This window comes from Marinobacterium mangrovicola, from assembly GCF_004339595.1.
GTDB lineage: Bacteria > Pseudomonadota > Gammaproteobacteria > Pseudomonadales > Balneatricaceae > Marinobacterium_D > Marinobacterium_D mangrovicola.
On record NZ_SMFU01000007.1, the window covers coordinates 1,198,785 to 1,429,470 of the forward strand.

At 56.4% G+C, this 230,686-nt stretch carries 199 protein-coding genes (1 of these 199 running past the window's edge); 85 read left to right on the plus strand and 114 right to left on the minus strand.

Going from position 1 to position 230,686, the window contains the following annotated elements; genetic code table 11:
- The first annotated feature begins 119 nt into the window (after positions 1-119).
- The 3 genes from CLV83_RS06365 to CLV83_RS06375 all read left to right on the plus strand — a co-directional run bounded on the left by CLV83_RS06365 (position 120) and on the right by CLV83_RS06375 (position 2,935).
- Positions 120-1,388 carry a multidrug effflux MFS transporter gene (locus CLV83_RS06365; protein WP_132289084.1) on the plus strand — a complete coding sequence of 423 codons (1,269 nt, stop codon included), beginning with the start codon at positions 120-122 and terminating at the stop codon, positions 1,386-1,388.
- Between the two features lie 70 nt (positions 1,389-1,458).
- Positions 1,459-1,896 carry a hypothetical protein gene (locus tag CLV83_RS06370; protein ID WP_132289087.1) on the plus strand — a complete coding sequence of 146 codons (438 nt, stop codon included), beginning with the start codon at positions 1,459-1,461 and terminating at the stop codon, positions 1,894-1,896.
- Between the two features lie 271 nt (positions 1,897-2,167).
- A complete protein-coding gene (locus CLV83_RS06375) occupies positions 2,168-2,935 on the plus strand; it encodes a glucose 1-dehydrogenase (RefSeq protein ID WP_132289090.1) in 768 nt (255 codons plus the stop codon).
- A 353-nt stretch (positions 2,936-3,288) separates the two neighbouring features.
- Here CLV83_RS06375 and CLV83_RS06380 read toward each other — a convergent pair whose 3' ends face one another.
- From CLV83_RS06380 to CLV83_RS06400, 4 genes are all read right to left on the minus strand, one after another.
- Positions 3,289-3,948 carry a trimeric intracellular cation channel family protein gene (locus CLV83_RS06380; protein ID WP_243642295.1) on the minus strand — a complete coding sequence of 220 codons (660 nt, stop codon included), beginning with the start codon at positions 3,946-3,948 and terminating at the stop codon, positions 3,289-3,291.
- Positions 3,949-4,497: 549 nt separating this feature from the next.
- Positions 4,498-5,613: an NADH:flavin oxidoreductase/NADH oxidase gene (locus CLV83_RS06390; RefSeq protein WP_132289093.1), complete on the minus strand. Its 1,116-nt coding sequence runs from the start codon at positions 5,611-5,613 to the stop codon at positions 4,498-4,500.
- Positions 5,614-5,615: 2 nt separating this feature from the next.
- The gene (locus tag CLV83_RS06395) at positions 5,616-6,599 is read right to left on the minus strand and encodes an alcohol dehydrogenase catalytic domain-containing protein (RefSeq protein WP_132289096.1); all 984 of its coding nucleotides are present in this window, start codon (positions 6,597-6,599) and stop codon (positions 5,616-5,618) included.
- A gap of 11 nt (positions 6,600-6,610) precedes the next feature.
- On the minus strand, positions 6,611-7,108 hold the full coding sequence (locus tag CLV83_RS06400) for a lactoylglutathione lyase family protein (RefSeq protein WP_132289099.1): 498 nt from the start codon (positions 7,106-7,108) through the stop codon (positions 6,611-6,613).
- 95 nt (positions 7,109-7,203) lie between these two features.
- Between CLV83_RS06400 and CLV83_RS06405 the strand changes: the two genes are divergently transcribed.
- On the plus strand, positions 7,204-8,088 hold the full coding sequence (locus tag CLV83_RS06405) for a LysR family transcriptional regulator (RefSeq protein ID WP_132289102.1): 885 nt from the start codon (positions 7,204-7,206) through the stop codon (positions 8,086-8,088).
- Positions 8,089-8,112: 24 nt separating this feature from the next.
- On the opposite strand, the gene CLV83_RS06410 is transcribed toward CLV83_RS06405, so the two are convergent.
- Entirely contained in the window at positions 8,113-9,087 is a 975-nt protein-coding gene (locus CLV83_RS06410) for a GlxA family transcriptional regulator (RefSeq protein ID WP_104001148.1), read from the minus strand.
- 129 nt (positions 9,088-9,216) lie between these two features.
- Between CLV83_RS06410 and CLV83_RS06415 the strand changes: the two genes are divergently transcribed.
- The 4 genes from CLV83_RS06415 (at position 9,217) to CLV83_RS06430 (ending at position 12,412) form a co-directional block, all read left to right on the plus strand.
- Positions 9,217-9,768, plus strand: coding sequence for a cysteine hydrolase family protein (locus CLV83_RS06415; RefSeq protein WP_104002988.1), 552 nt, complete (start codon positions 9,217-9,219; stop codon positions 9,766-9,768).
- Between the two features lie 213 nt (positions 9,769-9,981).
- Positions 9,982-10,869, plus strand: a complete 888-nt coding sequence (locus CLV83_RS06420; protein WP_243642296.1) for a LysR family transcriptional regulator — start codon at positions 9,982-9,984, stop codon at positions 10,867-10,869.
- A 239-nt stretch (positions 10,870-11,108) separates the two neighbouring features.
- Positions 11,109-11,621 carry an SRPBCC family protein gene (locus tag CLV83_RS06425; protein ID WP_104001147.1) on the plus strand — a complete coding sequence of 171 codons (513 nt, stop codon included), beginning with the start codon at positions 11,109-11,111 and terminating at the stop codon, positions 11,619-11,621.
- An 89-nt stretch (positions 11,622-11,710) separates the two neighbouring features.
- Complete coding sequence (locus tag CLV83_RS06430; protein ID WP_104001146.1) at positions 11,711-12,412, plus strand: type 1 glutamine amidotransferase domain-containing protein; 702 nt, start codon at positions 11,711-11,713, stop codon at positions 12,410-12,412.
- Positions 12,413-12,780: 368 nt separating this feature from the next.
- Here the strand turns inward: CLV83_RS06430 and CLV83_RS06435 are convergent, their stop codons facing one another.
- The 11 genes from CLV83_RS06435 to CLV83_RS06485 form a co-directional block, all read right to left on the minus strand.
- Positions 12,781-13,461, minus strand: coding sequence for an O-methyltransferase (locus CLV83_RS06435; RefSeq protein WP_132289108.1), 681 nt, complete (start codon positions 13,459-13,461; stop codon positions 12,781-12,783).
- 217 nt (positions 13,462-13,678) lie between these two features.
- Positions 13,679-14,596: a dienelactone hydrolase family protein gene (locus CLV83_RS06440; RefSeq protein WP_407657689.1), complete on the minus strand. Its 918-nt coding sequence runs from the start codon at positions 14,594-14,596 to the stop codon at positions 13,679-13,681.
- A 561-nt stretch (positions 14,597-15,157) separates the two neighbouring features.
- On the minus strand, positions 15,158-15,877 hold the full coding sequence (locus CLV83_RS06445) for a type 1 glutamine amidotransferase (protein ID WP_132289111.1): 720 nt from the start codon (positions 15,875-15,877) through the stop codon (positions 15,158-15,160).
- Positions 15,877-16,737 (minus strand): phytanoyl-CoA dioxygenase family protein, encoded by an 861-nt coding sequence (locus CLV83_RS06450; RefSeq protein ID WP_132289114.1) that lies wholly within the window; start codon positions 16,735-16,737, stop codon positions 15,877-15,879. The genes CLV83_RS06445 and CLV83_RS06450 overlap by 1 nt, the downstream gene beginning before the upstream one ends.
- A 14-nt stretch (positions 16,738-16,751) precedes the next feature.
- A complete protein-coding gene (gene glnT, locus CLV83_RS06455) occupies positions 16,752-18,134 on the minus strand; it encodes a type III glutamate--ammonia ligase (protein ID WP_132289117.1) in 1,383 nt (460 codons plus the stop codon).
- 128 nt (positions 18,135-18,262) lie between these two features.
- Positions 18,263-19,297, minus strand: coding sequence for an AraC-like transcriptional regulator QhpR (qhpR, locus tag CLV83_RS06460; protein ID WP_132289120.1), 1,035 nt, complete (start codon positions 19,295-19,297; stop codon positions 18,263-18,265).
- Between the two features lie 400 nt (positions 19,298-19,697).
- The gene (locus CLV83_RS06465; protein WP_132289123.1) at positions 19,698-20,324 is read right to left on the minus strand and encodes a FecR family protein; all 627 of its coding nucleotides are present in this window, start codon (positions 20,322-20,324) and stop codon (positions 19,698-19,700) included.
- Between the two features lie 133 nt (positions 20,325-20,457).
- On the minus strand, positions 20,458-22,674 hold the full coding sequence (locus tag CLV83_RS06470) for a xanthine dehydrogenase family protein molybdopterin-binding subunit (RefSeq protein ID WP_243642297.1): 2,217 nt from the start codon (positions 22,672-22,674) through the stop codon (positions 20,458-20,460).
- Between the two features lie 34 nt (positions 22,675-22,708).
- Positions 22,709-23,167 carry a (2Fe-2S)-binding protein gene (locus tag CLV83_RS06475; protein WP_104001654.1) on the minus strand — a complete coding sequence of 153 codons (459 nt, stop codon included), beginning with the start codon at positions 23,165-23,167 and terminating at the stop codon, positions 22,709-22,711.
- A 569-nt stretch (positions 23,168-23,736) separates the two neighbouring features.
- Positions 23,737-24,369 (minus strand): DsbA family protein, encoded by a 633-nt coding sequence (locus tag CLV83_RS06480; RefSeq protein WP_132289126.1) that lies wholly within the window; start codon positions 24,367-24,369, stop codon positions 23,737-23,739.
- A 61-nt stretch (positions 24,370-24,430) separates the two neighbouring features.
- Complete coding sequence (locus CLV83_RS06485) at positions 24,431-25,327, minus strand: MBL fold metallo-hydrolase (protein WP_132289129.1); 897 nt, start codon at positions 25,325-25,327, stop codon at positions 24,431-24,433.
- A gap of 136 nt (positions 25,328-25,463) precedes the next feature.
- Here CLV83_RS06485 and CLV83_RS06490 point away from each other — a divergent pair, with 136 nt between their 5' ends.
- The gene (locus CLV83_RS06490) at positions 25,464-26,354 is read left to right on the plus strand and encodes a LysR family transcriptional regulator (RefSeq protein ID WP_104001651.1); all 891 of its coding nucleotides are present in this window, start codon (positions 25,464-25,466) and stop codon (positions 26,352-26,354) included.
- 30 nt (positions 26,355-26,384) lie between these two features.
- Here CLV83_RS06490 and CLV83_RS06495 read toward each other — a convergent pair whose 3' ends face one another.
- From CLV83_RS06495 to CLV83_RS06525, 7 genes are all read right to left on the minus strand, one after another.
- Positions 26,385-26,651 (minus strand): amphi-Trp domain-containing protein, encoded by a 267-nt coding sequence (locus tag CLV83_RS06495; protein ID WP_104001650.1) that lies wholly within the window; start codon positions 26,649-26,651, stop codon positions 26,385-26,387.
- A 23-nt stretch (positions 26,652-26,674) separates the two neighbouring features.
- A complete protein-coding gene (locus tag CLV83_RS06500) occupies positions 26,675-27,964 on the minus strand; it encodes a metallophosphoesterase (RefSeq protein ID WP_243642298.1) in 1,290 nt (429 codons plus the stop codon).
- Between the two features lie 141 nt (positions 27,965-28,105).
- The gene (locus tag CLV83_RS06505) at positions 28,106-28,807 is read right to left on the minus strand and encodes a histidine phosphatase family protein (protein WP_132289132.1); all 702 of its coding nucleotides are present in this window, start codon (positions 28,805-28,807) and stop codon (positions 28,106-28,108) included.
- Positions 28,795-29,781: a histidine phosphatase family protein gene (locus CLV83_RS06510; protein WP_132289135.1), complete on the minus strand. Its 987-nt coding sequence runs from the start codon at positions 29,779-29,781 to the stop codon at positions 28,795-28,797. Before CLV83_RS06510 ends, CLV83_RS06505 begins: the two co-directional genes overlap by 13 nt.
- Positions 29,782-29,808: 27 nt before the next feature.
- Positions 29,809-30,882 (minus strand): HprK-related kinase B, encoded by a 1,074-nt coding sequence (locus CLV83_RS06515; RefSeq protein WP_207894748.1) that lies wholly within the window; start codon positions 30,880-30,882, stop codon positions 29,809-29,811.
- A 5-nt stretch (positions 30,883-30,887) separates the two neighbouring features.
- Positions 30,888-31,778, minus strand: a complete 891-nt coding sequence (locus CLV83_RS06520) for a GAK system ATP-grasp enzyme (RefSeq protein WP_132289141.1) — start codon at positions 31,776-31,778, stop codon at positions 30,888-30,890.
- Entirely contained in the window at positions 31,771-33,411 is a 1,641-nt protein-coding gene (locus CLV83_RS06525; RefSeq protein WP_132289144.1) for an aminoglycoside phosphotransferase family protein, read from the minus strand. Before CLV83_RS06525 ends, CLV83_RS06520 begins: the two co-directional genes overlap by 8 nt.
- A 189-nt stretch (positions 33,412-33,600) precedes the next feature.
- Between CLV83_RS06525 and CLV83_RS06530 the strand changes: the two genes are divergently transcribed.
- Positions 33,601-34,788 (plus strand): GAK system CofD-like protein, encoded by a 1,188-nt coding sequence (locus CLV83_RS06530; RefSeq protein ID WP_132289147.1) that lies wholly within the window; start codon positions 33,601-33,603, stop codon positions 34,786-34,788.
- 30 nt (positions 34,789-34,818) lie between these two features.
- Here CLV83_RS06530 and CLV83_RS06535 read toward each other — a convergent pair whose 3' ends face one another.
- The 5 genes from CLV83_RS06535 to CLV83_RS06555 form a co-directional block, all read right to left on the minus strand.
- The gene (locus CLV83_RS06535) at positions 34,819-35,331 is read right to left on the minus strand and encodes a hypothetical protein (protein ID WP_132289150.1); all 513 of its coding nucleotides are present in this window, start codon (positions 35,329-35,331) and stop codon (positions 34,819-34,821) included.
- A gap of 61 nt (positions 35,332-35,392) precedes the next feature.
- Positions 35,393-36,988, minus strand: a complete 1,596-nt coding sequence (locus CLV83_RS06540; protein ID WP_132289153.1) for a DNA recombination protein RmuC — start codon at positions 36,986-36,988, stop codon at positions 35,393-35,395.
- A gap of 111 nt (positions 36,989-37,099) precedes the next feature.
- Positions 37,100-37,396, minus strand: a complete 297-nt coding sequence (locus tag CLV83_RS06545; RefSeq protein WP_132289156.1) for a DUF6156 family protein — start codon at positions 37,394-37,396, stop codon at positions 37,100-37,102.
- Positions 37,397-37,636: 240 nt separating this feature from the next.
- Positions 37,637-38,257, minus strand: coding sequence for a glutathione S-transferase family protein (locus tag CLV83_RS06550; protein WP_132289170.1), 621 nt, complete (start codon positions 38,255-38,257; stop codon positions 37,637-37,639).
- Entirely contained in the window at positions 38,257-38,610 is a 354-nt protein-coding gene (locus CLV83_RS06555) for a NifB/NifX family molybdenum-iron cluster-binding protein (protein ID WP_132289173.1), read from the minus strand. Before CLV83_RS06555 ends, CLV83_RS06550 begins: the two co-directional genes overlap by 1 nt.
- Before the next feature lie 377 nt (positions 38,611-38,987).
- Between CLV83_RS06555 and CLV83_RS06560 the strand changes: the two genes are divergently transcribed.
- The 4 genes from CLV83_RS06560 (at position 38,988) to CLV83_RS06575 (ending at position 42,477) form a co-directional block, all read left to right on the plus strand.
- The gene (locus CLV83_RS06560) at positions 38,988-39,704 is read left to right on the plus strand and encodes a DUF5020 family protein (RefSeq protein ID WP_132289176.1); all 717 of its coding nucleotides are present in this window, start codon (positions 38,988-38,990) and stop codon (positions 39,702-39,704) included.
- Between the two features lie 60 nt (positions 39,705-39,764).
- The gene (locus CLV83_RS06565) at positions 39,765-41,147 is read left to right on the plus strand and encodes a uracil-xanthine permease family protein (protein WP_132289179.1); all 1,383 of its coding nucleotides are present in this window, start codon (positions 39,765-39,767) and stop codon (positions 41,145-41,147) included.
- A gap of 120 nt (positions 41,148-41,267) precedes the next feature.
- Positions 41,268-41,918 carry a TetR/AcrR family transcriptional regulator gene (locus tag CLV83_RS06570; RefSeq protein ID WP_104001636.1) on the plus strand — a complete coding sequence of 217 codons (651 nt, stop codon included), beginning with the start codon at positions 41,268-41,270 and terminating at the stop codon, positions 41,916-41,918.
- 13 nt (positions 41,919-41,931) lie between these two features.
- A complete protein-coding gene (locus CLV83_RS06575; protein WP_132289182.1) occupies positions 41,932-42,477 on the plus strand; it encodes a nucleoside 2-deoxyribosyltransferase in 546 nt (181 codons plus the stop codon).
- A 29-nt stretch (positions 42,478-42,506) separates the two neighbouring features.
- Here the strand turns inward: CLV83_RS06575 and CLV83_RS06580 are convergent, their stop codons facing one another.
- Positions 42,507-43,178 (minus strand): RES family NAD+ phosphorylase, encoded by a 672-nt coding sequence (locus CLV83_RS06580; protein WP_132289185.1) that lies wholly within the window; start codon positions 43,176-43,178, stop codon positions 42,507-42,509.
- A 3-nt stretch (positions 43,179-43,181) separates the two neighbouring features.
- On the minus strand, positions 43,182-43,571 hold the full coding sequence (locus CLV83_RS06585; protein ID WP_132289188.1) for an MbcA/ParS/Xre antitoxin family protein: 390 nt from the start codon (positions 43,569-43,571) through the stop codon (positions 43,182-43,184).
- 666 nt (positions 43,572-44,237) lie between these two features.
- Here CLV83_RS06585 and CLV83_RS06590 point away from each other — a divergent pair.
- Positions 44,238-44,744: an SMI1/KNR4 family protein gene (locus tag CLV83_RS06590; RefSeq protein ID WP_132289191.1), complete on the plus strand. Its 507-nt coding sequence runs from the start codon at positions 44,238-44,240 to the stop codon at positions 44,742-44,744.
- Between the two features lie 83 nt (positions 44,745-44,827).
- Entirely contained in the window at positions 44,828-45,355 is a 528-nt protein-coding gene (locus CLV83_RS06595; protein ID WP_132289194.1) for a CbrC family protein, read from the plus strand.
- Positions 45,356-45,541: 186 nt separating this feature from the next.
- Here CLV83_RS06595 and CLV83_RS06600 read toward each other — a convergent pair whose 3' ends face one another.
- Complete coding sequence (locus tag CLV83_RS06600; protein WP_132289197.1) at positions 45,542-45,889, minus strand: FKBP-type peptidyl-prolyl cis-trans isomerase; 348 nt, start codon at positions 45,887-45,889, stop codon at positions 45,542-45,544.
- Between the two features lie 166 nt (positions 45,890-46,055).
- A complete protein-coding gene (locus CLV83_RS06605; protein ID WP_132289200.1) occupies positions 46,056-47,198 on the minus strand; it encodes an aminotransferase-like domain-containing protein in 1,143 nt (380 codons plus the stop codon).
- Between the two features lie 124 nt (positions 47,199-47,322).
- Between CLV83_RS06605 and CLV83_RS06610 the strand changes: the two genes are divergently transcribed.
- The 5 genes from CLV83_RS06610 (at position 47,323) to ppiC (ending at position 51,818) form a co-directional block, all read left to right on the plus strand.
- Positions 47,323-48,195, plus strand: coding sequence for an AraC family transcriptional regulator (locus CLV83_RS06610; RefSeq protein ID WP_132289203.1), 873 nt, complete (start codon positions 47,323-47,325; stop codon positions 48,193-48,195).
- 347 nt (positions 48,196-48,542) lie between these two features.
- The gene (locus CLV83_RS06615; RefSeq protein ID WP_132289206.1) at positions 48,543-49,076 is read left to right on the plus strand and encodes a GbsR/MarR family transcriptional regulator; all 534 of its coding nucleotides are present in this window, start codon (positions 48,543-48,545) and stop codon (positions 49,074-49,076) included.
- 436 nt (positions 49,077-49,512) lie between these two features.
- Positions 49,513-50,796 carry an NAD(P)H-binding protein gene (locus CLV83_RS06620; protein ID WP_132289208.1) on the plus strand — a complete coding sequence of 428 codons (1,284 nt, stop codon included), beginning with the start codon at positions 49,513-49,515 and terminating at the stop codon, positions 50,794-50,796.
- A 2-nt stretch (positions 50,797-50,798) separates the two neighbouring features.
- Positions 50,799-51,263 carry a DUF2269 family protein gene (locus CLV83_RS06625; RefSeq protein WP_132289211.1) on the plus strand — a complete coding sequence of 155 codons (465 nt, stop codon included), beginning with the start codon at positions 50,799-50,801 and terminating at the stop codon, positions 51,261-51,263.
- A 276-nt stretch (positions 51,264-51,539) separates the two neighbouring features.
- Positions 51,540-51,818, plus strand: a complete 279-nt coding sequence (gene ppiC / locus CLV83_RS06630; protein WP_132289214.1) for a peptidylprolyl isomerase PpiC — start codon at positions 51,540-51,542, stop codon at positions 51,816-51,818.
- Between the two features lie 67 nt (positions 51,819-51,885).
- On the opposite strand, the gene CLV83_RS06635 is transcribed toward ppiC, so the two are convergent.
- Complete coding sequence (locus tag CLV83_RS06635; RefSeq protein WP_165900249.1) at positions 51,886-53,043, minus strand: lipase family alpha/beta hydrolase; 1,158 nt, start codon at positions 53,041-53,043, stop codon at positions 51,886-51,888.
- Between the two features lie 246 nt (positions 53,044-53,289).
- On the opposite strand from CLV83_RS06635, the gene CLV83_RS06640 reads away from it, so the two are divergent.
- Entirely contained in the window at positions 53,290-55,302 is a 2,013-nt protein-coding gene (locus CLV83_RS06640; protein WP_132289220.1) for a PP2C family protein-serine/threonine phosphatase, read from the plus strand.
- A gap of 43 nt (positions 55,303-55,345) precedes the next feature.
- Here the strand turns inward: CLV83_RS06640 and CLV83_RS06645 are convergent, their stop codons facing one another.
- Positions 55,346-56,680, minus strand: a complete 1,335-nt coding sequence (locus tag CLV83_RS06645) for a ferredoxin reductase family protein (protein WP_132289223.1) — start codon at positions 56,678-56,680, stop codon at positions 55,346-55,348.
- Between the two features lie 282 nt (positions 56,681-56,962).
- Positions 56,963-57,931, minus strand: coding sequence for a GlxA family transcriptional regulator (locus CLV83_RS06650; RefSeq protein WP_132289226.1), 969 nt, complete (start codon positions 57,929-57,931; stop codon positions 56,963-56,965).
- Between the two features lie 106 nt (positions 57,932-58,037).
- Here CLV83_RS06650 and CLV83_RS06655 point away from each other — a divergent pair, with 106 nt between their 5' ends.
- Together CLV83_RS06655 and CLV83_RS06660 are read left to right on the plus strand one after the other, a co-directional pair.
- Positions 58,038-58,598, plus strand: coding sequence for a cysteine hydrolase family protein (locus CLV83_RS06655; RefSeq protein WP_132289229.1), 561 nt, complete (start codon positions 58,038-58,040; stop codon positions 58,596-58,598).
- A gap of 255 nt (positions 58,599-58,853) precedes the next feature.
- Positions 58,854-60,317 carry a DUF3360 family protein gene (locus CLV83_RS06660; RefSeq protein ID WP_132289232.1) on the plus strand — a complete coding sequence of 488 codons (1,464 nt, stop codon included), beginning with the start codon at positions 58,854-58,856 and terminating at the stop codon, positions 60,315-60,317.
- A 67-nt stretch (positions 60,318-60,384) separates the two neighbouring features.
- Here the strand turns inward: CLV83_RS06660 and CLV83_RS06665 are convergent, their stop codons facing one another.
- The 9 genes from CLV83_RS06665 to xdhA all read right to left on the minus strand — a co-directional run bounded on the left by CLV83_RS06665 (position 60,385) and on the right by xdhA (position 69,980).
- Entirely contained in the window at positions 60,385-61,152 is a 768-nt protein-coding gene (locus CLV83_RS06665; RefSeq protein ID WP_243642300.1) for a hypothetical protein, read from the minus strand.
- Between the two features lie 241 nt (positions 61,153-61,393).
- Positions 61,394-62,605, minus strand: a complete 1,212-nt coding sequence (locus tag CLV83_RS06670; RefSeq protein ID WP_243642301.1) for a urate hydroxylase PuuD — start codon at positions 62,603-62,605, stop codon at positions 61,394-61,396.
- Positions 62,606-63,913, minus strand: coding sequence for a guanine deaminase (guaD, locus tag CLV83_RS06675; protein ID WP_132289235.1), 1,308 nt, complete (start codon positions 63,911-63,913; stop codon positions 62,606-62,608). It abuts the gene before it with no gap.
- Positions 63,910-64,419, minus strand: coding sequence for an ureidoglycolate lyase (locus CLV83_RS06680; protein WP_132289238.1), 510 nt, complete (start codon positions 64,417-64,419; stop codon positions 63,910-63,912). Before CLV83_RS06680 ends, guaD begins: the two co-directional genes overlap by 4 nt.
- 32 nt (positions 64,420-64,451) lie before the next feature.
- Positions 64,452-64,793, minus strand: coding sequence for a hydroxyisourate hydrolase (uraH, locus tag CLV83_RS06685; RefSeq protein WP_132289241.1), 342 nt, complete (start codon positions 64,791-64,793; stop codon positions 64,452-64,454).
- A 2-nt stretch (positions 64,794-64,795) separates the two neighbouring features.
- Entirely contained in the window at positions 64,796-65,308 is a 513-nt protein-coding gene (gene uraD / locus CLV83_RS06690; protein ID WP_132289244.1) for a 2-oxo-4-hydroxy-4-carboxy-5-ureidoimidazoline decarboxylase, read from the minus strand.
- Positions 65,298-66,185: a xanthine dehydrogenase accessory protein XdhC gene (gene xdhC, locus CLV83_RS06695; RefSeq protein ID WP_132289247.1), complete on the minus strand. Its 888-nt coding sequence runs from the start codon at positions 66,183-66,185 to the stop codon at positions 65,298-65,300. The genes uraD and xdhC overlap by 11 nt, the downstream gene beginning before the upstream one ends.
- Entirely contained in the window at positions 66,182-68,533 is a 2,352-nt protein-coding gene (xdhB, locus tag CLV83_RS06700; protein ID WP_243642333.1) for a xanthine dehydrogenase molybdopterin binding subunit, read from the minus strand. Before xdhB ends, xdhC begins: the two co-directional genes overlap by 4 nt.
- Position 68,534: 1 nt before the next feature.
- A complete protein-coding gene (gene xdhA / locus CLV83_RS06705) occupies positions 68,535-69,980 on the minus strand; it encodes a xanthine dehydrogenase small subunit (protein WP_132289253.1) in 1,446 nt (481 codons plus the stop codon).
- 334 nt (positions 69,981-70,314) lie between these two features.
- Between xdhA and CLV83_RS06710 the strand changes: the two genes are divergently transcribed.
- From CLV83_RS06710 to CLV83_RS06750, 9 genes are all read left to right on the plus strand, one after another.
- On the plus strand, positions 70,315-71,853 hold the full coding sequence (locus CLV83_RS06710) for an ABC transporter ATP-binding protein (RefSeq protein ID WP_132289256.1): 1,539 nt from the start codon (positions 70,315-70,317) through the stop codon (positions 71,851-71,853).
- A gap of 19 nt (positions 71,854-71,872) precedes the next feature.
- Positions 71,873-72,979 (plus strand): ABC transporter permease, encoded by a 1,107-nt coding sequence (locus tag CLV83_RS06715; RefSeq protein WP_207894750.1) that lies wholly within the window; start codon positions 71,873-71,875, stop codon positions 72,977-72,979.
- Entirely contained in the window at positions 72,979-73,905 is a 927-nt protein-coding gene (locus CLV83_RS06720) for an ABC transporter permease (protein WP_132289259.1), read from the plus strand. The genes CLV83_RS06715 and CLV83_RS06720 overlap by 1 nt, the downstream gene beginning before the upstream one ends.
- Positions 73,906-73,917: 12 nt before the next feature.
- A complete protein-coding gene (locus CLV83_RS06725) occupies positions 73,918-75,282 on the plus strand; it encodes an 8-oxoguanine deaminase (protein ID WP_132289262.1) in 1,365 nt (454 codons plus the stop codon).
- A gap of 102 nt (positions 75,283-75,384) precedes the next feature.
- Entirely contained in the window at positions 75,385-75,882 is a 498-nt protein-coding gene (gene gpt, locus CLV83_RS06730) for a xanthine phosphoribosyltransferase (RefSeq protein WP_132289265.1), read from the plus strand.
- 245 nt (positions 75,883-76,127) lie between these two features.
- The gene (locus CLV83_RS06735; RefSeq protein WP_132289268.1) at positions 76,128-77,225 is read left to right on the plus strand and encodes a BMP family ABC transporter substrate-binding protein; all 1,098 of its coding nucleotides are present in this window, start codon (positions 76,128-76,130) and stop codon (positions 77,223-77,225) included.
- Positions 77,226-77,495: 270 nt separating this feature from the next.
- Positions 77,496-79,616, plus strand: coding sequence for an ammonium transporter (gene amt, locus CLV83_RS06740; RefSeq protein ID WP_132289271.1), 2,121 nt, complete (start codon positions 77,496-77,498; stop codon positions 79,614-79,616).
- Positions 79,594-80,232, plus strand: coding sequence for a response regulator transcription factor (locus CLV83_RS06745; protein WP_165900250.1), 639 nt, complete (start codon positions 79,594-79,596; stop codon positions 80,230-80,232). Before amt (CLV83_RS06740) ends, CLV83_RS06745 begins: the two co-directional genes overlap by 23 nt.
- Before the next feature lie 123 nt (positions 80,233-80,355).
- Positions 80,356-80,679 carry a hypothetical protein gene (locus CLV83_RS06750; protein ID WP_132289277.1) on the plus strand — a complete coding sequence of 108 codons (324 nt, stop codon included), beginning with the start codon at positions 80,356-80,358 and terminating at the stop codon, positions 80,677-80,679.
- 56 nt (positions 80,680-80,735) lie between these two features.
- Here CLV83_RS06750 and CLV83_RS06755 read toward each other — a convergent pair whose 3' ends face one another.
- The 12 genes from CLV83_RS06755 to CLV83_RS06810 all read right to left on the minus strand — a co-directional run bounded on the left by CLV83_RS06755 (position 80,736) and on the right by CLV83_RS06810 (position 96,122).
- Positions 80,736-84,506 (minus strand): translocation/assembly module TamB domain-containing protein, encoded by a 3,771-nt coding sequence (locus tag CLV83_RS06755; protein ID WP_132289280.1) that lies wholly within the window; start codon positions 84,504-84,506, stop codon positions 80,736-80,738.
- Positions 84,503-86,155: an autotransporter assembly complex protein TamA gene (locus CLV83_RS06760; protein ID WP_132289283.1), complete on the minus strand. Its 1,653-nt coding sequence runs from the start codon at positions 86,153-86,155 to the stop codon at positions 84,503-84,505. The genes CLV83_RS06755 and CLV83_RS06760 overlap by 4 nt, the downstream gene beginning before the upstream one ends.
- Before the next feature lie 439 nt (positions 86,156-86,594).
- Entirely contained in the window at positions 86,595-88,955 is a 2,361-nt protein-coding gene (locus CLV83_RS06765) for a putative bifunctional diguanylate cyclase/phosphodiesterase (RefSeq protein ID WP_132289286.1), read from the minus strand.
- 291 nt (positions 88,956-89,246) lie between these two features.
- A complete protein-coding gene (gene ureG, locus CLV83_RS06770; RefSeq protein WP_132289289.1) occupies positions 89,247-89,861 on the minus strand; it encodes an urease accessory protein UreG in 615 nt (204 codons plus the stop codon).
- A 53-nt stretch (positions 89,862-89,914) separates the two neighbouring features.
- Complete coding sequence (locus CLV83_RS06775) at positions 89,915-90,580, minus strand: urease accessory protein UreF (protein ID WP_132289292.1); 666 nt, start codon at positions 90,578-90,580, stop codon at positions 89,915-89,917.
- 5 nt (positions 90,581-90,585) lie between these two features.
- Complete coding sequence (locus CLV83_RS06780; RefSeq protein ID WP_132289295.1) at positions 90,586-90,828, minus strand: HupE/UreJ family protein; 243 nt, start codon at positions 90,826-90,828, stop codon at positions 90,586-90,588.
- Between the two features lie 28 nt (positions 90,829-90,856).
- The gene (ureE, locus tag CLV83_RS06785) at positions 90,857-91,333 is read right to left on the minus strand and encodes an urease accessory protein UreE (RefSeq protein WP_132289298.1); all 477 of its coding nucleotides are present in this window, start codon (positions 91,331-91,333) and stop codon (positions 90,857-90,859) included.
- 99 nt (positions 91,334-91,432) lie between these two features.
- Positions 91,433-93,136 (minus strand): urease subunit alpha, encoded by a 1,704-nt coding sequence (gene ureC, locus CLV83_RS06790; RefSeq protein WP_132289301.1) that lies wholly within the window; start codon positions 93,134-93,136, stop codon positions 91,433-91,435.
- A gap of 25 nt (positions 93,137-93,161) precedes the next feature.
- Entirely contained in the window at positions 93,162-93,467 is a 306-nt protein-coding gene (locus CLV83_RS06795; RefSeq protein WP_104001595.1) for an urease subunit beta, read from the minus strand.
- A 10-nt stretch (positions 93,468-93,477) separates the two neighbouring features.
- On the minus strand, positions 93,478-93,780 hold the full coding sequence (ureA, locus tag CLV83_RS06800) for an urease subunit gamma (protein WP_132289304.1): 303 nt from the start codon (positions 93,778-93,780) through the stop codon (positions 93,478-93,480).
- Positions 93,781-94,004: 224 nt separating this feature from the next.
- Complete coding sequence (gene alc, locus CLV83_RS06805; RefSeq protein WP_243642302.1) at positions 94,005-95,039, minus strand: allantoicase; 1,035 nt, start codon at positions 95,037-95,039, stop codon at positions 94,005-94,007.
- A gap of 231 nt (positions 95,040-95,270) precedes the next feature.
- Positions 95,271-96,122, minus strand: a complete 852-nt coding sequence (locus CLV83_RS06810) for a MurR/RpiR family transcriptional regulator (protein ID WP_243642303.1) — start codon at positions 96,120-96,122, stop codon at positions 95,271-95,273.
- Positions 96,123-96,264: 142 nt separating this feature from the next.
- On the opposite strand from CLV83_RS06810, the gene puuE reads away from it, so the two are divergent.
- Positions 96,265-97,218 carry an allantoinase PuuE gene (gene puuE, locus CLV83_RS06815; protein WP_132289310.1) on the plus strand — a complete coding sequence of 318 codons (954 nt, stop codon included), beginning with the start codon at positions 96,265-96,267 and terminating at the stop codon, positions 97,216-97,218.
- A gap of 235 nt (positions 97,219-97,453) precedes the next feature.
- Complete coding sequence (amt, locus tag CLV83_RS06820) at positions 97,454-100,864, plus strand: ammonium transporter (RefSeq protein WP_132289313.1); 3,411 nt, start codon at positions 97,454-97,456, stop codon at positions 100,862-100,864.
- A 294-nt stretch (positions 100,865-101,158) separates the two neighbouring features.
- Here amt (CLV83_RS06820) and CLV83_RS06825 read toward each other — a convergent pair whose 3' ends face one another.
- The 7 genes from CLV83_RS06825 to CLV83_RS06855 all read right to left on the minus strand — a co-directional run bounded on the left by CLV83_RS06825 (position 101,159) and on the right by CLV83_RS06855 (position 110,523).
- Complete coding sequence (locus tag CLV83_RS06825; RefSeq protein ID WP_132289316.1) at positions 101,159-102,757, minus strand: ATP-binding cassette domain-containing protein; 1,599 nt, start codon at positions 102,755-102,757, stop codon at positions 101,159-101,161.
- Positions 102,754-104,358 (minus strand): ATP-binding cassette domain-containing protein, encoded by a 1,605-nt coding sequence (locus CLV83_RS06830; protein WP_132289319.1) that lies wholly within the window; start codon positions 104,356-104,358, stop codon positions 102,754-102,756. Before CLV83_RS06830 ends, CLV83_RS06825 begins: the two co-directional genes overlap by 4 nt.
- Before the next feature lie 112 nt (positions 104,359-104,470).
- A complete protein-coding gene (locus CLV83_RS06835) occupies positions 104,471-106,705 on the minus strand; it encodes a TonB-dependent receptor (RefSeq protein ID WP_207894752.1) in 2,235 nt (744 codons plus the stop codon).
- Between the two features lie 101 nt (positions 106,706-106,806).
- Positions 106,807-107,790: a siderophore ABC transporter substrate-binding protein gene (locus tag CLV83_RS06840; protein WP_132289322.1), complete on the minus strand. Its 984-nt coding sequence runs from the start codon at positions 107,788-107,790 to the stop codon at positions 106,807-106,809.
- Positions 107,791-107,792: 2 nt separating this feature from the next.
- Complete coding sequence (locus tag CLV83_RS06845; protein WP_132289325.1) at positions 107,793-108,566, minus strand: iron ABC transporter ATP-binding protein; 774 nt, start codon at positions 108,564-108,566, stop codon at positions 107,793-107,795.
- Positions 108,563-109,513, minus strand: a complete 951-nt coding sequence (locus CLV83_RS06850) for an iron chelate uptake ABC transporter family permease subunit (RefSeq protein WP_132289328.1) — start codon at positions 109,511-109,513, stop codon at positions 108,563-108,565. The genes CLV83_RS06845 and CLV83_RS06850 overlap by 4 nt, the downstream gene beginning before the upstream one ends.
- A complete protein-coding gene (locus CLV83_RS06855; protein WP_132289331.1) occupies positions 109,510-110,523 on the minus strand; it encodes an ABC transporter permease in 1,014 nt (337 codons plus the stop codon). The genes CLV83_RS06850 and CLV83_RS06855 overlap by 4 nt, the downstream gene beginning before the upstream one ends.
- Positions 110,524-110,657: 134 nt before the next feature.
- Between CLV83_RS06855 and CLV83_RS22755 the strand changes: the two genes are divergently transcribed.
- Both CLV83_RS22755 and CLV83_RS06865 read left to right on the plus strand, forming a co-directional pair.
- Positions 110,658-111,260 (plus strand): TetR/AcrR family transcriptional regulator, encoded by a 603-nt coding sequence (locus CLV83_RS22755; protein ID WP_132289334.1) that lies wholly within the window; start codon positions 110,658-110,660, stop codon positions 111,258-111,260.
- A gap of 141 nt (positions 111,261-111,401) precedes the next feature.
- Positions 111,402-112,457: a low temperature requirement protein A gene (locus CLV83_RS06865; RefSeq protein ID WP_207894755.1), complete on the plus strand. Its 1,056-nt coding sequence runs from the start codon at positions 111,402-111,404 to the stop codon at positions 112,455-112,457.
- A gap of 334 nt (positions 112,458-112,791) precedes the next feature.
- Here CLV83_RS06865 and CLV83_RS06870 read toward each other — a convergent pair whose 3' ends face one another.
- The gene (locus tag CLV83_RS06870) at positions 112,792-113,403 is read right to left on the minus strand and encodes a LysE family translocator (RefSeq protein ID WP_132289340.1); all 612 of its coding nucleotides are present in this window, start codon (positions 113,401-113,403) and stop codon (positions 112,792-112,794) included.
- 105 nt (positions 113,404-113,508) lie between these two features.
- Between CLV83_RS06870 and CLV83_RS06875 the strand changes: the two genes are divergently transcribed.
- The gene (locus CLV83_RS06875; protein WP_132289343.1) at positions 113,509-114,498 is read left to right on the plus strand and encodes a GlxA family transcriptional regulator; all 990 of its coding nucleotides are present in this window, start codon (positions 113,509-113,511) and stop codon (positions 114,496-114,498) included.
- Between the two features lie 280 nt (positions 114,499-114,778).
- A complete protein-coding gene (locus tag CLV83_RS06880; RefSeq protein ID WP_132289346.1) occupies positions 114,779-115,399 on the plus strand; it encodes a trimeric intracellular cation channel family protein in 621 nt (206 codons plus the stop codon).
- Between the two features lie 94 nt (positions 115,400-115,493).
- Here CLV83_RS06880 and CLV83_RS06885 read toward each other — a convergent pair whose 3' ends face one another.
- Complete coding sequence (locus tag CLV83_RS06885; protein WP_132289349.1) at positions 115,494-116,051, minus strand: DUF1285 domain-containing protein; 558 nt, start codon at positions 116,049-116,051, stop codon at positions 115,494-115,496.
- A 749-nt stretch (positions 116,052-116,800) separates the two neighbouring features.
- Positions 116,801-117,787 (minus strand): OmpA family protein, encoded by a 987-nt coding sequence (locus tag CLV83_RS06890; RefSeq protein WP_132289352.1) that lies wholly within the window; start codon positions 117,785-117,787, stop codon positions 116,801-116,803.
- Positions 117,788-118,013: 226 nt separating this feature from the next.
- On the opposite strand from CLV83_RS06890, the gene CLV83_RS06895 reads away from it, so the two are divergent.
- A complete protein-coding gene (locus tag CLV83_RS06895) occupies positions 118,014-120,713 on the plus strand; it encodes a glycosyltransferase (RefSeq protein WP_132289355.1) in 2,700 nt (899 codons plus the stop codon).
- Between the two features lie 311 nt (positions 120,714-121,024).
- Positions 121,025-121,468: a hypothetical protein gene (locus tag CLV83_RS06900; RefSeq protein WP_132289358.1), complete on the plus strand. Its 444-nt coding sequence runs from the start codon at positions 121,025-121,027 to the stop codon at positions 121,466-121,468.
- A gap of 154 nt (positions 121,469-121,622) precedes the next feature.
- Here CLV83_RS06900 and CLV83_RS06905 read toward each other — a convergent pair whose 3' ends face one another.
- From CLV83_RS06905 to CLV83_RS06915, 3 genes are all read right to left on the minus strand, one after another.
- Positions 121,623-122,477, minus strand: a complete 855-nt coding sequence (locus CLV83_RS06905; protein ID WP_207894756.1) for an urease accessory protein UreD — start codon at positions 122,475-122,477, stop codon at positions 121,623-121,625.
- A gap of 166 nt (positions 122,478-122,643) precedes the next feature.
- Positions 122,644-123,948, minus strand: a complete 1,305-nt coding sequence (locus tag CLV83_RS06910) for an NAD(P)/FAD-dependent oxidoreductase (protein WP_132289361.1) — start codon at positions 123,946-123,948, stop codon at positions 122,644-122,646.
- A gap of 50 nt (positions 123,949-123,998) precedes the next feature.
- Entirely contained in the window at positions 123,999-125,345 is a 1,347-nt protein-coding gene (locus CLV83_RS06915) for a glutamine synthetase family protein (RefSeq protein WP_132289364.1), read from the minus strand.
- Positions 125,346-125,685: 340 nt separating this feature from the next.
- On the opposite strand from CLV83_RS06915, the gene CLV83_RS06920 reads away from it, so the two are divergent.
- Positions 125,686-127,080 (plus strand): glutamine synthetase family protein, encoded by a 1,395-nt coding sequence (locus CLV83_RS06920; protein ID WP_132289367.1) that lies wholly within the window; start codon positions 125,686-125,688, stop codon positions 127,078-127,080.
- 87 nt (positions 127,081-127,167) lie between these two features.
- On the opposite strand, the gene CLV83_RS06925 is transcribed toward CLV83_RS06920, so the two are convergent.
- Both CLV83_RS06925 and CLV83_RS06930 read right to left on the minus strand, forming a co-directional pair.
- On the minus strand, positions 127,168-127,485 hold the full coding sequence (locus CLV83_RS06925) for a hypothetical protein (protein ID WP_132289370.1): 318 nt from the start codon (positions 127,483-127,485) through the stop codon (positions 127,168-127,170).
- Positions 127,486-127,557: 72 nt separating this feature from the next.
- Positions 127,558-127,992 carry a DUF1810 domain-containing protein gene (locus CLV83_RS06930; protein ID WP_132289373.1) on the minus strand — a complete coding sequence of 145 codons (435 nt, stop codon included), beginning with the start codon at positions 127,990-127,992 and terminating at the stop codon, positions 127,558-127,560.
- A 127-nt stretch (positions 127,993-128,119) separates the two neighbouring features.
- On the opposite strand from CLV83_RS06930, the gene CLV83_RS06935 reads away from it, so the two are divergent.
- Together CLV83_RS06935 and CLV83_RS06940 are read left to right on the plus strand one after the other, a co-directional pair.
- Entirely contained in the window at positions 128,120-128,950 is an 831-nt protein-coding gene (locus CLV83_RS06935; protein WP_132289376.1) for an inositol monophosphatase family protein, read from the plus strand.
- 41 nt (positions 128,951-128,991) lie between these two features.
- The gene (locus CLV83_RS06940) at positions 128,992-129,708 is read left to right on the plus strand and encodes a polyamine aminopropyltransferase (protein WP_132289379.1); all 717 of its coding nucleotides are present in this window, start codon (positions 128,992-128,994) and stop codon (positions 129,706-129,708) included.
- Positions 129,709-129,712: 4 nt separating this feature from the next.
- Here the strand turns inward: CLV83_RS06940 and CLV83_RS06945 are convergent, their stop codons facing one another.
- Positions 129,713-130,609, minus strand: coding sequence for a LysR substrate-binding domain-containing protein (locus CLV83_RS06945; RefSeq protein WP_132289382.1), 897 nt, complete (start codon positions 130,607-130,609; stop codon positions 129,713-129,715).
- Positions 130,610-130,705: 96 nt separating this feature from the next.
- Here CLV83_RS06945 and CLV83_RS06950 point away from each other — a divergent pair, with 96 nt between their 5' ends.
- From CLV83_RS06950 to CLV83_RS06970, 5 genes are all read left to right on the plus strand, one after another.
- Complete coding sequence (locus CLV83_RS06950; protein ID WP_132289385.1) at positions 130,706-131,764, plus strand: NAD(P)H-dependent flavin oxidoreductase; 1,059 nt, start codon at positions 130,706-130,708, stop codon at positions 131,762-131,764.
- Between the two features lie 220 nt (positions 131,765-131,984).
- Positions 131,985-132,887 carry a glycine betaine ABC transporter substrate-binding protein OsmF gene (osmF, locus tag CLV83_RS06955; RefSeq protein WP_132289388.1) on the plus strand — a complete coding sequence of 301 codons (903 nt, stop codon included), beginning with the start codon at positions 131,985-131,987 and terminating at the stop codon, positions 132,885-132,887.
- Positions 132,887-134,044: an ABC transporter permease gene (locus CLV83_RS06960; protein WP_132289391.1), complete on the plus strand. Its 1,158-nt coding sequence runs from the start codon at positions 132,887-132,889 to the stop codon at positions 134,042-134,044. The genes osmF and CLV83_RS06960 overlap by 1 nt, the downstream gene beginning before the upstream one ends.
- Positions 134,041-134,994, plus strand: a complete 954-nt coding sequence (locus CLV83_RS06965) for an ABC transporter ATP-binding protein (RefSeq protein ID WP_132289394.1) — start codon at positions 134,041-134,043, stop codon at positions 134,992-134,994. Before CLV83_RS06960 ends, CLV83_RS06965 begins: the two co-directional genes overlap by 4 nt.
- Positions 134,991-135,731, plus strand: coding sequence for an ABC transporter permease (locus CLV83_RS06970; RefSeq protein ID WP_132289397.1), 741 nt, complete (start codon positions 134,991-134,993; stop codon positions 135,729-135,731). The genes CLV83_RS06965 and CLV83_RS06970 overlap by 4 nt, the downstream gene beginning before the upstream one ends.
- 63 nt (positions 135,732-135,794) lie before the next feature.
- On the opposite strand, the gene CLV83_RS06975 is transcribed toward CLV83_RS06970, so the two are convergent.
- Positions 135,795-136,703 (minus strand): LysR family transcriptional regulator, encoded by a 909-nt coding sequence (locus CLV83_RS06975; RefSeq protein WP_243642304.1) that lies wholly within the window; start codon positions 136,701-136,703, stop codon positions 135,795-135,797.
- 147 nt (positions 136,704-136,850) lie between these two features.
- Between CLV83_RS06975 and mdcA the strand changes: the two genes are divergently transcribed.
- The 9 genes from mdcA to madM all read left to right on the plus strand — a co-directional run bounded on the left by mdcA (position 136,851) and on the right by madM (position 144,249).
- Positions 136,851-138,512, plus strand: coding sequence for a malonate decarboxylase subunit alpha (gene mdcA, locus CLV83_RS06980; RefSeq protein WP_104001574.1), 1,662 nt, complete (start codon positions 136,851-136,853; stop codon positions 138,510-138,512).
- A 3-nt stretch (positions 138,513-138,515) separates the two neighbouring features.
- Positions 138,516-139,379, plus strand: a complete 864-nt coding sequence (locus CLV83_RS06985; RefSeq protein WP_207894758.1) for a triphosphoribosyl-dephospho-CoA synthase — start codon at positions 138,516-138,518, stop codon at positions 139,377-139,379.
- 14 nt (positions 139,380-139,393) lie between these two features.
- A complete protein-coding gene (gene mdcC / locus CLV83_RS06990; RefSeq protein WP_132289400.1) occupies positions 139,394-139,705 on the plus strand; it encodes a malonate decarboxylase acyl carrier protein in 312 nt (103 codons plus the stop codon).
- Complete coding sequence (locus tag CLV83_RS06995) at positions 139,702-140,565, plus strand: biotin-independent malonate decarboxylase subunit beta (protein WP_132289403.1); 864 nt, start codon at positions 139,702-139,704, stop codon at positions 140,563-140,565. Before mdcC ends, CLV83_RS06995 begins: the two co-directional genes overlap by 4 nt.
- The gene (gene mdcE / locus CLV83_RS07000; protein WP_207894759.1) at positions 140,562-141,383 is read left to right on the plus strand and encodes a biotin-independent malonate decarboxylase subunit gamma; all 822 of its coding nucleotides are present in this window, start codon (positions 140,562-140,564) and stop codon (positions 141,381-141,383) included. Before CLV83_RS06995 ends, mdcE begins: the two co-directional genes overlap by 4 nt.
- Entirely contained in the window at positions 141,383-142,039 is a 657-nt protein-coding gene (locus CLV83_RS07005) for a malonate decarboxylase holo-ACP synthase (RefSeq protein ID WP_132289406.1), read from the plus strand. The genes mdcE and CLV83_RS07005 overlap by 1 nt, the downstream gene beginning before the upstream one ends.
- Complete coding sequence (gene mdcH, locus CLV83_RS07010) at positions 142,033-142,923, plus strand: malonate decarboxylase subunit epsilon (protein WP_132289409.1); 891 nt, start codon at positions 142,033-142,035, stop codon at positions 142,921-142,923. Before CLV83_RS07005 ends, mdcH begins: the two co-directional genes overlap by 7 nt.
- A gap of 150 nt (positions 142,924-143,073) precedes the next feature.
- The gene (gene madL, locus CLV83_RS07015) at positions 143,074-143,475 is read left to right on the plus strand and encodes a malonate transporter subunit MadL (RefSeq protein WP_132289412.1); all 402 of its coding nucleotides are present in this window, start codon (positions 143,074-143,076) and stop codon (positions 143,473-143,475) included.
- 9 nt (positions 143,476-143,484) lie between these two features.
- Positions 143,485-144,249: a malonate transporter subunit MadM gene (gene madM, locus CLV83_RS07020; protein ID WP_132289415.1), complete on the plus strand. Its 765-nt coding sequence runs from the start codon at positions 143,485-143,487 to the stop codon at positions 144,247-144,249.
- 324 nt (positions 144,250-144,573) lie between these two features.
- Here the strand turns inward: madM and maiA are convergent, their stop codons facing one another.
- The 8 genes from maiA to CLV83_RS07060 all read right to left on the minus strand — a co-directional run bounded on the left by maiA (position 144,574) and on the right by CLV83_RS07060 (position 153,432).
- Positions 144,574-145,233: a maleylacetoacetate isomerase gene (maiA, locus tag CLV83_RS07025; RefSeq protein ID WP_132289418.1), complete on the minus strand. Its 660-nt coding sequence runs from the start codon at positions 145,231-145,233 to the stop codon at positions 144,574-144,576.
- Between the two features lie 106 nt (positions 145,234-145,339).
- Complete coding sequence (gene fahA, locus CLV83_RS07030; protein WP_132289421.1) at positions 145,340-146,653, minus strand: fumarylacetoacetase; 1,314 nt, start codon at positions 146,651-146,653, stop codon at positions 145,340-145,342.
- A 72-nt stretch (positions 146,654-146,725) separates the two neighbouring features.
- Positions 146,726-147,265 carry a VOC family protein gene (locus CLV83_RS07035; RefSeq protein ID WP_132289424.1) on the minus strand — a complete coding sequence of 180 codons (540 nt, stop codon included), beginning with the start codon at positions 147,263-147,265 and terminating at the stop codon, positions 146,726-146,728.
- Between the two features lie 200 nt (positions 147,266-147,465).
- Positions 147,466-148,428, minus strand: coding sequence for an MBL fold metallo-hydrolase (locus tag CLV83_RS07040; RefSeq protein ID WP_132289427.1), 963 nt, complete (start codon positions 148,426-148,428; stop codon positions 147,466-147,468).
- A gap of 101 nt (positions 148,429-148,529) precedes the next feature.
- The gene (locus CLV83_RS07045; RefSeq protein ID WP_132289430.1) at positions 148,530-149,873 is read right to left on the minus strand and encodes a TRAP transporter large permease; all 1,344 of its coding nucleotides are present in this window, start codon (positions 149,871-149,873) and stop codon (positions 148,530-148,532) included.
- Positions 149,863-150,441, minus strand: a complete 579-nt coding sequence (locus CLV83_RS07050) for a TRAP transporter small permease subunit (protein WP_132289433.1) — start codon at positions 150,439-150,441, stop codon at positions 149,863-149,865. Before CLV83_RS07050 ends, CLV83_RS07045 begins: the two co-directional genes overlap by 11 nt.
- Before the next feature lie 50 nt (positions 150,442-150,491).
- Complete coding sequence (locus CLV83_RS07055; protein WP_207894760.1) at positions 150,492-151,532, minus strand: TRAP transporter substrate-binding protein; 1,041 nt, start codon at positions 151,530-151,532, stop codon at positions 150,492-150,494.
- 193 nt (positions 151,533-151,725) lie between these two features.
- Positions 151,726-153,432 carry an FAD-dependent oxidoreductase gene (locus tag CLV83_RS07060; RefSeq protein ID WP_165900251.1) on the minus strand — a complete coding sequence of 569 codons (1,707 nt, stop codon included), beginning with the start codon at positions 153,430-153,432 and terminating at the stop codon, positions 151,726-151,728.
- Positions 153,433-153,898: 466 nt separating this feature from the next.
- Between CLV83_RS07060 and CLV83_RS07065 the strand changes: the two genes are divergently transcribed.
- Positions 153,899-154,732, plus strand: a complete 834-nt coding sequence (locus CLV83_RS07065) for a sulfite exporter TauE/SafE family protein (protein WP_207894762.1) — start codon at positions 153,899-153,901, stop codon at positions 154,730-154,732.
- Positions 154,733-154,858: 126 nt separating this feature from the next.
- On the opposite strand, the gene CLV83_RS07070 is transcribed toward CLV83_RS07065, so the two are convergent.
- Complete coding sequence (locus CLV83_RS07070) at positions 154,859-155,320, minus strand: MarR family winged helix-turn-helix transcriptional regulator (protein ID WP_132289436.1); 462 nt, start codon at positions 155,318-155,320, stop codon at positions 154,859-154,861.
- Positions 155,321-155,866: 546 nt separating this feature from the next.
- Between CLV83_RS07070 and CLV83_RS07075 the strand changes: the two genes are divergently transcribed.
- The 3 genes from CLV83_RS07075 (at position 155,867) to CLV83_RS07085 (ending at position 158,520) form a co-directional block, all read left to right on the plus strand.
- Positions 155,867-157,024 carry an NADH:flavin oxidoreductase/NADH oxidase gene (locus CLV83_RS07075; protein ID WP_132289439.1) on the plus strand — a complete coding sequence of 386 codons (1,158 nt, stop codon included), beginning with the start codon at positions 155,867-155,869 and terminating at the stop codon, positions 157,022-157,024.
- A gap of 61 nt (positions 157,025-157,085) precedes the next feature.
- Positions 157,086-157,778, plus strand: a complete 693-nt coding sequence (locus tag CLV83_RS07080) for an EthD domain-containing protein (RefSeq protein ID WP_132289442.1) — start codon at positions 157,086-157,088, stop codon at positions 157,776-157,778.
- A 259-nt stretch (positions 157,779-158,037) separates the two neighbouring features.
- Positions 158,038-158,520 (plus strand): DoxX family protein, encoded by a 483-nt coding sequence (locus CLV83_RS07085; protein WP_165900252.1) that lies wholly within the window; start codon positions 158,038-158,040, stop codon positions 158,518-158,520.
- Positions 158,521-158,650: 130 nt separating this feature from the next.
- Here CLV83_RS07085 and CLV83_RS07090 read toward each other — a convergent pair whose 3' ends face one another.
- The 9 genes from CLV83_RS07090 to CLV83_RS07130 form a co-directional block, all read right to left on the minus strand.
- A complete protein-coding gene (locus tag CLV83_RS07090; protein WP_132289448.1) occupies positions 158,651-159,661 on the minus strand; it encodes an LLM class flavin-dependent oxidoreductase in 1,011 nt (336 codons plus the stop codon).
- A gap of 251 nt (positions 159,662-159,912) precedes the next feature.
- On the minus strand, positions 159,913-161,022 hold the full coding sequence (locus tag CLV83_RS07095) for a substrate-binding domain-containing protein (RefSeq protein ID WP_132289450.1): 1,110 nt from the start codon (positions 161,020-161,022) through the stop codon (positions 159,913-159,915).
- Positions 161,023-161,262: 240 nt separating this feature from the next.
- Complete coding sequence (locus CLV83_RS07100) at positions 161,263-162,780, minus strand: aldehyde dehydrogenase family protein (RefSeq protein ID WP_132289453.1); 1,518 nt, start codon at positions 162,778-162,780, stop codon at positions 161,263-161,265.
- Positions 162,781-162,900: 120 nt separating this feature from the next.
- Complete coding sequence (locus CLV83_RS07105; protein WP_132289456.1) at positions 162,901-164,601, minus strand: GMC family oxidoreductase; 1,701 nt, start codon at positions 164,599-164,601, stop codon at positions 162,901-162,903.
- A 428-nt stretch (positions 164,602-165,029) separates the two neighbouring features.
- Positions 165,030-166,331, minus strand: a complete 1,302-nt coding sequence (locus CLV83_RS07110) for a TRAP transporter large permease (RefSeq protein WP_132289459.1) — start codon at positions 166,329-166,331, stop codon at positions 165,030-165,032.
- A complete protein-coding gene (locus CLV83_RS07115; protein WP_132289462.1) occupies positions 166,321-166,842 on the minus strand; it encodes a TRAP transporter small permease in 522 nt (173 codons plus the stop codon). Before CLV83_RS07115 ends, CLV83_RS07110 begins: the two co-directional genes overlap by 11 nt.
- 127 nt (positions 166,843-166,969) lie before the next feature.
- Positions 166,970-167,956, minus strand: coding sequence for a TRAP transporter substrate-binding protein (locus tag CLV83_RS07120; RefSeq protein WP_243642305.1), 987 nt, complete (start codon positions 167,954-167,956; stop codon positions 166,970-166,972).
- A 481-nt stretch (positions 167,957-168,437) separates the two neighbouring features.
- Entirely contained in the window at positions 168,438-169,334 is an 897-nt protein-coding gene (locus CLV83_RS07125; protein ID WP_132289468.1) for a LysR family transcriptional regulator, read from the minus strand.
- Positions 169,335-169,450: 116 nt separating this feature from the next.
- On the minus strand, positions 169,451-170,395 hold the full coding sequence (locus tag CLV83_RS07130) for an AraC-like ligand-binding domain-containing protein (protein ID WP_132289471.1): 945 nt from the start codon (positions 170,393-170,395) through the stop codon (positions 169,451-169,453).
- A 992-nt stretch (positions 170,396-171,387) separates the two neighbouring features.
- On the opposite strand from CLV83_RS07130, the gene CLV83_RS07135 reads away from it, so the two are divergent.
- From CLV83_RS07135 to CLV83_RS07145, 3 genes are all read left to right on the plus strand, one after another.
- On the plus strand, positions 171,388-173,865 hold the full coding sequence (locus CLV83_RS07135) for an ATP-binding cassette domain-containing protein (protein WP_132289474.1): 2,478 nt from the start codon (positions 171,388-171,390) through the stop codon (positions 173,863-173,865).
- Positions 173,862-174,872 carry an ABC transporter permease gene (locus CLV83_RS07140; protein WP_207894764.1) on the plus strand — a complete coding sequence of 337 codons (1,011 nt, stop codon included), beginning with the start codon at positions 173,862-173,864 and terminating at the stop codon, positions 174,870-174,872. Before CLV83_RS07135 ends, CLV83_RS07140 begins: the two co-directional genes overlap by 4 nt.
- A 189-nt stretch (positions 174,873-175,061) precedes the next feature.
- Entirely contained in the window at positions 175,062-176,288 is a 1,227-nt protein-coding gene (locus CLV83_RS07145; RefSeq protein ID WP_132289477.1) for a maltoporin, read from the plus strand.
- Positions 176,289-176,593: 305 nt separating this feature from the next.
- Here CLV83_RS07145 and CLV83_RS07150 read toward each other — a convergent pair whose 3' ends face one another.
- Entirely contained in the window at positions 176,594-177,364 is a 771-nt protein-coding gene (locus CLV83_RS07150) for an SDR family NAD(P)-dependent oxidoreductase (RefSeq protein ID WP_132290455.1), read from the minus strand.
- 406 nt (positions 177,365-177,770) lie between these two features.
- Between CLV83_RS07150 and CLV83_RS07155 the strand changes: the two genes are divergently transcribed.
- Entirely contained in the window at positions 177,771-178,565 is a 795-nt protein-coding gene (locus CLV83_RS07155) for an IclR family transcriptional regulator (RefSeq protein ID WP_207894766.1), read from the plus strand.
- 175 nt (positions 178,566-178,740) lie between these two features.
- Here the strand turns inward: CLV83_RS07155 and CLV83_RS07160 are convergent, their stop codons facing one another.
- The gene (locus CLV83_RS07160) at positions 178,741-179,076 is read right to left on the minus strand and encodes a hypothetical protein (RefSeq protein WP_132289480.1); all 336 of its coding nucleotides are present in this window, start codon (positions 179,074-179,076) and stop codon (positions 178,741-178,743) included.
- A 275-nt stretch (positions 179,077-179,351) separates the two neighbouring features.
- On the opposite strand from CLV83_RS07160, the gene CLV83_RS07165 reads away from it, so the two are divergent.
- The 3 genes from CLV83_RS07165 to CLV83_RS07175 all read left to right on the plus strand — a co-directional run bounded on the left by CLV83_RS07165 (position 179,352) and on the right by CLV83_RS07175 (position 180,898).
- Entirely contained in the window at positions 179,352-180,077 is a 726-nt protein-coding gene (locus CLV83_RS07165) for an HlyD family secretion protein (protein WP_132289483.1), read from the plus strand.
- A 40-nt stretch (positions 180,078-180,117) separates the two neighbouring features.
- The gene (locus CLV83_RS07170) at positions 180,118-180,462 is read left to right on the plus strand and encodes a hypothetical protein (protein WP_132289486.1); all 345 of its coding nucleotides are present in this window, start codon (positions 180,118-180,120) and stop codon (positions 180,460-180,462) included.
- Positions 180,463-180,559: 97 nt separating this feature from the next.
- Positions 180,560-180,898: a tRNA-binding protein gene (locus CLV83_RS07175; RefSeq protein ID WP_132289489.1), complete on the plus strand. Its 339-nt coding sequence runs from the start codon at positions 180,560-180,562 to the stop codon at positions 180,896-180,898.
- A 126-nt stretch (positions 180,899-181,024) separates the two neighbouring features.
- On the opposite strand, the gene CLV83_RS07180 is transcribed toward CLV83_RS07175, so the two are convergent.
- A complete protein-coding gene (locus tag CLV83_RS07180; protein WP_132289492.1) occupies positions 181,025-182,920 on the minus strand; it encodes a propionyl-CoA synthetase in 1,896 nt (631 codons plus the stop codon).
- 458 nt (positions 182,921-183,378) lie between these two features.
- Between CLV83_RS07180 and CLV83_RS07185 the strand changes: the two genes are divergently transcribed.
- Positions 183,379-185,058, plus strand: coding sequence for a diguanylate cyclase domain-containing protein (locus CLV83_RS07185; RefSeq protein ID WP_132289495.1), 1,680 nt, complete (start codon positions 183,379-183,381; stop codon positions 185,056-185,058).
- On the opposite strand, the gene CLV83_RS07190 is transcribed toward CLV83_RS07185, so the two are convergent.
- On the minus strand, positions 185,055-185,519 hold the full coding sequence (locus CLV83_RS07190) for a GNAT family N-acetyltransferase (RefSeq protein ID WP_132289498.1): 465 nt from the start codon (positions 185,517-185,519) through the stop codon (positions 185,055-185,057). The genes CLV83_RS07185 and CLV83_RS07190 overlap by 4 nt on opposite strands.
- Before the next feature lie 180 nt (positions 185,520-185,699).
- On the opposite strand from CLV83_RS07190, the gene CLV83_RS07195 reads away from it, so the two are divergent.
- Positions 185,700-186,734 (plus strand): alpha/beta hydrolase fold domain-containing protein, encoded by a 1,035-nt coding sequence (locus CLV83_RS07195; protein WP_132289501.1) that lies wholly within the window; start codon positions 185,700-185,702, stop codon positions 186,732-186,734.
- 9 nt (positions 186,735-186,743) lie between these two features.
- On the opposite strand, the gene CLV83_RS07200 is transcribed toward CLV83_RS07195, so the two are convergent.
- Positions 186,744-188,912, minus strand: a complete 2,169-nt coding sequence (locus tag CLV83_RS07200) for a PepSY domain-containing protein (RefSeq protein ID WP_132289504.1) — start codon at positions 188,910-188,912, stop codon at positions 186,744-186,746.
- A 275-nt stretch (positions 188,913-189,187) separates the two neighbouring features.
- On the opposite strand from CLV83_RS07200, the gene CLV83_RS07205 reads away from it, so the two are divergent.
- A complete protein-coding gene (locus tag CLV83_RS07205) occupies positions 189,188-190,303 on the plus strand; it encodes an HD-GYP domain-containing protein (RefSeq protein WP_132289507.1) in 1,116 nt (371 codons plus the stop codon).
- A gap of 368 nt (positions 190,304-190,671) precedes the next feature.
- Here the strand turns inward: CLV83_RS07205 and CLV83_RS07210 are convergent, their stop codons facing one another.
- The gene (locus CLV83_RS07210; protein ID WP_132289510.1) at positions 190,672-191,823 is read right to left on the minus strand and encodes an iron-containing alcohol dehydrogenase; all 1,152 of its coding nucleotides are present in this window, start codon (positions 191,821-191,823) and stop codon (positions 190,672-190,674) included.
- 296 nt (positions 191,824-192,119) lie between these two features.
- On the opposite strand from CLV83_RS07210, the gene metH reads away from it, so the two are divergent.
- Entirely contained in the window at positions 192,120-195,839 is a 3,720-nt protein-coding gene (metH, locus tag CLV83_RS07215; protein WP_279387517.1) for a methionine synthase, read from the plus strand.
- A 94-nt stretch (positions 195,840-195,933) separates the two neighbouring features.
- On the opposite strand, the gene CLV83_RS07220 is transcribed toward metH, so the two are convergent.
- The gene (locus tag CLV83_RS07220; RefSeq protein ID WP_132289515.1) at positions 195,934-197,388 is read right to left on the minus strand and encodes an MFS transporter; all 1,455 of its coding nucleotides are present in this window, start codon (positions 197,386-197,388) and stop codon (positions 195,934-195,936) included.
- A gap of 107 nt (positions 197,389-197,495) precedes the next feature.
- On the opposite strand from CLV83_RS07220, the gene CLV83_RS07225 reads away from it, so the two are divergent.
- The 5 genes from CLV83_RS07225 to CLV83_RS22580 all read left to right on the plus strand — a co-directional run bounded on the left by CLV83_RS07225 (position 197,496) and on the right by CLV83_RS22580 (position 202,565).
- Positions 197,496-198,299 carry a helix-turn-helix transcriptional regulator gene (locus tag CLV83_RS07225; protein ID WP_132289517.1) on the plus strand — a complete coding sequence of 268 codons (804 nt, stop codon included), beginning with the start codon at positions 197,496-197,498 and terminating at the stop codon, positions 198,297-198,299.
- Positions 198,300-198,733: 434 nt separating this feature from the next.
- Positions 198,734-200,170, plus strand: a complete 1,437-nt coding sequence (locus tag CLV83_RS07230; protein WP_132289520.1) for an ethanolamine ammonia-lyase subunit EutB — start codon at positions 198,734-198,736, stop codon at positions 200,168-200,170.
- Entirely contained in the window at positions 200,170-201,012 is an 843-nt protein-coding gene (gene eutC, locus CLV83_RS07235; protein ID WP_132289523.1) for an ethanolamine ammonia-lyase subunit EutC, read from the plus strand. Before CLV83_RS07230 ends, eutC begins: the two co-directional genes overlap by 1 nt.
- Positions 201,013-201,030: 18 nt before the next feature.
- Positions 201,031-202,398, plus strand: a complete 1,368-nt coding sequence (locus tag CLV83_RS07240; protein ID WP_132289526.1) for an ammonium transporter — start codon at positions 201,031-201,033, stop codon at positions 202,396-202,398.
- Between the two features lie 2 nt (positions 202,399-202,400).
- On the plus strand, positions 202,401-202,565 hold the full coding sequence (locus CLV83_RS22580) for a hypothetical protein (RefSeq protein ID WP_165900253.1): 165 nt from the start codon (positions 202,401-202,403) through the stop codon (positions 202,563-202,565).
- Between the two features lie 87 nt (positions 202,566-202,652).
- On the opposite strand, the gene CLV83_RS07245 is transcribed toward CLV83_RS22580, so the two are convergent.
- The 7 genes from CLV83_RS07245 to CLV83_RS07275 form a co-directional block, all read right to left on the minus strand.
- A complete protein-coding gene (locus tag CLV83_RS07245) occupies positions 202,653-203,675 on the minus strand; it encodes a sodium:calcium antiporter (protein ID WP_132289529.1) in 1,023 nt (340 codons plus the stop codon).
- 89 nt (positions 203,676-203,764) lie between these two features.
- Complete coding sequence (locus CLV83_RS07250) at positions 203,765-206,332, minus strand: sensor domain-containing diguanylate cyclase (RefSeq protein ID WP_132289532.1); 2,568 nt, start codon at positions 206,330-206,332, stop codon at positions 203,765-203,767.
- Positions 206,332-207,372, minus strand: coding sequence for a TRAP transporter substrate-binding protein DctP (gene dctP, locus CLV83_RS07255; RefSeq protein WP_132289535.1), 1,041 nt, complete (start codon positions 207,370-207,372; stop codon positions 206,332-206,334). Before dctP ends, CLV83_RS07250 begins: the two co-directional genes overlap by 1 nt.
- A gap of 104 nt (positions 207,373-207,476) precedes the next feature.
- Positions 207,477-208,271 carry a transglutaminase domain-containing protein gene (locus tag CLV83_RS07260; RefSeq protein WP_132289538.1) on the minus strand — a complete coding sequence of 265 codons (795 nt, stop codon included), beginning with the start codon at positions 208,269-208,271 and terminating at the stop codon, positions 207,477-207,479.
- Between the two features lie 56 nt (positions 208,272-208,327).
- Positions 208,328-209,569 (minus strand): sensor domain-containing diguanylate cyclase, encoded by a 1,242-nt coding sequence (locus CLV83_RS07265; protein ID WP_132289541.1) that lies wholly within the window; start codon positions 209,567-209,569, stop codon positions 208,328-208,330.
- 155 nt (positions 209,570-209,724) lie between these two features.
- Positions 209,725-211,170, minus strand: coding sequence for a sucrose phosphorylase (gene gtfA / locus CLV83_RS07270; RefSeq protein WP_132289543.1), 1,446 nt, complete (start codon positions 211,168-211,170; stop codon positions 209,725-209,727).
- A 149-nt stretch (positions 211,171-211,319) separates the two neighbouring features.
- Entirely contained in the window at positions 211,320-212,174 is an 855-nt protein-coding gene (locus tag CLV83_RS07275; protein WP_132289546.1) for a transglutaminase family protein, read from the minus strand.
- A 125-nt stretch (positions 212,175-212,299) separates the two neighbouring features.
- Between CLV83_RS07275 and CLV83_RS07280 the strand changes: the two genes are divergently transcribed.
- From CLV83_RS07280 to CLV83_RS07290, 3 genes are all read left to right on the plus strand, one after another.
- Complete coding sequence (locus CLV83_RS07280) at positions 212,300-213,064, plus strand: DUF4197 domain-containing protein (RefSeq protein WP_243642306.1); 765 nt, start codon at positions 212,300-212,302, stop codon at positions 213,062-213,064.
- Between the two features lie 90 nt (positions 213,065-213,154).
- The gene (locus tag CLV83_RS07285) at positions 213,155-213,394 is read left to right on the plus strand and encodes a hypothetical protein (RefSeq protein ID WP_132289549.1); all 240 of its coding nucleotides are present in this window, start codon (positions 213,155-213,157) and stop codon (positions 213,392-213,394) included.
- Between the two features lie 87 nt (positions 213,395-213,481).
- Complete coding sequence (locus tag CLV83_RS07290) at positions 213,482-214,333, plus strand: DMT family transporter (protein ID WP_132289552.1); 852 nt, start codon at positions 213,482-213,484, stop codon at positions 214,331-214,333.
- On the opposite strand, the gene CLV83_RS07295 is transcribed toward CLV83_RS07290, so the two are convergent.
- The 3 genes from CLV83_RS07295 to CLV83_RS07305 all read right to left on the minus strand — a co-directional run bounded on the left by CLV83_RS07295 (position 214,305) and on the right by CLV83_RS07305 (position 219,385).
- On the minus strand, positions 214,305-215,429 hold the full coding sequence (locus CLV83_RS07295; protein ID WP_132289555.1) for a PQQ-dependent sugar dehydrogenase: 1,125 nt from the start codon (positions 215,427-215,429) through the stop codon (positions 214,305-214,307). The two genes, CLV83_RS07290 and CLV83_RS07295, sit on opposite strands and share 29 nt — an antisense overlap.
- 91 nt (positions 215,430-215,520) lie before the next feature.
- Positions 215,521-216,378 carry a DMT family transporter gene (locus tag CLV83_RS07300; RefSeq protein WP_243642339.1) on the minus strand — a complete coding sequence of 286 codons (858 nt, stop codon included), beginning with the start codon at positions 216,376-216,378 and terminating at the stop codon, positions 215,521-215,523.
- 88 nt (positions 216,379-216,466) lie between these two features.
- Positions 216,467-219,385 carry an insulinase family protein gene (locus CLV83_RS07305; RefSeq protein WP_132289558.1) on the minus strand — a complete coding sequence of 973 codons (2,919 nt, stop codon included), beginning with the start codon at positions 219,383-219,385 and terminating at the stop codon, positions 216,467-216,469.
- A 450-nt stretch (positions 219,386-219,835) separates the two neighbouring features.
- On the opposite strand from CLV83_RS07305, the gene CLV83_RS07310 reads away from it, so the two are divergent.
- A complete protein-coding gene (locus CLV83_RS07310) occupies positions 219,836-220,204 on the plus strand; it encodes a phasin family protein (protein WP_132289561.1) in 369 nt (122 codons plus the stop codon).
- Between the two features lie 251 nt (positions 220,205-220,455).
- Positions 220,456-220,947, plus strand: a complete 492-nt coding sequence (locus tag CLV83_RS07315) for a phasin family protein (protein ID WP_132289564.1) — start codon at positions 220,456-220,458, stop codon at positions 220,945-220,947.
- Positions 220,948-221,030: 83 nt separating this feature from the next.
- On the opposite strand, the gene CLV83_RS07320 is transcribed toward CLV83_RS07315, so the two are convergent.
- The 6 genes from CLV83_RS07320 to CLV83_RS07345 form a co-directional block, all read right to left on the minus strand.
- The gene (locus tag CLV83_RS07320; RefSeq protein ID WP_132289567.1) at positions 221,031-222,245 is read right to left on the minus strand and encodes a UbiH/UbiF/VisC/COQ6 family ubiquinone biosynthesis hydroxylase; all 1,215 of its coding nucleotides are present in this window, start codon (positions 222,243-222,245) and stop codon (positions 221,031-221,033) included.
- A 130-nt stretch (positions 222,246-222,375) separates the two neighbouring features.
- A complete protein-coding gene (gene serS, locus CLV83_RS07325) occupies positions 222,376-223,653 on the minus strand; it encodes a serine--tRNA ligase (protein WP_132289570.1) in 1,278 nt (425 codons plus the stop codon).
- 54 nt (positions 223,654-223,707) lie between these two features.
- Positions 223,708-224,079: a fluoride efflux transporter CrcB gene (gene crcB / locus CLV83_RS07330; RefSeq protein ID WP_132289573.1), complete on the minus strand. Its 372-nt coding sequence runs from the start codon at positions 224,077-224,079 to the stop codon at positions 223,708-223,710.
- Entirely contained in the window at positions 224,076-225,437 is a 1,362-nt protein-coding gene (locus CLV83_RS07335; protein WP_132289576.1) for a replication-associated recombination protein A, read from the minus strand. The genes crcB and CLV83_RS07335 overlap by 4 nt, the downstream gene beginning before the upstream one ends.
- Positions 225,437-226,069 carry an outer membrane lipoprotein periplasmic chaperone LolA gene (lolA, locus tag CLV83_RS07340; protein WP_132289579.1) on the minus strand — a complete coding sequence of 211 codons (633 nt, stop codon included), beginning with the start codon at positions 226,067-226,069 and terminating at the stop codon, positions 225,437-225,439. Before lolA ends, CLV83_RS07335 begins: the two co-directional genes overlap by 1 nt.
- Before the next feature lie 4 nt (positions 226,070-226,073).
- Positions 226,074-228,812 carry a DNA translocase FtsK gene (locus CLV83_RS07345; protein WP_132289582.1) on the minus strand — a complete coding sequence of 913 codons (2,739 nt, stop codon included), beginning with the start codon at positions 228,810-228,812 and terminating at the stop codon, positions 226,074-226,076.
- Positions 228,813-229,024: 212 nt separating this feature from the next.
- On the opposite strand from CLV83_RS07345, the gene trxB reads away from it, so the two are divergent.
- The gene (gene trxB / locus CLV83_RS07350; protein ID WP_132289585.1) at positions 229,025-229,981 is read left to right on the plus strand and encodes a thioredoxin-disulfide reductase; all 957 of its coding nucleotides are present in this window, start codon (positions 229,025-229,027) and stop codon (positions 229,979-229,981) included.
- Positions 229,982-230,027: 46 nt separating this feature from the next.
- Positions 230,028-230,686, plus strand: the 5' portion of a protein-coding gene (gene aat, locus CLV83_RS07355) for a leucyl/phenylalanyl-tRNA--protein transferase (protein WP_132289588.1). 58 nt of this gene lie beyond the right edge of the window; only the first 659 of its 717 coding nucleotides appear in the window; the start codon lies at positions 230,028-230,030; its stop codon lies off the right edge, out of view.

Sequence of the window (230,686 nt, forward strand, 5' to 3'; positions counted from 1 at the left end):
TCTAATCTATCTCACAAATCAATAAACTGAAACTCCACGGGCACTTCAGATCTGTTCAGGAGCGAACAGATAATCCTTTCTCCCAGCCCGACAGTTATTTCACCAGGTACAAAAATCAGATGTCAGACAGCAGTAATACACTGACCGTCGACCCCAGTGTTGCCGGTCAGCCCGCCAGTTTACGAAACGGAAACATCAGTTGGCATATTCTCGGCGTACTCGCCGCGCTGATGGGCTTTGCCTCCATCTCCACCGATTTCTACCTGCCGGCAATGCCGGCCATGGAAGACGCCTTTGGTGCCGGTCACGGTTCAATCGAGTTCACCATCACCGGCTACCTGATCGGTTTCAGTGTCGGCCAGCTGTTCTGGGGGCCGATCAGCGACCGTTTCGGGCGTAAGCTGCCAATCGCGCTCGGACTCGGGTTGTTTATCATCGGCGCCATGGGCTGTGCCCTGTCTGACACCATCTTCGAAATCATCAGCTGGCGTATCTTGCAAGCGCTGGGCGCGTCTGCGGGTGTGGTGCTCGGTCGTGCCATGGTGCGAGATCTGTATGAAGGACCCAAGGCGGCGCAGATGATGTCGACGCTACTGGCGGTGATGACCGCCGCCCCGCTGCTTGGCCCAATCATCGGCGCTCAGGTTGAGGCGATGAGCAGCTGGCGTGGCATTTTCTGGGTGCTGGTTGCCGTAGGTGTGCTGACGATGGCCGCGCTAACCACCATCCCGGAAACCCTGCCCGACTCGGTGCGCCGCCATGAGAGCGCCGGCCGCACCCTGCGCCGCTACGGCCAGATCATAATCCAGCCGCGCATTCTTGCTTACCTGGGGATCGGCTCATTCTTCTATGCTGGCATGTTCGCCTATGTGTCCGGCTCACCCTTCGCCTACATCGATTACTACGGTGTGCCATCGGAGTATTACGGTCTGCTGTTTGGCGCCGGTATTTTCGGCATCATGGGCTCCAATATCCTTAACAGCCGGCTGGTGATGAAAACCTCGGTGGACCGCCTGCTCGGCATCGGCACCGTCGGCGCAATGATTAGCGGTTTGCTGATCTGCCTGGCGTCACTGACTGATTGGGGCGGCCTGCGGGGCCTGGCGGTACCGATGTTTTGCTTTGTCTCCTGCACCGGGTTTATCGTCGGTAATTCCATCGCCGGCGCGCTGGCCGATGTCCCCCAGGAGGCGGGAGCAGTGTCCGCGCTGGTCGGTTCACTGCAGTACGGCGGCGGCATAGCCGGTACCGGCCTGGTTGGCTTGTTTGCCGACGGCACGCCCGGCGCCATGGGCACGGTGATCGCCATCTCCGGCGCAGGCTCCCTGCTCTGCTACGGCCTGCTGGCATCCACCAATCGCCGACAGGCAGTGCGCCAGGCTGACTGAGTATTCCTGTCACACATTTTCACGAAATCCGGCCTATCTTTAGCCTTAACCATCTACATGGAGGCGAGATATGGCCGAGCACACGCAGAACGTTAAAACGGGTGAGTGGCTACCCGGCGCTAGAAGCGCTCAAAGCACGTCTTACAGCACGAACAGCAGCCAGGAGCTGGATAGCCTGAGCGGGTTTAATCCATTTCTGCCCTGGGCGGCCATGTTTCCCTGGCTGAATTTTGAATACCTGAAACTAGAGGTGCGCCTGGAAGATGACCAGGTGCGGATTCTCGGTGAACAGGGTCGCTTCGACCGGGGGATGCACGCTGCCCGACAGATAGACGCATCCATACCCACCGAACAGATTGTCGAGGCGGCAGAACGGATGCAGCTTCAGCTTCAACAACTTACTCAACAACTCATGCAAGACCAGTTTCAGCAGCAGATGAATAGGATGATGCAGGCTGCAATGATGCCCTGGACGGCGATGATGTTTCCGTTTTTAAAACGCGACTGACCTGCGCGGGCACTCTGTCACACCAGGGTGCCTCTGACTTTCCGCCCCCCCCGCACCAGTCCTTCTCTGAAGCTGCCTCTCTTCAGTTGCGCTCTCTTCAGCGACCCTCTCTCCAGTCGCCCTGTTTTAAGCCGCACCTGCTTCCTGTATGCCGTCCCAGCTCGCGACTTATCGAACGAGCTCATAGCTGCTATCAACCCAGCCCCCCTCTCAAGCAAGACCCTGCGTGGATAATAGAGACACTACTTTTAACCCTTCCAAGGATTCAGTAATGAGTGTCACTTATGATTTTTCAGGCAAGGTCGCACTGGTAACCGGAGCCGCATCAGGCATGGGCTACGCGACCGCCAAAGCATTTGCCGAAGCCGGCGCCGCAGTGATGCTGTCGGACATCAACGAGACTGCGCTGAACGCCGTTGTTGAAGAGATCAAAGCCGCTGATGGCAAGGCCGCCGGTTTCGCCTGCGACGTGGCCGATGAAACTCAGGTGGCTGCACTGGTTAAACAGACCGTTGAAACTTTCGGCAGCCTGGATATCGCCTTCAACAACGCAGGTATTCAGGTTCCGGCCTGCGATGCGGCTGAAGAAACCGCCGAAGACTTCGACAAGGTCAACGCCATTAACCTGCGTGGCGTCTGGGCTTGCCAGAAGCACGAGCTGCAGCAGATGCGTGAACAGGGCGCCGGCGTCATCGTCAACTGCTCCTCCACCGGTGGCCTGGTTGGCCTGGCACGTCTGGCGGCTTATCACGCTTCCAAACACGGCGTTATCGGCCTGACCAAGAGCGCTGCACTGGAATACGCCCCGCGCGGCATCCGCATCAATGCGGTCTGCCCGGGCGCGATCGACACACCGATGGTCTCCGACATGCTGAAGAAAGGCGCGCTGACCGAAGAGATGATCGCTGCGGCTCAGCCGATCGGTCGTCTGGGTAAAGCGGAAGAAGTCGCCAAGGCGGTTCTCTGGCTCTCCAGCCCGGACTCCTCCTTCCTGGTCGGCCACGCCATGGCGGTCGACGGCGGGTTCACCGCGCACTAACGAGCACCTGGCGGGACGGCGGATTCGCTTTGCCGCCCTGCCAACCTTTCTCTGCTATACCCCTCCCCCTGAGCTGGCGCTGATCGCGTCGGTTATTTAAACGACAGCCTTCCAGACGTGAAGGATCTCTTCGCCGCGGTGCAATCTATTTCAGCCCGTTGCGGCACGTGTATTCAGCTAAGCCGGATTTGAATGTGATCGGCTGGTTGTGGCCTGAAGCAGATATTCGCTCTGTTAGAGTCAGGCGTGGCTATCAATAAAACTCTGATGGCAAGCCTTTCACTTATCGCAGCAGTCCGCACTCTGCCTAGCTTCCCCAAAGCCTGCCGATCGATCGGTCGATCCAGGGCCAACTACCTGTAAAGGTTAGGCAGTTTGATTTTGAAGCGCATTGCCAATGCACGCAGCAGGAAGGCAACACAAAAGCCGCCGATCAGGTCATAGCTGGATGGCAGGCCAAGGCTATCGAGCATCAGATAAACGATAGAGCCTGCCAGCGCGGTGGTGATATAGAGTTCATCATTCATCAGCGTCAGATTGCTGCGACAGAGCACATCACGAGCGATACCGCCGAAGGAAGCGGTCATCACCCCCATACAGACGGCGATCAACGGTGTGGCGCCGAAGTTTAGTGTTACCTCGGTTCCAACCACTGCAAAGAGTGCCAAGCCCACGGCATCCATCCACAGCAGGGCTTTTGAGAGCGAGGCTAACATGGGTGTAACGAAGTAAGTGATGGCCGACGCGACGAGACAGACAACGATCCAGATCGGCTCGCGAATCCAGAACACCGGAACGCTACCCAAAAGAAGATCACGCAGGGTGCCGCCACCGATTCCAGTGACGGTCCCGATCAGCATGAAGCCGAGGATATCCATCCTCTGCCGTGCAGCCTCCAATGCTCCAGAGATGGCAAATACACCGACGGCGGTGAGGCCCATGATGTTGACGGCAGCGGTAATATCGAAAGGCATAAAGACCTGATAGAGATAAAAGGCGAATGGAAGCGCCATTTATATCACCCGATCCAATGATGCTCTAGACCGCCGAATCAGTTGTCCTTGGCGGAGCTGCGATGAGCTCGCTAAACAGTGAACAGCGCCGATGTTGCTTACTGTCACGAACGGCGGCTCAGCGCTGGTCGTTAACTTTTATGAGCCTGAGCTGGGGGCGGAATTGCTCCGAAGCAGACGTTCGGCCCGTGCTACTCCATGCGGGCTTTCGGCACAAAGCCGTCATTGACCCTAACTATATGTACAGTTTTTACGTCCATAAGAATTTGGAAGTGAAGTCATGAAACAGGAGCACAGGTCGACACCTACCACTTCATCAGCAAGTGCCACGCCCTGCAAAATTTCCAGTACCTTGTAGTACTGAAAGCCTCAATCACCGGGCGTGCTGGCACCCGGTACGATAGAGGGGACAAAACCATCGGTATCGATCGTAATATAGTAGTTAAGCCCTTTTGGAATTCGCTTGAGTCCCTCTCCTATGCTGAGTTACTTGCAATGCCGCACAATTTTTATTGGTTTTAGGGCAATCTTTCGATGCACGGAAACGTTTTACTGCGCGGAGCCTTTACCGGGACCGGCATAACGCGAAAGCCAGTAACTGTATTGCTCCGGAAGCAATGAAGCCGGCTTTTCAAGGCCCAGTTCGATAGCGGCTTGCACCAGATAATGCGGGTTAGCCAAATGAGCGCGCCCCACCATGACAAGGTCCATCTGTCCGTCATCGACAACCTTGGCGATAGTTTGCGGATCATCGAGTCCCCAGGCAGTGGCTACCGGCAGGCCTGTTTCCTTACCAACTCGCTCAGCAATCGGCACCATAAACGCAGGTCCCCAGGGTACCTTCGCATTGATAGTGGAAAATCCCATGGACACATTCAGCATATCCAAACCTGCATCCTTGAACTTGTTAACCAGTTCAATGGACTCGGCCAGTGTTTCTTCATCCTGACCGTCAAACTCGATAACACCGAAGCGGGCTGTCAACGGCAGGTTCTCCGGCCAGACCTCGCGTACAGCCTGCAAGGTTTCCAGCAGGAAGCGGCCACGATTTTCTGCACTGCCACCGTATTCATCGGTGCGCTGGTTAGCATGGCGAGAAAAGAAACTCTGGGCCAGGTAACCATGCGCAAAGTGCAGTTCAAGCCACTCAAAGCCTGCCTCGAGAGCGCGCTTGGCCGTGGCGACAAAATCGGTTTTGACTCGCAGGATATCGTCGATGGTCATCGCTTGCGGTACTTTCGGAAGGCCGCCGCCAAAGGCTACAGCCGAAGGCGCTATCGTCTGCCAGCCGCCTGGGGCGTCGTTGGCAATGTGATCATCACCTTCCCAGGGTTTGTTCGCGCTGGCTTTTGGACCGGCGTGTCCGATCTGGATGCCCGGCACAGAGCCCGCTGATCTGATGGCAGCAGCGATCTCAGCCATACCTTCAATCTGTTCATCTCTCCACAACCCCGTGCACCCCGGGGTGATACGCCCTTCAGGAGACACCGCGGTAGCCTCTACAATCACCAAGCCAGCACCGCCACGAGCCATGCCGGCATAATGGGCAAGGTGCCAGTCGCTGGTAAAGCCATCAATGGCGCTGTATTGGCACATTGGCGGGATGGCGACACGGTTGCGAAGGGTTATCTCTTTCAGTTTGAATTCACTAAACAATGCAGTCATGTTTACTCCTGATCTCCGCTCACCCGAACCAGGGCTTTGCCGGAAAATGTCCTGTTTTTAAGAGCCTCAAGGGCCGAGGGAAGGTCTGTAAAGTCACTATAATGCAGCGATTCAGGCTGAATATTTCCGGCCTGAATCTCACCAAGGAGCCGCTGGCCTGCTTCGGTAAGCCCGTGCCAGGCGTTGTCGTCACCAAAAATATGCAGGGCACCCAGTGCTACCTCATGCATGGACAAAGCCTGGCCGAAGGGTGCATTGGGCCACTGGGACAAGCGCCCCTGAATACAGACCAAGTGACCATTGGCTTTTAATGCGGGCACCAGACTGTCTGCACTGGCTTCGTTGACAGCATCGATGACCGCATAGAAATGGCGTCCATCTTTGAGTGCTTCATACGGAGTCTCTATACAGTTGGCCGCACCCAGGTCAGCAAGGCGCTGCCAATGGCGCGAATTGCAAAGGGCTGTCACTGCAAACCCGCGGCGCGCCGCCAATTGCACCAAGTATTGACCTACTGCACCTCCGGCCCCCGCTATCAAAAGCGGCTCACCCGCTTTCGCCGGCACCTTGTTGATCGCCTGCCAGGCAGTAAGCCCCGGGCACGGGAAACTGGCAGCAACGGCCAGATCCAGACCATCAGGCAGCGCCATCAGAGCTCTGGCACGAACGGGTGTCAATTCAGCAAAACTGCCGTGCCCTTTAAGATTCTGGTGATAGGCCACCGGTTTGCCCAGCCAGTCGGCTGACACCCCGGGGCCCAGGGCCACCACAATACCACTGGCATCGCAGCCAGGTATTTTACCCGGCTGCCACCCGCTGCTACCGAGCACCTTCCAGTCCACAGGGTTCAACCCTATTACCTGGTTTCGGACCCAGACTTCACCCTCGGTTAATGCCCTTGGCGTCAAGGTTTCAAGTACTAACCGGCTGGGGTCGTCACTCTGCTGCCAACTCCAGGCCTGGTAGTTTTGCGGTAACTGCGCCAATGCCGTTCTCCTTACTGGTAAGCACCAGCCGAATAAGTCAGTTCATAGCTGTGGCTGTAGATCTCCAGGATGTTACCGAACGGGTCTTCCATGTAGACCATGCGATAGGGTTTTTCGCCCGGGAAGTACTCACGCACAGGCATACGCTGCTTGCCACCGGCCGCGACGATCTTGGCCGCCAAGCCTTCAACATCCGGGTCCTGTACACAGAAGTGAAAGACGCTGGTTTTCCAGTACTCAAAATTATTTTCGGGTTTCTCAGCGTTTTTGAACTCGAAAATTTCTACGCCAACCCGATCGCCAGTCGACAAATGGGCAATACGGAAAGAGTCCCAGCCTGCACCGAATACATCAGTACACATGACACCGATGGCGCTGTCATCTTCGCTGATGGTGGTGGGCGACATAATGAGATACCAGCCCATCACCTCTGTATAGAATTTTACGGCCGCATCCAAATCGGTAACGGACAAACCTATGTGGGAAAAACTGCGTGGGTAAGTTTTCATCTGGGACACATCTCCTGTTAAGTATGTGCCCAGTCTAAAATCCAAGAGCTATAATGAGAACCGACGTATAATTATGATTGCTATTAAAATTTATTATGCTTAATCCCCAATGGCTCGCCTCATTCGCTGTCCTGGCCGAAGTTGGAAACTTCACCCGCACTGCAGAACGTCTGGATATGACACAAGCGGCTGTCAGCCAGCATATTCGGCGTCTTGAACTGGAGCTCGGCCAACTTGTTATCCGCCACCCGAGACAGATCGAGTTGACGCCGGCGGGCTTGGCGCTACTTGAATACATTAACGAGATAGCCCAGGCCGATAAGCGCTTACAGCATCGTCTGAACGGCGAGAATAACCGTACAGGTGAGGTCAGCCTGATCTCTCCCGGCAGCGTGGGACTGACGCTTTACCCTATCCTCCTGGATTTACAACAGAACAACCACGGGCTGACAATCCGTCACCGCTTCGCGCCCGATAGTGAGGTACTGGAGGCAGTAAAACAGAACCACTATGAACTGGGTATCGTCACACTCAAACCAGACGATTCCCGCCTGACGGCCAGTCGCTTCTCCGAAGAACCCCTGGAGCTGATAGTGCCGGCGAACTACAGCGTCTCGGGTTGGGAAGAGCTTGAGCAATTAGGCTTTATCGATCATCCCGATGGGCTGGTCATGGCTGATCGCATGCTTAGTCGTCGGTACCCTGGAAAACCGGGAATCCATTCCATCCCTCGAAAAGGGTTCATCAATCAAATCAGCCTGATTCTGGAACCCGTTGCCCGCGGACTGGGTTTTACCGTGCTGCCACGCTACGCACGCCAAGCATTTTCACGGCAAAGTGATATCACAGTCATTGAGGGAACGCCTGAAATTAAGGAAACGCTCTGGTTAATACATCGTGCAGAATGGCCACTCTCAGCGCACGCTGCATGGGTGGCTGAGCAGCTAAGAGAAGCAGTTGCAGCGCTAGAACAGCTTTGAATGGAAGTGATGCAACCAAGACCATTAACCAACGCCAAAACGCTGGCGATATTCACTCGGTGACAAGCCAACTATCCGTACGAATATCTTGCGAAAAAAGCCTGGGTCCTGGTATCCAACTTCCCAGGAGATACTTTCTACTGACTGCCGACTAAACCTCAGCAGCTCCTGTGATCGACCTACCCTTAACCTCTGACAGTACTCCGAGGTCGTCATCCCAGTAGCCTTCTGAAATCTGCGCTGCAGCGTTCGTTCCTGCAGTCCCGCGACTGCAGCTAATCTATCGAGCCTTACCTCTTTGCCTTCAGTTTCTTGCAGCCAGTGCTGCAGTTTTAACACTGCGCTATCACCATGCATGAGTTTGGGTGAAAACACGCTGTAATATCGCTGTTCCCGGCCCGGCGGATCGACCAACAGGATACGTGCAGTCTGGATCATGGCCGACGGCCCCATAAAGCGGTCCACCAGTTTAAGGCCAAGATCGGTCCATGCCATCACACCACCCGCTGTGAGAATATCTCCATCGTCAATGATAAGACGGTCGATATCGAGATTTACGGTCGGAAAGCGTTGCTGGAATTTTTCCTCGTAAAGCCAGTGGGTAGTTACCTTACGCCCCTCCAACAGGCCTGTCTCTGCGAGGACGAATGCACCGGCGCAGATCGAGGCGAGTGTCCCTCCTGTCTTATGGTGCTGCCGCATCCATTCAATATAGGGCGCGACAACCTCAGCCGTCGCCGGATCACCCAGAGTGGGTGGAAGAACCATTACATCGGGTGATCCCGGCTCGCCCTGCATGGAATCGAAGCAGCGCTCAATCGGCATACCAGGAGACTTTTGCTGCCAATGACTCAGGCGGATAGAGGTAGACAGACCTTCGGAGCCTGGCTCTGCAAAGCGGTTCGCTATTGCAAAAAGATCGGTTAGACCCAGGACGGCAGACATCTGAGCACCGGGGTACAGCAGAAGACCCACTTCGGCCACATACATATCAGACATTTGTCGTAATCACCCCTCATTATGTCTTTATCGACAGTCGTCAGAATTATCTCTAAATCAGATGATGTCAAAACAACTTGCGAGGCCCCTCGCCAGACGAAAAAAACATCCATATAAGGGCAAATGATTATGACTAAACGCGCCGTTATCGTCGTCGACATCCAAAATGAATACTTCCCGCCGACGGGCAAACTGCCGTTGCAGGGAGTCCAAGAGGCCGCGGCTAACGCAGCTAAAGTGATTGCCCATGCTCGCGATCTGGGTGAGACGGTTATTCATGTTCGCCATGAATTCCCAGACCCTGAAGCTCCTTTCTTTGCCACGGGCACTGATGCCGTTGAGATACACCCGGCGGTCAAACCACTGGAAGGCGAACAGGTTATTACCAAGAACTATCCGAACTCGTTTCGTGAGACAGTACTGAAAGAGAGCCTGGAGAAGCTTGGCGTTACCGATGTAGTGGTCATCGGCTCCATGAGTCACATGTGTATCGACGCCACCAGCCGTGCCGCTGTCGATTACGGTTACAACACCACAGTCGTTCATGATGCCTGCGCAACCCTGGACCTTGAGTTTAATGGCGTAGTCGTTCCTGCAGCCCAAGTTCATGCTGCGTTTATGAGTGCCCTGGCGTTCCTGTATGGAACGGTTTCTACGACAGAGGAGTTCCTGGCAAGCTGACAGGTTTAGCCAAGATCTCCAGCACCTGGCCCAAGTGTAAATTCAGGCCAGGTGCCCCCCTGCATTCATGAATGCCCAGGGCCGACAGCCCCCTATTTCAAGTTTTGAGAATCGGTCCGCAAAACGGCCGGGGCTTGGTATTATCCATTCCTGAATTTCAGTAATCCCGAATCCTAAGCCGTCGAAAATATAACCGTGAAAGATCTCCAGAGTATGGATCTCAATCTGCTCAAGGCATTGGATGCCCTGCTGGATGAGCGCAATGTGACGCGAGCCGCTGAACGTCTGGGAATAACTCAGCCCGCTATGAGTGGGATACTCACTCGTCTGCGTGACAGCTTCGACGACCCCCTATTCTCGCGAACCCAACGAGGCATAATTCCTACCCAACGTGCCCTGGATCTGAGCAAGCCAGTGAAACAGGTCCTCAGACAGATCGATACGCTGCTTCAGCCTCCTGTCTTCGTCCCCTCAACTGCCAGTCTCACTTTCACCATTGCCGCGACTGACTATGCGCTGCGCGCAATCGCTGTTCCGTTTCTATCGGCGCTCAAGGTAAAGGCGCCCAGAATTAAAGTGTCCTTGCTCCCTGTCGAGAATGAACGGGTACACAGCCAACTCGAGCGTGGTCAGATCGACCTCGCTTTGCTGACACCAGACAGCACACCCCTGGACTTGCATGCGCGAGAACTATTCAAGGAGCACTATGTCTGTGTTATGCGTGAAGACCATCCGGCTGCGAATGGACGGAAGCTGACCCTAAAGGAGTTCTGTGCGCTTGATCATGCGCTGGTTTCCTACGAGGGTGGAGGCTTTTACGGCATTACTGATGATGTGCTCGAACAGCTGGGCGCTAAACGTGAAGTCACGTTGTCGGTCAAAAGCTTCCTCATCCTCCCTGAAATTTTGCGCTCCAGCGACATGGTCGCAGTGCTTCCCAGTCGACTGGTCTCAGGCATGGAAGGTCTCGCAATTTCTGAACCTCCAATTGCCGTGCCTGGTTTTACCAAAATAGCAGCCTGGCACGAGCGCACGCATCACGACTCAGCGCATCGCTGGATTCGGGAATTACTATTCATGGCCTGCGCCGATCGCAAGTAATCTGAACGAACAAAAGTCAGCCCCACGCCAGGAGGCACCTCAGGTGTAGATATGGTTCGTGCTTATTTTTTGTCTCGAGAAATAAGCTTGCGTGATATCAAGAATAATAATTTGAGATTGGTGTTATTTCTAAAGAGGCACCATCATTGATGACAACTCAGCGACACCACTAACAACTTTCACCTTTTTCAGTGGCAGCACTGTCAGGTTTAACCTGTCATCAACGTAAAGGATATTCTATGAATGCAATTAACTGGCCCGAAGGCTACGTACCTGGCTTTACCGAAAACTTCGCTTCAAACGAGGTTATTGTGGCGGGACTGAGCGCCGCTGATATCTGGCCGTTACTGGTCACTCCCTCTCAGTGGCCAACCTATTACTCCAACTCGGCAAATCCTCGCTTCTATGACGACAAGGGACCGGTGCTTGAAGACGGCGTGCGCTTCTACTTTGAAACCTTCGGATTCCCTGTGGAAGCACAATGCAATGAATTCGTGCCGCCGGCCGCTGGCACGCCTGGCCGCGTCGCCTGGCACGGTTGGGCAGGCGAGGAAGGCACCGATGCACGCCTGGATGTACATCACGCCTGGCTGATTGAAGATCTGGACGGCGATCGCGTGCGCATTCTCACTCAGGAGACACAGAAAGGTAAGCCGGCGGAAGAACTCCACAATACCAAGCCCAACCCTATGATCAACGGCCACCAGGACTGGCTGGACGGACTGATCGCAGCCGCCCGCGCCACTAAATAAGCCGCACTGAACGCAGAGATTGTCCGCTCATCCAATCAGGTAAGGGGATTCTATTTGACTCCCCTGAAAAGCCTCAGGAGAACGTAAACATGAGTACTACGAACAAGATTCTAATGATCCTCACTTCCCAGGCGACTATGGGTGATGACCCGCGCCCGACCGGCGTATGGTTCGAGGAACTGTCAACGCCTTACTATGCTTTCATCGATGCCGGTGCGCAGGTGGAGATCGCCTCTATCGCAGGTGGTAAGATTCCAATCGACCCGCATTCGCTGGAGAGCGAAGGTAAGAACCCACCCAGCGTGGAGCGTTTTCTCAAGGACGCTTCGGCCATGCAAAAGATCGAGTCCTCGATAAAAATCAGCGACCTTTCGATTGCGGATTACTCAGCGGTGTTCTTGCCCGGTGGGCACGGCACCATGTGGGATCTCCCCAAGAGCACCGAATTGGCCAGCCTGCTTTCCACGGCCTGGGCCGCTGGCAAGGTCATTTCCGCGGTCTGCCACGGTCCTGCCGGGTTGGTAAACGCCAAGGACGTCAACGGACAACCGCTGGTCGCTGACCGTCGTGTAGCCGCCTTCACCAACAGCGAGGAAGAAGCGGCCGGTCTGACCGAACAGGTACCCTTCCTGCTGGAAACACGCATCCGCGAGCTGGGTGCCAACTATGAGAGCGGTCCGGATTTCCAGACCTTCGCCGTGCGTGACGGCAAACTGGTCACTGGGCAGAACCCAGCTTCTTCCGAGGAAGTGGCTCGCCTGGTGCTCGAAGCCGTCCGAGAAGCGCAGTGAACCCTGTTTTAACCGGCCAAAAGAGCAGTAACTAGCTGGTGCGCTTGCCCAGCCGACGACTTGTTGGCTGGTTTTCTGTTTCCCACGGATAGATGTCGAAGTATGTCATGTTAGCCCTGCTCAAATTGAAGGGCAGCACCCCGCGGATTATTGGATGAGCATGACTGCATATTCCAATCTAGCTGAAGCGGCCCCTTGCTAATGTACCAGCATCCATTATCCACCCTAGCCTTCCTCGCCTTAATGACTAGCAGCCTTGATCAGATAATGACTTGATGCGGCCGTTTACTGCCCGATATATCGGCGAATTACTCCCACTTAGCAGCCGCGATGTTCAAGTGCCAGCGTTCTACACCTATCATGGTCTCTCACAGCCGAATAGATATTTCATGGCCACTGTGCGCCTTGGGACCGCCTTGGGTCAGTATCGGCGTGGACACATATCCCTGCTGGGGATCACGCATATATTGCAGGTACGGTTCGGCACCCTGATGGTCAGTGTTATCCGAAGCAATCAGGCAACCAGTAGCCATCTGCGGCTCCACCCTTCGCACCACATCGAGATAGAGCGATTTTTCGCCATCAAGAAACAGGAAGTCGATCGGGCCCGGCAACGGATCGGAGAGGGTTTGCAGCGCATCGCCAACGCGAAACTCCACCCAGTCGACTAGGCCCGCGCGGGTCAGGTTTTCCCTTGCACGCTCCGCCTTTTCGGCGATGAACTCGGTGGTAATCACCTTGCCAAATCCGTTATCGCGGGCGGCGGCGGCAAGGAAAATAGTCGAGATACCAAAGGAGGTACCAAACTCCACGATGGTCTTCGCTTGCGATGCCTGGAGTAGTGAGTACATCAGGTTACCGAACGGCCGGTCGATCGGCATGTAACGATGCTTCAGCGCAGTGAAGCGCTCCAGCGGCGTCAATACGGCTCCAGCCTCCGCTGTGAGTCGGTTACCTGCACCAGAACGCTGTTTCTCCGCCTCGGCGTAGAGTTCGTTCAACACCTTGGCGGCCTGGGAATCGTTGTTAAGAGAGTAAGAGGTCGTCATTTAAGCCATCCTGTCCAGGGTAAGGTCGGCAGCGTGCATTACGCGCCGGAGAAACAACAAGAGGGCTTGGATTATTACATCCGGGTGGGTCGTCCTGGCGCTTTGGGACTGAAACATCCCGTTGCATAAAACGGAATCTACTAAACGAGCCTAACCGCGCGACCAGGTGCCGCGACGGTCAGGCCCTTGGAAACAGCCAAACAGCTGGACAGGCTGCTCAGGATTGCAGCTGCTGCGCGAAAAATTCCAGGGTTCGGCTCCACGCCAGTTCAGCGCTCTTTTCCTCGTAACGCGCAGTGGAGTCATTATGGAAACCGTGATTAACGCCTGGGTAGATATAGGCAGTGTAATCGACCTTCGCCTGTTTCAGCGCCGCCTCATAATCGGGCCAGTAGCCATTCACCCGTTTATCCAGTTCGGCAAAATGCAGCTGCAACGGTGCCTTGATATTGGCGATATCCGCCTGGGGAGGCGTACCGTAGTATGGCGCTCCGGCATCAATCACGTCGGGAAGTAGCGCGCTCAATTGGTTGGTCAGATAGCCGCCAAAGCAGAACCCTACCATCCCGACTTTGCCCGTGGAAAATTCATGCTGTTTCAACAGACGGGCAGCGGCAGCGAAGTCACCCTCGATCTTGCCGCGGTCCAGCTCCCGCTGCATGGCTCGCCCCTCATCGTCATTGCCCGGGTAGCCGCCAAGCGAGAAGAGCGCATCGGGTGCCAGTGCCACATAGCCAGCCTTGGCCAGACGACGCGCCACATCCTTGATATAGGGATTAAGCCCGCGGTTCTCATGGGCCACCAGCACCGCTGGTGCCCGGCTCTCAGCAGTGACGCCTGCGGGAACCACCAGGTATCCCCTGGCCCGACCATGCCCCTGGGGCGCATCGAACTCAATATAGCTAGCCTTGATATCCGGATCGTTGAAGGAGACCTGCTCTGCAAGCGCGTAGTTCGGCATCAGGCCACGGCTAACTGCTGCAATGCCCAAGCCGGCAATCCCGAGAGTACCGAGTCGCTGTAGAAAGGTGCGACGGTCTATATCGCCATGGGCATATTCGTCATACCAGTCGAACGCTTCCTGTGGAATTTTCGGTAGTCCTTGCTCACCAACTTCACGCTTGCCTGTCATCATTTTCTCTCCTGAAAAATTGCAGTCCACTGAGTGTAGACACTGTTAGAGGTCTTCACCCTCCGCAGTTGCGAAACGCAAATGTTGAATCTCATTTAGGATGAAATGGGAATCAAAGAGCGGCCGATTGGTTTCTTTGATGAGCTTAATTAAGGTTCAGAGCAGTCTCGCAGTCCCAATCCCCTTTCAGCACAGCGCGCCCCCGCCCTCCGCTCAGAAAGATTCTGATTAGCGCACTAACCAGAACAGTCGCATTTAAATCCTGCTTAGTCCAATAGCCTCGCGAGCCTTAGACCGCACATGACTGGTCCAGAAACCGGCAAGCTTATCGTTCAGATTTTCAGCGAATGGCAAAGTAATGCTTCTCCTTGCCCAAACCAGCGCGGCCTCCGCATTGGCAGAACCCCATCAAGCATTGCTCTTTGGCATACATATCGTTCACATTCGGGGAAGTAATCGCTCGAATGACAACAAGGGCGGTAACTAACTGTTGGGGAGGCATCCCCTCTAGGGATGCCTCCGATTAGGGGCTGCAGTTAGTTAAAAGAGAGCGGCAGTGAACTCCTACACCCGGTCCAGCCAAGCGTTCATCACCGACAGGGCGAACTCGGTCTGAGCCTGCTGATGCTGATCGAAACCCACGGTAACCTTTTCGACAAGACGTGCGATCTCGTGCTGATCCTTAGCCGGGTTATCGATCAGTTCGCGCCGGGTCCAGGTATCCACAATCTCCGGCGTCACCTCGAAGTGACACTGAAAACCGTAGATCTTCTCGCCAATTCTGAACGCCTGATGGGTCACCTGATCGCCACTCATCAACAGCGTTGCCTGCTCTGGAAGCTCGAAGGTGTCCGAGTGCATCTCGAACAGTACCGGCTGCGCCGGCATCTCCTTCAGCAGCGGATCCGAGCGGCCTGCATCGGTCAACGACAGCGGGGTGAAGCCATATTCAAGGAAGCCCTGAGGGCGCACCTTGGCACCAAATGCGTAAGCGATCGACTGGCAGCCCAGGCATGAACCCAGTATCGGTTTATCGGCTTCATAAAAGCGATGAATCAGTCCGGCCAGCTTATCGAAATAGGGTTTGAGCTCCGGGTCATGAACGCTAACCTCACCGCCGAACACAATCAGCGCGTCGTAGCCTTCGATCGATAACGGCAGCTCGTCCCCTTTCAGGCGATAGAACCAGTGCAGTGCGCCGCCTCTGGCGCGGACCGCCTCGCCGATCCGCCCCGATTCCCGGTCGCCCTCCATGGAACCCGCCATGATAGCGGCGATCTTCATCACACCACTCCCTTCTCAAGGTATTCGTCGAGCCCCGGTGAACGGTAGCCATCTTCACGATAGACGATGGGGAAATGGCTCTCATCCACCACGTTGCTGCCGAACTTTTTATAGCGACCGTAGATGGGTCCATTACCGACGGTCATCTTTTCCGGGTTGTACTCGATATCGTCCTGGAAGTAGTGCATTGCCAACGAGCGACGCGGCACATCTGCCTGGTTGACCCTTGAACCGTGCCAGAGCCAGCCATCATGGAAAGCACCACCGCCCGGCGGAACTTCGATCGGCACCAGTTCCAGCTCAAAGCCGTTGGTATCCGCCCATTCACGCACCTCTTTGAGATCATCCTCAGGCCCGTGGAACTTCATGATCGGCTTGGCCTCACCCCACTTGTGCGAGCCGCGCACATAAACCAGTGTGCCGCCCTGAGCCGTTGTGTGATCCAGCGCCAGCCAGCAGCTGACAAGTTCCGGCTTATCGATCCAGAGCGAGTACATGCTGTCCTGATGGAAGCCGATGGAGCGACCGTTGACCGGCTTCCAGAGCAGGTTGTCGACCATCAGGCGGCTGCCGGTCCAGCCACCAAGCTGGGCACAGGCGCGGCCCATGGACTCGGACATCACCTGACGAGCTACCGCCAGATCAGATTTCCAGGCGTTACAGATCTGCTTGGTATAGGGAGGATCACCCTCCGGCAGGTTAACCTCATCCGGTCGGATCCCGGTTTCATACTGGCCACTGAAGAGGCCTTCAAAGCGATCACGAATTTCAAGTGCTGCTTCCGGCTCAATAATCTTATCGACAATCAGGAAACCATCCTGACGAAACTGCTGAATCTGCTTTTCGCTAAGTTCGAGCATGACAAAACTCCCTATCAATAAAAGGTCAGGTAACGGTTGAGTTCCCACTCGGAAACGGTGCTGTGGTACTCGTGCCACTCCTTACGTTTCATCTTCAGGAAACTGGCGACCAGGCGCTCGCCAAGTGCTTCACAGAGGAACTTGTCATCCTCCAGCGCATTCAGAGCATCGTTAAGGGTTTCCGGCAGACGCCCTACCCCGAGCTCATCCACCTGTGCCGGCGAAAGCTCATAGAAGTTGATGGCATGGGCCTCAGGCGCCGACAGCTCGCGATCCACACCATCCAGACCCGCCGCAATGATTGCAGCCACCGCCAGATAGGGGTTCATACTGCCATCGCCAATGCGTACCTCGATGCGACCGTAGGGGATACGCAGCATCGCCGAGCGGTTGTTGTTGCCGTAGGTGATAAACACCGGTGCCCAGCTGGGGTTGCCCGGTGCGCCTCGGACAAGTCGCTTGTAGGAGTTCACGGACGGACACAGCAGTGCAGCCAGGGCCGGTGCATGCTCGATAACGCCGGCGATAAACTGATAAGCGGTTTTCGACAGCCCCATACCGCTGGGGTCGCTGTCATCCTGGAAGATGTTGTCGCCCTCAGCGTTTTCCAGAGAGCAGTGCACATGCATACCATTGCCGGTCGTGGTCGCGCTGAGTTTCGGCAGGAAGCTGCAGATACCACCCAGGCCGTTGGCCACCTCTTTAGCGGCCATCTTGAAGAACTGCATGTTATCCGCCGACTTGATCGCCTCGTCGTACTTGAAGTTCAGTTCGAACTGACCGTTGGCGTCTTCATGATCGATCTGATAAACATCCAGACCGATGCCGGCCAGCGCCTGATGCAGCCCCTCAATGAAGGGCGCATTACGGGTCAGGCCCTGATAATCATAGGCAGGCTTGTCCAGAGTGTCGGTATTGTCGAACGGAACAACCGAGCCGTTTTCATCCCGCTTCAGCAGGTAAAACTCAGGCTCCATCCCGGTCATAAAGCGCAGGCCGCGCTCGGCCAGGCGCCCGGTTTGAACCGCCAGCACATTGCGCGAATCCAGTGGGAACAGTTCATCACCGACCCAGCCATGGCCACGGATGCAGGCATAACCGGGCAGCCAGGGCATCAGCGTGAGCGTGGAAAGGTCCGCCCGCATCATGTATTCGGGATCCTGGGGAGTCATATCGAAGCCCAGGACGGCCGCACCTGCGAAACCTGCTCCGGACTCGACCAGATCTTTCAGGCAATGCACCGGAACCGCTTTACTTTTGATGCCACCGTGCATGTCGACGAATTGCGCGAGGATATATTTAACGCCGTGACGCTCCAGGAAGATATGCGCCTCTTCCAGTGCGTTTTCTGCCGGACAGTTCCAGACAGAGGCCAGGGTGTGAGGTTGAGTAGACATTTGCTTCCCTCCTTTTGTTTGTGGGATGGAAGCAGTGTCTCAGTAAGTAGGCTTAACAGGTTTGACCGCTGAATACGGTCTTTTGACATTCGGTGCCAATCTGCCTGCCAGCAGATCGAGTCAGCAGATCAGCGTGCCCGCCAATCGCTGGGAGAGAGATTTTTCCAGCGCATGAATGCGCGGGTAAACGCGGAGATTTCCGAATAACCCAACCGATAGGCCACCTCGGATATGCTCAGCCGATCATATTCCAGGTAATAGATCGCCAACTCCTCGCGAAGCTCATCGACCAGCACTTTAAAAGAGTACTGCTCAGCAGAGAGCTGGCGCTGCAAGCTGCGGCGAGACAGACTCATGCGCTGGGCCACCTGATCGATACTGGCACCGCCCTGCGGCAGCAGCTCGATAATTTCGCTGCGGGCTCGCTGGGCCGTTGAAAGCATCTGCGGGGCTGTACCGACCAGATCGGCAATGGTGCCGCGAACCACGTTGTTCAACATAGGATTGGCATCCGGCATCGGCCGGTCCAGGCAGCTCTCGCGGAACAGTATCTCATTGCGGGACTGCTGGAATTTAACCTCGCATCCGAACGCCTCACGATGCTGTGACGCATCCACCAGTGCAGGATGCTGGAAGTGAATTTCCAGCGGAGCCCAACTCTCTCCCAGGGCGCGGCGCAATACATTATTGAACATGCCTATGGTCAGCTCGGCATCCTGGGTGCGATCGACAATATCGCCATCCAGCAGACGGTATTCCAGCTTGCAGATACCCTTTTCGACCTCGAAGTTCAGCAGGCTGTTGCGCTGGAAAACCTGGAAATAAGTTTGCATGCCGTCGATGGCGGAGCGCAGATCCGGTGCCGTCAGAGCTAAGTAGCCAAACAATCCGAGCCCTTCGGGGCTGAACTGCTCACCAAACCAGAGCCCGAAATGTTCGTTACCGGTCGAACGCGCAGCTTCGTGTATCGACTGACAGTAGCTGCTCAGCGGGATATGACGGTTCGGCTCCTGGTAGAGGCCCGGTTTCAAACCCGAACGCGACAGAACCTGGCGACTGTTGCCACCCTGCCGATCGATGAACTCTTCAAGCCCCAAGGTGACTGACGCTAAAACACCGGAACAGGCCAGCGTCTGACGATTCATGGAGTAAGACAAATTCATAAGGATCACCACCAAAAGGAATGCAGCTTGACCAAGCAATAATCAAGCCGCAGCGGCGTATTCCTGTTTTCAATCGGTTATAAAGCCTTTTCATACAGCACAACGCACCAATGGAATGCCCGAAGCCCCCTGTTGCACCAACACGAACACCCCTGCAGGCCCCACAGTCAGCACCCTGCCGGTTGTTCCAGTCGTCGTTAACGCTTTCTTCATAGAAGACAACAGCACACCACCTGGGAGTTCTGTTGCAGACGCCCCCACACCCGAACGTCAGCGCCAGCAGCGACGATCGGTCGGGTGTGTGAGGGGGGAAAATGGGATTTGGCCACGTTGATCTGCGGATAACCTCCCGATCCCCACAACGTCCGCTATGTGCGCAAAGCAGAAGCCCGGTTTAGACCTACTCTGCTACCTCGGTCTCTGCAATCGCCCGCTCAATTTTTGCCGGCTGCCATTGAACAGGGCTAGAGGGTGACCGGCCCTGAACTACCGTTGTGCCTTCGCCCGCCTGGGTCAGCTCCACACGCCCATACTCGTTCTCGACATAGACACCCTTCCCCTCCAGCATGGCGACACCCAGGTCATCGTCAAAGATAAATCCGCCCCAGAAATCGGTACCTCTGACACCGATAAGTGCGGAGCGGGTTTCGATCCTGAAATTGGGATTCTTTTGCTGGCCGATCTGCCCCGTATTGCAGCGAAAGGCGCCCTGCAAAAAGCTCAGACTCACGTCTGACTGCTGCGCATCAAACTGATACTTCGATAGCTCAAGCACGGTATTCTGGCCCAGTGCGAGTGTGGTTTCATCGCGCAACAGGATTTTCAATCGACTGCCTTCCAGGGTCACCAGCCGATCGCCCTCGTATAGCCTGTCGTCGCGGCTGAGATTAATCCTCTGCTCTCCACGTTCCGCCAACGCACTTCCAAGCACAGCCACTACCCTGCCTATCTCATCAGCCAGGACCTGAGCCGGGAGTAGAATAAACAGGCAAAACGTCAACATCAGCGTGTGCAGGTGAATCGGCATGGGTGGTTCTCCTTTCCATTAGTAAGCCGTTTCCTTCTCAAGCGCTTCCCTTGCAAGGATAGTGCAGCCCAATAAAAAACGGCGGCTCCCGAAGGAGACCGCCGTTTCCAGGCTTACTTTTCAGCTGATCGGATCAGGTATCCAGCTTGATCGGCAGCTGGTGATAGCGCTTGCCGGTCAGCGCCGCCAGGGCGTTGGCCACGGCCGGTGCGATAGGCGGTACGCCCGGTTCGCCAACGCCGGTGGGCGCTTCAGCGGAGGGTACGATATGCACCTCGATCTCCGGCATCTGGTTGATACGCAGCACCTGATAGTTATGGAAGTTGGATTCCACTACCTTGCCCTTGTCCAGGGTGATGGCAGACATCATCGCCGGTGACAGACCAAAACCGATGCCGCCTTCCATCTGGGCGCGGATCACGTCCGGGTTGATCGCCACACCGCAATCCACGGCGCAGACTACCTTTTCCACCTTGAGCTGACCGGAATCGGTCAGTGATACTTCCGCGACCTGAGCCACATAGGTCCCGAAGGATTTGTGTACGGCGACACCACGTCCGCGACCTTCCGGCACTTCGCTGCCCCAGCCTGCTTTTTCAGCGGCCAGTTTCAGTACGCCCTGCCAGCGCGGTTCACCCTTGAGCAACTGCATACGCAGCTCCACCGGATCCTTGCCCGCTTTTGCCGCCAGTTCATCCAGAAACGCTTCGGTGGCATAAGCAGTGTGGGTGCTGCCTACAGAGCGCCACCAGACCACCGGCACCTGCTTCTGTGTGGTGGTCAGCGACACGTTCAGGTTCGGGATCGCATACGGCAGGTTAGAGGCACCTTCCACGGAGGTATCATCAACACCGTCCTTGATCATGCCGCCTTCGAACAGGGTGCCCTGGGCGATGGACTGGCCAACGATATGCTGCTGCCAGCCGGTGATGTTGCCCTCGGCATCCAGGCCGCCACGCAGACGGTGCACGTAGGCAGGACGATAATAGCCTGCGTGAACATCGTCCTCACGGCTCCAGACCAGTTTGACCGGCACACCGGGTTTCGCCTTGGCGATATGCACCGTTTCGACCAGGTAGTCGGAGTGCGGGTTGGCACGACGACCAAAGCTGCCACCGGCGTAGAGCATGTTGATTTTCACCTGCTCCGGCTTGATACCGAGTACAGCGGCGATGTTGTTCTGATCCACGGTCTGAAACTGCTCGCCGTTCCAGATTTCGCAGCCGTCCGGTTTAACCAGGGCGACACAGTTCATCGGCTCCATGGGCGCATGGGACAGGTACGGGAACTCGTAGGTGGCTTCAACCACGGTGGCCGCATCGCTGATCGCAGCCGCCGCATCGCCATCGTTACGCGCGGGCAACCCTTCTTTCTGAGACAGCTCGCGGTATTCCGCCATCATCTCGTCGCTGCTCTGGCTGATGGCGCCGGACTCGTCCCACTCCGCCTTCAGCTTGCCGCGACCCACGTGGGCGCTCCAGTAATCCTTCGCCAGCACGGCGATACCGCTGGGGATCTGCACCACGTCGACAACGCCATTGGAGGCGCGGGTCTCGCTATCGTCAAAGCTGACCAGTGTGGCGCCAAAGCGTGGCGGATGCAGCACCAGAGCGGTGAGCATGCCATCGAGTTTGAAGTCCTGGGTGAAGATCGCGGTGCCATCGTTCTTGCCCACGTCTTTACGGCTGACGGACTTGCCGATAAGCACGAACTGATCCGGCGTTTTCAGAGTAATGCTCTTGGGCTCGGGCACCGGCAGCTGGGCGGCGCGGTCAGCCATTTCCCCAAAAGTCGCTTCACGACCTGACGCGTGGCTCAGTACGCCCTCGGAAACTCGGATCTCTGAAGCAGGCACGTTCCACGCCTGGGCCGCTGCTGTAACGAGCATCGCCTTCGCGGTCGCACCGGCAAGACGCAGCTGTTCCCAGGAGTTGGCGATGGCGGTACTGCCGCCCGTGCCCTGCATCGGGCCAAACGCCAGGTTGTTGTAGCGGCTGGCATCGGCCGGTGCCGGAACCGGTACCACCTGGCTCCAGGCCGCATCCAGCTCATCCGCGACGATGGTCGACAGGCCAGTAAAGGTGCCCTGGCCCATCTCGATATGCTTGATCACCACCGATACGCTGTTATCCGGAGCGATGCGTACAAACGCATTAGGCGCAAAGTCGCCGTCGGCGTTAAGCGCCTCCGGGGACTCGCTGGCATTGGCCAGTGAGAAAGGTGTGTTGATCGCGAGAGTCAGACCGGCACCGGCCCCACCCATCAGTTTTAAGAATCCGCGACGGCTGGTGCCGCCCTGTGGCTGTTGTTCTGAAACAAGCTTCGACGTAAGTTCAGACATGAAACGCATGAGACAGCCTCCTTTTAATCTGTAGGGTTAGGGGTTAACCAAGCTGCTTGGCCGCACTCTTGATCGCTGAACGAATGCGCACGTAGGTGGCGCAACGGCAGATGTTGCCGGACATGGCGGCATCGATCTCTTCATCGCTGGGGTTGGGGTTGCCCTCCAGCAATGCCACCGCTGACATCACCTGGCCGGACTGGCAGTAACCGCACTGCGGCACCTGAATCTCGGTCCAGGCTTCTTTAACCGCGACGGCTGCCGGAGACTCCACCCCTTCGATGGTGGTGATCTTTTTGCCTTCGGCCATCTGGATCGGTGTCGAGCAGGAGCGAATCGGCGAACCATCCATATGTACTGTGCAGGCCCCACACATCGCCATGCCACAACCGAACTTGGTGCCGGTCATATTCAGATAGTCCCTGATCGCCCAGAGTAGCGGTGTATCGGGCGTCGCATCGATCGTGTGATCGACCCCGTTGACGTTAAGTGTCACGGACATGACTTACCTCCAGATGAGATATCGAGGCGCCCTCTGCTCACAGAGCGCCGTTATAGTTTTTCCCGCAGCGGGCTTTCGCCATTGACATCAGCGGTATGCGGTTCGGCCAGGCGGACAAGTCCAGAAAGTATAGCCACCCTGATGGGGGCCGCTTTCGACGCCGTATACGCCAGGCCGGTTTTGACAGGTCAGCGCCCACCGCCGGAATCCACCCTTCCGGCGGTGGCTTCGGCGCGCCGGATCCAAGCGTTATGTAAACGGCCGCGTCACGCTGAACGCGAAACTATAAAAGATTCGGCTTACAGGCATTAAGAGGCAGGGATTCATTAAGACTATCTCTCTTATTCATGAATCGCCGGATCCGCCCCCGGGGAATATTCATAAATCGATCTTCAGGCAGTGAGGCAACTGCCGATAGGCGACTTGCCAGACGCGAAAACAAAAAAGCCCTTCCAGCCCTGTGTGGGGCCGGAAAGGCGAAAAAAGCGTCAACGTATTGGGGGAAATATCGCGTTGATCGCATTTGCTCGCTGGAAAGCGCCGGTATGACCGCAAACGCTCAGCGTTGCTTAGTCGATCAGTTCGTCCAGCACACGGGACCAGCCCGCGGGGTTTCCGTAGTAAGACTGGTGCGCCAGGCTCTGCCAGCCGGCATCGCTCTCAACCAGCAGCGTCGGAAAACCCTGAGCGCCGAAACGCCCCATCAGCTCACGGGTCTGTTGCACTGCGCCGTTAAGCTTTGGCTCCGCTGCGGCCATCGCATCCTTCCACTTCGTGGCGTCTGCACCCAAGTCTTTTGCCAGTCCTGCCAGGGTCGCTTCATCAGCCACATCAAGGCCGTGCTGATAGTGCGCCTGCTGAATCGATTTCAGCAGATCGACCCCATCAATTCCCAGGGTCTGGCCTGCAATAATCGCCTGCGCTGTGATCAGCGAATCAAGCACCAGCGGGCCGTTACTGGCGACGCGCTGCTGGTAGGCTTCACCAAACTCCGCCCCGGTGAGGTCAGCGATACGCTGGTCGGCCTGCAGAATATGCTGACGAAAGCTGGGGTCGATAGCACGGCGCGGCATCATGCCACCGGGGTGCAGCATTAGCGCCAGCTCACCCTGCCTGGCTCTCTGCTGCAGCTGCGCGATCAGTTCGTTCGCGCCGTAACACCAGCCGCACATGGGGTCGAAAATATAGTGCACTGTCAGCATATGGGTTCTCCTGTGTTTAGCGTATTCACCGCGTTTACCACTAACGTTAGCGTTGAAGCATTTACCACTGCATTTCACCGGTGTGGACCTTAGCACCGATATCCAGCGCAATACCAAGCCCGGCTTCTGGATATTGCCCGGTCATGGCGTCTTTCACCTGTTCACTGGTCTCACTTTCTGCAACGGCCCGACGGAAATTGGCCAAGTACTCCTTGGAGTACTCAATGCTGCCAGCCGTCAGATCCGACCCCGCCGCCATATGACCGGGGATCACGGTCTCCGGGTTAAGCGCCAGCATCGACTCCAGCTGTGCGGTCCAGGCATCCAGTTCCGCATCGGTCTGAGTATCGGCGGTCCAGAGATGCAGGTTGGAGAACACTGCCAAATCGCCCAGGATCGCCTGGTTACCAGGAATCCAGAGGTAAGGCCTATGCGCCAAAATCCCCTCGGTACCACGAATCTCGATCACATGACCGTCCAGGGTCAGTGTGTCGCCCTCATACACCTCGGGTAACACCGGCGATACCGGCGCGTTGGCACCCAGTTTAGGCCCCCAGTAGCCGACCTTGCCCTGCATTTTTTTCTCGATCGCCTCAGCCACAGCGGCGGTTGTAATGATCCGCGCTTCCGGAAACTGCTGCTTCAGAACTTCGGCGCCGAAGTAGAAATCCGGGTCTGCCTGGCTGATAAAAATGGTTTTCAGCGGTTTACCGGCATCCAGCACCTTGGCGGCAATACGCAGCGCATCCGCCTTGGTGAAGCCGGTATCGATCAACAGCGCTTCGGTCTCACCGGTCACCAGGGTGGCATTTACATGAAAGCTGCCTGGACCGGCATTGTAGACATCCAGTTCCAGGCGCTCGGCAGCACCCGCTGTAGCGGAGGCAAGCACCGCACCGGTCATCATCAGGGTTGCAGCGGTTTTGAAAAGCGGATTACTGGTCAGCGTGAATTTCATGGTGAACTCCCCTAATCGCTAATGACGATCTTTCAATCAATGATGGGGGTGATTCTGGCGTTTAATTGGACTGTTAAAAATATCTAATAACGTGCATCATTATTTCAGATTACGAGCAAATCACTGGGATTAATCGATGGACAGGGTGACCGCTGCAAAGGTGTTTGTTGATCTGGCCTATTCCGGCAGTTTTACGCGCACGGCAGATCGACTCGAGATGTCCCGCCCCATGGTGAGCCGCCACCTGGAGGCGATGGAGAGCTGGTTGCAGGCAAGGCTGTTTCACCGCACCACGCGAAAAATCTCCCTGACCAGCGCCGGTGAGCAGTATCTGCCGGAAGTAGAGGCCTGGCTGGAACAGGCAGAAGCACTGCCGTTGCTTGGCGTTCAGGAACAGGAACCGGGCGGCCACCTGCGCCTGGCCACCAGCATGTCGTTCGGCCATTCCCAGCTGGTACCGGCGCTTAAGGGGTTTATGGAGCAGTATCCGCGGGTCACTGTAGAGCTGGAGCTGCAGGATTCCGTTACCGATCTTACTGCCCAGCGAATCGATCTCGCTTTGCGCTTCGCCGCTAATCCGGATCCTGCGCTGATTGGCAAGCCGATCGCCCTATGCGAGTCTGTACTGGTTGCTTCGCCCGACTATCTGGCCCGTCGCGGCGCGCCGGAAACGCCGCAGGCGCTGGCACAGCAGGATTGTCTGGGTTATCGCAATTTTGGCCGCCATGTCTGGCATTTACGCGATAAGGCTGGGGAGATTAACGAGGCGGAGATTCGCTGTCGACTAACCGCCAACGAAGTTACCGCGCTGATGAGCGCAGCCTTGCAGGGGATGGGAATCGCGATGCTGCCCACTTATATGACGCAGCGATACCTGGAAAGCGGCGAACTGCAGCAGGTGTTAACGGATTACAAACCGGAAGACCTGAAAATCTATATTCTCTACGCCTCGCGCAAGCACCAGTTGCCCGCCGTGCGCGCGCTGATCGATTACCTGGAGGCCTGGTTTAGGGATAATCCCTGGTAAGACTTAGCTTAGATTTAGCCTACCTTCGATTTAACCCACCTTCAGCGGCTCTTTCGCCTGTAGCGGCTCGTCAGCCTGCCAGGCGATGCGGATCTCCAGGCGGTGGCGCGAGTCCTCTTCGCTGGCGGTGACTTTCAGGTCCAGCAGCCCGCGGGGGTTCATGCGGATCTCGCCATCCTCGTCGCTGAACGAGAGCTCCCCTTTCGCGATGCCCTTGGCGATGGCGTCCAGCATCTCCTGAATGCTCTGGCAATCCTGCAGCGACTGATGTCGGAAGCGTTGTTTGTTCTCTAGCATGGTGTCATCCGTTCATTAAAACATTAGATCTGCGAGTACATACCCGGGCGAAAGACCTTGGCAGCAGGATAATCATTACTGATACCAACGATATGGCCATCGGGCCGGATCATCGTGATACCGGCGCCCACGCCCTTGAGCCCCTCTTTGTGGCGCGAGTTGCGATCCAGGGTGATATCACCCTCGAGATGCAGCAAGCCATGCTTCAACGCCAGACGCTGACCGTGGGTACGGTTGATATGGCCATGCACCAGGGTATGGATCCCCAGCGCACCGATTCTGGCGACGCCCGCTTCGGTCAGCGGGCGATCCGCGGCGCGGTACTTGGTGCGCATGGTATTCGCCAGCGGGCCGAAGTAAAAGCGGAACAGGTCGTGCTCAATCTGCTTGCGGAAATCGCGATTGAGCTTTTTAACCCCTTTGCGCTCCACCACCTCGGTAATACTGTCATCAAGACCGGCGTGCAGGAACAGAAACGAGCCACTGCGGTAGGTAAGCTGCATATCGCGGAAGAACCAGGCGAACTCGCCCTTGGGCTTGAGAAACAGCTTTCTGCACTCCTGGGCGATGGCGTAGACATCACGCATGCTGAGCCCCGCATCGGCGCAGGCGGATTCGAACTTATCGAACTTACCGTGCATCCGCTTGAGTTCACGCTCGATGGCTGCCTCATTCATATAGTCGGCGGCCGCCTCGGGAAAGCGCTCGAACCAGTCATCGGAGGGAAACAACCGGCGTTTGCATTCGGCTTCATCCGGCGCTTTTTTCAGTTCCTTGCCCTTGCAATAGGCCTGCACCTCTTTAAACAGCGGGATCACCTTGTCACCCATACGCACAAACAGATGCTCGGTGGTTGGGTGACGCTCAAGCCCCATGGCGCGGATACCCATCAGCAAACGCACATCATGGTTGCCGGCGAGCAGTTTGACCCGTGCTCCCAGATCGAAAAGATGACGAATAGCCCGCAGCAGCTCCAGGTTGCTCGGCCCCTTATCCAGACAGTCACCACCGATGATAAACAGCATTTTACGACCGGCCTTGGTAAGGCTGAAATCGCGCGGTCCATGTCCTTTGGTGACAACACCGCCGCTTGCCACCAGCGAGGCGACAAAGGCCTGGTAATCGGCGTGCGGATCGGCGATAAAACAGATCGGTCGCTTGGGCCAGGACCAGTGTTCAGGATTATCCAGTAACGGATTTGATGCTTCGCTGCGGCTATGGATCATCGCCTTGTTGGCGGAGCGGGTATCATCCAGCGCCCAGGGTTCGGCAATGCTCGGCATCGTACCCAGAACTTCAGGAAAGCGTTTCAAGCTTTTGATTTCAGGAATTATATTTCTTTCGAATACCATGAGAATCCAGACGCAGACTTGATAAAAGCTTCCACCCTAACCGGCAGATGTGATCGAAATGTTAAAACTCTGAAATCTGCCTGAGCACTTAAGTATGCAGTTCTAATCAGCGTATGACTCGCGCTTGCCGCGCACCTTCCAGTCACCGGCCACATGTCGCCACCGGCCGCCTTCCAGCATCTCGATATAGACAGGCTCTGCATGGTACATGCTCAGCGCCGCGATCTGCTCAAACTCCAACACACCAAGCCGATGTGCCGCATGACGAAAAGCCGCACCATGGCCCACAAACAGCCTTACCCGGTCGGTATCACTGGGTTCCATCATCAACATCTGAAGCTCGATATGTCGCGCCACACGATCTCCGGCATCCATCAGCGATTCCGCGCCCTGGAGCGGTAAACGGTAGTAGCTGTTGGATTTCCAGTCCGCAGGCGGCGGATCAAAGCGTGGATCCTGTTGCAGAATCGACTCGATCTGCGCGACAGTGAGGTTGGCTGCACTGCCGACCCCCCTCTCCGCCAGCGCGGAGTGGCCCTGCTGTTCTGGCGGGCGTTCGAACATCGGCCCCAGCGCGACACAGAAACGCTCTGCGGTCTGCCAGGCGCGCAACAGCCGTGACGAATCCACACGGTAATCGGGCACCCAACCCTGCTCTGCCAGCACCCTGGCCATATTGGCCGCTGCACGGTCCGCCTGTTCAAATCCGCGTTCGGTCAGCGGGAAAGGCTGGTGCGCGCTCGGCGTATCGGGCAGCTGATGGTAGTCGCCATGACGAATCAGGGCGGCGATCAAACGGGCCATAAACCAGACTCCTTCAGCCGTTCGGGTAAGAGATCGATCAAGGTTCTAAGCGCCGGCTTAAGCTGGGCGCCGTCCAGGCCGCCGATATCGCACCAGCGTCGACAACGGTGATCTTCATCCCAGTCCGCGTCTTCGATCAGGCTATCCACGCGCATCGCGAACAGCTCCACATCGCACTCCGCGCCCCACTTGGCCTGACGGTAACAACCGAGCAACTCGGGATGCACCTTGCCCTGGACGCCCGCCTCCTCCAACGCCTCCTTGGCGGCGGATTCCTGCGGCGTAAGTCCCGGCTCGACAATCCCCTTGGGGACGCCCCAGGAGCGCCCGCTGCTGGAGGTGATCAGCAGAAGCTCAAGCCGTCCACCACTGCTGAAACGGTAGGGAATCACGCCGGACTGGGTGTAATAGTAGGCAGGACGCTCGCGCCGTTCGGCGCCGCCTGGCCCCGGCCAGGGAAAGAGTTCGGGCAGCTGATCCGGCGCGACAGAGCCGATCAACTCGCCCTCACCGGTCAGTGGCAGCGCACCAGTTACCGGCAGGCGCAGCTGCAACAGCATTCCCTTGCGCAGATGAAAGTCGCTCTTCCCCGGTAAATGAGACTCCGGCAGCAGTTGTTTGGTCAGCTGCTCCAGCGCCGGATTGTGCCCCACCAGCAACAGGCGATGACCCCGGGAGCTTCGCTCGGCGATGGCTGCCATCAATGCTTCGGCGTCGCCTTCGTAGAGCCTTTCATCGGTTTCAATCATTGAGGCCGGCAGCCCCATCGCCTTAATGCACTTTTCTGCGGTTTCCAGCGCACGCTTTGCCGGCGAGCTGAGTACCAGGTCCGGCTGATCGCCCTGAAGCTGCAGCTGCACGCCCAGCCGCTGGGCCGCGCGCTTGCCGCTGTTCTTGAGCGGCCGATCCCGATCGGAATAATCCATATCGGCCTTTTTCGCCCGGCCGTGCCGGAGCAGCATCAGTTCGAACATGGAGGGCTCACGACTTGCTGAACGGAATCAGAGGTTGAGGTAGCGCTCTGCGAGGGCATCGAAATCAACGCCGCCGCGCGCTTCATAGACCAGAACGCTCTCCAGAACCGCCAGGTACGCCTTCTCATCGAAGGGTGCGCGCCCCTGGTGGAAGGCCCCATCGGCATCCTGATAGAAAGGCCCCGGTGATTTCATGATAGCAGCCAGCAGGTCTTTTCTCTGACTCAGGTCCGCACGCTCAACGCTGAGCGGCTCGTCGCTGTCCCGATTCCAGTTGAGCACCATGAAGGCGCGCAGCGGGCAGGATTGAGTCTCTATTCGCCCCTTGCCATAGAGGCTGTCGATATCCGCATCGTACTTCTGCTCCAGGTCCCAGAGTTCAGCCTTGGGCATCGCCTGCAGCTGTTGCTGCTCCTCGGCGCTGAGCATCGGTGCGAGCCTCGGGTTATTCAGAATGGTGCCCGGATTGATGCGCGGCAGTTTAGGGATACCAACGCATTCCACGCCATCGCCATTGCGGCGTATAAACAGACGGTCATTACTGATAAACGCCGTCTCCGGATGCTCCAGCATATGCAGCATCAGTGTGGATTTACCGCCACCGGAGAAACCAGCCATGGCCAGGCCACCACCATTGATACTCAGCGCGGCCGCATGGCAGTTGCGCCAGCCGTTACGCTGCAGCCAGGTCATATACTGGTTGTTGATGAAGTTAATGACCTGGTTGTCATTCTCCACACAGGGACCGGCGGCGATACGCAGGGAGTCGCTCTGCAGAAAGGTCATGCCGGTGCGCACCTTATGGATGACCCTGGCGCCCGGCAGATCCTGACAGGCGTCCTTGCGCCCGGTTTTGCCAGGTTCACGGGGCCAGTCCTCGTAGGGGAAGTCGAGCTGGGGCGCATCGCGCTCCACCGCCAGCACGGTGATATCCGGCTCGCCGCTCTCAACGACGATATGGGCGAAGTAGCCTCGCAGACGCGCCAGCAACTCTTCGGAGTTTGAACGCACCTGGATCTGCTGCCCATCCAGCGCCAGAAGCAGATTGGTATCGAGAAACTCCCGCCCCTCGATCAGCTGATCAGCGATCTCTTGCGGCATACTATTCATCCACGTACCTGCTGCAGAATATGATCCGCGTAAAGGCCAGCCGCATCGACGCCCGCGCCTTCCAGGGCACCACGGAAACCGCCAAACGCAGAGACTTCAAACACAATCGGCCCCTGATCGGTCAGCGCCACATCCACGGTGGTGAAATCCAGCCCGAACGGCGCCTGCGCCCTGCGCGCCAGCTCGATCAGCTCTGCATCAGGCTCGAACGCTTCGTAACGGCCGCCGCTATTGATAGTGGTGTTCCAGGTATCGCTCTGGGATACACGGGCGTATGTACCCTGGTACTGACCACCAAGGAACACCATGCCCAGGTCTCGACCGGAGAGCTCGATCTTGCGCTGGATATAGAGCATCGGGTTGTCGGCCTTGAAGGCGGCAATGGCGTCGCGCAGTTCGGCATCGCTCTGTTCGCCACCGAGCACGCACATACCCCGCGCCTTGGTGGAGAACAGCGGCTTGAACACCGCTTCGCCAAAACGTTTAACGGTATCGAAGGCGGCCTTAAGATCCTCGGTAACGACCGTATCCGGCATCGGGATGCCTGCGTTACGCAGGGTGACGGTGCAGCTGAGCCGGTCCACCAGGCGCAGGATCTTCTCCGCGCCGCTGAACACGTGCACGCCCTGCTGTTCTGCCGTGCGCAGCATCTCCAGGCGATCCAGGGTGTTGGGGCTGTATTCAGCACTGATCTTCTTAACCGCCAGACCATCAAGCTCACAAAGGTTCAACGAACCCCAGCGCAGGCTGTTGTCGGTGAGATCCAGGGATACCTCAGCCATATCGACTACCTGGCGGAAACCGGTGCGCTGTTCCAGCGCATCCGCCAGTACTTCAGTGGACCACTTGCCGGGAATACCGATCACGGCTACGCGGGGCTCAGTCAACGAAAATCTCCTTCATTGGAATACGGTACTTCGTCTCCTTGCCCGGCTGTATGGCCAGCACCTGCTCCAGCAGATAACGGGCGCGCATAAACATGCGACGGGCAAGGGATTTATCAAGAATAAAGCGAGTGGAGCTGGCGAAAGAACGCACCAACCCCAAGGCCAGGCGCACTTCAAACAGCTCGTCATTCTGTTTTTTCGCCTCACGGCGGGCCACATCGTAAAGCCTCAGTGCCAGGTCATTGATGCGGGCGCGGGTGTCGCTGTCGAGCACCTGCAGACGGTAATTCGACACCATGAACACCGACAGATCCTGCACGTAGTCCATGTATCGGGAGCGATGCAGGTCAATAAAGTTGATCCGCCGCTCCATCGGGTCATAGATGATGTTATCGACGTTGAAATCGCCGTGGATATAGACCGAGAACGGCGCCGGCCAGTGTTTTTCCCGCTTGGTAACGGCCGCTACCAGGGTATCGAAGGAGGGCACCGGCAGGCCGCAGATCTTACTGTCGGTACGGGCAAACTCCGGATGGATGCGGTACACCTCGTTCATCCGTTTCTGCAGCTGCTGCATAAAGCTGGCCTGGGCCGGTTCCTGGCTGCGGGTCGCCTTCCAGATCGACTTCAGGGTTTTAGCCAGGCGCTTGAACGCCTCGTCCACCAGTTCATCCGACTCATTTAGCACGATCTGCTCAAAGGTGTGCCCGGGCAGGTGCTCGATCAGCAGTGCTGCGGACTGACCGCGTTTCTCGTAGGAAAGAATCTTCGGCGCCAGCCCCGGATAGATTTCGTGCCAGCTGCGCACACCGGCACGCTCCTCTTTTACCTTGCGCTTTTCGCCATCCTTGAAGATCGCCAGGTAGCCGTTTTCGCTCTCATCACCGGCGGATATACCGGAGATCGAACTGCCGGAGCGTGTCTGCGCGATGGCGGAGATCTGCAGATCCTCCTCATCGGCTTCCAGGTCGGACACCAGCGAGCGCAGCGAGAAGAAACGTTCGAAGTTAACCGGCTGCCCCAGGTTCGCCGAGATGATCGATTCGCTGATATGCACCAGCGCTTCGCCCATCTGGCGCACCTCGTAGGCCACGAACAGGGCCCGGGTCAGGTCATCGGTATGCGCCGGCACCTCTCGCAGCGCCAGCCGGTAGCGTTTGAGCAGTTTTTCATAGTCGCTGGCCATGCGCCCCAGGCTTTTACCCATCTGGATCGCCAGGGTGGAATCGTCCGCCTGCAGCGCCGGCTCAATCTGGGCTATCGCCTTACGCACACGCTTCAGCATGCCGATATAGCGTTTGGCGCCGAGCAGCTCGAACGCTTCGATATATTCCAGCTGCCGGACGCAGTTGCGGCTGATCTCAGCAAGACGCTCCAGGTCAGTGGCGATAAATTCTATGCTGCGCAGCATCAGGTCTCGCTGCGCCTGGCGTTTACTGCTGCGCAGCTTCTGCACGGTGGCGCTGTGGATGCGGACCTTGAGGTTATAGGCATACCCCGCCCGGTCAACGATACGACGCGCGACGGCGGCGGCCGGTGTTTCGAAATAGCTTTGGAGACTGGCGACCTGAGAGTCCACCTCAACACACAAAAAGTGGAGGTTATCTCTCAACGGCTTCGGCAGTTTGATCATGCTGGCCACGGCTTCACTCGGAAAATACCGGCGTAGCATACTCAACCGGCGACGGTTTCAACATTTCAGTTTCATGAAGGCTAACATAACCCGTTGAAAGGCGCGTAATTTCGCCCTTTGCGCTATTGTGGCCCACAGATCACTGCCGGTAGACTTCGCCCATCGATAACAGGGAGTGCAGAAACGGAAATGGTCAGCGTCAGCGTTACCCGGGAGGTGTGCCTGCCCGACCCGCTCAAGGTCAGTCGCTATCGCAAGATTCCGGAGCTGGGGCCGCGAATTCTGTTCTTCAGCGGCGGTTCGGCGCTGAACGGTCTGTCGCGCACGCTCAAACACTACACCCACAACTCCATTCATCTGGTTACCCCTTTTGACTCCGGCGGCAGCTCCGCGATTCTGCGCCAGGCGTTCGATATGCCCGCTATCGGCGATCTGCGCAGCCGCCTGATGGCGCTGGCGGATGAAACCGTGCTGGGCCATCCGGACGTTTACCGTCTGTTTAACTACCGTCTTCCCAAGGATGAAAGCCAGGCTGAGCTGCGCAAGCGACTCAAGGCGCTGGTGCGGGGCAGAGATCCGCTGATGGATGCGATCCTGAACCCGATGCGCAGCCTGATCTGCAACCATTTGATGTTCTTTATCGATGCCATGCCAGAGGATTTCGACCTGGCGGGCGCCAGCATCGGCAATCTGATTCTGGCCGGCGGTTATCTTAACAACCGCCGCGACCTGGAGCCGATCCTGTTTCTGTTCTCCAAACTGGTTAACGTTCAGGGCACCGTGCGTGCCATCGTCGATGACGACCTTCATCTTTACGCTGAACTGGAAGATGGCTCCGCGGTGGTCGGTCAGCATCGACTGACCGGCAAGGAGTGCGCGCCGCTTACCTCCCCGATAAAATCACTGAGATTGTGTGAATCGCTGGAACAGCCGCAGTTCGCTACCACACAAGTCCGCAAGCGCAACCGCAAACTGATCCAGCAGGCGGAGCTTATCTGCTACCCGCCGGGCAGCTTCCATTCGAGCCTGCTGGCAAACCTGCTGCCGGAAGGTGTTGGCCGTGCCATCGCTCGCAACCGAAGCCCCAAGGTGTTTATTCCCAACCAGGGGAGCGACCCGGAACAGCTTGGCATGACGCTGGAGAAGAGCTTGAATGTGCTGCTGGAACATCTGCAGCGTGATGGTGAAGAGCTGGAGGTCAGTGATCTGATCAACTTCATCCTGATAGACAGCGAGAACGGGCACTATGAAGGCGGGATTCCGGAGAAACGTCTGGCGGAACTGGGCATCGACGTGATCGACCTGCCGGTGATCGCACCGGACACCGGCTACTACCATAACGAGCGCCTGGTCGAGGCGCTGGTATCACTGAGCTGACACCCGGCAGCCCCTCTCACGGCGTTTCTGTTACTGCAGTGTGGGGCTGACTTCGCGACCAAAGGCGGTAAACAGCGGCGGTGCATCCCAACCCAGGCGATCGGCACCCGTGTGAATCAGGTGCAGCACCTGATGCAGCTCTTCGTAGGTCACGACTCCCGCCGCAGCTACCTCATCCGGGTTATCCTGCCCAAACAGTCGCAACTGATAACGCCCATCGCGGTGACTGATATCGATGCGGTGCAGCAGCTCAGGCCCCTCCGGCTTATCCGTGTCGGGAATCGGCTGGTTGCTGACTTCCATCCGCTCCCGCGCCTGCTCATGCTCGAACTGGGCGGTGGCGCCACGAAACTCGGGCGGACTTTCGCTGACCCGTTTGGAGGTATGCTGCACCAGCTCGTCGGAGGCGCCGAGAATCCTCAGCGCCAACCGCCGGGTGAGCCAGAAATCCACACGGGGCTCGCCATTGTCCAGATTGCCCACCAGGCGGATACGGTCTTCCACCGGGTCGAACTGAAATGTGAAGGAAGCGATATTGATCATAGTATCGAGAATACGCGCTCAGTCGGTAAGGGTCTATCGGTTGATGCATCGCTCATCCAGCTTACTCCGGCTCTGATGGCGGCCGCTCCAGCTCCAGATGAGCACGCTCAACCAGTTCCGGCGGCAGCTCCTTCTGCACCGCGACACCCAGATCCTTGAACTCTGACGCCTGCTTGATCAGGTTGCCGCGCCCGTCGGTGAGCTGCCCCAGCGCCCTGTCGTAGCTACCCTTGGCCTGATCCAGCTTCTTGCCCACATCGAGCATGCTGTTGAGGAAAGCGTTGAGCTTGCGATAGAACTTGTCAGCACGGTCGGCGAGCTCCGCCGTGTGCTTGCTCTGATCCTCGAAACGCCAGAGCTGACGCACGATATTAAGGCTGGTCAGCAACGTGGTCGGCGTAGCGACCAACACGTTGCGTTCGATAGCGCGCTGGTACAGCGTATCGTCGTACTTCAGCGCCTCGACATAGGCGGACTCGATCGGAATAAACATCACCACGATCTCCGGCGAATTGAGCCCCGGCAGGCGGTAGTAGTCCTTGTCGGCCAGCTCGTTGATGCGATCCCGCACCGCCTGGGTATGCTCTGCCAGCGCGGTGAGACGCTCGGTCTCATCCTCCGAGTTCACGTAGCGCGTGTAGGCCATCAGCGAGGTTTTGGCATCGATAATAAGGTGCTTATGCTGCGGCAGGTAGACCACCGCGTCCGGACGCAAGCGACCATCCTCGGTATTGATGCTGACCTCGCGCTGGTAATCTTCGCCGAGCCTCAGGCCCGACTTTTCCAGCACATTTTCCAGCATCAACTCACCCCAGTTACCCTGCATCTTCTTCTGCCCCTGCAGCGCAGTGGTCAGCTTATGGGCCTGATCGGTGATATCCCGGTTCAGCTTCTGCAGGTTCTCGAGTTCGGTCTTAAGCTGGATTCGCTGCGCCGTCTCTTGTTCATGTATACGTTCAACTTTCTCCTTGAACCCCTTCATTTCACTATGAATTGGGTTCAGCAGCGCACTGAGACTGGTCTGGTTCAGCTCGGTGAACGCCTTGCCTTTACGCTCGAATATTTCGCTGGCCAGCACCTCGAACTCTTTCTTCAGCATCTCGCGACTACGCTCAAGCTGCTTAAGCTGTTCCTCGAAATGCTCCTGCTTCTGCGCCAACGTGGTGCGCAGCTCCGTATGTTCGGACTCCAGCTCCGTATGCGCGGTACGCAGGCGCTCCAGCAGCTCTTCCGCCCGCGCCAGGCGCTGCTGACGCTCATGGAGACGCTCAGCCAGTTGATCGCGCCGCTCCACCGCCGTGGCCAATTCGGTCTGCGCCTGATGCAACTCGGCGCCTCTCGCTTCCAGCTGCCGACGCGCCAGATCGCGCTGTGATTCCGTCGCATCCAGCTGCTCGGCGTAGTGATCCAGGCGGGTTTCCAGGCGCCCTTTTTCGACATCGATCTGCGCCAGGCGCGCGCGAGCACCTTCATATTCATCACGCTGCATATCAAGCAGATCCTGCAGCCGCTCCTGCTCGGACTCGGCACGATCGGCACGCAGCAACTCCTCCTGCAGACGCTTCTGAGCACGACTGCCAGCGACCAACCAGGCGATAACAAACGCAATAAGAAAGGAGGCAGCAACAGCGGAAGGAAGTAGGAACTCGTTTGGCATCAATAACATCCCTGACAGATGGATCAGGCACGATGATAGTTCACTTGGCGCGCCAACGACACTGTCAGCGCCGAGATAGATAGCCAACAAACCCCTTTCAACAGGAGTCGATTAGATACGCTGCCCCGCGTTATCGAATTCCAGGCGCTGAACCTCGTCATCGTCGTCGCGGATCTCGGCCCACTCCAGTGCGCCGTTAGCGTGATAGCCGTAGCGATGCTCGAGCTCAACCTCGCCATAAACGACTTTATGGACACGTTCCAGGCGGCCTTCGGCATCCAGGTTGGCGCCAAAGTAGGTGTTACGATTCTGGGTTTCAGAAGACTCAAGGGGGTTGACCAGCTGCAGAGGGAGCGTAATACCGGTGTAGGTGAGGAAGTATTTATCGTACTGTTCGTTTGAACTCATGATGACAGCTCTTGCGGTTTTTATGATTGCGGGATTTGAAGAAAACGGCGCCACCAGCCCGCCCTTGCAGGGCCTCCCTGTAGGAACTCTCACATCGCCTGTCGAATAGCCGACAAAGCCCGAAGCGCTATCGCGCACCGAACAGTGCAGAACAGGGATTAAGGTCTGGCGGCATTAGCACTTCTGCAAAACCCGAACCGCAAACGAGCCGCCACTTGCTGAAAGCCTGGAGCCCGAAGCTCAGAGTCGATAACCCTCTTCCATCAACACCTGTCTGACGCAGGGCCGCTGCAGCATCAGCTCAAAGTGGGAACGCACAACCGCCGGTAGCGGAATATCGGTGCGATCTGCCCAGAACTCGACGTAGAACAGTGCCGCATCCGCGATGGAAAAATCGCCACAGGCATAGCCTTTGTCCGGCAGCTGAAGCGCCAGTAGACCAAAGGCCTCAACGACTCGCCTCCGCCCCGCTGCTTTCACCGCCTCCAGGTCAGAAGAGCCGACCAAAAACCGCTCCGGCGTAAATATTCGCGCAAATGCCTGCATATGCAGGTTGCTTACCGCATATGACATCAACTCAATAGCTCGGGCTGCGGCCAGCGGCTTTTCCGATATAAGCCGTGCCCGCGGATGACTCCAGGCCAGCCAACAGGCGATCGCTTCAAACTCGGTGAGAATCTCGCCGTTATCGAGCTTCAGCATAGGGATCGATCCCTTGGGGTTAAGCGCCCGGAAAGACTCCGAGTTCTGATCCCCCGCCATCAGATTAACGAGTTCAACCGAGAACAGCGCTTCACACTCTTCCAGCAGGATATGAATACCGGTAGTGCAGGAGCCTGGCGTCATATAAAAGGTCAGCATCAGGCAACGCCCTCGCCGGCAACCAGGGAGGAGAACCAGGCAGTCAGTGCTGGCTCCACCTCTTCCCAGGGATAATCCGCCACCGGCTCAACACCGCGCTTACGCAGCTTTTCCGCCGGGCCATCACCCACGCGAGCGACGAGCACGGCATCGCAGTCTTCGATGGTATCGAGAATTTTTTCCAATGCGGATCGATCACCGTGACCGCCAAGGCAGTAGTGATCCACTTCCCGCTTTTCGATGAGCGAGCAACCCGCCTCACCCACGCTATAGATACTGAAGTGTTTGGCGTGACCAAAGTGCTCATCGACCGCCACCCCCTCTTTCGAGGCAACTGCTACCCGATAGGTCATTGTCTGAAGCTCCAAAATTAAGGTTTTGAAAGCTCTATGCGAAAACCGATCCAGTTACGCCAAACACACACCAGACAAAAAACCTAAATACGTATTATGTACTTATAATACCCAGTCAATTTATTTTCGACCGCAAATATGCTCACAAACGTGCGCGGGGCACTGACCGGCACAAAAAGAGCACACGAATAGCCATGAAATTATCTGTTATTCGACTTTAATAAAACATTTCAATCATTTGATATATATAGCTTTATAAAATATTTAATTACTACATGACCACTTGGTCAGTTTTTTGCCTTGGGTATGCGCAGCCAATCTGACTAAACGGTCAGTTTATTTCTATCCGTAAATAACCAATGCAGGAACTCGACTAGATGAAACCCATACACGCTGCCGCTGCCCTTGCCATCGGACTTGCCTCAGCCTCTAACGCTTCTGCCGAGCTGATCTGGCAGGACTTCAGCCTGACCTACCTGAACGGTAGCGATTATGAAGTTGGTGATGAAGATCGTCAGGTTGTTACCGTCGAACACGCCAGTGGTCACTCCTGGGGCGACACCTTCTTCTTCATGGACCGTCTGAAATGGGACGATGGCACCACCGAAAACTACATGGAGTTCTCTCCACGCCTGAGCCTCGGCGGCGTGAGCGGATCTGATCTCTCCTTTGGCCCGATCAAGGATGTACTGATCGCCACCACCTGGGAATCCGGCGAAAACTTCGACAATCTGCTCTACGGTGTCGGCTTCTCCTTCGATGTACCCGGCTTCAACTACTTCAACGCCAACATCTACAAGGTCGACAACGACCTCAACGATAACGACGAGCAGCTGACCCTGACCTGGGGCTTGCCGTTCTCTTTGGGCAATGCGGACTTCCTCTACGATGGCTTCCTTGACTGGTCATCCGCATCCGACACCAACGCTTCCGAAATGAACTGGACCTCCCAGCTAAAGTGGAACATTGGCAAGTATTTTGGAATGAAGTCTAAGCTGTATATAGGCACAGAATACGCCTACTGGAACAACAAGTTCGGCATCAAAGGCGCGGACGAGCGCAACCCTGCGTTCCTGCTCAAGTGGCACTACTGATAACGGCTCTATTAAGCGAATTCAGGGTGCCCGCTGGCACCCTGAACAGGAGGTTTACTCATGGCTCAACCGCAGGATAGCGAACTGCTATACCCGCTCGACGCCAAACCAGGTCCGCTGGAGTCTGTGTTCGCAGCCCTACAGCATGTGTTGGCCAGTTTCGTCGGTATCATTACCCCCACTCTGATTATCGGCGGCGTGCTCGGCCTCGGCTCCGAAATCCCCTATCTGATCAGCATGGCCCTCGTGGTTTCCGGGGTAGGTACTTTTATCCAGGCACGTCGCCCTTTCGGCCTTGGTGCAGGGATGATCTGCGTTCAAGGCACAAGCTTTGCTTTTCTCAGCTCTGTATTGGCAGCCGGTTTTATCGCCAAAGCCAAAGGCGGCGGCCCGGAAGAGATCCTGGCAATGATCTATGGCGTCTGTTTTTTCGGCGCATTTATCGAGATCGTGCTCAGCCAGTTCATCCATAAACTGCAGCGCGTCGTCACGCCGCTGGTTACCGGCATCGTGATCACCATTATCGGTATAAGCCTGATCAAGGTGGGCATGACCGATCTGGCCGGCGGCTTTAATGCCCCCGATTTCGGCAGCGCCCAAAACCTGGCACTGGGCGGCGGTGTATTGGCGCTGATCATTATTCTGAACCAGTCCAGTAACTCCTGGATTCGCCTGTCATCGATCATCATCGGTCTGTTGGTGGGTTATATCGCTGCCATCTTCATGGGCAAGGTCAGCTTCGACAATATCAGCGCCCCGCTATTCAGTATTCCCATGCCTTTCAAATACGGGTTTGACTTCGACTTCGGTGCTTTCATCCCGATCGCACTGATCTACCTCATCACCGCCATTGAATCCACCGGCGATTTGACCGCCAATTCCATGGTGTCGAAACAGCCCCTGAAGGGTCCGGTTTACATCTCGCGTATCCGCGGTGGCGTCCTGGCCGACGGCTTTAACTCTGCACTGGCGGCGGTGTTCAACACCTTCCCCAACACCACGTTCAGCCAGAACAACGGCGTGATTCAGCTCACCGGCGTAGCCAGCCGCTATATCGGTTATTACATCGCCGTGATTCTGGTGATTCTTGGCCTGTTTCCGATCATCGGCGCCGTACTGCAGCAGATCCCGAAGCCGGTGGTTGGGGGCGCCACACTGGTGATGTTTGGCACCGTTGCCGCGGCGGGTGTGAAGATTCTCTCCACCGAGGAGCTGGATCGCCGCAAAATGCTGATCATGGCCGCCGCCTTTGGTATCGGCCTGGGGGTCACTCTGGTCCCCAATCTGCTGGAACAGATGCCTAAGCTGGTACAGAACGTATTCGGCTCAGCTATCACCAGTGGCGGCCTGGTCGCCATACTCCTTACCTGGCTGATTCCGGATAAAACAACTTCCGAAGGCAACAAAGAAGCGGCACCTGAGGGTGATGCGAAAGAAGCGTAATAATAATGGCCGCCCTCGAGGCGGCCATTTTGCGTATAATGCGCCGAGAGTGGTTAGGAGCGCGCAGAGACGCGCCCTGCCAAATGGAATGCAAGATGGGTACGTTGGAGTGGTCAGTCCATGCTGTTTAAATTAGATCCCGATACCAAAGCCAGGCCTGTGGGCGGCCGGATCCGCCAGAAAAACGAATCGATCATCCTGCGGGCTGCAGAGATCGAATTCGCCAACTCGGGGTTCAAGGGCGCGAGCATGAACGATATTGCGCAGCGGGCAGACCTGCCCAAGGCCAATATCCACTACTACTTCAAGAACAAGCTGGGCCTCTATATCGCTGTACTGAGCGATATTATCGAGCTCTGGGACAGCACGCTTAACGCGATCACCCCCGAGGACAATCCACGGGATGTGCTGATTACCTATGTTCAGCGCAAGATCGAATTCTCTGCACAGAATCCCCTGGCATCACGCATCTTCGCCAAGGAACTGATCAGCGGCGCTCCCAATATGAAGGAGTATTTCCGCGACGATTACGCACTCTGGTTCAAGGGCCGTGCCGATATTTTTCGCGCCTGGGCTGCACAGGGCAAAATCGATCCCGAAGTCAGCCCTGAGCATCTGATCTTCCTGCTTTGGTCCGCCACCCAGCATTACGCCGACTTTTCTACCCAGATCGAAGCGGCGCTCGGTAAGGATCAGCTGGAGGAAGCGGACTACCAGGATGCGGCCAGCACCCTTCTCCATATCATTCTAAAAGGCTGCGGCATCAAATAAGGCGTATCTATTTATGAGCCTGAAGATCTATCTCGCTGGACCCGATGTATTCCGTGCAGACGCCAAAGAGCTTGGTGAAGCCAAGGCGAAAATCTGCGCAGAGTACGGCTTCGAAGGCCTGTTTCCTCTCGACGCCAATGTGGATCTGAGCAACCTGACACCCTTTGAGTCAGGCCTTGCGATCTATGGCGCGGATATCGAACTGATGGATCGCTGCGACCTGATCGTCGCCAACATGACGCCGTTCCGCGGTCCAGGCCTGGATGGCGGCACCGCCTTCGAGATGGGCTATATGCGCGCCCAGGGCAAACCCGTCTGGGGCTACACCCTGGATCCACGAGACTACGGCGAGCGAGTCGAGCAACCCGAACCGGGTTGGGATGTTCAGAAGCAGCATGTGGAAGCGTTCGGCATGGCTGACAACCTGATGCTGGTCGGCTCTATCGCGGAAAGCGGCGGTGAGCTGTTACGCGAAGCCGGCGATCCAGCCGAACCCCAGCATCACCTTAGCGCCTTTCGAAAAGTAATCGAGAAACTGGCTGCAAGCCAAAAAAGATAACGCTCAAAGCCCGCGATTGCGGGCTTTTTTCATTGAATCTGACTAACCGCCAACACCGAGATAATCCGCTGCGCCGCGCCACTCCAGACATAACGATAGTGACCGCCCTGCGCAGGAATTGACGTCGCCTTAGGCGTGAACAGCGCCACGCACTCCCCCTGCTTCTGCCGCACGCTGTTATAGAGCAGCCCAGCCACCCCTGACTGACGACGCCCCAACGCAAAACGCTGAGAAGGCGCGTAATCGCTCGGATGGTGCAGATCGGCGTAGTCATCGCCACGAATGTCCTCCAGTGGCAGCTGAATCACGCTGATATATTCACGCAGCGTTACTTCGGTATCCGGCTCCTGGGTCGCCGAGAGAAAGCGCTCCCGGTGATAACGGGTTTCAGCTATTGCGACCTCCAGCGAATTACCAGCGTAATAGACGCCATAGCGACCATCGGTAAAACGACTGGCCTGACCGATATGGGTAAATGCCGCCATAACCGGCGTAGAGCCCGGGCCCGAGATCCGCTCCGATGCTGGCACCAACCGCAGATCGCCGGCTTCATCCCGCAGGCGATCGTTGGTCAGGCTCTCTATCTCAAAGATGATCTCCAGATCCTCTGGATCGGCAACGGTTTCAAACAGATTGATCGGTGGAAAGTGACTCGGCACCAGTCGATGCGCCCGCTCCCAGTCAGGTATCAGCTGCTGCATCCCTTAGCCTCGCATGTAATCAAGATAACGCCTGACATCCGCCAGATTGATCACGCTGCCCTTGAGCATCACATCCAGCGCGGAATCCCCATCAAAATCCCGGTTCTCCTTCTTAGGCCAGGCGTTGGCCTGCTCTTCTGTGGGAAACAGAATCCGCAGTGCCTTATAGATCCCCAGCACATAGGAGATACGTTCCAGCGTATCGCGAGTTAGCGTGGGGCCCTCGCCATTACGCCACTTGTAGAAAGTCGTGCGCGGCGGATCGCCCAGCAGCACCTTCTGCTGCTGACTGCTCAGCCCCCAGCCATCGGTGATTCGGAAAAAGGTTTTTAGCGCCACATCGGATTTACGACGATCATCCGCCTGCATTGCGCCTTCGGGATTGGCCATCATTCTGGACACCCTGAATCGGTTAACATACATCAAGCGTATTCCCTATGGGGATTTATTGCAATTATAGTTCCCAACGGATCGCCGATAGCACTCTCTACGGATAGTTTGGACCGGGCTATTACAGATCTCGGTGAGAATGTAGCGCCTGAGCAGAGCTTGGCAATCGAGTTCCAGCGCGAATTAGATCACTCCCGCAAAAGTAACCGAAAGCCTGCGAATATCAGCTTCCAGGCACTCAGTCGGGGGTTAAGAGCAATACTTGCGGCGACCGTCTGTTAGCACACAGAGCACACTCTCAAGACAATCAGCCAGCTGCTCCCAGCTGCAGAGCACCGATGACATCTATTGATTTGAATTTAGTTGATGACATCCAGTCGATTGAGGGGAGCAGAGCTTAAGTGCTTGTTTTATCAAGCGGCTATGCTCTAAATTGTGCCGGGCAACACAAGGCAAGGTCGCTGGCTCTCAGAACATAGTGGACTGACGGTTACAGGTTGATAGACAGGGTACCCCGCAAAATGGGCACGCCCGTTTTCACCGGAAAAGAATGGCTTGATATCTTAATTTATCCATTTTTTTCAAAACTTAGATCGACTCCACCGGTCTTTGACTGAGGCCGTAAATATGCATACGCAGTATCAGAATGTTAGGTACGGGAGAAAAATCATGGATAGATTATTTCCACAATTGTTAAAACAGCTCCATGAAATTGAAATCGATTACGACATCGATGAGATAGATTACGAGCCTTACGAAAGCTTTAACTCAGAAGAAGACACATCGACCTGGATTAAAGCCTGGACCGGTAACGACGCGTTAGATGGTCGGGAATACCTAATCTTCGGTCAGGACGGTACTGGCGGCTACGCTGCATTTTGGCTGGTGCATGACACCGACGATATCTTGATGCAACCGGTCGTGTTTTTTGGCTCTGAGGGGCAAGTAGGCGTTGTCGCCAGTAACTTTTATGAGCTTTGCTGGTTATTCGCGGCCGGTTTTGGCCCCTATGAATCGGTTGAATACCCCGATCTCGAAAGGCCTGGAATCCCCAAGTTTGAAGATTTTGCTAAAGCCCACGCGGCAGAATATCGCGCTTCTGTCACTGAGATTTTGGCCAGGGCAAAGAGGGAGTTTCCGGATTTTGAACAACGCATTGATGAGCTGTGCAACTGAAATAGTGCTCCTAACGAATCAAATCACAGGGTTACCCGCTACTGGTGCCGGTGTTTGAGACGTTAGCTTCCTTTGGAGACCCTATGGACCTACCTATTTTTAAGTACCATCCAGACCCTATAGGCACGGGCGCTATTGAGAAAACGCAAGACGAATGCGAGTGCTGTGAACAACGCAGAGGGTATAAAGCCACTTCAACTATCTACGCAATCGATGATATTGAAACAATTTGCCCTTGGTGCATTGCTAACGGTGCAGCGGCTGAAAAATTTGATGGTGCATTTTCCGACGCACACCCACTACTCTCAGATGGCATCGACCCAAAGATTGTAGATGAAGTATGCAAAAGAACTCCTGGCTTTATTACCTGGCAGCAAGAACGTTGGCTTTCACATTGTGATGATGCATGTGAATTTCTCGGGGATGCAGATAAATCAGATCTGGAAGCGTTATCGGGCGAAAGCCTCAAAGAGTTTCTCTCAGCCGAGCACATCGAAGCGGAGTACTGGCCAGATATCCTGGCAGGTTACGAAAAAGGCGGTCACATAGCGGTCTACAAGTTTAGGTGTAGAGGCTGCGGCCAACACAGATTTTATGCTGATACTGATTAAAGCCAAAAACATCTACCTCAGTATATAAACAAGCTCTGCTTCAAAAGCCGCCGGATTCGGACGTTATGGCTATGGAGACTCTATCTTCTATCTCCTATTTGTCACGCCGGCGGTATCCAATAGCCCGCTGCTCCAGGTTGCCTGGTTCAATCACCAATACCCGAAGGCGCGGGCTCCCCGCACTCACTACTCCCGGTTCAACGCTTCCAGCAGTTCAATCTCAAATATCAGGTTGGAGTTTGGCGGGATCTTGTCACCAAAACCGCGCTCGCCATAGCCCTTATCCGCAGGCACGAACAGTTTCCGTTTGCCTCCCACCTTCATGCCGACAAGCCCCTCAACCCAGGCTGCAATCAATTTTTTACGGCTTAGCACGACCTGAAACGGCTCATCTCTCTCATACGAAGAATCAAACTCGGTTCCATCCTCCAGACAGCCTCGATAGTGAGCCGTGATTAAGGCACCGCCCTTTTTCACTTCGGTACCTGTACCCTCGACCAGATCTTCAGCAACCAGTTGTTCAAATTCAGCCATTTTTTGCCCTGCCAGTATCAATAACACGCTTATCGGGGCATTTAATAACGCCAGGCAACAGGTATCAACGGACGGATGATACTGCCCCGAAATTCTTCGCCTGATCACACGGGAGATTAGGTATCTCACAACCGCTGATGCACTGTCGTGGCGATGCTGATCAGCGCTATATCAACACACGGGCCAAACGGCGAACCGCCTCTCTAAGCGTATCTGGAGCCTCGTGACTGAAATTCAGCCGCAATGCTGGCTCAGCTGACACGCCCTTAGGGTAAAACGCTGTGCTGGGCACCACCGCTACGCGTTTCGTTAGAGCAGCTCTGGCAACTGCCGCGGAATCAAGGACTGGCAGCTTAAGCCAGAGAAACATACCGCCCTGCACCGGTTCAGCATCGAATCCCTCTCCGAGGTATTCAGACAAAGCTGTCGCCAATGCCTGATAACGTTCGCTATATAGGTCACAAAGCTGCCGGATATGCCCAGGAAAGCCAGGGTGGGTAATCAGGTCCAATATCAGGGCCTGCATCGGGATGCTTGAGTGTAGATCGGACGCCTGTTTTACCCTGATCAACGCTGGTAGCCAGTCTCGCGGACCGCTTAGCATGCCTAAACGGATCCCGGGCGTTGCGATTTTTGAAAAAGAGCGTAATACCAGCGCTCGCTCGGGACAGAAAGTCGACACCAGGGGCAACTCCTTACCGGCGAAACGTAGTTCCCGATACGGCGCATCCTCAATCAGCGCAACACCATAGCGATCACATAATGAGGCCACTTTTTGCCTGACCTCCAATGTCCAACAAACTCCGGTCGGGTTATGAAAATCAGGCACGGCATAGAAAAGCTTTACCTGTCCCGATGCAAACAGGGACTCCAGCGCATCCAGATCGGGACCATCCCTGTGTTGCTGAACCGGGTGAATTGCCGCCCTCGCCATGCCAAATACCTGCAATGCGCCGGGGTAACTCGGCGCCTCCATTGCGACACCGTCACCCGGGTTCAGGAATGTGCGGGCAATAAGATCGAGCCCCTGCTGGGAGCCGCTACAAACCATCATTCGATGGGAAGACGCCACCTGATACAGGTTTTCCAAATGATCAAGTAAAGGCCGGTAACCGGCTGTTTCTCCGTACTGAAATAGCTCGGCATGCCTGGGTAACTCTGCGATGCTCTCTGCCATTAATGACAACGGAAACCGGTCTGTTGCCGGCAGCCCTCCTGCCAGTGAAATGATCCCTTCGGCCGTTGCCGCCGCCAGAATTTCACGAATGTAGGATGGGTGGATGTGCTGTAGATGGGTGGCAACTTGCATAAGACTTTCTCCTTTTCAACTCATACTACTCATGCCAAGTTACCCAGGATTGTCCGTTTATATCTCTATATTTGTTCTTTTATAATTAACTAATTGTTCATTTATGCTATTCGAGTAACGATACATGGCTTCAGAGCAGCAGATATCCCGCATCAACGATGTCCTGTACGAGATACACCGCGATACATCCGCTGAGCTATCGGCTGACGTGCTTGCAAAGGTCGCGGCCTATTCTGAACAGCATTTTCACCGCGTCTTTCAGGAAGTGGTTGGCGAATCGGTGCACCAATACGTCAGGCGCACGCGGCTGGAACAAGCAGCGAATCAACTGATGTTTGACCGCAAACGTCCGGTATTGGAGGTAGCAGAGCAATGCGGTTTTGCATCCCTGTCTTCATTTACCAAGGCATTTAAGTCGACCTTTGGAGTCACTCCGGGGCGCTGGAGAACCGAAGAACCGGATACCAATGATCCGCCTTACCTAATTGATGATGAGATAGCCCAGGCATATACGCGCTTGCAGGCGATCGACCTCCCCACCCCCAACCTTGTGGAGTTGCCGGAACAACCAGTGGCATACGTGCGCCACCTGGGATACGGCCGCGATATCCGCCTGGCGTGGCAAACCTTGCAAGCCTGGGCCGCAGCAGAGGAGCAACCTTTTGAGACTCAACTCGGACTGCACCATTCAAACCCTGCGTGGGTACCACTGGACCAATGCCGTTACGTTGCCTGCCTGGCCATTGATAAACCCATTCTCAGGAAAGGTAGAGTGAGCAGCATGTGCATACCAGGCGGGCTGCACGCGGCGTTTGACTTGACCGGTGTATACGGGGAGTTACTGCCTTACCTGAGCAAAATACTCGATCAATGGCTGCCCTCTTCCGGCTTCAGGGCGAAAACAACACCAGCTTTTGCACACTATCGAAACAACCATTTTCTAGCTCCAGATGAGCGCTTCGATCTGACGTTCTACCTGCCCATTTCGCTTTGGTAGGTTCATTCACGCGGGTAAATTTCAGTCACCGGGTTGTCTGGCCAGGATGGTTATCGGCTACTCGTCCGGATTTTACGACAACGGCTACTAGACCTGCTATGAGCCTGGGGGAGTCGCTTAGCACACAGAGCAGACGTTGCGGGGATCGGCCTCGACAGTCACTTTCGACCCTGAGCAGACACTTAGGCAGCAGAATTTCATGACAGGAAGCTCCCTAAGAGCGAGCATCATTTGTTCCCTTTGATGAGGAAGGGAACCAGTCCCTGAATTGTCGGTTATGAATGATTCTTGACGGCAGTTCATCTTTTCGATAATTTCTGTTATTACAGAAATAAAGGAATGATGTCATGCAGCTTTCACCCACAATGCAAAAATTTATCCTTCACTGGGGCGAAATGGGATCACGCTGGGGTGTTAACCGCACAGTGGCTCAGATCCATGCACTGCTTTACCTGAGCAATGCTCCGCTCAATGCGGAGCAGATAAGCGAGACTCTAGGGGTCGCTCGCTCCAACGTCAGTACCAGCCTCAAGGAACTCCAGTCTTGGGGTTTGGTTAAAGTGTCTCATGTGCTCGGTGATCGTCGTGACCACTTCGATTCACACAAAGACGTCTGGGACATATTTTTTATCATCATGGAAGAACGCAAGAAGCGCGAACTCGATCCAACCCTAACTACACTGCGTGAATGTGCATTAGATGCCGAAAATGACGCACAGACACCTGCCGAAACAAAAGCCAGAATTCAGCAAACGCTCGACTTTTTGGAACAGTCGACTGGTTGGTTTGATCAAGTGAAGCGTATGGAGCGCGGCACTATCATCAAGCTACTCAAACTGGGTAGCAAAGTGCAGGGATTGCTTAGCAAAAAGAAGTCTTAGTCTTCATTTGTCTTGGTGTTTCTGTTTTTACTGAAATTACAAAAAGTACGGTAAAGTGAACATCCATCCTCTATTCATTACAGAGCTGCTTTTATCAATATCGGTCAGTTTGCTGGCATTGTTGCTACTTCGAGGGGTACTGGAATCCGTTCTGGTGGACTTATGCGGGAATGCTACGAGGGCGAAGTTTTGGTGCCGATTTACCCTATTAATGCTACTTATCGGCCCTTTGCTCGGCGCTCTGCTTCTATCTGATGGTAGCTCAGCTCCTATAGACTCCTTACTAGCCAGAGAGACGCTTAGGAATGTTCTCGCTGGCACTTTCTTCAGCCTAACGGGAGTGGGTTGGGTTATCTGGAAATCTATCCCTGAAAACGGGTCTTTATCGCCTTCAGCATCCGCCCATCAATCAACTGAAGAGGGGGCATAAAGCGGCATGAATATATTGTTGTGTGGATCAAACGGCTTTATTGGAAAGAACTTGTACCAGTATCTAACTGCTAACGGACATCATGTACGTGCAGCTGTTCGCAACGCTGAAAATTTTCAGCGCTATTACCCCGAGGCAGATACGGTCCAGGTCGATTTTAGGAGAGACCACGACATCGGAAGCTGGCTACCTCGGCTAGAAGATATTGATTTGGTGATAAACGCGGTAGGTATCATCCGAGAAACTGGTACCCAGCGCTTTGAAGACATACATCAAAATGCCCCTTGTTCACTTTTCGATGCGTGTGTTGAAGCACGTGTCAGGCGTGTCATCCAAATCTCAGCTCTAGGCGCTGATCGCCATGCTGAAAGCAACTATCACCTAAGCAAACGCGCCGCTGATAGACATCTATCAAAGTGCGATCTTGACTGGACAATACTTCGACCCTCTATCGTTTACGGCCCTGGAGCAAAGAGCACCGAATTGTTCAAAGCCCTTGCTGCCCTTCCATTAACACCGCTGGTCGGCCACGGAGAGCAGTTGATTCAGCCAATCTATATCAAAGATGTGGCCAAGGCGATTTCCCTATGCTTGGAAGCTGACACCACAGTTCACAAGCATATCGATCTAGTTGGCCCCCAATCGATCAGTTTTGCTGCCCTGTTATCCCTACATAGGAATTGGCTTGGGCTAGGTGCTCTAAGACCCCTTCCAATCAAATATCCAGTAGCTCTAAAGCTCGGCAAACTTGCTGGCAAATTAGGAAATGCACCTGTAACTGAGGAAACCGTGGCGATGCTAGCTAGGGGAAATACCAGCGATGTAAGTGCGTTTGTTCAGGCATTCAAATTCACTCCGCGCTCACCCTCTGATGAACTCGGTCAACATCCAGCTCAAACAGCTGATCGTTGGTACTCCAGTCTGTTTTTTATGCCCTGGCTACTCCGTTGGTGCATTGCACTGGTGTGGGTCGTAACTGGTGTTTGCTCGCTTGGTATCTATCCCGAATCAGAAAGTCTAAAAATCCTTGAACAAGCAGGGATTACCGGAGCTTTGGCAACTCTTCTTCTTTACGGAGGTGGTTTGGTAGACCTAGCGATTGGCCTGATGATGCTTTTTGATCGCTGGATTAAATCCGTTTTAGTTATTCAGTTGAGCATCATGATGATCTACACACTGATCATCACAGGATTGCTGCCTGAACTTTGGCTACACCCGTTCGGCCCAGTTACAAAGAACCTACCAATGGCTGCTGCAACTCTTTGCCTATTAGCGATGACAAGGAAGTGATCATGGAATACCTGATAATCAAGTGGCTACACATTCTCAGCGCTATCCTGCTGTTTGGAACAGGTTTGGGAAGCGCTTTTTATAAGCTGTTCACAGATCTTTCTGGCAATCTAAATGCAATTGCTGTGACAAATCGCCTTGTAGTCAGAGCCGACTGGATGTTCACGACACCGACTGTCATCATCCAGCCTATAACAGGCTTTTGGATGATCCATCTTGCTGGTTTGTCGCTTGAACTGACCTGGCTTTGGCTTACCGTTGGGCTGTACCTTTTTGCAGGCGCTTGCTGGGTGCCAGTCGTAGTGCTTCAAATCCAAATGCGGGACCAGGCCGAGAGCTGTTTAAACGACAACACTCTATTGCCTCCGTCCTATCACCAACAGTTAAGGATATGGACTGCATTGGGCATCCCAGCTTTTCTGGCGATGGTAGTAGTCACAGCACTAATGGTGATCAAGCCAATATAAGCATTCTCCTGACGGTTTTCTCATGAGCCAAGAAAGCTTTGGACGCGCTCTTCCCCAAAGAGGGCTCAGGTCGGCCTACAAAAGCTATCATTTGCAAGGCGCATGGAAGAGGAGTCGTCAACGGCAGCTATGTGCCGATAGCTGGCCTAGTTCACGGCGTGTCTAATGTCTGCTCTGGGCCAGAGCCAGCCATCAAGCCCGCACTAAAGCCTCGTCCAACCGGTCCCACAGGCTATAGATTTAGGTTAGTATTCGCCTCAATTGATGGGAGGCGTTATGGCTACAGCGGCGGCACTGCACATTCTGGTAAAGACACGAAAAGAAGCTGAAGAGATTCTTGAACAGCTGAAGAAAGGTAAAAACTTTGGCGAACTGGCGAAACGCCACTCCATCTGCCCCTCCGGCAAGCGTGGTGGTGATCTGGGCGAATTTCATCGTGGCGATATGGTTAAAGCGTTCGATGACGTGGTGTTCAAGCGCCCGATTCTAAAGGTACATGGCCCGATCAAGACCCGCTTCGGCTACCACCTGATCAAGACGCTGTATCGCAGTTGAGAAGCTTCAGATCTTCGCACGTCGAGCAGTGATCGGCTCAGGATCCGGGCGCTGCTCGGATGCTGGCCTAATGACCCGCCCTGCCGAGTAGTTCAAGCACCTGGCCAAGTAGCTGTCGGTCTTTAACCAACCCCATATGGTTGCTCTTCAGCATAGTGATGCTGTTCCAGGGGATCGGTGAACTGCGGTCGGTCTCATCCAGCCTGACACTGCTTGCCAATACGGTGCCGTCACCGGGTCCGAAGGCGGTCCACCTGAGCTGGCGGTCACCACGCTCACCGCTGAAATGCATCGGGGTGCGATGCGCATCGCCGACAAAGAGATGAAGCTCCAGGTGATCGGGCACCGCCTCCAGGGGCTGATCCATGGCGTGATGGAACACCTGGGCATTGTGTAGGCACTTGCGAAGATGATCCTCAGCGACCTCAAGGCGCTGCCCCGGTGAGGAGAGCCCCGGTAACTGCCGCGCGCGCTCCTCAACCAGCCAGGATGCAGTGATACCCCAATCGTGGGATAACCAGAAATCCGCATCCAGTATGTTGTTGTCGCCATTGCCGTGCGGCTTATGTCTGGGCCGCGGCAGCAGCTGATACCCAGAAGGAAAGGTACCCACCAACACTGGCCCGTATGCTGGATGCATGGGGTTGCCGGGAATGCCCTGCACCAGCCGGTCCAGCATCTGCACGGCACCTGCATTGGGCGTACCGATGATCACCGCCTTGTCGACGTACGCTGCACCGCCCCAATTCAGGCGAGGGCCTGATCCGTCATACGGAAGCAACTGGCCGCCGAACTGCAGAAAGTAACGTAACAGCAACCCACCCATGGAATGCGCCACAATATTGAACCGGATAGGCTCGCTGCTGTTGCGCCGCACCTGCAGAAACCGCGTCGCCCGATGAATGAATGCCTGCAGCGCGATGGCGCTTTCATCCAGGCTGCGACGCCAGTCGTAACTGAACTCGAAAGCCTCGGCGCCGCTGCTGAGCGCTTCGCTTCGGCTTTCAACGAAGGTATCGGAAAAGCTCTCTACCCCCATGGCGCTCATCACATCACCGTAGGCGGTAACCTTTAAGGGCACTCCAACCATGGAGCCGCGCACAATCCCGAGGACGCCATCAACCTGGCTTGCGCTGCGCAGCTGATCCAGCGGCGTTCCAATCGCCATCGGCAGGCCGAACAGTTGTGCCGCCTCGTTCGAGGCTGGATCGGTAAACCCGGGCACCCACTCTCCCCAGACCGACTGCGCGTCTGAATCGGATACAAGTTTGGAGCCCAATACGCCCGGTATCACAATTACCGGATTGGGCGGAGTTCCGCCCTGCGCCGCGTTGCGCGTGCGCGTTAGGTGATCTGCTGATGGTTCAGAAAAACGCGTGAGTGAAAACATGGCTAAGCCCGGCTAACCAGATTCGAATGAGTATAGTAATCTGATCTGCAATCGTCGTGTGAACCACCTGAGGGCGGGTAGATGAGAAACAGGGCTGTTCCGTTCCAGAAAAGCTTGCTCTTCAACCTGACATCGGGAGTGCTGCTCCTCGGCGTTATCTTGCTGGTAACCTCCCTTATCGTGACGGAGAGGACAGTAAAAAGGCTGTCAGGCGCACTGACCAATCAGGTAATCGCTACCACCGACGCCAGAATCATGGGCTTCTTTGGACCGGTTCAGGCCGCGATCGAGATCTCCGCCGAACGCGCGATCAATGGTGAATTCCAGCAGTTCCCCCTGCAAGATCTCGATCGCTACTTCACTCCGCTTATTGAACGGCTGCCGCAGCTTTCCTCGGTGATGTATGCCCATGAAAACGGCGACGAATACATGCTGCTCAAATCAGCGGGTCGTTGGCAGAGCCGGCTTACCCGCCCCGAGGCCTGGGGCGCGCGCGAAGACTGGCGTGAATGGAGCGCGAAAGATGACCCCAGGCCGATCCAGCAACGTGAGTTGAGCTACGACGCCAGACAACGTCCTTGGCATCAGGGCGCACTGCAGTTACTGGCTGAATTGGGCGAAGACGCGCCAATCCGCGAGCGCATTTACTGGACCCGCCCTTATAAATTCTTCACCACCCAGGAACCTGGCCTGACATTGAGCCTTGCGCAGCGAACCCATACCGGACAGGTAATCGTGCTTGGCTTTGATATCCTGCTGGCAGACATCAGCCGCTTCACCTCAAACCTCGAAGAGGGCCGGGACGGCAAGGTATTTGTGCTGCGAGGCAAGCCGGACAGCCCCCAGGGAATGCTTGTAGTGGGAGTGCCCGCCGATGAGCGCTTCACCGACGAAGCAACCATGATCAATTACGTGCTGAGTCGACCGGCGGAGCTAGGTGGCCCCTTGGCGAGCTTCGTCAGTGATGCACTTGAAACCCACCCCACTCTACCAGGCTCTCCCGTCGAGTTTACGCACCAGAGTGAGTCCTGGTGGGGCGAGATAACCCGTTCAGGGCTGCGTACCTCTGACGATATCTGGATCGGTGCAGTGGTTCCCGAAGAGCAGCTGCTTGAGGCGCTGCCGGACTCAGGGCTGATCATCATCGTTACCACCGGCGCGGTGCTGCTGCTGGCGATGCTGCGCGCGCTCTGGCTGTCGCGCCGTTATGCCGCGCCCTTGCAGCAGCTCACCGATAACGGTAACCGCATGCAGCGGCTGAATTTCGAACCGGTGAAGCCGGTCAAATCCAACATCAAGGAGATCCGCCACCTCTCGGCTACGCTAGAGCGAATGCGCGCCGCGCTGCAAACCTTCTCGGCAGCCCGTGAAGATCTGCGCGTGGCTCTATCGATCCATAATATGTTATTGCCCAGCGCCCTTCCGGAACTTTCTCGGCTCGATATCCAGGTATGGCATGAGCCATCAGAAGCGGTGGGTGGCGAGTTCTACGACGCTATTCCACTGGACGGAAACGATGAGCCGGAAGCTGTCCTTTTCGGCCTGTTTAAATTTCCCGGCAATGGCGTAGCAGCGGCGATACAGGGTGCCCAACTGCGCGCGGCCCTGCGCTCTGGCGTGCACGAAAGCCAGGATCTGCCAGCACTGGCTGCCCGCCTCGAATCATTCGCCCGCAAAGACCTGACCGGGTTTGGACCGCTTGGTGCCTGGTTGCTAAAAATCGAAAAAGGCGGTCAATCGATCAGCGCCCTGGGGGCGGGTATGGACCCGTTGCTTTTGCGTCATGGCCAGACAATAGAAAAGATACCCGCTGCTGCCGACCCTCTGTCACTTGGGGTTTCGATGGATACCCCACAACCGGTGTCTTTAGAGCTAAGTCCAGGCGATATCCTGGTCATCGGTCTGGACGGCATTGTCGATGCGCTGGATGAAACACGTCGCCAGTACGGCCTGGCAGGACTTGAGCGGGCTCTGGAGGAACTGGGTACAGGCACAGCAGAGGATCTGATCACGCGGGTACGTCGAGACCTGGAGCAATACACCAGTGGCCCCGGCGGCGACCGCACCCTGCTGGTCATCCAGGCAAGGTACTGAAACCACCGTGAGCCGCGACTTAGCTCGACTTCAAGGGCGATGTTCAACGCATCGCGAAAAGCTCTTGATGGACGTGCTTGCTCGGCAACCCATGCCGGGTAAAATCCTCGCGCAGGAAGTTACCAAAGGCTGCCGGTCCACAGAACCAGAGGCTCGCCTCGCGCCACTCTGGCACCGCGGCCCGAATCTGTTCCGGTGTCAGGCGCCCTTCGCTGGGAGTCATCCGAATATGTAAGCGAACCTGCGCGGCCTCTGCAGCCGCAGTCAGCTTGTCGAACGCCGCCTGCTCATATTCAGCACTGACATGAAACAGATCCACCTCGCGACGCTCCCCTGACTGCGCCAGCTGTTCCAGTTTGGCGATAAACGGGGTGATGCCGATTCCCGCGCCTACCCAGATCTGGCGCTCAGGCCGATCACTGAAATCAAAGCAACCATAAGGCCCCTCTACGGAGACCGGCTGACCCACCTGCAAGCGGGTTCTCAGCTGCCCTGTCCAGTCGCCCAGTTCCTTGACGATAAACCGCAGACCCGGCGCCTCCGGGTTCCAGGCGGAAGCGATCGTGTAAGGGTGAGCCCCTTCATTGTTTTCGGAAGTTACAAAGGCAAACTGCCCCGGTTTATGACCCGGCCAGCCCTTTTCGAGCCGGATGAAACCCTCGTTCATTTTAAGGGCGGGATAATATTCGAGGTGCTCAAGAATACCCGCGACTTTGCGCGAATGGCCCACTCGACCAGTGAGCACGATAACCGCCGCGATACTGCCGCCCAGCATCAAGAGTGCCATCACCACACCCACCGGCTGGAGCCAGTAGTCAAAGGTGAGCAGCACCAGGCTGTGATAAACCAACGCCAGATACGCCAGGGCCAGCAGTTTGTGAGTTTTTCTGAACCAGTGGTAAGGGAAGGAGTTAACCAACGCCAGAATGATTAAAATCGCCGCCGCGTAAAACACCCATTCACCGATAGTTTCGGCAAGGCCCCGCTGGCTGTTCAGCCACTGCTCAAAGGCCGAAAGGGACGGCTCACCAGCGGCGTTATGCTCGGGACGGCTTAGCCAACCCCAGCCGACCATCCACTTGGTTCCTTTTCCCCACCACCAATGCACAGTCGAGAAAACCAGGCCACCGATACCCAGCCACTTATGCAGCCGGTACATTTTGTCCAACCCATCAAGTGGAGGCTCCACCCACTTGGGCCTTAGCGCCAGCATCATCGCCAGGCTCATCATGCCCATGCCAACTACGCCCGTATACTGAACGAACACAGTGCGGAACGAGAAGTAGGTAAAAGGGTCAGGTAACAGGGTATCTGCCAACAGCCAGAGGCCACTGAGACCCAGTAAAACCAGCCAAAACACACGCTGAACATTCTTCATAACGCCTCCACTACAGGCGGGTTCCTTTGCTCTGGTATCGATGATAATGCCGGTGCTGAGGAGGGTCTGTGCCCTGCGTCAGGCTTTCTCTTATTTATTATTGTTCGCTAATAAAGAGATAACTTGCTACCGCCAAAGCTGGCGTATAAATCTGTTCGAGAGCCTCATAGGTCTACCCGGCTTTTGACAATCCGGGGTCTTGCAGTAACGGCAAGAAAGGGCTGTTAAAGCTGAGTTTATTCAGCAGAAAAGCGGCCTGAGGGATGCCAGGGAAAAGAGAGTCTATTTAGGGCTCTCAGGTGAGTGGCCGCAGAAACGTTCCCGATGCTGCCCAGGCGTGAGCCCAGTGTGTTTCTGAAACATCCGCCGAAACGCACTGACATCCTCATACCCTACCTGCCAGCCCACGCGCTCTACCGTCGTTGCGGTGTTTTCCAGCATTTCACGGGCCTTTTGTACGCGCTGATGCTGCAGATATTCTGCAGGCCGCATACCGGTCGCCTTTTGAAAACGGCGGATAAAGGTACGCTCGCTCAGGCTCGCGACCTGAGCCATTTCCCCAACACTGAGCGGCTGCCCATACTCCCGGTGAATATGGTGCTGAACCATCAATATCGGCTTGTCACTGTGATCGAGCACAGGGATGAAGCCGCGATAATAGCTTTGCTGTCGCGTGCCGGTATCGACCAGAAGGAAACGTGCCAGCGCCTGCACCACCGTCGGCGGGACGTAGCGCCCAATAAGATGCAGCCCCAGATCCATCCAGGCCATGACACCACCCGCGGTGACCAGATCAGAATCTGCCAGCAACAGTGAATCGGTATCCAGCTCTACGTCTGGATAGTATTTACGGAAAGCCCCTTCTAGCTGCCAATGGGTGGTTGCTGTGCGCCCCTCGAGCAGCCCCGCCTGCGCCAACAGAAATGAGCCGGCACAGGCTGAACTGACAACCGCTCCTCTCTGATGCCAGCCTGTCAGCTGCGCACAAAGCTCAGGATGCGGCTCAAGATAAGCCTGGCCCGCCAGTATTGGCGGCACTATCACCAACGACGGGGAATCCGCATGAGTATCCAGAGCCGTGAGCTCCCCTTCCTCCAACTGCCAGCGAGATACCTCGAAGCTGAGCTCTGAACCCTGCTGCATCTGCGCCAGTATGCGGTTAGCACTCTGAAAAAGATCGATCAGTCCATACACCGCCGACTGAGCGGTGCCGGGGATCATCAGCACCGCAACCTGGATACTTTGGCTCATGTCAGTATTTGCACTCTTATTGTCAGTTCTGCCATCGATGCAGGCTAACAGCTACGGATAGCATTAGCGACATAACTCAACCGGAGAACACCATAAGGAGAGCACTATGAGCAAAACCGCCCTGATCATCATCGATATGCAGAACGACTACTTTGCCAAGGGTAAATGGCCGCTGGAAGGCATCGAGTCGGCAGCCGCCAATGCCGCCCGGGTTCTGGCCGACTTCCGCGAGCGCGGGTTACCGGTGATTCATGTCCGCCATGAATTTACCTCCAGCGAGGCTCCGTTTTTCACCCCCGGCAGTGAGGGCGCAAAGATCCACGACAACCTGCTGCCGGCTGAGGGAGAGTTCCAGATTCTGAAGCACGGCGTGAACAGCTTTAAGGACACTGAACTCCAGACATTGCTGCAGCGGGAAGGTATTACCAATCTGGTGATCGTCGGTGCGATGAGTCATATGTGTATCGACGCCGTCACCCGAGCCGCCGCTGACCTGGGCTACGCGAACACCCTGGTACACGATGCCTGCGCCACCCTGGATCTGGAGTTCAACGGTATCAAAGTCCCCGCGGCACAGGTGCATGCCGCCTTTATGGCCGCATTGGCCTTTGCCTATGGCGAAGTGATCAGCACAGAGGAGCTTCTGAACATGGCAGCCCAGCGTTAAGCCTGGTCGTCATTTAAACCTAGCCCATCTATACGGATGGGCACATTACGTTTATGAAAACCGAGTTTTATCCCAGTTAGATGGCTGTAAATAGCGGCTTTTCTACTCGGGCGTGACGACGATCATTCACGGCCCCGCGTTCCCATATCGGTTGCCGAAAGACGATGTCTTAGCCTAAGGATCAATTGTGGCACCTGTTCCCGCTACCTAGACTTGCTTGTTCGCGATAGGTCGACCCAAAGGATCAGAGCCGACATGAGCAGTACCGATACATATAAAAAACAGCACAAGCCGCGTTCCGCATTCAATACCCGTACCGAATACCTGGAGCATGAGCTGCAGGTGATGGCGCCCAGGCGCTGGCGGCCTAACCTTCCGTTCCGTGACTACCGCTTTGAATTTGAGGACTGGGTACCGGCCATGGCCGCCACGATCGGCAAGATCGTGATGGTCGCGGCCGTGGTCGGTGCCTTTGCCGCCCCTCTGGGTCTGTCACCAGAGTTTGTGGTGGAGAACTCCCGCTTCGAACTGCTGATCGCCGCACTGCTGTTTGTGGTGCTGGTCTCCGGATTCCTTAACCCCACCGCTAACCTGGCGGGTACACATGGCCCACTGATCCCGCTGATTCCGCTGATCGTTGCTTCCGGTGGCCACCCGATGGCGCTGGGTATCTTGATCGGCGTGTTCGGCTTTATCCTCGGTATCACCAAGGGCGGCAGCCTGCTGGCGAAACTGACCAGTAACGGGGTTTGTGGCGGATTGCTGCTATATCTGGGTTTTATCGGCATCACCAGCCAGATCAGCAAGCTGTTCGCCTGGGCGGAAAGCTTCGATATGGCCTATATCGCCTTCGTGATCATTATCAGCACCATCCTGATGTACGCCTGGCTGGAGCACATGAAGCTGCGCTGGCTGGCGATTCCACTGGGTTCCGTGCTGGCTGGCGTGATCGCCTATGCGCTGGGCGCGCCGTTCGAATTCAGCACCGAACCGGGTATTCCGAACATGAATCCCGCCTACTGGTGGGGCGAGGATACCGGTTGGCAGCTTGGCCTTCCCTCTTTTGAACACTTTGTGGCGGTGGCGCCGTTCGCGGTGCTGGCGGTAGCGATGTGGTCACCGGATTTCCTGGGACACCGCGTGTTTCAGGAGCTGAGCTACCCGCCGAAGACCGAACGGGTGTTGATGAATATCGATGACACCATGGTATCCACCGCCGCACGCCAGACCGTAGGCAGCCTGCTCGGCGGTGGCAACCTGTCATCGTCCTGGGGAACCTACATCGTACCGGCAGCGATCGCTCGCCGTCCGATTGCCGCGGGTGCGGTGCTCACCGGCCTCCTGTGCGTGGTTGCAGCGATCTGGGGCTACCCGATGGATCTGGCGATCTGGCAGCCAGTGCTGAGCGTGGCACTGGTGGTTGGCGTGTTCCTGCCGCTGCTGGAAGCCGGTATGCAGATGACGCGTGAAGGCAAAACCACCCAGTCGGCGGCTATTGTTATCTTCTCTTCCGCGCTGGTAAATCCGGTATTTGGTTGGTCGCTGACAGTGTTGCTGGACAACCTGGGCCTGATCGGCTGCAAGGAGCGTGGCAAAACCCTGGGTCATACCGGTCGCTGGATCATTCCGGGCCTGACCTTCGGTATCCTTTGCGCGGTGATGGCCGGTATCGGCATGTTCCCGGGTATTCCGCCACTATTGAGCGCGTTTCAGCACTGATAGACACTGATAAACGCATAAAAAAGGGCCGGCGTTCTCTGAGCGCCGGCCCTTTTTACTCATCAGCCTACTCTTCTCTTAGCCGCTGAAACTGGCGATACAACAGCCAGCCACCCCAGCAGAAACTGATCAGCATCAGGATCACGCCAATGGCGAACCACTGCTGAGCGTAGCTCTGCGCCTTGTCCAGCGTCCCGCTCATACGCAGCAGGTTACCCCAGTCGTGGGACTCTTCTCCCATGCCCATAATCAGTGGCAGGGATCGATACTTGGCATCGGCAATATAGGGAGAGACATCGATAAAGTTCTGCCCAGACCACCAGAGCATGATCGACGCAGCGAAGTTATCGCGACGCTGCAGGATAAACGCGAGCATCAATCCCAGCGGCATCAGCACCTGGAACAGGCTGCCACCAAGAAACATCATAAAACGGCCAAAGGGGCTGAACAGCACATGGCCAAATTCATGAAACGGCAGGTTAACGCTGTGCAGAAAAGAGCCGCCGATGCCCTGCCAATCGATACCACCGAGAATGAACGACCAGCCCCAGAAAAAGAAGGCCACGTAGATCAGCGCCTGACCGGCGAAACTGACCGAGTCCACCTTTTCCGGCTCTGCCGCCAACCGTCTCAGCACCCGTTTCCAGATCGGAAGGACCGGCTCGATGATGAAGCTGTCGGGTTCCTCCAGCGAGGTCGCCTGATTCTCAGCGGTACCTAGCTCTTCCTGACGCGCCTTCCACTTCACATAGGCGATACCGCAGTTAGGACAGACACCCTCCATCACATGGCTGTCTTGTGGTTGACGCTCATATCCGCAGTTAGGGCATTCCATGGGGTTGCTGCCACTCCATTTATGGCCAGTGATCTCACCAGGGAGAGGATACAGTTATCGACGCCATATCGGCCATTGCTTAATAACCGGCCGGGAATACTACTCCGCTATTCAGGCAAAAAAATACGAAACCGGCGTTTTAGCCTGGTTTCGCAGGGGAAGGTAAAACTGGGGAAATAGTGCGGGAGAACGCGGGGCTGAGAACACTTACCCCGCGTTGGTCGTTCAGTCGTTGAAGATCTTATTCAGCCTTGCGCTGCTCCGCGATCCAGGCGCCGAGCTGCGCTCTTTCCTCATCGGTCATGCCGGTTTTATTGAGGAACGGCATATCGTGGGTCAGCACCGAACGCGCCTCGATACGATCCATCCAGCGGCTCACCTGGTCGGCGGTATCGAACATCACGCCTGAGGGTGCCACGGTGAACACATCGTCGCTCGGTGTGGCGCTGTGGCAGGCGCTGCAGCGGGTCTGCACCAGCGCCACCGCTTCGGCATCGCTCATCACCGCACCACTATGCTCGGCCATTACGCGCGGAGCCGGACGCACCACCAAAATCAGTATGCAAAACGCCAGAAACGCCGATATCAGAATCCAGGGTTTGAACACACCCTGATGACGCAGGTTGAAGAAGTGACGCGCCCAGGCACCGATCAGCGCCAGCGCACCCAGGATCAGCCAGCCATAATCATGCCCGTAGGTCATCGGGTAATGGTTGCTGAGCATAATGAACAACACCGGCAAGGTGGCGTAGTTGTTGTGCGTAGAGCGCAGCTTAGCCATCAGCGCCGGTTTGGGGTCGGGCGTCACACCACGTTTGACCGCATCCACCAGACCACGCTGGGCCGGCATGATGCCGAAGAAGACGTTTCCGGCCATGCAGGTGCCGATCAGAGCCCCTACATGGATGTAGGCCGCGCGATCACCGAACACCTGGCTCAGGCCCCAGGCGATGGCGGTAATGATCACCAGCATCACCAAGCCAAACACCAGGCCGTGATTCACCAGCGGAGAACGGCAGGCCGCCTCATAAATGATAAAACCGCCCAGCAACGTCGCGACGCTGATACCGATCGCCTGCCACTCGGTCAGATCCACCTTGCCGGGATCAATCAGGTAGCTGCTGGCTCCCACGTAGTAGAGCAGGCTCATCAGCAGCGCGCCGGTGATCCAGGTGGAGTACGCCTCCCACTTGAACCAGTGCAGATGCTTGGGCATCGATTCCGGCGCCAGCTGATACTTGGCGATCTCGTAGAAACCGCCACCGTGGATCGACCAGAGGTCGCCCTTGATCCCCTTGTCCTTTTTCCACTTCGGCGGCTCTTCCAGTGAGTTATCCAGCCAGACGAAGTAGAAGGACGCACCGATCCAGGCGATGGCCGTGACCACGTGCAGAAACCTTAGCAGCAGGTGCAGCCAGTCATACAGATAGGCGGTGAGTTGAGCGTCAATCACTTATGAATCCCTCCTGTGGGCGATCTCTCCCATGACCCAGGTGGTATCGATCAGCCGATCGTCGCCCAGGGTGTTGAGTACAAACAGTGTTTCAAACAGCGAACGGCAGCGTTCGGTGCGGAATTTAAGGAACGGCGTGGCATGAAGATCGATGCAGATGAAATCCGCCTCGCAGCCCGGTTCGAAGTTGCCGATGCAACCTTCCAGATCCAGCGCGCGGGCGCCGCCCAACGTCGCCAGATAGAGCGCACGAAATGGATCCAGCTTCCGGTTTCGCATCGCCTGCACCTTGTAGGCGTCGGCCAGGGTCTGGAACATGGAGAAACTGGTACCACCGCCCACATCGGTGCCCACACCCACCTGAACGCCCTTTTCCGCCAGGCGCTCCAGCTCGATCAGGCCGGAACCCAGGAACAGGTTCGACGTGGGGCAGTGAGCGATGGCGGAGCCGGTCTCGCTCAAACGTTCACAGGCGTCATCACAGAGATGGATACCGTGGGCGAAAACGCTACGCTCCGACAGCAGGCCCGCCTGGTCGTAAACATCCAGGTAGTGCTTCGACTGCGGGAACAGCTCCGCCACCCAGGCACACTCCTCCACGTTTTCCGCCAGATGCGTGTGCATGTAGACGCCGGGATACTCCTTCAGCAACTTGCCGGCCAGCTCCAGCTGCCTGTCCGTGCTGGTGGGCGCAAACCGCGGCGTTACCGCGTACTGCAGACGATCCACGCCGTGCCAGCGTTCGATCAGTGCCTTGGAGTCGGTATAGCTCTGCTCCGCTTCATCACAGATAAAATCGGGCGCGTTGCGGTCCATCATCACCTTGCCAGCAATCATCCGCAGGCGGCGCTTCTGCGCTTCGGTGAAGAAGGCGTCCACCGACTCGGGATGCACGGTGCCAAACACCAGCGCCGTGGTGGTACCGTTTTTCAGCAGCTCCTCGAGGAACACCGAAGCGATCTCGCGACCGTAGGCCTCGTCACCAAACTTGCTCTCCACCGGGAAGGTGTAGGTTTCGAGCCACTCCAGCAGACGCTCGCCGTAGGCGGCGATCATCTCGGTCTGCGGGTAATGGATATGGGTATCGATAAATCCGGGCAGAATCAGGTGATGGCTGTACTCATGCAGCTCAATCGACTCGGGCAGCTCGGCTGACAGCTCTTCGTAACTACCGGTTTTCTTAACCCGGCCGTCCTCGATCCAGAGAATGCCGTCCTCGATATAACGCCAGGCTTCATCGCCGCTCAGCGCGGGATCATCGATAAAATCGAGGATCGCGCCCCGGATCACTTTCTGTTGCGGACTCATCCGGCAAGAATCTCCGCTATGCCGGAGAGATCAACGTCCACCTGTTCTGGCAGTTCCGCTTCGTCGCAGTTGGGGCCTTCGCCACCGCGATCGATCACTACAAAGTCGCTGACGTCGTTCAGCGCCAGGCAGAAGTGATGCCAGGTGCCGCGCGCATAGTTCACGCCCTGGTCTGGGCGGGCAATGAAGGCCTGCAGCTTGCTGGCATCAAACTCACCGGCGGGCGCCACAACTACGAGATAAGGCTCAGTGCCCATTGGGATAAACGCCTGGGACGACAGCGGATGACGCTCCATTATCTTGAGGCTCAACGGCAGCGGCAGAGGCTTGGAGCGGAAGATGCTCACGATCGCCTTGCCCTCTTTCTCGCTCAGGTCGAGGTCGGCCAGATCGTGATGACGTTCGGTATTGCCGTAGTTGATGATCATCGGATCAGCGCCCGTTTCAATCAGATCACCATAGGGTGCGAACGCTTCCGCCGTCAGCGGCATGGGTTTAAGTATCATCGGTATCTCGTTGAATCTAATGTTGGTTTTTATCAGCTGCCACGATAGGTGGAATACCCGAAGGGGCTTAGCAGCAAAGGTATGTGGTAATGCTCGCCGCCGGCGGCAATCATAAATTCGATATCCGCACGGGGATAGAACATCGCGCCGCCCTGGGCGACGAAATAGGGTTCCAGCTCAAAGCGCATGCGGTAACGACCCGCTGGAAGGTCTTCACCCTCGGGCAACAGATCCGCCACGCGACCATCATGGTCGGTCTCACCTGCAGCCAGTGTTTCCCAGCTGTCGCCCTTCATTACGGCCAGGGCCAGGGCTACGCCTTCAGCGGGGCAGCCTCTGGCGGTATCGAGAATATGGGTGGTGATCTGGCTCATGCTCACTCCTGCTCCGCTAACATTTTTTCCAGACGCAGGCGAGTAATCTTGGCCTGCTCCCCGGCGGCGATATTCAGTTCGGTCATCAGGTCGTTGCCAAGACGGGCCTGTAGCAGCGCCAGCATCTCCTCGGCGCTTTTACCGGTGGCGCAAACGATAAAGATAAAGCCAAAGCGCTGCTCATACTCCGTATTGCCATTCGCCAGCGCCTGCAGCACCTCATCGCCGGCCATCGAGGCGCCGGACTGCTCCCCCGCTGCCAGCTGCTTGGTGCTGGCATATTTTTTCTTCAGCGAACTGACATCGCCGATCTTCGGGTGACCCTCAAAGGCTTCCAGGTAATCGGGCATGGACAGTCCGGCCCAAACTCGCTCTGCCGTTTCAAACAGCGCCTCAGCATCCGCAAAGGGGCGCGCCTCAAGCATCTGTTCGATCCAGCGGGTTGCAACACAGCACTGGCCCAGTGCGTTTTCACACTCGGCTGCCGGTAGCTGGTTGAAGGTTTCAAGCTTCATGTTTTACATCTCTATCCTGGTCGTCGGTATTGCGCTCGTTGCTCTCTTCGACGCTGAACGCCTGTTTCAGGGTGCGCCAGTCGATGCCGGTGGAGACCGTCTTTTCAGGCAGTTCATTCTGATACAGACCGATAATCTGCGCTGCAATGGAAACGGCCACCTCCATGGGCCGTTTGCCGCCCACTTCGGCCAGTCCCACTGGACATACCATCCTCTCGATCTGCCCCTGGTCAAAACCACGATGCTCAAGCCGCTGACGGAAACGTCGCGCCTTGGTAGCGGAGCCGATGACACCGAGAAATCCGCTGTCGCCGCGCTTCAGGGCAGCTTCGGCCAGCTCAAAATCAAGCTGATGGTTGTGGGTCAGAACCAGCATATACGCGCCGGGGGCTGCGGTTTCGACCTCTGCCACCGGATCATCAGTCATGCAGGTAGAGATATTGGCGGGAACCTGTTGCGGCAGCATGTCGTCGCGGTTATCGATCCAGCGAACCCGCAGCGGCAAACCAGCCAGCACCGGGATCAGCGCCTTGGCCACATGGCCGGCGCCGAACACCAGCATCTCTTTGCCCCTGGGTGCGAAAAACTCAAACAGTACCGAGACCTGTCCGCCACAGCACTGGCCCAGGGTTGCACCCAGCGGGTATTGCTCCAGAATCTGGGCATCCTGCTGACCAAGCAGCAGTTCCCGGGCGCGCTGAATCGCCTTGAACTCCAGATGGCCGCCACCGATGGTGTCGTAGCTTTGCTCCGCAGTAACCAGCATTTTGCTACCGGATTCCCGCGGCGTGGAGCCACGGGTGCCGATCAGCGTGACAATAACGTGGGCGTCGCCGCTGCGTTGAAGCTCAGCCAGTGCCTCACCCCAGACGTTCATGCCTGACCTCCCGCCTGCGCAGACTTCCGTGTTTCCATCACCGCTTTCAGCACCCGCTCCGGCGTGGCCGGCGTATCCAGTGCGGGACTGACATGGTAATCGGCCAGACTGGCGATGGCGTCACGCAGAGCGGACCAGACCGAGATCGCCAGCATAAACGGGGGTTCGCCTACCGCCTTGGAGTGATAGACGGTCTCCTCTTCGTTATCGCGCTCAAACAGCGCCACGTTGAAGCGTGGCGGCGTATCGCTGATCGCCGGGATCTTGTAATTGGCCGGGCTGTTACTGGTCAGCAAGCCCTCAGCGTTCCACTGCAGCTCTTCGGTAGTCAGCCAGCCCATACCCTGGATAAAGCCGCCTTCGATCTGCCCCAGATCCACCGCCGGGTTCAGGCTGCGACCCACATCGTGGAGGATATCCACGCCAAGCACGCGGTATTCCCCGGTCAGCGTGTCGATCACCACCTCGGATACGGCAGCGCCATTGGCAAAGTAGAAGAACGGCCGCCCCTTTGCCTGCTCGCGGTCATACCAGATCTTCGGCGTGCGGTAGTAACCGGTGGCTGACAGGGAAATACGGTGAAAATAGGCAAACTGTGCCGCTTCCGGGAAACTCATGCTCTCCTCTTCAGAAGCGCTTTCACCCCAGTAAATACGCCCGGATTCAAAGCGTACGCTCTCCAGCGCACAGCCTTTCTGCTCAGCGATACATTCACTGATCCGTTTCTTCAGCTCCAGCGCCGCATTGCGCGCGGCCTGACCGTTCAGATCGGTACCGCTGGATGCGGCGGTCGGAGACGTATTCGGCACCTTGTCGGTGCGGGTGGCGGTGATCTGAATCTCATCGATACTGACCGACAGCGCCTCGGCAACGATCTGCACCACCTTGGTATGAAGCCCCTGGCCCATCTCTGTACCGCCGTGGTTCACCTGGATGCTGCCGTCGGTGTAGATATGCACCAGCGCACCGGCCTGGTTCAGGTGTGGCATGGTGAAGGAGATACCAAACTTAACCGGCGTCAGCGCCAGGCCGCGCTTGAGCACCCGGCTGGTTTTGTTCCATTCAGTGATCTCGGCGCGACGCTTACGGTAGTCGCTGCTCTCTTCGAGCTCGTCGATCAATTCCGGGAGTGCGTTATGCTCAACGGTCTGATGATAGGGAGTGAGATTGCGCCCCTCCCCGCCGTAGAGATTCAGCTTGCGCACATCAAGCGGATCACGACCCACGGCGCGGGCGATATCGTCCATGGCGCGCTCGATAATCATCATCCCCTGGGGGCCGCCAAAGCCACGAAACGCGGTATGGGAGACGGTATTGGTCATGCAGCGGTGGCCATCGACACTGACATGGGGAATGAAATAGGCGTTATCAGCATGGAACATGGCGCGATCAACGATGGCGTCAGAGAGATCCGGGGAATGACCGCAGTTACCGGTGACAACAATCTTCGCGCCCTGGAGACGGCCCTGCAGATCGAAGCCGATCTCATAGCTGTTATAGAACGGATGGCGCTTGCCGGTCATCGGCATATCGTCACAACGCGGCAGGCGCAGCTTCACCGCCTTGCCGGTTTTGCGCGCCAGCAACGCCGCCATGCAGGCCCAGGGCGCGCCCTGGGTTTCCTTGCCACCGAAACCGCCGCCCATGCGACGCATATCCACGGTGATTCGGTTAGCCGGCACGTCCAGTACTTCGGCCACCAGTTTCTGTACTTCGCTGGGGTGCTGGGTAGAGCTGTACACCAGCATGCCGCCATCTTCGCCCGGCACCGCCAGTGCCGCCTGCCCCTCGAGATAGAAGTGCTCCTGGCCGCCGACATGCTGCTCTGCACTGAGTTTGAGCGGCGCATCTTCAATGGCGGTTTTCTCATCGCCACGCTGCAGATGGTGCGATGGACGCACAAAGGACTGCTCCTTCAGAGCCCTGGTGACATCCAGCAGTGGTTCGCGGGATTCGTAATCGATTTTGGCTTTTGTCACCGCACGACGCGCCTGCAGCTCAGTTTCGGCAGCCACGACAAAGATCGGCTGGCCGGCGTATTTGATCTCGTCCGAAGTGAGTAGCGGATCACCGGGGAATACCGGACCGATATCGGTGTGTCCGGGGATATCGGCAACTTCCAACACAGCGATCACTCCCTCACTGCCTCGCACACCGCTAAGATCCAAACTGCGGATATGGCCACGTGCTATTCGGCTGTAACCCACAGCCGCGTGCAACGTTCCGTGCGGCGTCACGATATCGTCGACATAGGTAGCCGCGCCGGAAACATGCTTGCTCGCACTTTCATGGGCGCGGGCAACACCGGTGGCGCCAGCGGGTTTGGCCTTATCAGCCACTGGATTCATATTACGCATACTGCACCACCTCCAGCGGCTCTTGGGTCGGGTTATTCTGCTCCAGCACGGCGCGCAGCAACAGGTTCTGCGCCACCATCAGCCGGTACTCGCCACTGGCGCGAACATCATCGATGGGGCTGAAATCACTGGCCAGTGCAGTTTGAGCCGCCTCAACACCCTCTTCGGTAAAAGGCTTGCCGATCAGTGCCTGCTCGGCCTTGATCGCCCGCGCCGGAGTTGCCGCCATGCCGCCAAAGCCGAGGCGCGCATCGGTCACAACACCGCTACCATCGATACTGAGGGAAAAAGCGGCACAGACGGCGGAAATATCATCATCCAGACGTTTCGAAATTTTGAAGACGTAAAGCTCACGTTCCGGCTGCAGGGGAATCTCAATCTGTTCGATAAAGCCCTGCTCCGGTAACGCGGTCTCGCGATAGCCGGTAAAGAACCGGTCCACCGGAATCGCTTCACAGTGGTTACCGCTGCGGGCATGAATTTTTGCGTTCAGCGCCAGCAGCACCGGCGGTGTATCACCGATTGGCGATGCGTTGGCGATGTTGCCACCGATCGTGCCCTGGTTGCGGATTTGCAGAGAACCCAGGCGCTCCAGCAGATCGGCAAAGGCTGGAAAGTGCTTGTGCAGCAACGGCTCGGCGTTGCTGTAGCTGACACCGCCACCGATCAGCAGGACATCGTCTGCTTCCCTGATCTCAGCCATCTCGGCGACGCGACCGGTATTGATCAGCACCTCAGGCTGCTGCAGCTGCTGGGTCACACTCAACGCCAGATCGGTGCCACCGGCAACAAGCTTCGCCCGCGGGTAGGCCTGTAACAGGGATGCCAGCTCGTCGCTGGTCGAGGGAATATAGAAGCGATGATCGCCCTGGGTAAGCGATGCGCTGGGCGCGTCTTTAACGATCTGGGTTAACTGCTCACGCACCCGAACTTCCGTATCGGAGAACTGATCCTTTGCCCCCTTGCCCGCCAGGCTCAATGCAGAATCGATAATGGGCCGATAGCCGGTACAACGGCAGAGGTTTCCAGCCAGGGCTCGTTCCACATCGGAACGTGAAGGCGTATCGCAGCTTTTATAGAGTGCGAACATTGACATGATAAAGCCGGGCGTGCAGTAACCGCACTGGGAACCATGCAGATCCACCATCGCCTGCTGCACCGGATGCAAAGCGCCACTCTGTTCAAGATGTTCAACGGTAAGGAGTTGCTTGCCGTGCAGCGTACCCACAAAAGTGATGCAGCTGTTCAGGCTGGTATAGCGCAGCTGACCGCCAGAGGGCTCGGCAACCACCACGGTGCATGCGCCGCAATCCCCTGACGCGCATCCCTCTTTGGTGCCTGTGCGCCCCTTATTGGTGCGCAAAAACTCCAAAACGGTCAACTCCGGGGAGCAGTCTTCGAGACTGACTAACTCATCATTCAGAAGAAAACGGATCATCCCACCACGGCCCCACTGTTATAAGAAATCGACTTTCAAAACCGAGAATTCGCTCTAATCTACTGTTTATACGTTATTTTAGGGCGTTCTTCCTGTGTACGGCGCCCCCAATTTATGGAGGGAAAACTTTTGCAGGGCAGTTATAATGCCGCCCCTCGAATCTGGCCGTTCAGTCAGTTATCAGTTACAGGCTGCATGAATCCTGCCAAAACTGACCGATTAGTCAACTTCAAATCAAAACTAACCAAGTGGTCAGGTTTTTGCATTCTTTTTCCGGCAGTTTTATTCGTAGCCGCCAAAAGCGGCATGACGTTCAACAACACAGAGCAGACCCATGGCCGAAGCACATATCACGCCCCCGCGCCTGACGTTGCGGAGAATCACCAAGATCTACCCCGGCTGCGTCGCCAACGATTCTATTGATCTCAATATAGAACCTGCAGAGATTCACGCCCTGCTCGGCGAGAACGGCGCCGGTAAAAGTACTTTGATGAAGGTGATCTACGGTCTGGTTAAACCGGACCAGGGTGAAGTGCTCTGGGACGGGATGCCGGTGGAGATCAAAGACCCGGCACAGGCGCGCAAGCTGGGGATCGGTATGGTGTTCCAGCACTTTTCCCTGTTCGAGACGCTGACCGTCACCGAGAATATCGCTCTTGCTCTGGGCGACGATGCCGGTGATCTACCTTCTCTCGCCAAGCGAATCCGCGAAGTCTCCGAGAAATACGGCATGGCGCTGAACCCGGACCGCGAGATTCATACCCTCTCCGTGGGCGAGCGTCAGCGCGTTGAGATCGTCCGCTGTCTGGTACAGCCGATCAAGCTACTGATTCTCGACGAACCCACCTCGGTGCTCACACCCCAGGAGGTGGAAACCCTGTTCGTCACGCTGCGACAGCTGGCAAAAGAAGGCTGCGCCATCCTCTTTATCAGTCACAAACTCGATGAAGTCCGCGCACTCTGCCACAACGCCACCATTCTTCGTGCCGGCAAGGTATCGGGCGAGTGTAAGCCAGCGGACGAGAGCTCACAGAGCATCGCTCGCATGATGGTGGGCGACGATACGCCTATCAGCACCGACTATCCAAAGGTGCTGCGGGAAGAGCCTTTCCTTCAGGTCAGCGGATTGAACCGAGTCAGTGACGACCCCTTCGGCACAGACCTGCACAACATCAGTTTCTCGGTAAACGCCGGTGAGATTCTCGGCATTGCCGGGGTGGCCGGCAACGGCCAGGAGGAGCTGCTTGGCGCCCTGAGTGGCGAAGACCAGGTGGAAAACCACGATGCGATCCACTTCCCCCATGGCGCGGTGGGTCACCTTTCGCCACGGGAGCGCCGCGCTGCCGGCATGGCGTTTGTTCCAGAGGAGCGCCTTGGTCGCGGCGCGGTGCCGGATATGAGTCTGAAAGACAACGCACTGCTGACCGGCTTTCTTACCGGCCTTGTGAATCGTGGCATGATCGCACACGGAAAAACCCGCGAATTCGCAGAAAAGATCATCGATCGCTACAAGGTCAAAACGCCCGGTACCGAAGCCCACGCCGAAAGCCTCTCCGGCGGCAACCTGCAGAAATTCATTATCGGCCGCGAGATCATGCAGAACCCGAAACTGCTGATCGCTGCACACCCGACCTGGGGCGTCGATATCGGCGCAGCGACGGCAATTCACAAAGCACTCATCGAGCTGCGCGACAAGGGCGCCGCGATCCTGGTGGTGTCCGAGGATATCGACGAGCTGTTCCAGATATCCGACCGCATCGGCGCCATTTGCCACGGTCGTATTTCGCCGATCAAACCCACACCTGATACGACGATCAACGAAGTAGGCCGCTGGATGGCCGGTGATTTCGACGAAGTCGAAATCAAAGCCTGATTAAGCCCGAGGATTAACGATGATTAAACTGGAACCCCGTGGCCAACACTCCAAGCTTATGGCCTGGCTGTCACCGGTGTTTGCCGGCATTTTAACGCTGATCAGTGGCGCCATCCTGTTCGCACTGCTTGGTCAGGACCCGCTGGAAGCACTTCACACCCTGCTTATTATGCCGGTCTCAGACATTTACGGCCTGGCTGAACTCTGCGTCAAAGCGGCGCCGATTCTGCTCTGCGCCATCGGACTGTCAGTCGTGTTCAAGGCCAAAGTCTGGAACATCGGCGCCGAAGGTCAGCTGCTGATGGGCGGCCTGATCGGCAGCGCCTGCGCACTGGCACTGATCGACGCCGAAGGATTCTGGGTGCTCCCCCTGGTCCTGCTCGCCGGCATGGTCGGCGGCGCACTCTGGGCAGGACTGGCGGCCTGGTTAAAAACCTCGTTCAACGCCAACGAGATTCTCACCACCATCATGCTCAACTATATCGCCCTGAACCTGCTGATCTGGGCGGTCCATGGCCCTTTGAAAGACCCTGATGGCTACAACTTCCCGGAATCCGCCATGTTCTCCGATTCAGCGCTGATTCCGACTCTGATTGACGGTACCCGTATCCACTTCGGCATGCTGTTCGCGCTGCTGGCCGTGGTGATTATCTGGGTTCTGCTGAGCCGCTCCTTCCTCGGTTTTCAGATCAAGGTGCTGGGACTTGATTCCAGCGCCGCTCGTCTGGCCGGCTTTCGTGAGAAACGCCTGGTCTGGATCGCCCTGCTGATCAGTGGCGCCCTGGCAGGCCTTGCCGGTGTCGGCGAAGTCGCCGGTCCCTTGGGTCAGCTGGTGCCTTCGATCTCGCCGGGATACGGCTATGCGGCGATCATCGTTGCTTTCCTCGGTCGCCTGCATCCTGTAGGGATCCTGCTAGCCACTCTGCTGATGGCGTTGATCTATATGGGCGGTGAGATGGCTCAAATCACGCTGGGGCTGCCGGTGGCGCTGACCGGCCTGTTCCAGGGCATGCTGCTGTTCTATCTGCTCGCCTGTGATGTGCTGATCAACTTCCGCATCCGTATTCCTGCCCTGTCCAAATCCGCTGCCGACAAGCTGGCCGTCAAAGAAGAGGCTGTAAACTGATGGATATCGATCTGATCTCAAACATTCTCTACGCGATGGTACGCACCGGCACGCCGCTGCTGCTGATCGCGCTGGGTGAGCTGGTGTGTGAAAAGAGCGGCGTGCTCAACCTGGGACAGGAAGGGATGGTGCTGATGGGCGCTGTGGCCGGCTTTGTTGCCGCCCTGCTCAGCGGCAGCCTGATACTCGGTTTCCTGCTGGCGATCGCTGCGGGTATCGCCATGTCATTGCTGTTCGGTTTTATAGCGCTTGGGCTGAATGCCAACCAGGTGGCGACCGGCCTCGCACTCACCATTTTCGGTACCGGGCTATCGGCATTTATCGGTGCCGACTTTGTCGGCAAGCCGATCACCGGACTTGAGCCTTTTGCCCTACCGCTGCTGAGCGAGATCCCGCTGCTCGGCAAAATGCTGTTCTCCCAGGATATGATCGTTTACCTGTCGTTCTTCCTGTTTGCCGCGGTTTACTGGTTCTTCCGCTCTTCACGCCCGGGGCTGATCGTAAAAGCCGTAGGCGAGAACCCCCATGCGGCCAACGCCATCGGTCTGCCGGTGATGCGCACCCGCTACCTGGCGGTGATGTTCGGCGGCGCCATGGCGGGTCTGGCCGGTGGTTACCTGTCTATCGCCTACACCCCGCTCTGGGCCGAGAATATGAGCGCGGGCCGCGGCTGGATCGCGCTCGCTCTGGTGGTATTCGCCAGCTGGAAAGTGGAGCGCGTGCTGCTCGGTGCCTGGCTGTTTGGTCTGGCCAGTATTCTCCACCTGGTGTTCCAGGGTCTGGGCTTCTCGATTTCCTCCAACCTGCTGGCAACGCTGCCCTACGTGGCGACTATTCTGGTACTGGTAGTGTTGTCGCGAAACCAGGTGCGCGCACGCCTGCTGGCCCCCATGTCGCTGGGCAAACCCTTCCACGCAAGCAGCTAAGGACCACAGTTAATGGCTGAGAACACACGTCTCTGGATCGCCAACCCACTGGCTATTTTTACCGGTAACGCTGAGGACGCCGCTGGCGGCTTGGTGATCCAGGGTACGAAAATTCTGGAGCTGGTCGCCAAGGGCCAGGAACCGGCCGGTGGCTGGGATGAGCGTTACGACGCATCGCGCCAGGTGCTGATCCCGGGGCTGATCAACACCCATCACCACTTCTATCAGACCCTGACCCGCGCCCTGCCTGCGGCCCTGAACAAGGAGCTTTTTCCCTGGCTGAAGACGCTCTACCCGGTCTGGGCCGGCCTGGAGCCGGATATGCTCAGCGCTGCGACCGAACTCGCTTTGACCGAACTGTTGATGTCCGGCTGCACCACCGCTGCCGATCACCACTATCTGTTCCCGGCCGCATTGGAAGAAGCGGTGGATATTCAGGTTGAGGCTGCTGCCAAGGTTGGCATGCGCGTCACGCTGACCCGCGGCTCCATGAGCCTTGGCGAAGACCAGGGCGGCCTGCCACCTCAGAGCGTGGTGCAGACCGAAGCGGCGATTCTCGCCGACAGCGAACGCCTGGTGCAGCGTTATCACGATGCCAGCGAAGGCTCCATGGTGCAGATCGCTCTGGCGCCCTGCTCGCCGTTTTCAGTAACCACCGAACTGATGCGCGACACGGCAACTCTGGCCAAGCAATACAACGTTCGCACCCACACCCATCTCGCAGAGACGCTGGATGAAGAAGCGTTCTGTGAACAGCAGTTTGGCCTGAGAACCGTGGACTATCTGGACAGCGTCGGTTGGCTGAATGAGCGCAGCTGGCTCGCCCACGGCATCCACTTCAACGATGAAGAGATCGCACGCCTGGGCAGTGCTGGCGTGGGTATCGCCCATTGCCCCAGCTCCAACATGATGCTCGCCTCCGGTATCTGCCAGGTGCAGGCGTTGGAAGACGCGGGCTGCCCTGTCGGCATCGCCGTGGATGGCTCCGCCTCCAACGACTGCTCCAACATGATTCAGGAGGTGCGCCAGGCGATGTACCTGCAGCGGCTGCGTTACGGCTCTTCCAAAGTGCACCACCAGCATGCGCTGCGCTGGGGCACCCGAGGTTCCGCGGCGGTACTGGGCCGTGATGATGTGGGTGAACTCGCCGTCGGCAAACAGGCCGACATCGTCCTGTTCGGGCTTGATGAGCTACGCTTCAGCGGTGCACACGATCCACTGGCAGCGTTGCTGCTATGCGGCGCACACCAGGCCGATGCCGTGATGGTCGGCGGTCGCTGGCGAGTGATGGATGGCCAGCCACTGAATATCGATATTCCTGCACTGATTGAAAAACATCAGGCGGCGGCACAGCGTCTTGCTGCGAAAGTCGGTTGATCCAGATACTGGAAAAACCTGACCAAGCGGTTAAACTTTGTCGCTATTTATTTATTAGCGCTGTGTACAGCCCCTGCCTTACATGATGAGGAGAACAACACGATGTCCAATCCATACCATATGGATTTCCCCGTTTCCTGGGACGAGCTGCACCGCAACGCCCGTGCACTCTCGTTGCGACTGCTCGACAAGGGACCGTGGAAAGGGATCATCGCCATCACTCGCGGTGGCCTGGTGCCAGCAGCCATCCTGGCGCGTGAAATGGATATCCGGCTGATCGATACGCTCTGTGTAGTGAGCTACGGTAAAAGTGATAAAAGCGGTACCCAGGCGCAGCAGGGTGAACTGAATGTCCTGAAAGGTGTTGAGGGTGATGGTGAAGGCATGCTGCTGATCGACGATCTGGTGGATACCGGTAAAACGGCCAAGTACGTACGCGAGATGCTACCCAAGGCACACTTCGCCACCCTGTACGCCAAGCCAGCGGGTAAACCACTGGTCGATACCTTTATCACCGAAGTCAGCCAGGATACCTGGATCCGCTTTCCCTGGGATATGGCGTATACCTTTGCCACGCCACTGGCAGACCGGGAGAATTAAGGTATTCATTGAGCCCCTGTCCAAAACAGGGCACCGGGCTCACCAGTGAGCCCGGAGAGTGCGAAAAGCGCCTTGGGATTGGGCGGCAAGGCTTGTAATCACGGCCACCGATCAAACCTGAACAAGTGGTCAGTTTTTTGCATAATCGAAAAGATAGAAAAACTGAGACATAGAAACTTACAAGATCGCAACTTACAAGATCGCACCTTTTCCTGGTGCTCGGCACTACACAAGGAGAACACTGCATGAAACGTCGTCAATTTAATAAGCTGCTCACCGGCGTCGCGGCCGGTATCGGTCTGAGCACGGCCCTGATGTCCGGCCAGGCGATAGCAGCAGACGACCCGCTGAAGGTCGGCTTTGTCTATGTTGGCCCAGTCGGCGACCACGGCTGGACCTACCAGCATGATCAGGGTCGTATCGCTCTGGAAGAGCACTTTGGTGACAAGGTGGAAACCACCTACGTTGAAAACGTGCCTGAGGGTGCCGATGCCGAGCGTGTCATCCGTAACCTGGCGCAGAGCGGTCACAAACTGATCTTCACCACCTCTTTCGGTTTCATGAACGCCACCGTCAAGGTCGCCAAGCGTTACCCGGACGTGAAGTTCGAGCACGCCACTGGCTACAAGATGGCCGACAACCTGGGTACTTACATCTCCAAGACCTACGAAGGTCGCTATGTGGCGGGCTACGTTGCTTCCCAGATGACCGAGTCCAACAAGATCGGTTATATCGCCTCCTTCCCGATTCCCGAGGTTATCCGCGATATCAACTCCGTGCAGATGGCACTGAACAAATACAATCCGGATGCCGAACTAAAGATCATCTGGGTCAACAGCTGGTTCGATCCAGGCAAGGAAGCTGACGCTGCCAACGCCATGATGGACCAGGGCGTTGACGTTATCCTGCAGCACACCGACAGCCCGGCAGCGATGCAGGCCGCAGAGCGTCGCGGCAAATACGCAGTCGGCCAGGCCTCCGATATGTCCAGCTTTGGCCCGAACGCACACCTGCTGTCTGTGGTCGACGAGTGGGGCCCGCACTACATCGCCCAGACCCAGAAAGTGATGGACGGCACCTGGGAAAGCCACGCCATGGTTGAAGGCATGCACGAAGGCGCTATCGTGATCCCGAGCTTCGCTGACTCCATCCCTGCCGATGTAAAAGCCGAGGCCGAGCGTCTGGTAGCTGGTATCCAGGACGGCAGCATCCATCCGTTTGCAGGTCCGGTGGTTAACCAGGCTGGCGAAGTGATGGTGCCTGAAGGTGAAGTGCTGAGCTGGGAAGAACTCGAGAAGATGAACTGGTACATCCAGGGCATCGACGCTGAGCTGCCCAAGTAAAAGCTAAGAAGCATGCAATGATCACAGGTATTCACGCCTGAACAGGGGCCAGTGGTTAAAACCGCTGGCCCTTTTCTTTCCCTCCCAGGTTTCCCCTCCCACCTTGTTATGACTCCGCCTGTTATCCAGCCCTGAATGAATCAAATTCACCTGTTCGGCGGCCACATCAATATAAATACGCAGACTTCATGCGGCTTTAAACCTTCCAAAGTCTAAACTTCTGTTCACCTCCAGCGCCCGAACAACGGGCGACGCCTTACGGACAGGGAAATGACTCTCAACGATATCGATGTGTTCTGGGTTCTGCTGTGTGCCTGCCTCGTCTGGATTATGCAGGCCGGTTTCTTATGCCTAGAGTCGGGCATGACCCGATCGAAAAACAATATCAATGTAGCGCTGAAAAACATCTGCGATAATGCTACGTCGATCTTTCTGTTCTGGCTGATCGGCTTTTCCATCGCCTTCGGGGTTCCGTTCAGCAACCCGCTGGGGGACGGAAACTTCTATCTTTTTCATTCTTCCGAAAACACGCTGAACGCCTTTTTTGTGTTTCAGGCGGTGTTCTGCAGCACCTGCTGTACCATCGTTTCCGGTGCGGTGGCAGAACGGCTGCGTTTTATCATGTACCCGATACTGGTAGCCCTGATAGCCGGCCTGATCTACCCGGTAGCGGTCAATTTAAGCTGGGGCGGCAGCCTGATTCACAATGGCGAAGGCCTGCTTCTTGCCCTCGGGTTCTATGATTTCGCAGGATCCACCGTAGTCCACTCAACGGGGGGCTGGGTCGCTCTGGCCCTGGTTATCATCATCGGCCCAAGACTCGGGCGCTTTGACTCTGAAGGCAAGGCACATACGATTCAGGGCAGCAATCTGACGCTCTCCGCCCTGGGCGTCTTGATTCTCTGGTTCGGCTGGATGGGCTTCAACGGCGGCAGCGCTTACAACTTCAGTTCCGATATTGGCATTATCCTCAGCAACACCCTGATCGCCGGCTCCGCCTCGCTGGTATTTACGCTGATTCTGATACATCGGGCAGGCCAGTCTCCCGCCCCGGAGGACCTGTTCAACGGCGCGCTGGGCGGTCTGGTAGGCATTACCGCCTCGGCCGACTGTGTTACCTCACCCGCCGCCGTGCTAATCGGTGCCGGCTCAGCGATCAGCGTGCTGTTCACCTCAAAGCTGCTGCTCAGATACCGACTGGACGATGCCGTTGGCGCGGTACCCGTCCACCTTGGTGCCGGCATCTGGGGCACCCTGGCCGCCGGGATCTTCTGCGATCTGGGAACCATCGGTTCCGAGCTGAGTCGACTGGAACAGATAGGCGCGCAGGTCATTGGCATTCTAGTCACCGGCGTCTGGGCGTTCGGCGCTGCCTACGTCCTATTTCGGGCGATCAACGTCTACTATCCGTTTCGCGTCTCGCCCCAGGATGAAAGCGTCGGTCTCAATATCAGCGAACACCGCGCCTCGTCTGAGCTTTATGAACTGATCGCTTTTATGCAGTACCAATCCGACACCGGCAACCTCCATCGCCCGGCGCCTACTGATCAATTTACCGAACTGGGCATTGTCGGCATGGCCTATAACCATGTGCTCAATACCGTGCGCCTCAAGGAGGAGAAGCTCAAGGCCAGCAACTCCCAACTGGAAACAGCCAACGAAAGCCTGCGTACCTATGATCAGCTGGTCGCCCATGATCTGCGCAACCCGCTTACGGTGATCAGCTCCTACGCCGCCATGCTGCAGGAGGATCCCGATGCCCAGAATAACCATCGCGAATATGTGGAGAGAATTCGCCGCTCTTCTGACGACGCAATGAAAATAATCCGCGAGCTGCTGAATTTTTCCCGTGCCTCCCATGAGCTGGAAACCCTGGAACCGGTGGATCTCGAGGAGGTGCTCTACAACGTCCGAATCCATCTGACACCACTGATCGAACAGAGCCAGGCGAAGCTATCAACCGACTGCCAGGTAAAACAACTCCACTTCAATGAATTCGCCCTGCACCAGGTACTGGTCAATCTGATCAGCAACGCCATCAAGTACACACCCTCCGGCGAGGCGCCCCAAATCAGCATTCGTTCCTATGCCGAAAACGGCAGACACTGGATCGAAGTGGAGGATCAGGGAATCGGTATTGAACAGGAGGCTTGCGAGCGCTTGTTCGACAATCACCAGCGTTTGCATTCGTCACCCGGCACCAGCGGCTATGGCATAGGTTTGTTCAGCGCAAAGAAGTTGCTCAATGGCGCCGGTGCTGAAATCAGCGTCCGCTCGGAGCCCGGCAGGGGTAGTTGCTTCACGCTCAGTTTCACACCAGCCCCCGCGCCAGCTCAGCCCTCCAACCCTTTCGATCTGGAATCCCAAGATGAAACGCGCACTGCTACTTGAGGACTACGTGGAGTGGTCCATCCTGATGGAAACCGCGATCAAGCTCGCTTTCGGCCCGCTGGAGATTCAACTGGCTACCAGCATCAAAGGCGCCAACGCCCTGCTGGACCGATACCCATTCGACCTTGCGGTCCTTGATCTGAACCTGCCCGATGGATCCGGTATCGAAGTGCTTGAACGCATCGGCAGGGATCAACCGGATACCCACTGTGTAGTGGCGACCGTGTCGGATGACGATGACAGCCTGTTCTCCTCGCTGCGCAGCGGCGCCTGCGGCTACCTCCTCAAGTCGGAGCCTCCAGCAATGCTGGCTGAACACCTTAAAGGGATGCTATCAGGACAGCCGCCGCTGTCGCCGGCTATGGCTACCCGCATCATCGCTCACTTCAGTGAAGCACCACGCCCGGACAATCAACTTAGCGAACTTTTAACGGCGCGGGAGAGAGAGGTGCTCAAACTCATTGCTCGCGGCGCATCGCGTAAACAGATCGCCCGAGAGCTTGAGATATCAATCTATACCGCCAACGACCACGTCAAAGCGATCTACAAAAAGCTGAATGTAAAATCCCGGGTTGAAGCCACCCGTGTCGCCCTGGACGGCGGCCTGGCTTACTGAGTGATACAGGGGATTAGTTAAAAGATTCAAAAACTTAGTGGTGAGTCCCCCATACGGGGGATAGCGCCTTTACAGTCGCCTTCTAGCCTTTAAGGACACTCAGTAAGCGATTGGAGAGCAGCTATGAACACTATGACGTTTCGTGGACACTGGCACGCTGTTGAAGGTATCGCCCTGGCCAGCGCGCTGATTCTTTTCATTGGCGTCAGCCTGACCCCCTCTTCCGAATACGCGCATTCCCCGTCGGCCAGTGCCTTGGATAATCTTAGCCAGACACAAACCCGGCGGGGCACCCGTACCTATATCAATAGCGGCCTGACCGAAGAAACCGCACTGATGGCAGGCAGCAGCGATGAGCTGAACCGCCGCCGCATGCGTGCCGATGCCACGGAGATGACAGTGGATGGCACGGCCGAGGTAAAAGGACGCCCCGGCCGTATTTACTGACGGCGGCGCTTTCCACCTAGTTTCCCAAGCCGCTCATACCCTGAGGCGGACGGCGGTCAACGCTCAAAGCTGTAGATCAGATCGCCGCCGCTGGCCTCAGAGCTGGTCGTCGACTCAAGCAACCAGCGGGTCGCCAGTCGATAGCGCACCAGGAAGGTGTTCACCGTATCGCCCAGACCGACGCCGTACTTGATATAGAGGTCCGGCGTCAGGTACTTGCCGATATAGAAAGAGGTATCCTCTCCCGAATCACCAGAGCCGATCCCTACCTCGTCCACATGGAAGGTTTCCTGAATGCGGCCGGCGACCTTCTGCCCACCAGCCAGCGCCAGCGCCATGCGCATCAGCATCTGCTGCTCACCCGAGGATGCAGACCCTGGAGCCCGGCCCAGCACGAGGTAGGAGAGAATATGGTTATCCGGCATCGATGGGCTGGAGGTCAGCGCCAGATCCGGCGTGCGCAGAGTGCCTGAGACCACCGCGCCCACGGTGACATCCTCAACCTCACGGTCGACTCGCAGATCCAGCCCCGGATTGGTCACCGGCCCGCCTGTGAACAGCACATCACCCCGGGTGATGGTCAGCTGCTGGCCATACAGCGTGTATTCACCGCTCTGGACACCCAGCCTTCCCGTACCACGAGGCACTCCCTGCCCCTGCTGTTGCACCCGCAGGGCGCCCCTGAGCAGGCCGGTAAAGCCAAAGGCATCGACACGCACGTTGTCACCGAGCTCAACACTGAGATCCAGATCCATGGCGGGTCCCAGCGCCTGTTCGCCGTCGGCGCCCTCTTCGATCACCACCAGATCCGCAGAGCGGCTGGCAGCGTTCGGCGACGCCTTGGGAGGTCTGATCAACGCTTCGGGGACAACCAATTTACCGCCCACAGCGATACGCTCGGGATCTACCGCCAGTGACATATCGGTGGAGATTCGCACCGCCATTTCCCGGGTATCCACGGCCTGGAAATTCTCGCCCTTTAAGGTCGCCTCGATACGGTTTTCCAGCGGCCAGAGCTCACCCGCCAGCTCAAGGCTGCCCTCTCCACTGGTCACGGTGCCATCGAGTAGCAGTTTATCCGGCGTATCCGCGTCTCTCAGATTGACCCGCATATCGGTCAGATGCAGGCCAAACGCCGGGATCTCCATGTCTCCTTCATCCAGCAAGAGCTGGCCGCGGACCTTGGGCGCTGAAACTTTTCCGGCCAGATCGAGATCGGCACGGGCGCGGCCCTCATGGATCACCAGGTCGGCGCTAAGCACGTTAAGTGCAGCCAGCTGTGGCAGATCGAGTCGGACCTGACCATCGAGGCCAGGATCGGTAGTGGGGTTATCGACATCAATGCTGGCGTTGAGCGAGCCTTTCAATTCAGGCAGGGGGGCATTAAAGCGCACCTGCGCCAGCTTCTGGTCACCCTCGACGGTCAGCTCCGTGGTATCGAGTGTCAGCGCCAGATCCCGCTCTGCAGAACTGACGCCAGCCTCGGGCAGTTCAATCTTCAGCGCATAATCCATGCGTTGGCCCTGGCTCTCGAATCGGCCCTCACCGTCTACATAGCCTTTGATCTCCGCGCCCGGAGGCAGGTAGGGCTGAACCAGCGCAAGCGGAAGCTGAGCCAGACTGAATTGCCCCAGAATAGCACTGTCTTCAAGGCTGCCCTGGGCACAGAGACGCCCCTGCCCGGTCTGTGCGGCGAGACAAAGCTGATCGAGCCGATAGCGGTTTGGCGCCAGGCTTAACGCAGCGGGCTGATTGAGACTCCAGGTTCCGGCCGCGGTCTGGGTCACGGCCAGTTTTCTCAACCGACCATCGAAGCCCCACTCCGTTTCCGCCAGGCTGAGGCTACCCTCGAGCACCGCACTGAGGCTGTCCTCCCCGGCCTTCACATCAAGCTCGGTATTCAACGCCTGCTCGGATCCGCTTACCGCCAGATTGACACTGTCGATCACCTGACCGGCCAGGTTCAATGCGCTGGCCTGAAGCGCTATATCTGCGGCGCTACGCCACTGTGGATCGAAATTGACGCGCCCACCCACGGCGCCAACCTGGTAACTCTGCCAGCGCAAAGCGGAACCGGAGAGATTTGCCTCAACGGCCGGCATCGCTGGTGTGCCACCCACTGTACCGCTGGCGCTGAGCTGACCACCGGCTTCCGGTAGCAGCTTGTCCAGAGCCGGTAGACTCAGGTTGAAATTCAGCGCGATCGCCTCGCCGACCTCACCGTCGGCGGAGACCTCGGCGTCACTCCAGTCCAAATCGAGTCCCTGCACCTGCCAAACACCACCACTCAGACTAACCTCGCCCTGGCCCGACAGCGGCTGCTGTCGCAGCGTACCGCCCAGCTCTTCGATGCGGGCGGTGAGCTCAGGCTCCGCGTCGATCTGCCCCTCGGTATGGATCAGCGCTGAAATTTTGCCCGGCCACTCGGCGACAAAGTAGCCGGGATCCAGCTGATCCGCCTCGATATTCAGGTTCCAGAGCGGCATCGGCTGCCAGCCCGCAGAGCCCTTAATCTGAGCCCGGCCCTCCGGCGCCTGAGCGACCAGATCCAGACTATCGATCGCCTGCAGGTTGCCGCGGGCCTCGCCGGTCAGGCTGATCGCTTCGAGTGGCGGCGCCTGCACACCGATATCCAGCTCGGCGAGATAATCGTTCAGCGTACCGCTTAGCAGCAATGAGCCCTTGGGTGAGGCAAACTGAGGCGCAGCGCCGATCATTGGATACGCCAGATCGCTCCAGTGGAGGTCCAGCGCCAGCTCGCCCTCGGGCGTCAGTGGCGCGATATGGCCAGTCAGATCGACACTGGCGGGCCCGTCGGTTTGAACCAGATTCAGCCGCTTGATCTCGGCACGCTCGGTATCGGCACCGGCTTGCAGCGAAAGCTGCATCGGCCCGGTCTGCGCCTGACTGAAACTCCCCTCCAGCGAGAGCTCAGCAGCGGTAAAGCTGCCGCTGGCCTCCAGCCTGGCACTGATATCGCTGAGCTCGGCAGCCGCGGCTTCCGGCGCCAGTGCAACCAGATCGATCGTTTCAAGCCCCAGCTGAGCCTGCCATTGCGGCTCACTGCCGGTCACACCTTCAAGTTCAGCAGCCAGCCTTGCGCTCAGCGGGCCACTGACATCCTGTGTAAGCGCTATCGCGTCCACTGGTCCCTGCAACCTGCCCTTGAGCGCAATCTCGGGACGCTCCGGCAGACGCAGCAGCACGTCAGAAGTGAAGTCGAGCGGGTAGTCCCCCTTGAGTGACATCTTCCCGGCAAGCGAGGCTGTCCCCATCGTCGCGTCCACAGAGAACTGATCAAGGACGAGGTCGCTCTGCGCCATATGGGTTTTGATCTTCAGGCTGTTAACCAGCGCTTCAGGCTGCCCATCGATACGCAGACCGTTTAGCGACACCTCCTCAATATCGATACCCAGCGGCAGCGCAATGCTGTCCGGCAGGCTGAAACCCGCGTAAGGTCCCTGAGGCTCAGGCTCGGCAGTCGCCGGCTCGCCAGGCACAATCAGCAGACCTTCCAGCGCCAGCCGTTGCACCGAGAGCTGCGCAGAGAAAAGCTTACCCGGCGACCAGTCCAGCTGCAGACCATCCAGCTCGACACCGCTGCCCTGTGGCGGGCGAAAACTGACGCCTTGCAGATCCAAAGGCCCGGTCAGCGCGCCATTGATACTTTGTACCTGCAACCCAGGCACCCAACGCTGCGCAAGATCGAACACCCAACGAGTACCGGTTTCGCTGCTCACCAGAAACAGCAACACAGCCAACAGCAGAATGACCAACGCCAGAACGGCAAACAGGATACGGCGGATCCACCGCAGAGAACGCCTCATAGATCAGGCCCCAGCGAGAAGTGGATACGGAAGCCGTCATCATCCAGAGGTTTCGCAAGATCTACCCGTATCGGTCCAATCGGCGACTGCCAGCGAGCACCAACACCCGCAGACTGTTTGAGCGGCGTACTCAGGGAATCAAACGCATTGCCAGCATCATAGAACACTGCTGCGCGCCAGTTGCCGGCCACCCTGTAGTCAAACTCGGCGCTGTAGGTCAGCAGATAACGACCACCGCGGACATTACCTTCGCCATCTTCCGGCCCCAGCTCTTTGTAGGTGTAACCGCGCACGCTGTTATCGCCACCGGCGAAAAAGCGCCTGGATGAAGGCATATGTTCAAAATCCTCAACCGCCGTTGCACCGATCTGGGTGCGTCCCAGGAAACGCCAGTCATCGCCCAGTGATTTAACCACTTTGGCATCCGCCTCAATCTGCACAAAACTCAGATCCGAGATAATATTTTCCTCGGCGCCGCTGAGCTTGATACCCAGGCGATAGCCGTTGCGGGTATTAAGGCGGTCATCAGCCTTGCTGATCTCCCAGTCCAACTCCGGCACCAGCAGCAGAGTGCTTTGTTCCTCGCCGCCAAAGCTGAATTTTTCCTGCTCAAGGATCAAGCCGTAATTCCAGCTCTGATTACCGCGCAAGCGCTTGTCGAGCGCCGCCAGCGACCACTTTTCAGTATCGGTGGTATCCGTGGTTTCCTGCTCGTAGAGCGCCTGTACCGCGTAGCTATCGTTTAACGGGTTAACACCCGGTATGCCGTATTCACTGCTCAGGGTATTGGTGACTTCGGACAGCTCCAGCTTGGTGTCCATGCTATGGCCGCGATCATTGACCCAGCGCCGGTCCTGACGCACGCTGAGTCGGGCGCCCGTATCGGTACCGTAACCGACACCAAAACGATAGGCGGTGCGTTTATTGGGCTGCATATTCACCTCTACCGGCACCCGGTGTTGATCATCGGCCTGAGACCAGTCCGGCTGTACATCGACCAGTTCGAAGTAGTCGCTGTCGATCAGTCCGCGCTGCATCAGGATCAGCTCATCATTGCGCACTGGATCGCCCGCCTGCACTGTCTGATAACGCCGCAGCAGGGATTCACGCACCGGCGCCTCACCGAAATTGATGTCACTGATGGTATACGCGGGCCCGGTGTCGAAGCTCAGCTCGATCCGGGCCCGGTTATCTTCGGGATAGACCTCAATTTTTGACTGCGTAAAGCGGGCATCGTGATAGCCCTCCAATGCTGCCTGCTCCAGCAGGTCGGCTTTCAACGCGTCATAGGCCTGCTGGTCCAGCTTTTCGCCGCTGGCCAGCACCGGAGATTTAAGCCAGGCATCGAACAGGCCGCTATCGGCGCCCTCGCCCAGCAGTTCCAGCTTCTGATCCTCGATCAGGACGGCGGGGCCAGGATTGACCTCATAGATCGCCAGCCAACCGCTTTCGGTACGCTCGAGTCTACTGTCGATCTGCGGATTGAAATAACTGTAAGCCTGGAGTGCATCGCGCAACTGATCTTCCGCATTACGGTGCAGGTAACGGACTCGCGCATCAGAGGGCTCTGCGTCCGCAGGCAAAGATGCAATCGAAAGAGTACTGCGCAGCCCCTCCTGCATGGTCCCTTCGACACCCTCGATCTGCACAGCCACCTCCGCAGCAGCGGTAATCGGCAGACTGAGAGAGATAACAAGGCAGCAACAGCGCAGAAGGCGACCCGGGTGTGTAGCCAAATAGATCAACTTGGTTTTCCGAAGATTATAGATACCGATTCACCACATCCATGAGGAGCAAAGGACGTTTTACGTCACCTTCGTCCCGACCGGTAATACCCGTGAACCCCCGATTTACGGGGCCTGGAGCGATGAGCACAGTGTATCGTCTAGCGCCTGAGAAAACACGGGCAAAATTATTTGAGAAATTACTTGCTAATGATAATAGTTCGCATTATGATTACTAACGCTTTGACAGGCTTTCATCGGGTTCACGTCAGACCCACACAGCTGACTGACCCGGTTCACGGTTTACGCCCGTCCCCGGCTACCGGACGGGCGCTTTTTTTCCCACCTTTACACTGGCCATCCTTTACACTGACAACGTTTCACTCGATCTGATCCGTTCATTGAAAGCCGCAGCCTTCAACGGCCGTGAGAAATAGTACCCCTGCCCCAGTTCACAGCCCTGCTGACGTATACAGCGCAATTGCCCTTCGGTCTCCACGCCTTCGGTAATCACACGTAGTTTCAGCGCCTCGCTCATGCTAACGATCGCCTTAACCAGCGCTCTATGGGTTTCATTAGCTTCGATATCCATTACGAAGGCGCGATCGATTTTGAGCACATCCAGCGGAAATTTCTGCAGATAGCTCAGCGACGAGAAGCCGGTGCCGAAATCATCGATCGACAGCAAACAGCCTAACTGTTTCAGCTGTTTCATCACCTCCAACGCCTGATCGCTGTTATGCATCAGCATCGACTCGGTAATTTCAAGAACAAGGTGGCCGGCAGGCAGTGAATACTTCTCGCAGACCGTAGCCACCCTTCCCGCGAAGCGCGCGTTCTGCAACTGTTTGCTCGATACGTTCAGCGACAGCGTGATATCGCAGCCGAACTCCTGATGCCACTGCGCCAGTTGCCGTGCCCCCTCTTCCAGCACCCACTCGCCGAGTGGCACGATCAACCCGGTCTCTTCCGCCACATCGATAAAGTCACCGGGTGCCAACAGCCCTTTCTGCGGATGGTTCATCCTTATCAGCCCCTCGGCGCCGACGATCCGCTGGTCATCGAGATCAAAGACCGGCTGGTAGTAGAGCTCGAAATACTGCCCCTCAAGCGCTTCACGCAGAAGAGATTCGGTGTTGACCCGTTGCAGGGTCCGCTGCTCGTCTTCGGGGACAAACACACAGGCGCGGCCACGCCCCTCGGCCTTGGCACGATACATGGCAAGGTCAGCACTCTTAAGCAGCTGGTCGGGCGTCGTGTCCTCGCCCTGGTAAACGGCGATACCGACAGACGCTGAGATATGCATGGTGCACTGATCGATCTGGAACGAGGTTTCGAGCTGATCGATAAGCCGACTGGAGAGCGACATCAGCGAAGCTTCATCGGTAACGTCATGTATAAGCACGGCAAACTCATCACCACCGAGGCGCGCCACGTAGTCACCCGCCGGCAGAATATTCTGAATCCGTGAACCCGCCGCACGCAGCAGTTTGTCACCGGTATGGTGACCGTAGGTATCGTTGATATATTTGAACCGGTCCAGATCCACAAACATCAGGGCGAGACCTGCCTCGCTATCGTCGCTGCCACCGAGTTGCTCACCGAGCAGCATTTTGAAGAGATGGCGGTTGGGAAGTCCGGTAAGGCTGTCGAAGTTGGCCTGACGCTCTATGGTGCTCAGGGCATCATTGAGACTGGTGATATCGGTCATCACCGCCATCACGCCCTGGCCATCCGGGTTCGGTGTCGCATCGACGCGCATGGAGTGCTCTTCACCGGCGGCATTACGCAGCTTCAGATAGAGTTCAGCATGATGCCGGTGAGCAAGCCGCTCAAAGGCCGCATCCAGGGAACGAAGATCTTCCGGATCGATCAGCAGAGAACGAATATGCCGGCCCAAAACCTGATCCAGCGAGTAGCCGAGATGGTGGAGAAAATGTTCGCTGACATTCTCGAATACACCACGATCCGACAGGCAGAACAGTAGAGCTGGAGTGCGATTATAGAGGTGGCGGAAGCGCTCCTCGCTGCGGCGCAGGGAACGGTGCTTGTCTTCCACCTCAATCAGCAACTCATTGTAGGCGCCGATGATGGTGCCAAACTCGTCGTTTGGCAGGCGATCACCTACACGCACCAGCTCGCCGCTATTGCGTGAGCGCTCGATGGCAAACAGCAGTTGCCGCAATGGCCGGTTGATATAGCGAACCTGGAAGATCAGGATCGCCAGCGCCGACAGTGAAACGATCAGCACCAGGGTAACGATGGCATCATCAAGGATCGATTTATTCGCATCCACCAGGCTCTGAGCGCTGGCTTCCATCACCAGCCAGCCTGATTCTTTCTCGCTGCCGGCGATATCCGGCACCGGAACGACGATCCGCCCCTCGACCTGAATCTTGCCGTAAGCCTCTGTTTCCAGATTAACGACCGGATGCACCTCGGCGTCGAGCAACTCGACCCTCAGCACATCAGGCTCCGCCAGGAGCAGGTTAAGGATGTGGACGACCTGTTCGCGATCCGCCTGGGCGACGTTGACGGCCAACGCGCTGGCGAACTGATCCAGACGATCAAAACGGGCATCAAGCTGATAGCGGAAGGTTTCGCGGGCGATTTCGGATTTGTAGAAGCCGCCACCGCCTAAAACCAGCAACGCACAGACGAGCAGGAGCAGCGCTAGCTTCAGATGAACCGGAAACCTGGATCGGAGTCTGGACTCGGTTGCCATATCCGTCAGTGCCTCCTCGTTATACCGGCAGCACCCTGCCCAGAGGCGCGGAATCAGGTAGGTTGCTGCAAACCGATACCGCAGCTGGAGATGTACTGAGGGTAGAAGAGTAAAACGACTGCTGCATAACTAAGGATCCCGGCTTTTTATTTTTCTACTGCAAAGACTTCCATGACTTGTTCAGTGTAGCGCGTTGAATCGGCCGCAACCCGGGCCGACTCAACGATCATGCTGGCCGCGTCCTAAAAATACAACAGTACTTTATGATATACGCAGCCTAATACGCTTAGATCAGTCCAACATACCCTGCTTGACGACAAAGCCGATGATATCTTCGAGTCCCTTACCCTCTTTCAGGTTGGTAAACACGAAGGGACGCTCACCACGCATCCGCTTGGTATCGGATTCCATAACGGAGAGATCTGCACCTACGTAAGGTGCCAGGTCGATCTTGTTGATGACCAGCAGGTCGGACTTGGTAATACCCGGGCCACCCTTGCGCGGAATCTTCTCGCCTTCCGCCACATCGATCACGTAGATACACAGGTCCGCCAGCTCAGGGCTGAAGGTAGCGCTGAGGTTATCGCCGCCGCTCTCGACAAACACCACGTCGAGATCGCCGTGCAGACGCGCCAGGTCTTCCACCGCCGCCAGGTTCATCGACGCATCTTCACGAATCGCGGTATGTGGGCAGCCGCCGGTTTCCACACCGACGATACGGTCCGCCGGCAGCGCTTCGGCGCGGGTCAGAATCTTGGCATCTTCCTGGGTGTAGATGTCGTTGGTGACAACCGCGATGCTGTAGTCATCACGCATCGCCTTACATACCACTTCCAGCAGCGCGGTTTTACCGGACCCGACCGGGCCGCCGATTCCAACACGCAGTGGCGCCTTGTAGTCACTCATTCTCATGTTTCCTTATAGTACGAGGTCCAGACGAGGATCAGATTGATCCGCCATCAGGACCGGAAAAGTCTTGAATACTGGGTTTCATGCTTGGAGCTGGCGATCGCCAGTGCCGGTGTAGAGCTGCCCACCTGCCAATCGGCAATATTGGGAGCCTGCTCCAGCAGCGCTGGCAACCGTGCCGACACGTCCAGCAGCATTTTCTGACCGGCGGTCTGGCCCAGGGGCACCAGCTTGACGCCCGCCATCACGGCGTTTTCGAGCCAGCTCCACAGATAGCCCCGTCCCAGACTGATGCTGTCGATCTCCCAGGCTTTGGCCGCCAGGGCCATGCCGGCGATCTGGGTTTTGCCCATTTTGTCGCGCAGGGATTCCGGTACGGGGACTTCGAGCTCCGGCAGCAGGCGCAGCAGCGCCTGGGCGCGCTGACGCTCTTCTGCGCGCAGCTCCGAGGTCTCGCGACTGGCGTGCAGATAATCGCACCACTGGCCGAAGCTCTGCTCGTCGCCCTCTTCAAGCGCGCGGCAAAGCCGCAGCAATACCGGCAGTTCCAGCGTGGCAACACTATGCTCCAGCGCCGATACCAGCCACTCTTCGAGGCTGGGCGCATCGGTCACCCAACCGCATTCGATGGCCCACTCCAATCCCTGGGAGTAGGTAAACGCACCCACCGGCAGCGCCGGACTGATCAATTGATAAAGACGTAGATCCGCTAGCATCGAGATCAATCCCGTGCGCGGCTGGACGCCTGACGAGACAGCGCACGCTTTCGGCCAAGGCCTCGTACCGCCCAGCTGGCACAGCCGATCAGCGCGGCACCCAGGCAGACAATGGCCAGGTGGTCAGGCTCACTGATCACGTGAACGAAGCCACTGGTGAGACCGCCGCCGTGCGCACCTTCGTGAGCGATAGCCATACCCGGAGCCAGCAACGAAACAGCCGCCAGAGATCGCTTAAACATCTGCATAGAATAGCCTCTCTTCTAAAGGGTCAGCTCAATGGCTGTGGGATCCGTGTTCATGGTCGTGATGATGGTGATGGCCATGACCTTCGCTGGCGTAAGCACCGGCTTCCGGCTCGAACGGCGCCTGCTCGGCGACCACTTCGGCACCGAGTCCGCGCACCATGTCATCGAGCACATGGTCATGCTGATAACGCACCATGCCCTGCTCGATCTGCAGCGGCACATGGCGGTTGCCCAGGTGATAAGCACAGCGGGCCAGCAGCAACGGATCGGCGGAACGCACCGTGGAGACGCTCTCGTCTGCGGCAACGATCTCAACCACTTCACCGCATTCGCTCTGCAGCAGATCACCCCCGCGCAGGATCAGACCACGCTGCAGGAACAGACCTGCCTCGCGACCATCTTCCAGCTCCACGCGCAGACGGCTGCGGATTCTGGAATCGATCGGCAGACACAGGCGCGCGGTGGGCTCTTGCCTGGCATCCAGTTTAGAAACTAGTCGCAACATACTGTAATAAAACCTATCTATTCGAACTCTTTAATCTTACGAAGCGCCGTCCCTGGCCTCTTCAACACCTCGACTCTCCACCTGGCTGTACCAGCCGGTTTAGAAAAGGTAGTAACGCTGCGCCATCGGCAGTTCGGTGGCCGGTTCGCAAACCAGAAGCTGGCCATCGGCACGCACTTCATAGGTCTGGGAATCCACTTCGATCTTCGGCTGATAGCTGTTCAGGATCATCTTATCCTTGGTGATCGTACGGCAGTCGCGTACCTCACCAATCAGGCTTTCAAGGCCAAGCTCGCTCGGTATACCGGCCGACATGGCTGCCTGGGAGAGGAACAGCATCGAGGTGCTCTGCACCGCGCGACCGAAGCTGCCAAACATTGGGCGGTAGTGTACCGGCTGCGGGGTCGGGATAGACGCGTTGGGATCGCCCATCGGCGCCACCGCGATCATGCCACCCTTGATGACCATGCTCGGTTTGGTGCCGAAGAACGCCGGTTTCCACAGCACCAGGTCCGCCAGCTTGCCCACCTCGATGGAGCCCACTTCGTGTGCAATACCATGGGTCAGTGCCGGGTTGATGGTGTACTTGGCGATATAGCGCTTGATACGGCTGTTATCGTTGCGTTCGGTATCACCCGTCAGCGCACCACGCTGCACCTTCATCTTGTGCGCGGTCTGCCAGGTACGGGTGATCACCTCACCAACACGGCCCATGGCCTGGGAGTCAGAAGAGATCATTGAGAACGCGCCCAGATCGTGCAGGATATCCTCGGCGGCGATGGTTTCGCGGCGAATACGGGATTCGGCGAAGGCCACATCCTCGGCGATGGAGGGATCCAGGTGGTGGCAGACCATCAGCATATCGAGATGCTCATCGATGGTGTTGACCGTGTACGGGCGGGTCGGGTTGGTGGACGACGGCAGAATGTTGGCTTCGCCCGCCGCCTTGATGATATCCGGCGCGTGACCGCCACCGGCACCTTCGGTGTGGTAGGTGTGAATCACGCGACCGTCGATCGCCTTCAGGGTGGTTTCCACGAAGCCCGCCTCGTTCAGGGTGTCGGTGTGGATCGCCACCTGCACATCCATCTCGTCCGCCACGCTCAGGCAGCAATCGATGGCGGCCGGGGTGGTGCCCCAGTCTTCGTGCAGTTTCAAGCCAATGGCGCCGGCTTCGATCTGCTCACGCAGCCCTTCCGGCTGGCTGGCGTTACCCTTGCCTAGGAAGCCCAGGTTCATCGGCAGCGAATCCGCCGCTTCCAGCATGCGGTGGATGTTCCACGGGCCCGGTGTACAGGTGGTGGCGTTGGTGCCGGTCGCCGGTCCGGTACCGCCACCGATCATGGTGGTCACACCCGAGCAGAGCGCTTCGTCGATCTGCTGCGGGCAGATAAAGTGGATATGGGAATCGATGCCGCCGGCGGTAAGGATCTGACCTTCACCCGCGATCACTTCGGTACCCGGACCAATGGCGATATCGACATCCGGCTGGATATCCGGGTTACCGGCCTTGCCGATGGCGGCGATACGGCCGCTCTTGATACCGACGTCGGCTTTAACGATGCCCCAGTAGTCGACGATCAGCGCATTGGTGATTACCAGATCCATGGTACGGCTGCTCGGGCGCTGGCCCTGTCCCATACCGTCACGGATCACCTTACCGCCGCCGAACTTAACCTCTTCACCGTAGGTGGTGAAATCGCGTTCCACCTCGAGCAGCAGCTCGGTGTCTGCCAGACGTACACGGTCGCCCGTGGTGGGGCCGAACATCTCCGCGTAGGCGCGTCTAGAAATCTTTGCCATTTTCAAACTCCTCCTTCGCGCGGGCTCAGAGCGAACCCATTACCCGTCCCTGAAAACCGTAAACCTCGCGGGAGCCGGCGTAAGCCACCAGCTCGACCGTACGGCTTTGACCGGGTTCGAAACGCACCGCGGTACCGGCGGCGATATTAAGACGAAAACCACGTGCTTTCTCGCGATCGAACTGCAGCGCGTCGTTGACCTCGTAAAAGTGGTAGTGCGAGCCCACCTGAACCGGACGATCACCGGTGTTGGCCACTTCCACCTCAACGGTCTCACGACCGACGTTCAGTTCGATATCGCCGGGTTCGGCAATGATTTCACCGGGTTTCATGCTCTGCTCCTCAGACGATCGGTTCGTGTACGGTCACCAGCTTGGTGCCGTCGGGGAAAGTCGCTTCGACCTGGACTTCATGCACCATTTCGGCAACACCGTCCATTACGTCATCCGCACCAAGCAGGGTGCGGCCGTAGTCCATCAGTTCCGCCACTGTGCGTCCGTCACGCGCGCCTTCGAGGATCGCGGCGCTGATATAGGCAACCGCTTCCGGGTAGTTAAGCTTGAGGCCACGTTCTTTACGCCGTTCCGCCAACAGTGCCGCCGTAAACAGCAACAGCTTGTCTTTTTCCCTTGGGGTCAGCTCCATGGTCGTCCTCTTGAATAATCTTTGAATGCACCTGGTATAAAAAGCAGGTGAGAATCTGCGTTCACCCGCCATCCTATAGGCTAACAGAACCTGAGGTTTGTCGGGCAGAAACAAAACAGGCTGATCATAGATCAGCCTGCGCGATGCCAGTCACTCTGCAATGCTCTGCTTTTGGAAGCAATATACATTCCAAATCAATGTGATAGCACCGTTTTTAACGGAATTCAGCTGTTCTCAGCCGCAACCCGTCCATGGATGCGCACGCGACTGATACCGCCGTCCGGGAAAATGTTCAGACGCAGGTGAGTCACTGGCCCTTGCAGGCCCGCATCCGGCACGAACTTGTGCTCGGCATCGGCGCTCAGCGGCTGGGGTGAGAGCAGCTCTTGCCAGAACATGCTCTGGGTCACCAGCGCCTCATCGCCTACCTTGCCCATGCAGGCCGCCTGCAGGGAACACTTATCGGGGAAGTTACCCTTAAAGAAGGCAGTATCGATCACGACCTCATCGATATAACCGGGAGCCGCCAGCTCGATCAGGCACCAGTCGTTACCCGGCTCACGGCGGCGGCGGGTTTCCCAACCATCACCCATGTTGATCCCCTTGGTCGGCATCAGGATCTTGTTCGGATGGCCGTAGTGAGAGTCGTTCCAGGACACTACACGGGCACCCAGTTCGCGGGCCGCCAGGTTCAGCTCGCTGCCCTCTTTCAGTTCTGCGGACGGGCTTCCATACACCACCAGACGCGCAACACCGCCATCTGGCAGGATGTTCAGGCGCACGTGGGTCCAGGCCGAATCCTGTTTGTCAGCAGGGATCTGTGCGGCCACCAGGTGATGCTGACTCGGGCCGAGGCTTACGGGGCCTGCCAGCATTGTCCACTCGGTAGAATCGTCCGGGTTACCTTCCGGCAGATAGCAGGCCTCGATGCTGGCCCCTGGCGGGTAGTTGCCGGTGAAGAAGCTGGTATCGATATCGAAGCCATGAATGTAGCCCGCGACACCAAGACGCAGAACGCACCAGTCGTGGCCGACACCGCGCTTGCGGCGGCTTTCCCAGCCGTCCATCCACTTGCCGTGGTCGTCGTAACGATCCGGGTAGAAACGGGGCAGATCAGCGCTGATCATCCGCTCTGCCGGCGCAAAAAACTGATCGCTGACCGCAACCACCTCGGTACCCAGGCCGATATCGGCCAGGTTCATCGCACCTTCAGCAAATGCCGGCAGGGTCTCAACCGGCTGACCTTCTATGTATTCCACGCCCCACTCCTCTTTTCGATCGCTAGCAAGGATCTATGCAAAATAGTTCAGTACGCTCGCATTCGGGGAGAATCTTCACCCGGGATTGCGAACCACCTTTTGTTTCATATACCTTTCTACTGCAACATTAGTTCCAACCCAAGACAAATTGAACCCGGACTTGCATTTAGCCTGACTTGACTGGGAATTGGAGCGAAAATACGCACCATAAAGGTGCGTGTAAATGTGTACTCAGTCCATTTTGGGGCTAGTTAGACTGAGCTCATTGAGGTCGGCATATTTGTGGCTGATACGTGCGATACGCTCCCGCCCTGTTTCGAGAGAGCGGTGCAGCAGGCTGTTAACCAGCAAAGTGATAAGACACATGGCGCTGGCGTAGCTGTCGAAGGCCGAGCGAGAGTCCACCGGCGCCTCGAACCACCAGTCGGCTTTAGATGCAGCCGGAGCCAGGGATTCATCGCCGATAAGCACCAGCGACGCAGGGCCTTCACAAAGATCGCTCAGCAGCAGGTCAAACCCCTTGGGACGGCGACGGAAGCCGAACAGGACCACCAGATCATCAGCCGCCAGATCCGCCAGCTCTTCACCAAGTGTCTGACCGGGAAGCGGCAGCAACTGAATATTGGAACGCACCTGAATCAGCTGCTGACGCAGATGCAGCGCCACGGGATAGCTGTTGCGGAAACCGATCACCCGCACCCGGCGGGCTGACTCCAGCGCATCGACCAGGGAACCTACCTGTTCCTGATCGAGGCTCTGGAACATTCGGTGCAGGTTTTGCTCCTCCTGGCGCAGATGCTCATCGAAGGCAACACTGCCCCCCTGATCATCCGCCACCGGCACGCCCTGATGGCGCAACTGACGCGCCAGTGTGCGGCCTTCACGGAACGAGGAAAAACCAAGGCGCTTGAACAGACGGCTCACCGTCGCCTTGGATACATGGCACATGCGCGCAAGCTCAGCGGTATTGAACAGCGCCAGATCCTGAGGGTGGGCAAGAATGAAATCCGCCAGCAGACGTTCGCTCGGCGTCAGTTGGTCGTACTGTTCCTGGAGTTTCTGGTCGATTGTTGCATCTGACACGACGATCTGATTCCTGTGGCGACGTAGCTTGTAAGAGTCAAATATACTAACCCGGCCTGTCCGGAAGAAAAAACCCGCAAACACCGGCAGCACCCAGGCAAAGACAAACCGCTGCCCTGTCATGGACTGCAAGGAGCCCTTGATGAACGAGACAACCAATCCAAGCGCCGATCCGAACACCTATCCAAGAGACTTGCGCGGCTACGGCAAGAATCCGCCCAAGGCCAACTGGCCCGGCGGTGCTCGTCTCGCGGTCCAGTTTGTCCTCAACTACGAGGAAGGCGGCGAAAACTGCGTTCTGCACGGCGACAGCCACTCTGAAACTTTTCTTTCAGAAATGGCCGGCCCCCAGGCCTATCCGGACCGTCACCTGAGCATGGAGTCGATCTATGAATACGGCTCCCGCGTTGGTGTCTGGCGCATCCTGCGCGAGTTTGAGCGCCGCGGCCTGCCGATGACCATCTTCGGCATCTCCACCGCTCTGGCCCGCAACCCCGAGGTAACCCAGGCGTTTGTCGACCTGGACCATGAGATCGCCTGCCACGGCCTGAAGTGGATCCACTACCAGCAGATGCCGATCGAGCGCGAGCGCGAGCACATGAAGGAAGCGATGCGCATCATCACCGAACTGACCGGCAGCACACCGCTGGGCTGGTACACCGGACGCGACTCCCCCAACACCCGTCAGCTGGCGGTAGAACATGGCGGCCTGCTGTACGACTCCGATTACTACGGCGACGACCTTCCGTTCTGGACACCTGTCACCCTGCGCACCGGCGAAGTGAAGAACCATCTGGTGGTGCCCTACACCCTGGACTGCAACGACATGCGTTTTTCTTCATCTCAGGGCTTTGCCGACGGCGAGGATTTCTTTAATTACCTGCGTGACTCCTTCGATGTGCTTTACGCCGAAAGCGCCGAAACACCGCGCATGATGTCAATCGGTCTGCACTGCCGCCTGATCGGTCGTCCCGGCCGTTTCCTCGCGCTGCAGCGTCTGCTTGATCATATTCAGCGTCATAGCGATGTCTGGATCACCCGCCGGGTGGATATCGCCCGCCACTGGATCAGCGAGCATCCGCCCAAGGAGGTTTAACAAAACCAGCCTAAGCGGAAAGGATAATAGGTTACGACTCGATTTAGCGACATAAGTGTGTTTAATTGACGTAATGTGCAATAAACAGCCACTGGTGTCGCCGCTATACCGCGACTGATCAATACAGGGTGCACCACCTGACGAAATAGCCAGGAAATGGCGCGTTTATTGCTGTCTTCAATGTGATACGCATAAACGCGTGGATTTCGCTGTCGGCAAATCAGGAGTGCTATCAGTGTCGAACCAGGAAGCCTTCAATGCGCTTTGGCTGCTGCTGTCAGCCGTCCTTGTACTTGTTATGCAGGCCGGGTTTCTCTGTCTCGAATCCGGCCTCACCCGCAGCAAAAACGCGATCAACGTAGCGCTCAAAAACGCCTTCGACCTGCTCGTCACCACTGCCCTGTTCTGGCTGGTGGGCTTCAGCCTGATGTTCAGCACCTGGAACGGACTCCTGCCGGATATCAGCCTCGTTGCCGCGGACTTTCCACAACTGAGCTTCTGGGATGCCTGCTTCTTTCTGTTTCAGCTCACCTTCTGTGCCACCGCTGCGACCATCGTATCCGGCGCCATTGCCGAGCGCGCCCGCTTTGTGACCTATGTGTCGATCACCGCGCTGATCGCCGTGCTGATCTACCCCTTCTTCGGCCATCTTGCCTGGGGCGGTGCCCTGCGAGGTCCTCAGGGCTGGCTGGCAAGCCAGGGCTTTGTCGACTTCGCCGGCAGCACCGTGGTGCACAGCCTTGGCGGCTGGGTCGCGCTGGCGGCGCTAATTGTTGTAGGGCCACGTAAGGGCCGCTTCGTCGCTGGGCGGGTAGTGTCTATCCCCAGCAGCAACCTGCCGTTCGCCATGTTGGGCATGATGCTGTTCATCATCGGCTGGATCGGTTTCAACGGCGGTAGCACGCTGGAGTTCTCCAGCGCGATCCCCGGCATTATCGCCAACACACTGGTGGCGGCGACCTTTGGCGGCATCACCGGCATGCTGCTTGGGCACTGGCGCACCAGCAGCCAGACACCGCAGCTCACGATCAACGGGACACTCGCCGGACTGGTGGCCATTACCGCCGGGTGCCACGCTGTCACCACGCTTGAAGCCGCTCTGATCGGGGTCGTCGGCGCACTCTGCATGCGCGGTATGGAACGTTTGCTGGAAAGGCTCAAGCTCGACGACGCGATTTCGGCCACACCGGTGCACCTGGCGGCCGGTATCTGGGGCACCCTCGCGGTGGGCCTGCTGGGTGACCCGGCAGTGCTTGGCACTGGCCTGGGATGGACCCAGCAGGTCCTCGTTCAAATTGAAGGCATACTGGTTTGCGGCGCCTGGGCCTTCCCGTTGGCGCTCATCTTCTTGCTTGTAGTCCGCCGGTTTACCGCTGTTCGCGTCTCGGATGACGCCGAAACCGAGGGTCTTAACAGCTCCGAGCACGGCGCCGCCACAGAGCTTTCTGACCTGCTTGGCGCCATGAATGAACAGGAGCGCACCGGCGATATGCAGCGCAAGATGCCGGTGGAACCTTTCACCGAGGTAGGCCAGATCGCCGCCAAATACAACCAGGTGATGACGAAACTCAACCGCATGACCAGTCGCACACGGCTGATACTGCGTGATATGCAGGACGGCGTGATCACCTTCAGTGAGCAAGGCATCATCACCAGCGCGAACCCCGGCGCCGCTGCCATTTTCGGCCGTCAGCACACCCAGCTGGCGGGTCAACAGATCTCTACACTGCTGCACAAAGACTGCCTAAAGTTCTACCCCACCACACCGCTGGAAAAACTGCTCCCGCTGATCGCATCCAGCCAGAACGAAGGCCCCCATGAGCTGGTGGGACGCAATGCCAAGGGCGAGCCGATCACCATCGAGGTCACCACCTCTGCCAGCCCCACCGGCGAAGGAGTTCAATACAGCGCCATCGTCCGCGATATAGGCGAACGCAAACGGATGGAGGAGCGACTGCACCGGCATTCCCAACTCGCCCAGGTCACGCTGGAAGCCATTACCGAGGCGGTCATCACCTGCGATGCACGAATGAAAACCGTCTACCTGAACCCGGTGGCGCGGTCGCTCACCGGCTGCCATATCGACGATGTGTTCAATGAACCGATCGACTTTGTTGTGCGCCTGCAGACGATAGAGGGAGACAACATCTCCATCGCCGCACTCTGCCGCGACAGCACCCCCGCCGGCGAATATCGGCAGCTGAGCCTGATCGGCGCCAATGGGCATCGCGCCCGGGTGCAGCTGAACTGCGCCCCGCTGCACGACAAGGATGGCCAGGCTGTGGGCTGGGTGATCGCCATGCAGGACATCACCCAGAACAGCGAGCTGCAGCAGCGCCTGACCTTTCAGGCGGTACACGATGCACTCACAGGATTGATCAACCGACGTGAATTCGAGCGGCGTCTGGAACAGCTGATCATCTCCGCCCGCACCGATAACGGCGAACATCTGATCTGCTACCTGGACCTGGATCAGTTCAAGCTGGTGAATGACACCTGCGGCCATCGCGCCGGGGATGCGCTGCTGCGACAGCTCTCCCATGAGTTGAAACCCTTGCTGCGCCAGAACGATACCTTCGCCCGCCTCGGCGGCGATGAGTTCGGTATTCTGCTGGCGGACTGCCCGGTGGAACGCGGCCTGGAGATCGCCGAGCAGCTACGCCGCACCGTGAAGGATTTTCGATTTCCCTGGGAAGGTCAGGTGTTTTCCGTGGGCGTCAGTATCGGCCTGGTACCGTTCGGCCCTGACTGCGCCTCCCTCGATGAGCTACTTAGCCTGGCGGACGCGGCCTGCTATGCCGCCAAGGATACCGGTCGTAACCGTGTGCACCTGTACGAAGTGGATGACAATGAACTGAGCCAGCGGCAGGGGCAGATGCAGTGGGCGTCGCATATCCAGCAGGCTATCGACTGCGACGACTTCCGCCTTTACTACCAGACCATTGAAGCGCTGGATCCCGAGCCCGGCGCCGTGCCCCATATCGAAATATTTATCCGCATGCTCGATGCCGAGGGCAACCTGATCCCGCCCGGCGCCTTTGTACCCGCCGCGGAGCGCTATGACCTGATGCCGCAGGTGGACCAGTGGGTAGTGCGCAACACCCTGGCCTGGCTCGGCGATCACCTGCATGCCGGTAACAACCAGATCCAGTGCGCCATCAACCTGTCCGGTGCCTCCATCGGCTCCTCCGAGTGTCTCGAAACCATTAAGCACCACATTGGCAAACATGAGATTCCGCCCCACCTGCTCTGTTTCGAGATCACCGAAACCGCTGCCATGTCCGACCCCGAAGCGGCCCGCGCCTTTATTGAGGAACTACGCAACCTTGGCTGTCACTTCGCCCTGGATGACTTCGGTAGTGGTCTCTCGTCCTTTGGCTACCTGAAACGGCTGCCGGTGGATTGTGTAAAGATCGACGGCATTTTCGTCAGGGATATGAGTAATAACGAGATCGACCAAGCGATGATCGCCTCGATCAACAACATCGCCCATATAATGGGCCTGAAAACAGTGGCGGAGTTTGTTGAAGATGAAGCGACCCTGGGCCTGCTGCGCGAGATCGGCGTGGACTTTGTACAGGGCTACCTGCTCAGCAAACCCGCACCGCTTGAGCAGTTGGGCCGTGTGCGGGTGATGCCACGCTAGGGCTTGATCGGAAATTCAGCGGCCGACCCAATTTAGCCTTCATCCTCACGGGATGTGTTGCCGGAGCTCGATGCAGGCTCACAGAGTAACTCAGTGCCTCTTTGCTCGCAGTGGCAGGACCGGCTTCAAGCGGCAATAATTTACCGAACTTCTCTCGAATACCCTAGGCTTTACGCACTTCCCGACCTTGCATCTGTATCGTCTCATCCTAAAAGCGAACATTGGCAGTGGTATTCCTGGACAGCCGCTATCGGCACAAATCGGACGTTAACACTCTGTTAAGGGGGGGCGGGATCATTGAACCGCTTCAAACGAAAGTCGATTTGAGGGCAGCCAAATTGAGCTTTCACGATGAGTTACCACGATTAACGTCTGAGGTAATGCCCCGACCATCAGGGCAATTTCCTGCTCGGTTTTCTCATCCAAGGCAGACGTCGCCTCATCCAGAATCAAGACCGGCGCGTTTTTAATCAGGGCTCTGGCAAGCGCAACACGTTGGCGCTCACCGCCAGATAATAGTGCCCCGTTGTGCCCAACTGCCCGCTCAATCCCCAGCTCAGAGCTATCAATCAGGGTACCGAGTAGGACTTGCCTGGCGACCTTCTCAACCTCTGCATCTGTGGCCAGCGGCTTACCAAGCCTTATATTGTCGGCGATGGAACCGGTAAACACTATCGGTTCCTGGCCCACATAAGCGATACGGTCAACGATCTGCTTGTACGACATACCTTGAAGGGCCACTCCTCCCATGCGAATAGCGCCTTGCGCTGGATCATCAAAGCGGGCCAATAGCTCGAGAAAGGTGGTTTTACCGCTTCCACTGGGCCCCTGCACAAGCAGGTGACACCCTTCGGGAATCTCGACACTGAGGTCGTGTAGTATCGGAGGATAATTAAGACTCACGACCTCGATTCGACTGCCCTGCGGCGTCCGCGCCTCATCCGCTGACGGCTCGCTTACTGCTGGCGCATCCGCTATTTGCTTATAACGGTCCAGTCCCGCCTGAAGATCATTGATATGTGCGCCCAACAACGCCAGTTCTTCCAAAGGCGCTGATGCCCTGCTGATCAATAGAACCAGTGCCAGTAGTTGTGCAGAACCGATGCTACCGTCCAGTATCAGGAATCCGGTGAGACCGATGACGGGGATCATTGCGGCGACTGACGTAATAAAGGTTGCCACAAGCGCACCAGCGTTCGTCTTTGCCAAAGCGCGTTCATGGGCGCGCCATGTCGACTCAATCCGCTCCATCGAACGTTTCGGGCCCGCGGCCGTTTTAAGCAGCTCCAGGTGATCTATAAACTCACGCGTGGCCTGGGCCACTTCGAGCTCATGCTGTTGGCGCTCTCCATCGACGAATTTCAGCTTGCGTTGGGCGAATACAAGCAGCGTTAACGCCCCTCCCAGCAAAAGTCCCGCAACAACGGCGACTGACCAGCCGCCTATCAATCCAATGCCGCCCATCAGAAACAGGGGTAGCAGAGGAGCATGTAATATGAGCTGTAGCTGGTGCGCCGGGATACTCATTAACCCGGGAACACCCTGCCCGGCAAGCACCGACACTTTTGCCCTGAATGCCTCGGTAAACCAGGACAGTTTCGTATCTGCCAGCGCATTGCCCAGCGACGTGTAGAGATCCCCTGCCAGGCGGGCCCCTGAAATAAACCCAGCGCGTGTCACTATCACTGTCACGCACACGGCCAGCAGCGCGTTTGTCAGCACCCAACCACCGGACGCCTGGTTAGCGATTGCAAGCGCCAGAGTCACATAGGCCACAGCCTCACAGAAAGAGACAACCACCCATCCAGCGCCTATCGCGTTTAATCTCTTAAGGGCTTGTTCGGAAAGAGCGGAGAGACCCGGTACGACTGCGGAGAGCGGTGAAAATATCATTGGCTAAGTCCTTCTGCTTCAGGCACGACTTCTAGATGCTGGTCAGCAAGTGCTATGACCTCTGGGTCATGAGAAACCAGAATGATCGTTTTCCGTGTGGTATGGGCTTGCTGTTTTATTGTGTTTACCACTTGCAGGGTCATCGAACGATCTAAAGCACTGGTGGGCTCGTCGAGGACTAGCAATGGAGCATCAGCGAGAAAGGAACGCGCCAAACCAAGCCGCTGCTTCTCTCCTCCCGATAGCTGGGAGGCTGAACGGTCAAGGTCTGTATCTAAATGGGCAAGTCGCAGGGCATCTTCCAGCATCTCATCGATCAAGTCGGCTGAACCAAGGCGAAGGTTCTCTCTTACACTGGTATCAAGAACGCTGCATGCCTGTGGCAAGAACTTAATGGTTGCGCTTCGGACATTCTCATCCAAAGTCGCGATATTCACCCCAGCAATGCGAACCTCACCGCTATCCGCGCTTTCAAGTCCGGCCAGGGCTCGCAGGAACGTTGTTTTCCCCGCTCCGCTCGGACCTGAAATCACACTCAGAGTACCCGGCAGGAAACGATGACTTTCACGATCCATAATCAGCCGAGATCCCGCTTTTAACGTCAGTTTTTCTGCTTCAAGCACCACGCCGCGGTCTATTATTCGAGCGCAGCCACTGGGTAGAAGTTGCTCAGAGAATAGATCGCTCAAGCGCTGGGCGGCCCTGCGGCCAGCTCGTACGTAATCAACGCCGTGGCCCAGCTTCAACACCGGCGTCACAATAGCCAAGCCAAACAACATGGCTGCGGCCGTTACGAGAGTCCCCTGTTCTGAGGTGACGAAGTAAGCGATAGGCAAGGTCGCCACTGCTTGCAGAAGCGCTACCGCGAAGGCCCCCGCCGTCGCGACCTTTTTGACCCACTCAACGATTCCACTGGTGAATCGCTCGACCGATTGCCGGTATGAAGCCAACGCCCCTACCTGAGCACCATAAAGCCGATTTACCCGAATCCCACGAACATAATCATCTACATGGGTGATTACTTCCGACATCACCCGATTTCGTTCTTCACCGAATTTCGCAGAGACCCGTGGCATCAGCCACAGATAATAGAGCGCAGCAATCAAGCCGGGAATCAGAACAGCGAGCGAACCAACTCCCGCGATGGAAACCAGCAAAATGATCGATGCGAGGGGCACGACGAAGAATGTGGCGATTTCACCGGGCAGGTGCGCTACTACATGGTGTAATGCTGCGACATCATCTGCTAGGAATCCACGTATCTTGCTGTCCTGCCATTTTGCCAGGGTACTCGCCGGTAACCGTGTGAGATGGGTAGCCACCTGTCGCCGCAACATCGCAGCAGCTTGGGCCTCAGCGTTGTGTGACAGCCAGGAGGACGCTGAAGCGCAAGCGGCACTGGTGAGAAAGAGCATGGCAGCATAAAGGACCCAGGGTGGCACCGGTTCACCAATGAGCTGGACCAGAGCCCAGAACGCTGCCAATTTTGTGAGACCTGCCAGGGCCGCAAATACAGTACCCGCGCACAACTGCGCCATTGCCGGACGAAGAATCCTAACGAGACGAGAGTAGTCGGTTTTCACTCTCTTTAGATCAGTCATGACGCTCTCCGCTGTGCGATTAGCCGCAAACGGTTTTTATCTGCCATTTTAAATCCTTACCCGGCACACGGTGTACCGGGATGAATGGAAGGTAAAAAGACCTGAGGAGGAGTTAGAAGTCCATGGTCGCGGAGAGCATCACTGTGCGGGGCGCACCTAGGCCCAGGGAGCTGTAGTGAGGCATCGCCCAATAGGCTTTGTCGGTGAGGTTTTTCACATTAAGGCGCCAGGTAACCGACTGATCGGCAAGACGAGTCTCGTAACGCGCACCGACATCAAAGATGGTATGACCAGGTAAGGAAATTTCGTTATCGGCATCAATATACTGCTCTGACACAGACGTCGCGTTGCCGGTCAGCGTGAGGCCCGTAATCATCGGCGTATCCCACTCGGCCCCCAGCTTACCGATAAATTCCGGAACCCCTGAAGCCTGGTTTCCCTGGTTGACTCCACCCTGGGTTTTCGTGAGTTCAGCATCCACATAAGCGATGCCCCCCATCAGCCGAATATTGTCGAACGGCGTGCCGAAAAAGCTCCATTCGATCCCTCTGTTACGCTGTTCACCACCAGAAGAGAAGACATTGGTCAACGGATCAGTGTAACTACTGGGTCTTTTAATCTGATAAACACTGACTGTGTGTGCAAAGTCACCAAGATCGAGCTTCAACCCCAATTCGGTCTGCTTGGTTTTGTAAGGTTCAAAAATTTCGCCCGCGTTCTCGGCTGTGGTCGGGGCTGTATCCCCCTGACTCAGGCCTTCGATGTAGTTTGCGTAGAGAGACAGGTCGTCAGTTAGCCTCCAGACACCCGCGACCGCAGGTGTAACCGCACTCTCCTCATAGCTGCTGAGGCGCGCTCCTGTGCTGGCCATATAACTGTCTTGCACGACCTCCTGCCGCCTTACGCCAAGCGTGAGCTGCACTTTATCCTGCGCGAATGAGATCGTGTCGGCTATACCTACACTGGTTAGCTCCAATTCAGTCTTGGTGATAGGCTGAACACTGTGAGGTGTATCCCGCGGCGCCCATTCCGGATCATAGATGTTGGTAATCCAGTCGCTATAGAGCACGCCCCTGCGCGCATTGAGGCGATAATCTTCCTCATAGCGTTTAGCGTTGATCGCGACCTCATGACCAATCGCACCGGTTTTAAATCGGCTGTGAATACCGACTTCTACCGAGTCACGATCTGCTTTATCACTCGTATCGCCTGCATTATGTCTGAAGTCACCCTGCTCATTGATAATTTGCGCAACTGAAGAGTTGGTGGATTCGAACTCTGTTTCGCTGGTCCCAAAGGCAGCATAGACCGTATTCCGATCGTTCAGGTCATACTCACCTCGAATCAAAGCCCCCTTGTCTTTCGCATGGTTAAAACCCCAGTCCGGATTCAGCAGCGTATCCGAGTCAGGTGGTTTAGGCAGAGATACTCCCGGCGCCAGCGTAACGCCGCGTGTTGCTCCATCTATGCTGTCTTCACTGGCATATAGGTCAGCCGAAATACGAGCTCGTTCACCACGCCAATCCAACGCAAGAGAGCCAAGTTGAACCTCTTTATCCTGATCATTGACCGAGGTTTCGCCATCGCGATAAGCACCATTGAAACGAATGCCGAACTGCTGGTTCGCGCCGAAGCGGCGCCCGAGATCCACATGCCCGCCAAACTGGGAATCGGAGATGTAGGTCGTTGTAATCGAAGCATTAGGCTCACCCCCCGCTCTCTTGGGCACCAGGTTAACCGAGCCACCTACCGATCCATTGGGAGGCATGCCATTCAACAGTGCTGAGGGTCCCTTTAACACTTCGATTCGCTCAAACATCTCTGGCGAGCTCCGAAAATAAGGCGCCACGCCGAACATCCCATCAAAGGTCACATCACCAATATCCGACCGAAAGCCCCTGATGGAATAGCTTTCTCGGCTATCCCCGGTAACACCGCCATAAAACACCGAAGGGTCAGTCGCGGCGATAACGTCAGTTATATCCTGCGCCTGACGGTCCGTAATGAAACTGTCGGTGTAGCTGATGGTGTTGAACGGGGTATCCATGAAGTCTTTATTACCCAACATGCCGACACGGCCACCATTACTCACCTGACCTCCTGCATAGGGGGTAGCAATGGTGTCTCCTTCCCCCACAACGGATATCGGAGCTAGCTCAGTGCTCGAGCTTTCCGTACTCGTTTCGGTTTGCGAAGTTTCCGCTGCGGCCGGTACGGCATAGGCGAGGTTCATGCCCAAAATCAGAGCGATATAGGCTGCCGAATACTTACCCTTGCGGTCATAAAACGACAGGGGCTTGTCAGCGCAAAATAAATCCATCCGATTGATATTATTAACATTTTCCATAACGCATCCCTTACTTCAGAGTGCAGTGAGCCATTCCGCTGAAAATCAGCAGAAAAAAATAGATTTCGAGAGAGAGTCAGCCTCCTAGAGAGGCCGTTTAATTAGCCCGAAGGCGAGGAGCGATAGCCCTTAATCACATCGTCCATGAGCAGCTCCAGAGAGGTAACACTTGCAGCAGTGATGTACCAGGCATCCGCATCGACAAAGACAACGTTTCCATTCTTCCACGCCTTGGTTTCGCGGAGTAATGGATTACTCATCTGGTCAGCACGCATGACAGGGCGACGCTCCATCACAGCGGTTCTGTCGATGATGTAGAGAATGTCTGGGTTTGCTTGGTGAATGAACTCGCTGGATACCGGCTGACCATGCAGACTGTTGTCCGCTATCCTGCTGGCAGGCTTTACTCCCAACGAATCAAACACAAACCCATAGCGAGAACGGGTACCAAACGAACTGAATGAACCATTGTTATGCATCACGATTAGCGCGGTTTCCGGCCGCCCCTCTGTCACCTGATGCACGGCTTCCACCTTAGCCTTTAGCTCTTCAGCTTTCGATTCTGCGAGCTTCTCTTTATCAAATAACTTACCCAGCAGCAGAAGATGCTCCGTGACATCACCGATGTGATCGCCGTGGCTATCTCTGAAGTCAACATCGAAATGAAGTGTCGGGGCAAGCTCAGATAGATCGTCATACTGCGCAGCCTGTATGGGCGTCATTAAAATGAGGTCCGGCTTGAGAGCATAAATCCGTTCCAGGTTGGGTTGCGTGATCGCCCCCAGATCTTGAACGTCGCTATCAGCACCGTATGCCGCAAGAAAATGCGGTACATAATCCTTAACCATGCCCGCGATCGGGACCTCAAGCTGATCAAGAAAATCCGCTTCATTCATGTCAAGGACTGCGACTCTTTCTGGCGTGCTGCTAATCTCCGTTGTACCAAGGTTATGGTGGATGACTAGAGACTTGGCCTTCGGCTCCGAAGTTGTTTGCTCCATCGGCGCCTCATCGCAGCCCTGCAAAACGAGAGCGGCCAAAACGGCCAAGGGCGCCAGCACCCATGGCTTGTCGGTCCATTTCATGTTCATACTCCGGTGTGGGGGGTGAAATAATTGCAAACGCGCCCGCGTTCGCTATCGATAATTTCAAAGTTCAGCTCATAAAGACCTTTCAACCGCTCTTCGGTTAATGTCTCAGTGACTGACCCTTCAAACTGTATGCGTCCCGACTTCAAAGCGACGATCTGATCCGAATAGTTCGCAGCGAAATTGATATCATGTATGACTAGGATGACCGTCCGCCCCTGCTCATCAGACAGACGCCGTAACGCCTGCATGATCTGCACTGCATGTTTCATATCGAGATTATTCAATGGTTCATCGAGCAATAAGACGGGTGTTTGCTGCGCAATAGTCATCGCCAAAAACGCCATCTGCCGCTGCCCACCGCTCAGCTCATCGATATAACGATCGCTGAGATGTTCGAGCGATAAAAATTCAAGAGCCTCGTCGATGATTTGACGATCTTCCGTGTTCAACAGCCCCCGTGTATGAGGAAAGCGCCCAAAAGCGACGAGCTCGTTCACTCTCAGCCGCATAGAGAAACCCGGAGTCTGACGCAGCGTAGCCACCTTCTTCGCATAATCCGACACAGGTATTTCGCTCACCTCCTTGCCTTCAAAAAACGCCGCCCCTTGGCTGGGCTTAATCAACCCTGCCATGAGCATCAATAGCGTTGATTTACCAGCTCCATTAGGACCAATAAGAGAGGTGACCCGCCCTGCCGGAAAACGAGTGGATGCTTCTGTTAACACCGCTTTATCGGCGTATGTTTTACTCAGATTTTGTACGGTAATCATAGGACAGCACGAACCCTCACCATGAGCATCAGGAAATAGGCGCCACACACCAAATTGACTAAGATGCTAACGGTGGTTTTGTAATTGAAAAGGTGCTCTACAAACAGTTGGGCAAGCAGAAACAGCGCAATAGCCAAAGCACAACCCACCGGCAGAGTGAGACTATGTCTGCGGCTCCGCGTCAGTGCGTAAGTCATGTTGGCGATAAAGATCCCAAGAAATGCTGTCGGCCCGATCAGGCTGGTTGAAACAGCAACCAGGATTGCAATTAATGCCAGATAAAGCCTCACAAGCGCCGGTTCATTCACCCCAAGAGAAAGAGCCTGCTCTCTGCCAAGTGTCAGAACATCCAGCTCAGGCAGGTAGCGGTACCCCAGAAAACACACGCAGACCACTGCAGCGCATGCGTAAAGCAGCGTCCCTGAAGAGGCTCGGTTAAATGAGGTGTAACTCAGCCCCTGAAACACCGAGAACTCCCCGGGACTGATCCGCAGCTGCACAAACTGCGTGAAGGTACCCAGGACCATCGTCAACACCAGCCCGACCAGCAGCAGGCGATAGACATCATTGCGCCCGTTACCGAGCAACCAACGATGGATCATCCAGGAGTAGAGCAACACCAAAACTGCCGAACTGACGAAGTTCCCGGCGATACCGAACAGACTCAGGCCTTGAACCCCAAGGAGTAACAACAATATGGCCTGCCACATCAGGTATACCGCCTCATATCCCATGATAGAGGGCGTCAAAATTCGGTTGTCGACCAAGGTTTGGAAAACAATCGATGCCAAAGCAACACAGACCCCACCAATGACGATGGCAGCCAGTCGCTCCAGGCGTTTGGGAATGATGTAATCAAAATTCATCCCCGCGCCCCAGAAGATGAAGAGCAACATAAGCGCAACCAAACAGACCGCAGTGACGAAGAACACAGGATATTTCTTCATCGGGCCGCTCCCCTCAGGATGAGCGCCAGAAACACTACACCGCCCACCCCTCCGGCAGTCAGACCTATCGGCACTTCAAACGGGAATATGAGCAGGCGGCCAACAATGTCACAAGCGAGTAATAGCGTCGCGCCGCCCCATGCTACGACCGGTAACGTCTGTCGAAGATTGTCACCGTATTTCAAAGTAACCAGATTAGGTACTACAAGCCCGACGAAGTAGATGGCCCCAACGGTAATCACCGAGATCGACACTGTAATCGCGACAAGAAGCAGGCCGATTGTCACAGTCGCGGCATATCCAAGCCCAAGGCTTGTTGCCATCTCTTCGCCCATCCCCAAAACCGTGAAGCGGTGTGCGTACAGATAGACCAATGCGACGACCGGAAGCACGAAATAGATCAGCTCATACTGCCCTTGCACGACCTTGGAGAAGTCACCTAACAGCCAACCCTGCATGCTTTGCAGAATGTTGTTCTGGTAGGCGTAAAATTCGGCGATCGCACTAAGAACACTGCCATACATCAGACCTATAACTGGCACTAGAGTGGTATTGCTGAACCTTATACGGCGGATCACTGCTACGTATACGAGACTGGATGCAAAACAAAAGCACAACGCGAAAAGCATCTGCCCTAGCTTGCCAACACTGGGAAGCATCGTTAACGCAATCAGAATACCGAGCTTCGCACCGTCCAGCCCCCCCGCCGTGCCTGGTTCCACAAACCTGTTTCGCACGATTTGCTGAAGAATCGTTCCGCATAAGGCAAGCCCCACGCCGGTCAAAATAATGGTCATCAAACGCGGAACGCGACTCGCAGTAAGGGTCAGCCAGGCATCGCTGGATGGGACTAACGTCGGTGTTAGCTCGAGAGTTCCGGCCCCTACGAATAGCGAGCCCATACACAACGCCGCAAGCAACGCCCACCTTTTCCCATTCACGCCTTCGATCGACTTCTGCGAAGCAACTACGCGTTGGCGGCTGCCTTCCCTGCGGGTACTGGTGTTCATACAACTAGAAACACTGCAAATGATAATGATTCGCATAATCTAGTCGAGTTTTTATTTAGTTGCAACCCAATAAACTAATTTGACGATAAGCGCTTAACGCGGTTTCATAGGCCTCCCTGCTTTAAGGAATACTCATGGCACAACCACCAAAGCGCACAGCACGCGGCCGTCCAAGAACGATTACTCTTGAGCGAATTGCGGATGTCGGAATAGCAATGGGATTGCCCAACGTTACCTTCGTTGGCCTTGCCGCTGAGTTGGGCGTAAGCCACATGGCGCTCTACAAACATGTGCCCAGCCTGAAAGATCTAAAAGCATTGATTGCTGAAGAAATATTCAAACGATGGGAAATGCCGGTGATACTGGGGCGGAAGCGCGAAGAACTAAAGGACTACCTGATCAAATTCACAGATTCTCTGCGTAACCTGGTCAAATCAAATCCGGGGCTGCCGCCCTACCTACTGCGAAGGTCTGTAGCAACACCATCGATGACCGATAAGATTGGCCAGCATCAAAAATTTCTAGCAGAGATATACGGAATATCTGACAGCCGTGCCCAATGGCTGCTGTCGACGATTGCGTTTCACTGTATTGCCGTGGCCGATACGCTTTACTCTGATATTGATGAAGTGAGTGACTTGGAGAGCATTACGGACGAAGCTGAGGTAGAAGCCGAGTTTTCACACGGAATGCATGCTCTGATTGTCGGTGCACTTTCGCTTTCAGAGAAGGAATGACATAAGAAGGTTTTAAACCTTCTTTGACGGTGAGAGGTTGAATCCCGCGAGCTGATACTGATCACTTCAGTTGTTCGTGACCTCGGCGATTCTCAAGGTAGATGTCTAAGAGAACTGCTTGGCGCACCTTCCCGACTCCAGTTGTCACATTATCTGGCCGAACATTTCAGCTTGAGGGGCGCGGCAGAGGCAGCCGTTCTGCTTATCTCAGTGTTGACCGTGTGGTCCTATACCAGCTGGGCTGCAACGATGATTCCGGTTGGAAAGGTATCATCTTCGATCATGGTGCTAGCTGTCACAGTGATGGGCTTACTGATGAATGCATCTATCAGCAAAGCCTTTTCAGACGCCGCCTGGAGTTTTCTGATTCCGCTTTTAACCATACAAATAGGTAGAACCCTCTGGACCATAATTAGCGTTGACGACAAGGCATATCGAGCACATTTTGGTCGGGTTTTAGTTTGGCTGGTTGCGTCTACGCCCTTATGGATTGCTGGTGCCTTGTATGGACCTGAGGAGCGCCTTTACTTCTGGGCGGCAGCAGCACTCTTTGAATTGTTAGGCGCCTACCTGGCGCACCCGCTACCCGGAAAGAGATTGCAGTCAAACGAACTGCCCTTCGACGCGGAGCATATGCTGGAGCGCTACAATCTCTTTTTGATCATTGCTCTCGGTGAAACAGTATTGATGACCGGTGTTTCTATCGCTCAGTCGCCTATGAACCCCATGACACTCTTCACTGGAACGCTGGCGATGCTCATTACGATATCCTTGTGGGCATTAATATTTGGCTCAGCACAGCAGCACACAGAGCGCCATATCCGTCAAACGGCTGACCCCGTCAGAGTTAGCCGTTATGCGATGAACGCTATTACAACAATGGTAGCAGGACTCATTATATTGGCCGTTGCGAACGAAAAAATCATTCATCATCCAACAGGACATGCCAAGTTGGTAGTGGGCCTGATGGTCTCTGGTGGGCCTGCAATATTTTTGATAACACAGAGTGTGTTTCTGAAGTGTGTATTGAACGTTAGTTCGCATAAACACTGGATTGGAGGGGTGATAATAGCATTTTCAGGATTTCTAATGCTTATCTGGCCCCCATACGCCGTACTCCTTGCAGTTTGTTTGATCTTGGTTTTTCTTGCGGGTCATGATCGCTTTAAGGTGGCAAACCAATCATCTTCGCCTTGATGCCACGGGAGTGGCATACCGTTTAATCACTAACCAGCTATCTTCAATATCTAATCGCGGGTCTGTTTTGGGTCGAGAGCGGCTGCACTGGTTGGTCTGATACGCCGAAAGAAATGTCCGCTATCGGGATGTATTCGAAAGCTCTTAACGCCAGATAAGGGCCAGCTCTGATGAGAATACAGATTCAGATCGAGCCGCATTGTCAGATAGCGGCCCGCGCACCTAGCAGTCACTTGAGACTCCGACTAATGCCTCACCTTAGGCCTTAGGGTATGTAGAAAACCTGGGCTTACTGGGACAATGGTGCAACGGTCAGATCAATCGAACAGGTCACTCATCGCATCAACGGTAACGCCACTCCAACCAGTGCAAATAGACTCCCGCAGGAGCGGTTAAAGCCTTTTCCGGCACGTTGCAGCCAAGGCCTGAAGAAGTGGGCAAACTTGGCCACTTGATACTCGACCAGAAATTCGATGACCGCATAGGTTATTGCCATAATGGCAAACTGCGAAACCATCGGCCTTTCAGGCTCTAGAAACTGAGGCAGAAATGCAGCATAGAACACCAACACTTTCGGGTTCGACAACGCCGTAAGAAGCCCTTTACGAAACAGGGAGTGATTAGGAACAAGGCTATGCTCTCCCTCGATTCCCAGCTGAAGTACCGGAGCCCGCCAGAGTTGAATACCTAACCAAAGCAGGTAGGCAGCACCCACCCACTTCAGAATCATCAATGTGTCAGAAGAGGTCTGAATCAGCGCCCCCAGGCCAAACATGGAAAGCGCAATTAAGCAGGTAAACCCCAGCACGCCACCCGCCACCGTATAAACCGCTTTTCCTGAGCCATACAACGCGCCATGAGTCAGTGCCAGTAATCCATTGGGCCCAGGGGTTATAGCCAATCCGATCACTGCTAGGGTGTAGAGCAGCCAGGTGTGAAGATCCATTACAACCATCTCCGATTAATTTCGACTGGGCTAGTCTAGACGTACACCAGCACAAACATGCGGTAATATTTGGACTAAATCTGGTATTTATTGGCCATCATGCACATGTACAGCACCAGTCCTAACACCGATGTTCGGTTTCTGTTATTGCCCCTGCCTGAGTTCGCAATGCTGCCGTTTGGGGGCTTTGTAGACAAATTACGTTTTACGGCTGATGAAGAAGACTACAGCCGGCAGCACTACTGTTCTTGGCTGATTCTGGGAGATGTGCAGGGCTACATCACTTCGAGCAGTGGCGTTGCGGTGCAGGTACAAGCAGCCGCGTCTGAAACCCAGTACTCCGATTTCGATTATCTAGTGGTGTTTGGTGGCCGCTCCGCTATGGCCACCCAGGCCCTGGCCCCTCGCTATAGATCGATCTTGAGTACCGCTGTGCGACAAGGGGTGAAGCTGGTTAGTATCGATAATGCCTGTTTCCTGCTAGCAGCCTGTGGGCTGCTTGATGGACATAAGGTAGCGATTCATTGGCGCCATGAAGCTGAGTTTCGAGCCTGTTACCCCCGTATCGAGGCTGTGGCCAATCAGATCTATTGTTTCGATGGTAATGTAATTTCTTGTTCGGGAGGTAGCTCGGCCATTGATCTGGCGGTGGAGATCCTGGCGCGCGCCTGCGGACGGAGCAAAGCCCTCAAAGGTCTATCGGACATGCTCGTGGATGAGGCACGAAGCAGTGTGCATCTGCTTAAGTCCCAGAACAGGGAAATGACGGCAGTACCACATCTTGGACATTCCATTGCGCTTATGCGCACATGGATGGCCTCACACAAGACCACCACCGAGCTATCTGAAATGATCGGCATTAGCCGACGACAACTGGATAGATTGTTTGTCGATTTTCACCACGTCACAGCCCGACAGTACTGGACCGAAATGAAGCTTCAGCATGCGAAGTGGCGATTGCTAAACTCCAGCCACAGTATTGCGACAATTGCTGATGAAATAGGCATCGCCGATACGAGTTATTTCGGCAAACTGTTTAGCAAGCGTTTTGGCATGCCGCCTGCGACCTTCCGAAGAAATGGGCTGACTGAATGATTACCAGCCTTGCACCGTCGGCTTGTGCCGATAGCCGCACTTCGGTGCAGCATACCTAAGATCGGCAAAGGACCAGCTGCCGCCCTCAAACGAGCCTCACAAAAGTTAACGGGCGGTACTGAACCGCCGTGCGTGATCGTTAAACCACATCGGCATTGTTCACTTTTTAGCGAACTCTTGGCCGCCCCGACAATGACAACTGACCAGGCCGGCTAGAGCATATTTGAATCGGGTGATATAAATGGCGCTTCCATTCGCCTTTTATCTCTATTAGGTCTTTATGCCGTTCGACATTACCGCTGCCATCAACATCATGGGGCTAACCGCCGTCGGTGTATTTGCCATCTCTGGTGCCTTGGAAGCTGCAAGGCAGAGGATGGATATCCTCGGCTTTATGCTGATCGGCACCGTCACTGGAATCGGCGGCGGCACCCTGCGTGACCTTCTTTTGGGCAACGTTCCGGTGTTCTGGATTCGCGAGCCGATATGGATCGTCGTCTGTTTAGTCGCGTCAGCGGTCACCTACTTCGTCACACCGATGTTAGCCTCGCTTTCAAAAGCCCTGCTGTGGATGGATGCCGTAGGCCTGGCACTCTTTGCCGTGGTTGGTACCGAGGTAACACTTAACTTCGGCGCCACACCGTTGATCGCCGTCTGCATGGGGGTGATGACCGCCTCTTTCGGCGGCATAGCTCGCGATGTGCTCTGTCGTAGCAACCTGACACTGATGAATGATGAACTCTACATCACCACCGCGCTGGCAGGCTCTGTCGTTTACCTGATGCTTGATGGCCTTGGCCTGCCCTCCAGCTACGACCTGATCGGCGGCTTTTGCGTAGCCTTCCTGCTGCGTGCATTGGCCATGCGCTTCAAAATCAAACTGCCTAACCTTTACCGATAGATAGCTGAAATCGACCCTGCGCTGCGTTTACCGTTTGGATCCGTATCTGTCTGAGGTAGAACTGTTCTGCCAAACTCAGATCGAAGCGACCTCTCTACAAACGCCCCAGCGAGAAGCGCTCACCGGCGCTGTACACAACCAACTCTTCGCCACCTTCGGCACAGGGCTCAGCTGAACCCAGTTCGACCAACTGATAAAACACATTACGGTGCAGCCTGCCCCACATGCCAAAGCGCACAGCCAGGGCGGGCTGGGGTTCGCCGTTGCCCTGGTCTGTAACAACCAGCGGATTTTTCTTCCCGGCGACAATGACGTCGTCCGTGCTGCTCAAAAAGTGCAGTTCCTGTCCCTGTGGGCCGTCCTTGAGCTCCAGGCAGACAAACTGAAAGGGCAAGTCATCCACCTGGATGCCTACCTTCTCAACCGGGGTTTTCAGAAAATAGGTATCGCCCTCCTGCCAGAGGATTCGCGAAAACATCTTCACCATCTCTGGACGACTGATCGGCGTACCTTCATGAAACCAAGTGCCGTCGCGCGCAATGCGCAGATCCATGTCACCGCAGAAGTCAGGATTCCAAAGCTCCAGCGGTGGAATCCCCTGGCCCTCGGGTACGAGGTTGCGGCTTAGTTTATTCAGGTCAGCAATGCTCATAGCGGGAACTATCGTTTCTGTGTTGAGGTAATGCAGTGTCTGGCATTCGCTTGCACTGTGCAGTTGATTCGACTCTAACATCTCTTTTTCTGGCCCGATGAGCAAATGAAGAACAGCCTGGGTCGAAGACTCACCTAAAGTCAGAAATACCTGGCAGCCGCTGCACCCGATCAACGCAGTCTACTTGGCCTCCTCGTTCTCTCACTGCCAAAGATGACTGCTAATGATGTCGCTATGCGTAAAAAAAGCGGCGTCCTCATTCCTTAGGGCCTGGTGACTCAGGCCTAAAATACGCCGATTGATCATTATTTAAGCAGGACCTTCAACCATGAAACAGCAACGCGGAGTATCCCAGACTGGCGATCAGCAGCTCGCACTGTTCAATCACTTTCACCAGGTTTTACAGGTATGCATCGATGATCTGGAGCTGATGTCATTACGGAAAAAGAGTCTGGGATCAAAACGCGCTGCTAACAGAACTGACAACAAGCTGAACACGAGAAACAATAACGATTTTCCTCGCTTCTACGGCTCAGTTAAATAGCACTGGAACAGCTCGCACGGTTAGGGATATTTCACCGCCTCACGATCGCCACGGCCTTGCGCCGCAAGGTAATAGCACGGGCCTAATCCTTGGGGCTAAACCAGCTGGCTCAGCACCTGAGTCCTGCCTCGCAGGTTACTGTCCCAAAAACAGAAAAGCCTCAGGAAAAATCCCGAGGCTTTTCAGGTGAAACTGCATATTAAAATCAGTCTGCCAGCACCAGTTCAACACGGCGGTTTTCGCTGCGCCCTGTATCGCTGGTATTGCTTCGCACCGGGCTTACCGGACCAACTCCCACCGGCACCAGACGCTTGGCGTCGATCCCATATTCGTTAACCAGGGTACTGGCGACCGTTGCCGCACGACCTTCACTCAGCTTCATATTAAAGTTGAAGTCACCCTGGCTATCGGTATGGCCTACCACATAGAACGAGTTCGAAGGGTTCTGTTTTAGATAGTCGGCAATAGTCGCGACCACTTCGGCAGATTCGGGCTTCAGAGTCGTTTTTGCGGTATCGAACAGGACCCCGTCCAGCTCTACCTTGCCGGTTTCGGCAATCGCCTTGCTCATGCCATCCAGGTTAATGCTGATCAGATCGTCATCCAGGGATTCAATTTCACCGATATCCAGCACCACCTTGGTCGGGAATTGGGCACCGGTATACTGCGCAACCAGGAGAGATGCATAGACCTCCTTACCCTGGGCATCGACCTTGCCGGACCAGAAGTAATAGCGATAGCGGTCGCCGTGGAGGTTGGGCGCATCCAGCCCTTTATCGCGTCCTTGACGCGCGTTGTTGCCATACCAATAAAGCTGGCGGACAAACTTGTCGCCACACTCCTGATCATTCTGACAGGTAAAGATCGGCGTGAAACCAGCCTCGGCAAAGGCTTTTTCGTAGTTACGAAAGACCTGCAACGGCGAATACTTCTTCTCATTCGCCTCATAGCCGATGGTCGTCACCTTGCCTTCCAGGCGCAACACCGGTGGCAGGTCCGCGCCGGACTCGCGCGGTCCCGTAGCTACGAGGAACTCATCATACTCGCTGGTGTGATAGCTTTTGATATGGGTATCAGGGAAACGGGAAACCAACGGATGGTCAGAAGAACCTTTCACATCGTTTTGTTCTGCCAGAACAGGCAGTGCGAGCAAAGAGCCCAGAATCATCACGGGCAGTTGCTTAAGCATCATGATCTCTCCTTTTATCAATAGGATGCAGAAAGCGGGGGCTCCATTATCGTTATTTTTATCCTTAACGAAAGCCCGATATCCTCACCCTGCCTGACCCGTCGTCAAAAGCTCCAGCTCGGTTTACCGATCTTAATATTTACGACTAGCACGAAGAGGCACGGTGTAACCGGGAAGAAACCTAACCTTAATACACTGCGCGGGCGTTCAGAGATTCGGAGCCCGCGCCATGAACAACTCGCCGTTTTACCAGGATATCCGCAGCCAGTATGAACAGTTTCTCAGCGATGCAGCGGCGCAGCTGAATCCGTCCGACACCCTCAGAATCGACCTGCACTGCCATGATCACAACAGCGATGTGCCCGATGAAATCTGGGGCCGGCTACTGCGTCTGCCGGAAACCTGGCTCAGCACGGAAGAGCTGTCGGAAGCACTGAATCGCGCCGGCACCGATGTGGTAACCATTACCAACCACAACAACGCCCGCTCCTGCTGGAGCCTGACCGAAAACCAGAAACCGGTGCTGTCAGGCTGCGAATTCACCTGCCACTTTCCTGGCGAGGCGCTCAGCATCCACGTCCTGATCTATGGCTTTACACCAAAGCAGGAGCTGGAGCTGCATGACCTGCGGCACGATATCTACGCATTCTGCGCCTACGCGCGCCAGCATGATCTGCCCACGGTACTGCCACATCCGCTGTTTTTTTACTCCCACGGCGAAAATGTAGACCCAACGATCCTGGAGCGCTTTGCCCTGCTGTTCGAACGTTTCGAGGTGCTCAACGGCCAGCGCGGCTACTGGCAGAACCTGCTGACGCTGCGCTGGGTCGAAAGCCTGACGCCGGACAAGATCGATACCTGGGCGGCAAAGCATGGCATCAATCCGCACGATTTCTGCCGTGACCCCTATCGCAAAAACCTCAGTGGCGGCTCCGATGATCATAACGGCCTGTTCGCAGGCCGCTGTGGCACGCTGCTGGAAGTACCCAACCTTCAGGCCCGACTGGCCGCAGGGGAAAGCCGCGAGGCACTGGCCCTGGATGCGATCCGTGAAGGACGGATGGCTCCCTACGGCTTTGTCGGTGAAGAGGAGAAGATGACCACCGCGTTTCTGGACTACTTTGCCCAGGTGGTGATCAACATGAAGGACCCGGGCCTGCTGCGCATGCTGCTGCACAAAGGCTCGCTGAAGGATCGAATGATCTGCCTGGCGCTGAGTAATCTGCTGCAGGAGCTGAAGCGGCACAAATACACCCTGACTTTCCTCGATACCTTCCACCAGGCGCTGAAGGGCAAAAAGCCTAAGATGCTGCTGAACCTGGGCGTGAGCAAAGAGTTCAAGCCGATCCTTAAGATTATAAAGCGGATCGCTAAAACCCAGCGCACCGAGCCAGAGCGCTTCCCGGAAGAGCTGCGCCAGTCGATCCCCGAGCTGCACCGCTTTATCAGCCACACCTTTTTCAACCGGGTGCACGATGAACTGGGCCGCATCGACAAGGACGCCATCGCCGATATACCGATCGACGAGATGGTCCGCATGATGGAGGTGCCAACCCATTTCCGCGCCCTCTTCTCCAGCGAGAAGAGCAACGGCCGGGATATGACCCAGGTGAATCTGGGCCAGATGCTCGACAAGCTCACCTTCCCGGCGCTGTCCGCCTCTGTCGTTGCCGGCGCCGCCTTTGCCAGCACCCAGGTGCTCTACTCCAATCGCGCCTTCCTGGATCGGCTGGCCGCGGATATCGGCGCCACCGAACACCCTAAAAGAGTGCTCTGGCTGACCGACACCTTAGTCGATCGCAACGGTGTTTCCTCTGCGCTGCGCGATACACTGACACAGCTGCAGAAAGCGGACCTGCCGATCGACCTGCTGGTGTGCCACCCGTCGCTTAAGCCGCAGCCACATCTGCAGGTGATCCGGCCGTTGACGCAGTTCCAGTTTAATCAACTGGGTGAACAGACGATCCATGTACCGGATCTGCTGGAAGTACAGAAGCTGTTTGAGCGCGGCGGCTACGACCGCATTATCTGCTCCACCGAGCTCTGCATGGGCCCCGTGGCGCTGTACCTGAAACGCGCTTATTCAGTGCCGGCCTGGTTCTATATGCACACCGACTGGCTTGAATTTATCAGCCGCAAAACCCGTCTGGACCAGCCGATCCAGGACCGAATCCGTCGTCTGATTCGCGCGTTTTACCAACAGTTCGACGGCATGTTCGTGCTCAACGAGGAGCATCGTGACTGGCTCACCGGCCCGGATATGGAGCTGCCCGAAGAACGGATCAAACTGACCGCCCACTGGGCGGGGGTCGGTTCAGAAATCGCCAGCCTGCAGCCAAGGCCAGTCAATGAAGCACCAATCCTGCTTTACGTGGGCAGGCTTAGCGAAGAGAAAGGCGTACTCGATCTGCCGGCTGTATGGGAGCGCGTCAAACGGGAGCATCCAGATGCACAGCTCTGGATCGCCGGCAGCGGACCTGCCGAGCAGAAGCTGCGAGAGGCCGCGCCTGAAGCCACCTACTTCGGCTGGCTGGAACAGAGCCAGGTGCCGCAGCTGTATCAGCAGGCAGACCTGCTGTTGCTGCCCTCGCGCTTCGATACCTTCGGTTGTGTCATTCTCGAAGCGATGAGCGCAGGTCTGCCAACGCTGGCCTATAACTGCAAGGGACCACGCTCGATCATTCAGCACCGCCTCAGTGGACTGCTTGCCGATGACGGTGAGGAGATGGCCGAACTGGCAGTGGAGTATCTAGCCAGCCCGGATAAGCAGGGCCGGCTGCGCGTCGGCGCGCTTTCCCGCTGTCTAGACTATTCACCGCAAAAGATACTCTCCCAGCTGCTTGAGGATATGGGGCTGCAAACCGGCCAGAAATACTGGCGCGGCAAACGCCAGCAACCGACTGCTACGTTGGTGAAGAGCCATAGTTAATCGGTACGGGGGGCGACTCTACTATGGGGAGGTTTCCCGTAGGAGCAGAGCGGCGCCTCGCCGCGATCAACAGCCGCCGGCGGTTTAAATGACCGCCGTACCGGGTGCATTCGGCGCGAGGCGCACCTCCCACATCAGGGTATGGTTCCCAGAATAACGACTCTCCATCGCGATCAACAGCATTTCTGCAGCCATACACCTACAGTTGCAATCACAGGTGTAACAATAGTTGCGAATCGCCTGAAGATTGCAGATCATCCACACTTTAAAATCATAGATTTGCTGTATCGAGCACAACCATGGAGCGGAAGATGAAGAAAGAAACGATTAATGTGTCATGGTGGATTGCGCGATCAGCACATTCGCTTGCTGCAATGGTGTTTATGATTGGGGTAGTGGCAGCAGTACTGCTCGCCGGTCTGTTTGGTTTTTCCAAGCTGGACACCGACTTCCTCACCGATGAAATGTCTGCGTCCGTGTTTTCCTGGCTGATTACGGCCGGTATATCAGCCGCTGTAGCGCTGGTGGTTTATCTCGTGTTGAACCCTTTTATCCCCTCGCTAAGGGTGCTATCTCGCCGCGATATCATCGATCTGGAAAAAAGCTTCCCCGCCCGTGCGTATACCCAGGTACTGCGGTTTTACACCGAGGTGGGCACCATCAACCAGCTGACGGTGAACAAGCTAAGACGCAATAGCGAAGAGGACGACCTGGAAGTACTACGGCAGCGTTATCTCGGCGCGAGCCAGGAGTGATTCGCGCTGACATTTGAGACGCGTATTCTTAGTACGCTATCGATTTGAACAGGCAAACCAAAAAGCCCATTGGCGCACAGCACAATGGGCTTTTTGTTTATTCCGTTTTGACTTCTAGTGTTACTTTTCGTGTTACTAATCGCGTTAACCTCAATCAAGTTGCCCAGATGCGCGGCGGTTCGGCTTCGCGGCCAGCCACTTCCGGCCGGACTGCGCGCCAGACGGCCGTCATCAGCTTCAGCATCGGCTCGGTACCCGGGCCCAGCAAGCGCACGACTATGGCTTGATCCACCCGCGTAGCACCCGCTTCCAGCGGCAGATCCGACAGCCCCTCCATCGCTTCACGAGTGAGCTCCAGCAGACGTTCAAAGTCAGGGTTATCCTGGCCCGGCACGATCAGCATCGTGGCCTGCATCGGGTAACCGCGCATGCCAGCGCTGGCTTCAACCAGCGCCATCCCTTCGGTTCTTAGCTGGTCGATCAACACCAGCTCGCCATCGACGCTGAGGCGGGTGGTCGCATCGAGGCGCCCCTCGGTGAACGCCTCATCGATCACCGGCCGTCCCAGACACTGGATATCCCAGCCGATAAACGAGGCACCTGGCTCCAGGTCGATATGGGTTTCCACGCGCGCCTGGGCATCGGGGAAAAAGATGTTCTCCTGCGGCATCCACTCCAGCAAGCCACCCTTTTCAACGCTGAGGCGCTGAATCTGCGTCGCCAGCCGACCGCCGGAGCGGTAAAACTTGGTGGCGCCCGGAGTGGTGATCAGCGCCTTGGCGCCGGGTTCCACATGCACGGCGATATCCAGCGTATCACTGCCGACCACGCCGCCCGGCGGGTGCAGCAGATAGGTATGGCACACCTCATCCCCTTCCGGGTAAAACGGGCGTTGCACCGCCAGCGGGCCTTTACGCTCACGCTCGACGATCTTGGTCTTCTCTCCTCGCAGGGCGAAGCGCAGCTTGAGCAGTGCTTCCCACCCCTGGGCGGTTACCGCCATGTTCATCCAGCTTTCCTTCTCGGCTCGGTCTTTCTTGTTCACTGCGCCAGGCAAAGGGCTTGCGGGCGCATGGGAAAGCAAAAATACCACTCCCGCCCGTCCAGCTCCAATCGGGAGCATCGAGCGCTGCTTGTCGAGAGTTCTTTGTCCAGAGCTCTTTGTCGAGAGCTCCTTAAAGTCCCAGCCTGTCTTTCATCGAATAGTACCAGGCACCCATGGCGCTCAGTGGCGCCTGGAAACGGTGACCACCCGGGAAAGGGTAATGCTTCAGTGAGGCGAAGGCATCGAAGCCTGCGGACTCACCGAGAATCTTCTCGCACAGCAGGCGCCCGGCCAGGTGGGTGTAGGTGACACCGTGACCGCTGCAGCCCTGGGAATAGAAAATATTATCGCCAAGCGTGCCTACCTGCGGCAGGCGCGACAGCGTCATCAGAAAGTTGCCGGTCCAGCAGTAGTCGATCTTTACACCCTCGAGCTGCGGGAAGGTTTTCAGCAGCTTCGGCCGGATCAGGCGCTCGATATCGGCAGGATCCCGCGCGCCGTAAACAACGCCACCGCCGTAGAGCAGCCGTTTGTCGGCAGAGAGACGGTAGTAATCGAGCAGGTAGTTGCAGTCTTCAACACAGTAATCTTTGGGAATCAGCGCACGGGCCTGTTCGTCGCTCAGCGGCTCGGTGGCGACAACCTGAGTGCCGCAGGGCATGGATTTGGCGCTGAGCTCCGACACCAGCCCACCCAGGTAGGCGTTGCCAGCGAGCACCAGGGTTCTTGCCTGCACCCGGCCATGCTCGGTCAGCACTTCGGCACCGCCCTGACCGTTGGGGTTTCGGTTGACCGACTGGACCTGTGAGTGCTCGTAGATGTGACCACCGAGCTGGCGCACAGCGGCGGCTTCACCGAGTGCGAGATTCAACGGATGTATGTGACCGCTGCCATGATCCAGCAGTCCGCCCACGTAGCGTTCGGTGGCTACCTCACGGCCGATAGCGCTGCTATCGAGCAGCTCCAGCCTGTCATAGCCGTAGCGCTCCCAAAGCGCTTTCTGGTGCTCCAGTTCCGCCATCTGTTTTTTATTAAACGCGGCAAAAATACCGCCCTGCTTCAGATCGCAGTCGATGTTGTAGCGAGCCACCAGGTCCCTGATGATGCGCCCGCCCTCAAACGCCAGCGGCCCCAGTACATCGGCCACCGACTGACCGGCGCTGCTCTCGATAGCATCGATATCACGGCTGTAACTGTTAACAATCTGACCGCCGTTGCGCCCGGATGCGCCCCACCCCACCCGCGCCTGTTCAAGCACGACAACATCCAAGCCACGTTCCAGCAGATGGATCGCCGTAGAGAGGCCGGTATAACCGGCGCCGACGATACAGACATCGCAGCGGATCTCACCATCAAGAGACAGGGATTCCGGGGCCGGTTTCGCGGAAGCCGCGTAATAGGACGGGGGATATTGAAATTCGGACGAACGGGTCAATTCTATAGTTCTCCAGGGCTGGCTCGGTTCAGGGGCTAATCGGTTTAAAATCAGACGCTCAGCAGCAGGAACTCACGTTCCCAGGAGCTGATCACCCGCTTGAAGTTTTCGTGTTCGGCGCGTTTCACCGCAGCGTAACCATCGATAAACGCATCACCGAGGTATTTACGCGCCGCCGCGGACTCCTCCAGCTGCTCTACCGCACTTTCAATGGTCACCGGCAGTTCGTAGTCCTCCAGGTCATAGGCGCGCCCGGAGCAGGGCTCGGAAGGCTCGATCTTCTCCACCATACCGATATACCCGCACAGCAGGCTCGCCGCGATCGCCAGGTAGCTGTTGGCATCCGCGCCTGCCAGACGGTTTTCCAAGCGCTGGTTCTGGCTGTCGGATTCCGGAATACGCAGGCCGCAGGTGCGGTTGGCGTGGCCCCAGGCTACGTTTACCGGCGCAGAGGTATCGGGCAGGAAGCGGCGGAAAGAGTTAACGTTAGGCGCCAGTAGCAGCAGGAGCTCCGGCAGATAGCGCTGCATGCCACCCACATGATGGCGGAACAGCTCGCTCATGCTGCCATCTTCGTTACTGAAGATGTTCAGGCCGGTCTGTTCGTCGATGATGCTCTGGTGCAGATGCATGGCGCTACCCGGCTCATTGCTGATCGGTTTGGCCATAAAGGTGGCCAGCACGCCGTGCTTCATCGCCGCCTCGCGCATGGTGCGCTTGAACACCTGCACATGGTCCGCCAGCGCCAGCGGGTCGCCGTGGAGGAAGTTGATCTCCATCTGCGCAGTGCCCTCTTCATGGATCAGGGTATCGATCTCCAGCCCCTGATACTCACACCAGTCGTACATATCCTCAAACAGCGGATCGAACTCATTGGCGGCTTCAATAGAGAACGACTGGCGGCCGGTCTCAGGACGGCCGGAGCGACCGATCGGCGGCTGCAGCGGCACATCCGGATCGTCGCTGCGCTTGGTCAGGTAGAACTCCATCTCCGGCGCGACAATCGGCTTCCAGCCCTTTTCCTGGTAGAGCGCCAGCACCTTTTTCAAAACGTTACGCGGTGACAGCTCTATCGGCTTGCCTTCGCGGTTATAGGTATCGTGGATCACCTGCGCCGTGGGCTCGGCAGTCCAGGGCAGCAAAAACACCGCATCCGGGTCCGGATGGCAGACCATATCGATATCGGCGGGATCGAGCAGCGAGTAGTAGATATCGTCATCGACCCAGTCGCCAGTGACCGTCTGCAGCAGGACACTCTCGGGCAGATGCATGCCCCGTTCGTAAAGAAATTTATCCGTCGGCGAGATCTTGCCCCGGACAATACCGGTCAGATCGCTGACGACACACTCCACTTCTGTGACCCGGTTCTCCTTGAGCCAGGTTGCGAGCCGCTGCATGAATACCCCCAATAGATATAAATAATCTGCCTGTTCCGGCTGACGTTACAACCAAAGTTGAATGCTGGGAAGCAATGAATAAATTGCGCCATTCTGGAGCCTGTCCAAAAGGGGTAAAATCGAGCCCCTTTGTGCCACGAAACCAGTGTTTAAGGGTAGTCTACTCCCATCCCCTTCTGATGACGCACAACCGGAACGCCCGCTGCCGGGCAAGCCTCTGAAAGGCTTCACAAAACAGGGTGTCAAGTCCATACCTAGCCCGGCATATTGACTTTAACCATGGCTTGGCATTCACTCGTGGGGTCGGAACCAACGGGTTCTGAGCTTTAAATGGTGGAACATGAACGATCATATTTCCGGGTGGTTGGAGCTACCCGATCCGGCTGAGGCCGAAACCTTTCTTAAGCAACACCCCGATCTGCAATTTGTCGATCTGCTGATAGCCGATATGAACGGTATTGTCCGTGGCAAACGTATCGACCGGTCCGCCCTGAAGAAGGTCTATGAAAAAGGCGTAGCGCTGCCCGCTTCGCTCTATGGACTGGATATTCTCGGCGAAACGGTTGAGAGCACCGGGCTTGGACTCGAAATAGGCGAGGCCGACCATATCTGCTACCCGATTCCCGGCTCTCTGACCATGGAATCCTGGCAGAAGCGCCCTATCGCGCAGCTGCTGATGACCATGTATGAAGACGAGGAAACGCCCTTTTACGCTGATCCACGTACAGTGCTCAAGCGCGTACTCGGTCGCTTCGAGGAACTGGGCCTGAAACCGGTCACGGCGTTCGAGCTGGAGTTTTACCTGATCGATCAGGAAAACATCAACGGCAAGCCGCAGCCGCCGAAGTCACCGATCTCCGGCAAGCGCCCGGAGAGCGTACAGGTGTACTCGATTGACGAGCTGGACGAGTACGCGGACTTCCTGTCCGACGTCATCGAATCCGCACGCCAGCAGGGTCTGCCGGCGGACACCATCGTCGCCGAATCAGCGCCGGGACAGTTTGAGATCAACCTCAAACATGTGGATTGCCCGATCCGCTCCTGCGATAACGCCACGCTGCTGCGTCGCGTCATCAAGAGCGTGGCCTACGACCATGAGATGGATACCACCTTCATGGCCAAGCCCTACGCCGAGCAGGCCGGTAACGGCATGCATCTGCATATCAGCCTGGTGGACCAGAACGGCAAGAACGTCTTTGCCCTGGATGAAGAGACGGAAACCCCCAACGACATCATGCGCTGGGCCCTGGGTGGACTGCTCGAGATGATGGACGACTACATGGCGATCCTGAGTCCGAACATCAACTCCTACCGTCGTTTCAGCCAGGGGTTCTATGTCCCGACCTGGCCCTGCTGGGGTATAGAAAACCGCACCACGGCGCTGCGTATTCCCGGTGGCGAGGCGGAAGCGACCCGTATCGAGCATCGCCTCGCGGGCACCGACGCCAACCCCTACCTGCTGATGGCGGCCATGCTGGCCTCTATCCACTACGGCATCACCCACAAGATCGAGCCTCCAGCGCCGATCAGCGGTAACGCCTATGAACAGCAGGAAGTTGTGTTGCCGAACAACCTGCGCGATGCACTGCGTGAGCTGGAAAGCTCCGGCGTGATGCGTGAGTACCTGGGCGATGATTTCCTCAATATCTTCATCGCCTGCAAGGAACACGAGGTAGAACAGTTCGAGCAGACCATTTCGGACCTCGAATACGCCTGGTACCTGCACACGGTGTGATGCCCATCACACTCTACAGGCCAGGAACTGGGACCGGGCAGCATTGGCTGCCTGGCCCCGATCTCCCAATAACTAATCACCCCGCTTTCAGGACAGATCCCGATCCGGCTTTATCACCTGAACACTGACCAGCAAAGTCACCAGCAGCGTAATAATCAGGATCAGCGGGCCGTTCAGCAAATAGTCGACCCCGAGGCCTGGCCCCAGCAACAGCGCACTGATCTCAAATACCCCGAAAACGCACCAGGCACAGGCGCCAACAAACAGCGGGATACCGATACTGGGTTTTCTGTACGCAGGCCTCGTTCCGAGCAGATACCTGGCCAGCAGAAACAACCCGGCCACCATAAAAGCACGCTCGGGCTGCAGGATAAACGGATCGAGAACCGCTTTTACTGGATTCACGCAAGACTCCTTCCCTTTAGTCTGTCGCGGCCCAGTGATTACAGCTCCAGACCGGAGTTAGCCTGGCAACCCTTAGCCAGGCTTTATGAGTGCCAACGTTTTCGCATCCGGTTCAGCAGCGAAATATTTCGCAAGTATGCGGTGAAACACGGAATCATCCTCTGACACTGCGGCAAACAGCGTTGCGCAGGAGCGCAGCTTCATATCGTCCGGCATACCGAGAATATCGCGGGCGCTGCGCCGCTCGGTCGCCAGTAGCACTTCGCAGCATTCGCTCAGGTGGGGACCCAACAGCGGGTGTTCGAGATAGGCGCGGGCTTCATCCAGTGAGCCTATGGCGTAGTGTTCAGCCGTGTGACTGCGGCCCAGTCCCGCGTACTGAGGAAAGATATACCAGATCCAATGAGACCGCTTGCGCCCATCCTTGAGCTCATAGAGCGCTGTTCTGTAGTCCCGTGCCTGAGCTTCAACAAAGCGCCCCAGGTTATAACGATCCTTTTCCGGCATCCGTTGCTATCCTCAGATTAATCCACACTGAAACCTTCATCTCTAACCATTATTATCAGGTTTAGCAGAATAGCCACTGAAGTTTGTCGCCTTTTAGTCAAAGGCCGCTTAGTCCAAGGAGTGTTCCATGCCCGTGTCGTCCGGGGAAGAAAGTGAGCTGATTAACCTGGTCAGGGAGGTGGCTCGTAAAGAGATCAGCCCCCGTTTCCGCCGTCTTTCGCCCGACGCGATCCGCTCCAAGGCCACCTTTGACGACCTGGTCACCGAGGCGGATATCGCTTGCGAAAACGCCATCACCGCCGCGGTAATGGAACTGATGCCAGATGCCGCGGTAGTTGGTGAAGAGGCCGTAGCCGCAGACGGACGCGTCATAGACCGCATCGCCGAGGCTGATCGAGCGGTCATTATCGACCCGGTAGATGGCACTTGGAACTTCGCCAACGGCCTAGCCACTCACGGCGTGCTGCTGGCGGTCACCGAAGGCGAAAACACGGTTTTCGGTTTGCTGTATGACCCTGTCATGGATGACTGGATTCTGGCGCGACGCGGTGGCGGCAGCTGGTACTGCAGCCCCGATAGCGCGCCGGTGCCGCTGCAGGTCAGCCGTGGCAAAACGCTGGAGGACATGACTGGCTTCGCCTCGGCATTTAATTTCCCACCGCTGCGTCGCAGCGCAGCCAGCGAAGCGCTGTTGGGGTTTGCCCGTGCCTATAGCCTGCGCTGCGCCTGTCACGAATATCGCCTGCTGATCCAGGGCCAGGTGGACTTCATGATCAACGCCAGTGCCAAGCCCTGGGACCATGCCGCCGGCGCTCTGGCGGTACAGGAAGCGGGCGGGGCAGTAGGCATGCTGGACGGTCGCGACTACACGCCGCTGATCAAGGATGGCTGCATTCTGGCCGCCAACTCCGAACGCGCGCTGGATGAGATCCGCAGCCATTTACGGCAGCATCTCTAATCGTCGTACCCATTACGCCCAACACCGCGTAAAATGGGCCGATGAGTATTTTATTTGAAGAGATCGATTCTCAACCCTCCCCGATCGGCACGATTTCCCTGCGTCGTCGCCGTATTCCCGTTATGGGCGACCAGGACATCTATGAGGTAAAACTCGGCGACGAGTTTCTGATGTCGAGTTACTTCGTCGATGGCGAAGTGGCGCTCTCCGACCTTGGCCTTGCCGCACTGCAAGGCGATAACCTGTCCGTGGTCGTTGGTGGCCTGGGGCTTGGCTATACCGCCGAGGCGGTGCTCAAGCACGACAGCGTGGGCGAACTGATGGTGGTGGAATACCTGCCGCCGGTGATCGGCTGGCACCAGCAGCACAAGGTGCCACTGGGCAAGGTGCTCACCGACGATGCCCGCTGCCGTCTGGTACAGGGCGATTTCTTTGCCCTCAGCGCCAGCCAGGAAGGCTTCGACCCGGAAGCGCCCGGTCGCAAGCTCGATGCAATCCTGCTTGATATCGACCACTCGCCCCGCGCCCTGCTCAACGATGCCAGCAAACCGTTTTATAGCGCGGCGGGTATCGCGCAGCTGGCCACCCACCTGAAACCCGGCGGCGTGTTCGGTTTCTGGTCTACCGATGTGCCGGACCAACCCTTTATCGACCTGCTGCAGAGTGTGTTCAGCACAGTTCAGGTTCACGAAGTGGCGTTCCATAACCCGTTCCAGAACGAAGCGGCCAGCAATACCGTTTACGTGGCGATCCTCTAGAGTTTTAAACGCTGAGATTTAGATCCGCGGTTTCTTTCTCACCCAGGAACCGCTCACGAAACTTCTTAAACGCCGGAATTTCGTAACCGCTGCGCCATACCAGGTAAGTCGGTATGGAGCCAAGTCTCAGCATTGCCAGGTCAGCCGGAGCCTGACTCAGTTTCAGCACACTGCGCGGCAGGATGGAGACACAGGAGCCCGCCGCCACGGCTGCAATCATGGCGTGGTAGGAGCCTAGTTCCTGAATCCTCCACTGACCTCCAGCCACAATACCCAGCCGCTCCTCGGCGATGGCCCTGTAGGTGCACCCCGATCTGAACGCCGCCAGGGATCGGGTCGCTATCTCTTCCGGTGCGCTTGCATCGCGATCCGCAGCCGGCAGAAGCAACAGCAGCTCCTCCTCCCAAATCGGAGCCCCCTGCAGCCCGGTTTCAACCAAGCTCGACTCTGCTTCAGCCGATGCCGGCAACGCCACAAATGCACAGTCCAGTCGCCCGTCGCGCACCTGCTCGAGGAGCTGCGCCGATGGGCCGGTACTCACCTCAAGCCGGGTTGCGGGATTGGCACGGTTGTAGGACGCCAGCGGCGCGGGCAGGCGGCTTGCTGCGGTCGACTCCATGCTGCCGATGCGCAGGGTTCCACCGCTGCTGCCACCAACCGCATGCCGTGCTTCCTCCTCCAGCGCCAGCATGCGCTGTGCATATTCCAGAAACTGCTGACCCGCGGTAGACAGCCTGATGCGTTTACCCGTGCGAATGATCAGTTCAACACCCAGTTCCGCCTCCAGTTGCTGGACGCGGGTGGTGATGTTCGAAGGCACTCGTCCCAGCCGGGAGGCGGCTCGGGTGATACTCAATTCCGCAGCCACCGCTTCGAATATCTTCAGGGTTTCCAGATCCACTTTATTCCCCTTTTGATAATACTATTTTTACTATATTCTCAATTTGAGAATATTTATACCCAATCCTTCTCTGATCCATCGGTGGAGTAATCTGAAATGAGTCATTCCAATCCGCTTACAGCCCGGCTGGGTATTCACCCCATCATTCAGGCACCCATGGCTGGCGTCGCAACACCTGAACTGGCTGCTGCAGTATCGAATGCGGGAGGCCTGGGATCATTGGGCATTGGCGCGAGCAGCCTGCCACAGGCCCGAGAGATGATTGAACAGACTCGCGCTTTGACCTCGGCCCCCTTCAACGTCAACCTCTTCTGCCACCAACCGGCGCTGCGCGATCCGACACTGGAAGCCGCCTGGATCGAACATCTGAAACCTCTGTTCCTGGAATGCGGGGCGGAGCTGCCAACTTCACTCGACGAAATCTACAAAAGCTTCCTCGACGATGAGGAACTGTTTTCGATGCTTCTCGATACGCGGCCAGCCGTGGTCAGCTTTCATTTTGGATTACCGCCTTTGGAGTGGATAAACAGGCTGAAGGAAGCCGGTATCTATACGCTGGCAACCGCCACTAACCTTGAGGAAGCGAGGCAGATCCAGGACCGGGGTATTGATGCCATTGTCGCCCAGGGCATAGAGGCAGGCGGGCATCGTGGCATGTTCGACCCAGATGTCGTGGATGAACAGCTGAGCACCACCGTACTCGTCAGTCTACTCGTACGAAACTTGGAACTACCCATTATCGCAGCCGGTGGCATCGTTGACGGCCAGGGGATCAAGGCCGCCATGGATCTTGGCGCAGCGGCGGCACAGCTCGGCACCGCTTTCATTTTGTGTCCCGAGTCGGCGACGAACCAGGGCTACCGAGCCGCTCTGAAGAGCGAGCGTGCCGCGGTAACCACCCTGACCTCAACCCTTTCTGGACGACCGGCCCGTGGTATCCGCAACCGGTTTATCGAGCATGCCGAAAGCGCTGCAGGTATCAAACCGCCCGCCTACCCCATCGCTTATGATGCGGCTAAACAGCTCAATGCGGCGGCAAGCAAGCTTGGGAGCTCCGAGTTCGCAGCGCACTGGGCAGGCCAGAGTGCACCGAGGGTGCGCGAATTATCCGCTGCACAGCTGATTGCGACATTGCTGCGGGAGCTATCGCTTTAACGTCTCTGATCTGCTGTTCCTGGAGCTACCATCCTGAGGGGCGCCGGCAAAGCACCCCTTCAGCAATGAAGAGAACCAGTGCCTTAAGGCGGCGCTCGCGGAGCGCCCAGGCCGCAAAAATCAAAAGCTTGTGTTAGGCTCAATCAGGTCTCGATGCAGTCCTGCCCATCCGGGGCTCCAAATCCACGGTTTCATAAGAGAGTGACAGGGAGATTGGAATATGACGCGCTACCTGATCCCGCTGCTGGGATTGTTCCTTTCCGTTTCGGCCCAGGCCGAGAGCATTGTTGTTTCCTCCAAAATCGACACCGAAGGTAGCCTGCTGGGCAACCTGATCTACCAGCGCCTGGACAATGCGGGGCTGGATGTTGAAAACCGTGTTCAGCTCGGCGGCACGCCCATCGTGCGCAAGGCGATCACCTCCGGCGAAATCGATATCTACCCTGAATACACTGGCAACGCGGCATTCTTCTTCAACCAGGCGGAAGATCCGGCCTGGAAGTCGTTTGAAGAGGGCTATGAAAAGGCGAAGCAGCTGGATTACGAGGCCAACAAGATCGTCTGGCTAACACCGGCCAACGCCAACAACACCTGGGCGATCGCGGTCCGTCAGGAGATTGCCGACCAGGGCGAACTGAGCAGCATGAGCGACTTCGGCCGCTACGTCAGTGAGGGCGGCGAAATCAAACTGGCGGCCTCTTCCGAGTTTGTCTCCAGCCCGGCAGTACTGCCTGCCTTCCAGGAAACCTACGGTTTTACCCTGAACGACTCCCAACTGCTGGTGCTCTCCGGCGGTAACACGGCGGCTACCATCAAAGCAGCGGCGCTGCAGACCGATGGCACCAATGCCGCCATGGTCTACGGCACCGATGGCGCTATCTCCGCCGTTGGCCTGGTAGTGATGAGCGACGATAAGGGCGTGCAACCGGTTTACGCCCCCGCGCCGATCATTCGTGAAGAGGTCCTCAACGCCCACCCCGAGATCGCCGAGCTGCTGGCCCCGGTATTCGAATCCTTCGATCTGGAAACCCTGCAGTCTCTGAACGCGCGCATCGCCATCGGTGGCGAAAACGCCAGCGACGTGGCCGCCAGCTATCTTGAGGAACTTGGACTCAGCAACTAGTGCTTTCTGTACTACGCCGGGTCGACAGACTCGGCCTGACTCTTTCGCTGGCCAGCACCCTGACGCTGGTGCTGCTGCCACTGGTTAACCTGCAACCCAACCGGATACTGCCCGGCCAGGGTGTAGCGCTGAGCCAGCTCTGGCAGCAGAACAGCTTCCTGTTATTTCTGCCACTGTTTCTTCTCGCCCTGCTCAGCGCCACCTTCTCTCGCAGGCTTTGGCCGAGGGCGATGATGAGTGCTGCAGCGCTGCTGTTGCTGATCATCGCGCTGGGTAACTCCACAACCCTGCTGCTGGAAGATCAGCCCCCCTTTGCCCGGGTCTCGCTGGGTAGCGGTTTCTGGACCCTGCTTCTGCTGCTGGGCCTGCTGATGACCGATGCGCTGATCAAGCTGCAGATAGCGCCCCTACCGCGCCTTGCCCTGGTCGCTATCTATCTGTCCGCGATCTTTACCCTGCTTGCCAGCGGGCTCTGGGATCAGATCTCACTGATGCTGGAGTACCACAACCAGGAGCGGTTCTGGCAACAGGGAGGACGCCATCTGCTACTGGTGGCTGGAAGCATCCTGCCAGCACTGTTGATCGGCGTGCCGCTCGGTATTCGCTGCCATCGTTCACCCCGCGTAAGGGCCGCCATACTGCCGGTGCTTAGCCTGTTGCAGACGATTCCGAGCCTGGCGATGTTTGGTTTGCTGATGATTCCGCTGAGCCTGCTGGCTACATCCTTCCCGCTACTGTCGGAGTTTGGTATCCGTGGCATAGGCGCCGCGCCTGCGCTGCTGGCACTGTTTCTTTATTCGCTGCTGCCGATTGTCAGCAATACGGCCGCCGGTTTCGATGGCCTGGACCCGGCGGTACTCCAGGCCGCCAAGGGTATGGGCATGAACCAGCGCCAGCGGCTCTGGCAGGTGGAACTGCCGCTGGCCCTGCCGGTGATGCTGTCGGGCCTGCGTATCGTATTGACGATGAATATCGGCCTCGTTGCCGTGGCCGGGCTGATCGGCGGCGGCGGTTACGGCACCTACATTTTCCAGGGCTTGGGGCAGACCGCCACGGATCTGGTGCTGCTGGGCACCCTGCCCACCATTCTGCTGGCGTTTATCGCGGCCATGGCGATCGACACCCTGATTGCGCTGACGCAAAGAGAGACCCGATGATCGAGCTTAACAACCTCACACGCAGCTTCGGCGACCATAAAGCGGTGGACAACCTCAACCTGAAAGTTGAGACCGGCGAGATCTGCGCGCTGATCGGCACCTCCGGCTGCGGCAAGTCCACCACGCTGAAGATGATCAACCGGCTCATCGAGCCGAGCAGCGGTACTGTGCTGATCGATGGCGAGGATATCCGCAACCAGCCGCCAGAACAGCTGCGCCGCAAGATCGGCTATGCGATCCAGGGCGTGGGCCTCTTCCCCCATCGCAGCGTCTACGAAAACATCGCCACTGTGCCAAGGCTACTGGGCTGGAGCAGCGAAAAGATCGACGCCCGCGTGCATGAGCTGCTCGAACTGCTGAAGATGGATTTCGACAGCTTCGCCCACCGCAAGCCCAACCGACTCTCCGGCGGCGAACAGCAACGTATTGGCGTCGCACGAGCCCTCGCAGCCAATCCGGATCTGATGTTGATGGATGAACCCTTCGGTGCGCTCGATCCGCTGACCCGCGAACGTCTGCAGCTGGAGCTGAAACAGATCCAGAAGCTGCTGGGCATTACGATCATCCTGGTCACCCACGATATCGAGGAAGCGATACGACTGGCCGACCGCATCGCGGTGATGGACGGCGGCAGACTACTGCAGCAGGCCACACCGGAGGAGCTGCTGCGCAACCCACGGGAAGGCTTTGTCAGCAACTTGGTAGGTGGCGAAGAGCGGGCGCTGCGGCTGTTATCTCTACGCAGCATAGGCGATCTGATGGAGCCCGCGGAGTGTTTTGAACTGAATGCTACAACCCCTAGCATCGAAGCGAGCGCAACACTGCGCGATGCCCTGGCCCGACAGATCTGGCAGCAGAGCCCGGTACTGCGCGTCACCGGCGAAAATGGCGATACCTGCGGCGCGATCAGCATGGAACGCCTGCTCAGCCTGGGGCAAAGACCGGGATGAAGTTTCAACAGCCGTTGCGTAACTGGGGCGGCAGTCTGGTGATTCTCTGCCTGCTGCTCTACCTCACACTGGGCGCCAACAGTCTGGAGCCACTGCTAGGTCCGCTGGCACCGGAAAACGCCCCGGCGATCTACGCCCGCAACAGCTTTATCGATCTGGTGGGCTGGCACCTGCTGCTGGTGCTGATCGCCATCTCCGCCGCTGCAGTGATCGCCATTCTGGCCGCCCTCTTTGTCAGTCGCCCCGTCGGCGCGGACTTTCTGCCGCTGGCACGCTCACTGGCGAACCTGGGCCAGACCCTGCCACCGGTCGCCGTGCTTGCCCTGGCGGTGCCCGCGGTGGGTTTTGGCTCCTGGCCGACGCTGATCGCCCTGTTCCTTTATGGCCTATTACCGATCTTCGAAAACACCCTTGCCGGTTTAGGCTCGGTTCCGACCACCGTCAAGGATGCGGCTCGCGGGCTGGGTATGTCACCGCTGCAGCGTTTCTGGCAGGTGGAGCTACCACTGGCACTGCCACTGATCATCACCGGTATCCGCCTGTCGGTGATCATCAGTATCGGCACCGCCACAATCGGTTCAACGGTGGCGGCCAAGGGGCTGGGTGAAGTGATCATCGCCGGCATCCTCACCGACAACCTGGCGTTCGTGCTGCACGGCGGCCTGATCGTGGCACTGATGGCGATGCTGCTGGATGGGTTGTTTGTGAAGCTGGAACGGCGCTTTGCAACAGTCTGAAACAAGCCCTTACAGCAACTCATCAGCACCTCAGCAGCACCTCAGCAACGCCCCAACAGCACCTCAGAGCTCTCTTGAATAGGCCCGGCACTCGGCGATGCAGGAGAGTATTCGCGGGTCACGCTCACGGTTGGCCAGGCAAACCATGGAGATGCTCTGGCGGATATCCTCCATCCCCTTTAGTGGCAGAAGGCGGATCTTGTTCTCGAACACCGCTTCAACACGACGTGGCAGCAGCGCATAGCCGACACCAGCACTGACCATGCTGATCAACGAGAAAATATCGCTCACCTCCATCACCACGTTGGGTTCAAACCCTGCCCGCTCAAACGCGCGGTAACTGTCCCGAGAAGTCGCGAAGCCTTTCTTCAACGTAACGAAGGTCTGCTCGCGAAACGCCGACAGATCCAGCGGCTCGCCGTCACTGAGGTCAGAATCGGCAGGCACCGCCAGCAGCACCTCATCATTGAACAGCGGCAGACAGGTAAAGTCGTCGTCCCGAAAACCAGACTCCAGGGAGACCAGCGCTGCATCCAGCTCCACGGACCTCAGCTTGCGAAACAGCACCTCGTTGGAGTCCAGGGTCAGTTCGATATTGAGATCGCCCTTGCGTAGTTTCATCCCGGCGATCAGTCGCGGAACTGTGTTCAACGTCAGCGAATAGAGCGCGCCGAGCTTGAACTTATTGGAGTAGATCCCCGCCGTTTCGCGGGTCACTTTGACCGCATCATCCAGCGACGCAACGATGCTCTGTACCCTTTCCTCAAGCACCAGCGCACTCGGCAGCGGCACCAGCAGTCGCCCCTCCTGACGGAACAGGGAGCACTTGAGACTCTCCTCCAGCGAGTGAATGGCACGGTGAACACTGACGGTGCTCATGCCCAGATTTTCCGCCGTATCGGCCAGGGTTCCGGCCTTCATAAAGGCCAGAAATATCTCAAGCTTCTTCAGCGTAAAGGTGTCATCAAGCACATTTTTATCCTTCTTATTGGCTGGGCCTTACCGCCCATAACAATCATTACTCTCAGAGTAATGGTCCGTCAATGGACTTAATTGATGGTCTCTTGAGGGGCTTTTAAGGTGGGTAACAACAATAACAACACAAGCTGAGGATATCCCATGAACGCTCCCGCGGAACCCTCGATCAACTGGCAGAGCCGCCGCCAGGACAAGCAGCGCCGCATGGCCAGCCTCGAAGGCATAGCCGACGGTCCCATCATCCCCACCGATTCCATTCAAGCCGCACTTGAGCGCCTGCTGAGAAGCGGCGACAAGGTGGTTCTCGAAGGCAACAACCAGAAACAGGCGGATTTTCTCTCCCGCTCTCTGGGCGCCCTGAACCCGGATGTGATCAACAACCTGCACATGGTGATGCCCAGCGTCGGTCGCCCCGAGCACCTAGACCTGTTCGAAAACGGCGTCGCCCGCAAACTGGACTTCTCTTTCTCCGGCCCGCAGAGCCTGCGTATAGGTCAGCTGATGGAAGATGGTCTGCTCGAGGTCGGCGCGATTCACACCTACATCGAGCTCTACGCCCGCCTGTTCGTTGACCTTAATCCCCGCGTTGCTCTGCTGGCAGGTTTCAAGGCGGACCGAGAAGGCAACATCTACACCGGCCCCAGCACAGAAGACACCCCGGCGCTGGCCGAGGCCGCCGCGTTCCGTGACGGTATCGTGGTGTTCCAGGTCAATGAAATTGTTGATGACGTCTCCGACCTGCCCCGCGTCGATATCCCCGCTTCCTGGGTGGATTACATCGTCGAGGCTGACCAGCCGTTCTTTATCGAGCCGCTGTTTACCCGCGATCCGCGCCTGATCACCGACGTGCACGTGCTGATGGGGATGATGGCGATCCGCGGCATCTATGAACGCCACCAGGTGCAGTCGCTTAACCACGGTATCGGCTTTAATACCGCTGCCATCGAACTGCTGCTGCCCACCTACGGCGAATCGCTTGGCCTCAAGGGCAAGATCTGCCGCCACTGGGCACTGAACCCCCACCCCACGCTGATCCCCGCCATCGAGAGCGGCTGGGTTGAGAGTGTGCACTGCTTCGGCACCGAGCTGGGGATGGAGAACTACGTGGCGGCGCGCCCGGATGTGTTCTTTACCGGCAAGGATGGCTCGCTACGCTCCAACCGCGCCTTCTGCCAGCTGGCCGGCCAGTACGCGGTCGACATGTTTATCGGCTCCACCCTGCAGGTGGATGGCGATGGCAACTCCTCCACCGTTACCCGCGGCCGCCTGGCCGGTTTTGGTGGCGCTCCGAATATGGGCCATGACTGCGGTGGCCGTCGCCACTCCTCACCGGCCTGGCTCGATATGAAGCCGGACGACCATCTGCTCAGCAAGGGTCGCAAGCTGGTGGTACAGATGGTGGAAACCTTCCAGGACAGCGCCAAGCCGACCCTGGTCGAGGAGCTGGACGCCCTGGCCATGGCCCGCGATTACCAGATGCCGCTGGCTCCGGTGATGATCTACGCCAGCGATGTTACCCACGTGCTCACCGAGGAAGGGATCGCCTATCTCTACAAGGCCCAATCACTGGAGCAGCGTCGCGCCATGATCGCCGCCGTCGCCGGTGTCACGCCGATCGGCCTGAAACGCGATCCGGCCGTAACTGCGCAACTGCGTGCCGAAGGGCTGGTGGCCTACCCGGAAGATCTGGGCATTCGCCGCAGCGATGCCAGCCGCGACCTGCTGGCCGCCCGCAGCATCGGTGAACTGGAACGCTGGTCCGGTGGACTTTACGAGCCGCCCGCCAAATTCAGGAGCTGGTAAGCCATGATGCTGACAGAGGAGCGCTATAGCGACGCGCTCGGGTCTCAGGCTGCCTATCTCGGCGAGATGGCGACCTGGGCACTGGAGCAGGAAGCACGACTGAGCCCCAAACCCGCCCTGGTGGATAGCCGTGGCGACGGCGCCCACAGCGATATGAACCTGGCACTGATGCTCAGCTCCGCCCGCTGCCTGGAGCCCTGGTTCGCAGAGATGGCGAAAGCCGCACTGACGCTGGAGTGCGATCTCGAACTGCGCCAGACCATCGGCCAGCTCGGTCGCGAAGCGGAAGCGGAGATGCTCAGCGTTACCGGCGGTATCAACACCCACCGAGGCGCCATCTGGGCCCTGGGACTGCTGGTTACCGCCGCAGCCACGGCCAGCGACTGCGAAGCCGATCTGTTTGATCGCACCGCTCAGCTGGCACGGCTGGATGATCCTGCGGCCCCCAGGGCCAAAGCGCCCAGTAACGGTGAAAAGGTAGCGCGCGAGTTTCGTCTGCCCGGCGCCCGCGAACAGGCGCAGCAGGGCTTCCCGCACCTGCGCCAGTTGAGCCTGCCGACCCTGCGCCAGAGCCGCAGCAACGGCGACGTGGAATCGGTGGCGCGGCTTAACGCCCTGCTGTCGATCATGACCGCGCTCACCGATACCTGCGTGCTGTCACGGGCGGGCCTGGCCGGGCTGGACGCGATGCAACAGGGAGCCGCCGCGGTGCTGGGAGCGGGCGGTTGCGGCAGCTTTGCCGGCCGCCGCGCTCTGGCACAGCTGGAAGCGCGTTTGCTGCACCTCAACGCCTCCGCAGGCGGAGCCGCCGATCTGCTGGCCGCCACGCTGCTGGTAGACCGTCTCTTTGCCGACGCCATCCAATAAGAAGGAGAACAACGATGGAAACCCTGCAATTTACCCGCCCCGCCCAGGCGGCCCGGATCCAGCCAGCGCTGGTGGGCTATGTGGGCTCCGGCGATCTCGAGGTCATGGTTGAGCCGCTTCAGGGCTCTCAGGCCGAGATCCATATCCAGACCTCAACACCGGGCAGCGAGATCCGCTGGCGTCAGGTGATCGAGCAGATCGAGGCGCGCATCGCCCTGCCCGCCATGCGCATGGACATTCACGATTTTGCCGCCACGCCCGGCGTCATCCGACTGCGTATCGAACAGGCGATCGAACTGGCATCTGCGACGGAGGCTCAAGCATGAGTGAACTTAACGCCAACTTTCAGGGAAACTACGAGGGCGGCTTTATCGACCTGAGCGCGCGCAAGCGGATCGAGTCGCTGCTCGATAGCGGCAGCATGCGAGAGCTGCTCACACCTTTTGATCGCCTGACCTCTCCCTGGCTGGAAAAACAGGGGATCGTGCCGCAGTTTGACGATGGCGTGGTTATCGCCCGCGGCAAGCTGGATAACAAGGCGGTGGTCGTTGCCGCTATTGAGGGCGGATTTCAGGGCGGCAGCCTTGGTGAGGTGGGCGGTGCGAAAATCGCCGGCCTGCTGGAACTGGCCATCGAAGAGAATCGCAAGGGTAACCCCACCGCAGCGGTACTGATGCTGGAAACCGGCGGTGTGCGCCTGCAGGAAGCGAACCTGGGGCTGGCGGCCATCGCCGAGATCCAGTCAGCCATCGTTGAACTGCGCCAGTACCAGCCGGTGATCGCCGTAGTCACAGGCCCGGTGGGCTGCTTCGGCGGCATGTCGATTACCGCTGGTTTGTGCAGCTACCTGATCATCACCCGCGAAGGTCGTCTGGGTCTTAACGGCCCCCAGGTTATAGAGCAGGAAGCCGGCGTCGAGGAGTATGACTCCCGTGACCGCGGCCTGATCTGGGGCCTGACCGGCGGCACCCAGCGTTTTGCCAGCGGCCTGGTCGATGCCTTTGTCGATGACGATGTCAGCGCCCTCTCTACCAGCGTACGCGACTGCCTGGCCCAGGGTGTTCCTGCCCTGCACCGCAGCGACGATATCAGTGCACCTTTAACCCGCCTGCAGCAGTTTGATACCCGCGAGCAGATCGACGCACAACGCGCCCGTCAGGCACTGACAGAGGGGAAAACCGCATGAACGCCCAGATGAAACCGATCAGTCAACGCGGTAGCCAGTGGTTCGACGGGCTGACCGCCAGCATGGACTCTGTTAACGCCGCCGTGCCGTCCCTGCGGATCGCCGATGGCGAACTGGCCGGACGCGCCTGTCGTATGCTGCTGGTTAAGCCCGACGTCGACAACCACTTCCCACGCGCAACCCGTGGTGAGGTCGGCCTGCTTGAGGGTTACGGACTCGCCGCCGCCATCGATGAGGCGATCAAGACAGATGCGGATAACCCGCACAAACGCGCCCTGATTGCGATTGTCGATGTTCCCAGCCAGGCCTATGGCCGCCGCGAAGAAGCGCTGGGGATTCATCAGGCGCTGGCCGCTGCCGTCAGCGCCTACGCCCGGGCTCGCCAAGCGGGCCACCCGGTCATCGCGCTGCTGGTCGGCAAGGCGATGTCCGGCGCTTTCCTCGCCCACGGCTACCAGGCGAACCGCATCTTTGCCCTGGCCGACAGCGGCGTTCAGGTCCATGCCATGGGCAAGGCCGCTGCCGCGCGGGTAACCCTGCGCACCGAAGAGGAGCTGGATAAACTGGCCGCGGATATCCCGCCCATGGCCTATGACCTGGAGAGCTACGCATCCCTCGGATTGCTGGAATCACTGCTCGAGGTGGAGTCGGCCGAGTCACCCAGCGCCGGCGATATCGACAAGGTACGCACGGTAGTTGCCGAGGCTCTTAACGATATTCAGCCCGGCGACACCGGACTGGAACGTCGTTTAAACGGCACCAACCGAGGTGCATCGCGTCTCGTCCGTGAGCAGCTGCGCGCTCAGTGGGAGGCCTGATGAACTGCCGTGCGCACGACCTCATCTGGATAGAGCGCGGGCATCTGCGCGCGCCTCTTCCCGGTACCGAACTGCCCGACTGGGTGGTCAGCGGTAGCGGTCCGGTGGTTGTGCGCAGGGCGAATGCCGATGATGGCTGGATTCCGGTGGGCATCAGGGGCAAAACCAAGGCCGAGCGCCAGGCCGCACTGGCGCCGGTTAACGGCATCGATAAACAGGTGAATCCCTATAGCCTGGCCGATACCAAACCCTGGCTCGATCACGCCGAGCGCGACAGCCATCCGGTGCTGATGACGCTCTGCCGGTTGGCAACACTGCTGAACGGCCATCTACTGCGCTGGGGCGTTACCGGCAGCCTTGGCTACGAGTTCGCCACCGGTGAAGCTCAGCTGCACCCCGAAAGCGATCTTGATCTGGTGATCGATGCGCCAAACCCGATCAGCCGGGAACAGGCTGCAACGCTGATACAGATGATCGGAACAACCCATTGCCGTGTCGATATCCAGCTGGAGACACCTTGGGGCGCTATCGCATTGGCGGAATGGGCCGGTTCTCCAGCGCAAGTGCTGCAGAAAACCAATACTGGCCCGCGCCTCACCGCGACTCCCTGGGCAGATGTTCGTGTCTCAAGCGATGAAGGAGTAAAGCCATGCTGACCGCTTTCACCTTCCCGGGCCAAGGCGCCCAGCGCAGCGGCATGCTGACACAGCTGGCAAAAACTGAAGCGGCTGCGGCTCGCGTACACGAGGCGGAATCCGTACTGGGCCAGGCCATTCATACCCTGGATACCGCCGAGGCGCTAAAAGATACCCGTAACGTGCAGTTGTCGCTGCTGATCAGCGGCGTGACCTGGGGCGAACACCTGAAGCAGCAGTCCTGTAAACCGGACTTTGTTCTTGGCCTGTCGATCGGCGCCTATCCCGCCGCTGTCGTCGCCGGAATACTTAACTTCAGCGATGCACTGCGCCTGGTAGCACTGCGAGGACAGCTGATGCAGCAGGCGTACCCCAGCGGCTACGGCATGCTGGCACTGACCGGCGCATCACGTTCTGCCATCGAGACGGTCATCAACAAACAGCGCGAACAAGGCCGGGAGGTCTTTCTCGCCAACCTGAATGCGGAGCAGCAGTTTGTCCTGGCCGGCGAGCGCGCTGCGCTGATGGAATCGGTCGAGCAATTGAAAGCCAGCGTGCCCTGCGCGGGCCAGATGCTGGATGTTCCCGTGCCCTCTCACTGCGAGCTACTCAGTGAGCAGGCGCAAGAACTGGAGGCTGCCTTGGCAGAGGTTCAGCTCAGCAGCTCCAACTGCCGCTATGTCAGCGCGACACGTGCCCGAGTACTGCGCTCGGTAGAGGATATACGTCGGGACCTGGCGCAAAACATGGCGCTGCAGACCCACTGGCAGGATAGCTGCCAGATGCTGGCAGAGCGGGGGCTGGAGCGGGTAATCGAGATGCCCCCCGGTAATTCCCTCACCGGACTGTTCCGGCGGGTACTGCCGGGCGGCATCTGCAAAGCGCTGCAATCGGAGATCAACTAAGGCTATTCATTTAACCCGAATTACAACACACTAGAGCGAAGGAGCAACACTAACTTATTGAACTTAAAACCTTTAACCCCTCAAAAATCAGGGGACCGTACACGCGCTTAACCCAGTAAAAATACAAATAAATAATCTGGAGTACACATTATGATCATCTACGGAGTCACACTGCTGTCGGTGTGCACACTGACAGGCATCACCGCAGGCAAAATTCTCGGCACACTGATCGGCGTACCCGCCAACGTGGGCGGCGTAGGTATCGCTATGATCCTGCTGATTCTCGCAGGCAGTTACCTCAGCAAGCGCGGTCTTATCGACATGAAGACCGAACAGGGCGTTGAGTTCTGGAGCGCTATCTATATTCCCGTCGTTGTTGCCATGGCGGCCAAGCAGAACGTCATGGGCGCTTTGACCGGCGGTCCGATGGCGATTACCGCAGGTATCGCAGCTGTCGCATGTGGCTTTGCACTGGTTCCGATGCTGGCTCGCATCGGTGCGGACAAGGCTGAAGAAAACGAGAAAAACGCCTCTCCGGCAACCAGCTCTTAAGGTGACAGCATGTACGAATCACTACTCCACACTACCGACAAATATAATCTGGTCGCTGGCTTCGCCGTTATCGGCGTCACCATGTGGTTCTCCTACTGGATCTCCGGACGCTTCACCAAGGGCCGTATCCATGGCTCGGCGATTGCGATCCTGCTCGGCCTGACCATGGCCTACTTCGGCGGCGCCTTTACCGGCGGCGAGAAAGGTGTGGTCGATATACCACTGCTGTCAGGGATCGGCCTGCTGGGCGGCTCCATGCTGCGTGACTTCGCCATCGTTGCCACCGGCTTCGGAGTGAATATCGACGAGCTGAAACGAGCCGGTATCACCGGTGTGATCGCCCTGGTGATGGGGATCTTCTCATCCTTCTTCGCCGGCGTGGCCGTGGCCATGGCGTTCGGTTACACCGATGCGGTGAGCCTGACCACCATCGGTGCCGGCACCGTGACCTATATCGTCGGCCCGGTCACCGGCGCGGCCCTGGGCGCAAGCTCTGAAGTGATGGCGCTTTCCATCGCTGCCGGCCTGGTGAAATCGATCCTGGTGATGATCGCCACACCGTTTGTGGCACCGATGATCGGCCTGAATTCACCGCGTACCGCGGTTATCTTCGGCGGTCTGATGGGCACCTCCAGCGGCGTTGCCGCGGGCCTTGCTGCCACCGATCCTAAGCTTGTCCCTTATGGCTGTCTGACCGCCGCGTTCTACACCGCGCTGGGCTGCCTGCTGGGCCCGTCGATCCTGTTTATCATGATGCGTGCTATCGCCGGCTAACTGCCGGGCAATACCCAGCAACAGATACCGAGCAACAAATACCTAGCAACAAGCAGATCACAGATACTGAGCTAAACACTTTCCATGGCACCTCCCCTGCCCGTCATCGGGTAGGGGCTTTTTAGCTTCTGGATGACTGAGCTAAGTTGCGCAAGCCAGGCACAGATTCCCAGAGCAACCTGCCGCCGCTGCCTGCATGTTGGGCCGGTTTCGGCTACTCAGAGTCAGACGCGAAAACCAGCAAAGGTGAATCCAGTCAGCAACGACAGAACAGCTCGCCTTGGGCAGGCCAGATACCGCATCGCTGACCGCCAAGATCCAGGTTCATTGAACCGCATCCGGCTGTTGTTCAGGGGCGGCGTCAATAAAAGCCTCCAGGCTATTACACGCGGCCTCGATACGCAGCAGTGTCGGGAAAGCGGTCAGATCCACATCGAAACGGCGTGCATTATAGATCTGCGGTATCAGCGCGATGTCCGCCATTGTCGGCATATCTCCGTGGCAGTACTTACCGGTCTCTTCGGCGCCATCGAGAAGAGTCTCAAGGGCCGTGAACCCTTCGGTAATCCAGTGTCGATACCAGGTGTCGCGCGCCGCCTTGTCGACGTTCAGCTCTTTACCAAGATATTGGAGCACGCGCAGGTTATTGACCGGATGTATATCACAGGCGATCACCTGTGCCAGCGAACGCACTCGTGCCCTCTCCAGGGCAGTTTCCGGCAGCAGCGGCACATGCGGATAAACCTCGTCCAGGTACTCGAGAATGGCCATTGACTGCGTCAGGATCTGTTCACCCTGCACCAGTGACGGCACCAGCTTCTGCGGATTGATACGCGCATATTCAGGCAGCTTCTGCTCGCCACCGTCGGCAATAAGGCTGACGGTTTTTGCGTTATAGGGGATCTTCTTCAGGTTTAATGCGATGCGTACACGATAGGCAGCGGAGGATCGCCAATAGGTGTATAAGTCTAATTCTGCGGTCATCTGTATTGTTCCCGGTATCTCTACAAGCAAAATGAGAGGCCCTGCTGAACAGGGCCTCAAGTGCCTCACGAAAGCGTTACCCTTAAACCGACGCTCAACGTCGCTTTTATTTTGCGGGTAGCACCTTAGCGGTCGCTTCACCAAAGCCAATGCGCGCGGCGCCTGAACGCTGACAAAACCCTTTCATAATCACGCTATCGCCGTCTTCCAGAAAGGCGCGGACTTCTCCGTTGGGCAGTGAAATCGGTTCTTTCCCGCCACGACTCAGCTCTAACAGCGATCCTGCCTCTTCCTGGGAAGGTCCGGACTGGGTACCACTGCCGAAGAAGTCTCCTGGCTGCAGGTTGCATCCGTTTACCGTGTGATGGGCAACCATCTGCCCGATGCTCCAGTAAGAATGACGAAAGTTAGTTTCACACAGTTTGTGGGCAGACAGGCCGGCAGAGCGCATCGCATCTGTTTCCAGGTACACTTCCAGGGCCATATCCATTCCACCGGACGCGCGGTTGGTCTCGGAATCCAGATAGGGTAATGGCTGAGGATCTGCGGCATCACGAGTCCACTCCGTCTGGTAGGGAGCCAGCGCTTCCAGGGTTACGATCCAGGGAGAAACGGTAGAGGCGAAGTTCTTGGACAGGAATGGCCCCAGCGGCTGATATTCCCAGGCCTGGATATCGCGCGCTGACCAGTCATTGAAAAGACATAGCCCGAAAACGTGCTGATCAGCTTTATCCAGACCGATCGGTTCGCCCAAATCATTACCGGCCCCAATATAGATGCCCACTTCCAGCTCATAATCGAGTCGGCGGCAAGGACCAAAACTTGGTTCTGCAGCGTCAGGGGCTTTCGTCTGGCCCTGAGGACGGCGGAACTCATGTCCGGAAACCTGTATCGACGAGGAGCGGCCATGGTAACCGATAGGCACCCATTTATAGTTCGGAAGCAAAGGGTTATCGGGCCGGAACAGGGAGCCCACACTGGTAGCGTGGTACACCGATATATAAAAGTCGGTGTAGTCTCCGATATGACAGGGAAGGCTGTATTCAACCTCAGCCTGGGGCACCAGGCAGGACGCCAAGCTCGCTTCCTCTTCAGAACCTTCACGCAATGCGCGCGACAGCTGCAGACGCAGTGCAGACCAGGCCTCCGCGCCCATCGACATGAACCGGTTCAGGCTATCGCTACTACAGGCCTGCAACGCTTCGGCAACCACCCCTGAGAACAGCCCCGTGGCATTCAGGGCCTTGAGATCGATTACCTGGTCACCGATGGCAACTCCGCCGCGGAACGCCTCGCCACTGCCTTGGCGTCGGAATACGGCGAACGGCAGATTTTGTATGGGAAAGTCGTTGTTGGGTTCATTGGCCGAACTAACCCAGCTGGTTAATCCGATGTCATGGGTTTCATTCAAGCTAATCATTATTTTAACTACCCGTTCGATTTTCAATAAAAAGGTGCAGGGAGCCTGCTCAAGGCCACCCTGCCCTGTTGATCAGTCGGTGAACTCAGTTTCGTGCAGCCATGCAGCATGTGTGGGGGCTTTTTTGGTGAGAGACCACTCTGCCAGCATTGCCGGCGCGACCTCTTTAAGCTGCTTCATCTGCTCGGGAGTACCGGTCTTGTAGGTCAGTTCGATGCGGTGGCCATTCGGGTCGAAGAAATAGATGGAGTGGATAATGCCGTGATTGGTGATGCCGAGTACGTCCAGCCCTTTGCCTTCCAGCTCAGCTTTAGCTTCCAGCAGCGCTTCCTTGTCCTCGACTTCAAATGCAATGTGCTGAACCCATTCCGGCGTATTCTCATCACGGCCCATTTCAGGTGAGTTAGGCAGTTCAAAAAACGCCAGGATGTTGCCCTGACCCGCGTCCAGGAATAGATGCATGTAGGGGTCCGGCGCTTTTGTGGAGGGCACTCTGTCTTCTGCAATCGCGACGAGAAAATCCATGTTCAGCATATTCTGGTAGAACTCGACGGTCTCTTTCGCATCTTTGCAACGATAAGCCACATGATGGATCTGCTTGATGTTGATCATTAATCACTCCGGTCTTAATTCTTATTCGGAACACAATTTAGTAACAAACGTTACCATTACTGGTAATGATAGTAACACATGTTACTAAACTCAAGTCCCGGCCTGGCCTTTTTGCTTCTATTAATAGCGCTGCAAAAAAGCCACACCTGAGAGCTGGCCAGCGCCCCCAGAAGGAGCACCAGCCAGCTGCTCCGGGCTAATCAGCCCTGCAACTTATCCCAGACTTCCTGATCGCGTTCGGCTGTCCAAACCCGCGGCCAGTCGATACCGTCGAACTCGTCCCAGATACGCTGAACATCAAACGGCAGGCAGTGTTCGAAGATCGGCCACATGCCATATTGCGGAGCCAAATGCTCATGCGTCGCTTCAAACGCCTCTTTCACGGTGCCGCCGCGGTTATAAACCTCACCGACCTTCTCTTTCATGCCGTTCAGGAATCCGCGGGTCTGCTCGATAGCCGCGTCAACATTTTCACGGCCGTGTACCACCGCGCCGCGTCCGCCGACGAGAACCTCCGCCCCCAGGCTCTTCACTTTATCCAGGGTGTTGGTGGACCAATCGAAATGGAATGCATCACCGGTGTACAAGGCAGCTGCGGCTTCTACCAGATCGCCCGCGAAAAGGATTTTCTGCTTGGGCAGCCAGGCGACAATGTCACCGGCCGTGTGGCCACGACCACAATATTCAAGCACCAGGCTGCCGCGATCCCCGCCGAGCGGAATCTCGAGACGGTCGTTGAAGACAATATCCGGGTGGGTCAGACCAGGGATGCTGTCAGGGTCACGGAACAGGCGAGGCATGCGGCCATACTCGCTGTGCCAATCCTCCATGCCCCGCTCCTCTACCAGGAACTTGGTCTTTTCGTGGGCAATAATACTTTCCGCATTGAATGCTGCAGCACCCAGAACGCGTACCGCGTGGTAATGGGAAAGCACCAGATATTTGACAGGCTTATCGGTATGCTCGCGCAGCATCTCCAGCCAGTCACTGCCGGCCTTAGGTGTCGCGCGGGCCTCGAAAGCGATGATGAAGTCTTCCGCTTCGATCGCGCCAACATTGGGGTCGCCTTCAGCGGTCAGGGCGTACACACCCTCAGCCAGTACCTCGAGGGTTTCTTTCTTTTCGCCCAGATCTGCTGATGATGCAAAAGGTTTTTTAGCCATGATTAATTCACCTGTTTTTTAGTTATTACCAGTAGGATCGATACACCAACCTATAATCTCACTTATAGGTGCCTGTACTTTTTAAAGCTTGTATACGTTTTTTAACTGCTCAGATAATTTGGTAGCCAAAGAGCAAGCTGAGGGAAAACCAAAACACCAAGCAATACCATTAACTGAATGAGTACGAACGGGATCACGCCTTTATAGATATCGGTCATTTTCACCTCTGGCGGAGCAACACCCTTTAGATAGAAAAGTGCGTAGCCAAAAGGAGGCGTCAAAAATGAACTCTGCAGGTTTACTGAGAGCGCTATCGCAAACCAGATAAGTGTTTGCTCTGGCGGAATTCCAAAATTTAGTTTGGCGATAATGGGAGCTACAATCGGCACGACTACAAGCACAATCTCGACCCATTCCATGAAGAACCCGAGAATAAATACCAGCAGCATAATCATGCCAAGCACGTAATAGGGTCCGGCACCATCAAGATGAAAGGCATCGGCGATCATTGCATCACCACCGAGCTTGCGAAATACAACGCTAAACACAGTGGCTCCCATCATCACGAAAACAATCATTGCGGTCGTTTTCGTGGTTTGCATAAAGGTTTCTGACAGTATTTTTCTGCTCAGCCTTTTACCGAAAAGCGCAAATAACGTTGCGCCAAGTGCCCCGATTGCTGCGGATTCCGTAGGCGTGGCTACACCGGCGACAATTGTTCCCAGTACAGTCCCGATGAGCGCCATCGGCGCAGCCAAATCAAATACCAGGGTTTTAATGCGACTCAATACAGGTTCATGACTGACAGAGCGCTCGGAAGGCATTTTTTCCGGCTGAAAGATCGCCACTAGCAGGATTACCAGCAGGTACAGCGCTCCCAGCAAAATACCTGGCCCCATTGCTGCCATAAACAGATCGCCGACAGATACGCGCAACTGATCCCCGAGAACAATCAGCATAATGCTGGGCGGTATGAGGATACCAAGGGTGCCGCTGGCTGCGATCAGGCCTGAAGACAAGCCCTTGTTATAGTTGTTCGCGAGCATCGTCGGCAGCGCCATCATCCCCATCAACACCACTGAAGCACCAATAATGCCGGTCGACGCAGCCATCACAACACCGATGATGGCGACGGCAAAACCATACCCGCCGGGAAAGCCACGAAAGAGCGAGGAGAGTGAACGCAAGAGGCGCTCAGCGACACCTGACCGTTCCAGCATCAACCCCATGAAAACAAACAGAGGGATAGCGATCAGCAGCCAGTTAGTCAGTATTCCCGAGTAAATGCGGGATATGGTCAGGGACAGAAACAATATTGGAACATCACCCAGAAATGAGAAGATGATCCCAACACCTGCCAATACGAATGCAACTGGATAGCCTGAAAAAATTCCAAGAATCAATGCAGCTAACATCAGCAGCGGCAACATATATTCAATCGTCATTGGATACCCCGCCTACTGATCCATTAGGCTTTCCAAACAGTACAAAGAAGCCATCGATCACTCGGGTTAAAACAGCGATCATAAAAATCGATGCGGATAGAGGAAGACAGGCTTTTATCACCCATCGATCCTGCAAACCGCCATAGGTAGACCCTTCGCCGCTTAAAAACGAGGTATAGGCGAACTTCGATCCGTAGAAGACAATAATCAATAGAAACGGTGTAAGAAAAAACAGATCGCCTAGCAAGCCAACGACTGCTTTCTTTTTTAGTGAAAATCCATTTGAAAACAAATCAACTTTTACATGCTGATTATCGATATAGGAACAAACACCACCAAAAAGCACTACCAGAGCAAAAATATACCACTGAAAATCCAAAAGACTATTTAGAGTCAGGGCATCACCCAGCAGAAAAATTTCATTATCCCACTCAAACAACTGGTTAATGCCAAACTTCGCACCTAAAACCCCAACACAGATAATAATTATCAGGGGAAATATGAGCCAACCGGATATATATGCCGGAAGCGAACAGATATCTCGAATCTTTCTTGTAAATGACAGCATGATAATCACCCGAATACTGGAAGAACGCCTTTGCCCATCCTTTCCAACGGTCAGTTGGGCATTCTTTGTAACGTTTCCCAGTGGCCGACAGATTCCATGTAGTCAGTGAGCGACTGATAAGCTTCAGCGAAAATTGGGTCTTTCCTGGACTCGTCTTCAAGGACCTCTACCGAAGCCTGTTTAATCGCTTTGAGGACATCGTCGGGGAACCTGCGGACGGTGACACCGGCAGCACGAATAGTATCGAGCGCTGCGGCCTGAGACTGGACCTGGTCTGCCAGGTTATCCATGATGTTGGCTTTGCAGGAGTTTTCCATTGCCTGCTGGTCAGCCTCGGAAAATCCGTTCCAGACATCCATGTTAATGATGACAGTGTCCCAGCTAGAGGGCTGATGCCATCCAGGGAAGTAATAATTTTTTACGATTTTTTGAAAGCCGAAACCCACATCCAGCTGAGGGGCCGAAAACTCCGTGGCATCGATACGACCTGTTTCCAGTGAAACATACACTTCACCGGCCGGAACAAGTTGCGTATTCGCTCCAAGCTTAGCGAGCGCCTTACCACCTAAACCAGCAATACGCATGTTGAGACCTTTAAAGTCATCAACAGTATTTATCTCTTTATTAAACCAGCCACCCGCTTCAGGTACTACGAGATGACACGGCAGTACTTTAACGTTATAGGGATCATAGGCCTTCTGGATAATCTCCAGACCACCGCCCTGGAACATCCAGGCAAGCGCAATATCCGGTGTCGGGCCAAAAGGCATAGATCCAATTAGGTTAGCGACGGGTATCTTTTCAGACCAATACCCCATCCAGTCAAATCCCATAGGAATAGCACCGATACTAACGGCTTCGAACACCTCAAAAGGCGGCACGAAATCACCTGCGCCGTGAACATTGATCTCGATGTTTCCGCCGGTCGATTCTGAGACGCGCTCAGCCCAGTGGACGGGGCTCTTGCCGATCGAGGGAACATGCAAACCAAAAGTACTCTGTAAATCGTAGCTTTGAGCACTCGCACCCGTTGCAGTCGATACTGCAATTGCTCCAGCAAAAGCGGCACCCAGCATAGAATTCTTATTCATTTTCTTACCTTTTATAATTTTTATCAGTAACTCTGAAACGATAGATCCATTTAAAAACATGGGATCCGTCACAACTGATTAAAATCTCAAACCACACATCCAAAAATTCATTCAGATAGAAACGATGATCTATAAATTTGATTTAATATCGAGCACTGAGGTTAAGTTAATCCTCAGTGCTCGAATCAGCTGACTAGGGTGTAACTCCTGCCATATGGTTAGCAGCGATATAGCCAAAGGTGAGCGCCGGCCCCAGGGTGATTCCGCCGCCGGGGTAATTACCGCCCATAATGCTTGCGGCATCATTCCCCGATGCGTATAGCCCTTTTATTGGACTACCTTCGCTATCCAGAACCTGCGAATTTTCGTTGCAGCGCAAACCGGCAAACGTACCCAAATCACCGATGACCAGCTTAACGGCGTAGTAAGGGCCTTTACGTATCGGTGCCACGCAGGGGTTCGGCTTGTGATCGGGATCACCCAGGGAACGGTTATAAGCGGTGGTACCCTTGCCGAATTCAGGATCTTCACCGTTAACTGCATGCTTATTAAATTCAGCGACGGTTGCTTCAAGCTGAGTCGGATCTGCACCGATCTGCTCGGCCAGTTCACGCAGTGTTTTCCCGCGCATCAGGTAGCCGGTTTTCAACTGACTGCGATAAGGCATGGGCGCCGGCTTGGCGAAGCCGAGGCCGTAACGGCGGAAGGTTTTATGGTCAGCGATGAAGTAAGCACAGATTTCGCCCTCCTCTTCCGTACAGCGGTCGTACATCGCCTGGCAGAAGTCGTGGTAAGAGTTCGACTCGTTGACGAAGCGACGACCCGAACGGGTGACCGCGATGATTCCCGGCTTTGAGCGATCCACAAAGTGCGGGAATGTTCCGGTTGTTCCGTCAGCCCAGACAGGGCGGGAGATAGGCACCCACGCTGCCGGATGAGGCAGATCTTCCTTGACAGTAGCACCAACCGACTCGCCCAAACGCAGACCGTCACCGGTGTTGCCCATAGGCGCAGGAGAGGCGTGCTCATGGCCAGTCGGCGCATGCCTGAAGAGCTTTTTCCTGCGTACTGCGTCTTGCGGGAAACCGCCACAGGCCAGAACAACACCTCTGCGAGCAACGACCTCAACACGCCCTTTCGTCGTATCCACAAGCGCGCCCTGGACCTCACCACTCTCTGCCCGAATCAGCTTCGCGACGGGAGAACGCGTCCAGATAGGTACATTTTTTTCAAAGCAGGACTTTGCCAGTCTTCCGATCAACGCATTACCGTTCATCAGTCGCATGGCGCGGCCATGGAAGGTTACGTCGCGCATGAACTTGGCGAACAGAAACCCAACATAACTGGCGGATATAACGGATCTTGTCGCATTAAAGAAGTGCAGCAGTTCCTTGCCTGATCCGATCATCATCCCCAGAACAGTGATTTCCCTCAGCGGCGGACGCAGGCGTTTTATTTCCTTACCGAGATCACGGCCGTCAAAGGGTTTAGCCACAATGGAGCGCCCCCCCGGCATCCCACCCTCGACCAGTGGATGGTAGTCGGAAAAAGTCGGGCCAAGATCAAATTGCAGACTGGTGTTTTTCTCGAAAAAGTCGACGGCTTTTGGACCGGCGTCCAAAAAGGCATTGATTCGCGATTCGTCGAAAAAAGCACCCGTTTCATGCTTCAGATAGGTCCTGGCGGCATCAGCAGAGTCGTTTACTCCGTCTCGCTGACCCGGTGCATTTCCGGGAATCCACATCCAGCCACCTGATCTGGCGGTAGTGCCGCCAAACACCGGTTCCTTTTCGACCACGAGAACCTTCAATCCTTTATGGGCTGCCGATACGGCGGCTGACAGACCACCAGCGCCAGAACCCACGACCAACACATCACATTCGTATTTTATTGTTTTCACCTGACTACTCCTGGAATCAAGACAGTGTGCTGAGCTGTTGCACACTTCTTTCGACTTTTATCCCTATCAACGCCCCTCAAGTCGCTCGCAAGCTGATGCCCTGATTGGGTAGAGATAACAGCATTTACTAAACGCATTAACCATATGCAACGCGTTCGTTAATTGCGAATGTATTTGCCATTAACGAACTTTGCAAGCGATAATTTCTCTCGGCTGCAGATGCGAGGGCAAAGATTCGGCGGGTTTTCTCGGCTCGAATTGTCGGCTCCAGGCAACGGCGACCCGGTCCTGGCGACACGATGACTGGTGATACCGAGCCCACTGAAACAGGCGCTAAAGCGGGCACTCGAAAGATTCGACGCCGCGCCTGGCCGCGGCTTTGATGATTTTCTGAGGGTGTTTAATTGACGACCTGACCCGGCGCAGTGACCGGAAACATACGCAGTTTGAACATTGGAGCGGCCCCGTGGACCAGGGGCCGATTGCAGGCGGAGGGCTAAATGATCACCGGAAAAATGAAGGATCAGAGATGCAACTGACAACAAGCAGTGAGATCTTGCAGAACTTAGGCAGCCCCCCCTTTCTGATCGCATGCCTGGCGGCCATGTGCGTCGGGATGGCAAAGGGAGGCGTGCCAACGATCGGCATGCTCGCCGTTCCCGTTATTTCACTGGCGGTATCCCCAATCAAGGGAGCCGCCATTCTCCTGCCCATTTTTATACTGACCGATATGGTCAGCGTATGGCTTTACCGACGCTCATTTTCCAAGCCCAATCTGAAAATTCTGATCCCTGCCGGATTAATGGGCGTAGCAGTCGGCTGGGCCACGGCTTCAGTAATCTCTGACAAGGTGGTTTCGATACTGATTGGCGTACTGGGGATCGCCTTCTGTTGTCATACCTGGTTCGGCAAGGTTTACCTGACAAGACCGAAGCAACCTACGCTGGGCAGAGGTATGTTGTGGGGAAGTTTGGCGGGGTTTACCAGTTTTATCTCTCATGCCGGATCGCCGCCGTACCAGATCTACGTTATCCCTCAGCGTCTGGAGAAACTGACTTTTGTTGGCACTACCGCCGTGGTGTTTGCAGCTATCAATCTGGCAAAGGTTATTCCTTACGCCAACCTGAGGCCCTATAGCGCTGAAGATCTAACCCTGGCGCTTTGGCTGATCCCGACCGCACTGGCGGGCACCTTTTTCGGCGCCTTTTTGATTAGACGCCTCGCCGATGTCTGGTTTTCCAGGTTGATTCAGGCTGGTCTGCTACTGGTGTCGATCAAGCTCCTCGTTCAGGCGGTTTAGCATTGGATAAGCACACAAGCCGGGGCGCCACAGGGGTGCGATAAAGCTCCGCCAACCGGGAGCAGTATATGAAAAGCCGCTTGATGCCTCAGGCAACGGGGAAAGATACTTCCCCTTTTCGCCACTTCAGCGATCCTGATTCGCGAGATGCACGTCAACCTTGTCGAGCAGGTTCTTGAGCGTCGACTGTTCGGCAGGTGTGAGACAAGAGAGTATGTCACGCTCCTTATCCATCACCTTCGGCACAATATCGTTGTAAACCTCGATCCCCTTGGCCGACAGCCGGTAATAAATGGCGCGTTTATCCTCTGGATCTGGCATGGCAACCAGCAAGTCTGCAGCCCTCAAACGCTGAACAGCACGGCTGACCTGCATTTTTTCCAGCTTCGTAAAGCTGGCTATATCGGTTGCTGTTATCGGTTGCAACAGTGCCAGCGTTGCCATCGCACGCCAGTCGTTTCTCGACAGGCTGTACAGGTCCTTATAGGGCTTCGCTACTGACTGACTGACTCTCTGCTCGAGAATAGACAAGCGGTAAGGGAAAAAATCCAGAAGCTCGAGTTTATTGATAATGTTCGGATCATTCATTCCATAGTACGGCAGGACTTTTCCCGCCCCTTACTCAAAAAGCTTTTGATTGATACGGCCAAAGGACAACATGCTGACAAGGTTGCCAGAGCCCTGGCTTTGAGGCTTGGCCGATCACTGATGTTGCCGCCAAGCGCGATACTAACACAAGCCTTTCTGGGCGCCGGCGATCTCAACTGGCGCAATCCCTGTTACTTCAAACGCTAGTATTTCAAGCAATTCCTGCTGGAGCGGCTTTGCGCCAGGTTAGAAATCTCTGGCCATGCAGCACAGCGGAAAGCCACCACCTGGCCAACTGATTTACCCATGAAAAACAACCTCTTAAAGGAAAGTCTTTGGATAGTTCGACGGCGTGCCGCCTAGCTGAAGCGTGCCTTCTTTCACGATTAGACTTGAAATGCGCGTTATATATTCTTTAATCTATTCGCTATTATCATATACGCTTCAAGCATCGAGGTGCATAACGCGCTCGGGGCGGCGCCAAGAAGCGACGGCAAAAAACAAACCTATAAGATGCCCCGTGAAGAAAACTGCAGGAATCCATTCATGAGCGACCAGCCAGCAAGTACGTTACTTCAACCCTTCACTCTGCGCGGCCTGACACTTAAAAATCGCATGGTTATCTCGCCGATGTGCCAGCATGCCGCAATAGACGGACAGGTTCAGGACTGGCACCTGGTTCACTATGGCAAATTCATTCTCGGCGGCGCGGCGCTGGTCTGGACCGAAAGCACAGCGATCGCTTCCGACTCCAGAGTCGGTATCGCGGATCTCGGTATCTGGAGTGATGACCATATTGAGGGGCTGCGCAAGTTAGCCGACTTCGCCCATAACAATGGCGCCCTGATGGGGGTGCAACTGGCGCATGCTGGACGCAAAGCGTTTTCCGCACCTTTGTGGGAGGGTGGCCACGCCCTGTCCCCTGAAGAGATCAATCAATACGACATCAAGTGGCGCCGGGTCGGCCCCAGCGCCATTGCGGCGAGTAGTGAGTGGAGCACCCCCGACACGCTTAGCGTTGATGAGATGTCAGAGATTCGCCAACAGTTTGTTGACGCCGCGTTACGCGCAGACGCTGCAGGTATGGATGCAATCGAATTGCACTATGGACACGGCTATCTCATCGCCAGTTTTCTATCGCCTCATGCCAACCACCGTCAGGATGAATACGGTGGAACGCTTGAAAACCGCATGCGCTACGCGCTTGAAATTGCACAGGCTACAAGGGCGGCCTGGCCTTCTGACAAACCACTCTTTGTGCGCCTCTCCTGCATTGATGGCGTCGAGGGAGGCTGGGACCTTAACGACTCGGTCATCCTCGCCCGGGAGTTAAAAGCGATCGGTATCGATGTGATCGACTGCTCGTCCGGGGGGCTAGCTGAAGAGGTAAAGCGCAGTAACGTCCCCCGCGGCATCGGGTTTCAGGTGCCCTTCGCAGCAGAAATACGAGAGCAGGCAGCTATTGCGACTCAAGCCGTTGGACTGATCGTCAGCGCAGAACACGCCAATGACATCATTTCCACGGGCCAAGCGGATCTAGTTGCCGTGGGACGAGCCGCATTGCGTAACCCCTACTGGCCAGCCGAAGCCTATCGAACACTGAGCGATACAGACGAGTTTGATGCCTGGCCCGAACGTCATGGCGCCTGGCTTGATAAACGTCAGCCGCTGTTGCGCCGTTTTGTTGGCGACAAAGCCAACTGAAGTCTGCTGCCTGGCTGCCGCAGACAAATCCCCCACTGTCTATCCAAACAGGAGAATAAAAATGATAAGTCGCTTTGGGCTACTGAAACGCAAAGCCGGTATGACCTCAACCACGTTCAACGAACACTGGAAAAAATCGCATGGACCTCTGGCGGCTCAATTCCCCGGGTTAAAACAGTACGACCAGCATCGAGTAACCGATAAAGAGCATTTCGGCATTGACCATACACGCGGTGGCTGGGATCTCGATGGCTTCTCGGAGCTACAGTTCGACAGTCTGGAAGCGATGAAACACGCAATCGACTCCAGCGCTTTTGCAAATGCCGTATCCGATGAAAATGCGTTTCTGGATGATCTTCGATTAGCGATTTGTGAAAAGCATACGGTCGTTCCACTTAACCTCGGCGACCAGCCCTACATCAAGCGTATGACGCTGCTGAAGCGGCTGCCGGGAATCTCCCCCGAAGAATTCCGCCATGAATGGCTCGTCAAACACGCTGAGTGGGTATCCCAGTGGCCCAATGTACTGGGCTATACACAGAATCTTGTCATTGACCGCTATTACAACTCCCGCACCGACAGCGCAGATTATGACGATGTGCCGTTCGATGGGATTGTCGAGTTCTGGTTCCGGAATAAAGAAGAAGCCGCAAAGCTCTATGCCAGTGATATCGTGACGCGCACTCAGCAACACGCACTGGAGTTTCTTGACGAAATCACGCCGTTCTTTGTCGAAACAGACAACATTATTTAAGCAAGCCATAAACAAGTTTATGGCAACGGGGGGACGGCTAGTCAGCCCTCCCCTTTTTAGCTTCTGTAACGCGGGTATCAGGTATTACGTATCAGCTATTCGGCTGAGTCATGCAGCGTGCTTAATTTCCATCCTCTGGGCTGGCCAGCACAAGCAAATAAAGTTGGCGTTCCGAGTAGAGCACTCCTGGTAATAGAAATTTAATATCCATAATCATTAAATGGATATTAAAAAAACCTTAGTTTATCAGGAGATAAAAATGTCAGCTCATTGGAAGAAGCATATTCAAAGCAATATATACAAAATGTCTCTGTGGCTAGCAGTCGGCCTTGTTTCCTTTATCTTTCTTGCTATAGGTATTATTGAACTGCTAATGCCCGTTGCCGAAATGGCCCGGATACTCCCCTGGGCAGACAGTCATCCGGTATGGTTCACACGTTCGCTGGGCATTGTTGATATCGCTGGCGGCCTGGGAATTCTCTTGCCCTTCGTGCTTAACAGCTTTGTTTTACATAGGTTTTTCCTTCATAGCTTTGTACTTCACAAGCTCCCTAGGCTCTTGGCAGTTGCCGCACTGGGCTGCGCTTCGAAGCAAATAGTAGCGATCTGTTACCACCTCACTATCGGGGAGCCAAGCGTGGTCCCATTGAATCTTGCACTATTAACCTTGTCACTTTTCATATTTTTAAATCGTAGAGAAAACCGCAAGAGCGGCATAAAAAATCAATTAGCTTCCGTGTAAATAAAAACTAGAAAATACATTAAATATCGTTTAAATTCTTTATCGTAAACTGATTTCATACGCCCCGCCTTTGCATTGAACGAGATATTAATCTCGTTCAATGTTTTTTTTATTTAAAATCAGCCAACTATCATTTGTTAACTTCTCTTATGGCATTATAGAGAAACCTGTATGAGTCCAGCCTGGCTTTGTGGTCATATATCCAGGAATTGACCATCACTTCATCTGCGCCTGTTCGGTCAATCAAATCCCTTAGACGCTTTTCTGCTGTTATGGGATCAGCGTGAATCGATTCACCCAGCATATGTTGAACCTGTGCTTTTTCATGGTCGGCCCAAAACCTATCCATCGATTTTACAGGAGCAGGCAGAGGGAAGCGGTTGCCACGGATCAAACCCAGGAACTTCTGATACTCGGTTGTCGCCAGCTTGTCAGCCTCCCCCTGTGTCTCGGCCACCACTGCATTGACACACACGACCACATAAGGCGACCGCAGCTGCTCTGAAGGCCTGAAAGCCTGTCGATAGGTATCCAATGCTTCCTGCATATGGGCCGGTGCAAAGTGTGCTGCAAACACGAAAGGAAGCCCCAGATAAGCCGCTAATCTGGCGCCATAAAGGCTTGAACCCAGCAGCCAGAGTTGCAGATCGGCACCGGCGCCGGGAATTGCGGTTACGGATTGATTCGGTGTGCTGGGCGCGAGGAAATGGCGCAGCTCATCGAGCATTCTCGGAAACTCATCTTCGCGAGTAGAGCTCTCACGCCGCAGTGCTCGAGCGGTGGCATAGTCACTGCCGGGAGCACGCCCCACTCCCAGGTCAATCCTGTCCGGGTGCAGAGCCGCCAGCGTACCGAACTGTTCTGCCACCATGTACGGCGCGTGATTAGGCAGCATGATACCACCGGAACCAACCCGGATTTTCTGTGTATGTGCGGCAATATGGCTGATAACGATACCTGTGGCGGCACAGGCAACATCCACTATGTTGTGATGTTCCGCAACCCAGTATCGGGTGTATCCCAGAGCCTCAGCCAACTGTGCAAGCTCCACCGACCGAGCCAAGGATTCCGCCGGCGTGCTTCCTTCAGTGACCGGTGCCAGATCGAGAATGCTGAGGTTTATATGCTTCTGTTTCGTCATATCGAGATCCTGTTCAATCTTTGCAAGGAAGAGTTCATATCGTTACTGCACGCCTCCTGGCATCGTAACTACGACTCCGGTTACAGGCGTTAGCAGAACTTTTAGGGTGAAATAAGGAGAGAATTTCTGACTGGGCAGGATGTTTTATATTCATCTGCAGATGGCCATAAGTAGATCTGACCAGCATGAGAATTAGGGTTTGGAAGATAAGGCAATATTTTATAAATATCGCCTTATCTGATCGCCTGGAATTATTTCACGAAGATTTCATTAAGCTTTTCAGGCGGAAGGCTGGATGACAGGTCCGCATCCAGAGGGGCATCTTTGCTGCATTTAGGATCGATGCCAGCAGCACTATCCGCGTAAACAAATGGCATCACGCTTAGAGGTTCTGAATTTTCCGTTCCCTGAAAATTGGCAACCGCACGACGCGCAGCAAAGCGCACTGTTGAGGTCGTACCGTCAAGCGAGAAATAGGAGAACCCCTCTCCCTTTGCCTTTTTATCGAGATATTTGCAGTTAAGCTCGTTATTACTTGCATTGGTCGCCAATGCCGGCACCTCCAGTCCAGCCTGTTCGTAGGCCTTCACGACCGAGGTAGCGGTCACGCCGAAGTCAGTAGCGATGCCATCGATATCCGGATATTTCGCGATCAACCCGCTGACCGCCTTTTGTGCATCCACCGGGTTCCAGTTTGTAACGATGTAGTTGTCTTCGATGAGGTTGAGACCCGGATATTTGGCCAAACCATCTCTGAAGCCATCAAAGAAATTCTGTGAGGAGCTCGCCCCAGCACTGCCACCGAGCATGACGACATTACCGGTTTTAAGGTTTTTGCCGTACCAGTCAGCCCAGACCTGTGCCATCTGATAGGTGTCTTCATAGACGTTTGCGCTGTAATCCTTACCGGGCTTGCCCCCTATTTTGGCCAGGTAGGGTACAACGGTCACATCGTACTTCGTCGCGGAACGCATGGCCGGCAACTGAGCCGCCCCGAAGTCAGGAAAAACGAGCAGCAGATCAACACCTTGCGCGACCATGCTATTGATATCAGATTTTGCTTTCTGCTGGTTTCCGTTGGCGTTGGTATACATGATCTTTTCAACGTTAGGGCATTTGCTTAGCTCATCCTCTAGCTCGGCAAGTGCTATACGACGCCAGGTATTACCACCATAACCGTCCGAAAGACCCACTTTCATCGGTTTAGTACCGCACATCGCTGTGATGTCGGCCCCGTCCTGCATATTTGCCGGTGTCTGATTGGCCATCACCGTGCCGGCATACACCGTCGCAACCATCGGCACAGCGGCCACCAGGCTTCGGTTTATACGCGAGAACAGCTTTTTCTTGGGATGGGTCATGTTGTGTATCTCCAAAAGTGTCTTTTTTATCGTTATTTAGGTCAGCCTTTGGGAGCTCAAAACAGAGCTTCAGCGCTGCATGGACGCAGCATCAATCACCAGGAACTCAGTCCTTGATCGTCTTTTATTCCTCATTTGGATGGATTGGTGCCGCAGGAGCCGGAAATAAGCAGTGGGCATCAAGCGCCGCGGTTTACCCCGACGACATGATGACCACCACGGCCTATATTGGGGAGATATTTACTCGCCCAGGTAAACACCGACCGATTTGTTTTCGGTGTACTGCTCGAGACCGGCGAGACCCATCTCGCGACCCCAGCCAGATTGCTTGTAGCCACCGAACGGCAATGCCGCATCGGTCTGGTTGTGGTTGTTTACCCAAACGACGCCTGCACGCACCTTGGCGGCCATCTGGTGAGCGATACTCAGGTCACGGGTCCAGATACTGGCAGCCAGACCGTATGACGAGTTATTGGCCTCCTGAACGAGCCCCTTCATATCACCGGAGTCAAACTTCATGGCGCAGATAACAGGGCCGAAGATCTCTTCGTGATAAACCTTCATGCTGGAGTTAACATCGGCCAGCACGGTCGGACGGATAAAGTAACCTTCGCTACCCGGCATCTCCACATCGCCCTGCATCACCTTCGCGCCTTCATCGATACCAGACTGCAGCAGGCTGCTGACACGGGCGTGCTGACGCGCCGAAATCAAAGGCCCCATGTTGGTGTTCGGATCAAGGCCGTGGCCAAGCTTCAGTGAAGAGGTATATTCAGCAACACCGGCGACCACCTCGTCATAGATATCCTCATGGATATAGAGACGTGATCCGGCAGTACAGGCCTGACCGCTGTTGAACATTACGGCTTGGGCAACACCCGGAATGGCTTTTTCCAGATCCGCATCTGGGAAGACGATGACCGGGCTCTTACCACCCAGCTCCAGACTTACACGCTTCAGGTTTGAGGCCGCGGCTCGTACGATCGCTTTACCCGTCTCGGTACTGCCGGTGAATGCAATCTTATCGACATCCGGATGATCAACCAGAGCCTGACCTGCGGCTCCTGCACCGGTAACAACGTTAAGCACGCCATCCGGCAACCCGGCTTCACGACAGATCTCGGCAAAGCGCAGCGCCGTCAGCGGAGTATCTTCCGCCGGTTTCAAGACGATGGTGCAGCCCGCGGCCAGCGCAGGAGACACCTTCCAGGCCGCCATCAGCAGAGGCACGTTCCAGGGAATAATCTGGCCGACCACGCCAACAGGCTCGCGAAGCGTATAGCTGTGCCACTGGCCCGCCATATTGGTTGGCACGGTACTACCGGTCAGTTTATTCGCCCAACCGGCGTAGTAGCGGAAATGGTCCGCCGCCAACTTGACGTAGAAGTTCTTACAGATACCGAACGGAGAGCCCTCGTCCAGCGTTTCCAGCTCTGCCAGTTCCTGCGCGTTCTCATCGATCAGTTCACCGATTCTCCAAACGATCTTGGCCCGGTCGTTGGTGGACATCCGGCTCCACTCGCTGTCTTCAAACGCTTTGCGCGCCGAGCGGACAGCGATGTCGATATCGGCCGCATCACCCTCTGCCATGGTGGAGATAATCTGTCCGGTTGCCGGATCTTCTACATTCCGGGTGCCGCCGTTAACCGGCGCTTCCCATTTACCGTTGATAAAAAGGCTGTGTTTACGTGCAAGAAACTGCTTCGCTACATCAGAAATACCAGCCAGCGGATTGTCAAAAGTAAATATCTGGTTCATATCACACTCTTCGCATTCAGTTTTTAGGGGCGTATCCAGGTACTGTGAACATTGAGACCGGCCTGATGACCCACCGTAAGAACCAACAAGGCGCAAACCTCAACGCTAATTGCGGCCTGTTTAAGAAACGGTATGCGTTTCCCGCTCACGCAGGAATGCAGCCATAGCAGTCTGACGCTGAGCTTCGGCGACGGCGCCTCGGGTGGGCGGATTCATCATTGCATCCCGACTGGTATCCATCGTTTTTCCGAGAATGAGATCGCTCGCCTTCTCTGCAATCATGATTGTCGGAGCATTGGTATTACCGCTGGGGAGCGTCGGCATGACGGACGCATCGATAACGCGCAGCCCTTCAATGCCATGGACACGCAGCTGGTCATCAACCACCGCCATCTCGTCAGAACCCATCTTGCAGGTACCGACCGGGTGATAAACGCTTTCACACTTCTGCCGGATATATTCGTCAATTTCGGCATCGGACTGCGCCTGTTTGCCGGGTCCGTACTCTTCTCCCCTGAAATCATCAAAGGCGGATTGAGCGACGATTTCACGGGACAGGCGCAGGGCCTCGCGCATCTGAACCAGGTCGTCGTGTTCTGAGAAGAAATTCGGGTCGATCTCGGGTAGCGCGGTAGGATCAGCAGAGCTCGCCAGAACCGTGCCGCGACTCGCCGGACGGGAGAGGTTGAAGTAAGGCATGACCCCCTCTTCCCAGATGATCTTGCGGCCATGGTCTTCATACATAACCATGTTCATGTGCCACTGGATATTTGGTGCAACCAAGCCCTCCCGCGTACTGAGGAACGCACAGGCCTCAACGCCATGATAGGAGCAGGGACCGGTCTTATTGAGGAGATACTCGGCACCGGCAAGGGCCGTCTGCCAGGGGGAGAGGTATTTCAACATCGACAGAGGTTTGGTGAGGCGAATCTTGAGACCGCACCCGGTGTGATCCTGAAGGTTCTGACCAACACCCGGCAGATCATGCTCAACCTTGACGCCAATCTGTTGTAAATGCCTCGGGTCACCGATGCCAGACATCTGCAGCACATGTGGGGAATTAAACGTACCGCCAGACAGGATAACCTCCTTGGAGGCCATTATCTTTTTGGTAGAATTCCCCTGGATATATTCAACACCAACCGCCCGGCCGTTTTCGATCAAGATGCGCGACACGAGCGCCTTGGTGATGACATTAAGGTTGTTTCGATTTTTGATATTCGAGATATAGCAGCGAGAAACACTGGAGCGGATACCGTCAGCGACGGTGCTGTCACAGGGACCCAAACCTTCCTGACGGCCACCATTCAGGTCATCATTATAGGGGAAGCCCATCTGAACACCCGCTTCAATGAACGCCTTTGCAACCGGGTTTTTAATGCCAAAACGGCTTGTTTTTAGCGGCCCGTGCCCACCATGCACTGGTGTTGCACCGCCAGCCCAGGTTTCCGCTTTGCGAAAATAAGGGAGAACCTCATCATAGCTCCATCCCCTATTACCCATCGCAGCCCAGTTATCGTAATCAGTCTGGTCTCCGCGGGTATAGATCATGCCATTAACGGTGGTACAGCCACCGATCGATTTCGCTCGCGGAATAAACATTGAACGGTTATTAACATGGCGCTGAGGTACCGTGTGATAACCCCAATCCAGCTGACCGGTTTGCATGAGTCTAAAATACCCTGCCGGCATATGGATAAATGGGCTTTTATCCCAGCCACCCGCCTCGATCAATGTCACATTAATACTTGGATCTTCTGATAAGCGATTAGCAAGCACGCTACCTGCTGACCCAGCCCCGATGATAATGTAGTCAGTCATGATAACTCCTTATAATTATTTGATACTCATGTACTTTTACTAACGCACATTTGGTTGGCTGACGTGCCATTAACTGAACTTAAAAGACGATCTTTTATCCGCGACCGCTTAAAAGCTCTATCACAAGATTTTTTGCGTAAGGCACATACTAAAACTTGCAATGAAATTCAGTATACGCAGCACAAGTTTTACGGCTCGCCTTCCAGCGCCATTTTTCCTTGATTGTAGGCGCCAGACATATGCCGCCTCATAAGGGCTGGTGACAGTAGAATCAGGTATGTTAATAGGCGCGAAACAGGCCTCGGCCGCGGCATCAAGCAGATAACAACGGGAGAAGCGGACGGCAACAGCAAGAGAGATCTGAGTAACGTATTTCTCATGCCGCCCGCTTACAGGAGCAGGTGGGAAGGCTTATCTGTATAGGCAGATCAGACGATCAATGAGGGTAACCAAAGTGTCAGCGCAGGGAACAGTATCAGCAGCGTTACACGCACAACATCCGCCAACAAAAAGGGTATGACACCGAGGTAGAGAGACTTCAGTCTAATCTCGGGATAGGCCGCCATAATGACAAAGAGATTCATACCCACCGGAGGGGTGATCAAACCAATCTCGACGACCGAAAGCACCACGATGCCAAACCAGATCACATCGAAATTCAGGGCCTGCACCACTGGAAACAGCACAGGAAGTGTCAACAAAATCATGCTGAGCGAATCCATAAAACAGCCCAGAATCACGTAGAACAGCAGTATGCATAGCAGGATTGCCATGGGACTGAGTGAGGACGAGACAATCCAGTCTGCCAACAGGGTCGGCAGCATGGTGGTTTCGATGAAGAAGTTGAACACCGCGGTACCGATGAGAATCAAAAAGATCATCCCCGACGTCGCAGCGGTCTCCTTAAGACAGCCAAGGAAAGTACCCAGCCCTATCCTGCCCACGGTAAGCGCCAGGAAAAAGGCGCCGAAGACCCCGACAGATGCGGCTTCCGTTGGCGAAAACCAGCCAACATAGATGCCTCCAATCACCAGCACAAACAGCACAACGATATGCCAGATGCTCACCAGTGCAGCGATACGCTCTCCCCAGCTGCGACGCTCGCCTCGTGGGCCCAGCGCCGGGTTTAGCCATGTGCGAATCGAGATTGCGAGCATATAGAGGATGACCGCCAGGCACCCCGGCAGCAGTGCCGCTGCGAACAGTTTGCCTATCGAGGCCTCGGTCAGAATGGCATAGATGATAATAATGATGCTCGGCGGGATCAGTACGCCCAGAGTTCCCCCCGCGGCGATTGAGGCACTGGCCAGACCCTCGTCGTACCCGCGTTTCCTCATCTCGGGCATCGACACTTTGGTCATCGTCGCAGCGGTGGCCAAACTCGACCCACAGATAGCACCAAAGGCACCACAGGCCCCCACCGTTGCTATCGCCAGCCCTCCACGAAAGTGTCCAATCCAGGTATAGATGGCCTTATACAAACTTCCGGAGAGACCTGCATGCGTTGCGAAAGCGCCCATCAAAATAAATAGTGGCACCACCGATAGTCCGTAGGGAAACACCGTTTCAAATGGCGTCGCACCCAAAACAAAACCGATACTGTCGGGGCCATTGATGATATAGCCGCCGACTAAGCCCACTATCCCCATCGCTATCGCCACCGGCACCCTGAACGCGATCAACAATAACAGTGATACAAAACCGATAACCCCAATAATCTCAGGTGCCATGTTCAACTCCCTGCCGCAAATTTGAACTGCAAAGAGCTGCCAGACAGACCATTAACCTGGACATACAAAGCAGTGTAGAAAGCCCCATCCCCGCCAGCAGCGGTATCCAGTAATAAAGTTTAGGTATGCCCAACGTCTGTGATACATCTCCGTAGCTCAGCTCCAGCATCGCCTGCTGCCAGGAAAACCAGTCGATCAAGCCCACAAAGATTGCCGCCAACACTAGCCCAGCAACTTCGATCAGCTGCCGGCCTACGGGACCAAATTGGTCGCTTAGCAAGGATACAAAGACGTGACTTCCCTGTTTAAAGGCGTAGGGAATAGAAAAGAAAGCGGCAAACATCACCGCAAGCTGTGTCAGGTCGACAACGCCAGAGATTGAGTAACCGGCGAAGAGGCGTAGCAGTATATCCGTCACCGTGAGCAGAACCGCACCCAGAAGAGCCAGCATACCCGACAGGGTAAGTGCGGTAGCTACCCAGGCTAGAAGATTATCAAAAGAACGTAACATCGATTCAGAAACCTATGAACGAGAGCGCGACCAGAGCGCCAGAAGCCCTGATACCCCGGATCGCGCCCGGCGCTGATAAAAGCAGGGTTACGAGGAGGCCTAAAAAGAAGGCTCCGACAGCCCAGGCCTACTCGTAGTTGGCGACAGCCTTTTGCGCTGCATCATAAAGTCCCTGAGGATCTTCCACGCCATCCGCTTTCAGACTCTCAAGGGTGGAGTTCACCACAGGTTCAAGCTGTTCGCGCCAGCGTTGACGTTGTTCATCGGACACATCGATGATCTCGTTACCTCGCTCCACTGCCGCTTCGTACCCCGGTTTATCGGCGTCGTTCCACCAACCGCCCAGCTGGTCGATCAACGCCTGACCACTGTAGGTATCGATACAACCGCGAACCTTTTCAGGCAGCATGTTGTATTTACGCTCGTTCATCACATAGAAAAAAGAGGTGGTATAAGCCTTGGCATCGAGGTGATACTTCAACACCTCATCCAGCTTGAAGGCACCTACGGCATCCCAGGGGAAGACCGTTCCATCGATCGCACCCTTAGACAGGTTTTCATAGACCTGGGTAGGCGGCATTCCAATGGCGGAGGCCCCGTAAGACTCCAGCATCGACTTAGTGGTCACACTCGGAAATCGGATCCTCAAGCCCTGAAGCTGGCTCAGATCATCGATACGCTTGTCACGGGTATGAATCAGACCCGCGTTATGGGCATGCAGCGCCAACACTTTAAGCCCCTTGAAGTCATCGGCGATATAACCCTGCTGGTACAGATCCCATAATGCGCGTGTGGCCGAATCGCTACTTTTCACCAGAAACGGCATATCAATTATATTGGTGCGCGGCAGGCGTCCCCGCGGCACACCCGACAAACCGTGTGCAATATCGACCACCCCGGCCTTCACCTGGTCCAGCTGTTTAGCCACATTGCCAAACGCCGATCCGCCAGGAAATATCTGGAACTTCACCTCTCCACCGGCACACTCCTCAACCTCTTTAGTCCAGGGCTCGATGAAGGTGTCATGGATAAAGTGACTGGGCGGCAAGAAGTGACTGACCTTGAGCGTCGTCTGCGCATTAGCACTAACCGATGCGCACAGAGAGACACTCACAGCAGATACTAGACAAGACTTTTTCACACTGTTCATTATGGTTTCCCGGGTTTCTAGTTTTAGTTATTGGAGAACAAAGCGACGGGCAGCAGAAAACCACCCCGTAATCGATAAATTTTTCAACGCAGTATCAAGCGGCTCCAAGCCTGAAGAGCGATCATAAAATGGTGGTCGATACGAGCTTAAGAACTGCCATAAGAATGGCAGTGAGATAAAAAGACGAGAAATAAGCCAATTGTCGGGGGCGACAAACACAGAATCATTATCGAGACAGGTTTGCTGAAAGGATGCACCACTACTCATGCCCGTATGTATCTTTATAGTTAGTATTTTTGATAGCTAATTACGGATCATCCTCGTTAAATAAGCTTTCCCCTTCAACATCAGGCGAGAAAAAGACTATTTCAAAAATGGAATAGTGTTATCGGGCGGGTGCAGCAGCCACAGACCTCTAGCCTCTGGCCGCTGTGCATTCAGCATTTCAAATAAAACTCTTCTGAACCTCGGCCAACTCCTGCGTTATAAAATTCAGGAAAAGGTCGACTTTTTTCGGCTTTTGTCGATCCGGGTACAGCGCGTATAGACCTATATCAAAGGCCTTCCAATCCTCGAAAAGGGTAACTAATCGCCCCGCCTTCACATCTTCAGAGACTACCGAGGAAGGCAGTAGACCTATACCCAGGTCACTCAGTGAAGCCTTGAGTACCAGATCCAGGCTATTCGTTTTCAGCTTGACCTGCCCTTGAAGCGCAACGCTCTCATTGCCGCGACTTAGCCGTAACGGTAGCGCAGAGGGAGTGGGATAAACTATGAGTACGTGACCCATCAATTCCTCGGGGTGTGCTGGAGTACCGTGCTTTTTCAGGTAGTCCGGCGTACAGCACAAGTGCAGCTTGGTCGACATCACCTTTTTGGAAACAAGATTCGAATCCTTAAGTGCCCCACCGCGAATCGCCACATCGAACCCTTCCTCAACAATGTCGATCAGGTCATTGCTCAGATTGATATCGAGACAGATCAAAGGATAACGTTGCGAGAAACGGCAGATAATATCGTTCAATATTCGGGTGCCGATCTCCACAGGCATAGTGACACGAAGATTACCCGACGGAATATCCTGAAAGCCCGATACGGCGCGCTCGATATTCTCTAACCCTTCCAGCATGGGTTTCGATTGCAAATGCAGGAAGCGGCCCGCCTCCGTCAGGCTGAACTTACGCGTATTTCGGTTAATAAGACGTACCCCCAGGGCTTCCTCAAGCGCCTTGATACGCCGACTTAACGTTGCCTTGGGGATATCAAAATAATCGCACGCTCGCGAATAACTGCCGGACTCTGCAACCTTAATGAACAGCTCTATATCATTCAGGTTCGACACCACGAAGACGCTCTCCCGTTGAGATTAAAAGCGGCATATGCGTTCAAGGTACTAGACCCGGGCAGCTCAATCCGCCCGGGCACCCGGCCTCTAATCTTGCACCTTGCCCAGCAACATCAGTGACTTCGCGCCCGCAAGATCATGTTCGGAGTAACGCCATAGGTATCCTTAAAGGTTCTACTAAAGTGAGAAACACTCTTAAACCCAAGATTTAAAGCAACTTCGGTGACCTGAGTCGCACGTCCTTCGCTTAATATACTGCGACTCTGTTCGAGCCGCTCTTTCCATAACCACCGCATCACCGGCGTGCCTTCAGATGCGAAGAGGCGGTTCAGCGTTCTCGGTGACACAGCCACCGCGTTAGCTACGGCTTCTACATTAAGATCGGGATCGTCGATGTTCGCCCGAATGTAATTTTTTGCCCGCTGCAAGAGACTGGCATGCCGGTCATCCATCACATCAAGACCCGCCATCTGGGTCTCGATGGCCGCAGACAGCACATCGACGATTGATGCCCCCACCCTGGAAGCGGCGGAACTATCCTTTGGAACATCAACCGATGCCGCACTCAGCATCATGCTTCTCACCAGCGCGCCCATATCAGCCTCGCTGCTCATCGCCACCGAGGTTAGGTTTTCTGCGCCAGGGAATCGACTGAGCAGAGATCGGCGGGGTATTCGAAGGACAATAGCGTGGTAAGGCTTGGTAAACTCATATACGAACCCGCGCGCACTGTCATAGAAGACAATGTCACCGGGCTTTTGCCTGGTGCGCCTTCCGGCCTGAGACATATTTGCTTCGCCTTCAAGCATAAGACTCACAAGAAAATCTTCGTTGGGCGCGGATTGGAGAGTTCCCGAGGAGCGTTCATACCGGACAGCTTCACAGCGGATTTCGCTCAGACCGAGACAGCCCAACTGATTCCAGACCAGCGATGCATCCAGGAAGTTTTCACTCAACTGCTGGGTTTCAACCCGGCAGAAATAGCGAAAAATCAGTTCATGCCAGTAGTCGTAACGTTCTTCTTCTTTAACGTTATACACGTCAAATAGAGCACTCATGCTAACTCCTGGGCTTTATGCCCTTTTATTTTTTTTATAAATCCTAACGCGAGCTAACCTGTATTTTCTTCTGAGCAAGTGCACCAAATTTGGGGTACATAGGCGCTGCCCAGCTTTTAAGCCACTCAGGTCCTTCGGAAACTCTCTGCCTAGCGCAGCCAGATCCACTAACCTGAAAGTATTGGCGCGAGCTCGACAGCTTTATTTCCACTGTCTCTTTGGCCGGGGTGGCGCGCCGCACAGCATTACGACCTGCTCAACCCAAGCATGAGCCCTGCCGAAACCCTATTGCCATCACTTCAATTTGTCAAATTCTAATGCATCATATAATAACGAACGCTATCGATTAGCTCCCCACCCTGGCTGGAGAGCCCATCACCGCTGGTCCTCGGTTTATTCCTCGCCTTACAGCCAGCTTCTCTAGAAGCATACATACTTAATAACCCACCCCTTCAAACACTGTTCGCTGTGGCGCACAGATTCAATCATTGGCGCTCGAAGACAAAAGTGTTTGTCCGCTGCAGCGAAGCGATGAGCTGCGTAAGCCGCTAGATTCTGTTGCGTGATTATTAAGGTGTTCATGGCTCATCAGCTGCCCTTAACACTCATCTATCAAGCTCTTAAGGATGATGAAAAACATAAAGGCAGCGACCAAAGCTTTATGAGCAGCCGGTCACTCTCCTTGATCTTTTAGCAGACCTAAAAAATAAAAATCGATATTCATCTATCGGAGAAAGGAATTATGAATAATAAGAAAACACTTCCTAGTACCCTCTCACGTTTCATGCGTGAGTCAGCCAGCACAACCGGGAAATTTCCCGCTTCCTCTGTTTCCGGGACGCCAATGGCGCTGGGAGCAGAACCTTGTTTCAATCTCGTTTGCAGTGGTAATCCTAGCCCTGTTTTAAGCACAAACAGATCGTTGATATTCGCGCCCTAAAACCCGCAGAAGATACTCAAAAAACCTGTAATTCGTTTTAGGAAGCACAAATATGCAAAGTTCTATACTGCTGAAAGTCGATAGCGTGACGAAGCTATTCCCAGGCGTCCGCGCGCTCGACAACGTAACGTTTGAAGTCAGGGCCGGTGAAGTACACGCCCTGGTTGGCGAAAATGGTGCCGGTAAATCCACACTTATGGGCGTCGCCTCTGGTGCCCTGATGGCAGACGAGGGAAGCGTGGCCATTTGTGGTGAGCGGGTTCTAGGTGATCCGGAAGTCGCCCGAGACCTGGGCCTCGCGATTGTGAGACAGGAACCCGCCCTGATGCCCGATCTGACCGTCTCGGAAAACCTCTATCTTGGCGTTCCTCCAAGGTGTCGCCCTCCCATCAACCAAACAAAGCAATGGGCACGCGAACTGCTCGGGAGGTGGAGCCAGGATGTTTCTGTTGATCCCGGCGACCGAGTCAACACACTAAATCCTGAACAGCGCTTTATCGTCGAAATCGTCAAAGCGCTTGCGGCAGAGCCCAAGGTATTGGTGCTGGATGAGCCAACAGAGCACTTGCTACCTGAAGACGTCGAGCGCCTATTCCAACGAATTAAACAAGTAACAGCGCGTGAATGCGCGGTGGTTTACATCTCACATCGTATACGCGAAGTACAAAAGGTCGCCGATCGACTTACCGTTTTGAGGGACGGCCAGGGCCAGGGAACCTATGATGCAACCTCCATGGATGAGCATCGAATCGTCGAGCTTATCGTCGGCGGAGAACTGGATCGTGAGTTTCCGGCCAAGGCCGCCGGCACCGACTCCGAACCCAGAGTACTGGAGGTCAAAGACCTGCGAGGCCCAGGCTTTTCAAACGTAAATATGCATGTCAGAAGAGGCGAGATTGTTGGCCTCGCCGGCATCGATGCTAATGGCCAACGGGAGTTCATGCGTGCATTGGCGGGCATTCTGCCGAGTTCGGGCCACCTCTCAATCAACGGCAAAAAAGCCAGTAATGCCAACCCGATCAAAGCAACATCCAGCGGCATCCGATACCTTCCCGGTGACAGGCACCAGGAAGGCATTCTGGCAGAGCTGTCAGTGCGGGAAAACTTCTCGCTACGCAGCTTGTTTAAGGATCTAGCCGCAGGCCTTACCAGCCGCCGAAACGAGACGCAAAGGGCGCAACAGGCCGTTGACCAGTTTGCAGTCAAGACACCCAACGTCGAAACGCCCATTGGATCACTGTCCGGCGGTAACCAGCAGAAGCTGGTACTCGCGAGCGTTTTAGCAGGCGATCCGAAAGTCCTCCTGGTCGATGAGCCGACTCAAGGTGTCGACATCGGCACCCGCATGGAAATCTACAAAACACTCCGCCAAGTCGCCTCCCGCGGCGTTGCCGTTATAGTGGTCTCTTCCGATCAGCAGGAGATTGCCGGACTTTGCGACAGGGTGATGATCTTCTCGCGGGGCCATGTGGTTAAAGAGCTAAGCGGCCCAGAGGTTGTTGAAAGCAAGATCACCGCGGCCGTGCTGACATCGACCACGACGCGTGAACGCACCTCAAGCAGCACATCCGGCTTCTGGAAATGGACCGCCGGTGACCTCGCCCCCATCATCATGCTCGCTATCGCCATCATTGCGCTTGGCGCCTACACGGGCTCCGTAAACGAGTATTACTTCACTGAACGCAACCTGGCCGGTGTTCTCCCACTGGTCGCCACCTTGGCTCTGGTGGCGTTTGGCCAGCAGATTTTGATGCTGGTTGGCGGTATCGACCTCTCTGTCGGGCCACTGATGGGGCTGGTGTTAGTCCTTCAATCATTCTTCCTTATCGAAGGCGCTCCACCTGAAACCCAGGCTTTAGGCTGGACCATTGTGCTCGGGGTAGTCGTTCTCGTTGGCACCCTCAACTGGATTCTCGTCGACCCGTTAAAGATGCACCCCATGGTGGCAACGCTTGTGACTTTCATGGCCTTGCAGGCCGTGTCATTGCAGCTTCGTCCAATACCCGGCGGGCTGTTCTCGGACGGCGTGCTTGAATCCCTCGACTCAACGATAGGTTTAGTCCCTCTCACGCTGGCAGCCGCTGTCATCTTGGGCTTCGCTCTTGAGTTCGGCCTGTTCCGTAGTCGCTGGGGGCTATCTTTCCGGGGCCTGGGCTCACGCCCTGAAGCTGCCCGGGTAGCTGGCATCAAACCACGCATGACGCGCCTAGGCGCCTACATTGGCTGCTCTTTATTTGCAGGTCTGGCTGCGATTCCAATGATGGCTCAGGTGGGCTCAGGTGACCCGAACTCGGGTACTTCCTACACCCTGACAAGCATCGCAGCAGTCGTCATAGGCGGTGCAAGCCTGTTCGGCGGTCGAGGCTCTTTCATCGGAGCGCTGTTGGGAGCTCTGCTGATTACGCAGGTCAACGTAGTAACCAGCTTTCTGGGCGTCACCGATGCGTGGCAATCCTACCTACTGGGCGGGATGATACTGGCTTCAGTGGCCCTGTATTCGAAGAGTCGGCAAATGGCGGTGGCAAAATGACTATGAATTCTGCAATCAAGTTAGACGGAAGCGCTTCAGCCTCTGTCGATAATCAGACCAACAAGTCCTCTGGATTCCGGCTACAGATCAACGAATTTGCATGGGTATGGATCGGAACGGCGGTTCTGTTCGCGATCAGCGCTATTGTTGCTCCTGGTACCGTTACCAAAGGCGCACTGCTTGCGATGCTGCCGTTTGCCGGCATCCTTGCCATCGTCGCCACCGGTATGACTGTGGTTATCCAGCAACGCGGACTCGACATGTCTGTCCCGGGCATGGTGTCTCTCGCGGGCATAGTGGCAGCCGAAGTCGGCTTTGCGACCGGATCATTTCTGGTAGCGATTGTTGCCACCCTCGCGATGGCGGTCGTCGTGGGTATTATCAACGGGCTATTAACCGCACGCGTTAACATTACCCCTCTTATTGCGACCCTGGCTGTCAATGCACTGCTTATAGGCGGCGTAAGAGCGATAACCGGCAACTCTCCGGTCGCTGTACCGGAGAGTATCCAGGCTTTTGCTAAACAAAACTTCCTGGGCATGCCCAGCAGTCTGTGGCTGGCCGTAATGTTTGTTGTAATCGTCGCACTGATTACCAAGCTTTCCATTATCGGCAGACGTTTTGTAGCCGTGGGTGTAAACCCCCGTACCGCGACTGCCACCGGCATCATGACCTTGCGTTATCAGGTCGGCGCCTATGTTCTCTCTGCTATCTGCTTCGCTTTGGGGGGCATTTTACTCGCCGGTTATATCGGCAACGCATCGCATACCGCAGGTAACGATTACCTGCTACCTGCGATAGCAGCCGTTGTCATCGGTGGAACGCCTTTCACCGGTGGTAAAGGGAGCGTCGTAGCCAGCGGCGTCGCAGCGCTGTTTATGGCGCAGCTGGCCCAGCTCGTACTGGCACTCGGCGCAGGTCCGGCAATGCAGTTGCTCGTTCAATCCATGGCAATACTCCTTGCCGTTACGATCCGGGTCCTGCCCTCTCTTATGAGCGGGAAATAGCCTTTAGAACACCAGCCCCTGGGTAACATCAGGGGCTTCTATTCACCATCCAATTTTGTTGATTGTCAGGCGGCATAACGCTTGGCCGACTTCGCTCGTCCTTAAATTACCGGCTGGCGACCGACAGATAATATTTATCTTTTGAAAAGATAAATAAAAAATAAAGTATAAAAATAAAAAGGAAAAAACGTGAAAACAAACCTCATAAAACCTTCAGCTCTATTCTTTGGTGCCATCTTTTCTACCACTCAGGTAAACGCACTTGAAATGGTAGATAACTACCTGCGTACCGGATTCGGCACCTCCGATTGGACGGGCTCACAAAGCTGTTACCAACTATCCGGTTCTGGTGCGAAATATCGTTTAGGTAATGAGTGCGAACAATATATAGAACTGGGTTTCAAACAGGACTTTGGAACATTTAATGATGGTTCAACTGTTGGCTTCTACACCATGCCAGCCGCCCTAAACCCATTCAACCAAAAGGTCACATTTAAAACGGACGACGGGGGCTATGCTAAATTTCTGCAAGCCTACGCTTATTGGAACGATATCAGCGCTCTAAATGGCGGGAATATTTGGGTAGGCAACCGATACTACAAGCGAAAGTTTTCTTATCTTTCCGATTTTTTCTATTGGAATCAGAGCGCTATAGGTTTTGGCCTGGATAGCATTCCTATTGGTGGCCTGAAATACAGCTATGTATTTTCTCGTAGAGATAACATCTTCCAAAAAGACTATGTCACACGACACGATTTCAACATCGCCGGCTTCGATACTAACAAAGGGGGGGAGCTGGAGGTCGGCCTGAACTACCTTGCCAAGCCATCCAATGACGACAACGCTCATAGCGGTTGGTCGGTGAGTCTTCAGCATGTTCAATCGGGAATATTCGACCAGAATATCAGCAACACTTTTGCCGTTCAGTATGGTGTTGGGCCTGGCACCGCACTTGGCTATACGGGTGATATGTCTCTGGACAACACAGCAAAAAGCTGGCGCATGGTCGATCACTTCCTCTGGACTCACTCACCGAAGTTCCAGACAGCCTTCCAATTCGTATATCAAAACGACTCAGGACGGGGACAAGCGGATCAGAAGTGGATTTCTCTCGGCTTCCGCCCCGTTTATGCAGTCACTGAAACCTTTAAGCTGAGCTTTGAAGCGGGACTCGACTACGTAGATACAGATCCTGAAGACAAATACCTTGGCAAATTTACACTCGCCCCAACCTGGTCACCCGGCGGTCCCGGTTTCTGGACCAGGCCAGAGGTTAAACTTTATTACACCTATGCCACATGGAATGAAGCTGCACGCGATGCCGCCGAACCAGGCTCAGGCCTATCCAGTACAGGGCCTGCTGAGGGAGATACCCATTCGACGACCGTCGGCCTTCAGGTGGAATATAGTTGGTAATAAAGCGATAAATCCCCCATAAAAGGCGTTATTACGATTGGCATAACGCTACTCTTAGTGCCTATTCCAGCGAGGATAGGCACTTCTTTCAAAGCGATATAATTCATTAAGCCTGCGCGGCTTAAATCGAATATTAATATTCGATTTAAGTGCATAAAAATGCGTCTTATTTTTAAGATTGAATAAATATAGACGTATAAGATGAGCAAAAAATGCAAGAGTTCAAGCCGACACACCTGAAACTCTTGCGAGGAGTGCCCGAGCCGTGGGCTAAAAGAATGTGTAACTAGAGCGCAGAAAACTACTCAGGCTGCTAAAAAACCGCCGTCTACCGGAAGAGTGACACCGTTAATATATGAAGACATGGAAGAAGCGAGGAATACGACGGGGCCGATCAGCTCTTCTGGTGTACCGACTCGACCTGCAGGGGTACGGCTCAAAAATCCCGACAGGCGCTGCGGATTGTTTCGCGTCGCCTCGGTCATAGGCGTTTCGATAACCCCCGGTGCTATCGCATTTACCCGTACACCGTAAGATGACAGCTCACGAGCGAGAGCCTGAGTCAGCATTTTCACTCCGCCTTTCGAAGGTGAGTAGCCAAGCGTATCCGCTACGCCAACAAAGGAAGCGATGGAGCCAACATTGATCACTGTGCCCCGGGTTTCCTTCAAAGCATCCAGCCAGGCGTAAGTAACGTTAAATGTTCCATTGAGATTAACGTCGATCACTTTCTGCCAATTCTCGACGGCCCGCTCACTATCGATGCCTTCCCGAATAATGATTCCGGCATTGTTTACGATAATATCGACTGCGCCAATTTCAGCGCCTACGCTTCTCGCCAAAGCCAAGCAGGCATCAGAAGAGGTAACATCGAGTAAGAAAGCCCAGGCTTCACCGCCATCCTGGCGAATTAGCTCAGCAGTTTCGTGGACAGTGGCATTATTCACATCAGTCACAATTACTCGTGCGCCAGCCGCAGCAAGCCCGAGCGCTATTGCTCTGCCATTTCCCTGCCCTGCTCCTGTGACCAATGCTATGCGTCCCGCTAACAATGGGTTGTTAGTGTGGTGAGTCATGCTATTCGAACCCTCATGTTTTTTGTTATTTGAAGAAATGTTCGTCAACTTGATCAGGTCTTCGCGTTACTCACCGCTGAACCTTCACAACCCTGCAATAGAATAAAGCTCCGAAACTTAGCCTCTCAGGTCACCCCAATCGGAGTTATGCCTTGTCGTGCTCCAGGGTTACCGCGCTAGAGGAAAACGCGAGTATGTCGACGCACTCCAGCTAACCGCCTGACTATTTTCAGGGATAGGATCACACTAACATCATAATTCATCATTAGCAAATGCATTAGTTATTAACTATTTTATTAGTTTATAGAGTGTTTATTAGATATTAACTCAAAGGAGCCATCCCAATGGCCCGTGCATCTCTGCTATCATCCGTACCTTCTATGTGTATATCCAAGGTACTAATTGAGTGAAAACACGTCGCGGAATTCAGTCGATAGAGGTCGGGGGACAGCTTCTCCGAGTGCTGGTCACCTGTGGTAAACCCATGGCATTACGCGATGTCGCAAAACAGGCTGATATGACAACAGCAAAAGCGCATCCCTATATGGTCAGCTTTTGCAACCTCGGCCTGGTCAAGCAGGATCCAGATAACGGTCTTTACGAGCTTGGCCCTTTCGCTCTGCAGTTAGGACTGGTCTGCCTGCAGCGTTTAGACGCCGTTCAGGAGGCCCGCCCCGAACTCAAAGAGCTGGCGGCGAAAACCGGCCAATCGATCGCCATAGCGATCTGGGGAAATATGGGGCCCACCATTGTGGCAATGGAGGAATCAAGCTACCCGATCCATGTAAACCTTCGGGTCGGTGCGGTGATGTCACTGATGGATACCGCCACTGGACGGGTATTTGGCGCTTTCCTGCCGCCGAAGATGACCGAGAAGCTCGCAAACGAGGAAAACAAAAGACTTTCCCCTGAAGATGCAACGAAGCGGGGCAACGTCATGAAAGAGTTTGAGGAGTCACTCAATGACATACGTGCACACATGCTCGCACAAGCTGTCGGCTACCCTGTCCCCGGTATAAACGCACTTAGCGCGCCTATATTTAATCACGATGGAAACGTGGTCCTCGCCCTGACCGCGATGGGTCCTGCTGGAGCGTTCGATGCATCACTGGATGGCGATATAGCCAACCGGTTACGTCAGGCAGCGCAAAACGTTTCTGAACGACTTGGGTACGGCGTAGGCGAACAAGCACTCTCATAAGGGCCAGCGCTTTTAGCGATCAGCCCCCTACTACACTTGTCCGCAGACCCTATGCAGAAGTTGACGGCCTCAATCAGCTCACCCTCTGCAGTCTGAAAAATGGAATCAAGAGCCCGAGGTGGGATGGGCATACTGGACGCATTTATCTGACCGGCGCACCAGAGAGCTCACCAAACTACAGGCTATCAAGCATCTGGTTGCAGGTGGCCAGCGGCGCTGCGAACGGCGAATACTCTGTGGCCGACACATCCACATTGATCGCCTTTTCACCCTCGAAGGTGATGATCATCTCGCACTTTCCCTGGGTCGCCTTTTTGTTCTGGATCATATCTGAGTGATAGGTCCAGACACTTCTGTTACCTCCGATGTTCTCTACGGTGCGGGGCTCGCCCAGCGCCTGATGCAGTGCTTCAGGGTTCTGTTTGATCAGGTAATCGCTGACCTCATCGGCAGTGACAAAACGGCTGTTTGTCGTCGTACAGCTTGCTGCAACGAGGCCAAACATACTCACAGTGAAAAGTCTCTTGAGGTTAACCATCGAGCCTGGTCCTTCTGGTATCCGGTGTTATGAAATATCTACTGAGTCTCACTTTCTGCGAAACAGTTCACTGATCCGCCTCTTTAATCTTTGTGTCGCGCTGACTCCTTAACCTAAGCCTTAACCAAAGTGCACCTGCCCCCTTCGGAAATAGCAGGTAATCTGCTACTTTAAACGCCCGTTGGGATTTTGCGTCGAACAGGGAAGCGATACGCATGAAGGATTCGCGGTTAACTGGGCATACTTTAGTGAACAAATTTTTGGGTTTCAGCACGGCTGCGCTCTTCTGTCTGGCGACCAGTATTGAGGTCAGTGCCGCAGGTGAGAGCGCTAGCAAGACTCCTCGACTCACCTCTGAGCAATTCAAGATTCAGGCACGCATGGCTCAGCTGCATGCTGAAGCGGATGGGCAACCGAGCATCAGCTTCAGCCCCGAACTTATGGCCGCAGCGGCGGCGGACCCTTCGCTTGCATCGGTGCTGGATGACGCCCAAGAGCGGTTTAAACTGATCAAAGCTGAGCGCGGAGAAAAACAGGCTGAGCTGCGCCGCCGAATAGAAAGCGCCAAGAACTCTATCGACGTTCAGCAGCAAGAGTTGACGGATAACCGTAACCGTCTGGCGATGGTGAGCCGGAAGCTTGAAAGCCTGGAACCCGCGGTTGAGAAAGGGCTGATCGGGGAAAATTACCTATCCGCTCTGAACAGCGAGGTTGAGCAACTGACCGCGCAATGCGATGGCCTGGAAGATAACATCGCCCAGATCAAATGGAACGTAGCGGAGTATTCGCTGCAGCTATCGGAACAGGATGCGGACAGACGCAGAGTCGTTCAGGCACAACTCGAGGCCCTTGAATCACGCAAACGTCAGGCCGAGAGATTCGAGGAAGAGTTGGTTGCCAGTGAAACGTCGATCCAGCGGCAAGCCTATCCGGCTCCCGAGTCGCAGAGTTACCCGCACAGCTCCATGGAGTAGCGAACGCTGCTCCAGCCCCCGCTTAGGAACACAATTCCGCGTGAGAAAAACCGATAAAAAGACCGAGAACGCCATACGCCTGGCATTAACCGAGGCCTGCGAGATCGCTCTGACCCGGTACCCTGGCTTTGAGTGGCTGACTCATCTGGTCGATTACAACCGCTTCCCCGAGTCGCTGACGGTGGTCTGTGTCTTTGACACAACTGCCAATCTGGCAAAGACCGACCAACAGGCGCTCAGTACACTTATTCAGGACAAGCTGGCCGCGATTGAAATCCGCGTTAAAAATCCGCGTCGACTGGTTCGCTTTGATTCCGAGGAAAGCTGCCTCGCTCAGCATGAAGGTCGCTGGCAGGAGCGACTGAGCCGGTTCACTGTCCACTGATAAGCCCCTCTCATACGCCCACAGATAGATCGGATGGAGTCAGGTGCTGTCGTCGTGCGCCCAGCAAACCCCAGCCAACTTGAATGAAGGGAGTGTTATGGAACCTATAGACTGGAGCGATTTTCAGAAGATCGATATCCGCGTTGGTACGATCGTCGAGGTAGAGGATTTTCCGGAAGCGCGCCGCCCGGCTTACAAGCTCAAGGTCGACTTCGGTGAGGAGCTTGGCATCAAGAAATCCAGCGCCCAGATCACCGATCTGTATACGAAGGAGTCTCTGCTCGGCAAACAGGTGCTGGCGGTGGTGAACTTCCCGCCGAAGCAGATCGGCCCGATCATGTCCGAGTGCCTGGTGACCGGCCTGCACCGCCCCGATGGGTCGGTCGTGCTTTCCAGCGTGGATATGGACCTGCCCAACGGGGCTCGGCTGGCATAAACCGCTGAGCACTCTGGGCCAGCGTAGATTGACCCGCTTTGCGCGAACAAAACGCATAAAAAAGCCGCGTCCTTACAGACGCGGCCCTAACACTCCGGTGATTAATCTTATTCTTATCAGCGCATCCTATGCGTGTTGCACCAATCCGTGGCCGTCCATGATCTCTTCAATCTCTGCCAGGCTCGCCGGATCATCGATGGTGGACGGAATGGTGTATTCCTGACCATCGGCGATCTGACGCAACAGCTTGCGCAGGATTTTGCCTGAGCGGGTTTTTGGCAGACGCTGTACGATGATCGCCCGGCGGAAGCAGGCGATCGGACCGATCTCCTTACGCACCATCGCAACCAGCTCGGTCTGCAGCTGCTCTTCATCCTCTTCGGCACCATCTTTCAGCAGCACCAGGCCGATCGGCTCCTGCCCTTTCAGCGGATCGTTGATACCGATCACCGCACACTCAGCCACGGCCGGATGCGCGGCTACGATCTCTTCCATCTCGCCGGTGGAGAGACGGTGGCCGGCCACGTTTATCACGTCATCGGTGCGCCCCATGATGAAGACGTAACCCTCTTCATCCTTGTAACCGCCATCACCCGAGGTGTAGTAGCCGGGGAAGTCAGATAGATAGCCGGTGCGGAAACGCTCGAAGTCGCCCCAGATGGTCGGCAGGCAGCTCGGTGGCAGCGGCAGCTTCAGAGCGATGGAGCCTTGCTCGCCGGCTGGCAGTTCCTGGCCGTCGACACCGAGAATTTTGACGTTGAAACCCGGCACCGGCAGCGTGGACGAACCCGCCTTCGGCTCTTTCGGTTCGATACCCATCAGGTTACCGCAGATGGCCCAGCCGGTTTCGGTCTGCCACCAGTGATCAACGACCGGCTTGCCGGTTTTAGCGACGGTCCAGTCATAGGTAGGTGGGTCCAGACGTTCGCCAGCCATAAAGATGGTCTGTAGTGAAGACAGATCGTATTTGTTGATCTGTTCCGCTTCCGGGTCTTCCTTCTTGATGGCACGGAAGGCGGTCGGTGCGGCAAACAGCGCCTTCGCCTTGTACTCTTCAACCACGCGCCAGAAAGCGCCGGCGTCCGGAGTGCGTACCGGCTTGCCCTCGTAAACGATGGTGGTGCAACCGGCCAGCAGCGGGCCATAGACGATATAGGAATGGCCAACAACCCAGCCCACATCCGAAGCGGCCCAGAACACGTCGCCCGGCTGCATGTTGTAGATCGCCTTCATGGAGTATTTCAGTGCCACGGCGTGACCGCCGTTATCACGCACTACCCCTTTCGGCTTGCCGGTGGTACCTGAGGTGTAAAGGATATAGAGCGGATCGGTGCCTTTGACCGGCACGCAGTCGGCTGGCTCGGCCTTTTCCATCTCGAGCGCCCAGTCCAGATCGCGGCCTTCCGTCAGATTGGCGATCGCCTGTTCGCGCTGCAGGATGATGCAGGCATCCGGTTTGTGCGCCGACATCTCGATCGCCTGATCCAGCATCGGCTTGTACTCGATTACTTTGGCGACTTCGACACCGCAGGAGGCAGACACCACCACCTTGGGCTCCGCATCGTCGATACGTACCGCGAGTTCATGGGGCGCAAAGCCACCGAATACAACGGAGTGGATCGCACCGAGACGCGCCACTGCCAGCATGGCGATCAGCGCTTCCGGTATCATCGGCATGTAGAGCACAACCCGGTCGCCCTTGGTCACGCCCTGCGCCTTAAGCACGCCGGCAAAGCAGGCAACCTGATCGCGCATCTCGCGGTAGGTCAGCTGGCTTTTAGTGCTGGTAACGGGGGAATCATAGATAAGAGCTGCCTGGTCGCCCCGACCATTCTCAACATGATAATCCAGCGCCATGTAGGCAGTGTTCATCTCACCATCGGCGAACCAGCGGTAGATGCCGTTTTCATCAGTAGAGAGGATCGTTTGGGGTTGGGTGTACCAGGGAAGATCAGACGCTTTTTCCGCCCAGAAACCTTCCGGATTCTCGACAGACTTGCTGTATTCGGCTTGGTAGGACATGACACAGGTCCCTTTTATCTAATTGTTAGACGCTGAATTTGTCAGGGGTATTATGATTTATTGTTGACACATCCCCATCGTCGCCATGCCACTGTAGCTAAAGAATTGGATAAAAGAGATACGACAAAAGGCGTAATTTTTGTATGCATTATCAACAAATACTGCAACTGCAGTAATCAGAGCGTGATTTCGGTGACCGACGTCAATTTTTCTACCCTATTCATGAAAGAGGCAAAGTGTCGACACTTTAACAATCTACCCGCTAACCCAGACACTTCGGCCTTCGTCTCGGAAAACACCAGCGCCGACAAATCCACAGATACTCTCACCGGGCCCCCAGCAACCCGATGAGCACGCCCCCCATCCATTGCAACAACGGCTGCTTAAATAGTCTCTTGTCATAGATAAACCCCTACCGCTATGCTCCTAAAAACAACGTTTGTGATGGGCAACAGTTAATGGGTCTCGGTTGGGTTTCAGCGCTGGTGGGTATTGCGGTTCTTGCCGGCGTTACGGTCAGAAAACGGGCCTCTATGCCCCCCGCCGACGTACCGCTGACGGACCATCTCACTCAGGCGATCCTGCGCATAGAAGCCGACGGCCTTATCAGCTACGCCAACCCCGCTGCCGCCCGCCTGCTCGGCTACGAGCTGAGTGCGCTGATAGGCCTCAGTGTTGAAGCCCTGGTACCTGAGCAGCACCGTCATCATCACGACCACTGGCGCAAGGCATTCAACCAGTCCGGTCGTTCACGCCCCATGAATCAGCTCGGCTCTCTAATCGCCCGTCACCAGTCGGGCCGTGCAATCCCCGTGCATATCGAACTCTCTTCAATTCCAGGCCCTGCTTCTAAACGGGTTGTTCTGGCTACGCTGATCCCCCGAGACGATAACGCCGTGGTAATGGAGCAGCTGCAGCAGGATGCCGGTGTCGGCACCTGGGAATGGGACCGTGAAAAGGACCAACTCAGCTGGTCAGAGGGCGTCTATGCCATGTTTGGCCTGGATCCGAACAAGTTCGAAGCCAGCTATGAAGCGTATATCAGCGTGGTACATCCCGAAGACCGAGAATCAGTAACGCGCCACGTTAACGCTTCAATGGAAAACAACGAAGCCTACGAAATCGAGTACCGAATTATCCGCGACGGCGAAACCCGCCATCTGCTGGAGCGCAATTACCTGCATCCCGATAGCGATGGCGTGATCCGTCATATGTGGGGCAGCATTCTCGATATCACCGATAAGCGCCGCTCCCAAAGACGGCTGCAACTGGCAGAAACCGTATTCAGCCACTGCGCTGAGGCTATTCTGGTGTTTGATGAACAGCAGCAACTGGTGCGCACCAACCGCGCATTGCTGGATATGATCCACTGCAATGAGGAGCAGGCCAGCAGCCTCAGTGTATCCGCGCTGCTCAGCCGGCCCGACTTCTCCGCACCGCTTGATCTGGCGACACTGCTGGAAAACACCAGCGGCCAGGAATGGCGGGGCGAACTGCTGCTGTTATCCCGCGCCGGAGAACCTGTGCCTGTTCTCGCATCGCTGGTCCGGCAGGAAACCGCCGAAGAGCAGCACCGCCCGTACATTCTGGTCTGCACCGATATCCGACAGCTCAAAGCCCAGCAGGCCAGGTTGCGTCATCAGGCGATGCACGATGTGCTGACCGGACTGCCGAACCGGCGTCTGTTTGCCGAGCACCTGGAAAAGACGATCGCCGCCAGCAAACGCTCCGGCAAGCGGCTTGCGGTGATCTATATCGACCTGGATGGTTTCAAGAATATCAACGACACCTATGGCCATGAGGCGGGCGATACGCTGCTAAGGGAGATCGCTAGCCGACTCCGGTCGCTGATTCGTGAAAGCGACACCCTGGCGCGCATCGGTGGCGATGAATTCGCCCTCATCCTGCCGGAATGTGGCAATGACGAGATGCTGGAAGAGGTACTGGAACGTTTGGTCAGCCACGGCGCCTATCAATTCAATCAGCTGGCGGTCACCCTGAGCCTGGGTGCTGTCTGTTACCCGGACCACAGCCGGGAGAGCACCGAACTGCTGATCCTCGCCGACCAGACCATGTACCGTGCCAAATACAGCGGCAAGAACCGATACCTGTATGAGCGTAAAGGCTGCAGCGATTAGAGCGTCAGCTCGTAATGGAGGAATTCACAATCCTCCTGATAACCTTCGGACTTGTAGAGCCGCTGAGCGACTCTGTTGCTCCTGGCGGTAAACAGCTCCACCAGGCAGCACTCTTCAGCAGCTGCGACCTCCCTGACATGCCTCAGCAACGCCCTGCCAGCACCTAGCCCTCGAGCCTCTTGCACCACATACAGATCGCTCAACAGCCAGCTTGGCCTGCACTCAAGTGAGGCGAAACCCGGGTAGCACTGCACGAAACCACAGATCTCCGCCCCCTTTCGCGCAACAAAAAGAGAGCTATCACCCGCAGCCAGCCGTGCGCCGATAAAGCGCTCGGCTTTATCCCTGTCCGCCGGGTAACCGTAAAACTGGCGATATTGATCAAACAACTGGGCCAGAGCGGCTCTATCGGTGTCACGTGCGGGCTGTATTTCGATACCGCTGGATCTAACACGCTGCATACTTCGCTCCTGAAGGTTTGCAAGAAATCTAACACAGCGAGAGTGCTGCCGCTGAACGCCTTAGCGCTTGAGCCAAGCCATTAGCTCATTACCCAAACAAGCCGCCTGCGCTTTACCCCAACCTGCTGCAACTGCTAAAACCTTGCATTCAAGCCGCACGCAGAAAACAGGGAGATTCTGATGAACAACCGTATTCTGGAGATCCACGGTATAGATCCGCGTATCAAGGCAACCTTCGGCGCCCTGCCGCCCAACAACATGCGCGATTTCGACAGCCGTGAAGATCTGATCGGCGCCGCGAACAGCGACAAGGCCAACGCTACCCGCGCTTTGTTCAATCAGTTTCTCGAGGCTAACGATAGCCCGGCGATCTCTCCGGATAGCGGACTGTTGATCCAGGATTACCAGTTCACCTCTCAGCCTGACGGCAACCGCTGTAACCTGCGCTTCATCCGCCCGGATACTGGCGAACGCCTGCCCTGCGTTTACTACATCCACGGTGGCGGTATGCAGTTCATGTCCTGCTATGACGGTAACTACCGCGCCTGGGGCAAGCTGCTCGCGCGCAGAGGTGTGGCAGTGGCCATGGTGGATTTCCGTAATGCGGTCGTGCCCTCCTCGGTACCGGAGATCGCGCCTTTCCCCGCCGGGTTGAACGACTGTGTCAGTGGACTGGAGTGGCTCTGGCAGGAACATGCTGCACTGAATATCGACCCTGCCCAGGTGGTGATTTCCGGCGAAAGCGGCGGCGGTAACCTGGCGATCGCAACGACCATGAAGCTTAAGCAGATGGGGCAGCTGGACCGAATCAAGGGACTGTTTGCGCTCTGCCCCTATATTGCCGGCGAGTGGCCTCAGGCAAAGTACCCCTCCTCATCGGCGCTGAATGGCGTCATGCTGGAGCTGGATAACAACCAGGGAAGAGTCGGCTACGGCATAGAAGCCTTTGAACAGAAGAACCCGCTGGCCTGGCCGGGGTTTGCCACTGAAGAGGATGTGACCGGCTTCCCGCCCACGGTGATCAGCGTTAACGAATTCGACCCGCTGAAAGATGAGGGGATCGAGTTCTATCGACTGCTGTTGCGGGCCGGGGTGCCGAATGTGCGCTGTCGCGAAGTAAAGGGCACGATTCACGGAACCGAGCTGTTCCCGATGGTGTGCCCGGAGATCTCGGCGGACACGGCGGCATGTCTGGTGGACTTCTGCCGCCGCTAATCCAACCAATCAGTCGAAAAGATCGCGGCTGATGGAGCCCGCTACAACCAAGCTGTCCAGTTTCTGCCGGGCAGCCGTCTCATCAAGGCCGTAGCGTTCGGCGATCAGGACGATAAAGGCCTCATCGGCGCTGCGGCCCAGGGTGGATGCACGGCCACAGATATAGACTCGGGCGCCCTTCTCGATCCACTCCATGACATCGCTGCCGGCCTCTCTGAGACGGTCGGTGACATAATGACGATCTTCCGGATCCCGGGAGAAAGCGGTATCCAATCGTGAAATCACACCGGAACCTTGCCAGTCAGCCAACTCCTGGGCATAGAGATAATCGCCATTACGAAAGCGGTTGCCGAACATCAGCCAGACCGGCCCGGCATTTTTGATCGCTGCACGCTGCTCGATAAAGCCGATAAAGGGAGCAATACCGCAACCTGCCGCGATCAGGATGATCGGGGTGCTGACATCCTGTGGCGGGTTGAAACGTTCATTATGTGCCACCTGCACACGGCGCTTTTCGCCGGGCTGAAGATTCAGACAAAGATCGCTACTGGCGCGACCCAGCACCTCTTTCCCCTGTTCATCCTGATAGCTCAGCAGGGAGACACTCAGGCGAATACGGCCCGGTGTAACCGCAGAATCGGAACCGATGGAGTAACTGCGCGGACGCTCGCCTTCACCGGGCTGATGCATCAGCAGGTCACCGGGTTTGAAGCTGACATTTTCCGGCACCTGCAGCTCAATGCTGTAGTTCGCAGGGCAGCTTTCATGCTGAGTCTGATCGAGCTGTTTACGGCCAACCAGCACCGCGTCCTGGCCGGTATCGACCGCATCGACAGCAGCACCATCCACATCAAGTTTCCAGCCAAAACGCTGCGACAAACCGTTCAGCCAGTCACGCCAGGGCTGTTCCGGTGACTGATCCACTTTAACCGGTGCCTCCAGTTCATCGGCACCCGCCTCAAGCAGTGCACGGCGCAGTTTCATACCACCGCCGCAGAAGTCGTCATAACGGCTGTCACCCAGAGCGACGATACTGAATTTAGCCCCCGCCATCGCTCCAGCATTCAAAGCGGATGCCCAGCCGCGGGTGTTCTCCGGCAGCTCACCTTCACCGGTGGTGGAGGCCAGCACCAGCACCTGATCGTAACGCTGCCACTGTGCCGGACCGAAAGCCGCCAGACCGCCAAAGTCCACCGGGATATGACGACGTTTGAAGCAATCCAGCGTGGTTTCCGCCAAACGCTGGGCAGTGCCGGTCTGAGAGGCGTAGACAATGAGGGTTTTCGCGCCTTCGCTGAGGCTTACCTTGCGCCCAGCCGCACGGCGGCGATACCAACTAATAAAGCCGGTTACACTGAGGCCCAAAAGCAGTGCTCCGGCGACAAAGTTCAGCCAACCCGACCAGGCGCCAGCCCAGGTACCCTCATGCAAAGACTTGGAAGAAAACTGCTGCGGCTGTAAAAGATGAACCTCTGAGGCTGTCACCAAAAGCGTTTGATCTGCGGTAGAAAGCATCACCGAGCCAAATTTGAATCGGCGCGCGCTCTCCAGCGTAGAGAGATCCACCCGGTCTCCGGCAAGCCGCAGTGCGTCAGTCAGCTTAACGGTTTCATGCCGTCCCGGGCTGATCGGTAGCGGCGTCTGCCAGATATGCTGCGTCATCATGACGCCGGTGAGTGGCAACAGCAGCGCCAGCGGAAACAACCAGGCCCCCAGCTGGTGATGCCAACCGATCAGCGTCTTGCGAAACTTCGGCCAGCCCAGAAAAATGCCGGCAACGACAATTCCAAGCATCGCCCAGGTGGCGATTTCAATAAACCAACCCAAGCCCAGCAACAACGATTTGTGGAAGGATTTGGTCACTCCAAAAACCTCCGCCGCAACATCGCTCTCACCGGGGAGTTGTTCCCCCGTCCGCAGATCCACAACGCCCATCGGCCCCAGATTCCAGGCGGTTTCGCCGGCACGACTGAGGCTACGCACACTCTGCTCCGGGTCCATCGATTCGAGTGCCGCTGTCAATGCCGTGGTATCCACGGCCGTCTGATAGCTCACGGCTCCACCACCCTCAACCACAGGCTTAAGCGCAAGCACCATCCCGCTGACAATGATAAGAACGAAAACTGGAAACAACACCAGTCCGATCCAGCGGTGCAGCTGCAGTAACAGAGCTTTCATACTTTCTATCCCTGGTAATACGTTGATTAATCTACATTCCCCGATATTTTAAAGGGATTACTAATTAAGCTGCGTAAAATGAACGTAAAGTTGGGTTAAGATTCAGTGATCTAGGCTGATTATGGACATCGCCAAGCGGGCCCAAACGAAGACTGACAGATCACTGTTGCGGTGCCATTTTCTAGATAGAGAGGAGTTGCCGGCGACTGCCCTCAACCCGTCCGACATAAGCGCAGAACAACACTAAGACAGACCTTTAGACTAGGGAAAGCCAAATGCGCCAGGTCACACAAGCATCCCTGTTCGGCAGGGTCGATACCCTGAGCGAACGCCTCTACCAACTGCACCATGACCTGCTGGATCACATCCCGCATATAGCCCGCATCGCCTGCGCGCTCTATGACCCCGACACCGATCTGTTGAAGACCTTCATCAACTGCACAACTGAAGGTAAGGCGATCAACGCTTACGAATACCGGCTAGCGGCCAGCCCGACGCTGTCCGAGCTGGCCAGGAACAGAACCTGCCGTGTCATCGATCAGATCAGCAGCGAAATTGCGCCGGGCAGCGCCCACTCGGACTGGCTGCTGGAACAGGGTTACCAATCATCCTTCACCATGCCGATGTTCAGCGGCGAACAGCTGCTGGGATTTATTTTTGTCGACAGCAAACTGACATCATGCTTCAACGCCAAGGCCCAGCGCGATCTTGCACTCTTCTGTAACCTGATCGTGATGGCGATCGACTCGGAGTTCCGCGCCATTAAATCTCTGCTGGCCACAGCCCAGGCGGCCCGCGAGTTCGCTCACCTGAGAGACTTCGAAACCGGTTCTCATCTTAAACGGATGGCGCGCCTGTCACGCCTGATCGCCAGAGCCGTTGCCGAACGACACCAGCTCAGCGACGAAGTAATCGAACACATCTATCTTTTCGCGCCGCTGCACGATATCGGCAAGATCGGCATTCCCGACCGAATTCTGTTGAAACAGGGCAGCCTCAGCGATGATGAGCGGGTCATCATGGAGCAGCACGTCGAGAAAGGGGTGCAGATTCTGCACAAGGTACTGGGCGACTATGAACTGGAGCACCTGAGCGATTCAAAGCTGATGCTGAACATCGTCGCCTATCACCATGAATTTATGGATGGCTCTGGCTACCCCAACGGCCTGCTCGGTGACGAAATCCCGGTCGAGGCGCGTATTATCACCGCCGCCGATATCTTCGACGCTCTCACCAGCGCACGCCCTTATAAGGCGCCCTGGTCACCAAGCGATGCGCTTGAAGAACTGGAGCGGATGGCCAGGGCCGGCAAACTCGATCCCGAGTGTGTCGATGCGATCCGCAGTAATTTCGATGAGGCGTGCCGGATTATTACCGAGCTTTCCGATTAAGTGAGGGAAAGTTGGCGACCGGAAAATAGCCGCTGCGGCATGCTGACCCAGAAGACACGACACGCTTATAACCATAGCGATAAGAGTAAAGATCCACCTGCTATGCAGGTGGCTTTGCATCAAGCTCCCGATAAGGGAGCCTGGGTAAACCTACCGACGAATGCCGGGATCACCGATGCTCGGCTGCACCGAAGGGGATGGATTGCTGCGCTCAGATAGCCATGAGACCTCGAGCCCCGTTATCGATATGGCATGAGAAAAAGCATGGCCTCGACTAAACGATCACCATCTCCATAAGAGGTGTTTTAAGAGCGACAATAAAAAAGGACGCCCCAAGGCGCCCTTTCTATGCGTTACAAACCCAGGTCTTACAACGCTGAGCGGAATACCTCGGCCACTTCCGCGTCAGTCAGAGTACGCGGGTTGGTCAGGCGGCAAACGTCTTTCTGCGCGTTTTCCACCATGGTCGGGATATCTTCCTCCTTCACGCCCAGCTCAGACAGGGTTTTGGGAATACCCACATCCTGCGCCAGCGCTTCGATGGATTCGATCGCCAGCATGGCGGCTTCGCGTTCAGACAGTCCTTCGGTGATCTCACCCAGGGCGTCGGCGATATCGGCGAAACGCTCGGTTTTGGCGATCAGGTTAACGCGGCAAACATGCGGTAGCAGCAGCGCGTTGCAGACACCGTGCGGCAGGTTATAGAAACCCCCGAGCTGGTGCGCCATGGCATGCACATAACCGAGGCTTGCGTTGTTGAACGCCATACCGGCCAGATACTCCGCGTAGGCCATCTTGTCGCGGGCTTCCATGTCTTCGCCACGGGCCACTGCTTTCCGCAGGTACTGGCCGATCAGGCGGATCGCCTGCAGCGCACAGGCATCGGTGATCGGGGTTGCGGCGGTGGATACATAGGCCTCTACGGCGTGGGTCAGTGCGTCCATACCGGTAGCGGCGGTCAGTGCCGGCGGCATATCGACCATCAGCTCCGGATCGTTGATAGCGATATCCGGTGTCACACGCCAGTCCACGATCGCCATTTTCACATGGTTAGAGGTGTTGGTGATGATAGTGAAACGGGTCATTTCGCTGGCGGTACCGGCGGTGGTGTTAACCGCGATGTACGGTGGCAGTTTTTCCTTCGCCTGATCCACACCTTCGTAGTCATGAATCTTGCCGCCACCGGTGGCTACCAGGCCTACCGCTTTACAACAGTCATGGGCGCTACCGCCGCCCAGAGAGATCAGCATATCGCAGCCGTGTTCCCGGTAAACCGCCAGCCCCTCTTCCACATTGGTATCTGTGGGGTTGGGCACGGTGCCGTCGTAAACCACGCTCTCGATACCGTCACTACCGAGTAGTTCGGTCAGGCGTGCGGTGTAACCCAGTGCAGTCATACCCTTATCTGCAACTACCAACGGCTTTTTGCCACCGAGCGCGCGCACGCGGTTCGGCAGATCCTGAAAGCATCCAGCCCCCATCAGGGATACATTGGGGACAAAAAATTCCTGAGTAGCCATGGTACGTACCTCCATTTATGTCATTAACGGATGCTGCAATCCAACACATAGAGCAACTGCATCACTGGTAACCAGTGTAGTGACCGAAATCGGTTAACACGTTGATCTGAAGCGGGAAAAAGCTTGAAAACCGACACTCTTTTGCAAACGCTCAGTTGCATAAAATGTATTTGAAACACATCTGCGACATATGTGAGCGGTTCTCACGACAAAATGAGAGAGGCTCAGGGAGTTAGCGGTCGTTTTGCAGTACAATGTGCGCCCTGAGTTTTAACCGGACCTATGGAAAGCGACACGTGAGCGACACCAATTTGCCAAACACCCTGCGCGCCACTCTGGAAAGCACCCTGAAAAACCGCATCATGATTCTTGATGGCGGTATGGGCACACAGATTCAGTCACTGGGGCTGGAAGAAGCCGATTACCGTGGCGAACGTTTTGCCGACTGGCACCTGGATGTAAAGGGTAACAACGACCTGCTGGTGCTCACCCAGCCGACCATGATTCGTGATATCCACCGCCAGTATCTCGAAGCGGGCGCCGATATCATCGAGACCAACACGTTCAACGCCACGCAGATCGCTATGGCGGACTACGAGATGGAATCGCTTTCGCGCGAGATCAACGTGGTGGCCGCGCGTCTGGCAAAAGAGGCCTGCGCCGAGGTTAGCGCCAAAACAGGTACGCCCCGTTACGTGGCTGGTGTACTGGGCCCAACCAACCGTACCGCCAGTATCTCACCGGATGTGAACGACCCGGGCTACCGTAACGTTACCTTCGATGCACTGGTGGAAGCCTACACCGAGTCCGTCGACGGACTGGTCGAGGGTGGCTCCGATATCATCCTGATCGAAACTATTTTTGACACCCTGAACGCCAAGGCGGCGATCTTTGCGGTCGAGCAGTACTTCGACGATCACGATATCCGTCTGCCGGTGATGATCTCCGGTACCATCACCGACGCGTCCGGCCGTACCCTTTCGGGCCAGACCACCGAAGCGTTCTGGAACTCCATTCGCCACGCAAATCCGATCAGCGTCGGCCTCAACTGTGCACTCGGTCCGAAGCAGCTGCGTCAGTATGTCGAAGAGCTGTCCCGCGTGGCAGATACCTTTGTATCCGTGCACCCCAACGCGGGTCTGCCCAACGCCTTCGGTGAATACGATGAAACGCCGGAAGAGATGCGCGACGAGATCCGCGAATGGGCCCAGTCTGGCCTGGTGAACATCGTCGGCGGCTGCTGCGGTACCACACCCGAGCATATCCGCGTGATCCGCGAAGGCCTGCTGGATCAGGACCCGCGTGAACTGCCGGAACTGGCGGTTGAGTGCCGCCTGTCCGGTCTGGAGCCGATGAACATCGGCGCCGACACCCTCTTTGTGAACGTCGGTGAGCGTACCAACGTCACCGGTTCCGCCCGCTTCCGCCGCCTGATCAAGGAAGGCGACTACGAGACCGCGCTGGAAGTGGCGCGTCAGCAGGTGGAGAACGGCGCCCAAGTGATCGATATCAACATGGATGAGGGGATGCTCGACGCCATCGCGGCGATGAACCGTTTCCTCAACCTGATCGCCTCCGAGCCCGATATCTCGCGTGTGCCGGTGATGCTCGACTCCTCCAAGTGGGAAGTGATGGAAGAAGGCCTGAAGCGTATTCAGGGCAAGGGGGTGGTCAACTCCATCAGCTTGAAAGAAGGCGAAGAGAAGTTTATCGCCCAGGCACGCAAGATCCGCCTTTACGGTGCTGCCGTGGTCGTAATGGCGTTTGATGAGACCGGCCAGGCCGATACTTACGAGCGCAAGATCGAGATCTGCGAACGCTCCTACCGGGTGCTGGTCGACAAGGTTGGCTTCCCGCCGGAAGATATCATCTTCGACCCGAACATCTTCGCCATCGCCACCGGTATCGAAGAGCACGACAACTACGCCGTGGACTTCATCAACGCCACCGGCTGGATCAAGAAGAACCTGCCCTACGCCAAGGTGTCCGGCGGCGTCTCCAACGTGTCGTTCTCCTTCCGCGGCAACGACAAGGTGCGTGAGGCGATCCACTGCGTATTCCTCTACCACGCCATCCAGAAAGGGATGGACATGGGTATCGTCAACGCCGGCCAGCTGGCGATTTATGACGACCTGCCGGAAGATCTGCGCGAACACGTTGAAGATATCGTGCTGAACCGTCGTGAAGACGGTACCGAACGGATGCTGGAGCTGGCCGAGAAATACCGGGGCGGCGCGTCTGAATCCTCCGTGCAGCAGGATCTGGCGTGGCGCGACTGGCCGGTCAACGAGCGTCTGTCTCACGCCTTGGTCAAGGGCGTGGCCGACTATATCGACGAAGACGTTGAAGAGTGCCGCCACAACTATGAGCGCCCGCTTCAGGTGATCGAAGGCCCGCTGATGGACGGCATGGGCATCGTCGGCGACCTGTTCGGTTCCGGTAAGATGTTCCTGCCGCAGGTGGTCAAGTCCGCCCGCGTCATGAAAAAGGCCGTGGCCTACCTGATGCCTTACATCGAGGAAGAGAAAGCAGGCAACGCCAGCAGCTCCGCCGGTAAGGTGATCATGGCCACCGTTAAGGGCGACGTGCACGATATCGGCAAAAACATCGTCGGCGTGGTGCTGCAGTGTAACAACTTCGAGATCATCGACCTGGGCGTCATGGTGCCGGCCGAGAAGATCCTGCAGACCGCCCGTGACGAGAATGCCGATATCATCGGTCTCTCCGGCCTGATCACACCGTCACTGGATGAGATGGTCCACGTAGCGAAAGAGATGCAGCGTCAGGGCTTCACCATTCCGCTGATGATCGGTGGCGCCACCACCTCCAAGGCGCACACCGCGGTGAAGATCGAGCCGAACTACAAGAACAACCAGGTGGTGCATGTCACCAACGCCTCCCGTTCTGTCGGCGTTGCCTCCGCCCTGCTGTCGGAAACCCGCCGCGAAGCGTTCGTTACCGAGATTCAGGCCGACTATGCCGCGGTACGTGAGCGTCACGCAGCGCGTCAGAACGACCAGCGCCGGGTAACCATCGAAGCCGCCCGCGACAACTGCTTCAAGATCGACTGGGATAACTACACCCCGCCGAAGCCGATGCAGCCAGGCATCCAGGTGTTCGATGACTACGACCTGGAAGAGCTGAGCCACTACATCGACTGGACGCCGTTCTTCCAGTCCTGGGAACTGGCCGGCCGCTTCCCGCGCATTCTCGATGATGAGATCGTCGGCGAAGAAGCGCGCAAGCTGTATGAAGACGCCAGGGTGATGCTGCGCGATATCATCGACAACAAGAAGCTCAAGGCCCGTGCCGTCATCGGTCTGTTCCCGGCCAACTCTGTCGGCCACGACGATATCGAGCTCTACACCGATGACAGCCGCGATACCGTGAAGATGCGCCTGCATCACCTGCGCCAGCAGATGCAGAAGGTCGAAGGCAAGCCGAACATGTGCCTCACCGACTTTGTCGCACCGAAAGAGAGCGGCAAAGAGGATTACGTCGGTGCCTTCGCGGTGACCGCCGGCATCGGTATCGACGAGATCGTCGCCGCGTATGAAGCCGATCACGACGACTACAACTCGATCATGATCAAAGCGCTGGCCGACCGTCTGGCGGAAGCCTTTGCCGAGCGCATGCACGAGCGCGTGCGTAAAGAGTTCTGGGGCTACGCTGCCGAAGAGAGCTTCGAGAACGACGATCTGATCCGCGAGCGCTACACCGGCATCCGTCCGGCACCGGGTTACCCCGCCTGTCCGGATCACACCGAGAAGGCACTGCTGTGGGAACTCCTCGACGTGGACAACACCGCTGGCATGACCCTGACCGACAGTTACGCCATGCTGCCGACCGCCGCGGTCAGCGGCTGGTACTTCAGCCATCCTGACTCCACCTACTTTGGTGTAGCCAAGATCAGCGAAGATCAGGTCGAAAGCTACGCCAAGCGCAAAGGCATGAGCATGGATGAAGCCGAACGCTGGCTGGCGCCGAACCTGGGCTACGAGCCGGAACAGGGCTGATAACCGATAAGAAAGATCAAACGGCGCGGGCTAATCCCCGCGCCGTTTTTGTTTTATGGCCGTCAGATCTCTAAGGTCCGCCTTGGCCACCCACCTATCTGCCAGCACACCAGGTTCGGCTCATCATCGCCAGAAGCATGCAAACCAGTACAGCTGCCACCAGGTTGTATAGCATCCCCGCAACGAAGGCCGATACATACTGACCCGCTTGCACGCCCATCTCCTGATCAGCTCCCAGCTCCGCAACAAACAAAATACCGACCACCGCCACACCTAATGCCGCGCCGACCTGCTGAACCGTCGAAATTACACCCGATGCCATCCCTGCCTGCGACTCCTCGACAAAGCCGAGCACCAGGTTAAGCAGCGGCGTCATGATAATGCCCTGTCCGGCGCCTACCATTATCAATACAGGAATTAGCCTGGTCGGTTCCAACGCTGCACCCGCCAGATATACCTGCGTAATCAGCAACCCAATCGACACCGCATACACCAGTGCGCCAAAGACTAAGGCACGGGAACCCAAGCGCGCCACCTGACCTGGAGCAGCCAGGGATGCCAGTAGAAAGCCGAGGCTGCAGGGGGCAAAGATGCTCCCTGCGATAAACGGATCAAGCCCTAACCCGTTCTGCACCAGCAGAGCGAAACAGAGAAAAAATGAACTGGACGTTGAATAGACCAGTAGCACCAGCACAGCGCCCAGTGCGAAACGTCGCTCTGTGATTAAACCCATATTCACCAAGGGTAGTCGCCCAGCAATACGCCTCCGCTCCTGTTGCCGGTAAAACAGCAGGAGAACGAGCACCCCGGCACACAACGCCCATAGGCTCCAGGCTGGCCAGCCCTGTCCGGCTCCCTCGATCATCGGCACCAGTAATAGCGTAAGCGCCGTGCTGACCAACGCAACGCCCGTCCAATCCAGGGCCGAGCGCTGCGGAGATCGGGATTCTGGGATGTGACGCGCCATTGCGATGGCGATTAGGCCGATAGGCACATTGATGAGAAAAATGCTGCGCCAGCCCGACCCAAACAGGTCGATATATACCAGCCATCCACCCAGCACCTGGCCAGCAATAGCAGCCAGCCCCAGTGTCATACCCAGCAGACCGAAGGCACGGGAGCTGTCGTTTGCATCGAAGTTAACCCGGATGGAGGCATAAACCTGCGGGAACAGCAAAGCAGCCGCCAGCCCCTGTAACACCCTCGCGCCGATCAGGAAGGTGGCGCTGGGCGCCAGTCCGCATAACGCTGACGCCAGGGTGAAGCCTGCCATACCGATAACAAACAGGCGCCGGCGGCCAAACAGGTCGCCCAGCCGACCACCCGTAATCAGCATAACGCCGAACGCCAACTCGTAACTGACAACGATAAGGCTTATCTGCGCAAAGCTCGTTCCCAGTCCGGCCTGCATACTGGGAATGGCGACATTGACTACAAACAGGTCGAAAATTGTCACAAAGCCCGCCAGTAACAGCACCGACAAACCAAGCCAGGGTGGGCTACTGATAGCCTGCGCGGCCATGGCGGAAGGACAGAAATTTGATCTCATCTAGTATCTCCAGTGTTATCCAGGCTTCAGATGCGATCATTCTCACCGCCCTTTTAAAGGGTTACAATTTAACCATTTATACTATTACTAAAAGCAACTCGATAACGATGCGAACACTCAAGCGAACCCGTCACGACCTGGCTGACTTCCTGCGTGCACGCAGGGAGCGGCTATCACCTGCCGAAGTAGGCCTGCCCAGCGGAAGCCGTCGTCGCACCCCGGGACTACGCCGGGAAGAGGTCGCGGCACTAGCCGGTGTTGGTCTCACCTGGTACACCTGGTTGGAACAGGGACGTGACATTGGAGTTTCGGCGGCGTTTCTGGACAGTCTGGCTCGAGTACTCAAGCTGAATGCGGCAGAGCGACGTCATCTGTTCTTGCTGGCCCATGAGCGCCCGCCGGCCGAACCGGGAAAAACCTGGTGCGTACTACCGCCGATGGTGCGCCGCCTAATGCACGATCTGCCGCATCCTGCTTTTGTGCTCAATCTGCGATGGGACGTACTGGGATTCAATGCGCACGCCGAGCGGGTCTTCAGCTTTGAAAAGCATCCCCCGGAACGGCGCAACCTGCTCTGGCTACTGTTCACCGATGCAACGCTGCGCGAACTGTTCGTCAATTGGGACGAGCAGGTACCGCTCATGCTGTCGAGTTTCCGCCGTGACTTCGCACGCGCCACAAATGAACCCGATATTAAGGAGTTGGTGGACGAACTCGAAAGGGTCTCGCCCGAGTTCAAGTCATTTTGGCGCCAGCACGATGTCCATGCCCCCTGCACGGGCGTGCGCCGGTTGATGCTCAATGGTAAAGCTGAGTCATACGAGCATACCTCTCTGACCATCGATGAAGATCGACACCTGCGACTGGTGATCTACATGCCGCAACAAGGCGGCACTATATCCTCCGCCTGAACCAAATCGAGTTATTCACGACGTTCATCCCCGTTGCAAAGAAGCAGGCGGATCTACTTTTACAGTTCCTCCAGTGGGCGCTCCCTTCAGGCATTTGCCGGTTATTCACCTAGCAAGCCACCTGCTCTACTCTTTGACCTTTAATGCACTCTATTGAGGTTACATAGCTGACGGATACTGCACTTGATGATGCATGCCGCACCCAATAAGTGCATCCAGGTCGCTTCAACGACTGCGCGTGTCGCCGTTAAAACAGCCCTTCCTGTTCGTATACATACAGAAAAACATCTATAGCCAATTGTTTTTATTAAACAAAAACGATTTTGCCAATTTGCGATACCGTTTTGGTATCTACTTTGCAAATACACTACTGAGCACAAAAAATTCCCCTGAGTATATTTTTTAGGGGCCAAGCGGTCGGTAGAGGTTTTTCCATGGTAGCGACATCCGGGTCACAAACTACCCAGAGCCAGGGCTACAAATATATGTTGGGTAGCCGCACCTATCAGTTCTCTGATCTTAAAGAGCTGATGGCCAAGGCCACTCCCGCCCGTTCCGGTGACCGGCTTGCCGGTGTCGCCGCCGAATCCGCCGAGGAACGAGCCGTCGCCCAGCGTGTACTCGCCGAGGTACCGCTGAAGCAGTTTTTGCAGGAAGCGCTGATCCCCTACGAACAGGACGAGATCACCCGTCTTATCATGGACGATCATAGCGCCGAGGCTTTCGCACCGATCTCTCACCTGACGGTAGGCGACTTTCGGAACTGGCTGCTCAGCGATGAAGCCAGCAGCGAAGTGCTTACCAGCGTGCGCGACGGTATCACGCCGGAAATGGCTGCTGCGGTAAGCAAGTTAATGCGTAACCAGGACCTGATACTGGTCGCAAAAAAATGCCATGTCGCCAGCGCATTCAGAGACACCATCGGCCTGCCGGGCCACCTTTCCACCCGCATCCAGCCCAATCATCCTACCGATGATGCCACCGGTATCGCCGCCAGCATTCTCGATGGCCTGCTCTACGGTAATGGCGATGCGGTGATCGGTATCAACCCGGCAACCGATAACGTCGCCCAGGCCACCAAACTGATGCAGATGATGGATGCGGTCATTCAGGAATATGAAATTCCGACCCAGTCCTGCGTCCTCACCCATGTAACCAATACGCTTGAAGCGATCGAACAAGGCGCTCCCGTGGACCTGGTGTTCCAGTCTATCGGCGGTACTGAAGCCACCAACTCCAGCTTCGGCTTCAATCTCGCCAACCTGGCCGAGGCTCGCGACGCCGCCCTGTCGCTGAAACGCGGTACCGTGGGCGACAACGTTATGTATTTCGAAACCGGCCAGGGCAGCTCACTGTCGGCCGATGCCCACCATGGCCTGGACCAGCAGACCTGTGAAGCCCGCGCCTACGCGGTCGCCCGCAAGTTCAAGCCGCTGCTGGTTAATACCGTGGTCGGCTTTATCGGCCCCGAGTACCTGTTTGACGGCAAGGAGATCATCCGCGCCGGTCTGGAAGACCATTTCTGCGCCAAACTGCTCGGTCTGCCGATGGGCTGCGACATCTGCTACACCAACCACGCCCAGGCCGATCAGAACGATATGGATACCCTGTTGACGCTGCTGGGAGTCGCCGGATGCACGTTCATCATGGGGATCCCCGGCTCCGACGACATCATGCTCAATTATCAGACCACCTCCTTCCATGATGCGCTCTACGCTCGCCGCGCTCTGGGCCTGAAACCGGCTCCGGAGTTTGAGCAGTGGCTGACGCGGATGCAGATTTTCCAGGACGCCGGTCGCTTCACGCCCAGCGCCGAGCTTCCCGCTTCTTTTGTTAAACCCCTGCAGCGTGCACTGGGAGGCAACCACTGATGAGCCAGACCGATAAGCAGTTCGTCACTCCCAACCCCTGGCAGGCACTGCGCAGCTATACCGATGCACGTATCGGCCTCGGCCGTGCTGGGGTGAGCCTGCCCACGTCCGAGCTGCTCGACTTTCAGCTCGCCCATGCCCTGGCACAGGACGCGGTGCACCAGCCTCTGGATGTGGCGGCGCTGCTGGAACAGCTTAATCCACTGATTTACGACTGCGGGCTTGATCCCTGCCATACGTTGCAGAGCCGGGTACCGGATCGCCCCACCTACCTGCAGCGCCCCGACCTGGGCCGCCGTCTGGATGAGAACTCCGCCGAACTGTTACGCCAGTACTCCTTCAGCAACCACCGTGCCTATGACCTGGCGATAGCGGTGGTCGATGGCCTCTCCTCCCGCGCGATTGCCGAAAACACCCTGCCGTTTCTCTCAGAACTCTGCGCCTCGCTGAAGGACGATGCCGAAGAGTGGAGCGTGGCACCTTTGAGCATAGTCACCCAGGGCCGCGTGGCGATCGGAGATGAAATTGGCGATCTGATTAACGCCCGCGCGGTGCTGGTGATGATCGGTGAACGTCCGGGGCTCAGCTCTCCCGACAGCCTGGGTCTTTACCTGACCTGGGACCCGCGTGTGGGCCTGAACGATGCCCGCCGAAACTGTATTTCCAACGTCCGCAAGGCGGGCCTGGATTACCCCGACGCGGTACGCAAGCTGATGTACCTGCTGAAGGAATCACGCCGGATGCAGCTATCCGGTGTGCAGCTGAAAGAGCGCTCCGAAGAGCCGGTGATCGACGGTGCGCAAACGCAACAAAACTTTTTGATTTCAGACGTAAAACCCTAAAAAACCGAGGACAGTACTATGGATGAAACTCCAACCCTGCAGTCGTTGCAGGCTGCTCTTGATGCCCAGCAAGCGGTATTCGAGATGCACCAGTCAATGAACGTCGAGGTGTTCTATTGGTGGTGCACCGCGATCATGATCATGATCCACGCGGGCTTCCTGGCTTATGAAATGGGTGCTTCGCGCAGCAAGAACGCGCTGGCCGCCGGTATCAAAAACATTCTCGCCCTCGCGGTGATTATTCCGACCTTCTACCTGTTTGGCTGGTGGATCTACAACGCGATGCCGAACGGTCTGATCCCGATCGACGCCTCTTTCGCCCTGCCCTGGTCGCAGAGCATGGGTCCGGACGTTCAGGATATGGGTAGCGGTATCTTCTGGGCGGCCTTTGCGCTGTTCGGTGCCACCACAGGTTCGATCCTGTCCGGTGCGGTTATCGAACGTATCCGCGTCAGCTCCTTCCTGATTCTTACCATCGTGCTCGGTAGCGGCGCCTGGATTCTGGCCGGTGCCTGGGGCTGGCATCCGGACGGCTGGCTGCTGACCAAAATGGGCTACCATGATCTCGGCGCGTCCGGTGTCGTTCACGCCGTTGCCGGCTTCTTCACCCTGGGTGTTTTGATGAACCTCGGCGCCCGTAAAGGCAAGTTCATCAACGGCGTCGCACAGACCATTGCTCCGCACAGTCTGCCGATGACCCTGATCGGTCTGATGATGATCATCTTCGGCTTCTTCGGCTTCCTCGGTGGCTGCATCATCTTCAACGGCGGTGAAACCGGCTGGACCACCATCTACGGTAACCCGACCAACCTGTCTGCCTTCGCCTTCAACACCCTGATGGGCTTTGCCGGCGGTATCATCGGCTGCTACGTCGCCACTCGCGATCCGTTCTGGACCATGTCCGGCGGCCTGGTCGGCATCATCTCCGTCGCTGCGGGTCTCGACCTGTACGATCCGGCGCTGGCCTTCATCATCGCTACCTGCATGGGTCTGCTGGCAGTATGGTTCGCCAAGTTCCTGGAAAACCGCGGTATCGATGACGCCGTTGGCGCTGTTGCGGTACACGGCTTCACCGGTTTCGTTGCTGTTGTGCTGGTGGGCGTTTTCGCTGGCGGTACTCCGAACGTAGGCGACCTGCCTGCTATCAGCTTCGTCGGTCAGCTGACCGGTGCGGTTGTGATGGTACTGCTGGGCTTCATCCCGGGCTACGCGGTATCCGCTGCCCTGAAAGCCGCCAACATGCTGCGTGTACCGGAGAAAGCGGAAGTAATCGGTATCGACGAAGTCGAACTGATCGCCAAGCCTTACCCGGAATCCTCCACTCCGGCATCCGTGCCGAGCGAGGTTCCTAACAAACTGGCTAACACCGAGCCGCAAGGAGTCTAATCATGGGTACATCAATTACCAGCTGGGAAAATGTAAGCGCCTATTTCACCTTTGCTGACAACCCGATGGCACTGGTCCTGTTTGCGGTCGGCGTGGTTGGCATCGTTGGCGGCCTGATCGGCTCCATCGTGAAGCACGAAAACGAGGCATTCGAAGCACACAAGTGATCGAATAACGCCAGCGTAAGTAGTCATAAAGCCGCGCCTTCGGGTCGCGGCTTTTTTTCGCGATAGCCGCTGCTTGCCGTATATCTGTCAGCCGAGCATCAACACCAAACCCAGCACATAAATTCCGATTACGCCGACACTCTCAAACCCTATACCGCCCGGCCCCTGTTCCTGACGGCGGATCTGCCCCATCAGCAGCACGCCGGACATCAGTAGCGTTAACACCAGCCACACAATGGTCTCCTGCGGGATATGATGGTAGATCGAGCCCGGCCGGTAAGCGATATCTGATGCTGCGGTAAACAGCGTATCAAAGGCATTGCCGCCAATGATGCCGCCCACCGCCAGTGTCAGCGCCCCACGGCGCACCGCCGCCACAGAGGTAACCAACTCCGGAATCGACGTACTGATAGCCGTCAGTAATACCCCTACTACCGTTTCGCCTATGCCGCTTTTCGCGGCAATATTCGCGGCTGCTGGCTCCAGCCACCAACCGGCAAGTCCGAGCACCAGCATCAATACAACGAACTCGCCCCAAAGCCTCCCCAGGCTCACATGTCGGTTATGGGTGTCGGGCTCGTCGGCCCGGGTTTCTCGTGTCCGGGAAGGCAGCCACATGGGGCGCTCAAATGCACTTTGAACCAGCTTGATACCGTAGATGTAGAAGATGAAGAGCACAGGAGTGATCGGATGAATAGAAAAGAAGGTCAGATCCGGCGTGATGGGCCCAAGCAGAATGAGCGCCAGCAGTACGATCAGCAGTGCGTTCTGCAGCATGTTAGGGGCCGAGGCCGCTGCGTGCTCAAGATTAGCGCGGCGATAAAAACAATCTGCTACAGCCAGAAATAAAGTCTGCACGGCGATGCCACCGATCGCATTACTCACCGCAAGCGTCGGGTGACCGTTCCAGGCTGCCGTAACCGAAAGCACAGAACCAGACAGCGAGGTAGCGGCGCCAAGAAACAGCGCGCCGGCAACGGCCTCTCCCACACCAGTCCTGTCCGCAAGCTGATCCACTACCCGGGTAATCCGTGTTCCGAACAGCATGATTGCCAGCGCACCGCTGGCAAAAATCAGAATACTGGCCGTGAGTGTTCCATCGTCTGCCACTCAGCGCTCCCCGCTCTGGATACTCTCTGCTGTTTTCAGGCTAGCAGATACTTCCAGGGCGTTGAGCACTCAAGGAACGAGACTGGGGCTCAATTGAGCACTTCGATATCCACCCGGTTACGACCTGCATTCTTCGCCCGGTACAGCGCCGCATCGGCGCGACTGAGCAGTTCGCGGACGCTGTCACCCGGTTTGATAGCGGCAACACCAAAACTGCAGGTCTTTTCACCGATCACCGGAAACTCGGTGTCGGCGATCTTCTGGCGCAGATTTTCCGCCAGCTGGTATGCCCCTTCCGCTGTGGTATGGGCGCAGACCAGCATAAACTCTTCCCCGCCCCAGCGTCCGGCGTGGTCGCTGCGGCGTGTCGACTGACTCAGCAGCTTGCCGATCCGGCGCAACACTTCGTCACCCACCGCGTGGCCACAGGTATCGTTAACCAACTTGAAGTGATCCACATCCATCATAATGACGGCGCAGCAGGCTCCATAACGCTCGAAACGGTGAACCTCTTTCTCTAGAACATACTCAATATTGGCCCTGTTGCTTAAGCCGGTCAGCATATCGGTGGTGGAAAGACGCTCCAGCTCGATATTTTTGCGCTCAAGCAGCTCCCGGCTTTCAGTTTCCTGAGTGATGTCTCGCAGCGTGCCAATATAACGCTGCAAACCATGGCCACTGCCCTGGTAGCGTTTGGCGGAGATAGCCACCCAACGCTGCTCCCCCTGCGGAGTCAACAAACGCGCCTGGGATGACCACTGACTTTGGGCTGCAGCGATGCAAGCCTCCCAGCTATCGACCACTCTCTGACGATCCTCGTCGGCCAGAGAGCTCACCCAGGTTTCGGCGTCGAGCTCCTTAAGGTCACGGCCAAAAATTTCGCTACAGCGCCGGTTAGCGTAGAGAATCTGGCCTTCGCTATCGGTTTCAAACAAGCCCTGAGGCAGGTTTTCTGACAGCGCCCGGAAACGGGTTTCGCTGAGGCTCAGAGCCTCCTCTGATTCCCGACGCTCGGTCAGGTCCACCATACTGATCGCTACCGTATCGATTGTCTCACCCGCATCGATAACAGGCTTGCCCGTTACCCGGATGAACCGCTTGCCAACACCGCTAAACTCGATCCACTTTTCCTGAACGATGCGCTCACCTTGGGCAATGCGGTCAACAAACGGTTTAATCTCCTGTTCGAACTCCTGCTGGCCATACAGAGATTTAACGTGCTGGCCCTCAATCTCTTCGCGGGAGAGGCCAAGATAATCCATATGACGACGGTTCACCTGCCGGTAGTGGTAATCGGTTCCCAGCATCGCCAGCAACTCGTCGGATACGTTAACGATCTCGCGATAGCGTATCAGACGCTTTTCTGCATCACGTTTTTCGGTCACATCGGTGCCGATCGAGATATAGCAGGACACCCGGCCATCCACATCCTGGACCGGAGAGATCAGCAGCTCTTCAATTCGCTCGCTGCCATCCTTCATCCGGTTGATGAACTCACCTTCCCAGGTGCATCCGCGCTCCAGCGTCTGCTTCATATGGTCGATAGTCGCTGCCGGCGTGTGCCCGGAGACGAGGAAATCCGGTGTCTCACCGATCACCTCATCCAGCCGGTAGCCTGAACGTTCGAGAAAACTGCGATTAACGTAAGTGATGCGACGGCTGAGGTCGGTCACCATCACGGCAGACGGCATCTGCTCCACCGCCTGGTAAAGGCGATAAAGCTCATTATTGGCCTCGCGCTCACGCCGGGCGCTGCGTTGCCAGTAACGCATAAATGCCACAGAGAGCAGCACCAGCAGTGTAAATCCAGCAACGGCAATACCGGAACGTTGTGCCCAGGGGATCAGCACATGGCGACGATCCAGCACTGCAATGGCTCGCAGCGGCTGCAGAGTCACCTGCCGGATCGCAACCAAACGGCCGCCGCTTTCGATCACCTGATTACGGGTATCGAAGCCCGCCAGGTGCAGATCCTGAATCAGGCTACTGGCGGCTTCCGCCGCATCGGGCTGGTCATAGATAGCTTCTACATGGTTGTTCACGTCGACCATGAAGAGCTGCTGGTGGGAGTACAACCCGCCGGTTTCCAGTTGCGCCAGCACAGCCTCACGATCCAGTTCAGCCACCAAAACACCCAGCGGCTCTTCCCCCTGACGCCCCACAAGCACTGCGGCCGAAAGGTGGCCATTACGTACGTTCATCTGGGATTGAATCCGCTGGTCGAACATCTGCGCCAGCGATACCGGCATACCGTCGCTACCTGTACCTTCGCCCACGGAGATCACCGTACTACCGTCCGGGTCGTAAAAACTGACGTTGGACAGGTAGGATGATTCCAGAATATGTCGGAACATCAGTCGCCTCAGCCCCGGCATCTCAGCGATCGGGCCTTCGTACCTTTCCATCTCTTCACGCACGGAGTGCAGCGTATGGTCGGCACCCACAAACGCCATATCGAAAGCACTGGTGAACGCTCTGACCTGGAGCTGCAGCCGTCCTCCGGCTTTCTCCAGGGTCTGTCGATAGTCCCAATATAGCCCCCAGAACAACCCCACAGCCATGGCAAAGAGCAGCACTACAAGCACGCTGACTACTGGAACACCCGGCGTTTTGACATGCCCGGATTTTGGAATACGACGCAACAGGCGGCTCTTCATCAATTATCCAACTCGTTTTCAGCCTGTATCACCAACTGCGGATCGATACCGACCTGCTGTACGATCTCCGGCTCTTTTTCCCGGGCGATGAGGCGCCACTTTGCCAGCGCATCGGCATCCGGTGTGGCGATCTGAATCCCCTGCGAAGCCAGCGTCTCACGCGCCTCGTTCTGCGAAGCGATGGCGTCCTCACGTTCCTGGTCCACGACCTGTTCCCAGCTGCTGTCGATCACGGCTTTCAGATCATCGGGTAACCCCTGCCAGAAACGCCCCCCTATCAGCGGCACATACTGCGCAAAGTACTCCTTGTCCTCAAACACGTAGCTGACGCCACTCTCCCAAAGCTCAGCACTGCGCACCGTCTCATGGGTAGTAATCATTCCGGCCACACGCCGGTCTCGCAGCGCCTGAGGAAGGTCAGGCCAGGCGATCACTGTGGGTTTGGCGCCAAAGGCCTCTATGCGCGCCGCGTTTGCGATACCGCCCGGCACCCGGATACGCAGATCCTTTAGATCCTCGTGGCGGCGCACCTGCTGATCGGTAAAGAAAAGGTGGGCATAGCCCAGATCCAGCCAGCGCCCTGGCACATGCACTCCCAGGTCGGATTCTATGCGCCGGCTGATCTCATCACCCAGGGCACCATCACGTACCTGGTGGTGCTGCTCAACCGTACGACCGTAGAACAGCGGCAACATGTAAACGCCCATGTCCGGCACAAAGCGATCGAGCTGCCAGGTGCCAGGCACCGCCATTTCCACCTTGCCGGCAGCCAGCGCGGAGATGACATTGCGGTCCCGGAACAGCTGCGCACTATGGTAGAACTCCACATCGATACGGCCGTCACTGGCCGCTTCGACGCTTTCGGCAAAGCGGCTCAGCGCGCGCGTCTGCACATGACTGGGAGTATTTTCCGATGAAATACGCAACAGGTAGGTCTGGGCGCTACTGGAAGGGGTATAAAACAGCGAAGCCATTGCAAGGACAGCAGTGACACCGATTGTTGAACGCAGATTGAATGAAGTCTTGCGCAGCCGTTTCATCCCCGTTTCCTTGTCCGCTAAAAACGACAATTCTATTGCATCCGCAACGCGGGATGAACGCTGCGGCGCCTTAGATACAACAAAGATTGATCTGAATTACAGGTTCAATCGGGCCGGGCCAGCCGCTGCACCTCCACATGCTGCACAATCGGGATCACCGGCGGGCCAAACTGGTTATAGATCGCCACATCGGCGGCGTCACGACCGTAGCCGATGGTGACGTAACCACCTCTGAGCTCGGGCTGGGTCGGATCAAAGGTGTACCAGCGCCCGCCCACATACGCTTCAAACCATGCATGAAGATCCATGGGATAAAGCTCATGCAGATATCCGACGACCATGCGTGCGGGAATGCTGAGACTGCGGCACAGGGCTATGCCGAGGTGAGCCAGATCGCGGCAGACTCCGGCGCCACGCTGGTTGATTTCCGCCGCCGAAGCAGGCACCGCACTGGTGGCCGGCTCATAACGGATATTGTTTCTCACCCAGGCCTCAATCGCTGCGACCTGATCGTATCCGAGATAGCAGCCGGCGGTGATTTCCGTAGCCATATCACCGAAACGGTCAGACTCGCAGAAGCGGCTGGGTAACAGGTAGTGCAGCACCGCATCCGGCAGATTCTGAATCTCGATAAAGGGCGCACCAAAACCCCGGTCCATTTCATCGGAGGTTTTTACATCGGTACGGGTGGCGATGCAGAACGGCCCCGGCGGTGCGACAAGGCGCTGACAGAGGTTACCGTAGGCATCGGAGAATTCGAACACAGGTACATTGGGTTCGATACGGTACTCCTCCCGCGATACCCACTGCTGGGCACCACTACGTGCTCTCAGCATCAAGATGAAAGGGGTCGGAAAGGTGATATCGAATTTCAGCTCACAGCTAGTCTGCAACCACATGAATGCTCCGCTTCGATGGTTAACGCTGTGCCAGTTTGGACCATCCTGCCCGGGATTTAAACCGTGTCCTCGCGGGTATCGGCTACGCAAACACGGTCCCGCCCTTCCCGTTTGGCTCGGTAGAGCTGTTTATCCGCTAATGAGAGGTTTTCTTCCAGCGGCCGGTCGATCGCTACTTCAACCACGCCAATGGAAACGGTCATCTTTACCTGGGCACCGCGAGCAGCAAAGCTTGAGTTGCGCAGGCATTCGCAAAGCCGCTCGGCAACGCCTGCCGCCTCATCCAATTCAGTTTTTGCCAGCAGCACATAAAACTCCTCACCGCCAACCCTGAACAGATGATCCTCTTCGCGCAGCAGCGAAGCACATTTTGCGACCATAAACTGGAGTGCACGATCGCCTACCGCGTGACCGAAGTTATCATTAATCGATTTGAAGTAATCCACATCCAGCAGGAGAAGACTCAACGGGAGCTCTGCCCCCCGGTGTTCACTGACAGCTGCCTTGGCCATCAGCGTGAATTGACGGCGATTGCCGATTCCGGTCAGGGGATCGGTCAGCGACGCGACCTCCAATTGCTGGACCAACTTCTTGCGCTCGGTCACATCAAGCATGGCTCCGACCTGACCGGCCGGACGACCATCCGGGTGGAAAAATACCGCCTTATTGAATTCAATCTCACGCAATTGACCATCAGCACAACGAACCGGCGCTTCATAACGCTGGTGGCCACCCGTGGCCAGCAGGTCGCAGTCGGCGCGATAATACCGATCTGCCAGTTCAGCGGGGGCTACATCGTAAACCGAATGGCCAACGACTTTGTTCAGGGGAAGCCCGATGAACTCGGAAAAGGCGATATTGCAGCCACGATAAACATGGTGCTCATCCTTGAAGAAGATCGGTACCGGGATCGCATCGATCACGGTCTGCAGCATGCCGCTGTCCGCTACATTTTCCGGCTCACGCCGGCGCTGGGTTTCCAGAGCAACGATTTCCAGCGCGATTCTTTCCAGATCATTGATCGGCAAACAGGTTAGTGCACCACCCTCAACCGCACGGATCGAAGCCGCAAAGTCGGTGCTTTCGGCAAGAAGAATGACCCGCCGCGCAGCGAAAAGAGCCTGCTCTTTCTGCTCGAGATCGGCGTCGACCAACAGAATCAGCGCGCCCACCGGGGTCTCACTGATCGCGCTACAGCAGGACCACTCAATAGCGAGCCCGGCCTGGGTCAAGAGTCCTTCCAACGACCCCACGAGGGTACCTGCTGCAGGCAGGTAATAGATTGCCAGCTTATCCATCAAGGAGTACGAATAGCCTGAAAGAAGTTAATGTCGGTATATCGGTACAGGCGATCATCCTTGACCAGCTGCTCAAGATTTAAACTTTATCCGGCCTTATATAAGCGAATCAAGTATATATACGAGCAATCTTAAAACAGCCGTTTAAACACCAATCAGCACTGCATCACTGCCTCAGCGCCGGTCTGCTTGTCGGTGTATGTGATACGGGCCGTTTTAAAGTTCAGATCCACGAACAGACGGCAGAAATGTTCGCCATGACGCCAGGCCATAGCCACACTTGTATCGCTGGAGTAATGCAGCTCAAAGCGCCCCTCAAAGGCGGGATGGGTATTGCGGAAACGCATCAGCTCAAGCAGCCGTTTAACCACCGGCGTCTGCATCGCTTCGTCGATCTCTTCGAAGCTGTAGTAGTGACGGTTGATATCTCGAGCCTCACCGGTCTCCTCCATCAGGTCGTAATCATTGCAGCCCGCAAACAGACCCACGTAATACACCTGCGGAATCCCTGGCGCGAAGAACTGTATCGCCCGCGCAGCGATATAGGCATCGTCGTTCTTCATCAGGGCTTCATAGAAGGTACAGGTCAACTGATAGATAGCGCCGACGCTGTGAGCATTGACCGCGGAACGGCGCAGAATGGGATCGGCGCTACGGGTCGATACCGTATCGATCAACCCCTTGATCAGATCATCGGGCAATACACCTTCCACATCGGGAATGCAGATACCATCGTGGGTATCGAGCACCGTCACCATGTTGCGCGGCGCCATGCGTAGCCAGTGTTTGAGATACACGCTGTTGTCATCGAGCAGCGTGTAGAGCATCAATGGCGGCAGCGCGAAGCCGTAAGGATGCATATCGCGGCGACCGATAGCGTACTGATAGCTGGAGTGGTCATGCACCTCGGGCAGCAATTCGGTGTTGTGCATATGCGCAACCTCGTTGAACCAATCCAGGTTGCGATACACATCCGGCTCCACCAGAAAACAGCTGGTACCGATCTTTTTGGTGGTGTAGCCGAAGGCATCCAGGCGGAACAGTTTCACGCCCTTGTGCGCCAGGAAGGCGATGTAGTGCCCCATCAACTCGTGGGTTTTCTCGGATTCGTAGTTCAGATCGATCTGGTGCTCGGTAAAGGTGCACCAGACGCGGCCCTTGGAGCCGTCGGCGAACTTCACTTCACGGAACGGCTCCTTCTCTTTGCGGATATGGATCTTCGCCAGATCATCATGAGTGATCGGCTCTAGGTCATCCACATTGATAAAAAGTTCGACGTAGTCCGAGTCGTACCCTTTCTCGATGAAGTCCTTGAACTCCACCGATTCATCGGAAATATGGTTAAGTATCAGGTCAACGCAGAGATCGTAACGGCTGGATATATGCTCGATATCCTGCCAACTGCCAAAGCGCGGATCGACCTCGGTATGGGTCAGCGGCGAGAAACCGGCATCGGCATTGGAGGGGTAGAACGGCAGAATATGGACACCGCCCACGGCGTCCCCCAGATACCTTTCCAACACCCTGTCCAGATCTTTCAGGTCCTTTCCCATCCGGTCCGGATAGCAGATCAGCTGTACCTGGTTACGAAGTACCGTCATACCCTTCCTCCTGTTGAACCTTTTTACCTACCTTAGAGGGCTGAACGGCATTGATGCAAATATCTGACCGCATTTCTCGGATATAAGGCGCTCTACTCTCATTCGATAGAAGCGCCAGCCATACCGGGCCCGGCAATAAGCTTTACGAGTCAACCCTCAAGCAGCGTGATCCAGACCCCCACTTTCAGCGACGATCCTTCAGGCCCCAGAAAGGAGCCCTCAACCGGGGGGACAGTGTCGGGATTACGCGCCACAGCTACCGGAATATGGGTAACTCCGGTGATCTCACCGCTGGTGGGATCGAAGCCTTTCCAGCCGGCACCCGGAATATACACCTCGGCCCAGGCGTGGGTAGTACCGAAAAACTCTGGGCCCGGCGGCACAAACAGGTAACCGCTGACAAAGCGGGCGGCAAACCCCAGATGACGCACGGCGGCGATATAAAGGTTGGCAAAATCGCGGCAGGAGCCGCAACCCAGCGACAGAGTCTCTTCCGGTGTCTGCACCCCTGGTTCTTCCCGCACCTTGTACTCGAAGTTCGCCTCAATGGCATCACAGAGCCGGCGCAGCAATCCATAGGACTGGATCGGCTCATTTCCATCCCAGAGCGCAGCGATCCACTGCGTCAACGCTTCCGAGCTATCCCCTTGGGCGAAATAGGGGTTAAGGATCAGCCGATCCTCTTCGAGATAATCGAAGGGATAATCGACCGCATAATCTTCCACTAGAAAGTCCAGCGGATGCTGATCGAAATGCTCAAGCTCCACTTCGCTCAGGATCTCAAACTCCGTACAGGGAGTATCAAACTCTGCCACCGCCACGGAGTTGTTCTCCACATCTCTATACCAGTGCACATTACTCGCTGGCGGGTTCAGCGTAAGCGTGGCCGACAGTATGCGCACATCGTGATCTTCTCGCGGCCGGATTCTGAGCCAGTGCGGATCCAGGTTCGCCTCACCATTGAAGCCATACCAGGTGCTGTGTTTGATCCTGTAGCGTTTCATCTAGGTACCTCATCCAGAAAGTCGGCGATGCCGGGGGCTCATCGCTGAACTTCACTATACTCCGTGCAGTCGTACTCGTGTCGAGCGTCAGTTTCCTCGCTTTTTATTTGATTAGGAGTATCCGCGTGCAGATCCATTCCCTGACTTCTGCTATCACACTTTGCAGTCTGCTTGCATTCAGTACAACCAGCCAGGCGGGCCTTGGCGATCTGCTCAACCAGGGTGCTGAGCTGCTGAAAGAGACCACCGGCGAGACAACCTCGAGTACGGACGCAGCGTCCAATCTTTCCACTGACACCCTTGCTTCGGGCCTCAAAGACGCGCTTCAGGTAGGTACTCAGCGCGCCGTTGAAACCCTCGCGTCCACCGATGGCTACTATGGCAGCAAGGATGTGAAAATTCCGCTACCGTCGTACCTGGAGACCACCCGCAGCATGCTGGTGGGCGCTGGTTTTGGAACCCAGGTGGAAGCGTTCGAACTGAGTATGAACCGCGCCGCTGAAGATGCCGTTACTGAAGCTGCGCCAATTTTTGTCGATGCGGTCGAGGCGATGACCATAGAGGATGCCCGCAAGATCTACAGCGGTGGCGACAATGCGGCCACCGACTATTTCCGTGATCACACCTACACCGAATTGAAAGAGCGCTTCCGCCCCCGTATCGAAACCGCCATGGCCAGCAGCGGCGTCACGGCGGCCTACCAGGGGCTGATGGATATGGCGGAATCTCAGGTTTCCCTGCTCAGCAACTTCAACCTGGACCTGCCCGACTATGTCACCGAGCAGGCACTGGACGGTCTTTTTCTGCGTCTGGCGGAAGAGGAAGCCCTGATCCGTACCGAACCCGTGGCACGCACCACCGATCTGCTGAAAGAAGTGTTTGGCAACTGACCCAACACCAAAGTACAGTTGCAGCTGTGTACCCCGCCCGGGGACACTGCTCTCAGATTGAACCGGGACTAACCGGTCGACGGGTAGATTATGAATACCATTTCAGCCTTCAATTCGGGTGTGCAGGCGTTTCAGACCGCCAACAACCAGATTGAACAGAACGCGCAGAATATCGCTCGTCAGACCACGGGCCTGGCTTCCAGCTCAGTGCCTTCGCTGGAAGAGTCTCTTGTCAGCCAGTCTCAGGCCGAGACTTATGCTCTGGCCGGGGTCAAGGTCGTGCAAAGTGCTGACGAGGTACTCGGTACTCTGCTCGATATTTCTGTCTGAGTCTGAGCGCCTTAAGACTGCCGTATCGACAGTTAACATCCCGAAAGCAACGCCTGAATAACAACAATAAAACAAGGAATTGTGCCCATGAGTTCAGGCCGCCTCTTCGCTCTGGTCTGCCTGGCTATGCTCGCCTTTGCCGGCAACTCACTGCTCTGTAGAGTCGCTCTGCGCGATACCGATATCGATCCCGCCAGTTTCACTGCCATCCGCCTCTGCTCCGGTGCGCTGACCCTCTGGCTATTCCTGCTGCTGCGATCCCAGGGCAGGCAAGCCACCGGTAACTGGCCCTCCGCGCTGGCACTGTTTCTGTATGCCGGGCTTTTCTCCTACGCCTACACCCAACTGGAAGCCGGTGCCGGAGCTCTGCTGCTGTTTGGTGCGGTACAGGTCACGATGATCGGATACGCACTCTTCCAGGGTGAGCGTTTCACCCCGTTGCGCTGGCTGGGTCTTGGGATCGCGCTGGCGGGATTGATCGGCCTGCTGCTGCCGGGTCTCAGTGCGCCACCGCTGGCCTCGTCCCTGTTGATGGCGGGCGCCGGGATCGCCTGGGGCGTTTATACGCTGCGCGGTCGCACTGGCGGCAGCCCGGCGCTGGCCAGTGCCGGCAACTTTATCCGCTCGGCACCGCTGGCACTGCTGCTGCTCGGCGCCGCCTGGCTCTTTGGTGAAGTAGAGATCGATACAGCGGGAGTACTCTGGGCACTGGCCTCCGGTGCCCTGGCATCTGCCGTGGGTTATCTGATCTGGTATGCCGCCCTGCCGCATATAAGTGCAACCAACGCAGCGACGATCCAGCTCAGCGTACCGGTGATCACCGCCATCGCCGGCATAATTCTGCTAAGTGAAACACTGTCACTGCGTCTGCTGCTGACCTCCGTCGCGATCCTCGGCGGTATTGCGCTGGTCATTCGGCAGAAGCCGGCTGCAACCTGAGAATCCGACCACTATCGGTGGAGAGATAGATCAGCCCATCAGGGCCCTGCTCCACATCACGGATACGCTCGTTCATCTCATCGAGCAGCCTCTCCTCGGCTACTGCTTCGCCGCTGGCATCGAGCTCCACTCGGTTCAAATGAGTAAGCGCCAGCGCCCCGGAAAACAGGTTGCCACGCCACTCGGGAAAAGCAGCGCCTGTGTAAAACATCAGGCTGCCCGGCGCAATTGAGGGGATATAGACCTTCACCGGCGATTCCATGCCGGGAGCCTCTTCACCCTCGCCTACATCAATCGGTCCCCAGTATTCCTTGCCATGGGAGAGCGTCGGCCAGCCATAGTTGGCACCGGACTTAATCAGGTTGATCTCATCGCCACCGCGCGGGCCGTGCTCGTTTTCCCAAAGCAGGTCATGCTCGGCATCGTAGGCCAGGCCCTGGGGATTTCGGTGGCCATAGCTCCAAATTTCGGGCTGCGCGCCGGCCTTACCGATAAACGGATTATCACTCGGTATCTGACCACCGAGCGTCAAGCGCATAATAGTGCCCGCATGGGTCTGCAGGTTCTGGCCATTCGGACGCTCGCCACGATCGCCGGTGGAGAAGTAGACGTGACCCTTGCCATCGAACGCGATGCGCCCACCGAAGTGGCGGCTAGTGCCAGTCCCGGAGCGAGTGATCAGCAGATCCTGCCAGTCCGTGAGTTCAGTTCCATCAAGCCTGGCGCGCGATAGCACCGTGACGCCGCGATTCTCCACCGAGGCGACCCAGGTCAGGTAATACCACCCCGGTGCTTCCGGCGTGGAGGCCAGGTCGAGCAATCCGCCCTGACCACCGCTTCTGACTTCAGGCAGACCGGTCACTTCTGTCAGTTCACCGGTGTCGATATTGAGTAACTTAACCCGCCCCTCGCGCTCGGTGATCATCAGCCGGTTTTCATCCAGAAACTCCATGCCCCAGGCAACACCCAGCCCGGAAGCAAGCTGTTCAACCTCAACCGCGCCTGATTCAGTGCTTTCTCGGTGCACTATCTCTGCCTGAGCAAACTGCGCGGCGAACACCAGCCCCAAAGCGAGGGATATGGATCTGCGCAACATTTTGAGCCTCCCTGATCCTATTTACGCCATTTAAGGGATTTTGACCCTGGACGGCGACTCTGGTTCGCAATACTGCTGCACAGCCCCCGAATTAGTGAGCTCGGCCAGCCGTTTTCGGTGCCGGCCGATTAAGCGTCAGCACCCCACCGGCGAATACCAGCAACATGCCGAATACCGTCAGCAGGGCAACACTTTCATCCCAAAGCAACCAGCCCACACCGGCCGCCAACACTACCGAACTATAGGTGAAGGGGCCCAGTTGCGCCGCCGGAACCAGAGTATAAGCACGGCTCATGCTCAACTGTGCCAGCGTCGACGTAGCACCGAGCCCCAGCAACCAGACAAGCGCCTCAGTGCTTGGCGTCACCCAGTACAGCACGGCCGGCACCACCGAAAACAGCGATCCGAACAGCGCAAAGTAGAACACGATCCGCTGCGGCGGTTCGGTCAGGTGCATACGCCGCACGGTGACCTTGGCCAAGGCACTGAGCGAGGCACCCAGCAATGCCACCAACAGCCCCAGATTGATCTCCCCCTGCTGGGGATTAAGAATCAGCGCGACACCGGCAAAGCCAACCAGCAGGGCCAGTTTGACCCGCGCCGGCACGCTTTCACTCAACCACCAGAACGCGATTACCGGAACGAAAAATGGGGCCGTCTGTTTCAGCAGCGCGGCTTGCCCCAGGGGCAGCACCGACCAGGAGTAATAGAGGCATGACATGGCGGAGATACCCACCACCGCCCGCATCAGGTGCAGGTGGATATTGTTTGTCGCCATGGCACGAGAGGCACGCAACAGAAAAGGCAGCATCAGGATCAGGCCCATCAGGTTGCGCATAAAGACGATCATCGGTGTACTCAGCTCCTCGCTGACAACACGGATGATCACCCCGGCGCCCACCAGCATCGATTCAGAAAGAACGATGAGCGCGGCCGCCCTGAGTAACACGGGATTCAACGTTGAAGACTCTCCAAAAAAATCGCCCCGATTCACGTTATTCCGTGACGGGGCGATATCTAACGCGTGAGGTTGGCGATCAGATTTCGATACGCTCGAAATGCTCCGGCAACTCTTCGGCACCCTTGCTGCTGGTTACCACCGCAACGGCGGCACGCTCAGGCTGCAGGTATTCCAGTGCAACACGGCGCAGATCGTCGACACCTACCGCCAGAATCTGGCTGCGGAAGCGCTGACGCTGCTCCGGTGTACGACCGAACAAGGTGGAGTGATAGGTCTGCTTCGCCTCACCGGCCGGAGAACCCGGTTTATCGATGGAGCTGACCACACCCAGTACCGCCTCTTCCAGCTTTTGCGGTTCGATGCTGTTTTCGCTGATCCAGCGAGCCGCCGCATCGAAATCATCCAGAGTGCCGCTGATACGCGGATCACGGTAGGAGAAGAAACGGAACACCGCATCACCACTGTCCTGAGACGCGCCGGCGCCATAGGCACCGCCCTTCTCACGGATCGCACGATGCAGGTAGTTATTGCGCAGGAACTCACCCAATACGGTCAGCGGCGCAGCATCCGGATGCTCTACAGTAACGGTCGGGAACGCCTTGGCGCAGAAGTTAACCTGGGTGCTCGTCATCCAGACCTGCTGCACAGCCTCACGGGTTTGCGGCAGGCTGAATCCGGTAAACGCTTCGCCAGTAGCAGCCTGGGACCAGCGCTGTTCAATCGCCTTGGCCATCGCTTCGCTGTGCTCCTCTTCACCGACGCTGAGGAAACGACGCGGTGCCTTAGCCACCAGACGATGGATCTCAGCCAGGCGCTCGGCCAGGGCATTCAGTTCATCCTGCTCCGCCAGTGAGCGATCCAGAGCCTTCAGGCGACGCACGCCTTCAAGACCGCGGGACAGATGCGCCAGCTTCGAGGCCGGAGAAAAACCAGCGCAGGCAGCCAGCATCGCCATGCCATGGCCCTGGCCGGTGATCGACTGCTCACGGCGGCTGCGCATATGAGAGACGATCTCTTTGAGGCGCTGGGTTTCATCGAAACGGGCCTTATCCAGGGTTTCCACCATCAGATCCGCCAGCGGATCGCGGTTAACCGCCAGCGCTTTGCCAGACAGAACCAGATACGCAGATACATTCTGCTCGTCATCAGGCATACCACGCACAGAGGTATATGCGGAGAAGCCACCGGTAATCTGACTCTGGTAAGCCTGGTTCTCGCGGTAGTCGCGCTCACCACAACCCAGCTCGGTCAGGCAGTGGGTATAGAGCGGTAGCAGCGCCTGCTGTTCATCGCTCAGCGCCGGCAGGTCAAGAATAATCTGTTCGTAGATCAGGCCGTTGGTACCTGCCGAGTACCAGGTGCTATCCAGGTTCGGCAGCCCCATGGAAGCACCCTGGGGCAGGTTCAGTTCGGTCGGAACATCCTCGAGGGTCACCTTCGGCAGGATCGACTCGTCATCCACCTGCATCTGACGCGCTTCCAGCTGCTCCGCCAGTAGGATCACTTCCGCCTTTTCAGTTTCGCTCATGGCCGCTTTCATTGCTGCCAGATGATCCGCCTCGGCCTGATCCCGGCGGCTCGAAAGCTGATTGTCCGGACGCAATGTCAGGCGCACGCGGTGCGGGTTATCCAACAGCCAGCGACGCACCAGTGACGGAATGTAATCCGGATCCTTGATCGCCTCGCGCAGTTTCTCCAGCGCCGGATCCACGTTCAGCGCCGCCAGGGCGTCGCCGCGATGGATACCAGCAGACAAAGCACCAAGGATCAGCTGCAGACCGAAGGGATAGCTGTCACCGGTGATTTCACGCTGGCTGAGTTCCAGCTGATGCAGCTGCGCTTCAACCATCTCCTGTGACACACCATCACGAGCAACCTGCTCGAGCGTATCCAGCACCAGTTTTTCGAATTCGGCCGCTTTCTCCGGCTCGCTGCCTTCCAGGCCGCACATGAAGCTCATTTCACGGTTGGAATCTTCCAGACCGCAGAGCGGTGACGGCGCCGTACCTATGTCGCTGGATTCCAGCGCCGCGCGCAGCGGTGAGCTGGAGTTATCCAGCAGCACGCGAGACAGCAGGTGCGCCTGCATCAGCTCATCCAGATCGATCGACCTTGGCAGCAGCCAACCCATCACATGATGGGTATGGGCTGCAAGATCTTCCTGATCCAGCGCGTATGCTTCCTCAATGCGGACAGGGGCGAAGTAGCGCTTTTCATCCGGTACGGAGATCTCTTCGTCATTACGTTCGAAGTGCGACAGCGCCAGGGTGTCGAAACGCTCCTGCAGCTCCACCGCCTCGATATCGCCGAAAGTCATGAAGACCGCGTTACTCGGGTGGTAGTGGCTGCGGTAGAACTCAACCAGCTCCTCGTAGCTCAGGTCTGGGATACAGCTCGGCTCGCCACCACTGTTGTGGTGGTAGGTTGTGGTCGGGAACAGGTAACGGGTCAGCGTCTGCCAAAGCGTCGATACCGGCGAGCTCATCGCCCCTTTCATCTCATTGAAGACCACACCCTTGTAGACCAGATCAGATTCAGGGTTGCCGGTCTCGGCGAACTCCACACGATGACCTTCCTGGGCAAAATCCAGCGGATCCAGGCGAGAGAAGAACGCCGCATCGAGATACACATCAAGCAGGTTGAAGTAATCCTTGCGGTTCTGGCTGGCAAAGGGGTAGGCGGTCCAGTCTGAGCTGGTGAACGCGTTCATGAAGGTATTCAGCGAACGACGCGTCATCATGAAAAACGGGTCACGTACCGGGTAGCGCTTGCTGCCGCACAACGCGGTATGTTCCAGCATGTGGGCCACGCCGGTGGAATCCTCCGGCACCGTGCGGAACGCTACCAGGAAAACATTCTCATCCCTGTCGGCGGCAATATGGTAATGGCGCGCGCCGGTGGCCAGGTGTTCAAACTCCTGCACCTCGACATTGAGGGAGTCGATGGTCTGATTACGCAGGAAGCGAAAGCTCTGATGACTGTTAACAGCTTGCATAAATTGGGCTTCACTCCGAAAAACTGAATGGAGGCGCGATGTCTGCGCCATGAAAGACACGGCCAGATAAGTCCATGGCCTATCAGGCTTATCGGCTGCGTGCTTTCTTAACTGCCCACCATTGTAACTTCTAATGGCAGGGAATCTACGCATAACTCCAACGCAGCTTAGATCCGGCGGATTCACCACCCTTCATCACCTCAGCCCTGGGCTGCGAGGTCACGCCGGCCGCACACCGGAAATTTAATTTTGCGTCGCAACATAATGATCACATTAGCCAGATAAAAAGAAGTCATATCGATTAAAAACACGATGAAAATTATTTTTGTGCAGCGCACAAAACAGGCTTGACAGGCTGCACTACTGATCATAAAGTGAACTCAAATGTTGCAGCGCACAAACCAACGCAACTAACCGATGTTCATTGGTACACATTCAAAGGTGATAGCTATGTACGAAGATATGAAAGACAAGATGAAGCCGGTTATGGATATGGCCGAGATCAACAAGAAGACCACTGAAACTCTGATCGCTCTGCAGTCTCAGTATGTGTCTGACTTCGTCAACTCCAGCCTGTCTCAGATGAAGGCTCTGACCGAGACTAAAGAGCCGAAAGCGGCTTTTGAAGCTCAGGTTCAGTACCTAAAAGACGTTGAAGCCAAGCTGACCGACGTAGCCGAAAAAGAGATGGCTGCCCTGACCAGCGCCCGTGAAGAACTGACCGGCATCATCGAGAAGAGCGTCACTGACATGAGCTCCTCTCCTTACTTCGCTGAACTGCAGAAGTTCATGAAGCCGATGGATATGAAGGCCAAGTAAACGGCCTTGAGGTTCCCTGCTCGACCCAGCAGTAAACCCATTATGGCCGCTCTGCGGCCATCTTTTTTGCACCGCCGTTGTCACGGAAGAGTCAATCGGTGCCGACACTGGAAAGTCACGCTGTTCAACGCCTCAAGAACTTGTGCACCGCACAAAAAATAACTTGACGAATAAAAAACTGGCGTTTAACGTGCGGGTATATTGATGCACTGCACAACGCCAACTGAACATTTTTATCTGAGGATGCAAACATGTACGACGATATGCTGAAAGAGATGAAAGAGAAAATGGCTCCGGTTGTCGAGATGGCCGAAATCAACAAGAAGACCGCAGAGACTCTGATCTCCCTGCAGTCCGACTACTTCTCCGACTTCGTGAACTCCAGCCTTGCCCAGGTCAAAGCTCTGACCGAAGTGAAGGATCCGAAAGAAGCGTTCGACCTGCAGGTCAAATACTTCAAGGATCTGGAAGGCAAGATGACCGGCGTTGCCGAAAAGGAAATGGCCGCTCTGACCCAGGCTAAAGACGAGCTGACCAGCGTCGTTGAGAAGAGCGTATCCGAGATGGGCGAAATGCCCTACTTCGATATGGAAAAATTTGCTGATATGAGCAAGTTCGACTTCTCCGCTTTTGACATAACCAAGTTCATGCCGGAAGCCGCTGCACCGAAGGCGAAGCCTGCCGCCAAGACTACTACCCGTAAGACCACTGCGGCTTCTGCTTCTACTTCCGCATCCGCTTGATTCTTAACGGGAATCGAGAAACGGCAGCCCTCGGGCTGCCGTTTTTGTTTTTTAGCTCGCTGAGTTCAGCGGGAACTCCGTTCCTACAACTCCTGCGCCATGGCTGGCAGATCGCCCTCTAAACCCATGGCAAAACGCATCACCCGATCCTTGGCTAGCGGCAATCTGCCGGCCAAACCCAGACCCAGATTACGCACCAGCTTCAGCGGGCCGACCTGATTGCTGAACATGCGATAGAACGCATCCATGGTCTGCATCATCACCAGATTATGGCGGCGGCGCCTTCCCTCGTAGCGTTCCAGCACCTGCAGTGACTCCACTGGCTCACCGGCAGCAATGGCTTTAAGCAGCTCTTCCGCCAGCACCGCAGCATCCAGCAAGCCGATATTAACGCCCTGACCGGCCAGGGGATGAATCATATGCGCAGCATCTCCCGCCAAGGCAACGCCTTCAGCCACATAGCGCTGCGCATGCTGACGCTGCAGCGGGAAAAAGCCACGCTCCAGCAGTTCCGGGATCGGCCCAAGACGACTCGGAAAGGTGTCACGCAGCTCCGCCATAAAGCGTGCCTCCGGCAGCTCCATCAGACGGCGAACTTCATTGGGTGTGTTGTACCAGACCAGGGAGGCGCAGGAGCCGCTTAACGGAAGAAACGCCAGTGGACCTGTCGGGGTAAACTGCTGCCAGGTGATATCCTGCTGCTCGTAACCGGTTTTCACCGAGGCCACCAGCGCATACTGATCGTAATCCCATTTATGGGTGCCGATACCCACCGCATCACGCACGCGGGAGCGGCCACCATCCGCCGCTATCAACAGGCGTCCAACGATCTCCTGACCGTTTTCCAGCTGCACGATCGAAGCGCCGGGGGAATAATCGATACTGGTGATGCGCGCAGGACAGATCAGATCGACATTCTGGATCTCTCTCACGCGATCCAGCAGCGCCAGCTGGATAACCCGGTTCTCGACGATATTACCCAGGTAAGGATGGCCGATACGAGCGGCATCGAACTCGGTAGCGCCGCGCTTGTCGCTGGCCTCCCAGACACGCATACGGCTATAGGGGCACAGCCTGCGCGACTCTATCCCCTGCCAGGCACCGACATGGCGGAGAATGCGTTCCGACGCCAGGCTTAACGCGGAAACGCGCAGGTCGTGCGGTTGCTCCGGCGAAAAAGCGGGGGGATGCTGCTGCTCAATCACCGCGATGGATAGATCAGAGTCGGCAAGTGCGCAGGCGATGGTGGCGCCCACCATACCGCCGCCGACGATTACCACGTCATAGCGCTGGTTCATCCTGAAATTTCCTTAGAACTGGATCTGTCCTGCGCAGTATACGCAACTGATCCTTGGATGCTTTGTGACAGGTCAAGGCCCACAAACAGAGAGGCCCCGACACAGCGGGGCCTCTTCATGCAGCTCAGATTCAGCCGATCTGGGTGATACCGCCCATGTAAGGCTTAAGCGCCTCAGGTACGGTCACGCTGCCATCTTCATTCTGGTAGTTCTCCAGCACAGCCACCAGGGTACGACCAACCGCCAGACCTGAGCCGTTCAGGGTATGCACCAGCTCCGGCTTGTTGGTTTCCGGGTTGCGCCAGCGCGCCTGCATCCGGCGCGCCTGGAAATCCAGCATGTTGGAGCAGGAGGAGATCTCACGATACTTCTGCTGACCCGGCAACCAGACTTCCAGGTCGTAGGTTTTAGCGGCGCTGAAGCCCAGATCGCCACCGCAGAGGGTGATAACGCGGTACGGCAGATTCAGCTTCTGCAGGATCGCTTCGGCGTGACCGGTGAGCGCTTCCAGGGCATCCCAGGACTTGGACGGCTCAACCACATGTACCAGCTCAACCTTCTCGAACTGGTGCTGACGGATCATACCGCGGGTATCGCGGCCAGTGGATCCTGCTTCGGAACGGAAGCACGGGGTGTGCGCGGTGTACTGCATCGGCAGTTCAGCCGCGTCGACAATCTCGTTGCGAACGAAGTTGGTCACCGGAACTTCTGCGGTCGGGATCAGGTAGTAGGAGCGATCGCCGAACGGCAGCTTGAACAGATCTTCCTCGAACTTGGGCAGCTGTCCGGTTCCCTCCAGCGAGTCGGCATTGACCATGTAAGGAACGTAAACTTCGCTGTAGCCATGCTCAGCGGTGTGAGTATCGAGCATCAGCTGGATCAGCGCGCGATGCAGACGGGCGATACCGCCTTTCATCACCGCAAAGCGTGAACCGGTCAGCTTGGCTGCGGTAACGAAATCCAGGTCGCCGTTTTTCTCGCCCAGATCGACATGGTCTTTTGGCTCGAAAGCGAACTCCGGGATGGTGCCCCAGCGACGAACTTCAACGTTATCGTCTTCGCTCTCGCCTTCCGGAACAGATTCATGCGGCAGGTTGGGCACGCCCATCAGGATCTTGTCGAGCTCAGCCTGCACGCCGTCCAGTTCGGACTTGGCCGCGTCCAGACGCGCGCCCAGGGATGCCACTTCATCCAGCAGCGGCTGAATATCTTCACCGGCCGCCTTTGCCTTGCCGATACTCTTCGAGCGGGTGTTACGCTCGTTCTGCAGCGTTTCGGTATCGATCTGAATCGACTTGCGCTGGTTTTCCAGTTCAACAAAACGCGCAACAGGGAATTCAAAACCCTTCGTTTTCAGCGACTCAGCCACCGCTTCAGGGTTGGCACGGACCAGTTTCGGATCAAGCATGAAGTAAACGTACCTTAATGTTCGACATCAGTAATGAAGGTATCCACCACCCGGTTAGATCATCCGGGTCAGCGACAGCCCGGCATAAAGCGCCACCAGGCATAAAATGAGGCTCAATGATATATAAATCAAGGCAGACATTATATGCCCCTCCTGAATCATCGCCACCGTCTCCAGCGAGAAGGTGGAAAAGGTGGTAAACGCACCCATAAAGCCGGTCATCAGCAGCGGCCGCATCTCCGGCGACAGTTTCACCTTTTCAAGGATCAGGACAAAACAGACGCCCATCAGGAAGGAACCGAGCACGTTGACCGTCAGGGTGCCAAACGGCAGCCGGTGCTCGGCGTTGTTCAATACACCACTGACCCAGTAGCGTCCCAGAGCTCCCAGCGCACCGCCAACGGCGATCAGTATCCAGTGAATCATCGGCCGTTCCCTTTCTGCCCCGAATAGCGCTGTTTCGGACTCTGCGCATCCCAGGCACGCAGACGCTCCATCTTCTCGCCCAGTTTGATCTCCAGGCCGCGATTTTCCGGCTGGTAGTAGCTACGTTCGGCAATCTCTTCCGGCAGGTATTTCTCACCGGCCGCGTAGGCATCCGGTTCATCGTGGGCATAGCGGTACTCGGCGCCGTAGCCCATATCCTTCATCAGCGAGGTAGGCGCATTACGCAGATGCTCGGGCACCGCATAGCTCGGGTCTGAGCGTACATCGGCCATGGCCTGGGCAAACGCCTTGTATACGGCATTACTCTTAGGTGCCAGTGCACAATACACAGCAGCCTGTGCGATAGCGCGTTCGCCCTCGGAGGGGCCGACCCGCTCAAACGCATCCCAGGCGGAAAGCGCCACCTGCATGGCGCGGGGATCCGCGTTGCCAATATCCTCGGAGGCGATAGCCACCAGCCGCCGAGCTACATAAAGCGGATCACAACCGCCATCAAGCATACGGCAGTACCAGTAAAGCGCACCGTCCGGCGATGAACCCCGTACCGACTTGTGAAACGCAGAGATCTGATCGTAAAACAGATCACCGCCCTTATCGTAACGACGCCCGCCAGCCTGCAGTACCTCTTTAAGTATCTCAGCATCAACGGTCTCGCTCGCCCCTTCGGCGCGGGCCAGATCGGCAGCGATCTCCAGCAGGTTCAGCGCCCGGCGTGCGTCGCCGTCAGCCGCTTCCGCCAACCGATCGATTACCCCTTCGCCGAACACCAGGTTGCGCCGTCCCAGGCCACGCTCGGAATCCTGCAGCGCGGTTTCAATAATCTGGCGCAGGGCCGGCGTTTCCAGCGAACGCAGCAGATAGACCCGCGCCCGGGATAGCAGTGCGTTGTTCAGCTCAAACGACGGGTTCTCGGTGGTGGCGCCCACAAAGATAACCGTGCCGTCCTCCACGTAGGGCAGAAACGCATCCTGCTGCGACTTGTTGAAGCGGTGCACCTCATCAACGAAGAGGATGGTCTTACGGCCACTCTGCATCTTCACCTGGCTCGCCTGATCCACCGCCTGGCGAATATCTTTCACACCGGACAGCACCGCTGAAATGGTGACGAAGTGGGCATCCACCAGGTTGGCAATCAGTTTCGCCAGGGTGGTTTTGCCAACGCCAGGCGGGCCCCAGAGCACCATGGAGTGCACCGAACCCTGCTCCAGGGCCTGGCGCAGCGGTTTGCTGCGCCCAAACAGGTGCTCCTGACCGATATATTCATCCAACGTACGGGGACGCATCCTTGCCGCCAGCGGCTCATAGCCGCCGGACTGATCCGCGAACAGATCCTGCATCAGACCCCCGGATCGAGAATAACGTCCACCCCATCGGGAGGAACAAAGTTGAAACGCGAATCATCCACGGTCGGATCGACCTTGATATCGCCCAGCATGATCGACGTGCGCTGACCCAATGAATCTTCCAGCAGCAGCTCTGTAAGCAGCTCACCGGTAAACAACAGCCGGATCCGAACGAAACCGCTTTCCGCCTCCTGGGGAATCAGCTCGAACACTTCACGCTCTGGCGTTTCGTCGAGCTGACGAACATCGAACTGCTCTTCAAGCGCTTCGATATTACCGCTGAGAATCATTGCCGGGGCACTGCCCACCTGGTTGTCGGCGGACTTACGTGTCACCTGCTCAAGATCCGGATCATAGATCCAGATATATTCACCATCGCTGACGATACGCTGCTCGTAGGGCAATTCAGTGTGCCAGTCAAAGCGTGCGGGGCGTTCGAGTACAAACTCACCGCTGGAGTGTTCCTGGCGAGCCCCCTCTTCGGAGACCGTATATTGCTCAAAATCCGCCTGGATACCATCGTGGCGGGTCAAAAGATCGCTGAGTCGATCCACTGCGCTGGCATGCAGTGCGGTACTGATACTGAACAGAGCGCTGATCATCGCGCCCTTGAGATAGGTAGGCATAGCTTTAATCTCTCGGTGGAGGCGGCGCCAGCACTTCGCGCTGGCCGTTGGAACCCGCTTCTGAAATGACACCGGCGGCTTCCATGGATTCAATCATTCGTGCAGCGCGGTTATAGCCGATCTTCAGCTTACGCTGAACCGATGAGATCGAGGCCTTGCGCGTTTCGGTCACAAAGGCCACGGCTTCGTCATACAGAGGGTCTGCCTCATCATCAAACAGATTACCACTGCCACCCGCGCCGTCACCGCCGGGCTCGCTGAGAATTTCATCGATATAGACCGGCTCACCCATCGCCTTCCAGGCTTCAACCGTGCGGTGCACCTCATCATCGCTGACAAAGGCGCCATGCACGCGGTTAGGCAGACTGGTGCCGGCCGGCAGGTAGAGCATGTCACCGTAACCCAGCAGGTTTTCCGCGCCGGACTGATCGAGAATGGTGCGCGAATCGATCTTGGACGACACCTGGAACGCGATACGGGTCGGCACGTTCGCCTTGATCAGGCCGGTAATAACATCCACTGACGGACGCTGGGTCGCCAGGATCAGGTGAATACCGGCCGCCCTCGCCTTCTGGGCGATACGGGCGATCAGCTCTTCCACCTTCTTGCCGACCATCATCATCATGTCGGCAAACTCGTCGACCACAACAACGATGTAGGGCAGGGTTTCCAGGAAAGGCGCAGGTTCAGAGGGGTCCAGCCCCTGCTCCTGCGGATTCCAAAGCGGATCACGCAACGGCTCACCGCGTTCCTGCGCCTTGGCCAATTTCTCGTTGAAACCGGCGATGTTGCGCACTCCCATCTTCGCCATCAGACGGTAACGACGTTCCATTTCGGCCACACACCAACGCAGACCGCCGGCCGCCTCTTTCATGTCGGTGATAACCGGCGTCAGCAGATGCGGAATGCCATCGTAGATCGACAGTTCCAACATCTTCGGGTCCACCAGCATCAGCCGCACCTCATCCGGTGTGGCCTTGAACAGCAGACTAAGCAACATCGCATTAACGCCAACTGACTTACCGGAACCGGTGGTACCGGCCACGAGCAAGTGCGGCATCTTCGCCAGGTTAGCCACCACCGGATTGCCGGCAATATCGTTACCCAGCGCCAGCGTCAGGCGAGAGCTGGCTTCCAGATAGGGCTTAGCGTTAAGTACTTCGCTCAGGCGAACGGTCTGGCGGGTTGAGTTGGGAATCTCAATACCGATAACGGACTTACCCGGAATAACCTCGACCACTCGCACGGCGGCCACCGCCATGGAACGCGCCAGATCACGTGCCAGGTTGGAGATCTTGCTGGCTTTAACACCCGGCGCGGGTTGAATCTCGAAACGGGTAATCACAGGGCCCGGATTTACCTCTACAACTTCGGCAACCACACCGAAATCTTTCAGCTTGGCCTCCAGCAGGCGCGAGAAGTCTTCGAGCTCCTCCTCGGTATAACCGTGATCGCTCTGCAGCTCTGGCGGATCAAGCAGATCCAGCGATGGGAGTACCGGCGGAGCCTTGCGGCTGGTGGTACCGGAGGGCTGATTCCCCGGAGGCTCGTCATCGACCAGTGGCTTATGCGATTCTGACAGCGGTACGATTTTAACGCCCTTGCGGCTGGCTCCGGCCTGCTGGTCCGCTGCCGGACTTGGCTGCGCAGGTGCTTCCCAGGGCGGCATCTCCTCTGCACTTTCAGGTTGGGGCTGCGGCTCGCTGAGGGGCTCTGCCGGTTTAGTCTCAGGTGCGGGTTCTGGCTGGACCACTGGTCTTGGCGCAGCTGCTTCGGCGGCCTGAGGCACATCGGGTTCCTCTATTTCAGCCGCTTTTCGAGCGCCCGGCACATCGGTTACGACCTCATCAGCCTGACTATCGCGCGCGCTGAGTCCCTCCAATGAGAAGGAAGGTTCAACACGCTCCCTGTGGACCGGCTGTTCACCGGCAAGAGGCTGGGTGCGCTGCCGGATCGTTGCCTCGGCGCGGGCGTCTGCGCGACTAGGCTGAACCGCAGGACGCTGCTGCTCTTGGGGGCGCACACTTTGGGGACGCTCACTGTGAGAGTAGGACTTCTTGAAGAGCGGCTCATCTCCCTCCCCCTCTTCTGCAACCTCATCGAAAGACTCTGTTTTGCGCCGACTCAGCCTCTCGATAATAAACTCCCAGCCGCGGAGCATCGCGCCACCACAGCTTTCCAGCGCCGTTTTCCAGGATACCTCGGCGTAAAGCGTGAGACCGAAAAGCAGCAGGGTCCAATGCACCACCGAGCTACCTACAATACTTAGCCAGGCTACGGAGAGATCAGACAGGGCCTGACCGATCAGGCCACCCGCAGTGAAGGGATAATTGAGACTGCCATTAGAAAGATGCATCGATGCCAGCGCCGATAAACCGATCATCAGTAAAATTGCGCCACTAAGACGCAGCATGATGAACGGAATCGCATCGAGCAATCCGGCGCGCCGCTGACGCAGGAAGCGCACAGCCGGCCAGATAAACATGAACGGCAGAAGATAGGCACCCACACCCAGCAGTGACACGGCCACATCGGCGATCCAGGCACCAGTCACCCCGGTCAGATTAGAGGCAGTACCCTGGTAGCCCATATGTGACCAACCCGGGTCCTTGGGGTCGTAACTCAGTATCGCCAACAGCAGAAAAATGTTTAAGCCGATCAGCAGCACCAACCCTGCCTCCTTGGCGACCCGGGCCAGCTGCAATCCAAGTGCTGTAGAACTATTGATACGCTTTTCGTTCAAGCTTTTATCCTTAACGCGTTACCCTGCAGTAAAGGGTGAAAAATACCATACTTAGGAGGTCGACGCCGAGCCTTAGGCCTGTGACCTTAAATGGACAATATTGTCCTGGAGCGGTAAATTCCCCGCCATTCGAGCGTCTTGTTTTTGTTGCGCGGCGCCCCCAAATCTACGATCACTACATTCACTCTTTATAAACGGGATCTCCCAAGACCATGAGCGAAGTCCAACACCACCGCCTGATCATCCTCGGTTCCGGTCCGGCAGGATACACCGCAGCCGTATACGCAGCCCGAGCCAACCTCAATCCTGTGGTCATCACCGGTATGCAGGCTGGCGGCCAGCTCACAACCACTACCGAAGTGGACAACTGGCCGGGCGACGCCGAAGGCGTTCAGGGCCCCGAGCTGATGCAGCGCATGCAGGCGCATGCCGAACGTTTCAACACCGAAGTGATCTTTGACCACATCAATGAAACCGACCTGCAGAACCGCCCCTTCCGCTTGAAAGGCGACATGGGCGAGTACACCTGCGATGCCCTGATCATCTCCACAGGCGCCTCTGCCCAGTACCTGGGACTGGATTCCGAAGAAGCGTTCAAGGGCAAAGGCGTCAGCGCCTGTGCAACCTGCGACGGTTTCTTCTACCGCGGCCAGAAAGTGGCTGTCATCGGTGGCGGCAACACCGCCGTTGAAGAAGCGCTTTACCTCTCCAACATCGCCGCAGAAGTGACACTGGTGCACCGTCGTGACAGCCTGCGCAGCGAAAAGATTCTTCAGGATCAACTGTTTGATCGCGCCGAAAACGGCAACATCAACATTATCTGGAACCATCAGCTGGAAGAAGTGCTCGGCGACGATACCGGTGTAACCGGTATGCGGATCAAGAGCACCGAAGATGGCGCGACTCAGGATCTGGATCTGCAGGGCGTTTTCGTCGCCATCGGCCACCGCCCGAACACCGAGCTGTTTGAAGGTCAGCTGGAGATGAACAACGGCTACCTGAAAATCCGTTCCGGCCTGGAAGGCAACGCCACCCAGACCAACGTCGAAGGCGTCTTCGCCGCCGGCGATGTGTGTGACCATATCTACCGTCAGGCGGTTACCTCCGCTGGTTTCGGCTGCATGGCAGCACTGGACGCAGAGCGTTACCTGGATGCTCTCAGCAAATAAATACCTCATCAGTAATACCTGAGCAGTAAACAGGAGAGGCGCATCGATGATCCCCTGGCTTCACCCGACGCGCCATGAGTTTCCGCCGGTCGATCAGGCACTGGAGTCCCCCAACGGACTCCTGGCCGCCGGCGGCGACCTCTCCCCTCATCGAATTCTCAATGCCTACCGAAACGGCATTTTCCCCTGGTACAACGCCGACGAACCGATTCTCTGGTGGAGCCCTAATCCACGCTGCGTATTGTTCCCGGAAGAGATCCACATCTCCCGCAGCCTGCGAAAAAAAATCCGTCGCGGCGAATTCAAGGTCACATTCGACCATTCCTTTGCCCAGGTCATAGACGCCTGCGCGGCGCCACGCCAATATTCCGAAGACACCTGGATCGGCCGGGACATAAAGAACGCCTATATCAGCCTGCATCGCATGGGTATTGCCCACTCCGTCGAGGTTTGGGAAAGCGAGGAGCTGGTTGGCGGTCTATATGGCCTTGCGATGGGAAAGATTTTCTTTGGCGAGTCAATGTTCAGCCGGCGTACGGATGCTTCCAAGATCGGTTTTGCCCATCTGGTCGAACATCTTAAAAACTGGGGCTATGATTTGATTGACTGCCAGGTTTACAACGACCACCTTGCCAGTCTAGGAGCCCGGGAGATTCCACGCGAAGAGTTCATCCTTCTGCTCAACAAGCTACTTGAGCCCGGAAC

Excerpts from the sequence above, each read along its gene's own strand:
- CLV83_RS06365 (WP_132289084.1), top strand. The coding sequence starts at position 120 with ATGTCAGACAGCAGTAATACACTGACCGTCGACCCCAGTGTTGCCGGT.
- CLV83_RS06370 (WP_132289087.1), top strand. The coding sequence starts at position 1,459 with ATGGCCGAGCACACGCAGAACGTTAAAACGGGTGAGTGGCTACCCGGC.
- CLV83_RS06375 (WP_132289090.1), top strand. The coding sequence starts at position 2,168 with ATGAGTGTCACTTATGATTTTTCAGGCAAGGTCGCACTGGTAACCGGA.
- CLV83_RS06380 (WP_243642295.1), bottom strand. The coding sequence starts at position 3,948 with ATGGCGCTTCCATTCGCCTTTTATCTCTATCAGGTCTTTATGCCTTTC.
- CLV83_RS06390 (WP_132289093.1), bottom strand. The coding sequence starts at position 5,613 with ATGACTGCATTGTTTAGTGAATTCAAACTGAAAGAGATAACCCTTCGC.
- CLV83_RS06400 (WP_132289099.1), bottom strand. The coding sequence starts at position 7,108 with ATGAAAACTTACCCACGCAGTTTTTCCCACATAGGTTTGTCCGTTACC.
- CLV83_RS06405 (WP_132289102.1), top strand. The coding sequence starts at position 7,204 with ATGCTTAATCCCCAATGGCTCGCCTCATTCGCTGTCCTGGCCGAAGTT.
- CLV83_RS06410 (WP_104001148.1), bottom strand. The coding sequence starts at position 9,087 with ATGTCTGATATGTATGTGGCCGAAGTGGGTCTTCTGCTGTACCCCGGT.
- CLV83_RS06415 (WP_104002988.1), top strand. The coding sequence starts at position 9,217 with ATGACTAAACGCGCCGTTATCGTCGTCGACATCCAAAATGAATACTTC.
- CLV83_RS06420 (WP_243642296.1), top strand. The coding sequence starts at position 9,982 with ATGGATCTCAATCTGCTCAAGGCATTGGATGCCCTGCTGGATGAGCGC.
- CLV83_RS06425 (WP_104001147.1), top strand. The coding sequence starts at position 11,109 with ATGAATGCAATTAACTGGCCCGAAGGCTACGTACCTGGCTTTACCGAA.
- CLV83_RS06430 (WP_104001146.1), top strand. The coding sequence starts at position 11,711 with ATGAGTACTACGAACAAGATTCTAATGATCCTCACTTCCCAGGCGACT.
- CLV83_RS06435 (WP_132289108.1), bottom strand. The coding sequence starts at position 13,461 with ATGACGACCTCTTACTCTCTTAACAACGATTCCCAGGCCGCCAAGGTG.
- CLV83_RS06440 (WP_407657689.1), bottom strand. The coding sequence starts at position 14,596 with ATGATGACAGGCAAGCGTGAAGTTGGTGAGCAAGGACTACCGAAAATT.
- CLV83_RS06445 (WP_132289111.1), bottom strand. The coding sequence starts at position 15,877 with ATGAAGATCGCCGCTATCATGGCGGGTTCCATGGAGGGCGACCGGGAA.
- CLV83_RS06450 (WP_132289114.1), bottom strand. The coding sequence starts at position 16,737 with ATGCTCGAACTTAGCGAAAAGCAGATTCAGCAGTTTCGTCAGGATGGT.
- glnT (WP_132289117.1), bottom strand. The coding sequence starts at position 18,134 with ATGTCTACTCAACCTCACACCCTGGCCTCTGTCTGGAACTGTCCGGCA.
- qhpR (WP_132289120.1), bottom strand. The coding sequence starts at position 19,297 with ATGAATTTGTCTTACTCCATGAATCGTCAGACGCTGGCCTGTTCCGGT.
- CLV83_RS06465 (WP_132289123.1), bottom strand. The coding sequence starts at position 20,324 with ATGCCGATTCACCTGCACACGCTGATGTTGACGTTTTGCCTGTTTATT.
- CLV83_RS06470 (WP_243642297.1), bottom strand. The coding sequence starts at position 22,674 with ATGCGTTTCATGTCTGAACTTACGTCGAAGCTTGTTTCAGAACAACAG.
- CLV83_RS06475 (WP_104001654.1), bottom strand. The coding sequence starts at position 23,167 with ATGTCCGTGACACTTAACGTCAACGGGGTCGATCACACGATCGATGCG.
- CLV83_RS06480 (WP_132289126.1), bottom strand. The coding sequence starts at position 24,369 with ATGCTGACAGTGCACTATATTTTCGACCCCATGTGCGGCTGGTGTTAC.
- CLV83_RS06485 (WP_132289129.1), bottom strand. The coding sequence starts at position 25,327 with ATGAAATTCACGCTGACCAGTAATCCGCTTTTCAAAACCGCTGCAACC.
- CLV83_RS06490 (WP_104001651.1), top strand. The coding sequence starts at position 25,464 with ATGGACAGGGTGACCGCTGCAAAGGTGTTTGTTGATCTGGCCTATTCC.
- CLV83_RS06495 (WP_104001650.1), bottom strand. The coding sequence starts at position 26,651 with ATGCTAGAGAACAAACAACGCTTCCGACATCAGTCGCTGCAGGATTGC.
- CLV83_RS06505 (WP_132289132.1), bottom strand. The coding sequence starts at position 28,807 with ATGGCCCGTTTGATCGCCGCCCTGATTCGTCATGGCGACTACCATCAG.
- CLV83_RS06510 (WP_132289135.1), bottom strand. The coding sequence starts at position 29,781 with ATGTTCGAACTGATGCTGCTCCGGCACGGCCGGGCGAAAAAGGCCGAT.
- CLV83_RS06515 (WP_207894748.1), bottom strand. The coding sequence starts at position 30,882 with ATGCCGCAAGAGATCGCTGATCAGCTGATCGAGGGGCGGGAGTTTCTC.
- CLV83_RS06525 (WP_132289144.1), bottom strand. The coding sequence starts at position 33,411 with ATGATCAAACTGCCGAAGCCGTTGAGAGATAACCTCCACTTTTTGTGT.
- CLV83_RS06530 (WP_132289147.1), top strand. The coding sequence starts at position 33,601 with ATGGTCAGCGTCAGCGTTACCCGGGAGGTGTGCCTGCCCGACCCGCTC.
- CLV83_RS06535 (WP_132289150.1), bottom strand. The coding sequence starts at position 35,331 with ATGATCAATATCGCTTCCTTCACATTTCAGTTCGACCCGGTGGAAGAC.
- CLV83_RS06540 (WP_132289153.1), bottom strand. The coding sequence starts at position 36,988 with ATGCCAAACGAGTTCCTACTTCCTTCCGCTGTTGCTGCCTCCTTTCTT.
- CLV83_RS06545 (WP_132289156.1), bottom strand. The coding sequence starts at position 37,396 with ATGAGTTCAAACGAACAGTACGATAAATACTTCCTCACCTACACCGGT.
- CLV83_RS06550 (WP_132289170.1), bottom strand. The coding sequence starts at position 38,257 with ATGCTGACCTTTTATATGACGCCAGGCTCCTGCACTACCGGTATTCAT.
- CLV83_RS06555 (WP_132289173.1), bottom strand. The coding sequence starts at position 38,610 with ATGACCTATCGGGTAGCAGTTGCCTCGAAAGAGGGGGTGGCGGTCGAT.
- CLV83_RS06560 (WP_132289176.1), top strand. The coding sequence starts at position 38,988 with ATGAAACCCATACACGCTGCCGCTGCCCTTGCCATCGGACTTGCCTCA.
- CLV83_RS06565 (WP_132289179.1), top strand. The coding sequence starts at position 39,765 with ATGGCTCAACCGCAGGATAGCGAACTGCTATACCCGCTCGACGCCAAA.
- CLV83_RS06570 (WP_104001636.1), top strand. The coding sequence starts at position 41,268 with ATGCTGTTTAAATTAGATCCCGATACCAAAGCCAGGCCTGTGGGCGGC.
- CLV83_RS06575 (WP_132289182.1), top strand. The coding sequence starts at position 41,932 with ATGAGCCTGAAGATCTATCTCGCTGGACCCGATGTATTCCGTGCAGAC.
- CLV83_RS06580 (WP_132289185.1), bottom strand. The coding sequence starts at position 43,178 with ATGCAGCAGCTGATACCTGACTGGGAGCGGGCGCATCGACTGGTGCCG.
- CLV83_RS06585 (WP_132289188.1), bottom strand. The coding sequence starts at position 43,571 with ATGATGGCCAATCCCGAAGGCGCAATGCAGGCGGATGATCGTCGTAAA.
- CLV83_RS06590 (WP_132289191.1), top strand. The coding sequence starts at position 44,238 with ATGGATAGATTATTTCCACAATTGTTAAAACAGCTCCATGAAATTGAA.
- CLV83_RS06595 (WP_132289194.1), top strand. The coding sequence starts at position 44,828 with ATGGACCTACCTATTTTTAAGTACCATCCAGACCCTATAGGCACGGGC.
- CLV83_RS06600 (WP_132289197.1), bottom strand. The coding sequence starts at position 45,889 with ATGGCTGAATTTGAACAACTGGTTGCTGAAGATCTGGTCGAGGGTACA.
- CLV83_RS06605 (WP_132289200.1), bottom strand. The coding sequence starts at position 47,198 with ATGCAAGTTGCCACCCATCTACAGCACATCCACCCATCCTACATTCGT.
- CLV83_RS06610 (WP_132289203.1), top strand. The coding sequence starts at position 47,323 with ATGGCTTCAGAGCAGCAGATATCCCGCATCAACGATGTCCTGTACGAG.
- CLV83_RS06615 (WP_132289206.1), top strand. The coding sequence starts at position 48,543 with ATGCAGCTTTCACCCACAATGCAAAAATTTATCCTTCACTGGGGCGAA.
- CLV83_RS06620 (WP_132289208.1), top strand. The coding sequence starts at position 49,513 with ATGAATATATTGTTGTGTGGATCAAACGGCTTTATTGGAAAGAACTTG.
- CLV83_RS06625 (WP_132289211.1), top strand. The coding sequence starts at position 50,799 with ATGGAATACCTGATAATCAAGTGGCTACACATTCTCAGCGCTATCCTG.
- ppiC (WP_132289214.1), top strand. The coding sequence starts at position 51,540 with ATGGCTACAGCGGCGGCACTGCACATTCTGGTAAAGACACGAAAAGAA.
- CLV83_RS06640 (WP_132289220.1), top strand. The coding sequence starts at position 53,290 with ATGAGAAACAGGGCTGTTCCGTTCCAGAAAAGCTTGCTCTTCAACCTG.
- CLV83_RS06645 (WP_132289223.1), bottom strand. The coding sequence starts at position 56,680 with ATGAAGAATGTTCAGCGTGTGTTTTGGCTGGTTTTACTGGGTCTCAGT.
- CLV83_RS06650 (WP_132289226.1), bottom strand. The coding sequence starts at position 57,931 with ATGAGCCAAAGTATCCAGGTTGCGGTGCTGATGATCCCCGGCACCGCT.
- CLV83_RS06655 (WP_132289229.1), top strand. The coding sequence starts at position 58,038 with ATGAGCAAAACCGCCCTGATCATCATCGATATGCAGAACGACTACTTT.
- CLV83_RS06660 (WP_132289232.1), top strand. The coding sequence starts at position 58,854 with ATGAGCAGTACCGATACATATAAAAAACAGCACAAGCCGCGTTCCGCA.
- CLV83_RS06665 (WP_243642300.1), bottom strand. The coding sequence starts at position 61,152 with ATGGAATGCCCTAACTGCGGATATGAGCGTCAACCACAAGACAGCCAT.
- guaD (WP_132289235.1), bottom strand. The coding sequence starts at position 63,913 with ATGAGTCCGCAACAGAAAGTGATCCGGGGCGCGATCCTCGATTTTATC.
- CLV83_RS06680 (WP_132289238.1), bottom strand. The coding sequence starts at position 64,419 with ATGATACTTAAACCCATGCCGCTGACGGCGGAAGCGTTCGCACCCTAT.
- uraH (WP_132289241.1), bottom strand. The coding sequence starts at position 64,793 with ATGAGCCAGATCACCACCCATATTCTCGATACCGCCAGAGGCTGCCCC.
- uraD (WP_132289244.1), bottom strand. The coding sequence starts at position 65,308 with ATGAAGCTTGAAACCTTCAACCAGCTACCGGCAGCCGAGTGTGAAAAC.
- xdhC (WP_132289247.1), bottom strand. The coding sequence starts at position 66,185 with ATGAACGTCTGGGGTGAGGCACTGGCTGAGCTTCAACGCAGCGGCGAC.
- xdhB (WP_243642333.1), bottom strand. The coding sequence starts at position 68,533 with ATGAATCCAGTGGCTGATAAGGCCAAACCCGCTGGCGCCACCGGTGTT.
- xdhA (WP_132289253.1), bottom strand. The coding sequence starts at position 69,980 with ATGATCCGTTTTCTTCTGAATGATGAGTTAGTCAGTCTCGAAGACTGC.
- CLV83_RS06710 (WP_132289256.1), top strand. The coding sequence starts at position 70,315 with ATGGCCGAAGCACATATCACGCCCCCGCGCCTGACGTTGCGGAGAATC.
- CLV83_RS06715 (WP_207894750.1), top strand. The coding sequence starts at position 71,873 with ATGATTAAACTGGAACCCCGTGGCCAACACTCCAAGCTTATGGCCTGG.
- CLV83_RS06720 (WP_132289259.1), top strand. The coding sequence starts at position 72,979 with ATGGATATCGATCTGATCTCAAACATTCTCTACGCGATGGTACGCACC.
- CLV83_RS06725 (WP_132289262.1), top strand. The coding sequence starts at position 73,918 with ATGGCTGAGAACACACGTCTCTGGATCGCCAACCCACTGGCTATTTTT.
- gpt (WP_132289265.1), top strand. The coding sequence starts at position 75,385 with ATGTCCAATCCATACCATATGGATTTCCCCGTTTCCTGGGACGAGCTG.
- CLV83_RS06735 (WP_132289268.1), top strand. The coding sequence starts at position 76,128 with ATGAAACGTCGTCAATTTAATAAGCTGCTCACCGGCGTCGCGGCCGGT.
- amt (WP_132289271.1), top strand. The coding sequence starts at position 77,496 with ATGACTCTCAACGATATCGATGTGTTCTGGGTTCTGCTGTGTGCCTGC.
- CLV83_RS06745 (WP_165900250.1), top strand. The coding sequence starts at position 79,594 with ATGAAACGCGCACTGCTACTTGAGGACTACGTGGAGTGGTCCATCCTG.
- CLV83_RS06750 (WP_132289277.1), top strand. The coding sequence starts at position 80,356 with ATGAACACTATGACGTTTCGTGGACACTGGCACGCTGTTGAAGGTATC.
- CLV83_RS06755 (WP_132289280.1), bottom strand. The coding sequence starts at position 84,506 with ATGAGGCGTTCTCTGCGGTGGATCCGCCGTATCCTGTTTGCCGTTCTG.
- CLV83_RS06765 (WP_132289286.1), bottom strand. The coding sequence starts at position 88,955 with ATGGCAACCGAGTCCAGACTCCGATCCAGGTTTCCGGTTCATCTGAAG.
- ureG (WP_132289289.1), bottom strand. The coding sequence starts at position 89,861 with ATGAGTGACTACAAGGCGCCACTGCGTGTTGGAATCGGCGGCCCGGTC.
- CLV83_RS06775 (WP_132289292.1), bottom strand. The coding sequence starts at position 90,580 with ATGCTAGCGGATCTACGTCTTTATCAATTGATCAGTCCGGCGCTGCCG.
- CLV83_RS06780 (WP_132289295.1), bottom strand. The coding sequence starts at position 90,828 with ATGCAGATGTTTAAGCGATCTCTGGCGGCTGTTTCGTTGCTGGCTCCG.
- ureE (WP_132289298.1), bottom strand. The coding sequence starts at position 91,333 with ATGTTGCGACTAGTTTCTAAACTGGATGCCAGGCAAGAGCCCACCGCG.
- ureC (WP_132289301.1), bottom strand. The coding sequence starts at position 93,136 with ATGGCAAAGATTTCTAGACGCGCCTACGCGGAGATGTTCGGCCCCACC.
- CLV83_RS06795 (WP_104001595.1), bottom strand. The coding sequence starts at position 93,467 with ATGAAACCCGGTGAAATCATTGCCGAACCCGGCGATATCGAACTGAAC.
- ureA (WP_132289304.1), bottom strand. The coding sequence starts at position 93,780 with ATGGAGCTGACCCCAAGGGAAAAAGACAAGCTGTTGCTGTTTACGGCG.
- puuE (WP_132289310.1), top strand. The coding sequence starts at position 96,265 with ATGAACGAGACAACCAATCCAAGCGCCGATCCGAACACCTATCCAAGA.
- CLV83_RS06825 (WP_132289316.1), bottom strand. The coding sequence starts at position 102,757 with ATGATATTTTCACCGCTCTCCGCAGTCGTACCGGGTCTCTCCGCTCTT.
- CLV83_RS06830 (WP_132289319.1), bottom strand. The coding sequence starts at position 104,358 with ATGACTGATCTAAAGAGAGTGAAAACCGACTACTCTCGTCTCGTTAGG.
- CLV83_RS06835 (WP_207894752.1), bottom strand. The coding sequence starts at position 106,705 with ATGGAAAATGTTAATAATATCAATCGGATGGATTTATTTTGCGCTGAC.
- CLV83_RS06840 (WP_132289322.1), bottom strand. The coding sequence starts at position 107,790 with ATGAAATGGACCGACAAGCCATGGGTGCTGGCGCCCTTGGCCGTTTTG.
- CLV83_RS06845 (WP_132289325.1), bottom strand. The coding sequence starts at position 108,566 with ATGATTACCGTACAAAATCTGAGTAAAACATACGCCGATAAAGCGGTG.
- CLV83_RS06850 (WP_132289328.1), bottom strand. The coding sequence starts at position 109,513 with ATGAAGAAATATCCTGTGTTCTTCGTCACTGCGGTCTGTTTGGTTGCG.
- CLV83_RS06855 (WP_132289331.1), bottom strand. The coding sequence starts at position 110,523 with ATGAACACCAGTACCCGCAGGGAAGGCAGCCGCCAACGCGTAGTTGCT.
- CLV83_RS22755 (WP_132289334.1), top strand. The coding sequence starts at position 110,658 with ATGGCACAACCACCAAAGCGCACAGCACGCGGCCGTCCAAGAACGATT.
- CLV83_RS06870 (WP_132289340.1), bottom strand. The coding sequence starts at position 113,403 with ATGGATCTTCACACCTGGCTGCTCTACACCCTAGCAGTGATCGGATTG.
- CLV83_RS06875 (WP_132289343.1), top strand. The coding sequence starts at position 113,509 with ATGTACAGCACCAGTCCTAACACCGATGTTCGGTTTCTGTTATTGCCC.
- CLV83_RS06880 (WP_132289346.1), top strand. The coding sequence starts at position 114,779 with ATGCCGTTCGACATTACCGCTGCCATCAACATCATGGGGCTAACCGCC.
- CLV83_RS06885 (WP_132289349.1), bottom strand. The coding sequence starts at position 116,051 with ATGAGCATTGCTGACCTGAATAAACTAAGCCGCAACCTCGTACCCGAG.
- CLV83_RS06890 (WP_132289352.1), bottom strand. The coding sequence starts at position 117,787 with ATGATGCTTAAGCAACTGCCCGTGATGATTCTGGGCTCTTTGCTCGCA.
- CLV83_RS06895 (WP_132289355.1), top strand. The coding sequence starts at position 118,014 with ATGAACAACTCGCCGTTTTACCAGGATATCCGCAGCCAGTATGAACAG.
- CLV83_RS06900 (WP_132289358.1), top strand. The coding sequence starts at position 121,025 with ATGAAGAAAGAAACGATTAATGTGTCATGGTGGATTGCGCGATCAGCA.
- CLV83_RS06905 (WP_207894756.1), bottom strand. The coding sequence starts at position 122,477 with ATGAACATGGCGGTAACCGCCCAGGGGTGGGAAGCACTGCTCAAGCTG.
- CLV83_RS06915 (WP_132289364.1), bottom strand. The coding sequence starts at position 125,345 with ATGCAGCGGCTCGCAACCTGGCTCAAGGAGAACCGGGTCACAGAAGTG.
- CLV83_RS06920 (WP_132289367.1), top strand. The coding sequence starts at position 125,686 with ATGAACGATCATATTTCCGGGTGGTTGGAGCTACCCGATCCGGCTGAG.
- CLV83_RS06930 (WP_132289373.1), bottom strand. The coding sequence starts at position 127,992 with ATGCCGGAAAAGGATCGTTATAACCTGGGGCGCTTTGTTGAAGCTCAG.
- CLV83_RS06935 (WP_132289376.1), top strand. The coding sequence starts at position 128,120 with ATGCCCGTGTCGTCCGGGGAAGAAAGTGAGCTGATTAACCTGGTCAGG.
- CLV83_RS06940 (WP_132289379.1), top strand. The coding sequence starts at position 128,992 with ATGAGTATTTTATTTGAAGAGATCGATTCTCAACCCTCCCCGATCGGC.
- CLV83_RS06950 (WP_132289385.1), top strand. The coding sequence starts at position 130,706 with ATGAGTCATTCCAATCCGCTTACAGCCCGGCTGGGTATTCACCCCATC.
- osmF (WP_132289388.1), top strand. The coding sequence starts at position 131,985 with ATGACGCGCTACCTGATCCCGCTGCTGGGATTGTTCCTTTCCGTTTCG.
- CLV83_RS06965 (WP_132289394.1), top strand. The coding sequence starts at position 134,041 with ATGATCGAGCTTAACAACCTCACACGCAGCTTCGGCGACCATAAAGCG.
- CLV83_RS06970 (WP_132289397.1), top strand. The coding sequence starts at position 134,991 with ATGAAGTTTCAACAGCCGTTGCGTAACTGGGGCGGCAGTCTGGTGATT.
- mdcA (WP_104001574.1), top strand. The coding sequence starts at position 136,851 with ATGAACGCTCCCGCGGAACCCTCGATCAACTGGCAGAGCCGCCGCCAG.
- CLV83_RS06985 (WP_207894758.1), top strand. The coding sequence starts at position 138,516 with ATGATGCTGACAGAGGAGCGCTATAGCGACGCGCTCGGGTCTCAGGCT.
- mdcC (WP_132289400.1), top strand. The coding sequence starts at position 139,394 with ATGGAAACCCTGCAATTTACCCGCCCCGCCCAGGCGGCCCGGATCCAG.
- CLV83_RS06995 (WP_132289403.1), top strand. The coding sequence starts at position 139,702 with ATGAGTGAACTTAACGCCAACTTTCAGGGAAACTACGAGGGCGGCTTT.
- mdcE (WP_207894759.1), top strand. The coding sequence starts at position 140,562 with ATGAACGCCCAGATGAAACCGATCAGTCAACGCGGTAGCCAGTGGTTC.
- CLV83_RS07005 (WP_132289406.1), top strand. The coding sequence starts at position 141,383 with ATGAACTGCCGTGCGCACGACCTCATCTGGATAGAGCGCGGGCATCTG.
- mdcH (WP_132289409.1), top strand. The coding sequence starts at position 142,033 with ATGCTGACCGCTTTCACCTTCCCGGGCCAAGGCGCCCAGCGCAGCGGC.
- madL (WP_132289412.1), top strand. The coding sequence starts at position 143,074 with ATGATCATCTACGGAGTCACACTGCTGTCGGTGTGCACACTGACAGGC.
- madM (WP_132289415.1), top strand. The coding sequence starts at position 143,485 with ATGTACGAATCACTACTCCACACTACCGACAAATATAATCTGGTCGCT.
- maiA (WP_132289418.1), bottom strand. The coding sequence starts at position 145,233 with ATGACCGCAGAATTAGACTTATACACCTATTGGCGATCCTCCGCTGCC.
- fahA (WP_132289421.1), bottom strand. The coding sequence starts at position 146,653 with ATGATTAGCTTGAATGAAACCCATGACATCGGATTAACCAGCTGGGTT.
- CLV83_RS07035 (WP_132289424.1), bottom strand. The coding sequence starts at position 147,265 with ATGATCAACATCAAGCAGATCCATCATGTGGCTTATCGTTGCAAAGAT.
- CLV83_RS07040 (WP_132289427.1), bottom strand. The coding sequence starts at position 148,428 with ATGGCTAAAAAACCTTTTGCATCATCAGCAGATCTGGGCGAAAAGAAA.
- CLV83_RS07045 (WP_132289430.1), bottom strand. The coding sequence starts at position 149,873 with ATGACGATTGAATATATGTTGCCGCTGCTGATGTTAGCTGCATTGATT.
- CLV83_RS07050 (WP_132289433.1), bottom strand. The coding sequence starts at position 150,441 with ATGCTGTCATTTACAAGAAAGATTCGAGATATCTGTTCGCTTCCGGCA.
- CLV83_RS07055 (WP_207894760.1), bottom strand. The coding sequence starts at position 151,532 with ATGAATAAGAATTCTATGCTGGGTGCCGCTTTTGCTGGAGCAATTGCA.
- CLV83_RS07070 (WP_132289436.1), bottom strand. The coding sequence starts at position 155,320 with ATGAATGATCCGAACATTATCAATAAACTCGAGCTTCTGGATTTTTTC.
- CLV83_RS07075 (WP_132289439.1), top strand. The coding sequence starts at position 155,867 with ATGAGCGACCAGCCAGCAAGTACGTTACTTCAACCCTTCACTCTGCGC.
- CLV83_RS07080 (WP_132289442.1), top strand. The coding sequence starts at position 157,086 with ATGATAAGTCGCTTTGGGCTACTGAAACGCAAAGCCGGTATGACCTCA.
- CLV83_RS07085 (WP_165900252.1), top strand. The coding sequence starts at position 158,038 with ATGTCAGCTCATTGGAAGAAGCATATTCAAAGCAATATATACAAAATG.
- CLV83_RS07090 (WP_132289448.1), bottom strand. The coding sequence starts at position 159,661 with ATGACGAAACAGAAGCATATAAACCTCAGCATTCTCGATCTGGCACCG.
- CLV83_RS07095 (WP_132289450.1), bottom strand. The coding sequence starts at position 161,022 with ATGACCCATCCCAAGAAAAAGCTGTTCTCGCGTATAAACCGAAGCCTG.
- CLV83_RS07100 (WP_132289453.1), bottom strand. The coding sequence starts at position 162,780 with ATGAACCAGATATTTACTTTTGACAATCCGCTGGCTGGTATTTCTGAT.
- CLV83_RS07105 (WP_132289456.1), bottom strand. The coding sequence starts at position 164,601 with ATGACTGACTACATTATCATCGGGGCTGGGTCAGCAGGTAGCGTGCTT.
- CLV83_RS07110 (WP_132289459.1), bottom strand. The coding sequence starts at position 166,331 with ATGGCACCTGAGATTATTGGGGTTATCGGTTTTGTATCACTGTTATTG.
- CLV83_RS07115 (WP_132289462.1), bottom strand. The coding sequence starts at position 166,842 with ATGTTACGTTCTTTTGATAATCTTCTAGCCTGGGTAGCTACCGCACTT.
- CLV83_RS07130 (WP_132289471.1), bottom strand. The coding sequence starts at position 170,395 with ATGAGTGCTCTATTTGACGTGTATAACGTTAAAGAAGAAGAACGTTAC.
- CLV83_RS07135 (WP_132289474.1), top strand. The coding sequence starts at position 171,388 with ATGCAAAGTTCTATACTGCTGAAAGTCGATAGCGTGACGAAGCTATTC.
- CLV83_RS07140 (WP_207894764.1), top strand. The coding sequence starts at position 173,862 with ATGACTATGAATTCTGCAATCAAGTTAGACGGAAGCGCTTCAGCCTCT.
- CLV83_RS07150 (WP_132290455.1), bottom strand. The coding sequence starts at position 177,364 with ATGACTCACCACACTAACAACCCATTGTTAGCGGGACGCATAGCATTG.
- CLV83_RS07175 (WP_132289489.1), top strand. The coding sequence starts at position 180,560 with ATGGAACCTATAGACTGGAGCGATTTTCAGAAGATCGATATCCGCGTT.
- CLV83_RS07180 (WP_132289492.1), bottom strand. The coding sequence starts at position 182,920 with ATGTCCTACCAAGCCGAATACAGCAAGTCTGTCGAGAATCCGGAAGGT.
- CLV83_RS07185 (WP_132289495.1), top strand. The coding sequence starts at position 183,379 with ATGGGTCTCGGTTGGGTTTCAGCGCTGGTGGGTATTGCGGTTCTTGCC.
- CLV83_RS07190 (WP_132289498.1), bottom strand. The coding sequence starts at position 185,519 with ATGCAGCGTGTTAGATCCAGCGGTATCGAAATACAGCCCGCACGTGAC.
- CLV83_RS07195 (WP_132289501.1), top strand. The coding sequence starts at position 185,700 with ATGAACAACCGTATTCTGGAGATCCACGGTATAGATCCGCGTATCAAG.
- CLV83_RS07200 (WP_132289504.1), bottom strand. The coding sequence starts at position 188,912 with ATGAAAGCTCTGTTACTGCAGCTGCACCGCTGGATCGGACTGGTGTTG.
- CLV83_RS07205 (WP_132289507.1), top strand. The coding sequence starts at position 189,188 with ATGCGCCAGGTCACACAAGCATCCCTGTTCGGCAGGGTCGATACCCTG.
- CLV83_RS07210 (WP_132289510.1), bottom strand. The coding sequence starts at position 191,823 with ATGGCTACTCAGGAATTTTTTGTCCCCAATGTATCCCTGATGGGGGCT.
- CLV83_RS07220 (WP_132289515.1), bottom strand. The coding sequence starts at position 197,388 with ATGAGATCAAATTTCTGTCCTTCCGCCATGGCCGCGCAGGCTATCAGT.
- CLV83_RS07225 (WP_132289517.1), top strand. The coding sequence starts at position 197,496 with ATGCGAACACTCAAGCGAACCCGTCACGACCTGGCTGACTTCCTGCGT.
- CLV83_RS07230 (WP_132289520.1), top strand. The coding sequence starts at position 198,734 with ATGGTAGCGACATCCGGGTCACAAACTACCCAGAGCCAGGGCTACAAA.
- eutC (WP_132289523.1), top strand. The coding sequence starts at position 200,170 with ATGAGCCAGACCGATAAGCAGTTCGTCACTCCCAACCCCTGGCAGGCA.
- CLV83_RS07240 (WP_132289526.1), top strand. The coding sequence starts at position 201,031 with ATGGATGAAACTCCAACCCTGCAGTCGTTGCAGGCTGCTCTTGATGCC.
- CLV83_RS22580 (WP_165900253.1), top strand. The coding sequence starts at position 202,401 with ATGGGTACATCAATTACCAGCTGGGAAAATGTAAGCGCCTATTTCACC.
- CLV83_RS07250 (WP_132289532.1), bottom strand. The coding sequence starts at position 206,332 with ATGAAGAGCCGCCTGTTGCGTCGTATTCCAAAATCCGGGCATGTCAAA.
- dctP (WP_132289535.1), bottom strand. The coding sequence starts at position 207,372 with ATGAAACGGCTGCGCAAGACTTCATTCAATCTGCGTTCAACAATCGGT.
- CLV83_RS07260 (WP_132289538.1), bottom strand. The coding sequence starts at position 208,271 with ATGTGGTTGCAGACTAGCTGTGAGCTGAAATTCGATATCACCTTTCCG.
- CLV83_RS07265 (WP_132289541.1), bottom strand. The coding sequence starts at position 209,569 with ATGGATAAGCTGGCAATCTATTACCTGCCTGCAGCAGGTACCCTCGTG.
- gtfA (WP_132289543.1), bottom strand. The coding sequence starts at position 211,170 with ATGACGGTACTTCGTAACCAGGTACAGCTGATCTGCTATCCGGACCGG.
- CLV83_RS07275 (WP_132289546.1), bottom strand. The coding sequence starts at position 212,174 with ATGAAACGCTACAGGATCAAACACAGCACCTGGTATGGCTTCAATGGT.
- CLV83_RS07285 (WP_132289549.1), top strand. The coding sequence starts at position 213,155 with ATGAATACCATTTCAGCCTTCAATTCGGGTGTGCAGGCGTTTCAGACC.
- CLV83_RS07290 (WP_132289552.1), top strand. The coding sequence starts at position 213,482 with ATGAGTTCAGGCCGCCTCTTCGCTCTGGTCTGCCTGGCTATGCTCGCC.
- CLV83_RS07295 (WP_132289555.1), bottom strand. The coding sequence starts at position 215,429 with ATGTTGCGCAGATCCATATCCCTCGCTTTGGGGCTGGTGTTCGCCGCG.
- CLV83_RS07305 (WP_132289558.1), bottom strand. The coding sequence starts at position 219,385 with ATGCAAGCTGTTAACAGTCATCAGAGCTTTCGCTTCCTGCGTAATCAG.
- CLV83_RS07310 (WP_132289561.1), top strand. The coding sequence starts at position 219,836 with ATGTACGAAGATATGAAAGACAAGATGAAGCCGGTTATGGATATGGCC.
- CLV83_RS07315 (WP_132289564.1), top strand. The coding sequence starts at position 220,456 with ATGTACGACGATATGCTGAAAGAGATGAAAGAGAAAATGGCTCCGGTT.
- CLV83_RS07320 (WP_132289567.1), bottom strand. The coding sequence starts at position 222,245 with ATGAACCAGCGCTATGACGTGGTAATCGTCGGCGGCGGTATGGTGGGC.
- serS (WP_132289570.1), bottom strand. The coding sequence starts at position 223,653 with ATGCTTGATCCGAAACTGGTCCGTGCCAACCCTGAAGCGGTGGCTGAG.
- crcB (WP_132289573.1), bottom strand. The coding sequence starts at position 224,079 with ATGATTCACTGGATACTGATCGCCGTTGGCGGTGCGCTGGGAGCTCTG.
- CLV83_RS07335 (WP_132289576.1), bottom strand. The coding sequence starts at position 225,437 with ATGCAGGATCTGTTCGCGGATCAGTCCGGCGGCTATGAGCCGCTGGCG.
- lolA (WP_132289579.1), bottom strand. The coding sequence starts at position 226,069 with ATGCCTACCTATCTCAAGGGCGCGATGATCAGCGCTCTGTTCAGTATC.
- trxB (WP_132289585.1), top strand. The coding sequence starts at position 229,025 with ATGAGCGAAGTCCAACACCACCGCCTGATCATCCTCGGTTCCGGTCCG.